The following is a 230,686-nucleotide window of genomic DNA, read 5'->3' as shown; positions in this document are numbered from 1 at the left end:
GCGCCGGGCTCGGTGTGGATCCACGCGGAGCCGCCGTCGTCGACCAGCGACAGGTGGAAGCGGATGTGGCCCTTGGTGTCGAGGATCAGCGCCTCGGTGGCCGTGCCGGGGGCGGCGTCGGTGAGGTGCTGGCTGGTGAGGCTGTGCAGCCAGCTCAGCCGGTCGGGGCCGCTCACGCGCACGACCCCGCGGTTGCTGCGGTCGATCCAGGCGGCGCTGCGGTCGATCGCGCGGCCCTCCTGCGCGGGCTCGCCGTAGTGAGCGGCGACATCGGAGTCCGGCGGAGCGGCGGCGACGGCACCGGGACGCGTCAACAGCGGCGAAGTCATACCTCCGATGGTATGCGCCCGAACGCTTGGTGCGGCGGCCCGCCCGGGGCCGGAAAGGGTGCGGGAGGACACGTTTTCCGCCCGCGCTCGCGCCGAGCCGGCCGCATCGGCCGGGCCCGTCGAACTGGGCTGTCGGGGAGCCGAAAGCGGACCGGACGAATCGGACTAAATGGTCAGAAAAAATCAGTTGCCCGGCGTTGAGCATGCGCCGTAGTGTCGTTCGTACGCAGGAAAGGAGGTGGTCCGAACAGTGAAGACGTTTGGGACATGCGAGGTGTCCGCCCGCTAGGGCGACACTAGGTCGGTTCGCCCTAGCGAATCCACCGTGGACACCCAGATCCCCGGGTCGCCGGAACTTGTCCATCCGGCGCGATCCCGCCGCACCGCGGCGGAGATCACCCCGGGGATCCGCCCTGTTCAAGGGCCGTTGCCTCCGCCCCGCTGCCGCCGCCGCGTTGTGCGGGCGGCGGTGCGCGCAGGCGCCGGGCGCGCACGTACACCGCTGCGCGGCGCACCGCCCGCCCGGCCGCTCGGCGACCCGCCCGCTCAGCCGGTCGGACCGGCCTGGCCCGCCTGGTCGGGCTGCTTGAGCTGAGCCGACATGAACGACCGCAGTTCGTGGCCGCGCGCCGCCATGTCCCACGCGTAGCCCAGGGTCTCGCGCTGCTCGCCGAAGAGGCCGTAGAGCCGCTTGCCCGCGGTCACCTGCTCGCCGGTCTCGGTATGCAGCACGGCATCGGTGGTCAACTCCACCCGGTTGGCGAAGACCGAGCCGAGGTAGACCTCGCTGTAGCCCTCGGGGTGGGTCATCAGCGCCTCGACGTGGATCGCGGGCGCGTCCTCGCTCGGTGCCTGCCCGGATTCGGGGCGGCAGCGCCAGTAACCGGCCTCGGAGGTCCACAGCTCGCTGGGCGAACCATCAGGTGCCAGCCGCCAGACCCGGCTGCGGTAGCCGAGATAGGGTCCGCCGTCGTTGGTGAACTCGAGTTCCTGGCCGAACTGGAACTCGGCCATGTCGGCATAGCCGGCGACACCCACCCCCTCCCAGCGGCCGATCAAAAACGCCAGCTTTTCCAGGTCGGGGTGTACCTCTGACTGCTCTGACTGCATGGTTTCCGAGCGTAGCCGGTTTCCGGGCACTGCGGAGCATCCTGATCAGCGGGCCGGTGACACCGTGTGTTCACTCCTGTTGGCTGCACGGGGGCTGTAATCCAGATGTTATTAACGGTCCGGACTCTCCCATCAGGTACTACGGTGTTCACTCATGTGTGCACGGGGGCGCGGCCGGTCGCGGTGCGGCGATCGCCGATGTCCCGGGCCCCCGCCGAACCTGGTAGAGAAGATGCCGATGCCCGGCGCCGCAGGTGGCGGCAGCCCATGGGGCCGGTATCACCGACGTAGCAAAGAGAGGCGGCCTGGAATGCTGGTGATCGGGGTGGCCCTCCTGCTGGGCGCGGCGATCCTCGCACCGCTGGCCGTCCGGGCGGTGCGCCGTTGGTCGCAGCGGCGCGACGCCGGCCGGCTGCACGCGGGCGCCATCGCGGCCCAGGCCGGCACCGAGGTCAGCCTGTCGGGTGTCGCGGTTCCGGGCCCACAGGGGGCCATCGAGTCGCGGCTGGCCCGCAAGGACTGCGTCTGGCACGGCCACGAGGTGCTGCGGCACTACTGGTCGCTGACCGAGGACACCGCTACCGGCGAGCGGGTCCGCGTGCGCGCCTGCGACTCCATCGCCGACTACGGCGCCGACGAGACCTTCGGCATCGCCGGAGGCACCGAGAGCACCGGGGCCCGGCGCGAGCGGCTACCGGTCCTGGTCGACCCCGAGGACGCGGCGCTGTCAGGCGCCGACCTGTGCCTCCAGCGGGTGGTGGGGCGGCCCCAGCGCGGTGTCCCGGCGCCTGCCGACGACCTGCTGCCCCGGGTGAAAGGCCGGATCTCCGGCCTGTTCCGCGGCGAGACCATCGAGTTCGAGTACCGCGAGTGGATCGTCCGGCCGGGCGATCCCATCACCGTGCACGGCTACCTGGAGCTGCGCGAAGGCCACCCGGTCATCACCGCCCCGCCGGACGGTCGGCTGCGCATCGAGCACCGCGGCGGCGAGCCCGCCGCAGAACCGCAGCAGCCCGGCGCCACCGATGCGCTGCTGCTCAGCGGCAGTACCGTGGTGTCGGCCTGTGCGGGGTTGCTGCTGGTACTGGCCGGGGCCTGACCAGTGCGCCCGCCGCACCCGCCGGGGCGGGCGGCGGCGGCCGCGAAACGGGCCGATGCGCCGTTGCCGAACCCGGGGCACGGCGCAGGTGTGCGGCAGTTAACCTGACCCGTATGAACCGCACGTTGGTGATCAAGGCCACCTCCGGCGAGGAGGCCCCCGAGCGTTGCAACCTGGCGTTCACCGTGGCCGCGGCCGCCGTGGCCAGCGGGGTCGATGTCTCGCTGTGGCTCACCGGAGAATCCGCTTGGTACGCCGTCCCGGGCCGCGCCGAGGCGTTCACCCTGCCGCACGCGGCACCACTGGCCGACCTGCTCGAAGGCGTCCTGGCCGGCGGACGGGTCACGGTCTGCACCCAGTGCGTCGCCCGGCGGGGACTCACCCAGGACGACCTGATCTCCGGCATCCGCATCGCCGGCGCCCCCGTCTTTGTCGAGGAGACCCTGCAAGAGGGCGCGCAGGCACTGGTGTACTGACCCGGCCCGGCCGGACGGTGCCGCGGGCCGCCCCGCTGCCGGGGCGGCCCGCCGCCGCTACTTCTTGCCCTGGTTCTTTACGGCCTCGATCGCGTCCTTGGCGGCCTCGGGGTCGAGGTACTCGCCGCCGTGCTTGCGCGGGCTGAAGTCGTCGTTCAGCTCGTAGACCAGCGGGATCCCGGTGGGGATGTTCAGCCCGGCGATGGTCTCGCCGTCGACCGAGTCGAGGTGCTTGACCAGCGCGCGCAGCGAATTGCCGTGCGCGGCCACCAGCACGGTGCGGCCGTCCGCCAGGTCGGGCACGATCGTGTCGTACCAGTAGGGCAGCATCCGGTCCACGACATCGGCCAGGCACTCGGTGCGGGGCATCAGCTCGGGCGGCAGCCGGTCGTAGCGGCGCTCGCCCGTCTGCGAGTAGGGGTCGCCGTCGTCGATCGGCGGCGGCGGGGTGTCGTAGGAGCGCCGCCAGACCATGAACTGCTCTTCGCCGTAGGTCTCGCGGGTCTGGGCCTTGTTCTTGCCCTGCAGCGCCCCGTAGTGGCGCTCGTTGAGCCGCCAGGAGCGCCGGGTCGGCAGCCAGACCAGATCGGCCTCGTCGAGCGCGATATTGGCCGTGCGGATCGCGCGCTTGAGGACCGAGGTGTGCACGATGTCGGGGCGCAGGTCGGCGTCGCGCAGCAGTTCGCCGCCCCTGCGCGCCTCCTCCTCGCCGGCGGTCGAAAGGTCGACGTCCACCCAGCCGGTGAACAGCCCTTCGGCATTCCAGACGCTTTCGCCGTGTCGCAGTAGAACCAGAGTCGCCATGGCAGCCAGCCTAGCGACTCGGCCAGGGCGGACGTGCCGCTGGGAGGCCGGTGGTATAGGCCAATCCGCCGCCAACGCCGCCGATCCGGCCGTCCCCGGCGAGCGGGGAGCCGGCCGGACAGGCGGCCGCTCAGGCGCCGGCCGCGCTGCCGTCCTCCTCGACCAAGCGGCGGAACGCCTGGAGGTTGCGCATACTGTAGCCCCGGCGGTAGCGCCACTCCCATTCCCTGCGGATGGACGAGGCAAAGCCCCGCTCCAGCGCCGCATTGAAGTTGTCGTCGGAGTAGGTCAGTACGCAGCCCAGCAGCCGGTCGACCTCCTCGGGCGAGACACCGGGCAGCGGCAGCTTGCCCGAAATGTAGACGTCGCCCGCTTCGTCGGCGGAGAACGCCATCCCGTACATGCCGGCGTTCTTCTGCAGCAGCCAGCGGTAGAAATCGGCGTGGTTTTCGTCGGGGCGCCGGCAGAAGAACGTTTTCACCAGCAGGCTGTGCTCGCCAATGCCCAGCCACACCACCGTCTTCAGCTTGCGCTGGCCGGGAAGCACGACGATGAACGACTCGGTGCCGGGCCGCTCGACCTCGAGCCCGGCCTCGGCGACCGCGGTCTCGACCGCGGCGACGGCGTCGGCTCTGGCTTGCGTGGACATGTGCCGGTGACCTCTCCTTCCGTGCCTTCCGTTCCCGTTTCCCGAGCCGCCCGCTACTGGCCCGCGGCCAGCGGCAGGCGCTCGCCGACCAGGGTTCCACGGTAGACGCCGAGCAGGCCGTCGACGGTGGCCTCCCAGCCCAGCCCGGCGGCATGGCGCACACCCGCGGCACCCAGCGCGGCGCGCCGGTCGGGCTCGCGGACCAGCCGGTGCAGTTCGCGGGCGTAGTCGCCGGGGTCGTGGCCGTCGATGAGCACCCCGGAGACACCGTCGCGCACGGCCGTGGGCAGCCCGCCCACGCGTGCGGCGACGACCGGGGTGCCGCAGGCCTCGGACTCCACGGCCACCAGCCCGAAGGATTCGGAGTAGGACGGCACGACCGTGGCGGTGGCCGCACGGTAGAAGTCGACCAGTTCGGCGCGCGAGCGCGGCGGTTCCCAGCGGACGATGTCGGCGATGCCCAGCGACCGCGCGAGTTCGGCCAGGCGGCGCGGCTGGGCGAGGTCGGTGCCTGAAAGCCCGCCGACAATGGCCACCACCAGCCGGCCGCGCAGCGAGGGATCGCGTTCCAGCAGCGCCGCCGCCGAACGCAGCAGCACATCGGGTGCCTTCAGGCGCTGCACCCGGCCGACGAACAGCAGCAGTTCGGTGTCGTCGGCCAGTCCGACCCGCCGCAGCGCCTCGCGCCGCGGCCCGGGACCGAACACGTCCAGGTCGACCCCAGGCGGCACGGTACTGACGCGGGAAGGGTCGGCGCCGTAGTGCTCGGCGAGCTGGCCGGCCTCGACCGCGGTGTTGGCGACGAGGTGGTCGGCGTTGCGCACCAGGTGGTCCTCGCCGCGCAACCGGTAATCGGGCTCGGCGGTGTCGCCGCGGGCCAGGGCGAGGTTCTTCACCTTGGCCAGGGTGTGCATCGACTGCACCAGCGGGACGCCCCAGCGCTGCGCAGCCGCCAGGCCGGCGCGGCCCGACAGCCAGTAGTGGCCGTGCACGAGGTCGTAGTGCCCGGGCTCCCTGCGGGCCTCGGCCTGCAGCACACCGAAGATGAACGGGCACAGGTAGTGGGCCAGGGCAGACTTGTCCAGCGCGCCGTAGGGGCCCGCGGGGATGTGGTGCACCGTGACGCCGGGCAGCATCTCGACCACCGGCGGCTGGTCGTGGCCGGTGGCGCGGGTGAACACGTCGGTGGAGATGCCGCGGGCGGCCAGCCGCTTGGCGACCTCGACCGTGTAGACGTTCAGCCCGCCTGCGTCGCCGCTGCCGGGCTGCTCCAAGGGGGAGGTGTGCAGGCTGATCGAGGCGATCCTGCGGGGAAGGGGGGCGCCGGAGCCAGGGGGGCCGGAGTCGGGGGAGCCGGAGGCGGATGCGTCGAAGTCAGGTATGTCGAGATCCGGTGCGCCGATGGGGCCAGGCCCCGGGGGCGGGGCCCCATCGGCGGTTCTCAGAGGTTTTGCGGGTCCTGTCCCAAGCGCGTCAGGGCTGTCCGCCACCACTGCTGTGCCCCTTCCGGTGCTGTCCGTCGTTGTGCCCGCAGGCCCGGTGGAACCGGGCACTCCGGCGGTCTTCGGCACCGGTGCGGGGGGTCGGCGGCCCGGTCCCCGCACCCGGCGCGCAGCCCGCACACGGCTCGGTGTCCGTTCCGCTCAACAGGGGGCGGGCGCACAGTGTTCCATGATGGCCGCGCAGGGTCGGCGCCCCGGTGCCGGGGGGCGGCTACGGGTGCGGGAACCGGGGCGCGGGACAGGCGGCACAGGGCGGCACAGGGTGGTGCGGCAGGTGCGAGCCGAGCGCGGCAGGGTGCACCCGCCCGACGCGCACCGGTGGGCCGGTGGGCCGCCGCCCCGTCATCGGCCGGACGCCCCATGCGGCCGCCGGCCGGCCGATAACGTGCCGGCGGGGCGGTGGGGCGCTAGTTGCCGCTGGGCGAGGTCCAGCCCTTGACGAGGAAGTCGACCGCCTGCGGGAAGGTCGGCACCCAGGTGTCCCAGGTGTGGCTGCCCTCAGGGCGCAGGGTCTCGACCGTCATGTCGCGTTCCTTCAGCAGCTCGGCGAAGCGTTCGGCCTCGCCGTGGATGCTGCCGGTCTGCAGCGGCGTGTGGTCTTCCTCGCCCTCGACCAGCATGAAACGGATGTCGCTGATACCCGGTTCGTCGAGGAGTTGGTCGGGCGCATGGGCGTCCGGATTGTCGCCGAAGGTGTCGCTGGGGTCGTCGACCTTGAAATAGCCCGCCCAGCTGACCGCCTGGCTGTAGGTCTCGGGATGGCGCAGCGAGAGTGCGGCGGCGCCGTAGCCGCCCATGGAGAACCCGCCGATGGAACGCAGTTGGCGCGGGCGCTCGTGCTCGCCCTCGACCGCGTCGATGGCCTTTTCGGTGACGAACGTCTCGATCGCGAAGTCGCCGTCGGCGGCATCGCCCCACTCGGTGTCGCTGCCCCCGGTCTCCTGGCCGAAGGGCGCGGCGATGACGAACTCGACGCCGGTGCGGCACATCTGCTCGTCGAGGGCCTCGGCCACGCCGGCCTCGCGCACGTCGTTGTGGGTGGTGGTGGACCCGTGCAGCAGGTAGAGCACCGGCAGATCGTCGCTGTCGGGGCCGGGCGGCCGGTGGACCCAGATCGGGCGCCCGCCCTCGGGGGCACCCTTGTCGGGGACCTTGATGACCTCGTCGGAACCCGACTTGTCGCACGCGGCGACCTCGCCGGGGCGCGGATGCACCGGCGAGGTGCCTTTGGCGCCGGGCAGCATGGCACCGGCGGCCTGCGTGGCGGCTCCGCTGGGCTCGGGGACCTCGTCCCGCAGAGCCGCGAGGGTGCCCGCTGTCGCTACGACGAGTGAGGAAGCCACGAGAACCGCGGTTCTGCGTGAAAGTGTTGTGAACACACCGAGATCCTAAAGGCCAAGGTCAAGGAACTGTCCGGGCGTATCAGCCGAGGGCTCGGGCGAACGCTTCGTAGGCCTCCCTGTTGAAAAGCACGAACCGGACCTCACCCAATGTAGTCGACGATTCGCGGGTGACCCGAACGGCGATTTCGGCCGCCCCGTTCATCGGCCACCCGTAGACACCTGCGGAAACGGCTGGAAACGCGACACTGGAGGCGTTCAGCTCCTCGGCGACCTCCAGGCTGCGCCGGTAGCACGAGGCGAGAACGGAGGAGCGGTCCTCATTGGTGCTGTAGACCGGCCCGACCGTGTGGATCACCCACGCCGCAGGCATTCGGCCGGCCGTGGTCGCGACCGCGTCACCCGCCGCGAGCCCGTCGGGATGACTCGTATCACGTAGCCGCCGGCACTCCTGCAGGATCTCGGGCCCGCCTGCGCGGTGAATCGCCCCGTCGACCCCGCCCCCGCCCATCAGCGACGAGTTCGCCGCATTGACCACGGCGTCGACCCGCTGCTCGGTGATGTCGCCCTGCACCAACGTGATGTCCATGCTCCCCTTGCCCTTTCCCACCCGCCGGCGGCTACCTGCGGTGCTGCCCAGGGTCCCGGATGTGACGCATATTTCGGGGAGAATCCCCGGTTTTCCCGGCCCCGGCTGGGCACGGGGGCACGGCGGGCCGGCCGCGGCCGGGGCGATCCGGTGTGCGCCGGCGGGGCATCCGGCAGAAACGGCGGAAGAGTCGGGGGCGCGGGGTATCCGTGGGCCGCAAGCGGGGTAAAACAGGGCGCAGCGGGCCGATCAGTGGGCCGCGACATCGTGTAGTACTACCGGGAGTAGACTCGGAGTCATGAATCGGCTCGGCGATCTCGAACGCGCGGTGATGGATGTACTGTGGCAGCGGAACCAGCCTTTGACGGTCCGCGAGGTCGGCCGTGCTCTGGCAGACCGCGACCTCGCCCACACCACTGTCATGACCGTGCTGGACCGGTTGGCCAAGAAGGGCGTTGTGGCACGCGACCGCGAAGGCCGTGCGTGGCGCTACCGTCCGGCCGCCAGCCGCGAGAACTACGTCTCGGAGCTCATGATCGACGCCCTCGGCGAAACCGGCGACCGCGACGCCGCGCTCGCGGCTTTCGTCCGGTCCATGAACGGCAACGAGGCAGAGGCTCTCCGGCGCGCGCTTGAAGGTATCGACGAGCCGGGGACGTAGCCGAATGGTCAGTGCCGCACTGCTCAGCGCCATCGCAGTTGGCTGCTTCGTCGCAGCGGCGCGGCTCCGCCGGGCCTCCTGGCCCCGCCGGGGGCCCTACGTGGCCGTCATCGTCTGGCAGGTACTCGGCCTGGCCTGGGGATTCTCCACCATCGGCGCGCTGCTGGCCTTCGGGCTGGCGCCCTACGGCAAGGGTGTTGTGGGCGGCCTCATCGCACTCGTCGGCGACGCCGCCGCGCACAACCTCTACCTCTCCGAGATCGCCGACACCTCCCTGGGCGCCACACAGGTCGGCGCCGTGATCCTGGCCTTCAGCCTTACCCTCCTGCTGTTCAGCGGGCTGGTGGCCGCCTTCGTGCAGGTGGTGCGCGTCCGCCGCCGCCACCACGACCTGCTCGGGCTGGTGGCCCACGACGACCCCGAGGTCCCCGGGGCGCGCATCCTCGACCACCCCGCCGCCGCCGCCTACTGCCTGCCCGGCGTGCTGCGCTCGGAAGTGGTCATCAGCGCGGGCGCGCTGGACGTGCTCGACCGCAGCGAACTCGCGGCCGTGATCGCCCACGAGCACGCCCACCTGCGCCAGCGCCACGACCTCGTGCTGCTGCCGTTCTCCTCGCTCAAGCGGGCCTTCCCGCACGTGCAGATGGTCGAGACCCACTACCGCGCGGTCGCGCTGCTGATCGAGATGTGCGCCGACGACCAGGCGCGCCGCGAACGCTCCCCCAAGGAGCTCGCCATGGCGCTGCTGCGCTTCGGCGCTTCGGGCACTTCGCCGGTGCCCGCGGGCGCGCTGGCCGTCACCAACGACCAGCCCGAGGTCCTCACCCGGGTCACCCGGCTGCTCAACCCCGTCCCGGAGCTCACCCGCCCCCAGACCACCGCGGTACTCGGCGCCGCCGCGGTGCTGCTGGGCGCCATCATGGTCCTCTGGCACATGCCGATGTAGCCGGCTGGCCGCGGGGTTCTGCCGCCGGCACCGCCCGTGCCGCGAAAGCGATCGCGGGCGCTCTGCGAGGCCGGGGCACGATTGCGGCCGCTCGCGCGTTTAGTGTGGAGACGGGCCGGGGGCAGCGCCGCCGGCAGACCATCCGCCACGAGGTTCGGAGCGTGCTGTGCTCGGCATCCTGGATATGCTTTGGTGGCTCATCTACATCGCTATCTTCGTCACCAGCCTGTTCGCCCTGGTCGATGCCATCCGCACACCCGGGCAGGCCTTCCCCGCCATGGACAAGCAGAGCAAGAAGCTCTGGGTCATCCTGCTTTCGGTGGCGACCTTCGTCTCGTTCAGCGCGGTGTTCAGCTCAGTCCGCTTTTTTGTCTTCATCGCGCTGGTCGCATCCCTCATCTACCTGCTCGATGTCCGCCCCGCCGTCCGCGGTATCGGGCGCAACGAGGGGCCCTACGGCCGCTGGTAGCTCCGCGCTGTGCTCGGCCGCGGCCCCGTCGCCGGGGCGCGCGGCGGGAACGCTCGGCGCCGACCGCCCCGCGGGCTCCGGGCCCGCAGGCTCCGGGGTAACGGCAGGGGCGGCCGGATCGGCCCGTTCCGCACCCGGCACGGCGCCACCGCCTCCGCCACCGCTGCCGTGCCCGCCGGCTATGAGCGCCGCCGCGTAGCGCACCGACTCCGCGTACATCGGGTCGCGGGTGTAGTGGGAGTGGCCCAGGATCGGCGGGTACAGCGCCTCGCCGGCCCGCACCCCGTAGTGGCGCGGGTCGGGCATCGGCTCGGCGTAGCCCACCCGCCCCGTTTCCGGTTCCGGGGTGTCCCGGTGCGCCGGGGCACCGGCGGTCGCCGCCGGGCGCGCGGCAGGTGCCGCGGTGCGGCTTGCGTCCGGGCCCGTGCCCGGTTCCGCTGACGCCAGGACCGGCCCGCCGATCGGGTCGGTGGCGCGCCACAGGTTGCGCCAGTGGGCCGCGCGCCGCCGCAGGTCGCCCAGTGCTTCCGGGCCGAAGTATGCCGGGAAATAGCAGGCGTAGAGCCGCGACAGCGGCGAACCGTGCGTGAGCAGCGCCACGCCGTTGCGGCAGCGCGCCGGCGCCTGCCACAGGGTCGCCGCCGCCAGCACCGACCCCTGCGAGTGTCCCGACAGCACCACGCCGGTCCCGCTATCGGCCATGTCGGTGACGCGCGCCACCAGTTGCGGGACGGCGCGTTCGCCGTAGCAGGGCGGGGCCAGCGGATGGGCCGCCCGCGGCCAGAACGTGCCGATGTCCCACAGCACGCCCACCGCCTGGCGGGTCGGTTCGTCGCGGTAGGCGCTCCCGCCCAACAGCATCAGCGCCAGCAGGAACGCGCCGCCCAGGAACGAACCGACCGCCACCAGCATGGTCAGCGCCGTCTGCGCCCACCCGGCGGTGACCCCCGCAGGGTCCACCCCGGTTCCCCCGCCGGGCACCGGCGTGAGCTGGCCGGTCGCGACCGAGTACAGCACCAGCCCCACCAGGGCCGGCACCGGCACCAGCAGCGCCGCCAGGCACGCCGGGAAGTACTCGGCGACCCGGCCGAAGGCGCGGGCGCGCGCGATGTCGCGGGTGCGGCGGGCATCGGGCGATCGCCCGTACATCCGCGCCGCAACGGCGGCCTCGCTGCGCGCCCGCCGCCGCAGCGCCACCAGCACGACCGCCGCGCACGCCAGCGCGATCGCGGCCTCCAGCGTGAACGCCAGCTGCAGCCAGGAGTAGGCGGCCGGCGGCTGCAGCACGATGCAGCCGTCGGCCTCGGCACCCGGGTAGTAGCAGCCGCCCAGCCACCCGGCCGCCTGATAGGCCACGGCAGCCGACAGCGCGCCGCCCAGCACCGTGCCCAGGATGGCGGCCACCGGGCCCGCCATCCCCGCGAGCGGCACCCGCTTGTGCACTCCGGTGCCGCGGTACAGCGCGACCGCCGCGGCCAGCAGCAGCGCACCCAGTACGCACTGGACGGCGAACAGCGAGTTCAGCACCGCCGAATACCACGGCAGCGGACCCTGGGCGTCCCAACCCGGCCGCGGCCACAGCGTGTAGACCAGGGCCGCGCCGAGCAGCACCAGCGATGCGTCGCGCAGGATCCACCCGGCCGTGTCGGCCGACCGGTGCCACTTGGCGGTGGTGCCCGGTACCGCCGCGCAGGCGGCGCTGAAGACGGCCGCGGCCGCCGTCAGCACGGCGATGGCCGTCCCGGCCGCCGACCCGCCCGCCGACAGCGAGTCGTACCGCAGCGCCGGAGCGGCCAGCAGGAAGGCCACCACCGACACCGCCACGGCGATGTGCGCCGAGCGCAGCCGCGCGGTCGTGGCGGAGTCGCGCCAGAAGCCGGGGTCGCTCAGCGGCGCCTCGGGCCGCGGGACGGGCTCGGGCAGCGCCGCGGTGACGGTCCGGTCGGCGCCGCGCCGCGACAGCGACCACAGCAGCGCGATGACCAGCAGCGGCAGCGCCGCGCCCGCGGCCAGCGCGCGCCCCGGCTCGGCCAGCGGCGCCCCGCGGGCGGAAAGCACACCCAGCAGCGGCCGCAGCTCGGCGCACCGCTGGCCGAAGCCGGCGCACTGCCAACCGATGAGGTCCATGCCCACCCCCGCCGCCGCCAGCACCAGCAGCGCGGTCAGGCTCAGCGCCAGCAGCCGGGTCGCCGCGCGGTAGGCGTGTTCGGCCAGGGCCATGGCGGGCGAGGGGGCCTCGGCGCTGCGGGCCGGCAGCATCCAGTAGGCGATGTTGGCCAGCATGAAAGGCAGGAGCAGCAGCCACAGCGCCCGCGAGGAGCGCCCCGAGGTCAGTTTTCCCCAGGCGAAGATCTCGCGGGGAACGTCCGGCACGGTTTCGGTGTCGGGCCTGCGCCGCCACCTGAAGAAACCGGCCAGGGGATCGCCGGAAACCCGCACGGCGGGCTCGACATCCAGCAGGTCCTCGGCCTGGCCGCCGCTGACTCCGTGTACCCGCAGCTCGACCGCGCGCATCTCCGGCATGGCGCGATTCTCCCACGCTGGGCGCGGTTTCGGCGGTGAACGGCCGAAGGACGAACGGGACCGCCGGACGAGCCAACGGGGCGGCACCGTCCCCGGGGACGGAACGCGCAGGCCACGGGCGGCCCGTGCCACTGTGCCCCCCGATCCGCGGCGGGGCACCCGTTGCAGCGGCCGCGGCACGGGCACCGCGCGCATCGGGCGCACCTGCACCACCGGCGTTATCCGGCGTGCCTGCCGCACCTGCTGAATCTGGCGCACCGCCGATCCGGGCCGTGCTGCTCCAACCCGGTCACTGCAGAACTGATTCGTCCTCGACCGACCAGGTGTTGCAGGCGCCCGGCGACTGCTTCTTCAGGCCGTGTTCCAGCCACAGCACGCTGTTCTCGGCGGTGCCGTGGGTGCGTTCGTCCTCGGGGGCGTCGGCGCGGTCGGCGGTGGCCGCGGCGTCGTCGAGGACCGCGTCGATGTCGCCGTCCTTGAGCGGGTAGCTCACCTCGACCGACCCCAGGAACGCCCCGGCGAAGCAGTTGGCCTGCAGTTCGCTCTTGCGGGTCCACTCGTTCTGCGCGGCACGCGAGGGTTCGGCGGCGCGCTGGTCGTGGTAATACTCCAGCAGCCCGGCCTCGCCCTGCACGTGGTGGCCGTACTCGTGGGCCAGCAGCGAGGCGTAGACGGCGCTCTCCTCGTTGCCGCCCCACTTCTCGACCACGTCGCCGGTGCCGATGTAGATGCTCTCGACCGCGCGGCAGTAGAATGCGCCCGCAGTGGAGGGGTAAGAGCGGCACGGGCTCCTGCCGCCCTCGCTCCAGAAGACCCGCCGCGGCGGGTCAAAGGGGATACCCGCCTGTTCGAACTGCCTGGCCCAGGCGTCGTCCAGGCAGTCGGCGACCGTGTTCAGGAAGTTCTCCATGGACGCGGGGTCGTGCACGTCCAGGTCGGACGCCGGGCACGGCAGCGGCATCAGCCGCCCCGTCGAGTAGAGCGGGTTGTCGACCAGTGCGGCGTGCCCGCTGGGGCGGCCGGTGCCGCCGGTACCGGCCGTTGGACCCGGCGTGCCGGAAAGGTCGGCGGCGGACCCGGTGGAATCGGCGGCGGGATCGGCGCGCCGCCGGCCGGAGTCGTCGGCGGTGATGCCCGTGACCAGCGCCAGGCTCAGTACGAGTGCCGCGAGCCCGGCATACAGCGCCGTCCGGCGGCGGGCAGAGCCGCGGCCGGACGCGGTTCCGGAATGCGGACCGGAGAAAGTCCCCATAGGAGCCGCCGTGTCAGCTTGAGTCTCGGGACATTGCGGGCGGTCGGGGCGGCTGTGCCGGCGCATCCGCCCGCACGCCCGCGCACATCGCCGTTGGCAACCTCAATCGACCAGGTCCTTCCGTGCCTGCCAGGTGTTGCATGCCGCAGGATCGCCGCGGTCCATGCCGTGGGCGGTCCACATCCGGCCGTTTTCCGGTGAGCCGTGCGTGCGTTCGCCGGGACCGAAGTCGCCGCGCCGCTCGGCGTCGGCCAGAACAGCGGAGTGCCCCGGCCCGCCGATCGGATAGCTGTGGGCGACCGAACCGATGAACAGCCCGCCCAGGCAGTTGGCCTGCAGCTCGCTGCGCCGGGTGAGCCGGTCCTTGGCGGCGGGCTCTTCAGCGGTGGTCCGCACGCCGTGGAAGTGGCCGAGAATGCCGGTCTCGCTCTGTACGTGGTGTGCGTATTCGTGGCTGAGGAGGAACGTGTAGGCCTCGGGGTGCTTGCTATCGGCGGAGTTCTGCACGATGTCCTCTATACCCAGGTACAGGCCTTTGTTTGCCTGGCAGTAGAACGCCGCGGTACCCGTTGAGGGGAAACTGCCGCATGGGCTCTGCCCGGCGGTGTACCAGTAGATCCGGCTGGGCGGGTCGAACTCGACACCGGTACCCGCGAACTGCTTGCTCCAAGCGGTGTCGAGGCAGCCCGTGATCTCGTGCAGGAAGTTCTCCATCGACGCCGGGTCGTCGGGGTCGAGTTCGGGAGCCGGGCAGGTGACCTCGGCCATGGCGCCGCTGTTGTAGAGCGCGTTCTCGGTGAGGGAACCGGTGCCGGTGTGCTGCTCGGCGGGCCGCTTGGCCGAAACCGGCGCGGCGCCCGCCGACCCTCCGGCGACCGGGCCGGCGTGGGCGGGCTGGAACATCGCGGAGACGCTGATGAACGCGGCCAACCCGATCGCGGACAACCCGGTGACCAGCACCAGCGTGACACCGAGGCTCAACCGCTGCCGGGGTTTGCGGGCGTAGTGGGGAAGCTCGTAGACGCCTTCGGTAGTCGGCCGCCGCCGGACGGCGGTCGCGGTCATCCCTGTGCGTTCGGCCACGCGCCGTTCCACCTCCCCCTCGCTGCTGTTGCGCCGGGCGGAAACCGTTCCGCCCCCCACCCACCACGATTATGACGGTCCGCGGTGACATGCGCAGGTTGCGGTCTGCTGTGCCCGGACGCCCGTGCCCCGCGGGCGGTGCCGGGCGATAGGCTCTCACCCCATGTGGCAGGTAGGAACGGCACGGGGCGCAGCCGCGCTCAAGGCCTTTATGCTGCTGGCCGCTGCCGGAACCCTGCTTGTACTGGCGGCTCCGCCGGCCGCGCCGGCGTGGGCGCAGGCACCGCAGCAGGCGCCGGCCGCGGCCCCGGACGACTCCGCCACCCCTTCCGCCGCCGCATCGCTGCCAGCGTCCGTGCCCGACGACGGCAACGGCAAGGCGATCACCAATGCCATCCGGTTGAATCTGGATGAACAGGGCGTATTGCACGCCGAGGAGTCCATCTCGTTCGGCCGCAAGGCGCCCGAGGAGTTCGTCCGCACGTTCTCCGTCCGCGAGCCCTACGGCGCCGACCACAGCCGGCTCTACAAGGTCAGCGGGGTCTCCGCCGTCGACGGCAGCGGCCGCGAGGTTCCCGTCTCCACCGACGGCAACGGCTCCACCCTGGACGTCGCGATGGAGACCGCCGGGCGCTCCGCGGTCGTGCTGCGCTACACCGTGCGCGGCGCCGTCGACCCGGTGGGCGACGGCACCGAACTGGAGTGGGCCGCAGTCGGCGGCTACAGCGGCACCGTCGCCGAGACCACCGTGGTCGTCGACGCCGCCGCGCCGCCGGTGGCGCTGTCCTGCACCGCGGGCCAGGCGCGCAGCTCCATCTACTGCACCTCCTCCGACATGGGCGGCCACCGGGCGGTGCTGGCCCGCTTCCTGCAGACCGACATGAACCCGGGCGAATCGCTCTACATCGTCGTGGGCTACCCCGCGGGCGCCGTCGGCGGCGAGGCGATCGTCGAGCGCGACTGGTCGCTGCAGGGCGCGTTCTCCATCACCCCGGGCACCGCCACCGTCTTCGGCGTGCTGCTGCTGTTGCCGGTGGGCGGGCTGATCGCGCTGATCCGGGTCCGGGGGCGCGACGAGCGCGCGCTCCGCACCGAGGCCGCCGCCGGCGACAGCGCCCCCGTGGATGCCGCAGGCGGCGGTACCGACCCCAACACCGTCCGCTTCAAGCCCCCCGACAACGTGCACCCGGGCCAGATCGGCACCCTCATCGACGAGCAGGCCGACGTGGTCGATATCACCGCCACGGTGGTCGACCTGGCGGTGCGCGGCCACCTGACCATCCGCGAACTGCCGCACGCCCACTTCTCGGCCACCGACTGGCGCCTGGACAAGTGCCCGGGCCCCGTCGACGACGACCTGCTGGCCTATGAGCGGCTGCTGCTGGACGCCCTGTTCCGCGACTGGCACCAGGTCAAGCTCTCCGAACTGGGTCGCAGCGAGTTCCCCGCGCGGCTCTCCCAGGTCCGCGATGAGCTCTACAGTGACATGGTGCGGTTGAAGTGGTTCGCCTACCGCCCCAACCTGGAACGCAACAGCTGGACCACCGCCGGCATCGGCATCACCGTGCTGGGTGTGGTTCTCACTGTGCTGCTGGCCGTCTTCACCCAGGCCGCCTTCACCGGACTGGCGGTCGTTATCGCCGGTGCGGCCGTGACCGTGGGCGCCCAGTTCATGCCCGCCAAGACGCGCCAGGGCAGCGTGGTCTTCGCCCACACCCTGGGTTTCCGCGCCTACCTGCTGGGCGCCGGCGCCGAGGACGTGGCGCCGCAGCACCGGGTCAGCCTGTTCTCGCGGTACCTGCCTTACGCGATCATCTTCGACAACGTCGACCGGTGGGCGGCCATCCTGGCGTCGGCCGGCAGCGAAAGCGCGGCCGACGGCCTGCCCTGGTACATCGGACCCGACGACTGGCACCTGGAGGACTTCGCCGACTCCATCAAGTCGTTCACGCTGACACTGACCGGGGTGATCTCCAACACCCGGCAGTTCCGTACGCTGCGCTGACGAAAGCGCCTGCGGGCCTGCCGCGGGCCTGCCGCGGGTCCGCCGCCGGTCGGCCGCAGGCCGGGGGAGCCCGGGCACTGCGTGGGCCGCGGCCGCGGCCCACGCGGCCCAGCACGGCACACGAACCATCGGGAGGGAAACACATGCGCGCGGTCCTGCAGCGGGTGGCACACGCTTCGGTCACCGTCGACGGCGAGACCACCGGCGAGATCACCGGACCGGGGCTGCTCGCCCTGGTCGGTGTCACCCACACCGACACGGCCGCCGAGGCCAAACGGATGGCGGCCAAGATGTGGGGCCTGCGCATCCTCGACGGCGAGGCATCGTGCTCGGACATCGGAGCGCCGCTGCTGGTGGTCAGCCAGTTCACGCTCTACGGCGACGCGCGCAAAGGCCGCCGGCCGACCTGGCAGGCGGCGGCCCCGGGGCCGGTGGCCGAGCCGCTCGTCAACGCCGTGGTCGACGAATTGCGCAGCCTCGGCGCCAGTGTCGAGACGGGGGTGTTCGGGGCGAAGATGTCGGTGGCACTGACCAACGAAGGACCGTTCACCGTCGTCGTGGAAGTGTGAACGGTCCCCGCTGCGAGAACGCCGCTACTCCTCGGTCACGGTCACCGGTTCGAACTTGTAGCCGAGCCCGCGCACGGTCACGATGAACTCCGGGTTGCCGGGGTCGGCTTCGATCTTGGCCCGCAGCCGCTTGACGTGCACGTCCAGGGTCTTGGTGTCGCCGACGTAATCGGCACCCCAGACACGGTCGATCAACTGCATCCGGGTGAGCACCCGTCCGGCGTTGCGCAGCAGCACCTCCAGCAGTTCGAACTCCTTGAGGGGAAGCTGGATGCTCTCGCTGCGCACGGTCACCACGTGCCGCTCCACGTCCATGCGGACGGGACCGGCCTCAAGGGCGGTGGGCAGCAGGGCCTCGTCCTCGCCGCGCCGCCGCAGAACGGCGCGGATGCGGGCGACCAGCTCGCGGGAGGAGAACGGCTTGGTCACGTAGTCGTCGGCGCCGAGCTCCAGCCCGACCACCTTGTCGATCTCGCTGTCCTTGGCCGTCAGCATGATGACCGGAACGTTGGACTTCTGCCGCAGCGTTCGGCACACCTCGGTGCCCGGCAGGCCCGGCAGCATCAGATCGAGCAGTACCAGGTCGGCCCCTGTGCGGTCGAAGGCTTCCAAGGCAACCGTTCCGGTCGGGGCGACGGCGACCTCGAATCCTTCCTTGCGCAGCATGTACGAGAGGGCATCGCTGTAGGATTCCTCGTCCTCAACGACGAGTACACGCGTCACTGTGCTGCCTCCTGATTTGTTCTTTCGCCGGGGCTCGGACGGTCCCGGGTCTGGGCGTTGGGCAGACGCAACGTGAACGTCGAACCCGAGCCCTCCTTGCTCCACACGGTCACTTCGCCGCGGTGGTGGGTCATGATGTGCTTGACGATCGCCAACCCCAGTCCGGTCCCCCCGGTGGCCCTGCTGCGGGCCGCGTCGACGCGGTAGAAACGTTCGAAGATGCGTTCCAGGTCTTGGGCGGGAATGCCGATGCCCTGGTCGGCCACGCTGATCTCAACCATCTCGTCGACGGCCTCCACTGAGATCGATACCCTGGTGCGTTCGGGACTATAGGCGACCGCGTTGGCGACCAGGTTGCGCAGGGCGGTGACCAGCAGGCCCTCGTCGCCCATCACGACGGCGCTTTCGGTGCCGCTGGCGACGAGTTCGATCTCCTTGGTTTCGGCGGCGGTCCGCACGAAGTCCATGGCTTCGTCGACGACGACCTCGACGGGGACGCGGTCGGGTTCGGCCATCGGCTCGGCGCCCTGGATGCGCGAGAGGGTGATGAGGTCCTGGATAACGCTTGTCAGCCTGGCCGATTCCTGCTGCATGCGCCCGGTGAACCGGCGCACCGCATCGGGATCGTCGCTGGCGTCGGCAATGGTCTCGGCGAGCAGGGACAGGGCGCCGACGGGGGTTTTGAGTTCATGGCTGATGTTGGCGACGAAGTCGCGGCGTACCGCCTCGACCCGGCGCCGCTCGGTCTGGTCCTCGGCGAGCACCAGCACCAGGCCGGTGCCGCCTAATGGTGCCACGCGCACCGCAAAGGAGGTGGAGTCGGGGCCGAACTTGCGTACGGCCACCTCGATCTCGGTCTCGCGGATGACGCCGTCGCGGCGCACCTGCCTGGCCAGGGCCAACAGGTCGCCGATGACGAGTTCGTCGCCGCGCACGATCCCGTAGGCGCGTGCGGCGGAGCTGGCGCGCAGTACCCGGTCGGCCGAGTCGAGGACCACGGCCGAGGACGGCAGCGCGGCCAGCACCTCGGCTATACCCGCGGGGAGTTCGGTCTGCCGTACAGGTTCGCGGGACCGTGTTCCGCCCGACTCGCTGATGCGGAACGCGAGACCCGCCGCAACACCTGTCACGAGGCCGACCAGTCCCGCGATAGCGGCGAGCAGTTCTCCTTGCACGTCTCGATCGTAAGCCGCGGATGCGCTGCTTTACCCTGCTGACCACGGCTAACAACCGAGGTTTTGCGATTATTCACTCATGATTACGCAATGATTCAGCTACGAACTGGGACGATGTAGACCATGCGCGATACGTATCATGAGGAGCTTGACGCCCTCAGCGAGCGCCTCGTCGAAATGACGCGGCTTGCCCGGCACGCCGTCGCACGCGCGACAACCGCGCTGCTCGACGCCGACCTCAACGCGGCACAGGAGGTCATTTCCGGCGACGAGGAGCTCAACCGGCTCGACGAGGAGATCGAGGCCGCTGCGTTCGACCTGATGGCCCGGCAGCAGCCGGTAGCACGTGATTTGCGCATCATCATCACGTCTCTGCACATGGCCGGCGACCTGGAGCGGATGGGCGACCACGCGGTGCACATCGCCAAGATCGCCCGCCGCCGCCACCCCGACTCCGCCATCCCGGCCGAACTGCGCTCCACGGTGCTGGAGATGGGCCACCAGGCCGAACTGCTGGTCATCAAGGCCGGCGAGGTCGTCAACGCCCGCGACGCTGAAACCGCGCTCGAACTCGACGCCGACGACGACCGGATGGACCGCCTCCGCCGCCGGCTGCTCACCCGCATCCTCGACCCCGCCTGGGAGCACGGTGTCGAGGCGACCATGGACGTCACCCTGGCCGGACGGTTCTACGAGCGTTTCGGCGACCACGCGGTGCACGTGGCCGACAACCTCATCTACATGGTGACCGGCGAACGCTCCAAGGACTACGAACCCGAGGCGTAGCAGGCGGCCGCCTGCCGGGCGGCCTCCCCGGCCGCTCGGGCGGCTGCGGCGGAAAAGCGGGGCCGCCGCCCGTCCGGCTCGGCCGCACAGGCGCACCACTGCCGCACCGCCCACCTCTGCGGCTCCCATCGCCGCAACGCCGCGCCCGCAGCGGCGGGGCGGTGGTCGGGTCGTTGCGCTTGCCCCCGGCCCGGTGCCGGGTTCCGTCCCCGTACGACCGCCCCGCCCGCGCCCGGCGCGGCACCCCGGGTATGCCCCGGCCGCTGCGCCGAGTTGTGACCGGGGTGAGACCATAGTGAGAGACGGGCTCCATCGGGGCCCCGGTCACCCGCGGGCCGCCGCGGGCGTGCACGGGCAGCGGACAGCCGCCGCTCAAGCTCTTGCCAGGTACCTATTCCGGACGGGCCGGAAGCATCTGGCCGGAGCTTTGTCAAGACCCCGAATGCGGCACTGACCTGCGCGTACGTAAACCCAATAGGTACGTTAAGTCACAGATTCGTGGTATCCTGGTGGTAGCGGAAGGGGTACTTGTCACATGACTTTCAAGGTCGGCGACACCGTTGTCTACCCCCATCATGGGGCTGCTCGTATTGAGGCGATCGAGACTCGCGCCATTAAGGGCGAGGATAGGACCTACCTCGTTCTCCGGGTTGACAAGGGTGATCTCACAGTACGCGTACCGGCGGAGAACGCCCAGGACGTCGGTGTTCGTGACGTGGTCGGGCAGGATGGCCTCGACCGGGTCTTCGAGGTCCTGCGCGCACCGCACACCGAGGAACCCACGAACTGGTCGCGGCGCTACAAGGCGAACCTGGAGAAGCTCGCCTCCGGCGACGTGAACAAGGTCGCAGAGGTCGTGCGCGACCTGTGGCGGCGCGACAAGGAGCGCGGGCTCTCGGCGGGCGAGAAGCGGATGCTCGCCAAGGCGCGCCAGATTCTCGTAAGCGAACTCGCACTCGCGGAGAAAACGAACGAGGACAAGGCCGAGGCACTTCTCGACGAAGTTCTCACCAACTAAACAAAAGCCACGAAGAACACTGCATTTTATGCCAAGAATGCCGAGGGTGGGCGTCGGTACCGACGTCCACCCTTTTATGTCCGGACGAGTTCTGTTTCTTGCCGGTTTGGAATGGCCCGGCGAAACGGGTGTCAGCGGCCATTCCGACGGCGACGTCGCTGCGCATGCCGCGTGCGACGCCCTGTTTTCCGCCAGCGGGCTGGGTGATCTGGGCAGCCAGTTCGGCACCGCCGACCCGCGCTGGCACGGCGCCTCGGGGGTCGCACTGCTCACCGAGGCGGCGGCACGGGCGCGCGCGGCAGGCTTTGAGATCGGCAACATCGCGGTGCAGATCATCGGAAACCGACCCAAGTTCGCCCCGCGCCGGGCCGAAGCCGAGCAGGTGCTGTCGGCGGCCGCGGGCGCCGCCATCACGGTGTCGGCGACCACCACCGACGGTCTGGGGCTCACCGGCCGCGGCGAGGGCATAGCGGCCATCGCCACCGCCCTGTGCGCGCCCGCGGACGACTGAGCCGCCGGCACCGGCGGGGCGCGCAGGTCGCGCGGCGCTGTCGCGGCGTGCGCCCGCTCACGGCCGTTCGCAGCCGCTTGCGGCGCCGCTGGAAACGCCGCCGCCGATTCGGCCGGCCGGGACCACTTTTCCGCGCACCGGGTTCTCCGGCACGCCGGCGACCGCGGCATGGCGCAGCGGTGCCCATCGCACCGGAGGACCCGCGGCGCGGCGCCAAGGGATCCCGGATTCCTTTTCACGTGTCCGATGGGTCTGCGGCGCCCCTTGCCCGCGGCGGGTTACTCGTCGGGTGGCCTGGGTTCGCTACGCACGCGGTTGGACGGCGGATCAGCGGGAAACGGCGACGACGGGGTGCTGCGCTGGGGGTTGCGCGGGGTGCGGCGGGGCTTGAGCACCATCGGGCGCTTCGTGATCGGCGGAGCCGCGGGATAGGCCGGACCGCGCGGCGCCTCGTGCGGTCCGGGCCGGTTCCGGGGCTCCTGGCGATCGGAGTCGGCGGCGCCTTGCTCCGGCGCTGGGCCATCACTCGGTGCGGCCGCTGTGGCGGGTGCGCCCGCCGCTGCGGCAGGTTCGCCCTCGTCGCTGGTCGGGTCGCCCGGCGGCAGATCGTGCACGAACCCGTCGGGGTCCTCGCCAGGCCCGGCGAACAGGGCGGGCGGTTCCCCGGGCTCGCCCGCAGCGGCGGTCTCGGGCGGTCCTGCGCCGGGCGGGGGCTCGGCCGGCGGGGAGCCGGCGGCACGCTTGATGGGGTTCTCGGCGGCTCCGGGCATGCGCCTGGGGAGTTCGGGCGCGCCCCGGTCGGCGGGGGCCTCGGCTGCGGGTGCCGGTGCGGGATCACCGGCGGATCCGGCCTCGCCGGAGGCGTCCGCGGGCTCTGCCGGTGCCGGCGGCTCCGGCGGCTGCCATGCCGCCGCGGCGGTACCGACCGGTGCGGCAGCGCCGGCACGGGCCTGCCCGGAGCCGGTACCCGCCTCGTGGGGTTCCGCGTGTTCGCCGGATTGCCCGGGTTGCACAGGTGCCGCCGTTTCCGCCGGCTCCGCCCGGCCGCGGGTGGCACCTGCGGTATCGGCGGGCCCGCCGGCCGCGAGACCGGCAGCTGCGGTGGCGGAGGCAGCGGTCCGGGCCTCGCCACCCGGTGCCGTTTCGGCCGCTACCGGCTCGGCCTGCCCTGCCGAGGCCCTATCCGTCCGGTCGGTGCCGTCGGCCGCGGTCGGCGATACCGCTGGCGGCTCGGTGGCCTCGGTGGCGGGGGCCGGGCCCTCGGCGGCGGGGGCCGCAGGCGCCGAGCGGACTTCGGCGGAATCCCAGTTGCCGGGACCGGTGCCGGTCCGGGCGCCGGGCTCGCCGCCCGCGCCCTGATCGGCGGTTGCGGCCGGCCGCGGTTCGGCGGCCGCCACTGCGGGGCGGTCGGCAGCGCTGCCCGGAATCTCGTCGGCACGCGGCAGGTCGGCGGCCGTCGGCATACCGAGCGCGGGGAAACCGGTCGGATCCGCTGCAGCCGGTTCGCCCGCCGCCCGGGAGTCGGCGCCGGCCGGCGTATCGGCCGCCGCAGTGTCACCGACCGCGGTGTCGTCGACCGCGGTGGCCGATTCGGCCGCGCTCGGCTCGCCGCCGTCGTTGGCGGGCCGCGCAACGGGCGGGCCGCTACCGGCGTGCTGCGGCTGCTGCTGTCCCTCCGGCCCCGGCTGTTCCCGCTCCTGCTCCTGCTGCGCCGGCTCCCGCTCGTGTTGCGGCTCGGAGTCGGCCGGCGCTGCCGCGGCGTTCGGCCACAGCGGTGCGGCGGCGCCGGTGCTTTCGGCGCTGTCTGCGGTTTCGGTCGCTCCGGCGGCCTCGGCGGCGGCACCCGGTTCGGCGTCCGCCGTTGGCTCGGCGGGCTGGTCGGCGGCTGCCGCAGGGGCGTCCGCGCCGGTGGTCCCCGGGGCCCGCTCAGGTTCGTCGTCGCCACCACCGTCGCCGTCGCGCTGCGCCCCGGCTCGGGTGCTGTTGCGCTGCGCGGCGGCGGTCTCGCGGCGGCGGGCCAGGAACCCGGGGCGCCTGCGGTCCTCCGCGGACTGCGGCGGCTCGGGCGGATCGGGCCGGGTGGGGCGCTCCGGCCGAGCCGGGCGCTCGTGCGGTTCGGGCCGGGGCGTGTACAGGCCGGACCCGCGCAGGTCCGGGGCCTCGGTTTCGCCGGGCCGCTGCGCTCCTTCGCCGCCGGATTCCAACGGGCCGTGTGCGCCGTTGGCCGCGAAGGTGAGCGGTTCGGTGGCCGGTGCTTCGCCGTGCGGCACGGTCTCGGGCTCCGCTGCCCGGGGCTCGGTGCCGTGCCGGCCGGGGGCGGCCGCTGCGGGCGGCGGCTCGGTGGCGGGACCGGTGTCGGGCTCGGGGCGCCGCTGCTCGCGCGGGCGGCGGGGGCCGGTCCCCGGGATCTCCCCGCGCAGATGCATCACCACCCACAGGAAGAGCCGGAACGCCACCAGCAGCGCCAGCCACGGTGCCACCGCCGCCACCACGACGGCGAAGCCGGGCACCAGCACGATGTCGCCGGCATGCAGCGCGCTCGTGCCCGCAGCCAGTGCCAGCAGTGCGAGGATGAGGGCGTCGACCCACAACCGGCGCGAGCGCGGCGCCGTACGCAGCACATAACTCGTCCAGAACGCCATCAGGACCAGCAGCGTGAACGCCGCCGGATAGAGATGGGCGTATCGGGCATTGATGTTCCCCTGCACGGCGATCTGGTAAATGCCGTTGTAGGAGAGCAGCACAGCGCAGCCCGCGATCACCAGGACACCCAGGCCGGTGAACAGGACGGCGGCGACCGGGGGTCCGGAGCGCGGCGGTTCGGCGGTAGCGCGCGCACCTGGGGTTTTGGAGGAGCTTTTAACGGCCATGGTGCGCAGCAGCGTAGCCCAGCGAACGCGGCGAACACGAGGTACCGCCCGAAACCGGCCGCGGGCCGCTGCGGCGATGCGGGTGGCGCAATGCGAATTCGACCGGTTCGACGGTGGTGAGCGGCCGGGCGATCACGGATCGGCAGCCGCAGCGCAGCTTGGGATGCGATTTTCCGGGACGGCGTCGCCGAATTGCGGATGCCCAATTCTTGCCGGTATCGGGTTCCGCTATTTCGCGCAACACGGGCGCGCGCCGCCGCCCGGGGCGGTCCGGATGTGGATAGGGCACCCGTGGAAACCGGGTGAACCGCTAGGCTGGGCGGTGTGAGTCTGCGCTTCTATGACACCAGTGCCCGCCAGGTCCGCGACTTCACACCCCTGCGCGAGGGGCGTGCGTCGCTGTACCTGTGTGGCGCCACGGTGCAGGCGCCGCCGCACATCGGCCACATCCGCTCCGGCGTGAACTTCGACATCCTGCGCCGGTGGCTGGAGTACCGCGGCTACCAGGTCACGCTGTGCCGCAACGTCACCGACATCGACGACAAGATCATCAACGTCGCCGCCGCCGAGAACACCGAGTGGTGGGAGATCGCCGAACGCAACCAGCGCGCGTTCACCTCCGCCTACGACATCCTCGGCTGCCTGCCGCCCTCCGTCGAACCCCGCGCCACCGGCCACATCCCCGAGATGATCGAGCTCATCGGCCGCCTCATCGAGCGCGGCCACGCCTATCCGGCCGGCGACGGCTCCGGCGACGTCTACTTCGACGTCTGCTCGTTCCCGGATTACGGCGCGCTGTCCAACCAGCGGACCGACCAGATGCGCGGCGCCGGCGATACCGACGACGACTCCGGCAAACGCGATCCGCGCGACTTCGCGCTTTGGAAAGGCGCCCGCCCCGGCGAACCCGACTGGCCAACCCCGTGGGGGCGCGGCCGGCCGGGATGGCACCTGGAGTGCTCGGCCATGGCCACCCGGTACCTCGGCCGCTCCTTCGACATCCACGGCGGCGGGCTCGACCTCGTCTTCCCGCACCACGAAAACGAGATCGCCCAGTCCAAGGCCGCCGGCGACGGCTTTGCCCAGTACTGGCTGCACAACGGGCTGCTCACCATGAGCGGCGAGAAAATGAGCAAGTCGCTCGGCAACTCGCTGCTCATCCCGCACATGGTGCGCAAGGTGCGCCCGGTCGAACTCCGCTACTACCTGGCGCAGGCGCACTACCGCTCCGTCATCGACTACTCCGACGAAGCGCTGCACGAGGCCGCGGCCGCCTACCAGCGCATCGAGGGCTTCCTGACCCGCGCAGCCGAGGTCGTGGGCGCCACCGACCCCGCGCCGCAGGTGCCCGATCAGTTTGCCGCGGCGATCGACGACGACCTCGGTGTCTCCCAGGCGCTCGCCGTCGTGCACGGCCAGGTTCGCGATGGCAACACCGCCATCACCGAGGGCGCCAAGGAGCGGATCGCCGAACTCGCCGCCCGGGTGCGCGCAATGATGGGCGTCCTGGGGCTCGACCCCCAGTCCGAAACCTGGGCGGGCACCGGCGACTCCGGGCTGAGCGACGTCGTCGACTCGCTGGTCGCGGTCGCCCTCGACCAGCGCCAGGCGGCACGCCAGCGCAAGGACTATGCGGCGGCCGATGCGATCCGCGATCAACTGCTCGCCGCCGGCATCGTGGTCGAGGACACCCCGCGCGGGCCGCGCTGGGAACTGCGGCGCGGCTGACTCCCCCGGGCGGTGGCGGCGCAGCCACCGCCGATGGCGCAGACACTCGTCACCATGGGCGACCATGGGGGTAGGCCGCGGACAATAACCGATCGCGCACCGCGCCGCGGCCCCGCACCGGCGACACGGGTTCGGCGCCGGCGGGACCGGCCGGTACCGCAGCAGGTCCATCAAGGCCCGTAGCACGCCGCCGCGTCCGCACGGGCGCCCCTGGTGGCCGGGTCGCCCGGGTGCGGGCAACGGGCCAACGGCGGGGCGGCACCACGGCGGGGTAGCGGCTCGGGCAGGGCCTGCGGGCGGCGCGCGCCACCAGAAGCGGCAACCGAAGGATGAGGACGGCAGCCATGCCGGCGAAGAAGAGCAAGAAGGGCCCCACGAAGGGCAGCGGCGGCAAGGGGAAACGCTCCCTTGAGGGCAAGAAGGGCACCCCTCCCGCCGAGGAACGGCACTGGTACGCCAGGAAGAAGCGTCCGGCCGCGGACTCGGCGAAGCCGGGCGCTGCCGCGTCTACCCGCCGGAGTGACGGCGGCAAGAGCGGGGGTGGCGACAAGGGCGGTGCCCAGCCCCAGGCCACCCGCCCGGGCACGGGCAGTGTGGCGGGCGCCAACGGGCCCGGCCTGCTCGTCGGCCGCAACCCGGTGATCGAGGCGCTGCGCGCGGGCCTGCCCGCCACGCGGCTGTTCGTTGCCAACAGCCTGGACGCCGACGAACGGGTCACCGAGGCCGCGCGCCTGGCGGGCGAGGCCGGCCTCGACATCCGCGAGGTCCCGAAGTCGGAACTGGACCGGCGCTGCGACAGCCAAGGCCAGCCGGGCGCCGCACACCAGGGGATGGCGCTGCAGACGCGCCCGTACCGCTACTGGGATCCGGCCGACATGCTCGACGCCGCCCGGGCCACCGCCCGCGAGTCCGGCGCCGCGCCGCTCATCGTGGCGCTCGACGGGGTCACCGACCCGCACAACCTGGGCGCCGTTGCCCGTTCCGCGGCGGCTTTCGGCGCACACGGCCTGCTGATCCCCGAACGCCGCGCCGCCAGTGTGGGCATCGCCGCCTGGAAGACCTCCGCGGGCACCCTGGCCCGGCTCCCCGTCGCCCAGGCCACCAACCTCACGCGCACCCTGCAGGCCTACAAGAGCACGGGCGTGTTCGTGGCAGGCCTCGACGGCGACGGCGAAACCTCCCTGGATGCCATGGATGTGGCGACCGACCCGCTCGTCATCGTCACCGGCTCCGAGGGCAAGGGCCTGTCGCGCCTGGTCCGCGAAACCTGCGACCAGGTGGCGCGCATCCCCATCAGCGGAGCCGAGTCCCTCAACGCCTCGGTCGCCACCGGCGTCGCCCTCTACGAGGTCACCCGCCGCCGATCCGCGCCCGGGCATTGATCCAAACCCGGTAGCATGCCATTGTGCGCCCCAGCCAACACTGGGGACCGCACCAGCCGACGTAGCTCAATAGGCAGAGCAATCGCCTTGTAAGCGATAGGTTAGGGGTTCGATTCCCCTCGTCGGCTCCAATAGCGCCCGAACCCGCAGGTCAGGGCAGCAACCACAACGGCCGCCCGGCACCCGCCGGACGGCCGTTGCACATTCATTACACATTGGTCAGGCAGCGCGCTTCCGCTCAGCCTCCGTCAGCTTGGCCAGGTGTTCAGTTCGCTTGACTGTGAGAGCGTCCGCCACCTCGTCCAACCGGTCCGGCCAGAGATGCCCGTAGGTGTCGAGGGTGATGCTGGGCTTGCGGTGCCCGAGCATGGTTTGTACTACGTAGACGTCCGCCCCCGCCGCGATGGCGAGAGAGGCAGCGGTGTGCCGAAGCTTGTGCGGCGTCAGTCCGCGCCCGCCGAGGCCGGCGGTTTGGACGGCTTTGTTGAAGTTGCGGGGACGCCAGTTGCGGAGCCATATCGGCCCGCCGCGTGGAGCGGTGAACAGCAGGTCGTCCGCCGAACGGTCGCCGACGAGTGCGCCCAGCTCGGCGACGAGGAAGGCCGGAATGGGCACCGACCGGACTTCTCCTTTCTTGGGCAGACCGAGCGTCAGCTTGCCCTTGTTGTCCTTGTATGCACGGTCGATGTGCGCTCGGCGGTTGTCCAGGTTCAGCCGCCCTACGGTCAGCGCCGACGCTTCGGACCAGCGAAGACCCGTGTAGGCGAGGAAGCGGACGAGCGTCGCGTGTTTGCCGGAAGCCAGGGCGAGCCGTTCCACGTCCACATGCGACAGGTAGACGTGACCGCGCGGCGGCAGCTTGGGCAGCGGTACGCCGCGCGCCGGGTTGCGGGTGACGAACTCGCTCTTGACCGCCCATTCCAGGACCGAGAGCAAGACCAGGTGGACACCCCGGATGGTCGCAGCGCCGATCGGCTTGTCGCCGCCCTTGCGGGGTTCGGTTTGGAGCGTGAGCACCCAGTCCGCCACGTCCTGATAGCGCACTGCCGAAACACGGACGCCACCCCAGCGCGGGAGGACATAGTTGTCCAAGTGGTCGCGGTAGAGATTGCGCGAGCCCTCTTCGAGGTCGGTCTTGGACTTCCACCAGGATTCGGCGACAGTGCCAACGCGGATCTTTGCGAGTGCGGGATCCCGGTAGGCGCCTTCCGAGAGCTGGCTTTCCATCTCGGTTTGCCGAGCCTCCGCTGAGGTCTTCTTCTTGAACGTCCCTGCACTCTTCTGCTGTCCTTCCGGATCGTAGTACCGGACGTGCCAGCGTGCGGGCGGGGTACGCTTCTCTGCCTTTGCTTTGGCGACCGCTTCGCGGTACGCCTTGTTTCTCTGACGGTCGTAGACCCAAGCCCTAGCCACCGTGCACCTTCCCTTCTACGCGACGACTCAGGGCTGCTTGAGGACCCACGTGCGGACTTCGGCAGGGACGTACCGGATGTGCCGTCCGATGCGGTGTGAGGGCGGACCGACCTCCGTGTACCGCCACTGGTACAGCGTCTTTACAGGAACGCCGAGAAACCCGGCAGCATCCTTCACCGACCACAGCCGCTCTCCCCGGTAGGCTTCTGTCTTTTCGCGAACGGTCGCGTCGGTCATGCGGCCCTTTCTGCGGTTGCCGGAAGATCGTCGGGTCGGTGTTGCCGAACGGCGTCGAGCTGGGTGCGGCGTTTGAGGGCTTCGCCGACCGCGCGGAGTAGGCGGTGTTCGCGTGGCGGGACGTCGGGGTCGGTCGGGCGGGCGAGTTCCCAGGCGTGGTTGTCGGAGGACACCGAGGCGAGTGCGGGAGCGGCGTTGGCGGCCTGGCCCTCGTCGGGGTCGGCGTCGGGATCCACGCCCAGCGTGTCCAGGACCCAGCGCAGCCGGTCCGCTTTGTGATCGGCGACGGTCTTTCCCGACCACTTGCGCGAGACCAGCACCCGGCGTCCGGCGTAGCCGAGGTGTTCGCGGCGGTGGGCTTTGGAGCGGCAGAACCCCGGCACCATCCCGGCTTTGGCGTTGTCGGGTTGGATGCCGTAGCGCAGCCAGTTCGCGCAGCGCGGGGAGCAGGGTTCGAACCGCAGCGCTTCCACGAGGCGGTCAACGTGGCGGTGTTGGGTGTCGGTGGTGACCTCGTGGCATTCAGCGATGTCCTTGGTCAGGTACTTCGCGAGGTAGCGCACGCACCGGTCGGCATCCGGACTACCGGCCACAACGCCTTTCGCGTCCACCTGCGACCCGAAGCGCACGACGTGCATGGGTTCGGCCGCAGGGTCGGCGTCCAGGGCGTCCAGCGCCTCGTCCCACGACGGCAGTACCTCACCGGTCGCCGTGTCGACGTAGTTCCCGGTGCCCTCGTCCCAGACGGGCAGGTTTCCGCTCTCATAGACCGCCTCGTCGGCGTTGGGCCACCACACCTGGTGGTAGGTGGCCGCGGCGATCTGGCGCAGCTCGGCGCGCGGGATGGTGCCGCGGGTGGCCATGTGCAGGTGCGGCGCCAACCTGCGTTGCGGTTCCACGGTGGCGAAGTACTGCACATCGAAGCCGGCGACACGGCGGAGGTTCTGCACGAACCGGTCGATGAGCTTGGAGAAGTGCAGCGCGTCCCGAGCCGCCCGCCGGTAGTCATAGGTCGACGGGTCCACCGGGGTCCCGTCCGACTTCACGCGCCCGTAGGTGTCGCAGGTCAGCGTGACGAACAGCGACGGCCGGAAGGTCTTGCCGGTCGCCGGATCCTCGTAGGCACGGCCCACAGTCGTTTTCGCCATCTGCCGCTTGGGCAGGTCCGGCGCGTCCTGGCGCCGCCGTGTGGAGCGCACCCGCCGGGACGTGGCCGACGAGGAGGACGCGCCACGGGAGACCGACCCCCGCATACCCGAGGCGGAGATCTCCGCATCCAGGTCCGCGATGGCCGCATCGAGTTCGGCGACCTGATCGGGGTCGGCACCGCCGGCCCTCACCAGAGCGTCCCGTTGCGCGGTGACCATGGCCCGCTGTTCCACCCACGCCCGCTGCACATCGGAGGGATCATCGGGTTCCACGGTCGGGTCTTCGGCGAGGTGCCAGCCTTCCTCGCACTGGCTGCGCCGGATGGAGCGCTTGCGCTTGGCACACGCCGGGCACCGCGATTCCAGCGTGGACCCGCACGGAACATCCACGATCTCGGTTGATCCCGTGGTGATGTCGGTGCGGCGCAGCGATACGGGCCGGATGCAGACCCCTTTGTCGGCCGCGATCTGCTCGGCGACCTCACGCGCCAAGGGTTGGGCTTGGCGTTCGGCCCGGGTGGTCTTGCCGGTCGGGGTCGGCATCAGCCCACCCCCGCAGCGTCGGCGGCCATGGCGTCGATGTCGGTATCGGAGACGAAGGCCGCCCGCACCCGCGCCGGGACCGGGGAGCCTTCCAGCTTCACGAACGCTACCCCCGGCAGTTCCGGCGCGATCAGGTGGGCGTTGGCGCCGCGGTCCCGGGCACCTTCACCGAGGACCATGTCGACCTGGGAGGCCTCGTCGAGCCGGAGCGCGATCTTGTCCGGGAAGAGGTTGCGCAGGTTCATGACCTCTTTGCGCGGATCCTGCAGCGCGGCCAGCACGCAGAACCCCACCGAGCGGCCCTGACTCGTCAGCGTCGCGATCGCGTTCTCCGCGCGGCGGCGCACGTCGCGGTCGGGGTGGTAGGCGGTCAGGAACGCGACCTCGTCCAGGACCACCACCGTGAACGGATCCTGCACCGAGGGGACATGCACCCGTTGGGTGCCCGCGTAACGCTGCGCGCGTTCCTGCATCGCCCCGACCGCGGCTTCGAGCAGCTCCACCGCCGATTCCCCGTCATCGGCATACCGGGCGAACAGGGCCCGCCCGTAGGACAGCTCCATCCGCTTGGGATCGATCGCCCACACCTGCGCGATCCCCTCGTGAATGGCCGGGACCATGGCGCGGATGGCCGACCACAGCACCGAGCCTTTGCCCGAGCCCGTGACGCCCACGGTCAGCACGTGGGTGGCGTGCAGCCGCAGGTGCCACGGTCGGCCGTCCTCGCACCGGCCCACGGGCAGCGCGGCCAAGTCCACGTCCCGGGGGTCATCAGGCACCGGGAGCGCGTCGATCGGGTCGGCCAGCATGTCCCGCCGGGGGAACTCCAAGACGAGATCCCGCGGCCCGCGCACCTCCACCCGGCACGACGGGGCACCGAACCCGTGCGCCAGCTCGGTTACGCGGTTCTCGAACTCGGATGGGGCGGTGCCGGCCACCAGCTTCACCCGCACCCGATCCGCCCACGCCGAGCAGATCACGCCCCGGATCTGGGGCAGGTACTGCCGCTCAAGGTAAGACTCGGCCAGCCCGGAGACCACCAGCACGGGTTGCCAGTGCCGCCGGTAGACCCAGAACCGGCGCCAGGTCGCCAGCACCCGCAGCGCCACATGCACCGTGAACGTCTCCGGCCAGCGGCGCCACCACACCAGCAACCCGACATCGACCACCGTCCACAGCACGCCGAGACCGACCCACCCGAAGAGGACGTAGGCAGTCGCCGAGGCAACGACAGCACCCATGGTGATGGGGAACTGGAGGGGCAGCAGCACCAGCATCCGCAGGAACCGCCACAGCCACCCGGTGAGGATGAAGAACCCCGGCGTCTCCACAACCGGGGTCGTGAAGCGGATGGTCTGGGCCGGAACCGGCGCGGTCGGCTGGACCTGGGTGGCGCCCGCCTTGGAGTTGCGCAGCATCACCGCTCACCTCCGATCCCGGCATCAGCGCGGGCGGCGGCCAGGTCGGCCCGTGCCTGATCGGCCACCGCACGGGTTTCGGTATCGGTGGTCTGGGCGGCGATGCGGTCGAGGATGGATGACTTCCACGCCAGCAGGCCCGCATCCGGGGACGGCCGACCGGAGTCGAAGACGGCGGTGCGGTGGGCGCGCAGGGCGTCCATGAACGCGGTGATCTCGCGGATGCTGACCCGCGCAGGCTGATCGGACATACTGGGAACACACCTCTTCCAGGGATTTCACAGGTCTCGCAGGGGGTTGAAGGGGCGGCCGAAGGTGTTGGCGCACCAGGCCGCCCCGTTTACGTCTCCGGCGTTGTCAGGCCGCATCCTTGGCGCCCGCACCGGAGGCGGCACCGGCGGGTGCCTTGCGCGAGGCCGAGCCGCCGGGGGTTTTCACATCCCGAGCGCGCAGCGAGTAGGCCACGCGGGGACGGCGCCCGGAGTCGTCCACGTAGGGCACGACCGTCATCGCCTCGAACTCGATCGGCCGAAACGGCAGCCCCGGCACCTCGTCGGGCAGGGTCGGGCAGTGCTCGGCGGCCACCTTCACCTTCACGCTCTTGGCCTTGCCGCGGGCTTCGGGATCGGCGTCGATCACATCCACCGCCCACAGCGGAAGCCCGGTGTTCTTGTCGAGCTGGGGCCGCTTGGTCTCGAAATCGGTGATCGGCTCCACTCCCAGCGCGTAAGCACCGTGCGGGAACACCGTCCCGAACTCCGCCGGCAGACCACCCTGAATCGCCATGCTTGCACCTCTCTACGGCCCGGTGACCGGGGCCGGACATACGAAAGCGTGTGGGCCATCGCCCCTTCCAGAACAGGAAGGCCATCGCGATAACCCACACGCTAACCCGTACTTTTAGTTTTGTCTAGTACTTCAAGTGTTAGTTGGTACTTAGAGTGCGCCCGCCCGTCTGGCCAGCCCTTGCAGGGCAGGTCCCGGGGGATCTTGGATGGTGAGAAGGTCACCGAGCGTCTGCCGTACCAGCGGATGGCTGCGCACCTGCTCAGGCGTGATCTGCTCGGCCCGCTCCAGAGCCGAGACGGCCGAATCCGCACTGCGCCGCTGAAGGTGGGCACGCGCCACATCGATGAGGAACCGCCCCTGCCGCTCCGACGACAGCCCCGAGGTATCGACCCCGTCAGCGGCCCGCAAGGCCACCCCGGCATCTCCGAGTTCTACGGCGACCGCGACTTCGTGCAGGGACACGTTGGTCGGCCCGAACTCGGTGTTGTAGTCGTTGCGGTCACCGCCCAGGCGTTCAGCCACCGAGCGAGCCTGCGCAATGTGCCGGTAGGCGGTGGTCGCCTCGTTGCGCCGAGCGGCACCGACAGCGCGTTGCAGGGTCAGTGCCCCGAAGAGCGACATGGCTTCGCGGTCGCCCTGGTCGGCCAAAGGCGAGAGAGCTTCGCAGGAAGTGCCGGCGGTCGCTTCCACCTGTTCGTAGTAACTCGCACCTTGGAAGGTCAGGCACAGCCGAAACTCACCCGCGGCCATCAGCAAGGGCTCATCCGCCCGTTCGGCCGCCGTGATCGCCCGATCAGCCGCGATCCAGGCTGCCTCGTACTCGCCCAGTTTGGTCAGCGCCGAGGAGCATGACTGATAGGTGGCGTTGAGCAGCCGGAACAAGGGGATGCGTTCACCGTTGGGGACCGAACGCGCCGCGGCCTCCAACTCGGGCACGAGAGCCTCTAGGAGTTCCGTCAACTCCACGTACCGGCTCGAATGGGTCAGGTCCCATGCGTCGTCCACCTGTTGGCGCAACCCATCCACATCGGGACTGACACCTCCGCCGGTGCCGAGGATGGCGCTTAGCGCGTGAGCACGGCTCAGAACCAGGCGGAGGCGACTACTACCGGGCGCCTCTTCGGCGGACGCGGCGACGATCGGCGACTCAGCGGCCAGCTCCGAGAGCGGCACTTCCAGGACGTCGGCGACGGCTTCCAGCACCGACATGCGATCGATACGGCGCACGCCCCGCTCGACCTGGGAGACCCAGGCTTCCGAGCGGTCGACGAGGCCGGCGAACTCCCGTTGCGAGAGCCCGCGCCGCTTGCGGTGCTGGGCGATCTTGCGCCCGAGCGCCTTCTGATACTCGTTGCTCACCCGGTAACTCCCTTGGCGTCCTGCACCGTCAGGAAGTCCACCTCGACGGATGCGAGGTACTGGCCGCGTGCATCGAGGAACCGCTTCACGTGCGGTTGCTCCTCGTGACTGTCGAAGGCGTCCCGGTCGCGGTACAGCTCGTAGAAGTACCGCTCCAGCGGCTTGTCCTCCACTCGGTGCACCGCGTAGACGAGCGTGCCCGGTTCACTCTCGCGGATCTGCGGCAGCGTCTCCGCCACCAGGGCATCGAAGCCTGACCCGCTCTCCTCGTCCTTCAGCGTGAACCGCACCGCCAGTCCGAACATGGCGTCTCCTCACCTCACGTCGACATCACTAGTCGCACTAATTGTCTTCCAAACGTAGTGCAAGTACCAGGCACCTAATGTACGGTAGCCGTACTTATAGTACTAGTCATGCAGCTCATTGTCTTGTGATCTGCCGAACTCACCGAGGTGAGGCGTATGACCCTCCACCCCAACGACGCCGACCGCCCCCGAGTCGCCGCCTGCCGCTGGTTCCCCGGTTCAAGGTCATCCGTACGCGAGGTCCGCCGGTTCATCGCCAACCGCCTCCAGGACTGCCCCGCCACCGACGACGCCGTCCTTGTGGCTAGCGAACTCGCCACCAACGCCATCCAGCACACCGAGTCGGGCACCTGGACGACCGGCTTCCTCGTCATGCTTGAGCACACCGACGACGAGGGAGTCCTGATCACCGTCCACGACGCTGGCGCCACTACCTGCACGCCCTACATAGCCGAGTTCAACCCCGACACCGGGAACGGCCGCGGCCTGAGCCTGGTCAACGCCGTCGCCAAGAGCTGGGGAAGCCAAGGAGGACCGGCCGAGCGCATGACCTGGTGCAGCGTGCAGTGCCACTAGCGGATCCGTTGACGGCATCAGCACGGCGGCTCTAAAAAGGAAATGAGGACGTGCCTTCCACTGAAGAGCAGGCATATGTCAATAGATTAACCCGGCCGGTATCAATATAGGTGTCGAATTAAATCAACGGTTTTCTTGTGATTTGGATTCCTCAGTTCAATCTTGCCGGTCGAATTGGCATATAGTGTGGTGACATCCCATTCCATGCCTGGCCCCCGAGTCCAAGGCGTCAATCTGACGTCGAATCGCTGCTCTATCTGTCTATATGACCACTGAATTGACTCAAGCTGCTCAATAGGCTGCCGTATTCCGTGGTTAGAAACCAGATAGACTAATGTCCATGCATCTGGATGTTTGCGAACCTCCCACATGGTCGCCGATAGTGCACCGAAGGTGCGACTGTAACCTTTATAATCCTGCCAGCCAATAGGTCCATGGCCATAGGAAGAAAGAAATTCGTGCGCCCATTGCTTGGCCTGCTGCTTACTCAAGTTGGGGCTTGCTACCTTGCAAAGCAGACCTAGGCATACTCTACTCTTGCTGCTTGTAAGAATGAAAGCAAGATCGTTGTTGGTATCGTCATAAGTGGAATCGCGCTTCTTCCCGTATGTCGCCTGCAAATCCATAAGGTAGTACGGGCCGACATCCGACATTAGCGTCATTTTGTTAGTTGTTTCCATCAAACGCTCAATGAGTCCAGCTCTTCGAGCTAATGAGTGAATATCACGAAGTACAGGTATGAAACCGACTCCCGCGGACCCGCCTTCACTCAAAATCTTCATTGCGCACCGGTATCCAGCATCGGTATTCAATACGCTATCCGCGTCGTCGATACAGAATAGTATTCCAGGGCCTCGCCTTCCTAGTATTTCGTACCCTCCCACTGAATTTCTGGCATCAACTATGTCGGCTACCCTGAATAAGTTGGTCAGCGCCTCCTCATTGTTTGTGGCTATCCAGTCCGGCGGGCTTAGGGAATTGAATATTTCGCCGTACTCGCGAGAATCGCCGCAAGTTGACGGAATAATGAAAAACTTTCCCGACCTAAGCGCCTCATACATGATAACTGAGAGAGTATTGGTTTTGCCCTCGCCTTCGTTTCCGAGTACTAATCCGGATTTAACCCCAGTTTCGTCATGTAGTTTCCACGAGCAGTCTTCCCCGGTGATGAGGTCGCGGGCAATACTTATCGTTCCGTGTGCGGAGTCATAGGTCGGCGATTCAGGGATTCCTGGGTTTACCTCCTCTTCAGCTATGCTTCGCCGAGACTCCTCAATCTCACGCCGTACCGAAGAGGTCTCATCAACGACGTTAAAAAAATGACTTTTCGAAGGACGGTCGCGAAGAACGAATTCTGGTGGGCGCCGCACCTCCGGAGCTTCATCGCCAAATATTCTTAATTGGATATCGGCGCTCTCTGCGAGTGTTGAGAACATGTCGTGCCCTGATTGGTAAGCCCATCCCTCCAATCCCGATGTCTTAACTTCATGCTTTTCTTTATCAAAGTTCACCGTGCTGCGAGAAATGAAGTGGCTTCTTAGAAATTCCGGTTGCACGCGGGAGTAGAATCTAGCCAGGCCATACCAACCGTCAAGATGTACATTGGCTAGGCGGAAGCCAGTTTCTCGCATTTTCTGCATAGCCCCAGTTGGAGACTTTGCATTCCACTCAATAAGCATTTTATTGTAATGCGGTTGGAAGTGGGATATCAAAGCATGTTCGATTAAGTCCACGGATGTTTTTAGTACTCCGCCTTCCATTTGGGCAAAGTTCTTATAGTAGCCAGTAAAGCTGGGGCCGTCTTCGGTGTCATCTATATGATCGTCGCTACTCCAATTTCTCTTGTTCAAAATCAACGGAGAAACAAATATGTCCCAATCTTCTCCTGCATGATCCTCGTACACCATCTGTAGCTTCTCGTGATTGGTGGTTCTTTCCCAGGCATTGCTGGATCCGTCGCCAAATGCTTGGCCGATGTACATAACCTCATGTCCTGCAATGCCCTTATCGGCACCCGACATCAATGAGGCAAGTGCCCAGGCATCTCCATGGATCAAATCACCGTCTACTCGCAACGAGAAGTACGCGCCGTCGGGATGAACATCTACTGACTCGGCCCTCCCGAGTCCATTCAGGTCCACTCCCAGAGGAAGGCGCTCGGATTCTCCATCTCCCGAACGCAAAGAAATTACCAAAGTAAGTATGTTATCGCTTATGTCTACTGTTTCTTTGAAAATTCTTATAGAAGGCCGACGGGAGATTATGTACCAATGGCACCCCTGGAGGGCTTGGGCCAATTCAGGAGAAGAAAACTTCCGTTGAAATACATGGTGGACGCGCAAGCTATATCCGAGTGTTCCTGCCATGGATCCATTCTAGTGAATGTGTCGCAGTTTTCCAATCCTTTGTCTGGTTGGCTTGGATCTCTTGGTAATTAGTTCACGTCCTTTAGGAGGCTTTCCGGGTTGCCGAATTGGGCTGTATGAGATCAAGGCGACGGCGCTGCGCGCCGCCGTTCCCGGCTTGCCGTCCGCCGCTCGGGCTGCGGGCTGGCGCCCGGTCCCGAGCGCGCGGACGGCCGCCGGGCGCCGGAGCACCGCGCGCCGACTGAATCCCATCCGTCCCTTGCGGTCGCGCCGTCGCCGGACCACGACAGCCGGAGCGCCGACAGGTTCGCACCGGAAACCGCCCTATGATCGCTGGCGTTCTGGGTCCCGAGGCACTCGGTCGCGCGACCCTGTCTGTCTCGGGTTGCCGGCACCGGCGCGACCGAGCGCCTCGGACCGGAACCGTGGTTGCCCGCCCCGGGGGTTGTTGGAGGCGAGGGCAGGGTTGCCGAAAGAATGGTGGTGCGCGGTTCCTGCCCCCGGCCGGTTCGCGGCAGGTCAGGGGCTCAGGTCGCGTTGCACATTCATTGCACACGGGAGCGAGAAGGCCCCGGAAACGGTGGGAACCGGTGAGACGGGATCGCCAGGTCAGCACGGGTCCGTGCGGTATCCGTCGTGGTCAGGGCGAGGCCCGGAGATAACGATAGGTTAGGGGTTCGATTCCCCTCGTCGGCTTCAATAACTCCTGACCTCGCAGGTCAGGGCGGCAACCACAACGGTCGTCCAGCACCCGCCGGACGGCCGTTGCGCGTTTATTGCACATTGGTCGGGCAGCGCGCTTCCGTTCAGCCGACGTCACCTTGGCCAGCCGGTCCGGCCGGAGATGACCGCAGGTGTCCCGCGTGATGTTGGGCTTGCGGTGCCCGAGCATTGTTCGGGCGACTTGGTGGACGTCCGCACCGGCGAGATCCGCCGCCTTAACGGCTTTGTCGAAGTTGCGTGGACGCCGGTTGCGCAGCCGCAACGGCCCGCCGCGCGGAGCGGTGGCCGGCAGGTCGTCCGCTGAACGTTCGCCGACGAGTGCGCCCGGCTCGGCGACGTGTCTCACACCGGGAGATTGCGGTACTCGGTCTCTTGCGCCGCGACTCCCGCGATGCTTTCGTAACTCCGGTCAGCGAGTGCCGCACACATCCATGCCGGTTTTTCGGCGTGGATTCGGTACCCCCGCGCGGCCGTTCGCCCTCCGGCGCCCCCCGCGTCCGCACCGCCTGCGGCCGGCGGTTTGAGGAGGGCAAGGACGCGTCCTTCGCCGGAGCGTCGCGCCGGTCGGTCGGCCTGACCTGTCGATACCCCCCATCGGTCCAGAAGCGAGAAACCGACGATGATGAAGTCGAAGTCCCTGCTCCTCGGTGCCGCGGGCGTCGCCGTGCTGCTCGCACCGGCCGTGCTGTACCCGCGGTTCGCCGCGGAGCCCGCCCAGGAGCAGGCGCACGCCGTGGCGAACGCGGAGCAGGCGGAGGCGGAGGCGTACCAGGAGAACACGTTCGAGAGACCCGCCGCGGGCAACCCGTACACACTCGGCCAGTGGGGCGAGGACGGCTGGAGCGCGCCCTGGTCCCTCGGCATGGACGAGCGGACCCGGATCGACGGCTCCGCCCCGGCGCACAGCGGCGGTCAGTCGCTGCGGGTGCGCTACCCGGAGGGCGGGGTCGGGCCCGAGGAATCCGGGGCGCAGGCACCCTTCGCGCTGGAGGCGGCGCGCGAGTACTACGTGTCCATGTGGATCAGGTTCGCCGAGGACTTCAGCTGGGGCACCACCGAGTACGCCGGCAAGGTCGGTATCGGCCTCGCGGGCGGCGACTGGTGTTCCGGCGGCCAGACCTGCGACGGCACGAACGGCTTCAGTTCCCGGTTCATCTGGCGGCGTGCGGACGGCGAGGCGGCGCTGTACTACTACCACATGGACAAGGAGGGCACCTACGGCGACTACGTGTCGCTGGAGCGGAACGGCTCCGTCGTCCACTGGCCCAAGGGCGAGTGGGTGAACATCGTGCAGCGGGTCAAGGTCAATACCGTCACCGACGGGCGGGCCAACCCCGATGGCGAGATCGAGGTCTTCTACAACGGCCGGTCCGCCGCCGAGGTGACCGGTCTGCGCTTCGTCACCAACGGCGACCAGGTGGACACGGCCTACTTCGACAGCTTCGCCGGCGGCGCCACCGCGGAGTTCGCCCCCCGGAACGACAGCTACATCTGGTACGACGACATCAAGGTCTCCACCGACCCGGCGGACATCTGCGAGCTTGCCCAGAGCTGTTCGTGACCCGTCCGCCGGCGAGCCGGGCGATCCCGCGCACAGCGACGAGCGCCAAGTCCACATCCGGCCGAACCACCGCAAGCCGCGGTCGCCGTGCGAACCGGCGTCGACCCATCGCAGGTTCCCCGGGTTCCGGCTGTCGGCGCAGGCGACCGCCGCGGCAACCGGTTGGCGTGTCTCGCCGGCGGGTGCGTCCGGCTCGGCAGGCCGCCCATCGGATGGCGGGGCCGCGGCTCGCCCCGGGATTGCGTCTGGAGCCCGGCTCGTGTGGACTGGCCCGCTGGGGCGGCGGCAGGCGGCTCCCTCCGATCGGGCAAGGAGTTGCAGTGGCGAAAGGAACGGGCAACGCGAGCAACCGGCCAGGCGGATTCGTATTCGTCTGGCTGCTGCTCGGTACGGCTTTGCTGATCACCGGCTTTAGGCAACTGGCCGATCCCTCGTCGGACAGTTGGAGTATCTGGATGGCGTTCATCTCCTCCGGAGTCTTCCTGGTCATGGGCTCCGGAGAATGGATTAGAGGCCGTCGGAGCGCAGGCTCCTTCGGTGAGGACGGGTCCGCCTCGTAGCCGGACGGCACGCGGCCGCTATTGACCCATCCGGTGTGCGGGGCGGGATCAGCGGTGCTGTGGGAGCCGGGCGACCGCGGCGAGGACCCATGCTTGTTCTGGGGGGATGTAGGAGTCGGCGGCCGCGACGGTTGCCGGGCTGGTGCTCCAGTCGCTGACGTGGACGAGGCCGGGCGGGTCGACCACCTCCAGGCCGGTGAGAAAACGGGCGATTTCCGTCCGGGAGCGCATGCGCACGGGCGTATTGGTGGACGCGTAGAACCGTTCAAGAGCCGCTGCGCGGTCGGGAGCGGTGTCTCCTTCGCCGTGGCTGATTGCGACACACGAACCGGCGGGCAGCCGGTCCAGGTAGCGGCGCACCAGGCCACGCGGGTCCTTGTCATCGGGCACGAAGTGCAGGACCGCGACCAGGAGCAGCCCGACCGGACGGTTGAGGTCGATGCGGGCGGTCAGTTCCGGATGGTCGAAAATGGCGTCGGGCTCGCGCATGTCCGCTTCGATGACGCCTGTGATCTCGGCGCGCTCGGCTAGCAGCGCTTGTGCATGCACCCGCACCACCGGGTCGTGGTCGACATAGACGACCCGGGCGCCGGGCCGTTGGCTGCGCGCGACCTCGTGGACGGGATTCTCGGCGGGCAGCCCCGAGCCGATGTCCAGGAATTGGTCGATGCCCTGCCGGGCCATGTGGCCGACGGCGTTGCCGAGGAACCGCCGGTTGGCGCGCGCCATTTGCCTTACCTCGGGGACCTGCTGAGCGATCTTCTCGGCGAGTTCGCGGTCCACCGCATGGTTGTTCTTTCCGCCGAGATAATGGTCGTAGAGCCGGGCTGCGCTGGCCACGGTCGGGACACCGATGGCCCCTTCCGGACCGGAGTTGGCGCTCATCGGAGATGCGGCTCCCGTCGGTCGATTAGTCGGGGGGCCCAACATTCTGCCCGACGAATGCCGACCGCCGTACCCCTGCTACCGAAACGATCCGCGGCCGCTTCCGGCCCTTGCGTGGGCGGTACCGGACCGGGCCCGCGCGCACGTCCCGGGCGCTGACGGCCGTGCCGCGTTGGCCTGCATCGGCCCGCGTTGGATCGGCGGCCCGGCGCTACTTCGCGCCCGTCCGCGAACCCAGGTGGATCCGGCCGCGGGTGGCCTTGTAGAGCATCCTGGGCACCAGCGAAACCGGAATGCCCGGGAGTTCACGCAATTGGCGCTCGTAGGAGCCGGGCCGACCGGCCGGGCGCTGCGCCGGCTCGGCGGTCGTGTGACCGGTGCCTTCGAGGAAGGCCCGTGCCTCAGCCGATCCCGCAACCGCCGAAACCGTGTGTCCGGTGGCGCGGTCGGCCGGCGGCCCGGCGGTGTGCTCCGCGGTCGGCGCAGGCGGGCCATCCGGCCGATCCTGGTCCGTGCCGGCAGGTGCCGTGGCCGGGCCGGCGTTCGCAGCGCCAATGGCGGAGCCGCGGTCGGGGTCGGAGGCGTCTTGTCCGGTCGGTTGCCCGGTCGGCGGCGCAGGCGGTGGCGTCCATTGCCGCGCCGGCGCCGGGGGTTCCGCCGCGGGCTCTTGGCGGAAGGGCTCCTGCGGTCCTGACGGGGCGGTCGGCCGCGCCGGCGCGGCCGACCGGGGCGCTTCGGGCGCAGACGAGTCGGATCCGGCCGGCCGGGACGTGTCGCTGTGCTGCTGCTGGGCCGGTGCGGTCTGACCGGTGGGAGCCGCCGCCTGTGCACCGGTGGGCGGGTGGGCATCGGTAGGCCGGTACCCGGCGGCGGGCGGCGCGGAGCGGCGTGTCGGCGGTTGCCGACCGGAAGGGTTCGCGCCGCTCGGTGTGCGTGCCGGGTCCCGTTCAGCCGCGCTGCCGGGCTGCTGCGGTCCGCTTGCGGGCCGCGGGTCGGGCCGGTGTCCGGTACCAGCGGGCCCGGACCGCCGGGGGTCGGCCGCAGGCTGTGCGGCGGCGGAGCCCGCTGCCGCGCCGGGCTGTTGGGGGCCGGTTGCGGGTCGGGCGGTTGCCGGGCCGGGAGACTGGTGCGGGCCGGTCGGTTGTCGGCGGCTCGGCTCGGGGGGTGCTTCGCTGGGCTGCTGGTACCGCTGGGTCGGCCGGTGTGTGGAGCCGGGCCGGTCGGTGCCGGTGGGTTGGCCGGCGTCGCTTGGCTGCCGGTTGTCTGCCGGTGGTTCCGCGGTGCGGGGGTATCCGGGAGCGCCGGAGGGCGGCAGGGGGAAGGTCTGCTCGTCCGGCTTGGGCGCGCCGGCGGCTCCGGGTTGCTGGGGGCCGGTGGAGGGGCGTGCGGGGTGGGTGGTGTCCGCGGCTCCGGGCCGTTGCGGGCCGCTGGCGGAGTGGGGCGGCTGGGGCGGCGCCGTCGATTCGCGGCCCTGTTGTGGCGAGTCCGGGGTTCGGGGAGCTTCGCCCGGCCGTGGGCCGGTCGCCGGGGCTGTCTCGGCGGGTTGGCGGGGCCCGGCCCCGGCCCCGGTTGCGGGGTGTTGCGGGTGGGGTTGTGCTGTTGCGCGGGAGCGGTTCAGCGGGGTGGTCTGGTCTTCGGGGCGGGGATCGCCGGAGTCCGCGGGTGGGCGGTAGCCCTGGGAACCCGGACCGGATCCGGGCTGCGCAGACCGGGGCTGCGCGGGGCCGCCGGTCTGTTGCGGCGCGCTCGGCCGGTCGGCCGGTTGGCCCGGTCCGGACTGCGGCGGGTTGGTGTGCCGCTGCTGCGGACCGGTCCCCGGCGCCGCACCGGGTTGTCCGGGACCGGGTTGTCCGGCACCCGGCTCCGGCCCGGTTGCCGGGCGCTGGGAACGGGGTTGTGCTGTTGCGGAGGAGCGGTTCAGCGGAGTGGTCTGATCCTCGGGGCGGGGTTCGCCGGTCCCCGCGGGTCGGCGGTACCCCCGGTCCGCGGCCCCGGAACCAGCACCGGCCCCGGCCCCGGCCTCGACATCAGCGCCGGCTGCGGCCCGGCCCGGTCCGGGCTGGGCGGCGCCGCCGGGCCGGTGCCCCGGCTGCTGGGGGCCGGTGGCGGGTCGGCCTGCGCCGGGGTGCGCCGGTCCGCCGGACCCCCACCCGCCGGGCTGTGCCGCCGCTCCGGACCGCGGCGCGCCCGGCGGCGGCTGCACCGGCTGCACCGGCCGCACCGGCTGTTGCGGTTCCGCCGGCCGTTGCGGCCGGCGCTGTCCGGGCTGAGCCGGGTCTTCAGGACGGCGCGGACCGGCTCCCTGCTGCGGTCCGGTCGCCGGTCGCCCGGACGCCGCCGCATCGCCCGGTCCCGGCCGCGCCGCGCCGCCTGTTCCCGCCGCGCCACTCTCCGGCAGCCGGTACGGGTTGCCGTCCGCGGCCTCGTGCGCGGTGGTGCCGCGCACAGGGGCGGGATGTCCGGTGCGTTCCGGGTACAGCGGGGCCTGCCCGCCCGCCTGCCGTTGGCCAGGACGCCGATCGTCCTGCTCGTAGCGGGCATAGGGCGGCGGCGGTGCGTCGAAGTCCGCGTAGGGAGAGGCGCCGTCCTCGGTGCCCTCCGGCGTGTTCGGTGCCGGAGGCTGCTCTCGCGGTTCTTGCGGACCCTGCGGACCTTGCTGCGGCGGGCGGTCGGCCATGGTCGGGCACTCCCGGGCGTCGGGTCGAGCGCGGCGCTGTCACCGCATCTCGGCAATCATCGTCACACGGATCGGGCCGTCGGGCCCGTCCCGCGGCGCCGGCCTCACAGCGACCGGCGCAGGCATTCCGCGGCGATCCGGGTCGCCGTCGCGTGCGTGGCGGCGGAGATGCGCGCCGGATCGACGCGCGTCCCCTCGGCCAAATGCCGGTCGAAGCCGAGGCGGACCACCTCCGCCCCGCTCTGGCGCAGGATCGCCGCCGAAGCCCGGTAGTCGAATGCGGGGTCCTGCCCGCGCGACTGCTCGGTGAAAACGACGACGATGCGGCGCGGCATCGACTCGGCTCCGTTGGTGGTCATCCAGTCGAACGCGCGCCCGATGCTCGCCGCCCCCTCGCGAGTGGAGGGCACCACGAGCACGTGGGCGTGCGCGCTCGCCTGCGCGGCGCGGTTGAGCCCGTCGGACACCTCGGCTGCGCGGTCGACGACCGTCAGCCCGAAGAACCGTGTCAGCGGCAGCACCGCGCTTTGGTAGGCGCCCGCGTCGAGCCGCCCTTGCGACATGTCCTCCTGCAGCCCCGGCAGCACCCACAGCCCTTCGCCTGCCGGCGCCAGGCACTGCGCGACCTCGTCGAAGGAGTCGGACTCGATGGCGGCGCCGGACAGCCCCGGGGCGTCGGAGTGCGCCACGCCCAGGCGCGGTCCCAGCCCGCTGTTGCCGGGGCCCAGGTCCAGCGCCAGGACCCGGTCGTAGCGGAAGTGCGCGAAGACGAGTGCAAGCAGCGCCGACACCGTGCTCTCGGCCGCCCAGCCCTGCGGCCGGCTCACCACGATCCGCCGACCGGTGGTGACGGACCGCTGCAGTTCCCGCCCCAGCGAGATCGGTGCCAGCACGTCCTCCGGCGGCCGGAACGGCCGCGCGGCGCCCCGGCCCACCCGGCGCAGCAGCGAATCGCCGTGCCGTGCCGGGCGGCCGCCGGCCGAGCCCGCCGGTCCCGCCGAGCGGTGCGGCGCGCTGTCGTGCATCGTCTGGCCTCCGGGAAGCATGTGCCGACGGGTCCCCGTCGGGTTGATGGTCAGAAGGTGTTGACGAGGCGCTCGAACGTGCCGAACGATCCGATCGCGACCGGGATCAGCGCCACCACCGCCACCGCCTCGAACCGGTTGGCGATGCGCCGCAGCCGCGCCCGGGTGTGTTCGGGCGGGTCGACGGCCAGCACCACCGCCGGGATGCACAGCACCGCGAGCAGCACCCCAGTCGCGGGCCACAGCGCCCAGGCCGACTGCTCGACCCAGGCCATCGCCAGCGCCATCACGATCACCAGCGCCGCCGCCATAAGTGGAGCCTTCTGCAGAATCAGCGGGAACAGCCGCGACCGGCTGCCCACGACGATGGCGAGCAGCCCGGCCAGCGCCGCCGTCCAGCCGTCCAGCTCCGTGGTCAGCCCTGCGCCGGCCACCGCCGCCGCGAGCGCAGCCGCGATCGTGGCGATGGTCATTGTGCGGTGGGCGCTGGCCAGTGCGGTCATGACGTCGGTGCGCGCCACCGCCGAGCCCGAGCCGCGCTGGTCGTCCAGCGTGGTCAGCCCGGACATACCCATGGCGAACCGCAGGATCAGGCTCAGCACGACCACGCAGACCATCGCGACCGCGGCGCCCCCTTGGGCGAGGTCCATACCGAATGCCGAGGTGCCGGCCCACACCGCTGTCAGCGCCAGCGTGACGGTGCCGCCGATGGTCCCGCCGCGCCCCAGCGGGGTTGTCAGTCCCAGACCGATCAGTACGGCTCCGGCGAGGGCCGCCAACCCGCACCACAGCGCCCAGCCCGGCAGGCCGTAGAGGCCCGTGCCGAACCACAGCGCCTCGCTGCCCAGCGCACCGCCCGCGATCGCCAGCGCGGTGCCCGCCGGTTCGCGCCAGGTCGCCGCCAGGGTCCAACCCAGCGCCACCAGTCCCATCGCCGCGCCGCCCAGCGCCGGCACCGCCGCGGCGCCTTCGGTCCCGGTCCATGCCAGGAAGCCGATGGCCAGGGCGAGTGCGGTGACCGCCCCGGTGGCGCTCCAGCGGGCGGCGGCGGGGGTCCACCGGCCGAGGTCGCCGTCGAGGACGTCACCCACCGCGTCCGGTACCTCGTGGACCACGGGAGCCGGGACGGGTTCGTCGACGCGCACCAGCCGCAGCACGTCGCCGTCGGCGACGCTGCGGTCGGACAGGGTGGAGTCGCCGTCGAGGTGGGCTCCGGCGGCGGTGGCCAGGTGCACGGGCAGTGCGGGGTTGTGCACCCGGTCGCCGAGGAGCTTGAGTACCTCGGGCATCAGTGCGCCGATCGGCTCCTGAGCAGGCAGGACAGCGTCGACGCGGCGGTTCTCACCGACGAGTGTCACGCGGCTCCAGGACGTCATCGAGCCTTTCCCATCACTTTTGCTGCGGTGGTCCCTGCCCGGTCGGCGCAGGGGGTGGGGTCCGGCGCCGCGGTGGCGGCGGGAGGGTCAGGCGGGCACCTGGGTCACCTCGACCCGTTCGAGGTAGCCGTTGCCCAGCAGCCAGCGGATGCTCGCGAGCGGGGGAGGCTGCACGAACCCGCCGGCTTCGACAGTGAACCTGACACCGCCGCCCGGGGCGGCGCCCTCGCTGGGGGACAGCGACGCGTCGACCTCGAAGGGGTGGGTTACACGGTATCGGTGGTAGCCGGCCCCGTCCGTGCCGGATCCCGGCTGTTCGGGCTGTCCTGCCTGGCCGGGCCGGCCGCCTTCGTCTTGGTCTTCCTGCCCCGCGCCGTCCTCGGCGGTGTCCCCGGTCGGCGGGGATTGCGGAGAGGTGGTCGGCTGCGGCGCGGGGTTGTTGTCGGGCACCGCTGTGGTGCCGGTGGAGGGAACGCCCGCCCCTTCAGGGGTTCCGGCCGCCCCATCGGCCGCTTCATCGGTGGATCCGGGTGCGGCGCGGGCGATCTCGGGCAGGCCGCGTTCGGCAAAGGGCATGCCGTCGGGGAAGAGCAGGGCACCGCTCTCCTGCCCGAAGGCGTCGACGACCATGCCGGGTTTCAGGGTCTGCTTGACGCTGTCGCCGCCGCCCTTGCGGATCTGCTGTTCGGCCTGCTGCACGAGCTTGGTGGTCTGTTCGTTGGCCTGCTGTTCAGCGGAGGCGCTGAGTGTCCGGGGCCGGTCGTCGGTCAGCACCAGCTCGTTGTAGAGCCAGCGGGCGGCCTCGTCCTCGGTGCCGAACTCGGTGCCGGTGCGGCCCTGTTCGTACTCGACGATGCCCGCGGAGTAGCCCCGCTCGCCTTCGGTGATCAGGAAGTAGCTGGTGGCGGTGCCGGCCTGCGGGCGGGGTTCGCTGGGCAGCACGTAAAGCCCGGGGGAGACCCCCGCCGCATCGAGTTCGGCGGCGGCCATGTCCATGGTGACGTCGTTGCCCACCCAGTCGGCGGGCACGGGCGGCGAGGGAGCCGCCGGTGGCGGCGACTGGGCCTGCTGTTCGGCCTGGGCGGCGTCCTCCTGGCTGCTGAGCTGGCTCTGCAGGAACGACCAGCCCACGCTGCCGGCGCAGACGACGGCGGAGATCACCAGACCGGCGACCATCTTGCCGATGTTTTCATCGAGCCGCCTGCGGATGCGCTGCGGGCCGAACAGGACCGCTTCGCGGAGCCGCTTGCGGCGCACGGCGACCGATTCCAGCAGTTGGCTGTCGTAGTCGCGGGCCATCAAGCCTCCTTCCGGAGCGGGCGGTGGACACGGTCCGTGGTCGCGGCACGGGCGCGTGTGGCGGCCGCAGGGCGCGCGAAGGGGTGGTCGGGCCAGAGTAAGGGGCGCAGAGTACGCGGCGGTGCGCGCCCCCTGCGGCCGAGCCGCGGAGCATGCACCTGCGCGTACGCGCACCACCCCACCCGGCTCGGCCGCGGACGGCACCCGCCCGCGGGCGGGTGCCGCAGCCGGGAGCCGGACGTTGGCAGCGGCGTTGCGGGCGGCAGGGGGAAATAGGTGCTCTAGATTCCCTGGACGGCCGTGCTGGCCTTGGTCAGGCTCTCCTGGGCGGTGCCGTCGTTGGTCTCAAGGGTGTCGCGCACCAGCCGGATGATCTCGCGGACCTCGTTGGCGGCGTCGTGCCACTTCTGTTCCTTGGCGTTGTACTCCTCGTCGACACCGTCGGCGATGAAGTCCGCCATCGCGTTGGTCACGTCGCCCTGGTGCTCGCCGATCAGACCTTCCAGCCGACTCATGATCGCGTGGATGTTGGTCTGCGTCTCCTGAGACGCACCGAGGTCGTAACTGTTGCGTCCGTTGGTCATCGGGGGTCCTCCTCCACCGCGGTTCGGGTCAGGCCGTGCGGAACTTGGCGGCGTCGAAGTTCGCCGCACCCATGTTCTTGTTGGCGTCGTCGGACATGGTCTGGTTGCCCTGCAGGAAGGCCTGCTGCATGCCGCCCTGGCCCTGGTTGATGTTGGTCAGGCCGGCGTTGAGCTCGGACGTGATCTGGTCCGCGCGGGCCTTGAACGAGTCGAAAGCGGCCTTGCCGGACCCGTTGAACTTGCCGGCCAGCGGTTCGGCCGCGTCGATCAACTGGGTGATCAGGCCGCTCAGTTCGTCGCCCGTCCCCGACGTGTTGCTTTTCAGGGTGGTCAGGGTCTGGTCGCCGAAGTCCCAACGTGACATGTGTTCACCTGTCTCCTCGGTACCTGCTGTCTTGCGCGGTTGGACGCCTGAGCCGGTTCGCCGGTTCCGGCGGTCCGGAGCAGACGGTAAAAGCGGGAGGATTTCTCTCGGCGGCCAATTATATGGTCCATAATGGCGGACGGCAGTCGGATGCCATCGGTTGGGGAACCGCACACCTGGGGGCTGACCGCATGAAGTTCGAACGCGTGGATTCCGCTGATCGGGCCGCTGAGCGCGGGCCCGGTGCCTCCGAGCAGCCGGCCGAATCCGAGAAACGCGAGGTGTCCGGGCCGCTCGGCGTTCCCGCCGTTTCCGCCCGCGCCGCCGGGCCCTACGGCGCCGGCCGCGACGCGGCGGACGCGGCCCCCGAGCCCGCCGAGCCCGATGCCGCCGGTTCCGCCACCGACGGAACGGACGAGCCGGAGGAGCCGGACGAGCGGCAGGACCCGCAGGCGCGGCTGAACGCATCCACGCGGCGGTTGAGCGAGCAGGTCAAACAGGACGCCGCCGCAATCCAGGACAGCCTGTCGCGATTGGCGCAGCAGGTTGCTGACCTGGAATCTCCCCTGGCCGGTACCGGCCACCGTCCGGCAGTGGCCCCGCCCGGTTTCCGGGCGGAGCGGTTCAGCGCCGGGCCCGCCAGCGCACCCGGTGCCCCCGCGGGCCACCCGCGCCCCGGCGGGGCGGCGGACGGCCGGGCGCCGGGTGGCCCGGCCGGGCGCACAATGGAACCCGGCAAGCCCCGCGAACGCCCAACCCAACGATGACCGGCGCTGAGGAAGGGAACCCGAACGCATGAGCGCATGGGACATCCAGGCCCCCGAGGTCAATGTGGTCGTGCAGAACGTTGGCGCGCATGTCAGCGGTGAAGACGGCTCGGGCGGCCTGGTCGCCAAGATCGAGAGCTTCGGCACGCACATCGGCGACGCCGGTACGGCCGCCGCCAGCGGGCCGATCGGCACGGCGTTGGAGGAGTTCGTCGGCGAGTACGGCGACAAGCTGCAGGGCATGGTGCTCAAGAGCGGCAGTTGCATCCGCGGTTGTGTCGACGCCACCAGCGCCTACCTGAACGGCAACCTGCAGATGGCCTCCGACGCGCAGGGCAACGCCGGCAACATCGAGAACCTCGACCTTTAGAACCGGTTGTTCGCACCGGCCGGTGCGAACCGGCCCATTCCATTTTTGCCGGTTTTTCCTGTGTTGCCGGCTCATCCCGCGCGGAATCCGCCCCCGGCGCCGCCGAGCGGACGGGCATCGTCCGCTCGGCGGCGAGCCGGCTCAGCCGCGCACCGTGCCTGCCGCAGCCGCCGGGGACCCGCTGATCCTGGCCGCCGCGGTTCCGATACCGCTCGGCCCCCACGAGAACCCCTGCCTGAATCCCTGCCTGGGGTCGGGGGCGTGTTTGCGCCGCAGGTAGTCCTCCTTGTAGCGCAGGCATGCGCGGTGCCATTCGAGGATCCCCGACATCCAGTCCTTGAGCCCGTTGGCGTGGCCGGTGATCACCGCGCGGGCGCGGTCGTCGAGATCCCATTCGTCGAGGAGGTCGTCGAGCCCGGTGGCGAGGATGTGCTGGAACTGCTCCATGCGGGCGCGCGCAAGGTCGACGACGATGTCGCGCGCGGTTTCGCGGTCGGTGTCGAGGAAGTTTTCGGCGACCAGGACCATGTTGTGGACCTCGCCCTCGAACTCGATCTCCTTCTGGTAGGAGTACAGGTCGTTCAGGAGGCACGCGTAGTCCTGAGCGGCGGTTTCGAGTTCGCGCAGGGTCCGTGTCAGGTAGATCCCCTCGGGGATCTCGTCGTTGTGCGCCAGCCGCGCCAACGCGATCGTGAAGTCCGAGCCGAAGGTGCGGCGGCGCATCTCGAGGTAGTCGACGGGGTCGGGTACCCGGTTCTGTACCTGGTTGTGGAGTTCCCACAGCCAACTGGCGGTCATGGTCTCGACCGCGGTGCGGAACCGGCGGCGGGAGTCGGCGGTCATCGGCGCGGTGGTGCGCTGCCACAGGTCGGCGAGGCCGCGCTCGAGCGGGTTGGCGGGTTCGGGGACTGCCTGGCCGGTGTCGAGCGGCATGAACAGCGGGAGCCGGTCGTCCTGCAGCTTGGCGGCCGCGAGGCCGCGGGTGGAGCCGAACCACTTGGGGTAGGCGTCGTCGCCGTAGGTGCCCCACGCCAGCCAGTCGCTGGACAGGTACAGCTGGTCCGGGCCGGAATCGGCGTGGATCATCGACGCGCAGTAGGCGAGGTCGAGGTCGATGAACTCCTGCTCGGTCCACACGGCGGCGGCCCCGAGCCCGGGAACGGAGCCGAGCATGCCCATGCTGCGCGCCCAGCCCACCGCGTAGCTGCGCGCGGCGTCCAAATGGGGGCTGCGGCGGATGGGGAACGGCATGGGCAGCGGTTCGCACTCCAGGTGGCCCGCCTGCGGGTACAGCGGTTGGGCGTGCTGGCGGGACCTGCGGCGCGCGCCCGGCTCCAGCGAGGAGAACGCCGGGCGGCCGGCCGAGGTGCCCAGGCCCGTGGGGCCGCTCAGGCCGCCCGAGCGGGCGGTGGCACCCTCGTTCATGTACCGGCTGGAGCGGGCGTGCCACTCGTGGCCGCCGGCCTGCCAGTCCTGCAGGCCCTTGGCAAAGGCGGCCACCCCTGCCTGCTGGTCGGGGCCGAGCCCGTGTTCGGCCAGCAGCGCGGGGGTCTCAACGAGGGCGGTGTCCTCGAACTGCAGCAGCCGCGAGGTCAGCAGGTCGTTGACGAGTTCGGCGGCCTCCTGGGTGGTGCGGTCGAAGAACCGCTCGAAGACGAGCACGGCGTTGGAGTTTTCGCCCTCTTCGCGGACCTCGCGCTGGTACGAGAAGAGGTCGTTGCGCAGGTGCACGGCGTCGGCAAAGGTGTCGATGAGCACCGTGATGGGCCGGGTGCCGGCGATTTGCGCGGGGATTTCGGCGCCCACGGCGATCTCGACGAGGTTGGCCGACCACGGCGCCCCGCCGACCCGGCGGCGCATCTGGATGTACTCGATGGGGTTGGCCACGCGGTCGCGGTTGATGTTGTCGAGCTCCCACATGGACTCGACCATGAGATTGTGCGTGCTGAGGGTGAAGCGCCGCCGCCAGTCGTCGGACATGTGCGGGGTCGTGCGCTGCCAGAGGTCGTGCAGACCGGCCTCAGCGGGGTTGGCGGGCCCGGGCGGTTGCTCGCCGTCGGCGGTCATGAAGCGTTCGAGGGCGTCGACGTAGGCCTGGCCGCCGGTGAGGTCGCCGGAGTACTTGAACAGCTCCAGGAAGTGGTCGTCGAAGAAGAACACCCAGACGTACCAGTCGGTGATCAGGTCGAGGGTGGGGCCGTCGCAGTCCGGATGGGTGTAGGCGCACATCAGCGCGTAGTCCATCGCGGTCAAGGCCTGTTCGTCCCACACCAGACCGCCTCGGGGCGCGGGGGTGTCGAGCATCCCCATGCGCCGTGCCCAGTCCAGCGTGTGGCGCCGGGACCGCTCCAGGTGCGGATTTAGCCGCGCCGGGTGCGACAGGTAGAAGTCGGGCAGGGTGAACGCTTCCATCCGCGTACCTACTCTCGTCGGCCGACTGACGTACTTGTACCCTCCGGATGCTATTGGTCGCTTTGCGTGGTGTCCCGGTGTTCGGCATCACGGATGCGGATGGTGAGACGGAAGTGGCCGCGGGGGAAGCCTGAAATGCGACGAGCAGGCGTTTCGCGGCGTTCGTCCGCTGGGCCGTATCCCAAGGGCTTCCTGCGGCGGTGGAACCGGATCCAGCGAGCGAGCGTCTCAGCGGTGGCGCTGCCAAAGCTCGGGGCAGTGCTTGGCAAACGGATCGTCCGTTCCGCTGTTGGGCCGTGCCCAACACGGTGCGGCATGCGAATTGGATGACCGTGAACAGTGAAATCTGCTGGCCGGAAACGGACACTGCGCTGCGGCAAGTCCAGAGCGAGTGGTTTCCTGCTAACGGCCCCCTGCCCTGCGGTCGTACCGGCACGAACGAAGTAAGCCCGCGAATCCCGGTGGTGGCGCTGTGAGCGAGAAGGTGATCAGTCCCGAAGACGTGCCCGTCCCCAAGGTGGACTGCGATGCGGTCGAGACCGCGGGGCGCAACATCAAGTCCGACGGCGGCGACGTCGCGCAGGCGGGCCAGGACATCAAGACCTCGTGGCAAGGGTTGGACGGTATCTACTCGGCTCCCGAGCAGGAGACCCTGTTCGCCGCGATCAACCCGGTGGCGACCAAGGGCGACGACTTCCACTCCGCGGCGAAGACGGCGGGCAACGCCCTCATCACCTTCGCCGAGGAGGTGCGGCCGATCAAGCGGCGGCTGGAGAACCTCAAGGCCGACGCCGCGACGTTCCAGTCCGACATCGAGGGCGACGACGACTGGCGCGAGGACGAGGACAAGGTCAACGAGCTCGACACGCTCAACAACGACATCCTGGCAGCGCTGCACGAGTACCAGCGGGCCGAACGCGACTGCGCCAACACCATCACCGCCCTGTTCGGCGGCACCACGTTCGTCGCCACCGAACCCGGCGAAGAGCCCTCGCTGGGCCCCAACGAGGAGGCATACGGCACCACCGAGGCGCTGCAGGGCATCGAGACCCCCTGGATCACGCCGCAGGAGTACGACGCTCCCTGGTACGAGGACGTCTGGAACGGCGTGAAGGACACCGTGGTCGGCACGGTCGAGGACCTGGGCGCGATGGTCGGCCTTTACGGCGAGGACGGGTGGGGTGTCAGCTCCTGGGGCGAGTGGGGCAACAACCTCAAGAACAACTGGGGCGACACGCTCAACGGACTGGGCAGCCTGGTCGGCCTCTACGGCGAAAACGGCTGGGGGGTCGGCTCCTTCGGCGAGTGGTGGGGCAACTTCTCCTCCGGATGGACGGAGTTCGCGCACGCCGTGGTCCCCTGGCGGGAATGGGGCGACCGGCCCGGCTACGTGATCACCCAGGGCGTCATCAACATCGGCAGCATGGCGCTGGGCGGCGCGGGCGTGTTCAAGGCGCTGGCAAAGGGCTCGCGCAAGGTCGGCGGCGACGGCTCCGACGGCTCCGACGGCTCCGATGGGTCCAACGGCGATTCCGACGGCAGCGGCCAGCCGTCCGATGCCGAGTTGCAGCAGATCGGCAACCACCCCGGTCAGCAGTCGACGCAGGATCTGCAGGGCCAACTGGACGACATGGACCTCGACCAGCAGCAGTTGGACGGCCTGCAGGACTCCCTGGACGACGCCGAAGGATTCGGCAACGACCAGCCGGCCCCGGTCGGCGGCCCCAACGACCCCGTTGACGTCGACCACGCCGTGAACAACGGCCAGCAGCCGCCGTACAGCGGCGGAGGCGGCGACGGCGGTAACGGCGGCCATGGGGGGAACGGCGGCGACGGCGGTAACGGCGACTACGGCGACCAGCAGGGCAACGGCTGGAACACTCCGGATGGGGACAGTACGCCCGACGGCGACAGCACCCCGGACGGGGACAGCACGCCCGACGGTGACACCACGCCTGACGGTGACAGCACCCCCGACGGCGACACCACGCCGGATGGGGACAGCGCCCCCGACGGCGACACGACACCTCCCAGCGGTGACCCCACCGACCCGGCCACTCCCGTTGACGACCTCAACGACCTCACGCCGCAGCAGCGCATCGAGCGTGCCGAGGCGCAGGTCTCCGACGGCGCTCGGACGTTCGGCGACGATATCGAGGCCACGGAGTATGGGCAGAACCACTGGAACGACTACGCGGAAAACCTGCCCGCCGACCAGCGCGATTCGCTGTACAACTACACTCAGGAACCTCCGCACTACCCCACTTACGAGGAGATCAACGGACAGCTCCGGCGGGGCGACCCGCTCGATCCGGCGGTCGACAACGACATCCAGAACATCGACGACGCGCTGGCCGGACGTCCGATCCCCGAGGACGTCGTGGTGTCACGCGGCACGGGACTCGGGCACATCAACGTGGATCCCGCGGATATGCGCCACGATCCCGACGGATTCTCCGACCCGGGCTACACGTCCTCCTCGCTGGGCGGCCCCGCCGCCGGGTTCGCCTCGAAGGAGGCGGTCCTGCACCTGCGGGTTCCCGCGGGCACCCCGGCGCTCTGGGTGGAGAAGGTCTCCGCGTTCGGTGGTTCGGAACGGGAATTGCTGCTGGGCCGCGGGATGACATACAAGGTCTTCGATTCGGTCTTCTCCGGTGGCCAGTGGCAGATCTATGGTGAGGTTGTCCCCCGTTAGCAACGAAAGGCATGTTCATGGGTGTTGACGAGCGGGACTTCCGCCGGGCCACCGAAGACGTGCATTTCACGTCGTCCGGCAACAAGGCCGGCTACGCGTCGAGCACATCGGGGCCGGTGCGCTACCGGCAGGTGGCCGCGTCCGGCGGCGGCATCCTGGGCTATCTCTGGTACGACGACACCGGGAACGCGGCCGGGTATGTGCCCCGGAAGGCGGCGGGCGACGACGCCTTCAACGCGGGCACTTACTGGTACGGGCACTTTGCCGCCGCGCAGAAGCGCGGCCTGGCACCGTCGGCGGCTGCGGCGGAGTTCGAGGCACAGCACGTCGGCGGCCCGTCCGCAGGGTGGATCGTTCCCGGCTCCGAAGCGGAGTCGCCCGGCGTCCAGCAGCTCAAGGAGTACGCCGGGCTGTCTCCCTCCGGCGCGCAGTCGCCGCGGCAGCAGGGCGAATCGCGCGGTCGGGGGTCCGAACGGTGACGGCGCGCCCCGGGCCGGGCGGCGACATGAGCGGTACGCCCCTTGGCGAGCCGCCCGACACACCGCCCGACACACCGCCCGACAGCGCACCGGCCGACCGCAGGGCCGCGGGCGACTGGGGGCCGATAGGTCCGGTGCGCACCGAGTACCCCGAGGGTTACCGGCTCGTGAGCGGTGGCCCGGTCCGGTACCTGCCGGTCTACCAGGGCGACACGCTGCTGGGTTACGTGTGGGCCGCCGAGTCCGACGACGCCGCCGGGTTCGCCGAGCGCACCCTGCCCGGCGGCAAGGGTGCCCGGGCACTGACGGCCTGGATCCGGCGGTTCGAGGAGTGCAAGAGCGAGGGCGTCACCCCGTTGCAGGGCCTGCGCCGCTGGAAGGGCGCAGCCGAGCATCCGGTGGCGGGCCGCGTGCCGGCCGGCGCCCAGGAGGGCACGGCGGCCGACTCCAAGGAAGTGGCGGCCTACACCTGGCAGAGTCGGCCCGAGTAGCCGTCCAGCCATGGCAAACGGTGCGGGAACCACCATCGCGCGGCGGTAGCGGGCGGCTCCGGCGCATCGCCGCGCCGCGCGGCGATGCACCGGAGCCGCCGCCCGCCACGGTCGGTGAGCCGGTGGGGCGCGGAGCGGTGCTGGCGCGACCGCATCCCGCAGGGGCGGCTACGCGGATGGGGCAATCCCTGCGGCGGGCTCTCCCGCGAGTTCGCGCAGCACGGGGATCACCTCGGCGAGGGCATCGCAGTAATGGCCGTGGGTGTTGATGTAGCTGAATCCGTAGCGTTCCCGGCCGGCCAGGAGTTCGGCCGCGATCTCGGCGGCGGTGCCCACGAGCATGTACGGGCTGTCCAGGACGTCGCGGGACGTGCCGAGACCGGGCGGGGCGGAGGGGGCGATCTCGGCGGCGGTCTTTTCGGCGTCGTCGGTGATGATCACGGCATGCACCGTCAGATTGAACTCCAGTGCGTCGGCGCGCGATCCGGCCTGTTCGCGGATGTAGTCGACCCTGCGCTCGGTCTCGTCGGCGCCGGCGACGCGGAGGGTGCCCGCGGGGGCGCCTTTGACCTGGGCGAGCCCGGGGATCCCGATGATGTCGGCGTGGCGGGCCGCGAGTTGCAGCACACGGTCACCGTGCCCGCCGACCAGTACCGGTGGGCGCGGCACCTGGGTCGGCAGCGGCTGCTGGCCGTCCTCGGCAAAGAGCCGGTCCAGTTCACCGATGGTGCGCTCCAGGTGGTCCAGGCGCTCGTTGTGCGGGTGCCACGGGATGCCCGCCGCGTCGAACTCCGACTTCTCGTATCCGCCGCCCAGCCCCAGTTCCAGCCGGCCCTCGGAGATCCGGTCGACGGTGGCGGCCTCGCGCGCCAGTAGCGCGGTGTTCCAGAACGAACTGTTGACCACCAATGTGCCGAGCCGGACCCGGGAGGTCACCGCGGCCGCGGCGGCCAGCATCGCGAACGGGGAGGGGACGCCCACGTGGTCGGGCGCCAGGATGACGTCGTAGCCCAGTTCCTCGGTTCGCCGGCACGTCTGCGCCCAGTTGTCGATCGAACCTTGGGGAAAATTGATCCCGAACCTGAAATTGTTCATGGAGCCACCCAACCACCGCCGCCGATGCGGCACGGCCCTCCCGCTTACGCCCGGCAGCCGGATTCCGCAGCAGGTGGAGCCGCGCCGCCGGTGCAACCGGTTCCCGCTCAAAGGCGGCGCAGGGATCGCCTGCGGGTGCGGTGCGGAGACGGACGATGGCGGGTACGGCCGGCCCGGGCCGTTCACCCGGGAACGGCGGCGGAATGTGCCCGATATCATCTGACCGGCACTGCACCCGGCTTCCGGCGCGGATGACTAACCGCCGAAATCCGCCCCCGCCACGCGGCGGCCCAGGGCTTCGAGGTCGGCGGCTGCCAGGCCGGGCCAGCCGTGGACGGACTCGCGCCACTGCGCGGGGGCAGCGGCGGCGCCCCAGCGGGCGCCCAGCAGCGCCCCGGCGATCGCCGCGACGGTGTCGGTGTCGTCGCCCGCGCGGACCGCGTTCTCCAGTGCCGCGACGAAGTGGGCGGACCCCTCGCCCGGGGTGGTCGTGCTCGCCGACCAGGCCGCCTGGAGAGCCGGCACCACGAAACCGTTGGGGTTGAACGCGTGCGGCGGCGCCTGCTCCGCCTCGTCCAGCCACGCCTTCCACTGGCCGCGCCGCTCGGCAGGCAGCAGCTCCAGGCCGGCCCGCACGCCGCTGAAGCCGCCGCCGAGTACCGCCCGGCGGATGCCCTCGCACCACAGCACGCACGCCTCCTCGGCGAGCGGGTCGGCGTGGGTGAGGCGGCTGACCAGGCGGGCCGCCGCAGCGGTGCGCTGCGCGTCGCCGAGGAAGCACAGCCCGACCGGCCCGGTGCGCATCAAGGAGCCGTTGCCTGCACTGGGGACGCCCGATTCGTAGCGGTCGCGGGCCGCCGCGAGCATGGTTTCGGCCACGCCCGGTGTGCCCCGCGCCGGAGCGGCGGCGCCCAGGATCGCGCGGGTCTGGTTGCCGATGTCGCTGGCGCCCTCGGACTTCCAGGTGAGGAAGTTGTCGGCGATGGCGTCGAGTACCGCGCGGCCGAGGACCCGGGCGTCCGCGTCAGCGCCCGCACCGGCAGCGCCGCCCTGGTCCGCCCCCGCCGCGCCGTCTGCGCCCGCTTCCGCGAGTGCGCGGGCGATGCAGGCGGCCATCTGCGTGTCGTCGCTGTACTCGCCCGGGCGGTAGGGCCCCAGCCCGCCGCCGATCATCTCCGGGCGGCGGTCGCTGCCCAGCCGCGGCGCGAACTCGTAGGGCACGCCCAGCGCGTCGCCGCAGGCGGCACCGAGCAGCACGCCCGCTGCCCGGTCCGACTGCTCCGGGGAGCCTTCGGCGTGCGGTTCCTGCGGCGCCGGTTGGGGGGAGTGCTTCATGGCGGCTCTTCCTTCGCGTATCGGGGGTCGTCGCGTAGTTCCGGCGGCTGTGTCGGCTGTGTCGGTTGATGCCCGCTGCGACCGCCGCGTCTGTTGTGCTCGCCGCGTCCGCCACTCGGCCGTTTCCGCGCAATGCACGGTGGCGGCTGGTCGCGTGCCCGCAAGTCGCATGCTCGCATGCAGGCGGCGCCCGCAGTACTCGTCCTGGGCGTCCGGGGAGTTCGGGCGGCTTGGGGAGCACCCGCGGGCACCCTCAGCCCGGCGCGCGGCCGCCTTCGGGGTGCAGGTGGCTCATGAGTCCGCTGAATTCACTCCAGGCACCAGGGTCGGTTCCCGGGCCCAGCGGGTACCACATCCCCGGAGCACGTGCGGGTCCCACGCGCTCCCCCGGTGCGGGGGCGTCTTCGGCGCGGGCGGTGCCGATCTCGGCCACCGCCTCGGCTCCGATCGCGACCCCCACCGGGACCGGCATCCCCGACCACAGCGGCGAATAGGTCAGGTCCGCGCGCCCGGCCAGCCGCTGCACGGTCATGCTCTTGAGCACACCCCGTTTGGCGAACTCGGCGGCCGTATCGCGCAGCCGGTCCAGCGCGGGTTCGGTTCCGGCCGGGTAGCCGACGGCGAAGGTGATGGTCTCCTTGACCCCCTCGACCAGGCTCGCCGCGCGGTGCGTGCCGGCGAAGGTGCGCGGCGCGTTGCCCGGACCGGTGAACACCGTCCACGTCGCCTGCGGCGCCCGCCGGCGGCACAGCGCCGTCAGCTCCGACGGGTTCCACTGCGCCAGCGCAGGTTCGCTGGTGCCCCATCCGGCGGGGTCGGCCTCGCCGAAGATCTCGGCCAGCACCTCGGCTCCGGCGCCCAGCACCAGCTCCGCCGTCGGGTCGTGGCGCAGCCGCAGGTCGATCCAGAGTTGGCTGCCGGGCTCGTCATCCGGCTGCAGGAAGGTCGCCGACGGCCCGCTCTTGAGGCGGTCCTCGTCGGCCGCGACGAAGCCCGCGCGCCGGTCCCAGACCAGCGGCATCCCGGAGAAGCCGTCGAAGTGCCCGCTGCCGTCGGGTTCCTCGATGACCCACCGCGCCTTGGGGTTCTGCAGCACGGTCCGCAGCGGCAGCGTGATGCGCGCGCCGACCGGCGAGAGCACCTGCAGCGACCGGTCGGTACTGCCGCAAACCGCCATGGCGTCGGTCAGCCACGACGACAGCGGGACCACCGGGCGGTTCTGCACGACGATCGCGGCCTGCTCGGTTGCGGCGTCGACAGCGGGATGGGTGGCAATGTTCACCGGTCACTCCGATCCGCCGAATGCCTGCCCGCCGCCGGCCCGTCCCCAGCAGACCGGTCCGCCGACCCGTCCGGGGCTGCCTGCGCCGCTGGGCCCCGCTGCGGCCACACGATGCCGCCCAGCCGATCGGCGAGGGCGTCGCCGAAGCGGTGCGCCAGCCCTTCCGGATCGGGCCCCGACCCCGCTGCGCGGGCCTCGACCCACCAGCACGGGTCGGGCATGTCCGCGGCGGCCGCGGTGCCCAGCACACGCGCGACCTCGCTGGGGACCTCGACCTGCTGCGCCGCCTCGATGGCCAGCAGCGGGCGGCCCGAACCGTCGCGGAGCTGGATGACGGCGCCCTCGCCCGCCCCCACGACCTTGAGTTCGGGACCCGCGGCGACCATCGAGTCGACCAGGGTCCGCACATCGGGCGCTTGGCGCACCAGCGCGACCACGTCGTATGTCACCTGACCGTCACCTGTTCCCCTCGTGAGTTCCGGGCCCGGATTCCAGGACCGCCGTCTGCATCAGCTGCGGGGACCGGCCCCTGCGGATCCACCGGCCCCGTCCGGGCGGCTGGGCGCTGGCATAGACCTTGGGGAAGAGCTGCCCCTCGGCGCGGTCGCCCGACATCAGCAGCGAGCTGGTGCCGACCTCGCGCATGGCCTGCACCAGCGGGTCGTACAGCCCGCGCCCGGCGCCGGCGACGCGCCGGGCGACGACGAAGTGCAGCCCGATGTCGCGCCCGTTGGACACGAAAGGCACGAACGGGGTCAGCGGCTTCTGGCCCGCTGTGGTGAGCAGGTCGTAGTCGTCGACGAGGACGACGATGCGCGGTCCGCTCGCCGGACCGGACTCGGCGGGGTCGGATTCGGCGTCGTCGGGCATGCGCCCCTCAAGCTCCTTGGCCACCCCGCCTGCCAGCCCCGCGCACACCCGCGCGTTGGAGGCGTAGCCGCCCAGGTACTCCTCGGGGATGACGTTGCGCAGCGTGCGGCGGGGGTCCATCACCGCGAACACCACCTGCCCGGAGGTGTAGCGGGCCATCAGCCCTTCGGCGACCAGCCGCAGCAGGTTGGTTTTGCCGCATTCGCTGTCGCCCAGCACCAGCAGGTTCTGGTCGCGGTCGAACAGGTCCAGCAGCACCGGGTCCAGCCCCTGCTCGTCGACCCCGATCGGTACCCGGGTGGGCTCGGCGGCGGGGCCCGGCAGGGTGGTGGCGGGCAACTGGTGCGGCAGCACCCGGACGGGGGGAGCCACCGGGCCCTTCCAGGCGGTGCCGATGGCGCGGCTGGTCTTCTCGACGACCTCGCCGAGGTTGTCGTCCTCGGTGGCCGAGTCGATGCGCGGCAGCGCCACCTGGGCGAACAGTTTCTGGTCGGTGAGCACCCGCCCCGGGTTCTCGGCGCTGATGGTTTCGGCGAGCTTGCGGTCGACCGAGGAGTCCGACGGGTCGTTCAGCCGCAGCTCCATCTTCTGCCCGAAGTTGGACTGCATCGCGATGCGCACGTCGTTCCACCGCAGCATGGCCGCCACGATGTGGATCCCGTAGCCGCCGCCGCGCTGCAGCAGGTCGTTGACGATGTCGTTGATCTCTTCGAAGTCGCTGCGGATGGCGCCGAAACCGTCGATGCACAGCACGATGTCGGCGCTGGGGAGTTCGGGGACCTCGCCGCGGGCGTGCATCCTGCGGAGCTGGTGGATGGAGTCGATGCCGCGGTCGCGGAACACCTGCTGGCGCGCCTCCAGCATGCCGCGGACCTCCTCGACGGTGCGGCGCACCCGCTCGGCGTCGGTGCGGGCCGCCACCCCGCCCACGTGCGGCAGATCGGCGACGGCCTGCAGCCCGCCTCCGACCAGGTCCAGCGCGTAGCAGGAAACCTGGTCGGGCGTGTGGGTCAGGGCCAGGGAGAGCAGCAGCGTGCGCAGCAGCGTGGTCTTGCCGGTCTGCGGGCCGCCGATGACGGCGAGGTGGCCGCCCGAAGCCGACAGGTCGAGGCTCCACAGCCCCTGCCACTGGCGGGCCGCATCGTCGAGCAGCCCGATGGGGACCTGCAGCGGCCCGGGGGGCTCGGGCAGCCGCATGCCCGTGTCGGTGACCCGCACCGGACCCGTCACCAGGTCCAGCGTGGTGGAGTGGGGCAGCGGCGGCAGCCAGACGCTGCGGGTCGGTTTGCCGGCCCGGGTCAGCTGGCCCACCATCACGTCCAGCAGGGTCGGACCGACCGTGCGGTCGGGCAGCCCCGGCTCGTCGTCGGGCTGCTGCGCCTGCGCGCTCTGCTGCGGGGCCCCGGAGCCGTTGAAAGCGGGGTAGGGGTAAACGGGCGGCGGCCCCTCCTGCTCCTCGGACTCCTCGGCGGCGACCTGGCCGCGGTAGGCCCCCGACACGTAGCCCGCCTTGAACCGCTGGTAGACGCTGGTGTCGACCTTGAGGTAGCCGAACCCGGGCAGCGCCGGCAGGTGGAAGGCGTCGGGGGTGTCCAGCACGGTGCGGCTCTCCTCCTCGGAGAACGTGCGCAACCCCAGCCGGTAGGACAGGTAGGTCTCCAGACCGCGCAGCTTGCCGCTCTCGATGCGCTGGCTGGACAGCAGCAGGTGCACGCCGATGCTGCGGCCGATGCGGCCGATCGACAGGAACAGCTGGATGAAGTCGGGGCGCGCGGTCAGCAGCTCCCCGAACTCGTCGATGATCACCAGCAGGTGCGGCAGCGGCGGCAGGCTCGGATCGTGGGTGCGTTTGTAGTGGTAGTCGCCGATGTTGGCGACGTTGCCGGCGTCGCGCAGCACCTGCTGGCGGCGCTGGACCTCACCGGAGAGGCTCGCGTAGGCGCGCTCGATCAGCGCGGCGTCGTCCTCCAGGTTGGTGATGACGCCGGCGACGTGCGGCATCTCCTCGAACGGGGCGAACGTGGCGCCGCCCTTGTAGTCGACCAGCACCATGCTGACCCGCTCGGGCGGGTGGGCCGCGGCCAGCGCGATGACCAGGGTGCGCAGCATCTCGCTCTTGCCCGAACCGGTGGCGCCCACGCACAGCCCGTGCGGGCCCATGCCCAGCTGCGCGGACTCCTTGAGGTCGAGGATGACGGGCTGGCCGAGGTCGTCGGCGCCGATGGGCACCCGCAGGAACGCGCGCTCGCTGCGCGGCGCCCACAGCCGGGCGATGTCCATGTCGCCGGGGTCGTCCACCCCCATCATGCTGGTGAAGTCGGCGCTGCCGCCCTCGGCCGCGGTTTCCTCCACGGACTCGCGTGACAGCCGCAGCGGCGCCAGCATCCGCGCCAGACCCGAGATGGCGCCCGCGCCCACATCGTCGACGGTGCCGGTGGCGGCCGCACCCACCGGGTCGTCGGTGCGCAGGTCCTCGACCCGCACCCGGTCGCCGTCGACCGTGATGCGGACGCTGACGTCGCCGGGTTCGTGGACCTGCGCGGCGACCAGGTGGATGACCGTGACACCCAGCGCAGCGGGGGAGATGGCGTCGTCGGGGCGCGCCAGCTCCTCGGCGACCGAGCCGTGCGTGTCGTGCACCACAAGCAGCCGGCGCATCATCTGGTACGCCTCGCGTTTGCCCATGCCGCGCCGCAGTTCGGCGGCGAAGTCGGTGCGGGCGCGCAGGTCGTCGGAGAGCAGCGCGCCGAGCTTGGCGGGGGAGGGGGCGATCAGCCGCGCGTTGGCGCCGTGCTCGCGGCGCTGCTGGTCCAGCGCCTGCGGCAGCCACTTCACCCACTCCCAGTCCTGGGCGGCCGCGCGCGGGTGGGCCAGGGCCAGCGCGGTGTCCTCGGGCGCGTGGAACACGGCGAACTGCGCCAGGAGCGAGCGCATCACCCGCAGCACGTCGGCGCGCTCGCCGATGACACTGACGTTGCCCACCATGTCCAGCGGAACCGTCAGCGGCATCTCCGGCACGTACTCGAACCGGCGGATGGCCGCCTGGGCCTCGGAAAGCATGAACGGGTCGGTGGGGGTCAGCGCCGAGCCGCGTTCGGCGAGCTGCAGCGGCTGGCCCGGCATCGAACCGGTCCCCATCCGCACCCGCAGGAAGTCGCGGTCCCTGCGGCGGCGCTCCCACAGCCGGGTGGGGTCGCGCGCAACGTCGTACAGCGCGGCCGGAGGCGGGTTGAGCAGCTGGGCGTGTTCGCGGACGCCGCGCTCGCGTCCGCTCAGGTCCTCGCGCAGCTCCTCCAGGTACTCCAGGTACAGCTCGCGCTGGTTGCGGCGCTGGCGGGCGGCCTGGCCGCGGCGGGACAGCAGCATGCCCAGCGCGGCGCACAGCGCCACCACCAGCACCAGCGCGCCCAGCGCCATGAAGGCGGGGTTGCGCAGCACCATCATGATGGTCAGCGAACCCATCATGGCGACCATCGGCAGGATGGACATGAGCTGGTTGCCCTGCGCGTTGCCGTCGGGCAGCGTCGGCGGGGCCTCAACGTCGTAGGGCGCCCGTTGCGGCGGCGGATGGACGGTGCGAGCCGGCCGATGGACTACGCGGGTGGTCACCAGCTCTCCTTTCCCCTGGAACGGGGACGATCCTATTCGGGCCTGTCCGGTGCGGTCGGGTCCTCCCATACGGTAATCGCGTGTGCGCTGCCGCGGGCAGGCGGCGGTGGTGCCGCCAAGGGGGCGCGGATCCGCGGGGCCGCTGCGCGCGTCGGAATCCGCAAGGAAGGGCTGGGTGTGCACGAGCTTGAGATCGCCGGAGACGTCCACGCGCTGCTGGAAGGGCTGCTGCCGGTCGCGATGCCCGACGCCTCCTTCGACCGCGCCACCTCCACCGTTGTGTTCGGGTTCGGCTGGACCGAGCTGAGCGCGTCGACGTGGCAGCTGCTGGAGCGGTGCGCGGCTGCGCAGCGCGCGGAATGGCCGGGAGTGGTCGACTCCTGGCTGCGCGAGACCGCCGACCGGGCCGCCATGGCGATCGCCGAGATCGAGTTACTGGGCGACGTGCGCGAACTGCTGCGGATCCGCCTGGTGCCGGCGATGTCCGACGACCGCCGCCGCGAACTGGTGTGGACCCCGGTCGGCGACCACTTCGACGCGTTGGTGGTGGTGGAGCACCCCAGTTTCGGGGCGCCGCTGACACGGCACCGCGCCGGGCTGCTGCAGCTCAGGCGGCTCGGGTACGCACTGAGCCAGACCCGCGAGCGCGAGCTGTCCGACGTGGTCGACTACACGCGGCCGCTGGCGGCGGGCGGCGAGGTGCGGGTGATCACCAAACCCGGCAGCGCCTATGTGACCGTGCTGATCAGCGAGCTGGAAACGCTGGTGAACGCGTCCGGAACCGCTGGTGCGCTGGTGGGCGTGCCGCGTTACGACACCCTGCTGCTGTACCCGTTGGACTCGCGTGCCGCGCTGAAGGCCCTGCCCGCGTTTGCGGCCGAGGTCGCCGCGCTGCACGGCGCGGCGGCCGACCCCTGTTCCGAGCAGGTCTTCCTGTGGCGCGACGGCGATCTGGAAACCGTCGGCCCCCTGCCGCGGCGCGCCCGCGCCCGCGTGAAGGCGGCCCTGCGCGCGGCCGGGCTGCTGCGCCGCCGGTGGCGGTGAGCCCGGTGGTGCCCGGCGGTGTGTTCCGGTAGGCAGGGCACGCACACCGGCCGGGGAACTGAGCGGGCCGCGACTCGGCCCCGCCCCGCCCCGGACCGGCCGGGAATTGGCCGCATCCGGCCGCGCGGTCAGGGGGTGGAGGCCGCGGTGTGCAGCACGGCGGCGCGCCGGAGCGGTACCGGTATCGGCGCCGGCACCGCGACACGCGCCCCGCAGCCGCAATCCGGGCCGGACCGGCGGTGCCCGGCACGGGATCGGCGGCCCGGGCGCCATCCGCTTCCGGTCGGCTTCCGTGCAGGTCGCCGGGGTCGGGTTTCGGTCGGTGCGGTGGCCGCCATTCGGATGGGGATACTGGACCTCCGGCGTGACGATGGGATCTCCTGGGGGTATCCGCCGAGTGGTAAGTGCTCCAGGGGAGGTCACGTGCTGGACGGCGACTGGCTCGCGCACACCGGAACCGAGATCCGCGGTGTTCTCAAAGTCATGGTCGATGCAGGGTGGCTTCCGGGGGGAACCGCCGTCATCGGCACCGACAGCATGTGGGAGTTCGTCGCGGTCGGCGGGATCGGCGAGGCCGGCGGCGACCACATGGCCGCGCCCGATGTGCGCTACGACGCCGCCAGCCTGACCAAGGTCATGGCCACCTGGCCGCTGGTGGGCCGTGCGGTGGCCGAGGGCCGGCTCGGGCTCGACACCCCGCTGGGCGACCACTTTTCCGGCGGCCCCTATCCCGGCGGGCAGATCACGGCGCGCCAGGTTCTCACGCACACCTCGCGGCTGAACCCGGTCACGTGGCTGGAGCGTTACGCAGGCACCGACCAGGACCTCGGCGAAGCGATCCTGTCGGAGCCGCTGGACGAAGCCGGCCACCGCTACATCGACCGCGGGTTCATCCTGCTGGGGCTGCTGCTCGAACGCCTGCTGGGCGCTCCCCTGGACCGCCTCGCCGGCGAGCTGTGGTCGGTGGCGGGCATGACCTCGACCACCTACGGCCCGCTGGCGCGCTCGCCGTTGGTGGCGCCCACCGAACGCCGCATCCCCGGTGCCGCACCCACGTGGGGCGTGGTGCACGACGAAGCCGCCGCGCTGATGGGCGGCGTGGCCGGGCACGCCGGCATGTTCACCACGGCCATCGACCTCGGCGCTTTCGCCCGCGACCTGCTGCGGGTGCATACCGCGGGCTCCGGCGGCGACCCGCTCACCGACTACGTGCGGCAGAGCTGGCACCACCAGGTGCCGGTCGACGACCACCTCTCGCGCGGCCTGGCCTGGCTGATCACCGACAGCGGGCTGGTCTACCACCACGGCTACACCGGCGTCAGCCTGTTCCTGCACCCGGCCACCGGCCGCTACGTCGGTGTTCTCACCAACGCGGTCCACTACGGGCGCAACCGCACCGGCCTGTTCGACCTGCGCGCGGCTGTGCGGGCGTCCTTCGCGCAGTGACCTTGCCGCCGCCGCGCTCGCACCGGCGAACGCCCGACCGGGTGGGCGGGGCCTCCGCCGGCTAAGCGCGAGGCGGAGCGGCGGCGCCGCGGCAGCGGCGCGCCCGGCTCGGCCGCGCTCTGCCACCACCCCGTTCGGTGCCGTTCCGTACACGCACACCCCACCCGCATGGGCGATGCGGCGCCGGCAGCAGCCTGCCTAGGTTGCCCGCATGACAGCAGAAGAGGCGCCGCCGGCCACCCCGCCGGCCATCGCGGCAACGGGCCTGACCAAGGTTTTCGGCGCGGGGGCCGCCGCTGTCCAGGCGCTCCGCGGCGTCGACAGCTCCTTTGCCGCGCAGACCTTCACGGCGATCATGGGGCCGTCCGGCTCGGGCAAGTCCACGCTCATGCACTGCCTGGCAGGTCTGGACACCCCGACCCGGGGATCGGTACGCCTGGCCGGAACCGAGATCACCGCCATGAGCGAGCGGGAACTGACACGGCTGCGCCGCGAGCGGATCGGCTTCGTTTTCCAGTCGTTCAATCTGCTGCCCACGCTGACAGCCGAGCAGAACATCCTGCTGCCGCTGGACATCGGGGGGCGGCGGGTGAACCGCCGGCTGTTCGACGAGGTCGTGGACATCGTCGGCCTGCGCAGCCGGCTGGGACACCGCCCCGCAGAACTCTCCGGCGGCCAGCAGCAGCGGGTCGCCATCGCCCGCGCATGTGTGAGCGAACCCCGGGTCGTCTTCGCCGACGAACCCACCGGGAACCTCGACTCCGCGTCGGGCACCGACATCCTCGAATTCCTCCGCATGTCGGTGCGCCGGCTCGGCCGCACCATCGTGATGGTCACCCACGACGCCCGCGCCGCCGCCTACGCCGACAAGGTCGTCTTCCTGCGCGACGGTCTGCTCGTGCACGAGCTTGCGGACCCCACCGCCGAAGCCGTGCTGGACACGATGAAGCGGCTGGAGGCCTGAGCGCCATGTGGAAAGCAACCCTCGCGGGCCTGCGGGCCCACCGGCTGCGCGTGTTCCTGGCGGGCCTGGCCACGGTGATCGGCGTCGCCTTCATCTCCGGCAGCATGGTGCTGGGCGACACCCTCCAAGCCGACATGCAGCGGACCGTGACCGCGAACGCCGCAGAGGTCGACGTCGCCGTCCTCGGATCCAGCGCCCTGCGCAAACTGCCCGAGTCCGCGGCCGGAAAGATCTCCCGCATCGAAGGCGTCGACCGGGTTGAAGGCGTACTGGAAGGGCCGGCGACCCTGCTGGGCCGCGACGGGCGGCCCGCCGACCGGCAGCCCGTCGCCGCCTCGGCCGGTATCCGCACCGAGATCGCCCGCGGCAGCGCCCCCGCCGGCGACGGCCAGGTCGCCCTGGCCCAGGACACCGCCCGCAGCAACGGCTACCGCATCGGTGACAAGGTCGGGGTGCTGGACCACCGCGGGCACCGGCACGAACTGCGCCTGACCGGGCTGGTGGACACCCGCGGCCGGGGCGACTTCGCGCTGCGCGGCGCCATGCTGTTCACCGCGGCCCGGACCGCGGAGATCACAGGGGAGGAGCGGTTCCGGTCGATCTATGTGACAGCGGCCGATGTCCCGGCTCCGCAGCTGCGCCGGCAGGTCGCCCGGGTCGTCGACACCGACGCCTTCGAGGTGCTCACCGGCCGGCAGTGGGCTGATCGGCAGGCGTCGTCCAGCGGGCTCGACCCGGCGCTGGTCAGCACCGCCCTGCTGATGTTCGCGCTGGTCACGCTGCTGGTCGCGGGGTTCGTCATCTACAACACCTTCAGTATCCTGGTTGCGCAGCGGATGCGGGAGCTGGCGCTGCTCCGCTGCGTCGGCGCGTCCCGCCGCCAGGTCTTCACCGGCGTGCTGGCGGAATCCGCGGTCATCGGGGCGCTCGCCGCCGCCCTCGGCCTGGCGCTGGGGATCGCCGCCGGCTACGGGGCCGTCCCCGTCCTCAACGCCTTCGGCAACGACCTGCCGTACGAGGTGGTCACGGTCTCCTGGACCACCCTGGCGGTCGGCCCCGCCGCGGGTGTGCTCGTGACCGCTGCCGCGGCTGCGCTGCCCGCCCGCGCGGCCACGCGCGTCGCCCCCGTCGCAGCCCTGAGCGCCGCACCCGTGCAGGGAGCCGCCAGGGCGGGCCGGCGCCGCAGGGCCGCGGTCGCCGCCGTGCTGTGCGGACTCGCGGCGGCCGCGGCGCTGTGGGCGGTGTCGGTCGAACCCGGGCAGCGTTACCCGCTCGCGGTGGTGGCCGTCAGCGGCATGGTGTTCTTCGCCGGTGCCGTCGCCATCGGCCCCGTCGCCATCGGCCCGCTGGCCCGCACCGTCGGGTTCCTGCCGGCGCGGCTCTTCGGCGCGCCCGGGCGCCTCGCGGTCGCCAACGCCGCGCGCAACCCCAAGCGGGCGGCCACCACCACGCTCGCGCTGACCATCGGGGTGACCCTGATGACCGGGGTCGCCGTGGTGACCGAGAGCTTTGCCGCCTCGGTCAGTGCCGGTGCCGAGCGGGCGATCCCGGTGGACTACCTGATCACCGCCCCCGGGGCGGGCAGCGGCCCGGCGATCCCGCCCGCGGTGGTGGCGCAACTGCGCGCAAGCAGCGGAGTGACCGGGGTCGCCGCCCAGCGCGAGGAGGCGGTGCACATCGGCGGTCGCCGCGCCGCGGTCGGCACCATCGGCATCGGAGGCCCCGTCGAAGAACCCGAGCTGGTCGAGGGCACCCCCATCGACCGGCTGGGCCCCGACCAGCTCGCCCTTTCGCCGAAGCGCGCCCAAGAGTTCGGCTTGGAGGTCGGCGACACGGTGACCGTACGGCGCGACGGGCGCCCGTCCACCACCCTGGAAGTGGCCGCCATCGTGCGGGCCCGCATCTTCCCGCCGTTCTTCGTCACCGCCGCCGGGTTCGCCCGCCACTTCGAGGCATCGGGTTACCAGGCCGTCCTCGCCAACGTCGCACCCGGCCTCTCCACCGAGGAGGCCGACCGGATCATCGACGACGCCACCGCCGCGATGCCCACCGCCGAGGTCGTCGGGGCGCAGGACGCCCGCAAACAACTGGAGTCGACCCTGTCCAACCTGGTCATGATCGTGGCCGGGCTCCTGGGGTTCGCCGTGGTGGTCTCGGTGATCGGCATCGCCAACACCATGACGCTGTCGGTGGTCGAACGCACCCGCGAATCCGCCGTGCTCCGCGCATTGGGGCTCAGCCGCCGCAACCTCGGGCTGATGCTCACCATCGAAGCCCTGGTCCTGGCCGTCATCGGCGCCCTCGCCGGCGTGGCGCTGGGCGCGGCGTTCGGCCTGGCGGCGGCCGCGACGATCCGAGCCGACATCGTCCTCGCGGTCCCCTGCGGCCAAATCGCCCTGATCGTGTCCGGCGCGGCCGCCGCGGGCATAGCCGCCGCCGTCCTCCCGGCCCGCCGAGCGGCACGGACCTCCATAGTGTCCGGCCTGGCCGGCGAGTGAAGCCGGGGCGAGCCGGGCAGAATGCGCCGAGCCGTAGTTGGAACGGACCTCGTTGTGGTACCGGTTCGGTGACGGCGGTTGTCCGGGCGGCCGGCAGCGGTGCGGCGGTCTGTTGGATCGATTGCCGGATGGCGCGAATGGGTGTGCCGGCGGTCCCGGTGGGCGGTCGGTGGGAGGAGGCGGGTGTGGCGGTGTTCGATGAGTTGCTTGAGTTGGAGCACAGGGGTTGGCGGTCGCTGTGTGACGGGAGTGGGGCCGACTTTTACGGGGAGATCATGGCCGAGGACGGCGTGATGGTCCTCGCTCACGGGCGAGTGCTCGACCGCGCCGCCGTTGCGGCCTCGCTGCAGGACGCGCCGCCGTGGAGCGGTTACCAGATCAGCGATGAACGCATCATCGGCCTCGGGCCCGGCGACGCCGTGCTGGTCTACCGGGCGCGTGCTCACCGCGGCAGTGCGGATACGGCGTTTACCGCGCTGATGTCGAGCGTCTACACCCGCCGCGGTGGTACCTGGCGGCTCGCGCTGTACCAGCAGACGCCGGTGCCGCCGCCGCAGGGCTGAACCCGTTGGCGCGGTCGGGCCAGGCCGGTGCCGCCCGGGTAGGTCGGGGACGGGCGGGGCCGGCGCGGCCGGGTCGCCCGCTACTTCGGTTCGGTGATCGCCTCGCGCAGCGCGGTGAGCAGTTCGGCGACCCCGGGTGGGCCGTCGACGACGAGGTCGGCGCGTTCGGCGAGCCGAGTGACCTCGTCGGAGCCGCTGCATACGGTGAGGCCTGGGATGCCGCGGCTGCGCAGGCGCTCCACCGCGTCGAAGGCGGCGAGGTCGCCGAGGTCGTCGCCCGCATAAAGTACAGCGGGTCCGTTCCCGGTGTCCGCGCCGGTGCCCGCCGCTGTGCCTGCGCCCGTGCCGGCGCCGGCCGCGGCCTGTTCCCCGGATCCCGCTTGCGCCGCGCCCGCGCCCCCGCCGGCGCGGTCGGCGATGACGGCGGCCAGCGCCGAGCCCTTGTCCATGCCGGCGGGCCGGAGTTCGATGACGCGGCGGCCGGGCTCGACCGTGAGGCCGGCGCGCTGGGCCAGCGCGGCCAGCGGGATGCGGACGGCCTCCAGCGCCGTGTCGGGGTCGGCGGCGCGGCGGGTGTGCACCGCCAGCGCGTGGCCCTTGTCCTCGATCCAGGTGCCCTCGTGGGCCTTGGAGCGCCGGAGCAGTTCCGGCAGTTCCTCGCGCACCAGGTCGACCCCTGCCGGCGGGTCGGGCGCGGTGGTGCGGCCGTCTTCCCAGCGTTCCAAGCCGTAGTGGCCCAGGACCAGGATGTTCGCGATGTCGTCCAGTCCGCCGTACTCCACCGCCACCGCGGCCGGGCGCCCGGTGATGATCACCAGGCGCCCGACCAGCGGGGCCAGTCGGCGGAGTTCGGCGGTGGCGCCGGGATGGGCGCGTGCGTCGCGCGGGTCGGAGACGATCGGTGCCAGGGTGCCGTCGAAGTCGAAGGACAGGACGGCCTCGGCGGGGCGCTGCACGATGCGGTCCAGCGCGGCCGCGCCCGCTTCGGAGCCGGGCTTGGGCAGTGGCATGAGCGGTCGTCTCGTTCCCGTTCGAGTGGTTGCGGGCGTGGTGGATATGCCCTCAGTCGGTGTGCCCTGGTGCTGTGCGGCGCATAGTCGGCGCCGGTTGGGTGGCGCTAAAGCTCGATACCCAGTTGGCGGGCGGTGCGCTGGCGGCGGCGGTCGGCACGCACCCGCCGGAGCCGCTTGACGGTCATCGGGTCGAATGCGAGGGCCTCGGGGCGGTCGACCAGCCCGTTGAGGAGCTGGTAGTAGCGCGTGGGCGAGAACCCGAACTCCTCGCGGATGGCTTGCTCCTTGGAGCCTTCCAACTTCCACCATTGGCGTTCGAAGGCCAGGATGCGCTGCTCTCGGTCGGCAAGCTCGGATTCCTCAGCAGAGGAAGCCGCCGCCTTGCCGGGCTGGGCGGACGGTTGTCGATCAAATAGCCCTGGATCTGACATTGGGCGCCTCCTCGTCCGGATTGGCGCGACTCATGGTAGCGACTCCGCGCGCAAGCTGAGGAGCCGAACAGGCAGGTTGGGTCCCAAGGGTTAGTGTTCTCTGTCCTCACCCGCTCGGGAGGCGGGGCCGCGGCAGCACCGCCGCCCTGAACCGCCGTGAGCCGCCGGCCCGGCATTGCCGCGCACCCGGCCCCGCACCGACCGCCGCCGCCCTCGCCGCAGTACCGCCCAAAGGGCGCAGACGTGGAACAATGACGCTTGACCGCACCCACTGAGACAGGCCACGGGAGTTTCCACGATGAGGGGTAACCGGGCCGCCCCGCGCGCCGCCTGGGCGGCCGCCTGCGCGGTTGCGCTGCTGGTTCCGCTGACACTCCCGGCCGCGGCGCCCGCGGCCGCCGAGACCGCGGACGGGCGGGAACTGCGGCCCGAGCAGTGGGGCATGGACGCCATTGGCGCGGCCAAGACCGCCGAACGCAGCAGCGGCGACGGTGGCGGCGGCGTGCTCGTGGCCGTCCTCGGCGGCGGTGTCGACACCTCCCACCCCGACCTGGGCGAGGGAACCACCGCAGGCGACGACTTCACCGAAGGCGCAGGTTCCGGCGGGTCGGCCACCCCGCTGGCCGGGATCATCGCCGGGCGCGGGCACGGCCGCGAGTACACCGGCGGCATCGTCGGGGTCGCCCCCGGCGCCGACCTGCTGTCGGTGCGCGTGCTCCCCGGAGACACGGGCGGCGGCGCGTCGGGCGCAGCAGCCGGAGCGGGCCAGAGCGGTGCGCCGGCCGCGGCGGACGCGGTGAGCGACGGCATCCGCTACGCCGTCGCAGAGGGCGCCCAGATCATCACCCTGCCGCAGGGCGCGGCGAGCGCCGAACCCGACGACGGCGTGCAGGCCGCGATCGGCCATGCCGGGCGCAACGGCGTCCTGGTGGTCGCGCCCGCAGGAGCAGGCGGGTCCGCTTACCCGGGCGCCTACACCGGGGTGACGGCCGTCGGCGCGGTCGGCGAGGACCGCGCGCTCACGCCCGGCTCCCCGGCTACGGAGGTCGCGCTGACCGCCCCGGGGGCCGGCATCCGCGCTCCCGCTGCGGGCGGCGGCTACACCACCGTCGACGGAACCGCCGCCGCGGCCGCGTTCGTGGCGGGTGCCGCCGCGCTGGTGCGCGCCGAGCACCCGCAACTGCGCCCCGGCGAAGTCGCCGACACGCTCACCTCGGGTGCCCGGCCCGGCGCGGCCGGCGAGGGGGCCGCGGGATACGGCGCCGGGGTGCTCGACGTGCAGAGGGCCTTGGAACAGGGTGCTGCGGCCACCGAGGGCGCCCCGCTGATCGACGAGGACCTGGCCGCCGCCGCCGATGAGGACCCGGCACTGCCGGGCTGGGCGGTCTGGACCGGTTGCGCCGTGCTGGGGGCGGCGGTGGTGGCCGCCCTTGTGCTGCTGTGGCGCCGCGCCACCGCCAACCCCTATGGCCTGGACTCCCGGGCATCGGGCAAACCGAAACGTGCGCGCGGCACCGCGGCGCAGGGAAGTCCCGGGCGGTCCCAAGAGGCGGCAAGGCAGGGCCGGACCCGGCCGGGCAAGCCGGAAGGGCGCGGCCGCCCCGGGGGATCCGGCGAGTCCGCGCAGGACCGCGGCGCGGAACCGGCGGGCGCCGGCGGCTCGCGCGGCGGGCCGGACGGCCGCCGCCGCGGCGGACGCCGGCGACGCTGAACCGTCATTGAACCGGCGCTGGATCGGCATGGAATTCGGCGCCGTATCGGCGTTGCACCGACTGGGCGGTACGGCTCAAGCCGTGCACCGCAGCCCGGGTACCGCGCCGTTCGGTGACCGCACGCAGGCTGAACGTGACCGCTGAACTGGGTGTTTGCGCCGGTCGCGGCCTTGACGGACGGTACCGGGCGTAGAAGTCTGGCGGCATGTCCCCCTTCGACGTCTCTGATCGATCACCCGCTGCCCCCGGACCGCTGCCTTCGCGCCGGGGAGGTGGCGAGCCCGACCCGGCCGCGGCCGCATCGGCGGCCCCGCCGCACTTCGTCGGCGGCCGGGTGGTGGTGGTCGACTCCGACCCCAAGTGGCCCTACCTGTTCCAGAGCCAAGCGGACCGCATCCGCGAGGCGCTCGGTGAGAACGCGCTGGAGGTGCAGCACGTCGGGTCCACAGCGGTGCCGGGACTGGCGGCCAAACCGTGTGTCGACGTGCTGCTGATCGTGCCTGACCCGGCCGACGAGGACGCCTACCTGCCGCCGCTGGAACGGGCGGGCTACGCGCTGGTGCACCGCGAACCCGAGCTGGACGGCCACCGCGTGCTGCGCGGCCCCAATATCAGCACCAACGTGCACGTCTACGGGCCCGGCGCCGCCGATGCGGAGCGGCTGCTGCTCTTCCGCGACCGGCTGCGCGCAGATGCGGCCGACCGCGAGCTTTACGCGCGCACCAAACGCGAGCTGGCGCAGCGCACTTGGGAGAACGTCCAGGACTACGCCGACGCGAAATCCGCGGTGGTCGAGGAGATCATCGCCCGCGCCCGCGCCGGCTGAGGCCGCCCGGTGCGGCAGTGCCTACCGCGCCTTCCGCGCCCTCCGTGCTCACTGCGGCCGCGCGGCGCCCCGCAACGCGTTCCGCGGCGGTTGGTGCCCCGGAGGCGGAGGCCCCGGCACGGGCGGGCCCGAGCCGGCGCGATCGGCCTCCGCCGAGGCACACCTACGCCAGCGCCCGCAACTGCTGCTGGAACCAGCGCTGCGGCGGCAGCGCCGCGGCGTTCTCCACCAGCCGTTCGCAGCGGGCGCGGCGCTGGTCGTCGGGCATTTCCAGCGCTGTGCGCAGCGCACGCGCGGTCTCGCTGACGTCGTAGGGGTTGACCAGCACCGAGTCGGCCCCCAGGTCGTCGGCGGCACCGGCCTCGCGCGAGAGCACCAGCACGCACCCGTCGTCGGAGAGCACCGGCGCCTCCTTGGCCACCAGGTTCATGCCGTCGCGGATCGGGTTGATCAGCAGCACGTCGGCCATGCGGTAGGCGGCCAGTGAGCGCGGGAAGTCGTCGTTGACCTCCAGGATCAGCGGGGTCCACGTGGCCGTGCCGAACTCTTGGTTGATCTCCTTGGCCACCCGCTGCACGTGCTCGGTGTAGTCGCGGTATTCCGGGACGTCGCCGCGGCTGGGGTAGGCGAAGGCGAGGTGGGTGACCCGCTCGTGCCACTGCGGGTGCTCGCGCAGCAGTTCGCGGAACGCCTCAAGGCCGCGCACGATGTTCTTCGACAGTTCGGTGCGGTCGACCCGTACGATGAGCTTGCGGTCGCCCACCCGCTCGCGCAGGGCGGTGCGCCACTGCTCGACGTCGCCGGCAGCGGCGCGGGAGCGCAGGGACTCGGTGTCGGCGCCCAGCGCGTGCACGCCCACGTCGATCACCCGGCCGCCGAACTCCACGGTGCGGGAGTCCCAGTCGACGTCGACCCGCAGCAGTTCCTCGCAGCAGCGCAGGAACGCGTCGGCCCAGCGGCGGCTCAGGAAGCCGAGGTGGTCGGCGCCGAGCATGCCCTCCAGCAGTTCGCGCCCGATGTCGTCGGGCAGCATCCGGAAGTACTCCGGCGGCGCCCAGGGCGTGTGCGAGAAGTGCGCGACACGCAGGTCGGGGCGGCGCCCGCGCAGCATCCGCGGCACCAGCGCCAGGTGGTAGTCCTGCACGACCACGCGCGCATTGTCGGCGGAGCCGGTCAGCAGCGCATCGGCGAAGGAGGCGTTGTAGGCGCGGAAGTCCTCCCATTCGGCGCGGAACGCGGCGTCGAAGCGCGGCTTGTTCGGGGTGTCGTAGAGCATGTGGTGCACGAACCACAGGGTCGAGTTGGCCACGCGCGTGTAGGCGTTGGCGAAGGTGTCGGGCGGGATGTCGAGCATCCGCACGCGCATGCCGCCAAGGTCGAACCCGGCCTGGTCGAGCCGTGCCTCGGGGGCGCTCGCCGCGGCCGTGCGGTCGGCGTCGGAGAGGGCGGCGCACACCCACAGCGTGTCGGAGGTGGCCGCCACGGAGCTGAGTCCCGAAACCAGGCCTCCGCCGCCGCGGCGGTAGTCGAGGGAGCCGTCTTCGCTGATCGAGAAGGACACCGGTCCCCTGTTGGAAGCGACGAGGATCTGTGCCTTATCCACCTGATCGCCCACCTCTCACCTTGAATTGCGCCGAAGTTTCATTGCACTACACCGCTGCCGCCCATAACAGGCCCCGCTGCGCGAAGGTGTCATAGGTCTCGCCCGCCGCAGGAGCCCGCAAACACGCGGTGATCGCGCGGATGCGGGCCGGTGGCGGCCGTGCGGGCGCCGGTGTGTGCGGCGCCGCAGGTGGGTGGCTGCTACCCCTGCAGAGCCGTCCGCAGACGTGTTACCCGGATCACCCTCCATGGAAAAACGGGCGAAACGTGGGCTAGAGTAGCCCTCGGATTCGGTTGCGCCCCAGTTCACGGGTTCGCCCGCATCCACCACAACTGCATATTGCTCATCCAGAGGGGTGGAGGGACCGGCCCTGCGAAGCCCCGGCAACCATCTCGGTATGCGTTTCTCGCGATCCTGCGGGGCGGCCGAGGCAGGTGCCAACTCCGGCCTGTGACCAGATCGGTCAGACAGGGAAGATGAGGGGAGACGCCTCGCCATGGCGATAACCGCCACCGAAACGGACACCTTCGCCGCCCGCGCATTCGGCCCCGCCGCCGCGCTCTCCTGCCGCGAATGCGGCCAGCGCTACGACCTCGCCCCGCGCTTCGCCTGCGAGTTCTGTTTCGGCCCCCTTGAGGTGGCATACGAGTTCGGCGACCTCACCCGCGAATCCATCCAGAGCGGGCCGAACAACATCTGGCGCTATGCCGGCCTGCTGCCGGTCCCCGGCAACGTCGCCGACCTGCCCAACATGAACCCGGGCCTGACCCCGCTCGTGCGCGCCGACCGGCTCGCCGCCGAGCTGGGTATGGAGTCCCTGCACGTCAAGGACGACTCCGCCAACCCCACCCACTCCTTCAAGGACCGCGTGGTGGCCATGGCCGTCGAGGCCGCCCGCACCTTCGGATTCCGCACCCTGTCCTGCTCCTCCACCGGCAACCTCGCCGGCGCGGTGGGTGCGGCCTCGGCGCGTGCCGGGTTCCGCTCGTGCGTGTTCATCCCGGCCGGCCTCGAAGAGGGCAAGATCGTCATGGCGGCCGTCTACGGCGGCCGGGTGGTGGCCATCGACGGCAACTACGACGACGTCAACCGGTTCTGCTCGGAGCTGATCGGCGATCCCGCCGGCGAGGACTGGGGCTTCGTCAACGTCAACCTGCGCCCCTTCTACGCCGAGGGCTCCAAGACCCTGGCCTACGAGATCGCCGAGCAGCTGGGCTGGCGGCTGCCCGAGCAGATCATCGTCCCCATCGCCTCGGGCTCCCAGCTCACCAAGATCGACAAGGGCTTCCGCGAGCTCATCGACCTCGGCCTGGTCGAGGACCGCCCCTACAAGATCTTCGGCGCCCAGGCCACGGGCTGCTCGCCGGTCGCCCAAGCCTATGAGCAGGGCCACGACGTCATCCAGCCCGTCAAGCCCGACACCATCGCCAAGTCGCTGGCGATCGGCAACCCCGCCGACGGCCCCTACGTGCTCGACGTCTGCCGGCGCACCGGCGGCGCGGTCGTCCACGTCGACGACGCGGCGGTGGTCGACTCCATCTCGCTGCTGGCCCGCACCGAGGGCGTCTTCGCCGAGACCGCCGGCGGGGTCACCACCGGCGTGCTGCGCAAGCTGCTCGACGACGGCGTGCTCGACCCCGCGGCCGAGACCGTCGTCCTCAACACCGGTGACGGCCTGAAGACCCTCAACGCGGTCGAGGCCGGAGTCACCGCCACCATCAAGCCTTCCCTGGACGCCTTCAAGGACGCCGGGCTGCTGTAGCCCCGCTGCGGCCCTGGTCGGGCCCTGCCCCGTCCGAGCCCTCGGGCCACCGCGAAGAGCCGGCCGGCAAGCTAGCAAGTCAAGGAGTAATCCGCAGTCATGAGTGTCAGTGTCCGAGTTCCGACCATCCTGCGCACCTACACCGCGGACGCGGCCGAGGTCAGCGCCGAAGGCGCGACCGTCCAGGCGGTACTGGCCGACCTGGAGGCCAGGTTCCCCGGCATCCGCGCGCGGATCGTCGACGATGCCGGCAAGATCCGCCGCTTCGTCAACGTCTACGTGGGCGACGAGGACGTCCGCTTCGCCCAGGGCATGGACACCCCGACCGAGTCGGGCACCCAGGTCTCCATCATCCCGGCCGTGGCCGGGGGCTGCTGAACCGCCGCGCCCTCGGGGCGCGCGCCCGCGCGGTCCGCGCCCGGTTCGGCCCCGCCGGTGTACGGCCCGGCCGAGCCCGGTTTGCGCGCGGCCGCGCCGCCTGCCGCAGCCCGCGCCGCGCCTCCCCGGAGGCACGGCGCGGGCTTTGTGCTGCGTAGGGGACCGGCCGCCGGCCGGCGGCGGACACGGGCGGGCGCGCGGGCAGGCGGCGTTGACCTGCGGGTAACCCTGCGGAGAACTCTGGCGAAGGCGTTTGCACTCGCATGGGGAGAGTGCTAAAAATAGGTTCGTTAGCACTCTGCGAACCGGAGTGCTAATCACTGGTTCGAGGCGATGAGGCCGCGGTCTCCGGCAGAGGGGTTGCCCGGGTCCACCGCGGTCGTCCGTCGCGGGCGTCGGCTCGTACCTTCGCGTATCAGCCCGGTCTCGGGAGGACAGGAAGTCTATGGCAGCCAAACTGATCGCGTTCGACGAGGAGGCCCGCCGCGGCCTCGAGCGCGGCATGAACCAGCTTGCTGACGCAGTAAAGGTCACGCTTGGCCCGAAGGGCCGCAACGTGGTGCTGGAGAAGAAGTGGGGCGCCCCCACCATCACCAACGACGGTGTCTCCATCGCCAAGGAAATCGAGCTCGAGGACCCCTGGGAGAAGATCGGGGCCGAGCTCGTCAAGGAGGTCGCCAAGAAGACCGACGACGTCGCCGGTGACGGCACCACCACCGCCACCGTGCTCGCCCAGGCCATGGTGCGCGAGGGCCTGCGCAACGTCGCGGCCGGCGCCAACCCGGTCGGCCTGAAGCGCGGCATCGAGTCGGCCGTCACCCGCATCAGCGAGGAACTGGCCAACCTCTCCAAGGACGTCGAGACCAAGGAGCAGATCGCCTCCACCGCCTCGATCTCGGCCGGCGACTCCCAGATCGGCGACGCCATCGCCGAGGCCATGGACAAGGTCGGCAAGGAAGGCGTCATCACGGTCGAGGAGGGCCAGACCTTCGGGCTGGAGCTTGAGCTCGCCGAGGGTATGCGCTTCGACAAGGGCTACATCTCGCCCTACTTCGCCACCGACCTGGAGCGCATGGAGACGGTGCTTGAGGACCCCTACATCCTCATCGCCAACCAGAAGATCTCCAACAACAACGACTTCCTCCCCATCGTCGAGAAGGTCCTGCAGGCGGGCCGTCCGCTGATGGTCATCGCCGAGGACGTCGAGAGCGCCGCTCTGCAGACCCTGGTGGTCAACAAGGTGCGCGGCACCTTCAAGTCCGTCGCCGTGAAGGCCCCGGGCTTCGGCGACCGCCGCAAGGCCCAGCTTGAGGACATCGCCGTGCTGACCGGCGGCCAGGTCATCACCGAAGAGGTGGGGCTGAAGCTGGAGAACACCGAGCTGGACATGCTCGGCCGCGCCCGCAAGGTCGTCGTCACCAAGGACGAGACCACCATCGTCGACGGTTCCGGCGACGCCTCCACCATCTCCGGCCGTGTCAGCGAGATCCGCAACGAGATCGAGCGCACCGACTCCGACTACGACCGCGAGAAGCTGCAGGAGCGCCTGGCGCGCCTGGCCGGCGGCGTCGCGGTCATCAAGGCCGGTGCCGCCACCGAGGTCGAGCTCAAGGAGCGCAAGCACCGCATCGAAGACGCGGTCCGCAACGCCAAGGCCGCCGTTGAAGAGGGCATGCTGCCCGGCGGTGGCGTGGCGCTGCTCCAGGCCGGCGTTCCCGCCTTCGAGAAGCTGGACCTGCAGGGCGACGAGTCGATCGGCGCCGACATCGTGCGCCGCGCGATCGAGGAGCCGCTGAAGCAGATCGCCATCAACTCCGGCCTTGAGGGCGGCGTTGTTGCGGAGAAGGTGAAGAACCTCGAAGCCGGCATCGGGCTGAACGCGGCCACGGGCGAGTACACCGACCTGTTCAAGGACGGCGTCATCGACCCGACCAAGGTCACCCGTTCCGCGCTGCAGAACGCGGGCTCCATCGCGGGCCTGTTCCTCACCACCGAGGCCGTCATCGCCGAGAAGCCGGAGAAGGCCGCTGCGGCCGCTCCGGACGCCGGCGGCATGGGCGGTATGGACTTCTAGGACCCTCCACCCGGAGGTCCGCGAGTCCGATACGCGAACCCGCTTCGCCTGCGACGATCGGGCGGTCCCCACCCATGGGGGCCGCCCGATTCGGCGTTTGCGGGGGTGCGAACCGCCCGCCTGCCGAACGGTCCACCCGCCGACTGGCCGAACCGGCGCCTGCGCCGCGATCGCCGGGGGTGCCGGTGGTAGCGTCAGGTCCGCCTCCGCGGTGCGCTGAGCGAGCAGGGCACGGTCCGCACGGCCGCGGCGCGCGCCGCGGCGGAGGCGCGGCGACCAGCACAGGAGTAAGTCCACCATGACCGCATCCCGGATCCGCCCCGACGACCCCACGGCAGTGCTCGGCGCCGTGGAAGCAGCCACCGGCCGCCTGCTGCAGACGGCGGTCGACATCCGCCCCGACCAGATCGGGGACCCTTCGCTACTGCCCGGATGGACGCGCGGCCACGTGCTGGCGCACGTCTCGCGCAGCGCCGAAGCGATGCTCCGGATGATGGAGGGCGCGCGCGAGAACCGCCAGGCCGGCATGTACCCCAGCGCCGAGGCCCGCGAACGCGACATCGAGGACGGCGCCGCGCGGGGCCCCGAGGACCAGGCCGCCGACCTCAAGGACACGGCCGATCGGATAGCCGAGGTCATCCGGGATTTCCCCGCACAGGCGTGGTCCTTCGAACTCAAGCACCGCTCCGGGCTGGTCTTCCCTGCCGGGCGGGTCCCGTGGCTGCGGCTGGCCGAGGTGGAGTACCACCACGTCGACCTGGACCTGGGCTACGGCCCCGGCGACTGGCCCACCGAATTCGTCGAAGTTGAGACCCGGAAACTGACCGAGCGCTTCGCCGCCGACGAAGAACTGCCGCCCGTCCTGCTCCGCGACACCGCGACCGACCGGCACCGAGTACCGCATCGGCGCCGCCGCGGGCCCCGCGGTGACCGCCCAGGGCCCGGCGGGCGAACTCCTCGCGTGGCTCTCGGGCCGCGCCGACGGCGCCCGCCTCACCGTGCACCGCGGCGGCACCCCGGTCGGCGACCCCGCCGCCGTGCTGCCGGCGCTGCCCGCGATGCTCTAAGCCCTGCACGGCGATGATCATGCAGAAATGACTGTCTCAGCTTTGAAATCCCGGCATTTCTGCAGGGCCGGCGCGTCGCCCGCCGCACCGGCCCCGCCGAACGGATGTGCAGGCGTGTTGTTGGTCACAATTTTGTGTGCCGCAGATGGGCATCTGCCATGTCACCGGCTTTGTTCGCGAAGTGCGATCGGGTTGCGTGTCCGAAGCAGCAGGAAGGGGCTCGATTCCTGCGGGTCGGGGCCCGCCATGCGCTGCGGTTATCCGGCCAATCGGTATTTCCGCATCGAGTACCATCCGCCGTAAATGGCGTAATACCCCGTGCAATGGAGTCCCCGATGAAATACCTGGTGCGCTCGAATCCTGTTCTGAACGACGCGGTGTTCCTGCTGCTGCGGATCTGTATCGGCGTGGTCTTCATCGGCCACGGCTGGGACAGGCTGGCCAACATGGATGTGGCCCGCGCCGCCCACATCGCCCCGGGGCTGCGCGAGATGGGGATTCCGCTGCCGGACCTCGTCGCCCCCTACCTGGCCTACGGCGAGCCGATCTGCGGTGCGCTGGTCCTGCTGGGCGTGCTGACACGGCTCGGTGCGGCCGTGCTCACCTTCAACATGCTCGGCGCCTGGTTCTTCGTGCACAGCTCCGCGGGGCTGATGGTGGCCAACAACGGCTACGAGTACGTCATGGTGCTGTCCGCGGTCGGCCTGCTGCTGGTGGTGTGCGGCCCGGGCCGGTTCAGTATCGACGCGTTGCTGGCCCGCGCCGGCGGCTCCGACGGCTCCGGTGCGGACCGGCCCGCCCACCGCGCGGGCGCGGCTTGAGCGCAGCGGCGGGCAACCCGTCGGCCGGCCGGTAGCGCCGGGGGCTCCGGGGGCCGGCCGGTAGCGCCGGGGGCTCCGGGGGCCGGGGTCCCCGGCGCTACCGGCCCCCGGCAATCCGCGGATCCGGGGAAGACGCCGGCCATACGGCAAGCCGGGAAGCTGGAAGCCGGGAAATCCGGCAATCAGCCGGAACCGCCCAGCCGTCGCCGGCGTCCAACCGCACCGTGCAGGATTTTTTCAACACGGCACCGATCGTGGTCAAGCAGCCCAAGCGCTTCTTCATCGACGAGTCGGAGTACCACTGCTACGACCGGTTCGGCCACCACATCGCCCACGTGCACGAGGTCGGCCTGAGCGGCGGCATGCAGGCGCTGCGGTTCGCGGTCGGCAACACCGCGGGGTTCCAGCGCAAGCTGATGGTGAACGACGCGTGGCGGCGGCCGCGGCTCTACATCGAGAAGTCGTGGGCGATGTTCACCGCGACCACCTTGATCGCCCAGCCCGACGGTCGGCCGATCGGCTACATCGACCAGGACTTCAAGTTCTTCAAAGCCGGCTTCAGGCTGCTGGACCCGTGGAAGCGGCACATCGGCACGATCAGCGGGAACGTCTTCGGCTTCGACTTCCAGGTGGCCGACCACCAGGAGCACGAGGTCGCCCGGGTCAACCGGCAGTTCCCCGACGTCGGCGAGTTCTTCACCGCCGCCGACACCTACGTGTTGTGGCCGCGCTACCCGAACCTGCCGGAACCGCTGAAAACCCTGGTGGTCGCCTCGGGCATCACCATCGATCTGGTGCTGCTGGAAGGCAAGCGCTAGCCGACCGGGTTGCTACCGGGTTTTCCGGGCTCCGCGCGTTCACGCCTGGGCCGGCCGGCCGCTCGCCCGCGCCATGTGGGCGCGGTCCTCCTCGCCGAACCGTTCCTCCAGTTCCTCGGGCGAGGCGTCGACGTCGATGCGCGACAGGGGTGTGCCGCGCGCGGTCTCGATGGCCCCGAGGCGGCGCAGCGCCCGGTCGGTCGCGTAGTCCGTCAGCTCCTGGTCGGAGAGCATGTACTGCTTCTCCTCCTCGCTGGGCTCGGGTTCGTCGCCGCCCTGGACCACCGCGGTGACGTAGGGCAGCAGCTCGTTCAGCCGCTCGGAGACCACGTCCCAGTTCGCGGGGTCGGCTGCCACGTGGCGCCGGCAGGTGAAGGTTCCCCAGGCCATGTGCCTGCGCTCGTCGTCGCCGATGCGCTTGATGATCTCCCGCATGCCCGGGAAGATGCCGCGGGCGGTGCAGGTGTGGTTCCAGGCGTGGTAGCCGGTCAGCGCCAGGGAGCCTTCGATGATGTGGTTGTAGGTAACCGACGCGCGCACCTGGTTGCGGGGGCTGGGATCCTCGGCCAGCGCGTTCAGCGAGGCGGGCAGCTCGGAGTAGAACAGGGCGCGGTAGCCGGGGTCGCCGTCGACGTGGGAGTGCAGGTCCTCGGTGATGCCCACCGCGTCCAGCCACATCCGGAACACCTGGACGTGCTTGGCCTCCTCGAACGCGAACTGGGTCAGGTACATCTCGTCGCCGAGGCGGCCTTCGGCGGCCATGGCGCGGATGAACGGCTGGATGTCCTCGGTGACCGCCTCTTCACCGGCGACGAAAAGGGCGCAGAGCCGTTTGATCCGGAACCGCGCCTCCTCGGGCAGGTTCCGCCAGTCCGCCGCGTCGCGGCTCATGTCGATGTCCCGCGGGTTCCAGAACTTCGCGTTTCCTTTTGCGAACAGCCGCAGGGGGAAGGAGTCCCAGTTGAGGCCGCGGGCGCGCAGCGAGTGGAAGCCGCTGCGGTGTTCGGGGGGCGAGTCGGTCGCGGCGCAGTCGACTGGTTCGGGCATGGGCACCTCCGTGTTGTCCCGCACCATCATTGGACCCGAGCCGCTGCTGTGTAAAGGTGTGTGCCGCGGGAATGGGGCGCTCCCGCGGCGCGAGGCCGCTGCCAACCGCGATACGGTCGGACGTGCGCCCCGCGGCCGCGCCTCGTTCGCCGGAAACGGCGGCGGGATCCGCTTTGGACCCCCAGCGGGCGCTCGGGCTGTTCATCTGTGCGTCGCGCCAACCGGGAGGCCACGTGTTCTGCGGCGATCCGGGCACATCCGGCTACGCGTCCTGCGCCGAACAAGAGGGCCTGTTCGTGATCGCCTCGCTCCTGCCGGCGACACTCGCGCTGGTGCTCATGGCGGCCGCGTTCGCCACACCCGCAGTGCGCCGCAACCCGGCGCTGCGCACGCAGACCCTCGGCTACTCGCTGATCGCCTGGTGCCTGGCCGGATTCACCATGGTGCTGGGCGCGCTGCCGCCGCTGTAGCCGTGTAGCCCCGTAGCCCTGAAACCCGCCCGCCCCAAGGCCGTCCGCCCGCCCGCAGGTGGACGTGTGGTGACAGGCCGGTGAGCACCTCGGAAAACCCGCGCGCCGGGGTCCCGCGGCCCGTACACATCCGGCCACACTGTGCGAGGCGCCCGCGGGGCGCCGCATCCCCCACCGTGAACACCTCCGCATATCAGCCTCCTGGAGGTTGCTGTGGTCGCGAACCGGATGCGCGGCTTTGCCCGGCGCCACCCGCTGGTGCGCCAGGCGGCACGGCGGCTCCGCCGCCGGCTCCCGCGGCGCTTGGGCGGGATCGGGCGGAAGCCGCTGCCGCCGCCGAGCCGCGGCTTCGAACTGGCGCTGCCCCGTCCCGCCGACGCCCCCGGCACCGAACCGGCGGCGCTGTCGGTCCGGGCCCACCGCGGCCTCTGGGTGCCGCGCAAGCTCGAAAAGGCCGGGCTCGCCGGCTTCGAACCCGAGACCCTCGCCTGCTTCCTGGCCGTGTTGGAGCATGCGCGCCCGGGTGCGGTGCTCGACGTGGGCGCGAACGTGGGGCTGTACGGCCTGCTCGCCGCAGCGCGCTGCCGCCGCGCCGTGTACGCCTTCGAACCCACGCCGCACGTCGCGGCGGCAGCGCGGGACCTGGCGGCGCACAACGGTCTGCCCGTCGACGTGGTGGAATTGGCGATGAACGACCGCGGCGGGAGCGCCGTGCTCGCGGTCTCGTCGGTGTCGGACGCGTCGAACTCGCTTGCGTCCGGTTTCCGCCCGGAAGCCGCCCGGCTCCAGGTGCGGACCGACACGCTCTCCCGCTGGTGCGAGCACACCGGCACGTCGCCGGCCGTCATCAAGATCGACACCGAGTCCACCGAGCCCGACGTGGTGGCCGGGGGACGCGAGGTGCTGCGCGAGTCCCGCCCATGGGTGTTCTGCGAAGTCCTGCCGGGCAGCGGCGCCGAGGAGCGCCTGATGGAGCTGCTGGGGCCGCTCGGCTACACCTGGCACCAGATGAACGGGGACATGCCCGCCCCGGCGCGCACCGCCATCGACGCCCGGGGAGCGGCTCCGCACCAGCGCATGTGGCTCTTCGCGCCGAACCCGCCGACCGATGCGCTGTGGGAACGCGCCCGCGTGTGGCACCGCGCACTGGAGGACTGCACACCGGCCGGATCGCTTGCGGAGTCGGGCACGCGCTGAGGGGCGCTTGCACGCGGCGGCACACGGCGTGGCGGGCGAGCGCCCGGCGCGCAACACCCCCGCTGCCGGGGTGCGCGGCGCCGGCCGGGCTCAGAGTTCGTCGCCGGCCAGCACGTCGCCTGCGTCGGCGATGCGGTAGGCGTAGCCCTGTTCGGCCAGGAAACGTTGCCGGTGGGCCGCGAAGTCCTGGTCGATGGTGTCGCGGGCGGTAACCGCGTAGAAGCGGGCGCTGCGCGAGTCGGACTTGGGCCGCAGCAGCCGCCCCAGCCGCTGGGCCTCCTCCTGGCGGGACCCGAACGACCCCGACACCTGGATGGCCACGCCCGCCTCGGGCAGGTCGATGGAGAAGTTGGCGACCTTGGAAACGACCAGCGTGTGCAGTTCGCCGGAACGGAACGCCTCGAACAGGCGCTCGCGCTCCTTGACCCGGGTCTCGCCCTTGATGACCGGTGCTTCCAGCGCCTCGCCCAGCTCGTCGAGCTGGTCGATGTAGGAGCCGATGATCAGGGTGGGCTCGTCGGTGTGCCGGCGCACCAGCTCGCGCACCACCTCGGTCTTGGCGCCGGAGGACGCGCAGAAGCGGTAGCGGTCCTCGGGTTCGGCTGTTGCGTAGGCGAACCGTTCGGAGTCGGTGAGGTTGACCCGCACCTCGACGCAGTCGGCGGGGGCGATCCAGCCCTGGTTCTCCATCTCCTTCCAGGGCGCGTCGTAGCGCTTGGGGCCGATGAGGGAGAACACGTCGCCTTCGCGGCCGTCCTCGCGCACCAGGGTGGCGGTCAGCCCCAGGCGGCGCCGGGCCTGCAGATCAGCGGTCATCCGGAAGATGGGGGCGGGCAGCAGGTGCACCTCGTCGTAGATGACCAGGCCCCAGTCGCGCGCCTCGAACAGCTCCAGGTGGCTGTGCACGCCCTTCTTGCGGGCGGCCATGACCTGGTACGTGGCGATGGTGACGGGGCGGATGTCCTTGCGGGTGCCCGAGTACTCGCCGATCTCGTCCTCGGTGAGCGTGGTGCGGCGCAGGAGCTCGCTGCGCCACTGGTGCACCGAGACGGTGTTGGTGACCAGGATCAGCGTGGTCGACTTGGCCAGCGACATCGCGGCCGCTCCAACGATGGTCTTGCCCGCGCCGCAGGGCAGCACCACCACGCCCGAGCCGCCGGCGTAGAAGCTGTCGGCGGCGGCACGCTGGTAGCCGCGCAGCTCCCAGTCGCCCTCGGCGAGGTCGATGGCGTGCGCCTCGCCGTCGACATAGCCCGCGTGGTCCTCGGCCGGCCAGCCGAGCTTGAGCAGCGCCTGCTTGAGGTTGCCGCGTTCGCTGGGGTGGACGGCGACCGTGCTTTCGTCGACCCGGTCGGCGAGCATCCCCTTGACCTTCTTGGCGCGGACCACTTCCTCCAGCACGGCGGTGTCCAACGCGTGCAGCACGAGCCCGTGGTCGGGGTCGGTCTGCAGGCGCAACCGGCCGTAGCGGTCCATGGTCTCGGCGATGTCGACCAGCAGCGAGTGCGGCACGGGGAAGCGGGAGTAGTTGATGAAGGCGTCGACGACCTGCTCGGCGTCATGGCCGGCGGCGCGCGCGTTCCACAGCGCCAAGGGGGTCACGCGGTAGGTGTGCACGTGCTCGGGGGCACGCTCCAGCTCCGCGAACGGTGCGATCGCGCGGCGGCACTCGTCGGCCAGTTCGTGGTCGACTTCGAGCAGCAGGGTCTTGTCGGACTGGACGATCAGGCAGGACACACGTACCTCGCAGCAGGGGTCTCGGCGGGCGGTCGCTCGCCCCCGGGGGGCGCGCCACGGCGTGCAACGCCGCAACGGTCGGCGATATGCCCGCGGCCGCGGCAACGCTCCAACCCTACGCGCAGCGTGCGGCGGCCGGGGCGGGACCGCTCACCTGCACGCCAGCACCGGCCGCAGCCCGGCAGGGGCCGCGGCAACGGCCGCTCGGGGCCGGCGGGCGGGGCGGGTCCGGGACGGTCGGGCGGTGGCTAGAGCGACATGATGACCAAGATCGCCGCGGCGAGGATCACACCCATCAGCGCCAGATACACGAACGTGCACGCCCAGGTGTAGCGGATGAAGCGCTCGACCTCCATGGGGTCGCCGGTGCGGGTGAGCGCCACGATGCCGAACGCGATGGCCGGCACGTTCACCAGCAGTGTCAGCACGGGAAAGCCCAGTGCGAGGAACAGCAGCGGGAACAGCAGGGTGAGCACGGCGCACAGCAGGGCGGCGACGGCGCTGCCCACGCGGGCCGGCGGCTGCGAAGGCGGCGGGAACCGCGGCATCGGGGCGGGCAGCCCGCCGGGAGCGGCGCCCGCACCGGGCTGCGGCGCGGGGTGGGCGGCACCGGGGCGGCCGAAGGACCCGGTCTGCGCAGCGGCGCCGTAACCGGCCGGCTGCGGTCGGCCCGGCTGTCCCTGTTGCCCGTGTTGTCCCGGCGGTACCGGGGCGAACGGGTCCTGCGGCGCTGCGCCGCCCGCGGTGTAGCGGCCCGGCGGCGGTCCGAGCCCGGTCGAACCCGCCGGCTCGGACTCCCAGTAGGAGCCGGGCCGACTCCAGAAGTCGCTCATCGGTCTCGCCCGCCTTTCGCGTTCGCCCTGGCGAAGCAGGACCGCCGCACCTGCCGGGCCCAGCGGCCCGCCGCGGCCCGGCCGCGGATAAGCCCGGTCCTGGTGCCAGCGTAGTCGGCGCACCGGCCCGGGGGCCAAGCGCCCGCTGAAGGGCCGGTGCGACACCGCGGGCGACCCACCGAACATGCGCTAGTAGTTCGAGACCACACCTTCGAACAGCGAGCCCGCCTGGGTGAACAGCCACAGGCTCAGCACCAGCATCACGAAGAGCATCACCGCGGCCGCGCCCAGGCTGTACCAGGAGTAGCGGGTGAGGGTCTCGGCCTCGGTGTAGCGGCCTTGGTCGCGCTTGTGGCCGGCGCGTATGGCGAAGACGATCCCGATGATGCCGAAGATCCAGTTGAAGCAGAACAAGCACGTCAGCGCGTGCAGGATCAGCGCCATGGTCGGGCTGCTGGCGCCGGAGGGCGGCGGCGCAGGCTCGTCGCGGTCGTCGTAGCGGCCGCGGTCGCGGTCGCGGCGGTCCGGCTCCCGTGCCGAACCGCCGCCGGTGTCCTCGCGGCTCCGCTCGCGGGGGCGGCGGTCGCGGTCGCCGCTCGGCGGGTCCTCGCGCGGCGAGGATGCACCGGGCGGCAGCGACTGGTTGCTCATGGGGGGTGCCTATCCCTCTCTCGCTCGGTTCGCGGGCCGGTTGCGCCTCCGGCGACCATCCCGCCGGCCCACCGGAAGAGGTGCCCGTCCCAGCAGCAATCTAGGCCATCGGCCCCCGCCGGTGCGGCCGCTCCCGCCCGAGCGGGTCAGCGCAGGCCGGCGAACCGGTCGCTGCCCACCCCGAGCGTGTAGCCGTTGCTGAGGTGCACGGTGACCCGCTCGGGGCCCCAGTCGGCACCGGTGATGCGCAACCGGCCGCCGTCATAGCCCGTGCCGGTGGGCACCTCGACGCCGTGGTAGAGCATGCTGGGATGGTGGCCCAGGCGCAGCTCGTATTTCCCGCCGCCCAGGCGGGAGTGGCGCAGCAGCACCGCTTCGACCGGTAGCCGATCCTCCTTCGTCGCACCGGCGGTGCCGGTGTCGTAGCGCATACCGTCCTCGGTCGAGGAGATCCGCTGCACCTCCTCGCTCAGCAGGTCGCCGACAGGCAGGCCGCTGGAGCCGACCGCGTGCCCGGCGGCCAGGCACAGCGCACCGGTCACCAGCACGGCCGCCAGGTGGCGGAGCGGCCGGTGAGCCGGCGGGGCCTGCACCGGCGAGGTGGGCGCGGATTGCGACGCGGCCATCGGCGCTCCAATTTTCTGGGGAGGGGGCAGCGGGTGGCGGATGCAGCGCACGCTACCGCCCGGCAAGCGCCCCTAGAACCGGCAGCCGCGCCCCGGCACGGCCCTGCCGGTCAGGCGTCCCGGTCCGCGGCGGAGTCCAGATCGGCCACGCCGGTGATGCGGTGCACGGCAAAGCGGTGGACGGCGGCGCGGGTGGCGTCGTAAGCGGTGAGGAAGCCGCCCTCGACCCGGGCGGGTTCGACGATGCGGCTGCTGGCGCGGCCCTCGGCATCCAGATAGCCGATCCACACGCGCCGGCCCTGGGTAGCGGCCTCCGACAGCGCGGTCAGCGCCGCGGTGGTGGGCGACCGCGGGGGCGCACCGTCGGGTGCGGCGACGGGGCGGCGGGCGGTGGTGGCCGCCTCGTCGCCTGCGCGCACCGCCCGCACCGCCGCCATGCGCAGTTCCGCGCCGGGCGCCGCGGGCTCGTCCAGTTCGCGGCCGGCCGGGGTACCGGAGGCGGGCTCGGCGCGCCGCGCCGTGGCTCCGGTGAGCTGCACGGTGCCGTCGGCGGCCTCGGCCACCGGGTGGTAGCCCAGCTCCTCCAACCGGCCCATCAGCACCGGCCGGGGGGTGCGGCTGGCGACCACCGTGGGGGCCAGCCGGAACAGTTCCAGGTCGCCTGCCCGCCGGTCGCCTGCCAGCTGGTCCAGGACCGAGGGTTCGTCGCAGCGCAGGTAGCTGGAGGCGGTGCCGATACGCAGCCTCCCGTGCCGCCGGGCGACGTCGCCGATCAGGTACCGCAGCGGCTGCGGCAGCTCGGTCGAGGAGTGCCGCTCCAGCAGCGCGGTGAGGTCGTCGGCGCCGCGCCCGGCGTCGAGGGCGCGGCGGATGGATCCCTCGGTGAACCGGTACACGGTCGCGCCGCCGGTCGACTCGATGTCGGCGGCCAGCGCCAGTTCGCGGGCGAGGCGGGGTACCAGCGGCCCGGGCGCCACGGCGGTGAGGTCGCCCTGCACCAGGATGGTCTCCAGCGGTTCGGGGAGTTCGGCCGCCAGCAGTTCGCCGGCCGCGGTCTTGCGGCGTTCGGCGAGCGGGGTGTCCTCGGCGTCCAACTCCTCGACCAGCGCGCGGGCGTGCGGCGCCAGCGCGCCGCGCCCGGTCAGGCCCAGCAGCGCCGCCTCGTGCAGCGCCGCGGAGACGAGCGCGGCATAGGCCGGGCCCTGGCGGCGCGGCCGCTGCCAGGCCAGCCGGGCCGCGACCGGGTCCTCGCCGGGCGCCAAACCCTCGGGTGCGGCCGCCAACGCACCGAGCACGTCCAGCCGCACGTCGGGCGCCGAGCGCCGGTCGAGCCCTTCGCCCAGCGCCGTGCGGGCGCGGCCGCGGGAGTCCTTGGTGCCGTTGAGCGAGGCGACCCGGGTGGAACGCAGCCAGGCGTCGGCCAGCCGCAGCCACCGGCGTTCGGCGGGGGCCTCGCGCCACAGGTCGAACTCGGGGGTGGGCAGCCATTCGCCGTCGACGTCGCCGCCTGCCGCGAGCAGCCCGGCGGCGCGGGCGGTCTCGGCGAACAGCGCGACCGCGTCCTCGTCGGTGTCGAGTTCGCGTGCGCTGCGGCGCAGGTCGCGCGCGCCCAACCCGCCGCTGCGCAGTACACCGGGCGGGTCCTCGGCCCAGCGCTCCAGCATCTCTGCGACCGTGCGGATCGCGGTGAAAGCCTGTCCGGCGGCCGAGCGCACCACCGTGGTCGCGCCGGGCCGGTCGCCGGTCAGCGCCGGGGGCTCGGGCTCGACCTCGCGGAACAGGACGCCGCCGCGCAGGTGCAGGGCGACTTCGCGGGGCAGGGCGACGGTGTCGGCGGCGGCGGGCACGAGCAGGCCCAGGGCCAGCAGCCGGTCGATGGGCGAGGCCGCGGCGGCGAGGCTGCTGCCCCGGTCGGCGGCGCCCGAGACGGTGCCCTGCGGCGGCCCCCACAGCAACCGGTCGAGCACCGGCCGCGCATCGCCGCCGGCGGTGGCCAGCGCGCGGTCGAGCCGCCGCGGCTCCTCCAGGGCGGCGGCGATGCGTTCGGCGGGGCCGTCGGCGGTGTTGCGGGCGCTCAGGCCCAGGGCCGCGGCGACGGGCTCCAGTGACTCCGCCGGGCGTTCGCGCAGCAGCGCACGCAGCGGGGGGCCCAGACCCGCGGGGGTGGGCAGGATGTCGGCGAGGATGCTGACCGGCCGCAGGCGCTCGCCGTCCTCCCACACCAGGGCGGCGTCCAGCATTCCCGCAAGTGTTTCGTCGAGCCGTTCGGCGGGGGCGGCCAGCGCTGCGAAGAGGCTGCCGCGCTGCACACCGGGCGGGCCGCCGAGGCGGTCGTCGCCCAGCGCCACCAGGCCCTCCAGCACCTGCAGCCCGAACCGGTCCGACCGGTCGAGCACGCGCAGCACGGCGGGGCGCGCCGTGGCGCGTGCTGCGAGCGCGCCGATGTCGGCGGGGACGGGGGTGACCAGGTCCGGGCGCAGCGCGAAGAGCGCGGCCAGTTGCGCGTCGGACCGGTTCCGCAGCCATGCGGTGAACGTGCGAGGGCGCCCGCCGGCGCCGCTTCCCGCATCCGCGTCGTCGATCATCGCCTTCAACGCTATGCGATGGCGGCGCCGGCCCCGGCGGCGGTCACTCGAAGTCGATGTGCACCGAGTTGACACCGTTGAGCGGCGGGATCCACTGGGTGTCGTCGCGCCCGGTGCCGAGCGCGGCGCCGGTGCAGTCGCGGCCGGCGTAGAAGTAGTAGGTGGCGATGGGGTCGGCGTCGGCGAAACCCACCGTCCGGGGGCGCTCGTAGTTGTGGCAGCCGTCGGCCACCTGCAGTTGCCGATAGCCGATGCCGGGGCCGGCGTAGGTCTCCAGCGTGCCGGAGCCGCCGCCGGCAGCGGCGGCGGGCGGGGCGCCTGCTGTCAGTACTGCCAGTACCGCCAGGGCGGTGCCCGCGAGGGCGCTTGTGCGGGTGGGCATGTGCTCCGTGCCTTTCATGTGCGAGTTCTCCTTGCCGACCGGCCGGCGCCCGGAGCGGGTGCGCCGGCGCCGTGCATCGGGGCGGAGCAGGGCGCCTCCATTCATACACTCCGTTCCGTCACTGTGTGGACACTTTGGGTCGCCAATTCGGGAATTCTTGTAGGCCCGCAATGGTGCCGCGCCGCGGTTGGGGCCGATTCCACCGGACTTCCGGCCCATGGGGCGCCGGATGATCTTGCGGCACCATTGGTGCCATGACCGAGCAGGCCCAGCAGTTGGTGCTGCAGTACCTATCGCGGGTCGCCGACGCCGCTTACGGGGCCGTGCCCGCCCGGCGCCGCGCCGCCTACCTCGCCGACCTCCGCACCCGCGTCAACCGAGCCTGCACCTCGGTCGGCGCGGAATCCCCGGACGAAGTGCGCCGGATCCTGCGGGGATTCGGACGTCCGGCCGACCTGGTCGCCCGGGAACTCGCCGCCGAAACCGAGGGGCGCGTCACCCCGGAGAGCACCGTCGCGCCCGTTGTGTCGGCCGTCGGCGAGCCCGGCGGCGACGGCCCCGGGGACGGCATCCCCGAAAGCGGCGAGGCGGCCGAAGAGCGGCCCGGCGGCGCCGCCGCCCCCGCGAACCGCCCGGTGCGCGAGCCGCCGCCCTGGCGGGGCGGCCCCGAAGGCGGGCGGTCCCGCGCCCGCTCCCAGGACTCCGCGAGCGGGGGCTCCCGGCGCGCCGACGCCCTGGTGGGGCTGGGGGCGGCACTGCGGCGCAACCCGCCGGAGGTGCTGGCCGCGGGGCTCTACCTGGTGGCGGGCACCATCGGAGCCCTGGCCGGAGTCTGGGTCATCGGTGCCGCCATCGTGGTGCTGAGCCGGGTGTGGTCCGGCCTGGACAAGGCGGTCGGGGTGGGCGTGCCGATCATTGCGACACTCGTCGGCATGGCGCTGTGGGAGAGCGGTGCCGCCCACATCTACATCGACGAGATCATCTGGGAGTCGCTGGCCGCCACCGGAGTGGTCGGCCTGCGGATCGCGGCCGTGTGCTCGAGCCTGTTCCTCATCGTGCGGCTGGCCCGCTCCTGAGCCTGCCGCCGGCCGTGCTCCCAACCCTGCTGCCGGGCGTCGGCGCAGGTCGGCGCCCTTTTGCGAGGCGTGTCCGGGGCATGCCCGAGCGTATTTCCGGGGGCGCCGGCCAACTCCCGGCAAGCCCCGACCCGGGTTCGGTCACTACCGGGCCAAGTCTGCGGAATATCGCGGTTGTCCCGCGTTGCCCGGCGGGTTGCCGCCTGAGCTGCGGGTCATCATCGTATTGCGTCCGAGTTCGGCTGCATGCCGCTGTCGAGGACGCCGAACGGCGCCGGCCCGACGCGGCCGCCGCGCCGTCGGAAATCGGTGGTGCGTTCCGGTGGCGCCGGGTCCCGTCCCACTACTCCGCAACCAGCGGCACCGAAAGCAGCGCCTCCGATCGAGGGGCCCGGAGATCCGCATCCGGGCCCCTCTCTCCGTTCCTGCGCCATTGGCGGGCGGGGCCGGGGCCCCGGCCCCCGGGAACGGCCGCCCCGGCACCTCCCGGGGTAATTCACTCGCCCGCCGGGAACGCAGAGCACTAGCCTGAAAACGCCCCTATGGGAAGATGAGACGCCAGGTGGCGGCTCCCGGCCGCTGGCGAACTTCGACGGCGAGAACGTGAGGTCACACGTGCCCACCGGCAAGGTCAAGTGGTACGACAGCGAAAAGGGTTTCGGCTTTCTCACCCGCGACGACGGCGGTGAGGTCTTCGTGCACTCTTCGGCGCTGCCCGAGGGAACCGAGGCGCTGCGGTCCGGGCAGCGGGTGGAGTTCGGCGTCGTAGAGGGCCGCAAAGGCGCCCAGGCGCTCCAGGTCAAGCTGCTGGACGCGCCCCGGTCAGTGGGCAAGGGCCAGCGCAAGAAGCCTGACGAGATGGTGGTCATTGTCGAGGACCTGATCAAACTGCTCGACGGCGTGTCCGGAATGTATCGCCGCGGCAAGCATCCCGACCACCGCGAGGCAGCCAAGATCGCCCAGGTGCTCCGGAAGGTCGCCGACGACCTCGAAGCGTGAAACCGGATCCCCCCGTTCCGGCGGAAGGCGGGAGCCCGTCCTGCGGGGCGTGACTCCCGCCACACCCGCGCGCCGCGCATGCTCGAAACCGGGCCAGTCAGGCGCGTAACGGTCGACTATCGATCGGTGTCGTGGTCATGTCGGTGCCCGTTATCAGCGAAAATGGAGAGGTGAGCCCTAGCCGCCGTTCTCCCGCACCAGACAAGGCATGTATCGAAGCCGTGGATCTCGCCCGCGACGCGGCAGTCGAGATCGGATACCCGGAGTGGGTTGGCGAACACCTCTCCGCCTACGTTGAGGGTGACCGCGTCGTCACCCACCTTTTCGCGTGCCTCGACCCCGCGTACTCGGGGTGGCGCTACGCGATCACCGTCGCCCGCGCCTCCCGCGCCAAGAAGGTCACGGTGAACGAGGCCGTCCTCCTACCCGGAGCCGAGGCGCTGCTGGCGCCGGAATGGGTGCCGTGGAAGGAGCGCCTGCGCCCCGGCGACCTCGGTGTCGGCGACCTGCTGCCCAGCGCCGACGACGACGACCGCCTCAAGCCCGGCTACGCCCAGGTTCCCGGCGACGAACTCGAAGAGGGCGCCGACCAGCAGATGGTCTGGGAACTCGGGCTGGGCCGTCCGCGGGTGCTCTCCGAATTCGGGCGCGAGTCCGCCGCCGAACGCTGGTACAACGGCGAAGGCGGCCCGCACAGCGCCATCGCCGCCGCAGCGCCCGCCAAGTGCGCCACCTGCGGGTTCATGACACCGCTGGCCGGCGAGTTCCGCCAGATGTTCGGGGCCTGCGCCAACGAGCTGGCCCCCGACGACGGCCGCGTCGTCTCGCTCGACCACGGTTGCGGAGCCCACTCCGAGGCATCCACGGGCGCGGTCCCCACCGAGGCACCCCTGCGCCCGGTCATCGACGAACTGGGTTACGACCACATCGTTTTTGACGACACCAGTGAACTGGAACTCGTCTCCTCCGACGGCTGAACCGCCGAAGGGCACAACGAAGGCCCCGGCAGGTTCGCCCGCCGGGGTCTTTGTTGTCTGGTCAGTCGGGGCTTACAGGCGGTCGGCCTTCACGTCGGCCAGAAACGCGTCCCATTCGGATGCGGGAAACATGATGTGGCCGATCTCGGGATGCTGGCTGTCGCGGACGGCAGAGGCACCGGTGGCGTCGGCGACCTCTACGCAGTCCTCACGGCCACCCATGCTGTAGCTGCTTTTGCGGAAACGCAGGTCGGATGCTGTGGAATCGGGCATGGATTTCCTCCATGGTGCTTGACCTCGGCCGGGTCGGCTGAACCGCCGAAAGGCGGAACCCGCGGTGGTCCCGGGACGTGGCCGTCGGCCCGGACTGCAGGTACACTCAGTCTGGGATGCTTTGTGGTAAAAGCACAATGAAGGCCCCGGCAGGTTCGCCCGCCGGGGCCTTTGTTGTCTGTTCAGTCGGGGCTTACAGGCCGCCGGCCTTCACCTCGGTGAGGAACGCGGACCACGCGTCGATGGAGAACTCCAGGTGCCCTTGGTCGGGGTGCTGGCTGTCACGGACCGCGGCGAACCGGGGTGTGTCCGCGATCTCCACACAATCCTGCCCCCGCGGGGACGAGTACGAGGACTTCCGGAACTGCATGCGGGATGCTGTGGTATCGGGCATGGGTTTCCTCTACTTCACTACTGTCTCCAGGCGGCGCTCCATCCACGCGCGGGAGTCGGCGGGCGAGAGCGCCATTGCGTGTACATGGTCGTACACCATCTCGTAATGCTCGACCTCGGCCGGGTCTTCCACGAACAGGGACGACGCCGAGTGCTCCACGTAGACGGTGGACGGGTCGCTGGCGAAGTCCAGCACCACGAACGCGCCGTCCATACCAGCGTGCGGGCCCACATTATGCGGCAGAACCTGCACGCGGAGGGTCGGACGCTGCACATCGATCAGATGCCGGAGTTGGGTCTCGGCCACCCCTGACGGGATCTTGTCGAAGGCGGCCTCATCGATGACCGTCCAGAGCCGCGGCGCCTCAGCCCGGTGCAGGATCCCCTGCCGCATCATCCGAGCCTCAACGGTGTGCTCGACGTCGCGGTCGTCGGTGATGCTGCCGCCATGGATCAACGCCTGCGCATACGCCTCGGTCTGCAGTAGCCCGGGAATGTAGAGCGTTTGGTACGTGCGGATGCGCGAAGCCTCGGTTTCGAGGTCGACGTAGGTGCCGGAGCCGAGCACATCCCGGTAGCCGACCCACCAGCCGGTGCGCGAGGCGTCGCGGGCGAGCCGCCGATACGCCTCTCGCTGCTCGGGGTCGGTCACCTCGTAGACGTCCAGCAGCGTCTGCACGTCGACATCACGGACCCGCTGCAGTTTCCGCGTTTCGATCCGGGTGACCTTCGCCTCGAACCATGGCCGGTCCGGGCTGATCGATTTCGCCTTGGCTGCGGCCTGCTTAGCGGTCATGCCGGAGTCTTCGCGCAGCCGGAAGAGCTGCCGGGCGAGACGACGGCGTCGGAGTGTGGGGCTGGCAGCCACGGGATCGCTCCTCTGGGTGCGGGCTCGCTGATCGGATCCTACGCTCCGTGACGATTTTTTGGACATTTCACGCACCCTTCGATCAACTTCGCTGCCGACGCATGAAATTGTTCCATGCTTTCAAAAACGCATCTTGCGTTTTCTGTGTTCCTTCGCGACGATGGGGGCGCCACAACATCCCGCCAGGCTTCCCACCTGGCCAAACCCCCTTGGGGGGCTCTTATGTCCACACTGTCCAGAATCGTGCGAGCCTGCCTGGCCCTGTTCGCGCCCGCACCCGGCCGCCCGCACGCCGTACCCCGTCGCCCTCGCGTCGCGCGCCCGCACGCCACGCGCCACCGCTCCGCACCCCACCGCTCCGCGCGCGTCCGGCCCTATGTGCGCTACGTGCGGTCGGTGCCCGCCCCGCCCACGGCGTGGGTCCACATCTGCCCGGTGTGCGAGCAGCCCTACGAGGCGGATCTGCTCTGCGGGCACTGCCGCCCGCCCGGCAGCCGGGCCGCTGGCGACCGGCTGTACGTCCGCACTCGTACCGCGCCCGCGCCCGCGCCCGCGCCCGCAACCGCCGCCACCGTGGAGCCTCCGCCCTCGCCCTCCGCCGACCTCGCCGACCTCGCCGGGACGGTCCGCGCGTGGATCGCACTGCGCGACGCATCCGGGCAGCACCAGGGCGGCGGGCGCGACCTGGCGGGGGTGCGCTGATGACCACCACCGGCGAGACCACCGGCGACACCACCCGCCTGTCCGTGCGCGACGAGGCGCGCCTGGCCACGGTCGCCGGGAAGCTGCACGCCGCCGCGTTCGCGGCGACCGACGACCAGCGGTTCCTGCGGGCGCTGCTCGCCGACGCGCTGGAAGAGGTCGACCAGGTCCGCGGCCGGTGCACCCGCGTGGCCACCGCCCGGCCCTGGCCGATCAGCCGCCCGCCCGAGGTGCCCTGCGCCCGCCCGGCCCCGGCCGGCGACCCGCCCGAGGTTGACCAGGACCAGGACCGCGACCAGCCCGATTTCGAGCCGCCGCGCCGGATCTCGGGCACCCGGTGGGATCCCGACTACGACGAGGCGGTGCTGCCGCCCGACCGGATGGACTACGGCCCGCAGACCTGAAGACCGGCCGCGGCCACGGCTGAGGGGGCGTGGCCGCGGCCATACACACCTCCTCGCCTCCACGCTGAGGTGATCGAAGGCATCCGGCAGCGCCGGGCGGAGGACGCTCAGCGGCGCCTGGACCGAGGCGACTGACCAGCTCACCTGGATGGTGGTTGCGGGGATCGGTCGGGGCCGGGTGACCGGACCCTCCCACCCGAGTAGTGGGGTTGGAGAGGCCCCCGAGCCACCACCCAGAACAGGCCCGACACCCCGTGTGGTGCCGGGCCTTCAGAGTGCGCGGACCCGCTCCTCCAGCCCCCGCACCCCAGGCGTCTCCTGCCCGCTCAGGTCAGACACCAGCATCCGCAAACGGGCGCGCGTGGTCTCCCGCAACCGCTCCGGCGGCACCGAATCGAGCACATCTTCCGCCAGCGCGCAGGCATCGTCCACACCGTGCCGGGCCGCGTGCGCCCGCGCGAGAACCGATGTCGCCGCCGCCCACCCCGGCGAACCCGTGCGCTTCAGTCCGGCTGACGCTTCAGCGTGCCGGGCCGCCCCCGCCGGGTTTCCCGCCACCAGCGCCTCAGCCACATGCAACTCGAACTCCGCACGGTCGAACCCGAACCGGCCCGGCTGCTCCTCCGACTGGTCCATGTGCCGCAGCGCCGACACGACAGCCCTCCCCACACTGTCCGCATCCCCCACGGCCGCCAAGGGGCGTAGCCGGCACCACGCCGCCACCTGGGCACGCCGCAACGCCGTGTCCGCGTAGGGTGCCGCTTGGTCGGCCAGCTCCAAAGCCTCCGCATACCGGTGCTGGCTCATGGCCACCATGGATTGAGCGCCGAGCGCCCACCCGGCCAGATGCGGTTCGCCCACCTGGGCGCCGATGCGTGCGGCCGTGCCGAGGTGGATGAGGGCGCCCGGCGCATCCGCCGAGTGGTGGGCGAGGTTCCCGAGCATGGCGGAGAGCCACCCCAGCACTCGGCGGGTGTCCGGGTCTTGGTAGGTGATGAGCAGGCCCCGGCACCGGGCAACTTCGGACGCGAGCACCGCGGGCGGGTAGTCGCTGTAATGGTGGTCGTAGTAGCCCAGCGCGCGTTCGGCCAGGTCGCCGGTCCCCGAACCGGGTCCGTGCAGCGCGATGCTGTCGGCGACGGCGGAGAGTTCGGGGTGCTCGGCGGGCATCGGGGGCTCCTGTCGCGGCTGCGGTATCCGGTGACCGTACCAACCCGCGGGCTGGGCGGGCAGGGGGACACCCAGACGGGTCGGATCAACCCGGTAGACACGCGCCAGGGCGGCCACGTACTCCCACCCGGGTCGGGCCTGGCCGTGCTCCCATCGGCACAACATCGCCGTCGTCAACCCCGGCGGCGCCAACCCGTCCGACCGGTACACGTCCCCCACCGCGTCCACCACACTCGGCCGCGACCACCCATAGGCCAACCTCCACGCCTCCAACCGGGTGATGGGCAGGTCCCGGGTGATCTGCGCGGCGATCGCGTGCACAGGGGCGCCGTGCCGCTGCTGGTCGGCGCGGATACGGGCGGCGTCGCGGGCGAGTGACCCCCGACCCCCGGCCTCCGGCCTCCGAGCGCCGGTGCGCCCCCTGCTGCCCGGCGCGCTCCAGCCGCCCCCGCCGTCCCCCCCCCGGCGGGGGCGGCGCCCATCCACACGTGGGAGCCTCATGACCGAGATCGCGAAAACCCGTCATGAACTGCGAATACGCGCAGAGGGGCGGTCGCTGGCGGAGTACTTTGGGCGCATGCTCTCCGACCGCCCGCCCCTGCGCATCGGGTCCCGCACCTCGCCCATGGCGGTGTCGATGGCCCGCACCGCCGCCGACCGGATCGCCGAAACCGCCCCCGACACCGCCACCGAGCACGTCGGGATCCGCACCACCGGTGACCAGTGGATGGGCGACCTGGCCAAGCTGGGCGGCAAGGGCGCGTTCCTGAAGCAGATCGAACGCGCCTTGCTCATGGACGAGATCGATGTGGCGATCCACGCCATGAAGGACGTGCCCGGCGACGTTCCGATGCCGGAGGGAACCGCGTTCGCCGCGTACCTGCCGCGCACCGACGTCCGCGACGTGCTCGTCACCCGCCAGGGCTCGCCCCATGCGTCGCTGGAGCAGCTGCCTGCCGGAACCCGTATCGGCACCAGCGCGGTCCGGCGGAAAGCCCAACTCCTCAAGCACCGGCCCGATCTGCACGTCGACCGGATCCGCGGCAACGCCGACGCGCGGGTCGCCCGGCTCGATCAGCGCGGCGAGTTCGAGGCCCTGATCCTCAACGCCTCCGGCCTCGGCCACGTCGGCCTGGCCCACCGCGCCACCGAGGTGCTGCCCACCAGCATCATGTGCCCGCCGGTCGGATCCGGGGTCGTCGGGGTCCAGTGCCGCACCGCGGACACGGCGATCTGCGAGCTGCTGCGGTTGATCGATGACCCGGTCACCCGGACCCACGTGACCGCGGAGCGGACGATGCTGCACGGGCTGAAGGGGCACTGCAACTCGCCGATCGCGGGCCACGCCCACACCACCGCCGACGGCCGACTCAGCCTGCTCGGAATGGTGTTCACCCGCGAGGGCGGGAAATTCGCGTATTCCCAGGAGTGGGACAGCCTCGACCGGCCCGGCGAGTTGGGTGCCTACGTCGCGGTGGACCTGCTGCGCAAGGGGGCGCGGGGGATCATCGACGGCATCCCGCACTGACGCCGGGGAGCACGACGGCGCAATGCCGATCCGGTCGGTGTCGGGCGACGCCTGGGCGTGGCGTGACGGCTATACAGCCGGCACGCGTTACGCAGGTTGTTTGCCTGACCCGTTGCACAGCGGACACGGCACCTTGACGCGTTGCCCGTCCCGCCACTCGTCAATGGTCTTGTGCCCGTTGCAGCCGGGACAGTTCACTTCCTTCTCGTGTTTTCCCATCACACCTCCACCTTGATCGGGTTGCCCGGTTCGTCCAGCCACACGCGCTGACCGTGCGGCGTGACGGTCAGCCCGAAGCGTGTGCACTCCGGTGCCTCGCCGCCCTCCCACTTCTCGTGCAGTCGGTTGACCGACGCAGGGTCGACGCGCTGGCCGTCCAGCGGCATGAAGTGCGCCGGGCCGACAAACCGGCCCTGCGCGGTACCGTCGGCGCCCACGGTGAGGACCGCCAGCGGCCCATCCGGGTGGAAGGTGGGCGCCCAAGGCACCACCAGCACGCCGCCCGGCCGGGTCTGACCCACCCAGGCATACGGCATGGTGTGCACTGCCGCCGTGGCCACTACGCGGTCATATGGAGCACTCGGCGGGTGGCCGCGGGTGCCGTCGCCGGTCACCACCTCAACCTCGCACCCCACCGTTGCCAACGCAGTACGGGCGTGCGCCGCCAGATCGGGGGCGACCTCCACCGTGGTGACGGTGCCGGGGCCTGTGATGTGGGAGATCAGGGAGGCGTTGTAGCCGGTACCGGTGCCGATCTCCAACACCCGCATGCCCGGTTCAAGGTTGAGCGCATCGAGCATCCGGGCCATGACCGCCCGACCGCTGCTGGAACATGTCGGCACCAGACCGCGGCCCGTCTCGGAGTCGCGCAAGTGTTCGGGTAGCCGCGGGTCGAATTCGACGGCGGTGACCACGGGGGAATCCGACTCGACCAGAGCCCGCCACTCCTCGGGGTTCTCGTCGCGGCGCAGTGGGATAAGCCAACCGGTGGTTTCGCTGGAGACGTAGACGGTGGCGGGGATGAAAGGTTCTCGATCGACGGATCTCACCGCTTGTTCACCGGGAGCGGTGTCTTCCCCATGCCGCTGCATCCCCGCTGCGTCGGCATCCTGGCGGCCTTGGCCCATAGTGGTCTCCGGGATCTGGAGTGTCGTCTTCGACGGTAAGTCGGGGGCCACGTTGTGTCACTAGGGCTGGCCGGTGGCGGTCACCGGACGGTCGCTTGGGACCGTTTCCACGCGCGCGCGTGCGCCCCCGTAGCGGTACACGCCGGAGCACGACGGCGCAATGCCGATTCCGGCAACTTCGGCGGTGGGAACCCGCGCGCAGCGGTTTCGCGTCAGACTGGGCACACGGGCGGGAACCCGCCCGCCGCGCCGGTTCCGGGACGCGGCAAACCGGGCGTCCCCCCGGCCGCGGCGCGTACGTGACGGCAGAAGGGACGGGGTATGCGCAGCGAGCTGTTCGACGAGGTCCGGGAGTCCCAGCAGCCCGGGATGACCCTGCAGAATCCGAAGATGCTCAAGGTCGGCCTGGACGGCGAGGTCTACGCCCGCCAGGGCTCGATGGTGGCCTACCAGGGCGACATCGACTTCGGCTACAAGGGCGCCGGCGGTCTCGGCAAGTTCTTCAAGAAGTCCGTCACCGGCGAGGGCCTGCCGCTGATGACCGTGTCGGGGCGCGGCGACGTGTTCTTCGCCCGCGACGCCTGGGACATCCACGTCATCGACCTCGAAGGCGACTCGCTCACCGTCAACGGCGAGAACGTGCTGGCGTTCGAACCGGGCCTGGAATGGGACATCAAGCGGGTCGAGGGCGCGGGCCTGGGCGCCGGAGGTCTGTTCAACACGGTTTTCACCGGCACCGGCCGCATCGCGATCGCCTGCCACGGCGCCCCGGTGCTGCTCCAGGTCGACCAGCCCACCTTCGTCGACACCCAGTCCGCCGTCGCCTGGGCGACCTCGCTGAAGACCGGTGTCCGCAGGACCGCAAAGGCCGGCGCCCTGATCGGCCGCGGCAGCGGCGAGGCGTTCCAGCTCTCCTTCGAGGGGCAGGGTTTCGTCCTCGTCCAGGCATCCGAAGGCGCCCCGCCCGCACAGGCCCAGTCCTAAGCCGGGGGCCACCCGGCGCACCGATGATCATGCAGAAATGCCTGGATTCCACGGCTGAGACGGGCATTTCTGCATCGCCGGCCCCGCAACACGCGGACGGTGCAGGCCGGTTCGGGCGGCCCGTTCCGGCCCGCCGGTGGGTGCGGGGCGCGTGCACGCATAATCCGGCAGAGAATGGAGACCCGGTTCGCGTACGGTAATCCAGCACCCCCGCAAGAGGAGTCCCCAATGGCCCAGTCCCACACCGACCCGTTTGGCACCGCCGAACTACGTCGGCGTGTCCTCGACGGCTGGGCCGACGCCCCCGCCAGGTTCCGCGAAGACGCCAACGCCGAGGAGGACTACGCCCTCGGTGCCTACCGCGACCGCGCCGTGGTCGAACTCGCGCAGAACGCCGCCGATGCCGCGCGCCGCGCCGGCGCGCCCGGCCGCCTGCGCCTGGAGCTGAGCGGCGACCGGTTCACCGCCGCCAACACCGGCGCCCCGCTTACCTCCGCCGGTGTGCAGTCGCTGTCCACCCTGCGGGCGTCGGCCAAGCGCGACGAAGGCGCCCCCGGGTCCACCGGCCGCTTCGGGGTCGGCTTCTCCGCGGTCGCCGCGTTCAGCGACGACATCACCATCGCCTCCGAGCCGGGCGCGGTGCGCTGGAGCCGCGACCTCGCCGACACCGCGCTCGCCGAGACCGGCGCCGGAGACCGCGCGCCCGGGCTCGCCGCAGAACTGGGCCGCCGCGGCGGCCACCTGCCGCTGCTGCGGCTGCCGTTCCCCGCCGCGGCCGAGCCCCCGGCGGGCTACGACACCGAGGTCTCCCTGGTGCTGCGCGACACCGCGGCCGCCGACCGGCTGCGCGCGCTGCTGGACGACACCACACCGGCGCTGCTGCTGGCCCTGGGCGACCTCGCCGAGATCCGCATCGCCACCAGCGGCGGCGAACGCATCCTCACCCGCGAACCCGGCCCCGGCGACGACATCGTCACCCGCGTCGAACACCGCGGCCCGGCCGCAGCACCCACCGCAGACAGCGGCGCACAAGCCGACCCCGACCCCGAGCCCGCCGCGGCGGCGCACACGGTGCGCTGGCGCACCGCCACCCGCACCGGCAGGTTCAGCCCCGCCCTGCTGGCCGACCGGCCCAGCGAGGAACGGGCCCGGCCCGACTGGACCGTGACCTGGGCCGTTCCGGTCACGGCCGAGGACGGAATCGCTCCGCTGCCCGAGGGCGTCGCCGGGGTCGTGCACGCACCCACACCCACCGACGACCTCCTCGACCTGCCGGCGCTGCTCATCGGCACCTTCCCGCTGGGCCCCGACCGCCGCCGCGTCGCCGCCGGACCGGCAGCCGAAGCCCTGGTCGCCGAAGCCGCCGAAACCTACTGCGACCTGTTGCGCAAGGTCGGCCCCCGCGCCGCGCTGGACCTGGTCCCGCAGTCGCCGATGGGCCGCGGCGAGTTCGACGGGCTCTTCCGTTCCGCCGCTGCCAAACCGCTGGTGGACGCCCCGTTCCTGCGGACCGCCGGCGGCGACCCGGTGCGCCCGCGCGACGCCGTCGCCATCGAGGGCGGCCCGGAGGTCGTCGCGGTCCTGTCCGAGGTCGTGCCCACCGCCCTGCCCGGCGACTGGAACCCGTACCACCCGGCGCTGGCCCAGATGCGGGTGCGCCGGGTCGGCCTGTCCGAACTGGCCGACCTGCTCGGCGACCTCGACCGCGCCCCCGCCTGGTGGGCCGGACTGTACGCCGCCCTGCGCGCGGCCGGGCAGCGCGGCACCGACCTGGGCGAACTCGGTGCGCTGCCGGTGCCGCTGGCCGACGGCCGGCTGGTGCGCGGGCCCCGCGGGCTGCTGCTGCCCTCGGCCGACACCTTCGGCGGCTCCGAAACCGCGCAGGCGCTCGCCCCGCTGGGGCTGCGCATCGTGCACCCCGAGTCCGCCGACCCGCTGCTGGAGCGGCTGGGCGCCGTCGAGGCGGGCGCCGCGTCGATCCTCGGCGATGCGCAGACCCGCGCCGCCGTCGAGAACTCGCTGGACGCCGACGAACCCGATACCGTCGCCGCGCCGGTGCTGGACCTGGTCGCGCTCGCCGACACCACCGCGGCCGACGCGCCGTGGCTGGCCGAGCTGGCACTGCGCGACGACGAGGGCGGCTATTCCGTCGCCGGCGAGCTGCTGCTGCCCGAAAGCCCGCTGCGCGGCATATTCGTTGCCGACGCCCCCTTCGGCGTGGTCGCCACCGACCTTGTCGAGCGCTACGGCGCCGCTACGCTGGCGGCGGTCGGCGTGCTCGACTCGTTCTCGCTGGTGCGTACCACCGACCTGACCCTCGGTTCCGCGCTGGAGGACGCCCGCAGCGGTACCCGGCTGGAAGGGCTCGACGGCCTGGACGAATGGGCCGAGGAGGTCGCCGAACGCCTCGGCGACCCCGACCTTCCGCCCGTCGTCACCGAGTTCGCCGGGATCGCCGACCTGGAGTTCGTCCGCGAGGACCGCTGGCCCCAGGCCCTGGAGCTGCTGTCGGGCCACCCCCAGCTGCGCGCCGCGGTCACCGCGCCCACCCGGGTGGTGGGCGAGCGCGGGCACGTCCGCGACGTGCCCTCCTACACCGCCTGGTGGCTGCGCACCGGCGCGGTGCTGGAGGGGCGGCGCCCCACCGACCTGCGGGCGGCCGACTCCGCCCCGGTGCTCGCCGGGCTGTACGACCCCGCGCCGAGCGGCCTCGACGGCGAGGTCGCCGCCGCACTGGGCGTGCGGTCGGGCCTGGCTGATCTGCTGGCCGAACCCGACGGCCCCGACGACCTGATGGAGCGCATCGCCGACCCCGCGCGCCACGTCGAACGCGCTGCGCTGCGCGAGCTGTGGACCGCCCTGGCCGGAATCGACGCCGATCGGGCGAGCCCGCCCGAGCGGGTGCGCGCTGTGCAGGGCGGCGCGATCGTGCTGGCCGACGCCGAGGACGCCGTGGTGGTCGACCGGCCCGACCTGCTGCCGCTGCTGGCGGGGCGCCCGGTGGTGCTGGCCCCGGCGCCTTCGGCCGCCGCGCTGGCCGACGTGCTGGACGTGGACCTGGCCAGCGAGGCGGTCGACGGCGAGGTCGATTCCACGGGCGAGGTGCGCCCCGTGCCCGATGAGGCCGCGGCGGTGCTGCCGGGCAGCGCGCTGACCTACATCCACCACGAGGAGCTGTCCGTCGACGGAACGGTCGTCGAGTGGCGCTGTGACGGCCAGACCGCGCACGCCTCCACCACCGATGGGCTGGCCCGCGCCCTGTGCTGGCTCGCCGGCAACTGGCAGGCCCGCCACCTCGTGGCCGCGGTGCTGCGCGACCCGCGGAACCTGCCGGTGCTGCTGGCTGAGGCCGATCTGGACCGGAGCTAGCCTGAACTGATGCCCCAGCCTGCTGAGCCCGGCGGGCCGCCGGGACCCAACACGGCCGCCGGCCCCGTGCACGGCATGCTCGTGCAGGCTCGCGACGTACACGGCGACCTGCACGTCCACACCGCGCCCGAGCCGCCGCCGACCGCCGACGTCTGCCTGGACGCGCCGCAGCCGGCGACCCGCCTGCGCGGCCGCGCAGGCCTGTTGGCCGAGCTGGAAGAGGCCATGGCGGCGGGCGAGCGGCAGCCCGCCGTCCTTGCCGGACCCGGCGGCATCGGCAAGTCCGCCGTGGCCGCCGAGCTTGCCGCGCGCGCCGCTGCCCGCGGGCGCGACGTGTTCTGGATCCGGCCCGGAAGCGTGGGGCCGGGCCTCTTGGAAGCCGCCGTGGAGGCGGGCGGTCCCCGCTCCGAGGCGGCCGAGCTGCGCGCCTCCCCGCGCCGCGCGGCCCGCTGGGCCTGGCGCTGCCTCGACGCCGCCGAGCGGCCCTGGCTCCTGGTGATCGACAACGCCGACCGCCCAGAGGAACTGGATCCCGACAACCGGCCCGGCGCGGGTTTGGGCTGGCTGCGCCCCAGCAGCCGGGGCCTGGCCGTGGTCACCACGCGCATCGCCGACCCCGCGGTGTGGGCGCCCGCCCCGCTGCTGCGCGTCGGCGAACTCGCCACCGCCGACGCCGCCGCCGTGCTCTGCGACCACGCCCTGACACCCGACTCCGCGGACGCGGCGGCCTTGGCCGAGCGCCTGGGCGGCATCCCGCTCCCCCTCACCCTCGCCGGCAGGGCCGTCGCCACCCGCCGCGCGATGCTCGCCGACTTCAGCGCGCTTGAGGACCAGATCACCGAGTCCGTACTGCGCATCGACGCCCTGGCCGCCCCCGCTAGCACACCCGAAGACGGCGGCCCCGAACGCGGATCACTCGGCGGCACCTGGGAGGTCTCCGTGGCGCTGCTGGCCGACATTCCGCAGGCCGCACCACTGCTGCGGCTGCTGTCCGTCCTCGGCGCCGACGGCGCGGAGGTGCCGCTGCGCCGCCTCCCGCTGCACCTGCTGCGCGGCGGCACCTGCGACACGGGCCCCGGCACCCTGGACGAGGCCGTCCTGGCCGAGGCCGCCAATGCCCTCGCCACCCACGGGCTCGCCGACATCACCGTCCTGCGCGGCGAGCCGGCTCTGCGCGTCCACCCGCTCATCGCCGAGACAACGCGCGACGGTCTCGGGGCGGACGGCGCCGCCGCAGTGGGCGACGACGTGGAGCGGTTGCTGGACCACCGGCGCGACCAGGACCTCGCGATGGAGCGGACGGCCGGCCGCGCCCTGCTGCGCCTGCGCAGCCGCGCCCTGGGCGACGACCACCCCGACACCCTCCGTACCGCGGCCAACCGGGCCCGGATCCGGTCGCAGGAGGGCGACGCCGCCGGCGCCGCGACCGAACTGGCCCGGCTGAGCGACCGCGCGCGCCGCGCCCTGGGACCGGACCACCCGGTGACCCTGCACACCCAGCACTGCCAGGGCGACGCGCTGATCTCCAGCGGCCGCCTGAACGAGGCGCGGCGCCTCTACCGCCACGTCCTCGCCCGCCGCAGCGACGTCCTCGGTCCCGATCACGCGGACACCTTCGACACGCGCCACCAGGCGGCGGTCGTCGCCTTCAGGCAGGGGGACTTGGACACCGCGGAGACCGAGTTCACCGAGATCCTCACCGCCCTCCGCGACGATCAGGACGACGCGACCACGTTGTACGCACGGTTGAACGGCGGCTTCGTCGCCATGCGCAAGCACCGGTGGGACGACGCCGACCGGCGGTTCGGGGAGGTGGTCGACCGCGCCGGTGCGCCGGAAGGCCCCGAGCACCTCGCCGCCACGCTCGCCCGCGTGTACCTCGCCGTCAGCCGCATGGGCCGGGGCGAGGAGCGGGAGGCCGAGACCGCGTTCGCCGCGGCACTAAGCCGGCTTGAGGACGCGCTGGGTGCGGAACATCCCGCAATCGGCGAGGTCGCCGAGCTGATGGACCGGGAGCGACCGCGCGGCCCGTCGGCCTGACCGCGCCGGGGCCGCCACGTTGCTCAGCCCGGCACGCGGCCCGCGTTGTCCGCGGCCGCCCAGCGCACCAGCGCCAGCCACTCCCGGCGGCCGAACCGCAGCCGGGTGCCCTCGGGCCGGGTCGAGTCGCGCACGCCGACCGCGGCGCCGGTGAACACCGCCTCCACACACGTCGCGACCGCCGACGAGGAGTGGCGGCTCCGGTGCCAGCCGTCCCCGGGTACCAGCATGGCTTCCTCCCGCCCTCGGCAACGGCACCATCCTCACAGACCATCCGGCAGCCCTCCAGCCGCGGGCCGTGCGGTCGCACCCGCTCGCATACCCGCGTTGTTCGCCGCCCAGGGCCCGCCGTGTCATCGCCCTGCACCTGGCGGCGACCTGTCGCTGGACCTCTGGGGGACGCAGGCGCGCGGCCGCTGTCGGTATGCCGCCCGCCGGCCGCAACGTGCCGGGATCAGCGGGCGACGCGGAAGAAGCCCTCGGCTATCAGGGAGCGCAGCACATCGGGGGCCTCGGCGCGCACCTCGGCGGAGTCGCGGTCGGTGAGCTCGGCGATCGCATCCAGCAGCGGGCCCACCGGCATGGTCCCGTCGCACACACTCGCCAGCGCCGCCTCGACCGTGCCGACCTGGGCGACCCGCCGCAGGCCGTTGCGCTGGCGCAGCAGGATGCGTTCGGGATCGGGCGCGCCGGGCACCGCGATGCGTTCCTCGACCACTTCGGGCGCCAGCGCCACGTGCGCCGACAGCAGGGCCGCGTCGGTGAGCCGGTTGGCGGTCATGGCCCCGTTGACGACCTCGGGCAGGTAGCGGCCCACGGGCTGTTCGATCTCGTGGCGGAACTCCTCCAGGCGCACCGCCGCATCCTGGGCGACGTCGTTGCGCAGGCTGATCCAGCCGAACCCGATGCCCTGCACGGCCTCGCGCTCGAAGTAGTCCAGCCAGGCGTCGTAGCGCCGGGTGTACTCGGGGCCGCCCTCCTCGCAGGAGTCGCGCAGCCACAGCTCGACGTACTCGGCGGGATCCTGCACCTCGCGCTGGACCACCCACCCCGAGCACCCGGTGTTGGCCATCCACTCGCCGACGCGGTCGCGCCAGTCCTCGCCCTCGACGTGCAGCCAGTTGGCCAGGATCTGGCACCAGCCGCCGTCGGTGAGGTACTGCGGTGCGCGGCGGACCAGTTCGGCGCAGACGGCGTCGGCGGCGTAGCCGGACTCGCGGTAGGTGTAGCGGGTCTCGGGGGTGACCACGAACGGGGGGTTGCAGGCGATCAGGTCGAAGCGTTCCCCCTCGACCGGGTCGTACAGCGAGCCGGTGCGCGGGCGCACGTGCGGCACGTCCGACAGCGCCCAGGTGATCCCGGCCAGGTGCAGCGCCCGCGGGTTGACGTCGGTGGCCACCACATCGGCGGCCCGCGATGCGAGGTGCAGCCCCTGCACGCCGCAGCCCGTACCGAGGTCCAGCGCACGCTCGAACGGGCCGTCGACCAGCAGCCGGGACAGGCTCGCCGAGGCGCCGCCCGCGCCGACGACGTGGTCGGGGCGGGGGCTGCCCTGGCCGGGGCGCACGGTGGGGTCGGAGACGACGAAACCCGGGCGGCCTTCGTCCATCTCCCAGGGGGCGAGGTGCACCCGGGCGCGCACGCGGCCCTCGTCAACGGTGACCAGCCCGGCGTCGCCGAGGTCGTCGACCGGCAGTACGGCGCGCACGGCGTCCGCGGCGACCGGCTCCTGCAGCCACCACAGGCGCAGCAGCACCCCCAGGCGTTCTTCGCCGCCGGTGGCGCGCAGCGCGGGCGTGAGCCGCTCGCGGGCCAGCGCCCGCGAAGCCATGTCGCCGAGCCGGTCGCGCACGCCGGAGACCGTGTAGTCGGCGTCGATCAGGGTCTTGCGCAGTCGGTCGGCGAGTGCGTGCGGAAACGGGCGAAACGATTCAGACACGCGCCCATTATCAGGGACGTGCGGCCCCACACGTGTGCGTTCGCCGCCTACCGGGTTTCGCGCCCGTCGGTGCGGCCGGGTGCGGGCGCAGCCGCGCCGGATGCGCCGGCGGGCGGGGGCCCGGTGCGCTGGTCCGGGGCGGCAGAGTCGGGCTTGTGTGCGGGGCCGGGGGAGTCGGCGGGTTTCGGGCGGTGCTCCGCAGCGGATTCGGCCTCCTGCTCGCCGGGATCGGAGCCGGGGGCGGAGTTCGGGGAGTCCGTGTCGGGGAGCCGCCCGGCGGGCGGGGCGGTGTCGGCGGTGCCGGTAGCCGGGGCGGGCTCGGCGGGCGCGGCACCCGGGTCGGCGCCCTGCCCCTCGCCGGTACGGCGCAGGTGGCGGGGGATGTAGCAGAACGCGAACACGCCGAACGCGATTCCGGTCACACAGACCCAGCGCCACCAGCGGTCCTCTTCGGGCAGGCGGTCGCCCAGAGCCAGCAGCGCGATCAGCGCTGCGATCCAGGCCGCCGTGCCCAGGGCCGTGGGAACGCGGTAGTCGCTCTCCAGGACCTCGGGATCGGGTTTGCGGGGCTGGCGCACGCTTTCAGGTTAGTCGATGGCCGCGCCGCGCTCCGGGGCTTGGACGCGAGGATGGCCGGACGGCGGGCAGCGAGCCGGCGGATGCCCGGCGCAGGGCCGCCGGAAAGGGCCCTGGGACGCTCCGGCACTGCCCCGCCGGCCGCGGCGTTCGGACGATCCGCCTAATGGCGCGGATGCGGTGCTGTGCGGTTTTGTGCATAGCTGCAACTAGTCTGACCTCGTACCTTAATCCGCACGTGCCAAGGTCGAGTGAGTGAAACAGACGCCGCAGCCCGATGAGACTCCCGCGCCGCGTTCCAGCGGCCTCGCAAGTCGACTCGACCGCTACTTCCACGTCCGCGAACGCGGGTCGACGTTCTCCCGCGAGATCCGCGGCGGTCTGGCGACGTTCTTCGCCATGGCCTACATCGTCGTCCTCAACGCGCAGATCATCGGCAGCGCCGAGGACATGAACGGCGACACGCTGGGGCTTGCGCGGGTGGCCGCAACCACGGCGCTGGTCGCCGGCGTGATCACCATCCTGATGGGCATCGTCAGCCGCTACCCGTTCGCGGTGGCGGCGGGCATGGGCATGAACGTCATCGTGGCCTACTCGATCGCACCTCAGATGACCTGGGCCGATGCAATGGGGTTGATCATCCTCGAAGGCATCGTGCTGCTGCTGCTGGTGCTGACCGGATTCCGCACCGCGGTGTTCCGGGCCATCCCGCCGGAGCTCAAGACCGCGATCGCGGTGGGCGTGGGCATGTTCCTCACGCTGGTCGGGTTCGTCAACGCCGGGTTCATCCGCCGGGTGCCCGACGCCGCCGGTTCCACGGTCCCGGTGCAGTTGGGCAGCGGGTCGCTGTCGGGCTGGCCCATCCTGGTGTTCGTGCTCGGCCTGGTGCTGACCATCGCGCTGATCGTGAACAAGGTGCGCGGCGCCATGCTGATCGGGATCGCGGTGGCCACGGTCACGGGCATCGCCATCGAGGCGATCGCGCAGGTCGGGCCGATGGCCACCGGCGACGGGACCAACCCCGACGGCTGGTCGCTGACCGTCCCGGCGCTGCCCGCGTCGATCGGCGATGTGGTCTCCCCGCCCGACTTCAGCCTGGTCGGGCAGTTCAACCTCTTCGGCAGTTTCGCCAACGCCGGGACGGTCACCGTCATCCTGCTGGTGTTCACCCTGCTGCTCGCCGACTTCTTCGACACGATGGGCACCATGGTGGGCGTGGCCGGGCAGGCGGGACTGCTCGACGCCGACGGCAACGTGCCGCGCGCCCGCGAGGTCCTCATCGTGGATTCGCTGGGCACCATCGCCGGCGGCGCGGCGCCGTCCTCGGTCAACACCGTCTTCGCCGAGTCGGCGGCGGGGCTGGGCGAAGGCGCGCGCACCGGCATCGCCGCCATTGTCACCGGTGTGCTGTTCCTGGTGGCCACGCTGTTCTCGCCGCTGGTCGAGCTGGTGCCGTTCGAGGCGGCCACGCCGGTACTGATCATCGTCGGATTCATGATGGTCTCCCAGATCACCAAGATCCCGTTCGGCGACTACTCGATCGGTATCCCCGCGTTCCTGACGATTGTGGTCATGCCGTTCAGCTACTCGATCGCCAACGGCATCGGCGTCGGGTTCATCAGCTACGCCGTCATCCGGGTCGCCCAGGGCCGGATCCGCGAGATCCACCCGCTGCTGTGGGTGGTGGCGGTGGTGTTCACCGTGCACTTCGCGCTGGGGCCCATCGAGCGGCTGCTGGGGCTGTGACGGGGGTGCGGTCTCCGGTGCGCGGCTAGGGTGCGGGGCAGTGCCGCCGCGCGCCGGCGCGGCACGTTTCACCGGCTCCGCAGTCAGGGTGCTGTGGCTTCCCGGTAAGCCCGGGAATCATGGCATCGCGCTGTATTGTTAGCAAAAGTAATGAGTTCTGCTAATGAAGAAGTCTCCGCTGTCCCAACAGACCAGGACCGACGCCGGGCTGGCGGCGGTGCTGCGGGTGACCGTGGGCAGGTTGGCCCGGAGGCTGCGGGCGCAGGCGCCGGACGCGTCACTGTCGCTGGGGCAGAGCTCGGCACTGTTCACGCTGGCCCGGCACGGCGAGATGACCCCGGGCGAACTCGCCGACCACGAGAAAGTGCAGCCGCCCTCGATGACCCGCATCGTGGCGGGGCTGGAGGAGCGGCGGCTGCTCAAGCGCACCAAGCACCCCGAGGACCAGCGCAGGCAACTGGTCGACCTCACCGAGGAGGGCCGGGAACTGGTGCGGGCCGACCAGCGGCGCCGCGAGGCGTGGCTGACCCGGCGCCTCAAGGAGATGACCCCCGAGGAGAAGGACACGCTGCGGCGCGCGGCCGAGATCCTGGACCGGCTGGCCCGCTCTTAGGCGGCCTCGCCCCGGACGGACCCGCCGAAGACGACCCCGAACCGCCCGGCCCGCCCGGTTCCCCGCCGCCGGGCCCGGCCGCCGGCGCGCCGGAACCGCGCCACGGCATGTTCCGGTCCCTGGCCATCCGCAACTACCGCCTCTTCGCCGCCGGCCAGGTCGTCTCCAACACCGGCACCTGGATGCAGCGCGTCGCCCAGGACTGGCTGGTCCTCCAGCTCAGCGGCGGCAGCGGCATCGCCCTCGGCCTCACCACCGCACTGCAGTTCCTGCCCATGCTGCTGTTCGGGCTGTGGGGCGGCACCCTCGTCGACCGGCTGGGCAAGCGACGCCTGCTGATCGTCACCCAGGCGGCCATGGGCGTCCTCGCCGCCGGACTGGGCGTACTGGCGCTCTCCGGCGCCGCCCAGGTGTGGCACGTCTACATCTTCGCCTTTGCGCTGGGCCTGGTCACCGTGGTCGACAACCCGGCGCGGCAGACCTTCGTCGTCGAGATGGTCGGCGACCGCGACCTGCCCAACGCGGTCGCGCTGAACAGTGCGAGCTTCCAGTTCGGCCGGGTCGCCGGGCCCGCGGTCGCCGGACTGCTGATCGCGGCGATCGGCAGCGGCCCGGTCTTCCTGATCAACGCCGCCTCCTTCCTGGCGGTGCTCAGCGGCCTGTGGCTGATGCGGCCCGCCGAACTCCAGGTCACCGAGCCCGCGCCGCGCGCCAAGGGCCAGACCCTGGAGGGCGTGCGCTACGTGCTGGCCCGCCCCGACCTGGTACTGCTGCTGGTGATGACCGTGTTCGTGCAGCTGTTCGGCGCGAACGTGCAGAACCAGATCGCGCTGATGGCCAACAACGTCTTCCAAACCGGCGCGGCCGCATTCGGCACCGCTGCCGCCGCGCTGGCGGCGGGCGCGCTCGCCGGCGCACTGGTCGCCGCACGCCGCGAGCGGCCGCGGCTGCGCATCGTCCTCAGCGGGGCCCTGGCGTTCGGCGTGCTGCAGGCGGTGTCGGCGGTGGCGCCGAGCTACCTCGCCTTCATGCTGGTGCTGGTGCCCATGGGCGTCGCGTTCATGACCTTCACCACCTCGCTGAACTCCACGTTCCAACTCAGTGTTGATCCGCAGATGCGCGGGCGGGTGATGAGCATCTACATGCTCGTCTTCCTCGGCGTCGCCCCGATCGGCGCCCCGATCGTCGGGTTCCTCGCCGACACCTTCGGCCCCCGCGCCAGCCTCGGTGCGGGCGGCGCGGTCAGCGTGGTCGTGGTCGCCGCCGTGACCCTGCTGCTGGCCCGCAGCCAGCGGGTGCGGATACGGCTGTCCGCCCGGCGCCCGTTCGTGCGGGTCTCGGCCCGGCAGCCTTGCGAGAACGGTGCCGCGCCCGCCGACTGAACCGGTCGGCACGGAGACCGGGGTGAGGGCCGGCATGCAGGCCGGTGTGGAATCGGTCGCACAGAACACCGCATTTCCCTACCGTCCGGGTACGGCGGATGGCATGCTGCAGGGCACACAGATCAACAACTGCGGAGGACGACGATGCGGGGTCGCGTATGAGGCTGTTCGTCGCGGTCCACCCGCCCGAAGAGGTCTTGGACGAGGTCGCCCGCACGGCCGACGCGCTCAGCGCCGCGGACCGGCTCAGCGTCGCAGGCGGGGTGCTGGACACGGCCGGACGGACCGTCGAACCGCGCGAGCACGTGCGCCTGGGGCGCGGTCTGAACTGGGGCGACCGCGAGGACTGGCACATCACGCTGCTGTTCCTCGGCGATGTTGCCGACTCCGGGCGGCCGGCGCTGGAGAAACGGCTCGCCGCCGAGGCCGCCCGGCACGAGCGGCCCGCGGTGGCGGTCCGCGGCGGCGGGACCTTCCCCGGCGACACGGCGCAGGCGTCCGTACTGTGGGCCGGGCTGGAAGGCGACGTCGACACGGTGGCGGCGCTGGCCGCCGGACTGCGCAAGGGCGCGCGCAAGTGCGGCATCCGCCTGGACCGGCGCGCGTTCGTGCCGCACCTGACCCTGGCCCGCAGCAGGCCGCCCACCGACATGACGGCGCTGCGTTCGGCGCTGGGCAAGCTGGCCACACCGTTCTGGACCGTCGACGAGATCCACCTGGTCCGCAGCCGCCACCCGGCGCGGCCCCGGTACGAGACCGTCGCAACCTGGCCATTAAGCTGAAAGCGCCCTGCGCGCACCAGCCCCTGCCCGGGCCCGCAAGCCCGCGGCACGCCGCGCGCCGGCACCCCGAGCCGGACGCGGCACCAGCGCGCCCGCAGCACGCGAGTAAGGCCCGACGCCCATGAGCATGCTCACCAACAACCGGAAGCAGCGCTGGCTGCTGCCCACGGTGCTCGCCGCCATCGTGCTGCTCGTCGTCATCGGCGCGGTGGTCAGCTGAGGCCGCCGCGGCGCGGCGCGGTAGGAGGTAGGTGCCTACGCGGCCTACGCCGCCGCCGACATGCGCGCGGTGGCCAGCGCCACCAGAGCGGCGTTGCCCTCGGCCTCGCCGCCGTCGGGGTCGCGCAGGGTGTCGGCCAGGCCGATGCGTACCTCGCGGCCCGCGGCCAGCGCGGTGTCGAGGATCGGCCAGGCGGTGCCGTCGCGGCCGTGCAGCAGCCGCGGCAGGTCCAGCTGCGCCCGGTCGAGGACGCCGTCGATGGCCGAGGCGGTGGCAAGCGCGTCAGCGGTCGCGGTCTGCATCGGCTCCACCAGCACGCGGGTGAAGGCGCCCGCAAGGCCGGAGGCGACCAGGATGCGGGCGGCATCGGCGGTCCACACCCCCGCCTCGACCTCGACCCGGCGGTCGATGAGCAGCCGTGCGACCTCGACCGACCCGGGCTCGTGCAGGTTCACCGATGCGGAGAAGGGCAGCGCGCTCCAACGCTGCACCAGGTCATAGCGGCGGACGGGATCGGGCTCGGCAGAAAGCGCGGTGGTGACGCTGACGGAGACGTCGGGGATCTCGGCCCGCAGCAGTTCCAGCAGCGGGGTGACCACCTGCGGCTCCAGCGACTCCGCGCCCGTGTGGTCGCGCGGATGCACGTGTACGCCGTCGGCGCCCGCGTTGACGGCCGCCCGGGCGTCGCGGGCGATCTGCTCGGGCCATACGGGCAGGGCGGGATGCGCCCCGGGGCGACGGTCCCCGTTGAGGCAGGCGACGATCCGCATCTGGCCATCCTTCCGCTGAAGCGCGTGTAAGCGGAGCATGCCCACAAGGTGCGGGTCGCAAGCCACGCCGCCACGCCGATGATGGCAGGATTGCGGATATGAGGAGATGCGCCGCGCTCGCGGTTTCGCTCGCGCTCGCGGTGCTCCCCGCGGCACCGGCGGCGGCAGCCCCGCCCTCCTCCGACCCCACCGCCTCCGACCCCACCGCACCGGCCGGGCCCGACCCCGAATTCCGGATCACCGACGACCGCATCGAAGAGTCGAGCGGGCTGGCCGCCTCCCGCCGCCACGACGGCGTCTACTGGACGCACAACGACAGCGGCTCCTACGGCCCCGAAATCTACGCCGTGGACGAACAGGGCGACACCCTGGCCACCGTCACCCTCGCCGGCGAGGGGGTCGAGGCGCGCGACTGGGAGGCGATCGCCGTCGGCGCCGGACCCGATGGCGACCCGGCCGTCTACGTCGGCGACATCGGCGACAACTTCCAGGGCGGCTGGCCCAGCATCCGCGTCTACCGCCTGCCCGAACCCGGCGACCTCACCGACCAGACCATCGGGGCCACCGCCTTCACCCTCGTCTACGAGGACGGCGGCCGCGACGCCGAAGCGATGATGGTCGACCCGCGCGACAACCGCCTCTACGTCCTGAGCAAGGAGGTCGCGGGCGGGGTCTACGCGGCACCCGAGCAGCTCGACCCCGGCGGCACCAACACCCTCAAGCGGGTCGACTCCGCTCCGCTGTACGCCACCGACGCCGCGTTCTCCCGCGATGGCGCCTACTACGCGGTGCGGACCTACTGGGCAGCGACCGTCTACGACGCCGAGCAGGGCGTGCGCGGCCGCATCGTCGAACGTGTGCCGCTGCCGGAGTCCGACCAGGGTGAGTCGCTGGCTTTCGCCCACGACGGCCGCTCCCTGCTCGCGGGGACCGAAGGGCCGGGCAGCCCGGTGTGGCGCGTGCCGCTGGAGACCGCCGCCGGCGGCGGGTCCGGCGCGGGCGGCAAGGACGGCGGCGACGGCGGCCCGTCCGCGGGGGCCGGCGGCGAGGCTGCCGGCGGCTCGGCCGGCGAGGATGCCGGCACCGGCGCCGCGGCCCTGATCTGGACCGGCGCGGGCCTGGCCGTGGTCGTGATCGCCGCCATCGTCCTGCTCGCCCGCCGCGGCTGAACCCAAGGTTTTCCACAGGCCGGCACCCGTTGTCCACAGGGTGCGGCGAATCCTGTGGACAACTCGGTATAGGTCACTGTTTGTGCACCGTAGGGGCTATGCCGGAGTTGTGCAGAGTCGCTCCGGCGAGCCGCAGCGGGGCCGCTGCGCGGCGCTCCGCCCACAAGCGGCCGCGGCCCGACCGGCCCCGCTCGCGGAGCATCCGGGAACGGGCTGCGGAGCGTCCGCGGCGGCCGTGCAGCGGGCGGCGCGCGGCCGGTTGCGGGCCTGCCACCCGAACGGACCGGGACCGCGGATCCGGGACCGGCCCGCCCCGCGGAGCGGACCGCACAACGGCCCAAGTCCTGTTGAATCGGCCCTGATCGATCGGGACTGCCCGCATGCCGGTGCCTGCGCAGCAGCAGGGCCTCCGGTGGACCGATCAACCCTGGAGAAGCCGTCCCGCACCGGGGCACTGGTCGTGGCGTGCCATGGCGGCCGGTGTGTTCGGGACCGGGGCGGACACGGGTCCGCTCGGCGGCCTTGTTCGCGGCCGGGTGACGGGTGATCTGGGGCTGAAAAGCAGCACCAACGGCCGCAGGCGGCCGGGGCGGGCGGTCACCGCCCCGGCCGCAGGCGGCGGGGGCGGGCGACGCACCGACCCTGCAGATGTGCCCAAATATCAAAGCTGAGACCGGCATTTCTGCATGATCATCGCCAGGAGGAGCCGCCCACCCACCCGGGCCGACCGCCGCCCTCGGTGCCGCTAACACACACTTCCTAAACAGGGCTTAACCGCCGGCCTACAGACCCGCGATGTCGGCCAGCACCGCCGCCTGGGCCAGTTCGGCGTCGCCCTCCGGGAAAGCGCCGATATTGAAGCGGTCGAAGGCCGACTCCACCGCCCGCGCCATCGACCAGGCCATCAACCGGTCGGCGGGCTCGCCGAGCAGCTCGGCGGACAGGTCGAAGCGCCGGCGCAGTGTCGGACGCGGGTCGATCAGCCGCAGCGGCGGGTCGGTCTGCATGATCAGCGGCCACAGGTCGTAGCCGGGGTCGCCCACCATCGGCTTGGGGTCGATGGCGAGCCAGGGCGCGCGGGCGGCGGCCAGGATGTTGCCCGGGTTGATATCGCCGTGCAGGACGACGCTGCGCTCGGCCGTGCGCGGCAGCGAATGCAGCAGGTCCACCGCGGTGCGCACCAGGTGCGGGTCGGCATCGGGGCGCAACCGGGGCCAGCGCTCGGCGACCAGGCCCGCCCAGTCGGCCGCGACCGTCTCCAGGCGCTCCAGCCGCACCTCCGCCGCCGGTTCCGTGTTCCACAGGCGGGCCAGCACCGACAACCCGGCGGTCAGCAGGTCCTCGGGTTCCCCGGCGGCGTCGCGCAGCTTCTCGCCCGGATCGCAGGGCTCCAGCAGCAGCCCGAAGCCGTCGCCGGTCGAGCGCAGCAGCCTGACCGCGCCGAGGCCGTCCCAGGCGCGCAGCGCCTCGGCCTCGCCGCTGGCCTCGCGGTGCGGGAAGGACACTTTCAGCACCGCGGGGGCGCCGTCGGCGGTCCGCACCGGACCCGCCCACGAGCAGCTACCGCCCTCGAACGGGCTGCCCAGCTCCAGCTCCCAACCGTCGCGGAAGTCTTCGAGGATCCCCGGCAGCGCGTCCAGCCACTCCGAGCCGCCCGCAAGCGCCTTGACGCTGCGCGCGACGCCCTTGGGCAGCTGCGGAGGCGGCGCGCCGGTGCGGCCGCTGCCGCCGGCCTCGCTCATCCTTCCTCCAGGTAGATCTCGCGCGCGAGGAAGGCATGCCGGGAATGGTCGGTGAACACCCCGTCGACACCGGTGGCGAAGAACGCCTCGTACTCGGCCGCGAAGCCGCCGTAGTCGCTCTGCCCGCCTCCGCTGCGCAGGTCGGCCGGCAGGAAGCGGTTCTCGCTGCGGAACGTCCACGGGTGCACCAGCAGCCCGGCCGCATGGGCATCGGCGACCAGCGAGGTGGGCTCGCCCAGTGCACCTTCGCCGTCGCGCGGGATCACCAGGTCCTTTGCCGGGCCGACCGCCTCGGCGAAGTCCGCCACCCCGGCCAGGCCCTCGGGGGTGAGGAACGGGCGCCAGTGCTCCTCGGTACCCAGCAGGAACACGCGCGGCAGGCCCGCGTCGGCGAGCTTGGCCAGGCTCGCGCTCTCGAACGACTGCAGGAACACCGGAAGCTCCGGCTCCGGGCCCGACAGCCCGCTGTCGAGCAGCGCGGCCAGCAGCGGAGGTTCCAGGTCCAGGCCCTGTTCGGCGTGGTAGGCCGGGTGCTTGGTCTCGGGGTAGACGCCGATGCGCCGGCCCAGCTCGGCGGTCATCCGCTTGGCCAGGTCGACGATCTCCTGGAAGGTGGGGATCTCGTAGGTGCCGTCGTGGGCGGCATTGCCGGGGCGGACGTCGGGGATCCGCTCGGTGGCCCGCAGCGTCTTGAGCTCGTCCAGGGTGAAGTCGTGGGCGAACCAGCCGGTGTACTCGCGCCCGTCGATGGTCCGCGTGGTGCGGCGGTCGGCGAACTCCGGATGGTCGGCGACATCGGTCGTGCCGCCGATCTCGGGTTCGTGCCGGGCCACCAGCACGCCGTCGGCGGTGGCGACCAGATCGATCTCCATGAAGTCGCCGCCGACCCGGGCCCCGAGCTCGTAGGAGCCCAGCGTGTGCTCGGGGCGCTGACCGGACGCGCCCCGGTGCGAGATGATCTTGAGCTCCGGCTCCTGCTTGTTTCTGCGCACAGTCGCATCCGTCCTCGGTGCCCGCGCCGGGCGGGCACCCGCTCGCAAGTGATGGCCTGACCGGACGCGGTGTCCGGGCAGGCCATCAGGTGTATCGCTGCGAGCCCGATCAAGCGAATCGAACCCTGCCCGCGGCATGGCCGACCGGGGCCGGCGGACCGGGGCCGGGGGCGGTTCAGCCGAGTTTGCCCACCACGTGCTCGATGCACTCGGTGAGGGCACGCACGTCGTCGGGCTCGATCGCCGGGAACATGCCGACGCGCAGCTGATTGCGGCCCAGCTTGCGGTAAGGCTCGGTGTCGACGATCCCGTTGGCCCGCAGGGTGGCGGCCACGGCGGCGGCGTCGATGCTGTCGGCGAAGTCGATCGTGCCCACGACCTGGGAGCGCTGGGCGGGGTCGGTCACGAACGGACCGGCGTAGTCGGTCTTCTCGGCCCACGAGTACAGCACCGACGAGGACTCCGCGGTGCGCCCCACGGTCCAGTCCAGGCCGCCCCGCTCGTTCATCCACTCGATCTGCTCGGCGAACAGCATGAGGGTGGCAACGGCGGGCGTGTTGTAGGTCTGGTCCTTGCGGGAGTTGTCGACGGCGGTCGTCAGCGAGAAGAACTCGGGGATGTAGCGCCCGCTCTCGGCGATCTCGGTGACGCGCGCCAGCGCCTTGGGCGACATGATGGCCACCCACAGGCCGCCGTCGGCCGCAAAGCACTTCTGCGGCGCGAAGTAGTAGACGTCGGTCTCGGAGATGTCCACGGGCAGACCGCCGGCACCGCTGGTGGCGTCGACCATCACCAGCGCGTCCTCGGCTGCGCCGGCGACCCGGCGGATGGGCATGGCCACGCCGGTGGAGGTCTCGTTGTGGGTGAGCGCGTAGGCGTCGACGCCGTCCTCGGCCACCGGGACGCCGTGCGTGCCGGGGTCGGTGCTGATGACGGAGGGGTCGGCGAGCCACGGCGCGCCCTTGGCCACCTTGGCGAACTTCGACGAGAACTCGCCGAAGGACAGGTGCTGGGACTTCTCGCGCAGCAGCCCGTGCGCGGCGGTGTCCCAGAACGCGGTCGTGCCGCCGTTGCCGAGCACCACCTCGTAGCCCTCGGGCAGGGAGAAGAGCTGCGACAGACCGGTTCGCACCCGCCCGACCAAGGACTTGACGGGCTTCTGCCGGTGCGAAGTCCCCATATAGCCGGAGCCGGACGACGCGAGGGAGGAAAGTTGCTCGGGTCGGACCTTCGACGGGCCGCAGCCGAAGCGGCCGTCGCTGGGCAGCAGGTTCGCGGGAATCTGAATGTCGGTCACCTGCGCAAGGGTAGTGGCTGACGCCGCCGCGCCGCAGGTGAGGGGGCGGGTTAGCGGCGTTTGCCCAGCGCGGAGCGGCATGCGGGGGGATCCGCCGCCCGGCCGGACCGGCGGTCGCCGAAGGGCAAGGGCTCAGACTGCAGCGGACTGCTCGGCCACCCAGGTGTCCAGTTCTCTGGTGAAGGCGCGGTGGGCGGCGGCCAAGTGACACGTGTGGTCCATCAGCGCCTCCAGCCGGTCGAGGTCGGTGCAGGCGCGGATGGTGTCGCGCTGCTCCTCGGTGAGGTCGACGCCGCAGCGGTCGAGGTGCTCGAAGATGGACTTGGTTACGCCTTTTCGTAGTCCGATCTCGTACCCCTGCTCGAAGAATGGCCGGGCGATCTCGCTTGGTGGCTCGTCTGCCATGGGTTCCAGTCGCATGTTCGTGTGGGGCGGTGGTCAGGGTGTGAAGATGTCGCGGGCGTTGGTGGCTTTGGCTGCGCGTTTCAGCCATGTGTTGAGTTGGTCGATGTCGGTGCAGTTTCGGATGGTGTTGCGCTGATCCTCGGTGAGTTCGACACCGTGGAAGTCGAGGAGCATCAAGATGGACTTGGCTTCACCTCGGGCTTCACCTCGGGCTTCACCTCGGGCTTCACCTCGGGCTTCACCTCGGGCTTCACCTCGGGCCTCACCCCTCGCCTCGCCTTCGGCGATGAACCCGCGTGCGATCTCGCTCTGCCACTCGTACTGCTCGGTCTGCATCTGTTTCCTCCAGTACTGCGACGCCGCTTGGTCGAGGTGTGCCTCGATGAATTTATGGTAGTGCCTCATCCGTTCTTCCGGAACGGTGTCCAGGGCTGCTTGTGCGGCGTCCAGAACGCGGTGGTTCCCGTGGTGCATGGCAGCCGACAGCACCGACAGGCTGGGCATCCGGCGCGCCTCTTCGATGTTGTCGATGACGGGAGCGTTGTCGGGGCCGAGCGCGGATACGTGCAGTTGCAGGCTTTCCAGCTTTGCGCCGATCGGAGTGCGCGCCCACTCGGAGGTCGTGCTGTCGGGGCAGATGACCAGCATGTGGACCGGGCAGCGCATCCGCTCGCGGAGGGTGGCGGCGTAGAGCGGCCAGGTGTAGTGCTTGTCGTCGTCTTTGCGTAGTTGGATCTCGGTGATGATCGCCATCACCTCGTTGTCGTCCTCGTCGCGGAGCACGGTGACTTGGTCCGCTTTGTGCTCCGGCGGGGCGAATGTCGTTAGATCGCTGCCGCCGGTGTGGGCGTTTTTGTAGGCGGGGAGTTCCAGGCCGAAGGTGTCGCGCAGAATGACGGCCGAGGTATCCGGCCGGTCCTGCATCAGGAGGACCTGGGTCTCGTGATTTGTTCCGGGCATGGCGCAGACATTAACCAAACCCGGCGCGGCTTGCGCAACTCAGTACGAGTGCACTGGTCCCCATTTATGGTTTGCGGATGACTTTAATGTGGCTGTCGTCGGACTATTTTTGTTATTCGCCATTAGTTGACCATCGGAACCTATGGGGCGAACCGGAAAAAAACACAGGCCCCGCGGCTCCACCTCCACCATGGTTTCGGTGGCCGCCGCAGGGCCTTTGGCTGTCCGCCGGCTTCAGACTCCCTGGGCCAGGGCATCCTGCGCCCCCGGGACGTCGTTGATGTCGCGGGCGGCCGGGCCGGTGTAGTGGGCGCTGGGGCGGACCAGGCGGCCGGTGCGTTTCTGTTCGAGGATGTGTGCCGACCAGCCTGCCGTGCGGGCGCAGGTGAACATGGCCGTGAACATCTCGGTCGGGATCTCCGCGAAGTCCAGCACCACCGCGGCCCAGTACTCGACGTTGGTGGCCAGCACCCGGTCGGGCTTGCGGGCGTGCAGCTCCTCCAGGGCGGCGTTCTCCAGGGCCTGGGCGACCTCGAAGCGCGGCGCGTCCAGTTCCTTGGCCGCGCGGCGCAGTACGCGCGCACGCGGGTCCTCGGCGCGGTAGACGCGGTGGCCGAAGCCCATCAGGCGCTCGCCCTGATCGAGCGCGCGGGACACGTAGGTGCGCGCGTCGCCGATGCGTTCGGTCTCGCCGAGCATGTGCAGCACGCGCGCAGGCGCGCCGCCGTGCAGCGGGCCCGACATGGCCCCCACCGCGCCCGAGAGTGCGGCGGAGACGTCGGCCCCGGTGGAGGCGATGACGCGCGCGGTGAAGGTGGAGGCGTTCATGCCGTGTTCGGCGGCGGAGCTCCAGTAGGCGTCGACTGCCTTGACGTGGCGCGGGTCGGGTTCGCCGCGCAGCTGGATCATGAACCGCTCGACGACCGACTCACCCTCCTCGATGAGGTCGCGGGGCACCTCGGGCAGGTCGCCGCGCGCCGCCTGGGCGGTTACCGACAGGGCCGCCGAGGCCGCTCGGGCGACGTTCTCGCGGGCGGTGTCGTCGTCGATGTCCAGCAGCGGCTGGAATCCCCACAGCGGGGCGAGCGCGGCAAGGGCGCTCTGCACGTCGACGCGGATGTCGCCGCTGCGCACCGCTTGGGCGACCGGTTCCGCGAAGGGAAGGCCGGGATAGAAGCTGTCGTCGACCAGCAGCCCCCAGACGCGACCGAAGGCGGTGTGGCCCACGAGGTTTTCGATGTCCACGCCGCGGTAGCGGAGGGCGCCGCCCTCTTTGTCCGGTTCAGCGATCTCGGTCTCGAACGCCACGACTCCTTCGAGCCCGGGTTTGAAGTCCGACATACCGGCTTCCTCCGTAGTGTCTCGGTCCAGTGGAAAGGGGTGCATCCAATGGACACGTGCGGTCTTGATTCTCGGTGGCACGCGGGCCTGTATCAGCGGTGCGGGCCGGCCCCGGTGCCGTGCGGGCTGGTCCCGGCGGCAGCGGGGCGACACGGTCGGCCGCGGTCGTTGCGTCCGCGGTGTTGAGGTTGTGCGCTGGCGCTTACCCCACAGGTCATGTGAGGATTCCCCACTGTGAACGACTGCGATCCGGCGGAACTGCGGCAGCCCTACGGCGGTCCGCCGCTGCGGCGTTCCGAGCTGGCAGCCCATCCACTGGAGCAGTTTCACACGTGGTTCACACAGGCACACACGTCGGGGTTGGCCGAACCCAACGCCATGGTCGTGGCCACGGTCGAGCCCAGTGGCGCGCCTCGGGTGCGAACCGTCCTACTTAAAGGGTACGACCGCTCTGGCCTGCGGTTTTTCACCAACTACGGGTCGCGGAAAGGCCGGGCGCTGGCAGATGAGCCGCGCGTCTCGGCGGTGTTCCCCTGGCACGAGGTCCGTCGCCAGGTGCTCGTTTCGGGCCGTGTCCAACGTCTCAGCGACACCGAGAACGACGCGTACTTCCATTCCCGCCCGCGGGGTTCACAAATCGGCGCATGGGCCAGTGAGCGGCAGTCGAGCCGGATCGCCGACCGCGCCGAGCTGGATGCCCTTTACGCGGAGTTCGCCGATGTGTGGGCGCCCGATGCGGAGATCCCCCGCCCCGCTTACTGGGGCGGCTACCGGATCGTGCCCGTGGAGGTGGAGTTCTGGCAGGGCCGCGCCGACCGGATGCACGACAGGTTCTGCTACACCCTGGCGGCGGGCGGCGCGGCCGACGGCACCTGGGAACTGGACCGGTTGGCGCCGTAGCGGCCCCGGTGCCGGATCCGGGCGGACCGGTCCGGAGCACGACCGATCCCAGCCGCCCCAAGCAAGAACGAACCAGTCCCGAACCCGCCTGAACCCGCCCGAACCACCGGACGCGGCCGCACACCGCCGAAGCCACTCGAACCGGGCGGCGGCCGGGCGCCGTGCGTCCCCCGGAGGTCCGGGTGGGGCACATTGTTGCGGTGCTGTTGCCGGATTGTGGTGCTCGGCACATTGCGGCGAAGTGGGTTGTCCGTTGCCGCGGTATGATGAGGAGGATCGGTGGCCGCTCCCGCGGCCAGGGCGCAGCGGTCGGTTCCCGCCCGGACACTCATCCGGCGGCGCAACCGGAAATTGCCGTGCGGCCGGCCTGCGTTGAGAGTCTGCCGTCGTCGACTCTCGACGGCCCATGAGGGGAGGGGGAGCCTTGACCGCACACGGGCTTATCGACACCACGGAGATGTACCTCCGCACGATCTTCGAGCTGGAGGAAGAAGGCATCGTGCCCCTGCGGGCGCGCATCGCCGAACGCCTGGCGCAGAGCGGCCCGACGGTGAGCCAGACCGTCGCCCGCATGGAACGCGACGGCCTCCTGCGGGTCGAGAACGACCGCCACCTCGCCATGACCGAGGAGGGCAACCGGCTGGCCACCCATGTCATGCGCAAGCACCGCCTGGCCGAGCGCCTGCTGGTCGATGTCATCGGCCTGCCGTGGGAGGACGTCCACGTCGAGGCCTGCCGCTGGGAGCACGTCATTTCCGAGGCCGTCGAGGAACGCCTCGTGCGGCTGCTGAACGCGCCGTCGGTGTGTCCCCACGGCAACCCCATTCCGGGATTGGAGGAGCTGGGGCTGGCCGACTACGCGGCCGAACCGTTCTCCGGCGAGTCCATCGTGCCGATGCTCGATGTCGCCAACGGGGCCGAGACCACGGTAAAGGTGCGGCGCATCAGCGAGCAGCTGCAGAGCGATCCCGAAGTGATGCTGGATCTCAAGCGTGCCGGGGTACAACCCGAGCAGGAAGTGGCGCTCGTGGCGAGCGACAGAGGCGTAAAGGTGATTGGTGGTAGCGGCAAGGATGGCGAGCCCAGCGAACTGTCCCGGCAGATCGCCAGCCACATTTTCGTCACCAAGCCCTGAAACCGGCGCGTGCCGCCCCCGCGCGCGGGTCGCCCGGGGGCGAAATGTCGCGATGCTCTGCAGATACCTGCGCACTGGGGCTATGCTCTGGCCATGGCGCGCGGTCTCCGGTGCCACCGGAGCCGGCGCGCGAGGGCAGTGCGGACCGTGCGGCTCGGCATCATGACCGCGGCCGGTGAGGTCAAGGTGGCGGCTGAATGAACCGACGGGGGGAAGCCTTCTACGACGACGATGCCCTCACCGGGGACGCGGTCTTCGAGCAGGCGCAGATCGCCGTCCTGGTTGCCGACCGCGCCAGCCGCCTGCGCTACATCAACCCCTTTGCGCGCGAACTGTTCCAGCTCCCCGAAGACAGCGACCCGCGGGGCATCTCGCTGGTCGACCTCGGCATCCAGGAATCCGACCTCGAACGCGTAAACCAGTTGGCCCGGCGCGCGCTCCAGGGCGGCACCTGGGACGGCACCTTCGCCGTCATGAGCCCCGACTCCTCCTGGCTGCACGTGCGCGTCAACGCCGTGCCGATGAAGGACCCCGCCGGAGTGATCGAGGGGTTCACGATCTTCGCGAGCGAGGCGCTGCGCAGCGGCCGCGTCGAGGATCTCTACGGCCTGCTCGAACGGGTCGGCAGCCGCCTGGCGGCCTCCCTGGAGTTCGACTCCACGATCAAGGCCGTCGCCGAGATCCTGGTGCCGCAGTTCGCCGACCACTGCTTCATCGACCTCTTCGACCACGACCGCCTCGTCCGGCGCATCGCCGTGCACGCCGAGGGTTGGACCCCGCCGCCCGGAACCTGGTTCGACGTCGGCGAAGAGGTCCGCTACCCCGAGCACCACTTCGTCCGCACCGCCATGCGCCGCATGGAGACCGTGCTGGTCGGCGACTACGCCCACGTGGCCGAGACCGAGGACAAACGCGCGGCCCGCGTGGCCGAGCAGGTGGGTGTCACCTCCGAGATCGCGGCCCCGCTGCGCGCGCGCGGCGAACTCCTGGGCGTGCTCACCCTCGCGCTGTCCCGGCTCTCCCCCCGCGAAAAGACCCGCTACGGCGGCTTCGACCGCGACCTTGTCGGCGCCCTGGCCTCGCGGGTGGCCCTGGCCATCGACAACGCGCGGCTGTTCGAGGAGGAACGCAGCACCGCCCTGGCGTTCCAGCACAGCCTGCTGCCCCGCACCTTCCCCGACTTCGACGGCCTGTCCATCGGGCACCGCTACGTGCCGGCCAAACCGCTCGAAGCCCACGGCCACGGCGTCCAGACCCAGGTCGGCGGCGACTTCTACGACGTCATCCCGCTATCGGCCGGCCGCGTGGGCATCGTCATCGGCGACGTCGAGGGCCGCGGTCCGCACGCCGCCGCCGTCATGGGCCAGCTCCGCGCGGCGCTGCGCGCCTTTGCCCAGGCCGACCGCGAACCAGCCGACATCCTGCGCGAACTCGACGAATGGGTGCGCCAACTGGGCCGCCCCGACGGCGCCGGCGGCACCTGGGTGCCCAGCGTGAGCTGCCTGTACATGGTCTACGACGCCTGGTCGCGCCAGTTGTTCTACGCCAATGCCGGCCACCAGGCGCCGCTGCTCATCGACGGCGACGGCACCGTCGAGGAACTGGCGCTGGAGGTCTCCGACACCCTGCTCGGGGTCAAACTCCGCGGCGCCCCGTTCGACGACGCCGTCTACCACCAGGCCGACCTGGAGCTTCCCCCCGGCGCCACCCTGCTCCTCTACACCGACGGCCTGGTCGACCGCCGCCCGATCGGCGGGACCGTCGACATCGCGCGCTCGCTTTCGCACCTGCACCAGCGCGTGCAGGAAGTGGCCGGCTCGGACGTCGAGAAGATCGCCCAGGCCGCCATCACCGCCGTGCCCGGCGAGATCGACGACGACACCGCGCTGCTGGTGGTGCGCACCCACTCCGGCGAACTGGCCATGGAGGAGGGCTGGTTCATCGCCGAGGCGCCCACCGTCGGCGACGCCCGCCATCTGGCCTCCAGCACGTTCAAGAACTGGGGTATGGACCGCGACCAGGCCGAGCTGGCCTGCCTGCTGGTTTCCGAGATCGTCACCAACGTCGTCATACACGCCACACCCCACCCGGTCCGCCGCGAGTTCACCTCCGACGGCGTGCGCGACTCCGGGACTGCGCTGGACCCCGACATACTCGGCGGCGATGGCGCCGACGACTTCGACGAGGACTGGTCCGACCTGCTCGACGAGATCTCCGAGGACACCGACACCCCGCAGACCAGCGAGTTCCTGCTCCGGCTGCGCCGCGGCGCGGGCTCGGTGTGGGTCGAGGTCTTCGACCGCGACCTGCGGCTGCCGCGCATCCGCAGCGCGGGCGCCGACGACGAGGGCGGCCGCGGCCTCTACCTCGTCGACCAACTGGCCACGCGCTGGGGTTCGCGGCCGACCCCCGACGGCAAGGCGGTCTGGTTCGAGGTCCCGCTGAAGGCGGAGTAGGCCGCTGTACCCGGCCGGGCGGCCGTGGTGTTCGGCGATGACCCTGCAGAAATGCCCGTCTGAGCATTGAACTCTCGGCATTTCTGCATGATCACCGGTGCGGCGCTAGCGGTTCGACCACGCCCACAGCAGCAGTACAACGAAGATGAAGGCGACCACGATGCCGCCGGTGGTCCAGGGGATGTGCACACGCGGCCGCAGCTTGCGGACGCCGATTACCAGCAGGATGATCAGCAGACCGAGAACGATCAGCCCGTCCCATGCACCGCTCATTGGCTGGTGACCTTTCGCCGTGACCCGTCGGGGGTGTGGCTACAGGCCCAGCGAGCGTCCCACGATCTCTTTCATGATCTCGGTCGTGCCACCGTAGATCGATTGGATCCTGGCGTTCTGCCATGCCTTCGCCACGGGGTATTCCATCATGTACCCATACCCGCCGTGCAGCTGCAGGCACCGGTCGATGAGCCGGTTGGCCAACTCGGTGGTCCACCACTTGGCCTTGGCGGCGTCCTCGGCGGTCAGTTCGCTGCGGTTGAGCAGGGTGATCGCCCGGTCGACGTAGGTGCGGGCGAGGTCGGTCTCGGTGGCGAGTTCGGCCAGCACGAATCGGGTGTTCTGGAACTTGCCGATCGGACGTCCGAAAGCAGTGCGGTCCTTGCAGTACCGGATGGTCTCGGCGAGGACCGTCTCGGCGCCTGCGGTGGCCGCTACCGCGATCGACAGCCGCTCCTGGGGCAGGTTCTCCATCAGGTGCACGAATCCGCGGTTCTCCTGCCCGATCAGGTTCGCCGCCGGCACCCGCGCGTCGGTGAACGACAGTTCGGCGGTGTCCTGCGCCTTCAACCCGATCTTGTCCAGGTTGCGGCCGCGCTCGAAACCGGGCGTGCCGCGCTCGACGGCCAGCAGCGAGAGCCCGTGCGCGCCGGCGTCGGGATCGGTGCGGGCTACCACGATGACCAGATCGGCGTTGATCCCGTTGGTGATGAAGGTCTTCTGCCCGTTGAGGACGTAGTCGCCGCCGTCGCGCACGGCGGTGGTGCTGATGGCCTGCAGGTCGCTGCCGGCGTCCGGTTCGGTCATGGCGATGGCGGTGATCAGTTCGCCGGAGCAGAAGCCGGGCAGCCAGCGGCGCCGCTGCTCCTCGGTGGCCAGCTGTACCAGATAGGGCGCGATGACGTCGTTCTGCAGGCTGAACCCCAGCCCGCTGGCGCCCGCGCGGCAGATCTCCTCGGAGACCACGGCGTTGAAGCGGAAGTCGGTCGTCCCGGAGCCGCCGTAGGCTTCGGACACGCCCAGCCCGAGCAGGCCGACCGCGCCGGCCTTGGTCCACACATCGCGGGGGACGATGCCGTCCTGCTCCCACTGGTCGTGGTGGGGGGACACCTCCCGCTTGAGGAATTCGGCGACCGACTCGCGGAAGAGATCGTGCTCGGTGTCGAAGAGCTCCCTGCGCATTTCCGGCTCCCTTGTGCTGTGGCGTGACCGTCCGCGCGCCCGCGCCGCCGCGCGCAGCACCACCGTAACCGAACGGTATTCGGATTCGGATGCGTGCCATTGGGGCCGGGTCCGGCCCCGCGCGGATCCGGAGCGGATGAAAGTTCCGCAAAGTCGGGGGAATCCGGCGCGCGCCCGCTCAGTTGCCGTGCGCCCGCCTGCTTAGGCTCTGGCCACACCGCCCGCACGCTCGTACCGCATTCACCTTGCGCACATACAGCCCGCACATACAGCCCGCACGCACTGCCCGCGTCCGTACCGCTGCGGCACCGATCAGGGGGCCTGGCCGATGGCGAAGCACGCATCCCACCACCGCCCGCGCAGGGAACAGCAGGGCCAGGCCGGTGTCGTCGTGGTGATGGCCGCCCTGCTGCTGACCGTGCTGCTGGCCGCGCTGGACCAGACCATCGTCGCCACGACGCTGCCCACCATCGTCAGCGACCTCGGCGGCCTGAACCACCTCTCCTGGGTGGTCACCGCCTACCTGCTCGCCGTCACCGCGAGCACCCCGCTGTGGGGCAAGATCGGCGACCAGTACGGGCGCAAGAGGATCTTCCTGGCCTGCATCCTGCTGTTCCTCGCCGGCTCGGCGCTGTGCGGCACCGCGCAGTCGATGCCGCAGCTGATCGGTTTCCGCGCGGTGCAGGGCATCGGCGGCGGCGGGCTGATGACCCTGGCGATGGCGATCGTGGGCGACGTGGTCCCGCCGCGCGAGCGGGGCCGCTACCAGGGGCTCTTCGGCGCCTCCTTCGGCGTGGCCAGTGTCGCCGGGCCGCTGCTGGGCGGGCTGTTCGTGGACCATCTGACCTGGCGCTGGGTGTTCTACATCAACCTCCCGCTGGGCGTGGTCGCCTTTGCCGCCGTGCTGCTGGCGCTGCCGCCCACCGGGCTGCGCACGCGCCACCGCATCGACTACGCCGGGATCGCGCTGGTGGCGGCCGCCGCCGTGTGCCTGACCCTGGTCGCCGCCTGGGGCGGCAGCCTGTACGCGTGGACCTCGCCGGTGGTGCTCTCGCTGATCGGCGCCACCGCGGTGCTGGGCGTGCTGTGGTGGCTGAGCGCGCGCCGGGCCGCGGAGCCGGTGCTCCCGCTGGAGCTGTTCACCCACCGCAACGTGGTCGCGGGCGTGGCCGTGCTGGCCTGCGTCGGGTTCGCAATGATGGGCGCGATGGCCTACCTGCCGCTGTTCATGCAGGTCGTGCACAGCTACTCCCCGACGGCATCGGGGCTGCACCTGCTGCCCATGGTCGCGGGGATGCTGGTGACCTCGATCGGCAGCGGGCAGCTGGTCTCGCGCACCGGCCGCTACAAGCTCTTCCCCGTGGTTGGCATGGCGGTGGTGGCGGCCGCGCTGGCCCTGCTGTCCACCCTGGGGCCGCAGACCCCGATGGCGCTGATGAGTCTGTACTTCCTGCTGCTGGGCTGCGGGCTGGGCATGGTCATGCAGGTGGTGCTCACCACCGTGCAGAACTCGGTGGACTACCGCGACCTGGGCGCGGCGACCGCGGCCGGCACCTTCTTCCGCTCCATCGGCGGGTCGCTGGGCACCGCGGTCTTCGGGGCGGTGTTCGCGGGGCAGCTCGCCGCCAACCTGCGCGAGCGCGCCGGAGGGGTCGAGATGCCCCCGGGCGCCTCGATCGGCGAACTGGAGACGAACCCGCAGGCGCTGGACGCGCTGCCGCCGCAGGCCCAGGCCGGGTTCCTGCAGGCCTACGCCGACTCGATCGACACCGTGTTCCTGTGGGCGGTGCCCGTCGCGGTCGCGGGGTTCGCGGTCGCCACCCTGCTGAAAGAGGTCCCGCTGCGCACCGCCATCGGGCGGCCCGAACCCGACGAGGCGTTCCCGCCGGTGGTGGCGGCGCGCGAACCGCTGACCCGGGTCGAGGACGCCGCCTACCGCGCGGTCGGCGGCCGGGGGCCGCGGCGGATGTACCAGCGGCTCGCAGCCGCGGCCGGGGTCGATCTTTCGCCCGCGGCCTGCTGGACCATCACGCACATGGCGGCGACCGGATCCATCACCGGCGCGGAGCTGGCGCGGATGTGCCACCGGCCGCCGGCGGGGCTGGTGCCGGTACACGAGGAGCTGCACCGCGCGGGGCTGCTCGCCGACACCGCGGACGACACCTGGCGGCTGAGCGAGGAGGGGCGGGAGGTCGCCCGGCGGCTGTTCGGGGCCCAGGAGCGCGCCGTCAGCGAGGCGCTGGCCGACCTGCCGCCGCAAGAGTACCCGGAATTGGTCGCCGTGCTGCGCGGCGTCGCAGGCGGCAGCCTGGGCGACGAGGACGACGCGGTGCTGGCCGCCGAAGGCCCGCGTCCCAGGGGGCGGTGAGTCCTGCGGGCGGCGGGGACCGGAGCCCGCACGGCCGGGCGCCGCGGGCTCCGGCTCCCGCTGCCCGGTGCCGCCGCCCGGTGCGGTTGACCGCGGCTCTTGCCTCCGCGCTGAGACCGAATATGGTTCGGTCAAGGGCAGGCAAGCACAGGCGCAGCGGACATCGCAGACTCCCCAGGATCCAGGAGGAAAACCGTGGCTGAGGCATACATCGTCGGGGCCGTCCGGACCCCCGTAGGCACCAGGAAGGGCGCCCTCGCGGCCGTGCACCCGGCCGATATGGGTGCGCACGTCCTCAAGGAGCTGATGGACCGCACCGGGGCCGACCCCGCTGCGGTCGAGGACGTCGTGATGGGCTGCGTGAGCCAGGTGGGTCCCCAAGCCCTCGACCTCGCCCGCACCGCCTGGCTGTCGGCCGGGCTGCCCGAGACCACGCCGGGCGTCACCATCGACCGCCAGTGCGGTTCCTCCCAGCAGGCCGTGCACTTCGCCGCCCAGGGGGTCATGTCGGGCACCCAGGACCTGGTGGTGGCCTCCGGCGTGGAGAACATGGGCATGGTCCCCATGGGCGCCAACGCCCAGTACGCCCTCGACACCGGCCTGCCCCTGTTCGGCGAGGGCTGGGGCAACCGCTACGGCGACCAGGAGATCTCCCAGTTCCGCGGCGCCCAGCTCATGGCCGAGAAGTGGGGCTACACCCGTGAGGACCTGGAGCGCTACGCGCTGGAAAGCCACCGCCGCGCGGCGGCCGCCCGCGACGCCGGCCTCTTCGAGAAGCAGATCGCCCCGCTGGCCGGAGTCACCCGCGACGAAGGCGTGCGCCCCGACACCACACTGGAGAAGATGGCCGACTTGGCCCCGCTGCGCGAGGGCTGGGCGCTGACCGCGGCGGTGGCCAGCCAGGTCTCCATCGGCGCCGGCGCCCTGCTCATCGCCTCGGAGCGCGCCGTCAACCGCCACGGCCTCACCCCGCTGGCCCGGATCGTCCAACTCGGCCTGATGGGCGACGACCCCGTGTTCATGCTCACCGCGCCCATCCCGGCCACCCGTGCCGCGCTGGACAAGGCCGGGCTGGACATCGACGACATCGACGCCACCGAGATCAACGAGGCGTTCGCCCCGGTCCCGCTCGCCTGGATGCACGAGCTCGGCGCCGACCCGGCCCGGACCAACCCCAACGGCGGCGCCATCGCCCTGGGCCACCCGCTGGGCGCCACCGGTGCCGTGCTGATGACCAAGCTCGTCCACGAACTGCAGCGCACGGGCGGCCGCTACGGCCTGCAGACCATGTGCGAGGGCGGCGGCCAGGCCAACGTCACCATCGTCGAGCGGGTGTAACCTCGCAGCCGACTGCAGCAGCCCGCGGCTGCGGGCGGGCCCCGGCGGGTCCGCCCGCAGCCGCGGGGCACCTGTTCCCAGGAACCGATTGGAAGGGGAGCGCAGCGTGCCCGCCGAAAACCCGGTGCGTGCCGGCCGCCCGTCGGATGGCGGCGAACCGGCCTTGCGCGACGCCGTTACCGCCGACATCCCCCAGCTTGTCGAACTGGTGAACTCCGCCTACCGCGGCGACAGCTCCCGGCAGGGCTGGACCACCGAAGCCGACCTGCTGGGCGGCCAGCGCGTCGACGCCGACGGCATCGCGGAGCTGCTGGACCGCCCCGGCACCCGGGTTGTCGTCGCCGAACGGGACGGCCGCCTGCTGGCCTGCTGCGAACTCGCCGCCGGCGGGCCCGGCACCGCCTACTTCGGCATGTTCTCGGTACGGCCGGATGCCCAGGGCAGCGGGCTGGGGCGGCACATGCTGGCCGAGGCGGAGCGCACGGCGGCCGGCGCGCTGGGCTGCACCAGCATCCGCATGACAGTGCTGCGGCAGCGCACCGACCTCATCGCCTGGTACGAGCGGCGCGGCTACCGGCGCACCGGCAACACGGCCCCGTTCCCCTACGGCGACGAGCGGTTCGGCCTGCCCAAGCGCGACGACCTGGTCTTCGACGAGCTGGCCAAGCCCATCGGCGAGTGAAATCCCCGGGCGGGCCCGCCGCAGGGCCGGCCGCGGGCCCGCCGGTGCGTCAACCGGCGTAGCGCACGCCCTCGGCCAGCCCCAGCCATTGGGCCATGCTCTGCAGCCGGGCGTGCAGCTCGTCGGTGGTCTCCGGCGGCGCGGAGTCCTCCAGGGTGGTGCGCCGCACGAGCAGCAGGCCGGCGCGGCGGTCGGCTTTCAGGTCGACACGGGCCACCAGGCGGTCGCCCAGCAGGAACGGCAGCACGTAGTAGCCGTGGACGCGCTTTGCGGCGGGGACGTAGATCTCCAGCCGGTAGCGGAAACCGAACAGTGCCTCGGTGCGCGACCGCTCCCACACCAGCGAGTCGAACGGGCTCAGCAGCGCACTGGCGTGCAGCGAGCGGGGGACGCGGGCGTCGCGGTGCAGGTAGGCGGGCCGCTGCCAGCCGGCGACGCTGACCGGGACCAGGTCTCCCGACTCGACCAGAGCGTTCAGCGCGGTCCGGGCTTCGGCGGCGCCGAGCCGGAAGTAGTCGCGCAGGCAGACCTCGGTGCCGACACCGTGGGCGCGCGCCGCGATCGCCATCAGCTCGCGCCGGGCGTCGGCGGGATCGGGGTCGGGGGCGTTGTGCACCTCGGGCGGCAGCACCCGTTCGGGCAGGTCGTAGCGGCGTTCGAACTGCTGTGTGCGGCCGTGGGCGGTGACCTCGCCGGACCAGAACAGGAACTCCAGCGCGCGTTTGACCAGCGACCAGTTCCACCCCCAGTGGTCGCGCGGGCGGTCGGCGGCGTGTTCCAGCGCGGTCTCGATCTGCCGGGAGGTGGCGGGCCCGATGCGCTCGACCTCGGCCCGGACCGCTTTGACCAGGCCGGGGTGGTCGGTGGCCATATCCCGCATCGCCCCCCACGCCTCGCTGCGGGCACGTTCCATGCGCCAGCGCAGCATCCGGTGGGTGCCGGGCGGGATCAGGCTGGCCTCGTGCGCCCAGTACTCCACCAGCCGGCCGCCGCGGCGGGTGGCGGCCCGGTCCAGTAGACCGGGGTCGTAGGCGCCCAAGCGGGCGAACACCGGCAGGTACTGGCTGCGCGAGAGGACGTTGACGCTGTCGATCTGGATGGCGCCGACCCGGTTGATCACCCGCTGCAGGTGCCGCGCGGTGGGCGTGCCGGAGGGCGCGGGGTCTGCGAAGCCCTGCGCCGCCAGCGCGATCCGGCGAGCCTGGGCGGCGGAGAGGGCGGAGTCGCGGCGGGGATGCGGGGGCGCTGACTCGTACATGTGTACTGAGGCTAGCCCAGCGCCCGGCACTTGGCCATCCGGGCGCCGGGACGGCCGGCAGCACCGCCCGCCGCCCCGCTACCGCAGTGGCTCACCCCATCTTCCGGTGGACGTCCTCCTTGGCCGAAGGGCCTGGCTCGGGCCGGGCGATCAGCGGGCCGGGTGTCGAGGGGTCGACGATGCCCTCCTCCAACCAGGTGTAGCGGTCGTCCAGCACGCGGCGGCTGAGCTTGCCGTCGGTGTCGTCGGTGTTGGCCCACAGCGCGGTGAACAGCGCGTCGACGCGCAGCCGGGCCTGGCGGCAGAACGCGTCGGCGAGTTCGTAGGCGCTCTGGCCGTGTTCGGGGGAGTCCTCGCGGTCGCTGTGCGCCCGCACGACAACGGCGCTCATCGCGAACAGTTCGGCGCCGATGTCGACGACCCGGCTGAGGAACCCCTGCTTGGTCTCCAGCCGGCCCTGCCAGCGCGACATCGCGTAGAAGGTGGACCGCGCCAGCTTGCGGGCCGAGCGTTCGACATAGCGCAGGTGCCCGGCCAACGGGCCGAACCCGCCGAAGGAACCGGGCCGCTGCCCCTCGCCGACCACCAGGGTGGGCAGCCAGGTGGCGTAGAACCCGCTCGCTTTGGCCACGGCCCGCGCCTTTGCCGCGTTGCCGGCATCGGGGTCGATGATGTCGCCGGCGACCGACAGGTGTGCGTCGACGGCTTCGCGGGCGATCAGCAGATGCATGATCTCCGTGGACCCCTCGAATATTCGATTTATTCGCAGGTCGCGCAGCATCTGCTCGGCCGGCACCCCGCGCTCGCCGCGGGCCGCCAGCGACTCGGCGGTCTCGTAGCCGCGGCCGCCGCGCAGCTGCACGAGTTCGTCGGCGACTTGGGAGGCCATCTCCGAGCACCACAGTTTGGCGATGGCCGCCTCGATGCGGATGTCGTTGCGCTCGTCGTCGGCGAACTGGCTGGACAGGTCCAGCATGGCGGCCATGGCGTAGGTGGTGGCGGCGATGAAGGAGACCTTCTTGGCGACCTCCTCGTGCTTGCCGATCGGCCGCCCCCACTGCACGCGTTCGCGCGACCACTCGCGGGCGGCCTTCGTGCACCACTTGCCGGCACCCACGCACATCGCCGGCAGCGACAGCCGCCCGGTGTTCAGCGTGGACAGCGCGATCTTGAGGCCCTTACCTTCGCCGCCGATGCGGTTCGCGGCCGGTACGCGGACCCGGTGGAAGCGGGTGACGCCGTTCTCCAGGCCGCGCAGGCCCATGAAGCTGTTGCGGTTCTCCACGGTGATGCCTGCGGAGTCGCCCTCGACGACGAAGGCCGTGATGCCGCCGCGGTGGCCTTCGCTCTCGGGCACCCGCGCCATGACGACGAGCAGGTCGGCGACGACTCCGTTGGTGGTCCACAGCTTCACGCCGTCGAGCAGGTAGGCCGAGCCGTCCTCGGTCGGGGTCGCGGTGCTGTGCAGGCGCGCCGGGTCGCTGCCGACGTCGGGCTCGGTCAGCAGGAACGCGCTGATGTCGCTGGTGGCGCAGCGCGGCAGGAACGCGCGCTTCTGCTCCTCGGTGCCGAACATCTTCAGCGGCTGCGGGACCCCGATGGACTGGTGCGCCGACAGCAGCGCCCCGATCGCGGGGCAGACGGAGCCGGCAAGGGTGAGCGCCCGGTTGTAGTAGAGCTGGCTCAGCCCCAATCCCCCGTAGGCGCGCGGGATCTTCATGCCGAGCGCGCCCAGCTCCTTGAGGCCGCGGATGACCTCGTCGGGGATGCGGGCCTCGCGCTCGATCCGCTGGGCGTCGATCGTGGCGCAGAAGCCGCGCAGCCGCGTAAGGAACTCCTCGCCCTCCGCGACGGTCTCGGCGGCGGGCCGGGGGTAGGGGTGGACCAGGTCCAACCGCAGCCGGCCGAGGTAGAGCTCCTTGCCGAAGCTGGGCTTTTGCCACTCGGTCTCGCGGGCGGCCTCGGCCACGGCTCGGGCCTGGCGCTCGTCGACGTGTTCAGGGGCGGGCCCGCGGTTCACCGCTGTCATAACTCGGTCACCTCAACAGACACGACGGCAGCCAACGGTATATATGGCCTATGTCACGTTCCTACCCGCGAGTAGCGGCGGTGAAGCATGGCCGGATACCCGGTGCGGCCGTAGTGCTCAGTCCTCCTGCTGGTGCAGCGGGATCCGCACGGTGGCGGTGGTGCCCTCGCCCGGAGCCGAGTCCAGCTCGACGGTGCCGCCGTGGGCGTCGGCGATCGCCTGCACGATGGCCAGCCCCAGCCCGCTTCCGCTGCCCGGCGCGCGGTTGCTGCGGTAGAAGCGGTCGAAGGCGCGCCGCAGGTCCTCCTGCGTCATGCCCGGCCCCTGGTCGGTGACCTCCAGTACCGCGCTGCCCTCCTCAGCGCGCAGTACGACCGAGACCGGTGTGGCCGCCGAGGCGTGCTCGCGCACGTTGGCGAGCAGATTGGCCAGGATCTGGCGCAGCCGCGCCTCGTCGGCGTCGCACCACAGCTCTTCGGGGGCATCCAGCGAGACCTCCCGCGCCGGCTCCAGCACCCGGGCGTCGCTGACCGCCTCGCCGACGATCACGGCCAGGTTGGTCGGCCCCCGCTCCAGCGCTCCCGTGCGGTCCAGCCGCGCCAGCTCCAGCAGCTCGGCGACCAGGTGGCTCATCCGGTGCGCCTCGTTCTCGATGCGGTTCAGCGCCCCGGGCAGCTCCTCCTCGGGGATGGCGCCCTGCCGGTACAGCTCGGCGTAGCCGCGGATGGTGGTCAAGGGCGTGCGCAACTCGTGGGAGGCGTCGGCGGCAAAGGCCCGCACCCGCTCCTCAGAGGCGCGCTGGGCGGCGAAGGCGTCCTCGATGCGGCGCAGCATGGTGTTGATCGCCGACGCGAGCCTGCCGACCTCGCTGTGCGGCCCCGCGCCGGGCATCCGCACCGACATGTCCGTGCCGATGCTGATCCGGTTGGCGGTGGTGGCCATCTCGTCCAGCGGCTCCAGCAGGCGCCCGATCAGCCACCGCCCCGCCAGAGTCAGCCCGCCCAGCAGCAGCCCGGCGGTGACCAGCTGGGTCAGCACGAGCTGCCACGGGTACTGCTCGCGGTCGCCGGTGGGCACGCCGGCGACCATGATGGCGTCGGGCCGCAGCCGGACCGTCGCGCGGTAGGGGGAGACGGCCGGGTCGACGCCGTCGAGCTCGAAGATCCGCCCGGAGGCGCCGTACTCGGGCCAGCGCTCCATGTCGATGGCGCGGATGCGGTCGAGGACGACGTCCTCGCGGTAGCTGTCGCCGAAGACCTGGTCGATCTCGCCGGTGTCGTCGTCCAGCAGCACGACGAAGTACGGCGAAGGGCTGGGCGCGTCCACGCCCGCCGGCGGGGTGTCGTTGTCCAGCCGCATCATCGCCCGTTCGGCCGTGAGCTGGAGCTGGGCGTCGATCCGCTCCGTTATGAAGCTGCGCAGAGTGAGGAACCCGACCACGCAGGTGACCAGCAGGCCGGTTCCGGTGACCGCGAGCAACCCGAGGAGCAGGCGCCTGCGCAGTCCTCTGCGCTGCCTCATCTAAGAGTGGTCCCGCGTGCGCAGCGCATAACCCACGCCGCGCTGGGTGTGGATCAGCGCCGGCCCCAGCGGGTCGAGCTTGCGGCGCAGGTAGCTGACATAGGTCTCGACGATCTGGGACTGCCCGGCGTAGTCCCAGCCCCACACGTTCTCCAGCAACTGCGCCCGGGTCAGCACCTGCCCGGCGTTGCTCATCAGGTAGGCGAGCAGGCGGAACTCGGTGGGGGACAGCTCGATGGGCACGCCCGCCCGCCGCACGGTCCAGGTGCGCTCGTTGAGTTCGAGGTCGTCGACGCGCAGCATTCCCTGCTCGTTGCGCTCGGACTCGGTGCCGTTTTCGTCGCGGCGGGTGCGCCGCAGCAGCGCGTGCACGCGGGCGACCAGCGCCTCGACCGAGAACGGCTTGGTGACGTAGTCGTCGCCGCCCAGGGACAGCCCGGTGACGGTGTCGGAGGGGGTGTCGCGGGCGGTGAGGTAGATGACCGGGACCTGGTTGCCGGAGTCGCGCAGCTTGCGGCACACCTCGAAACCGCTGACATCGGGCAGCAGCACGTCGAGCACGATGAGGTCGGGGCGCTCCTCGTGCGCCCGGGCCAGGCCCTCGTCGCCGGTTTCCGCGGTGGTGACACTGAATCCGTGGAAACGCAGCGCGGCCTGTACCAGGTCGCGGATGTTCGGCTCGTCGTCGATTACCAGTACGTGCGAGCGTGTCGCGGTCTCGCGCATGCATTCCACCTCTGAGCGGTTCCGGAGCGGCCTCCGGGCCAGGTCTTCCATGATGCCGCAGCCCGGAGAGACTCGGGCACACACAACAGGGCCGATGAGGCCGGCGGGGCCGCGCACCGGCCGCTCGTGCCGAGGTGAAGCCGGGCGGCCGCGCCTTGGCCCGGGAGACGCCGCCGCGGCCGGGACGCCGGCGATGCGGCGCGGCGGGGACGCCGGTGCGCGCCATGACCGCCGTCCCCGCCGCTGCCCGCGTCCGTGCGGCCTGACCTGCGGACGCCGGACAACGGGCCGCAGCATCAGCTGCCGACACCGCAAGGCGGCCGGAGCCGCCTGGCAGGATGCGCTCAGCGGCCGGTTCCGAGGCCGACCGCCGCGCGGCCCGGCGCCAGCATGCCCGAGTGGGCTGGGACACGGCAGTGCAGCGGCTGGGAAAACGCTGATATTCAGGGTTTTTAGGTGATCGGCGCAGATCGGCGCGGACTGTCGAACCGCCGCGGACGGCCGCCGATGGCGGTGCGGACCGGGCGCGGCCCGCCACGCTCGGCGCCGCCGCCCTGTGCCCTGCGGGCCACGGACCGCACAGGCGGCGTTCGGTGATCCTTTACCGATACGGCGCGAACCGAACACGCGCCGGAGCCGTCCCACTTGTTAGCAGGACCGGGCGCCGACGGAAACCGCGGTGTTCCGCGCAGTGCTGCGCGGTAAGAGGTCTCGGTGCGGAGGACGGCCGCACCGAGACCTCTCCCGTTACCGAGTCCTACCCGCCACTCGGACACCCTCACTCCGCCGCGGGCCACCGCATTGTCGTACCCGCGCGCTAGCCTGGGCCCGTGCGTATCGCAACGTGGAACGTCAACAGTGTCCGGGCGCGCGGCGAGCGGATCGCGGGGTGGTTGGAGCGCAGCGGGGTCGATGTCGCCGCTGTGCAGGAGACCAAGTGCCGCGACGACCAGTTCCCGACCGAGCTCTTTACCGATCTCGGCTACGAGGTCGCCCACCACGGGCTGTCGCAGTGGAACGGCGTGGCGATCCTTTCCCGGGTCGGATTGGCCGACGTGCAGGTGGGTTTCCCGGACCAGCCCGGGTGGGGCGACCCCGCGGCTCCCGAGGCCCGTGCGCTGGGTGCCACCTGCGGCGGCGTGCGCGTGTGGAGCCTGTACGTGCCCAACGGCCGCGAGGTCGACGATCCGCACTACTCCTACAAACTGCGCTGGCTTGAGGCGCTGCGCGCCTACGGTGCCGATTGCCTGGCCGCCGAACCCGGCGCTCAGCTCGCGCTGTGCGGCGACTTCAACGTCGCCCCCCAGGACGACGACGTGTGGGACATGGCCGAGTTCGAGGGCAAGACCCACGTGACCAAACCCGAGCGCGACGCGTTCACCAGTGTCGTCGAGGCCGGTTTCGCCGAGGTCGTGCGGCCGTTCGCGCCGGGCCCCGGCGTCTACACCTACTGGGACTACAAGCAGCTGTCCTTCCCCAAGCGCAAGGGCATGCGGATCGACTTCGTGCTGGCTTCGCCCGCGCTGGCCTCGCGCGTCTCCGGTGCGGTCATCGACCGCGAGGAGCGCAAGGGCAAGGGGGCCTCCGACCACGCGCCGGTCCTGGTCGACCTGGACGGCGATGCGGCCGGGGAATCGGCGGCGGCCGATGCGGCGGGAGCCACCGGGGCCTGACGCGGCCGGGCGACTCGGCGGGCGGCGGGCCGGCCGATAGGCTCGGGGGGTGAGTTCGCCAAGCACATCGGCAGCGCCCCCGCGCATCGCGGTCTTCGGCAGCGTCAACATGGACCTCGTCGCCTATGTCGGCTCCGCGCCCGGCAGCGGGCAGACCGTGACGGGCACGGGTTTCCGCCAGGTGCCCGGCGGCAAGGGCGCCAACCAGGCGGTCGCCGCCGTCCGTGCGGGCGCCGACGTGGCGTTCCTCGGCGCGGTCGGCGACGACGCGTTCGGTACCCAGCTGCGCAGCAACCTGGTCGAATGCGGTGTCGAGGTCTCCGGTCTGCGCACCGTCGGCGGCGCATCCGGTGTCGCCCACATCGTCGTCGAGTCCAACGGGGCCAACTCCATCATCGTCATTCCCGGCGCAAACGGCGAGGTCCGCGGGCTGCGCGAGGGCGACACGGAACTGATCGCGGGCAGCGCCGCCCTGCTGCTGCAGTTGGAGCTGCCGATGGAGGGCGTCATCGCCGCCGCGCGCGCCGGCCGGGCGGCGGGCGTGCCCACGGTCCTGACTCCCGCACCGGCCCGCGAGCTGCCGGCTGAACTCCTGGAGCAGGTCGACCTGCTGGTTCCGAACCAGCACGAGGCCGCGGCCATCACCGGTGAAACCGATCCGCGCGCGGCCCTGTCGGCGCTGCTGCGCACGGTGCCCGAGGCGATCGTGACCCTTGGTGAAGAAGGCGCACTGCACGGCGCGCGCGGAACCGAGCCCGTCCAGGTGCCCGCCCGGCCGGTGGCCGCCGTCGATACCACTGCCGCCGGCGACACCTTCTGCGGCGCGTTCGCCGCCGCCCGGGCCCAGGGCCGGGTACCTGCCGAGCGCGCGCTCGCCTTTGCCGCGGCAGCGGCGTCCCTGTCGGTGCAGCGCCATGGAGCGGCACCCTCCATGCCGGAGCGCGCCGAGATCGAGTCGCTGCTGGCTCAAGGGTGAGCCGCGCGCACCGCTGAACCGGGCGTTACCGGCGCAGGGCGGCGGCAGCGGTCCGGCGGATGGCGCGGGAGTCGTTGGCGCCGGGCCGGCTCGGCTGCGGCCCGGCCGCGGACAAACGCCCGCGGTGGCGGTCTCCGGGAGCCTGCGCGCCGGGCGGCAACGGCCGGGTCCCGGTCGGGGCGCCGGTGCCCGCGGGGCGGCCGTTCGTGTTGCGGCAGGCCATTGCCATCAGGAGACGTGGCCGATCTGGCGGAGGAAGTGGATCGGGTCGGTGTCCTGCACGCGGAGCTCCAGGACGATGTCGACTGCGTCTCCGACCATGCGGCCTCCCCAGGGGACCGGGCCGCCGTCGCCGACTCCGAAATCGGAGAGGCGGATCTGGGTGTTGCCGGCGAAGAAGTGCCCGTAGGTGCCATCGGGATCGGCATAGTCGGGCGCCTCGCCCGCCCACTGGCACTCCAGCGTGATCAGCCGCGTGGTGCCGTGGATGGTCAGGTCGCCGTGCAGATAGAAGCTGCGCTTCTGCGCGGAGCGCTCCTCAATCCGGGTGCTGGCGAACCGGATTTCCGGGTGGTTCTCGACATCCAGGAAGTCCGACGAGCGCAGGTGGTCGTCGCGTGCTTGCACACCGGTGTTGACCGAGGCGGACCTGATGCTGACGTCGACCTTGGACTCCTTGGGATCCTCGGCCACCATCACCGCGCCCTTGGCGTCGCTGAAGGTGCCCTGCACGCGTCCGAAGCGCAGGTACCGGGCGACGAAGATCAGGCAGGAGTGGATGGGGTCCAGATGCCAGTGGCCCGGCCCCGGACCGAAGTCGTAGCCTTGCGGCGGGAGTGGGTTCATGTCTGCTATCCCCTCGTTTGAATCTCTCTCAGGCTAATATCCCGATTCAATGCTGCTCCGCACCGCTCCGTACCGCGCGCTGTTCCCGGCTCCCTTGTCCTCTTGCCTACGGACGGTTGCACAGCGCTTGGTTCGGGACGATCAAGGGGTATCGGCTCTTGGTGAACGACCGCTTTCGGTCGACTTTCACCCCCGCCGCTGTCGCGCACCTCACATACCGTGCGGCTGTACTGCGCGGATACGGCGCACCCCCAACACCCGGCGCTTGTCCGAATTTGACAGGCGTTATCACGCTTAGCTGTGAAATGTCTGCGTTGTACCCTTGGGGTGCCTGTGCGCCGAGGGGCCCTTGCAACGAGCCGAGCCGGCGCCGGCGGGCCAATCCCCGAGTAGTCAGCGATGCGCATGAGCAGCGACACCCCAGATACCGAGCCCGTCCTCTCCCGGACGGCTCGGCGCAGACAGGAGCGGCGCCGCCGGCGCCGCCTGCTCGTGTTCGGCACTGCAACCGCGGGCCTGGCCCTCGGCGGCATGGTGATCGCCGGCCTGACACTGGGCCAAGAGGGCACCGAGATGGGCGTGGACGACCCGCCCCCGCCGCCCGGCAGCGTCAACGCGAGCCCGTCGTCGGCCTCCGCGACCGGCGGTGACGGCGGGGAGTCCGACGGCACCAAAGAGACCCCCGAGCCCGCAACCCAGCACGAAGCCGAGCCGCCCCCCGCCGGCAACGGCGCGGCCGGCGCCACGGGATCGGGTGGTTCCGACCAGGCGGAGGGTTCCGCGGACTCGGGGTCCTCCGGCGGCAACGGCGGCAACGGCGGGAACAACGGCCAGGACCAGGGCGGCGGGAACGGCGGCCACGGCGGTTGGAACGGGGGCTGGAACGGCGGCGGAGGCCAGAACGGCGAGAACGGCTCGGACGGCGACTCCCCCTCCGGCGACGATCCGCCCGAACCCCCTGAGGCGACAACCCCGCCACCGACGGAAGGCGGCAGTGGTCCGGGCGGCGAGCCCGGCGACGACTGCGAGGACGACTGGAACGAGTATCCGCACCACCCCGGATACCCCGATTATCCCGACTGCCCTGATTACAGCGGTCGCTGACACCCTGCCCGAGCGCGGTGCGCGGGCGCGCACCGCGCCGCCGGCATGCGCGCGGAAGGTGCGTGCCGGCTCCGGTCCGCCACCGCTGCCAGCGGCGGCGGATCCGGCGGCCCGGTGCGGGCCGCCGGAACGGCGCTACATCTGGTCGGGGGCGCGCACACCCAGCAGATCGAGGCCCGTGACCAGCGTGCGCAGGGTGGCCGCGATCAGCGCGAAGCGGGACTGGCGCACAGCGGGGTCTTCGGCCTGCAGCACCGGGCAGTGCTCGAAGAACCCGGTGAACGCCTGGGCGAGCTCGAAGAGGTAGGCGCACAGCCGGTGCGGCTGCAGGGTGTCGCCCACCTGGGCCACCGCCGGGCCGAAGCCCAGCAGGGTCAGCGCCAAGTGGCGTTCGGCGGGTTCGGTAATGGCAACGGGGCCCGCGGCGGAATCGGGATCGACGCCGCCCTTGCGGAAGATGGACCGGATCCGCGCCGCCGCGTACTGCAGGTAGGGGCCGGTGTTGCCGTTCAGCGCCAGCATCCGGTCGAAGTCGAAGACGTACTCGGTGTCGTGGGAGACCGAGAGGTCGGCGTACTTCACGGCACCGATGCCGACCTCGCGGGCGATGCCGGCGCGGGTGGTTTCGTCGAGGTCGGGGCGGTTGTCGGCGACCACCTTGGCCGCGCGCTCAACAGCCTCGTCCAGCAGTTCCATCAGCCGGATGGGCTGCCCGCTGCGGGTGCGCAGCAGTTTGCCGTCGGTGCCCAGCACGTTGCCGATCTGCACGTGGACGGTTTCGACGCGGTCGGGCAGCCAGCCCGCCACCCGGCAGGTCTGCCACACCATCTGGAAGTGCATGGCCTGCGGCGCGCCCACGACGTAGATGATGCGGTCGGCGCCGAGTTCGTCGACCCGGTACTTGACCGTGGCGAGGTCGGTGGTGGCGTAGCCGTAGCCGCCGTCGCTCTTGCGGACGATCAGCGGGATCGGCTTGTCCTCGCGCCCGGTGAAGCCGTCGAGGAACACGCACAGCGCGCCCTCGCTGAGTTCGGCGATGCCGCGGCGCTCAAGCTCGTCGCAGACCGCCGGAAGCATGGCGTTGTAGGTGCTTTCGCCGGCGAGGTCGGAATCGGTGAGCGTGACGTCGAGGCGGTTGTAGACCTTGTTGAAGTAGACCTTGGAGAGGTCGACCAGGTACTGCCACAGGCGCAGGGTTTCGGGGTCGCCGCTCTGCAGGTCGACGACGCGCTTGCGGGCGCGGGCGGCGAACTCGGCGGAGTTGTCGAACTGGACGCGCGCGGCCTGGTAGAAGGCGTTGGGGTCGGTCTTGAGCAGGTCGGCCTCAGCGGAGTGTTCGCCGGAGTCGACCAGGTGCTCGATGAGCATGCCGAACGGCGTGCCCCAGTCGCCGACGTGGTTCTGCCGGACCACGTTGTGGCCCAGGGCGCCGAGGGTCCGCGCCAGGGCGTCGCCCACCACGGTGGTGCGCAGGTGGCCGACGTGCATTTCCTTGGCCACGTTGGGCGCGGAGTAGTCGAGCGGGATGGTCTGCGGCTGCTGGTGCGGAATGCCCAGGCGGTCATCGCCCAGGAGGTCGCCGATCCGGGCGGCGATCCAGTCGTCGCGCAAGCGCAGGTTCACGAAGCCGGGACCGCTGATCTCGACCTCGCGGCAGAGATCGTCGACCTCCAGGTGCGCGACGATGTCGGTGGCAACGTCGCGCGGGGATCGGCCGAGCCGCTTGGCCAGCGCCAGCGCGGCGTTGGCCTGGTAATCGGCGAACTGGGAGGGACGGATGACAGGGTCGGTCGCGGCGAATTCGGCGCCGAGCGCGGCGCCGAGTGCGGACTGGACCCGAGCTGCGAGGATTTCCTGCGGGTCGGCCATGGTGCAAGCCTACCGACACCGCTTGGCCCCCGGTGCGCGTATGCACAGCCCCCGCGCGCGTGCAAAGACCGCCCGCCCGCAAGCCCGGCGCCGGAGCCGGGCCGGCCCGTGCCGCGGGTATGCCGTGCAGCGCCGGCGGGAACCGCTACTGCGGCTCCTCGCCCTGGCCCAGCCGCGGGAACCAGGGTGCCGAACGCGCGGCGGGCTGCACCCGGCTGCGCACCTCTTCGCCGATCCCGCCGACCGCCAGGTCGTGGGCCAGCTGGCAGGCGCGCTCCAACGCCGGCGCGCGGCTGGCACCGTGGGCGATGACCACGCTGCCGTTGAGGCCGAGCAGCACGGCCCCGCCGTAGGTGTCGCTGTCGAGGCGGCTGCGCAGGTCGCGCAGCGACCGGCGCTGCAGCAGCGCACCGGCCTTGGCCAGGGTGCTTGCGGTCATCGCCTCGGTGACCGCCTCCAGCGTGAAGCGCACCGCCCCCTCGACCGACTTCAGCGCCACGTTGCCGGTGAAACCGTCGGTGACCACGACATCGACCTCGCCCGCCAGCAGGTCGTGGCCCTCGACATTGCCGCGGAAGTCCAGCCGCGGGCCCTGCGGCGCGGTCTGGGCGGCGGCGGCCGCGAGCAGTTCGGCGGTCTTGCGGGCCAGCCGGTTGCCCTTGCCCGGTTCGGAGCCGATGGTGAGCATCCCCACGCGCGGGTGCTCCACTCCGAAGGCGCTGCGGGCATAGGCGGCGCCCAGATGCGCGAACTGCACCAGCATTTCGGGCTTGGCGTCGGCGTTGGCGCCGGCGTCGAGCAGGATGGTGGGCCGCGGGCGGGTGGGCAGCGCCACGGCCAGCGCCGAGCGCAGCACACCCGGCTGGGTGCGCAGCCGCACGGTAGAGGTGGCCACCACACCGCCGGTCGAACCGGCCGACACCAGCGCGCTCGCCTCGCCCTGGCGGATCAGCTTGCAGGCCACCGCGACACTGGAGCGGGGCCGGCGCCAGCTCGCCAGCGCCCCCTCGTGCATCGCCAGAGAGTCCTCGGCGTGCATGACCGGCATGGCGCCCACGGCGTCCTCTTCGGCGAGCAGCCGGGCGATCTCGCTGCGCCTGCCCACCAGGACCACGCGCAGTCCGCGTTCGCGCACCGCCTGCACGGCGCCCCGGACTGCCTCTTGCGGGCCGTGGTCGCCGCCCATGGCGTCCAGCGCGATGACCGGGCCGCCCCGCGCCGCGCGCGCACTCACCTGAGGTGTGCTCACCCGCCCCCCTCACTCATCGCCGGCAACAACGCGGGCCGGGGTCCGCACCGCCCGTCACCAGCCGGCGCCGCAGGGGGCGCCGCGATCAGCGGCGGCGCTGCTGTCCGCGGGCACTTCCGACCGTACGCGCTCAGGCTATGCCGCGCTGCGGCGCCCGGCCCCCGCCGCCGCGCTCGGCGCCGCGCCCGCCGTTGGGCATCCGCGGCGGACCGTTCGGCGCCGGTGAGCGCCGGTCCGGCAGTCGGCGCCCGGATTTTGGGTAGGACAGTACTGGGTTGTATGCCCTCTATTCGGACGGTTCGGGCTGATTATCCCTGCCGGCCGCACAACCGCATCCGTCCATGCTGCGGGAAGCGCGCCACGGCGGGCTTTCCGGGGCACCGCCTGCCTGGGCCGAGTAGTCGTGGAGCGCCAGGCGGCCAATCCCCTTCAGCCTCACCTGCGGCAGACACATTGCAGCCATACCTGGCGCTTTCGGGGTCTTTCGACCCTACGGACGGTCAGGACCGACCTCCCACATGAAAGGTAAGGACACGTGAGCTTGACGCACGACGCGGCACTGTCGTCCCCGCCCTCGCCCTCACCCCCGTCCGCGCCGGCTGGACGCCGGTTCCGGGCCTACACGACCAAGCACCTGGACGAACTCACGGCTCGGGCCGGGCTGGGAGATGCCGAGCGCCTCGCGGTCCGGGCGGTCGCCACGGTGCTGCCGTTCCGGGTCAACAGCTACGTCGTCGACGAGCTGATCGACTGGGCGGCCGCGCCCGATGACCCGATCTACCGCCTGGTGTTCCCCCAAGCCGACATGCTCCCCGCCGCCGATGTCGCCCGCATCGCCGACCTGCTGCGCGCCGACGCGCCCAAAAAGGAGCTAAACCGGGCGGCCAACGAGGTCCGCGCGCAGCTCAACCCGCATCCGGCCGGGCAGATGGACCTCAACGTCCCCTCGTCGGGCTCCGGCGGCGAGGACCCGTTGGAAGGCGTGCAGCACAAGTACCACGAGACGGTGCTGTTCTTCCCCAAGCAGGGCCAGACCTGCCACGCCTACTGCACCTACTGCTTTCGCTGGGCGCAGTTCGTCGGCGAGCCCGACCTGAAGTTCGCCTCCGGTGAGATCGACCATCTGGTGGCGTACCTGCACCGCCACCCCGAGGTCACCAGTGTGCTGTTCACCGGCGGCGACCCGATGATCATGGGTGAGGGCGTGCTTGCGCGCTACATCGAGCCGCTGCTGGGTGTGGAGACGCTGGAGTCCATCCGCATCGGCACCAAGTCGCTGGCCTACTGGCCGCAGCGCTTCACCACCGACCCCGACGCCGACGACACGCTGCGCCTGTTCGAGCGCGTGGTCGCCTCCGGGAAGAACCTGGCGTTCATGGCGCACTTCTCCCATCCCAACGAGATGGGGCCCGATCTGGTCCGCCGGGCGGTGGAGCGCCTCCGCGGCACCGGTGCGGTCATCCGCACCCAGGCGCCGCTGATCCGCACGATCAACGACGACTCGGCCACCTGGGAGACCATGTGGCGCACCCACGTGCGGTACGGCATGGTGCCCTACTACATGTTCGTCGAGCGCGACACCGGTCCCCAGGACTACTTCGCCGTCCCGTTGGCCGCGGCCTACGAGATCTTCCGGGGCGCCTACACGCGCGTCTCCGGGCTCGCGCGCACCGTGCGCGGGCCGTCCATGTCGGCGACACCGGGCAAGGTGTGCATCGACGGCGTCGCCGAGATCGCCGGCGAGAAGGTGTTCGTCTGCCACTTCATCCAGGCCCGCGACCCCGAACTGGTGGGCCGGCCGTTCTTCGCCCGCTACGACGAGAAAGCGGCCTGGCTGTCCGACCTCCAACCCGCGCTGGGAGCCGACCACTTCCCTCATGAAAGGGGGCCGGGGCGGGCGGCCGACCCTGCGGAGATGCTCGAATATCAAAGCTGAGATGGGCATTCCAGCATGATCATCGCCGGAAACCCGACGACGTACTGTGGGGGACGGCCCATCTCCCGCACCCCGCGGGCCGGTATCGCACCCCCTCCTAGGAGTCCGATGGCCGAGTTGTTCGGCAGCACCGTCGTGGCGACAGGCCGGCTGCCGCTCTTCTGCTTCTTCGTCGCCTTCGTGGCCGGCTTCCTGCTGATCCGGATGAGCGTGCGGATGATCCGCGCGGGTGTCCGCTGGTGGCCGGGCAACCTGCGGCCCGGCGGGCTGCACATCCACCACGTCGTGTTCGGGGTCGGGCTGATGATGGTCGGCGGCGTTTCGGCACTGCTGATCACCGACCGCGCGGGCGTGCCCATTGCGGTGGCCGCGGCGCTGTTCGGGCTGGGTTCGGCGCTGGTGCTCGACGAGTTCGCGCTGATTCTGCACTTGCGCGACGTCTACTGGACCGAGCAGGGGCGCGCCTCGGTCGATGCGGTGTTCGTGGCCGTGGCGCTGACCGGTCTGCTGCTGACCGGCATCCGCCCGTTCGGCTGGGACCAGTTCCAGGCCGTGGGGCCGGGCGGCTGGCAGACCACGATCCAGTCGGGGCTGCTGGTGCTGACCCTGGTCAACTTGGCGGGCTCGGTGATCAGCCTGCTCAAGGGCAAGATCTGGACCGGGCTGGTCGGGGTGTTCGTGCCCGCGATCTCGGTGGTGGCGGCCGTCCGGCTGGCCGTACCGGGGTCGCCGTGGGCGCGCTGGCGCTACCCGGCCGGCTCGGTAAAGCTGGCCCAGGCCGTCCGCCGCGACACGCGGATCCGGCGACCGCTGATCAAGGCCAAGATCCGCGTTCAGGAGCTCATCGCCGGCCGCCACGACCTGGATGCCCCGCCCGATCCGGCACCGGCCGAGCCGGGCGTGCTGACCCCGGGCGGTGTAGCCGGGCGCGCCGCTGGCTAGAGTCCTCAAGATGGCTTCTACGCGCGGCAGTGCCCGGATCAACCACCGCGGGCTGGTGATCGGGGTCGACATCGGCGGCAGCAAGGTCGCCGCCGGTGTGGTGACCCCCGGCGGCCGCATCCTGGCGCGCGAGCGTGCCGAAACCCCCGACCGCAGCAAGAGCCCCAAGGTGGTCGAGGACACCATCACCGAGGTGGTCACCGCATTGCGGCGCGATTTCCCGGTGCGCGCGGTCGGCGTGGGCGCGGCCGGGTTCGTCGACGAGCAGCGCGCGGCCGTGCTGTTCGCGCCGCACCTGTCCTGGCGCAGCGAGCCGCTGCGCGAGGCGCTGCGTTCGCGGCTGCACCTGCCGGTGGTTGTGGAGAACGACGCCAACGCCTCGGCGTGGGCCGAGACCAGGGTGGGCGCCGGACGCGGGGCCGCCGACACCGTGGTGGTCAACCTGGGAACCGGGATCGGCGGTGCCGTCATCATCGGCGGCGGGCTGTACCGCGGCCGCCACGGCATCGCCGGCGAGTTCGGGCACATGACCGTGGTGCCGGGGGGACACCGCTGCGAGTGCGGCAACCGCGGCTGCTGGGAGCAGTACGCCAGCGGCAACGCGGTCACCCGCGAGGCGCGCGAGCTGGCGGCGGCCGACTCGCCGGTGGCCCGCGGGCTGATCAACGCCGTTGCGGGCACGCCCTCGCTGATCACCGGGCCGCTGGTGAGCGAGCTGGCCCGGGCCGGCGACATGGCGTGCGTGGAGCTGCTGGAGGAGGCGGGCGGCTGGCTGGGGCTGGGGCTGGCCAACCTTGCCGCGGCGTTCGATCCCGAGCTGTTCATCATCGGCGGCGGGGTTTCCGAATGCGGCGAACTGCTGCTCGGCCCGGCGCGGCGCGCGTTCCGGCGCACGCTGACCGGCCGCGGGTACCGGCCCGAACCGTCCATCGTCGCGGCCGAACTGGGCAACGAGGCCGGGTTGATCGGTGCGGCCGATCTCGCCCGCGATGCGCTGCCGCGCTGGCGGCAGGGCCGCCGCCAGCGCCGCATCGGCACCTTCGGCCGCGGCGGCGGTCCGGGCCGCCTGCGGTGACCGCCGGCACCGGATGGGAGCGGCGCCGGCGGGCGGTGCGGTACGGCTTTCCGCGCAACCGAACCTCGTTCTAGTCTGGGCGCCCGCGTGTCTGTAGAGTGCCGCTCATGGAGCTGAACGGAGTTGCCGCCCTCGTCACCGGCGGCGCAAGCGGGCTGGGTGAAGCCACCGTCAAAGAACTCGCAGCTGCGGGGGCGCGGGTCGTCGTCGCCGACCTGAACGCCGAGCGGGGCGAGGCGCTGGCCAAGGAGGTCGGCGGCGTGTTCGCCGCCACCGATGTCGCCGACGAGGACCAGGTGCAGGCCGCCGTGCAGGCCGCCGTGGACACCGGGCTGCCGCTGCGGGCGGCGGTCTCGTGCGCGGGCATCGGCTGGGCCACCCGGACGGTCAACAAGGAGGGTGTACCCCACGACTTGGCCGGCTACAAGAAGGTCATCGAGGTCAACCTCATCGGCACGTTCAACACGGTGCGGCTCGCCGCGGCGGCGATGTCGGCCGCCGAGCCGGCCAACGACGACGGAGAGCGCGGCGCCATCGTCAACACCGCGTCACTGGCCGGGATCGAGGGCCAGATCGGGCAGATCGCCTACTCGTCGTCCAAGGGCGGCATCATCGGCATGACCGTGCCGGCGGCCCGCGACCTGGCAGCGGCCGGGATCCGGGTGAACACCGTGGCACCGGGCATCCTCGACACCCCCATCTACGGCCAGGGCCCCGAGGCCGCCGAGTTCAAGGAGCGCCTCGCCGCCCCCGTCCCGTTCCCCAAGCGGCTGGGCACCGGAGCGGAGTTCGCACGGCTGGTGCGCTCGCTGCTGGAGATCAGCTACATCAACGCCGAGGTCGTCCGGCTCGACGGCGGCCTGCGTATGCCCCCGAAGTAGCACCTTCCCCGCAGCACGCCCCGGTCGGCCCGGCCGGGGCGCCCGGCCCGCCGATCCGATCGCCCGCAGCGGGCGGAACCAGTAAGGAGTGCGATGAGCGACGAGGTGAGCTGGACCGCCGAAGACGGCGTCGCCGTCATCACGATCAACCGCCCGCAGGCCAGGAACGCCGTCAACGCCGCCGCGGCCCAGGGCATCGCCGAGGCGCTGGACGCCCTGGACTCCCGCAAGGACCTGGTGGCGGGCATCCTCACCGGTGCCGGGCAGACCTTCTGCTCGGGCATGGACCTCAAGGCGTTCATGCAGGGCGAGGCGCCCATGGTGGAGAGCCGCGGCTTTGCCGGGATCGTGCAGCGGCCGCCGCGCAAGCCGCTGATCGCGGCCGTTGAGGGCTACGCGCTGGCCGGCGGGTTCGAGGTGGTGCTGGCCTGCGACCTCGTGGTGGCAGCCGAGGACGCCAAGTTCGGCATTCCCGAGGTCAAACGCGGTCTGGTGGCCGGCGGCGGCGGGCTGCTGCGCCTGCAGCAGCGCATCCCGCGCAACATCGCCATGGAGTTCGCCCTGACCGGCGACTCCGTCGACGCGCCGCGCATGGCCGAGCTGGGTCTGGTGAACAGCCTCACCTCTCCCGGTGGTGCGCTGGAGGGCGCCCGCGCGCTCGCGGCGCGCATCGCGGCCAACGCCCCGTTGGCGGTCGCGGTCTCCAAAGAGGTCATCGCCGAGTCCGCGGACTGGGGGAGCGATGAGCAGTGGCGGCGCCAGGAGGCAGTCACCGGACAGGTCTTCACCAGCCACGACGCGATGGAGGGTGCGGCGGCCTTCGCCGAGAAGCGCGCGCCGCAGTGGAAAGGCGAGTAACGGCCGGCGCCCGCGGCCGGACCCGGACCCGGCCGCGGCTGCGGCCGGGTCCGCTGCGGTGGCCGCGGACCGCATCGGGCAGCGGCCCCGGCGGCCCCGCACATGTCGGGGCCGCCGCGCGCGGGGGAGTGCGGCGGCGGCCGCACCCGCCCGGGCTGCTCCGGTGCTCCACCTGCCGACCGGTGTTCAGATCCGCTGCCAGGCGGCGGTGAGCACCTCGCGCAGGATGGCCTCGATCTCATCGAAGTGCTCCGGCCCGCAGATCAGCGGCGGGGCGAGCTGGACGACCGGGTCGCCGCGGTCGTCGGCGCGGCAGATCAGCCCGGCCTCGTACAGGGCGGGCGATAGGTAGCCCTTGAGCAGGCGGTCGGTCTCTTCGGTGGAGAAGGTTTCCCGGGTGTACTTGTCCTTGACCAGTTCGATCCCGTAGAAGTAGCCGTCGCCGCGGACGTCGCCGACGATGGGCAGATCGTGCAGGCGCTCCAGGGTCGAGCGGAATACCGGTGCGTTGCGGCGCACGTTCTCCAGCAGCTTGTCGTCCTCGAAGATGTCGAGGTTGGCCAGCGCCGCCGCGGCGGCGACCGGGTGGCCGCCGAACGTGATGCCGTGGGCGAACATGCCGCCCGGCTCCTGGAACGGCTCGGCCAGGTGGTCGCGTGCGATCACACCGCCCATGGGCACATACCCCGAGGTCACCCCCTTGGCGAAGGTGATCATGTCGGGCAGGTAGCCGAACCGCGTGGCGCCGAAGTACTCGCCGATCCGGCCGAAGGCGCAGATGACCTCGTCGGAGACCATCAGCACGCCGTGGCGGTCGCAGATCTCGCGCACCCGCTGCAGGTACCCCGGTGGCGGCGGGAAGCAGCCGCCGGAGTTCTGCACCGGCTCGATGTAGACGGCGGCGACGGTATCGGGGCCGTTCTGCACGATGGCCCGCTCGATCTGGTCGGCGGCCCAGGTGCCGAACGCCTCGGGGTCGTCGCCGTGCGCCGGCGCCCGGTAGATGTTGGTGTTGGGCACCTGCACGGTGCTGGGCACCAGCGGCTCGAACGGGGTCTTGAGGTCCTGCACGCCGGTGATCGACAGCGCGCCGAGGCTGGTGCCGTGGTAGGCGGTCTCGCGGCTGATGACCTTGTGCCGGGTGGGCTGCCCGATGGCCTTGAAGTACTGCCGCGCGAGCTTCCAGGCGCTCTCGACGGCCTCGGAGCCGCTGGTGGTGAAGAAGACCCGGTTCAGGTCGCCGGGCGCGAGGTGGGCCAGCCGGTCGGCCAGGCGCACCGCGGTGGGGTGGGCGTAGGTCCAGATCGGGAAGTAGGCCAGTTCGCGCGCCTGGGCGGCGATGGCTTCGGCGATCTCTTCGCGGCCGTGGCCCACCTGGGACACGAAAAGTCCCGAGAGCCCGTCCAGCCGGCGCCGGCCCCGGTCGTCGTAGACGTAGGCGCCCTCGCCGCGGGCCATGACGGGGATCTCGGAGTCGGTATAGGACGCCATCTCGGTGAAGTGCATCCAGAGGTGGTTCTTGGCCGCCTGCTGGAGGGCACCGGACGTGTCGTAGTGCCGGGCTGTCACTTGGCTCCCCCTGAACGGGTCTCGTGAATCGCGGGGATCGCGGGGACCATCCTGGTCAACCCAGTGAAATAGTCGCAGCAATCCCAACTCTGTCAAGTATCCACTGCGAAATTCGATCTTTACAACGGAATCACTTGTCCGCCGAAATGGCGTCTGACATGGTACGGGAGAGGCCGAGACGCGTCCCCAGCCATTCGGAGGAACCCCCCGTGACTGAGCAGTCGAGCCGACCCCGGCGGTTGCGCAACTTCATCAACGGCGAGTACGCCGACGCAGCGGACGGGCGCACCAGCGACCTCCGCGACCCGGTCACCGGCGAGGTTTTCGCGCAGGCGGCGCTCTCCGGCCCGGCCGATCTCGACGCCGCCTTCAGCGCCGCATCGGCCGCCTTCGACAACGGGTGGCGCGACAGCACCCCGGCCGAGCGCCAGATCGCCCTCAACCGCTTTGCCGACGCGGTCGAGGCACGCGGTGACGAACTGGTCGCCGCCGAGGTCGAGAACTGCGGCAAACCCGTCCAACTCACCAGGGACGAAGAGCTCTGGCAGGTCACCGACGCGCTGCGCTTCTTCGCCGGTGCGGCCCGCAACCTCGAAGGCAAGGCCGCCGGCGAATACCTCGCCGACCACACCTCCTGGGTGCGCCGCGAACCCCTCGGACCGGTCGGCCAGATCACGCCGTGGAACTACCCCATGGCCATGGCCTCCTGGAAGATCGGCCCGGCGCTGGCGGCGGGCAACACGGTGGTGCTCAAGCCCTCCGACACCACGCCGGTGTCCACCCTGCTGCTCGCCGAGATCGCCGCCGAGTTCCTGCCGCCCGGCGTGTTCAACGTCGTCACCGGCGACCGCGACACCGGCCGCGCGCTGGTCGAGCACCCCGTCCCGCGGCTGATCTCGCTGACCGGGTCCACCCGCGCCGGCCTGGAGGTCGCCCGGCAGGGCTCGGCCGACCTGAAACGGCTGCACCTGGAGCTGGGCGGCAAGGCGCCGGTCATCGTCTTCGATGACGCCGATATCGACAAGGCCGCCGCCGGTATCGCTGAAGCCGGCTACTTCAACGCCGGCCAGGACTGCACGGCGGCCACCCGCGTCATCGCGGCGCCCGGTGTGCACGACGACCTTGCCGCGGCATTGGCCGAGCAGGCCGGCCGGACCAAGACGGCAGGCCCCGACCAGGCCGACGCCGCCTACGGCCCGCTGAACAACGCGGCCCAATTGGAGCGCGTCGCCGGATTCGTCGACCGCGTACCCGATCACGCCGCGGTGCTGTCGGGCGGGCGGCGTGTCGGCGGCACCGGCTATTTCTACGCGCCCACCGTTGTTACCGGATTGCGTCAGGGCGACGAGATGGTCACCGACGAGGTCTTTGGACCGGTCATCACGGTGCAGCGATTCAGTGATGAGGACACAGCGGTCGAATGGGCCAATTCCGTCCGCTATGGTCTTGCCTCAAGCGTGTGGACCCGAGACCACGCCCGCGCACTTCGCGTGTCGCGGCGGCTGGATTTCGGCTGCGTGTGGATCAATACCCACATTCCGCTCATCGCCGAGATGCCGCACGGCGGGTTCAAGCACTCCGGTTACGGTAAGGACCTCTCGCTTTACAGCATGGAGGACTACACCCGGATCAAGCACGTCATGAGCTATATCGGCCGTGATTAGAGCACCCGTGAGGAGCCGACCGATGGCCACCGCCACCGAGGAGCCGCGTTCTCGCCGCAGCGGCGCCACGACCCCGGCGGGTGCACCCGCCATCAGCCTGCAGCAGATCACCAAGACCTACCGTTCCGGCGGCGAGAATGTGCAGGCCGTGCGCGGCGTCGACCTGCGCATCGAGCAGGGCGAGTTCTTCTCGCTGCTGGGACCCTCGGGCTGCGGCAAGACCACAACCATGCGCGTGGTCGCCGGCTTCGAGGACCCGACCACGGGGACCGTCCTGCTGCACGGCGACGATGTCACCGGCGTGCCGCCCAACCGGCGCGACGTCAACATGGTCTTCCAGAGCTACGCGCTCTTTCCGCACATGACGGTCTTCGACAACGTCGCCTTCGGACTCCGGCGCAAGGGCATGGCCGGCGGCGAGACCAGACGCCGGGTCGGCGAGGCGCTGGAGCTGGTCGAGCTGGGCGGGCGCGAACGCACCAAGCCGGGCAAGCTCTCCGGCGGCCAGCAGCAGCGGGTCGCGCTGGCGCGGGCGCTGGTCAACCGGCCCAGTGCGCTGCTGCTCGACGAACCTCTGGGCGCCCTCGACCTCAAGCTGCGCCAGGCGATGCAGATCGAGCTCAAGCGCATCCAGCGCGAGGTCGGCATCACGTTCGTCTACGTCACCCACGACCAGAGCGAAGCGCTGACCATGTCGGACCGCATCGCGGTGATGAACGGCGGCCGGGTCGAGCAACTGGGCACCCCCGCCGAGATCTACGAGCGGCCCGCCACCCGGTTCACCGCCGGATTCATCGGCACGTCCAACCTGCTCAGCGGCACGGTCACCGGGCGCAGCGGCGGCTACGCGACCGTCGACCTCGGCGCGGCCGGGAGCATCGCGGCGGTCTGCGACGCCCCGGACGGCGCAGCGATCGACGTGACCGTGCGCCCCGAGAAGGTGGCCCTGCACACCGGCGCCGCCTCCGGTGGGCCGGGCTCCGGCGGACCCGGCGACCCGGCCGGAAACACCGCCGGGGCCCCGTCCGCAGCCACCGCGGTCCACCTGCCCGGCGTGGTGACCGAGCTGGTGTACCTGGGCTCGGCCACCCACTACACCGTCCGGCTGGGCAACGGAACCGAGATCGTCGTCTTCCAGCAGAACTCCTCGGACGCCGCGGGCGCCGCCGAGCGCGGCGACACCGTCGGCGTTTCGTGGCGGCCGGAACACGCCCACGCCCTTCCGGGCTAGGGCCCCGGCCGAGCAGGCCCGGGCCGCGGCGCCTATCCCCTGCCGCCCGCGGCACCGGTACCGGCACCGGCCCGGAGAGCCGGGCCGGCACAGCAGTACACGCAACACGGCAGTACACACGCAATAACCCGGTAACGCAGCACACAGCACCTGCAGTATCCGCTCTGCCACGCAACACCTTTACCCTCCCCACCCCCCGAACGCAGGAAAGAGCAGACCGCTGTGACCCGACGACTCAACCCCGTGCAAGCTGCTCTGGCACGCGGGCTCACCCAGCGCAGATTCACCCGCCGCTCCATGCTCGGCCTCACCGGAACGGCCGCCACCGGGCTCGCACTCTCCGCATGCGGAGTGCAGGGCCAGGGCAACGAGCAGGCGGCCACCGGCGAATTCTGGGACGGTAAAAAGAGCAACGGGAAACTGGACTTCGCCAACTGGCCGCTGTACATGGACCCCGACAAGCCCGAACTCAAGGCGTTCACCGAAGAGACGGGCATCAAGGTCAACTACGACGAGGCGGTCCAGGACACCCCGTCCTTCTTCGGCAAGATCCAACCGGCGCTCGCCCAGGGCGAGTCCATCGGCTACGACATGATGGTGCTCACCAACGGCATCGAGCTGAACAAGCTGATGGAACTGAACTACCTCGCGCCGCTGGACCACTCCAAACTGCCCAACTTCGCCGAGAACGCGGCGCAGATCTACAAGGACAACAGCTACGACCCCGGCAACCGCTACACGGTCCCCTACGCCTCGGGCATCACCGGCATCGCCTACAACCCCGAGTACGTGGACCGCGAGATCACCAGCATGAAAGACCTGTGGGACTCCGCGTTCGAGGGCAAGGTCGGCATGTTCTCCGACCCGCAGGAACTGGCCAACTTCGGGCTCCTCTACAACGGGGTCAAGCCGGCCGACTCCAACGAGCGCGACTGGATCGAGGCGGCCGACGCCCTGGAGGAACAGCGCAAGAAGGGCCTGGTGCGCCGCTACTACGCCCAGGACTACATCCAGCCGCTGAGCAAGGGCGACATCTGGCTTTCCATGGCCTGGTCCGGTGACATCTTCCAGCAGAACGTCGAAGAGGGCACCAACCTGAAGTTCGTCGTCCCCGACGAAGGCGCCACGCTGTGGAGCGACAACATGATGATCCCGATCACCGCGGAAAACCCGGTGGACGCGCTGATGCTGATGGACTTCTTCTACGACCCGGAGATCGCCGCCGGCCTAACGGAGTACATCAACTACATCACCCCCGTGCCAGCCGCGCGCGACATCCTGCGGGACAAAGCCGAGAACGCCTCCGGTGACGCAAAGGAAGCGCTGGAAAGCGTCGCCGACAGCCCCCTGGTCTTCCCCAGCGAGTCCGACAACGCCAAGCTGCACAACTACGTCCCGGTCACCACCAGCAACGAGGACGAATTCTCCCCGTTGTTCCTGGCCATTACCCAGTCCTGACCATGGCGGCAACACAAGCACGCACGCGCGGCCGCGCAGCCAGGCTCGCGCCCTACGCATTGGTCCTGCCCGGGTGGCTGTGGCTGGCGCTGTTCTTCGTGGCACCCATCGCCAGTGTGGCGTCGATGTCGCTGATGACCGGCAGCCTCAGCACGGGCTTCGCGTTCACCTTCGCCGTGGACAACTACGTGAACGCGATCGCCCTTTACTGGGAACAGATCCTGCGGTCGCTGGCTTACGGAGCCTCGGCCACGATGCTGTCCATCGCTCTCGGCTACCCGGTGGCCTACTGGATCGCGTTCAAGGGCGGCGCCTACAAGTCGACCTACCTGCTGCTGGTGCTGCTGCCGTTCTTCGTATCGTTCGTGCTGCGGACGATCTCGTGGGGGTTCCTGCTCTCCGACAACGGGATCGTCCTCGGCACGCTCAAGGATCTCGGAGCGCTGCCGGTCGAGGCGTCGGTCCTCAACTCCGCACCGGCGGTGGTGTTCGGCCTGGCGTACAACTTCCTGCCGTTCATGGTGCTGCCGATCTACGCGGTGCTGGAGCGCATGGACCACGGCGTGGTCGAGGCCGCCCACGACCTCTACGCCGGCCGTATCCAGGCCTTCGTCCGCGTGGTGCTGCCCATGTCGCTGCCGGGGGTGTTCGCCGGCGTGATCATGGTGTTCATCCCGACCAGCGCCGACTACGTCACCGCAACCGTCCTCGGCGGCACCGGCAACACCATGATCGGCAAGGTGATCCAGACGCAGTACCTGGTGAACAACGCCTACCCCCTGGCCGCGGCGATCACCTTCATCCTCATGGCGGTGCTGCTCGCCGGCATCTTCAGCTACGCCAGGGCACTCGGTACCGAACAGGTGATGGAGGTGCAGGCGGGATGACCACCGCGACCCGGACCGGCCCCGCCGGCCCCGCCGACGGCGCTCCGGACACCCGGCGGTCCCGGCGGCGCGCGCGCGTGCGCCGGCGCCCCGACTGGGGAAAGTACTTCACCTGGGGTGTGCTGGCGTGGCTGTTCGCGCCGATCGTGTTCATGGTCCTGTTCAGCTTCAACGATGTACAGGGGCGGCACAACGTCACCTGGCAGGGGTTCACCTTCCGGTGGTACGCCGACGCCTTCGACTACCCCGACCTCAACACCGCGCTGCTGAACACGGTCACGATCGCGCTGCTGACCATGCTGATCGCCGGGTTCCTCGGCACGCTGCTGGGTCTGGCCCTGGGGCGCTACCGCTTCGCCGGGCGCTCGGCCACCAACCTGGTGATGTTCTCGGCGATCTCGGCGCCGGAGGTGGTGCTGGGCGCGTCGCTGCTGTCGATGTTTCTGACCATGAACATCGCCGCCGGCTACGTGACGATCCTGATCGCCCACGTGATGTTCTCGGTGTCGTTCGTGGCCATCACGGTGCGGGCGCGGGTACTGACCATGGACCCCGGCATCGAGGAGGCCGCACGCGACCTCGGCGCCACCCCGCTGACCACGCTGCGCCTGGTGACGCTGCCGCTGCTGGTGCCGGCGATCGCCTCCGGCGGGCTGATCGCCTTCGCGCTGTCGGTCGACGACTACATCATCACCTCGTTCGTCTCCGGCAGCACCCAGACGTTCCCGGTGTGGATCTGGGGTGCCACGCGCGTCGGTATCCCGCCGCAGGTCAACGTGATGGGCACGCTGATCTTCGCGATCGGGGTGGCACTTGCCATCGGCAACCTGGTGCTGGCGCGCCGCCGCAGCCGCTAGCCCGCCGGCGGGCCGGCGGCAGCAGCGGCCGCCGGCCCGCCGCGGCGCACCCGCGCCGGTGCCCCACCTGCCGCACCGGCGCCACAACGCACAAGCGCCGCAACCGAGAACGGAGCTGATCCCCATGTCCGCGCCCGCACCGGCACCGTCCCAGGCGGCCCTGGCGTCCAGAGCCCTGGCCGCCGCCCGGCCCGGCGCCGTCTGGCTGGACCCCGGCGTGCCGGGCCAAGCCCCGCCCGAGGCCGCCCCGCCGCTTTCGGGTGTCGAGCGGGCCGACCTCGCCGTCGTCGGCGGCGGTTTCAGCGGGCTGTGGAGCGCCCTCATCGCCAAGGAGCGCGACCCCGGACGCGACGTCGTCCTGGTGGAGGCCCGCACATCGGGCTGGGCCGCGTCCGGCCGCAACGGCGGGTTCTGCTCGGCCAGCCTGACCCACGGCCACGCCAACGGCGCCGAGCGCTGGCCCGCGGAGATCGCCGAACTGGAACGGCTCGGCCACGCCAACCTGGACGCCATCCAGGACTCCGTTGCCCGCCACGGCATCGACTGCGAGTTCGAACGCACCGGCGAGATGGTGGTGGCCACCGAACCCTGGCAGGTCGACGAACTGACCGACGAGGCGGCCGCGCTGCGCGCACTGGGCCAGAACGTGCGCACACTCACCGGCGCCGCGGCCCGCGCCGAGGTCGACTCGCCCACCTACCTGGGCGGCCTGTTCGACTCCGACGGGACGGCCATGGTGCATCCCGCCAAGCTGGTGTGGGGGCTGCGCGAGGCGTGCCTGCGGCTGGGCGTGCGCATCTACGAGAACACCCCCATCCGCCGCATCCGCGCCGAGCGCGGCGGCCTGCTCCTGCAGAGCCGGGACGGATCGGTGCTGGCCGAGCGGGTCGCCTGGGGCAGTGGCGCGTTCCCCGGCCCCCTGCGCCGCATCCGCAACTTCGTCGCGCCCGTCTACGACTACGCCCTGGCCACCGAACCGCTCAGCACCGAGCAGCTCGCCTCGATCGGCTGGCAGGGCCGCCAGGGCCTCAGCGACTCCGGAAACCGGTTCCACTACTACCGGCTCACCGCGGACAACCGCATCCTGTGGGGCGGCTACGACGTCATCTACCACTACGGCGGCCGCGTGCGTCCCGGCTACGACCAGCGCCCCGACACCTTCGACCGGCTCGCCCGCAATTTCTTCACGACCTTCCCGCAACTGGAGGACGTCTCCTTCAGCCACCGGTGGGGCGGAGTGATCGACACCTGCAGCCGGTTCTGCGCGTTCTTCGGCACCGCATTCGGCGGCCGGCTGGCCTACGCAGCGGGCTACACCGGCCTGGGCGTGGGCGCGACCCGGTTCGGCGCCGAGGTGATGCTGGACCGCCTCGACGGCGCCGACACCGAACGCACCCGGCTGGAAATGGTCCGCGGCAAACCTGTCCCGTTCCCGCCCGAGCCGCTGCGCTATGCAGGCATCGAGCTCACCAAACTCTCCCTGGCCCACGCCGACCGCAACCGCGGCCACCGCAACCTGTGGCTGCGCACCCTCGACGCCCTGGGGATGGGTTTCGACAGCTAAGCCCTGTCTGATAAGCCCTGATCGATCCAGACTGCCCGGCACACCGACCCTGCAGAAGTGTCCAAAAATCAAAGCTGAGACGGGCATGCCAGCATGATCATCTCCGGGAACCCGGCATAACGGACACACGTGCCCGCCCGGGTCGGCCGCCACCCATGACAGGTGTCAGGTGCGCACTGCGCGATCCGCACGCCCAGCCGGTGACATCGGGATCTGGGGCGGGAGGGGCCGGGCCGGAAGAATCGGTGCCATGAGCACAGCAGTCCGGCCCGGATCCGGCGACAGCCCCGCCGGCGGCACCCCCGCCGACACCGCGATCAGTGTCCGCGGCCTGCGGCAGAGCTACGGCACGTTCGAAGCCGTCAAGGGGATCTCGTTCGAGGTCCGGCGCGGCGAGCTGTTCGCGCTGCTGGGGACCAACGGCGCGGGTAAAACCACCACCATCGAGACCCTGGAGGGTTTCCGCCGGCCCTCCTCCGGAACCGTCCGAGTCTTCGGCACCGACCCCTACGGCCAACCGCCCGAGCTGCGCGAACGTGTCGACGCCGTGCTCCAGCACAGCGGCCTGCTCCCGGAGCTCACCGCGGCCGAGACCGTCGACCTCTCCCGCGACCTTGCGGCCGACCCGATGGACCGCGCCGAGGTGCTGGAGCTGGTCGACCTCGCCGACAAGGCGAAGGTGCCCGTCAACCGGCTCTCCGGCGGGCAGAAGCGCCGGCTCGACCTCGGGTTGGCGGTCCTGTCGCGCCCCGAAGCACTGTTCCTGGATGAGCCGACCACCGGCATGGACCCCGAGGCCCGCCGCGCCACCTGGGCGACCATCGCCGAACTGGTACGCGCCGGCACGGCGATCCTGCTCACCACGCACTACCTGGAAGAGGCCGAGCGCCTCGCCGACCGGCTGGCCATCATGCACCGCGGCGAGATCCGGGTCGAGGGCACGGTGCGCGACGTGGTCGCCGAATGGGGCGACCGCATCGGTTTCCGCCTACCCGCCGACGTGCGGTCCGCGGACCTGCCCGAGCTGCCCGGGGCGAGTGCCGCCGTCGAGATGCGCGGCAGTACCCCGTGGGTCGGCTACACCGTACGCGGCGACGACACCGCAGGCCGCGCCCACCGGGCGCTGGAAGCGCTGCTGGAGTGGGCCCGGCTGCGGGGCACCACCCTGGAGCGGTTGGAACTGCGGAGCGCGTCGCTGGAGGACGTCTTCCTCAGCGTCGCCGAGGGCACCGCCGGCGCCGTCGCAGCCGGCCCGGGCCCGGCAACGGCCGCTTAGCGGCTGCAGCCGGCCGACCACCGCACGACCCGGAGGGCACACCGCCATGAGCACCACCGCCGAGCAGGCACCGGGGCCGGCCCGCGACGGGTCGGCGCCGCCGCGCCGCCCCGTCAACGCGATCCACCAGGCCCTGCGGCTGACCCGCACCGAGTTCACGCTGCTCCACCGGTACCGCACCGCACTGTTCTTCGTCCTGTTCCCGCTGGTCTTCGTCGCCCTCGCGCTGATCACCGGCGGCGAGTCGCCGGTCCCCGGCGCCGACGGCACCGTGCTGGCGGTCGCGGGTACTCCGGCGGTCATCGCGATGATGATCGGCATCATGCACGTCTCCAACATCTACGCCGCCCGCCGCGAGCAACTCGTCCTCAAGCGCTTCCGTGCCGGCGGGGTGGCGCCGTTCGCGCTGTTCGCGGCGACGACGCTGTCGGTGCTGGCCGCGGTGGCGGTGCTCACGCTGGTCGTCGTCGCCGTGCTGGGCGTGCGCCATGGCGCGCTGCCGGCCGATCCGGTGCTGGTCGCGGTGACCGTGCTGCTGACAACGGTGACCATGTCGCTGCTGGGCGCGGCTTCCACCCGTTTCGCGCGCAACGCCGAAAGCGCACAGATGATGAGCATGTTCCCGTTCCTGCTGTTCTACGCGGCCAGCGGGGCGGCGATCCCGCTGGAGATGTTCCCGGACACGGTTGCCGCGGCCGCCCGGTTGCTGCCGATGGCGCCGGCAGTGGACCTGCTGCGCGCCGGCTACCTCGGTTACGACCTCTTCGGCGGCTACGCCGGGGCGGCCCCCGCAACGGGCCTGGACCTGTGGAGCGCCGCGCTGCCTTCGCTGGCGCTGGTCCTGGTCTGGACGGCCATCGCCGTGTTCTCGCTGCGCTTCTTCCGCTGGGACCCCCGCCGGCCCGATTGAGCGCTACAGGCCCACCGGAGGGAAAGGACGGGCGCGCTCCCTCCGGTGGCACACCGCGGCGGCCGACCGGGACACCGGCTGGCCGCCGCACACGTGCCTGCGCACGCGAGCGCGGTCCGGTAGGCGGCATCTAAGCTGGTCGCCGCGGTAGGCGGCCGGCGCCGGCAAGGAGGAGGTGGGCACGTGGCGATCGGAAACGTCGCCTCCACCGCAGCCGACACCGACCGGTTGGGGCGCAGGCTGGACCGCGCCCGCCGGATCGTGCTGCTGCTGTCGACCACGACGCCGCTGTTCTGCACGGTAGCCGCACTGGCCGCCCTACCCAATGTGCTGGTCACCCCCGAGTTGGTGACCTTCGCCGGCCGCGTGCCGGGCACATTGGGCGCGGTCCTGCCGGCGGCCGGTGCGCTCAGCTCGTTCGTGCTCGCCTACTTCGCCATGCGGGTGATCCGCACCCGCATCGACCGGCCCGCAACCACGCTGCGCCGGGACGTGGCACTGTCCTATCTGGCGCTGCTGGTGACGCTCGGACTGCTCGGCCCCCACCCCATCGCGCTGACCGCGAGCCAGTTCTGGTGCGCGAGTGTCGCCGTCACGGGCCGCAAGCGGCACAAGGCCGGCTATCTGGTGCTGATGTTCGCCGCCGGCAGCGCACCGCTCCTGGTCGCGATGCGCGGCGACGCGCTGCCGGCGCAGCTGACCGTGGTCGGCGTCGCCGCGGCCATCAACCTCGTGGTCTGGCTCGTCATGGTGGCCAGCAACGCCGCCATCATCCTGCTCTGGGACGCCGTGGCCGAGGCGCATGCAGCGCGCGAGGCCCAAGCCCGGCTCGCCGTGTCCGAGGAGCGGCTGCGGTTCTCCCGCGACATCCACGACCTGCTCGGCCACAGCATCTCCGCGGTCGCGGTCAAGAGCGAACTCGCCACCCGGTTGGCCGAGATCGACCCGCACAGCGCCGCCCGCGAGATGGCCGCCGTGCAAGCCCTGGCCCGCGACGCGCTGCGCGACGTCCGCTCGGCCGTCACCGGCTACCGCGACGTCGACCTTGCCGCGGAGGCCGCCGGTGTACAGGCGGTGCTCACCGCGGCGGGGTTGCGCTGCACGGTATCCGGAGCCGACACCGACCTGCCCGCCGACCAGCGGGCCATCGCCTCGTGGGTGGTGCGCGAGGGCACCACCAACGTGCTACGGCACAGCGCGGCCAAACGCTGCACGATCACGCTGCGCCGCGACGGCGCCACGCTGGTCACCGAGGTGTTCAACGACGGGGTGCCCGCCCCCGACCCCGGCGCCGATTCCGCCGTGCCGTTCGGCAACGGGCTTTCCGGGCTGGCGGAACGCGTCGCCGCCGCCGGCGGCGCGCTCACGGCCAGCCGCACGTCCGGCAAGGACGGGTTCCTGCTGCGGGCCGTGCTGCCGCTGCCCGAGGGCCGGCCGGGCCGCCCCGGCCCGGAACAGGCCGGACACCCCGGTGGCAGAGCGGGCGCGGAATCCGGTGGAGAGCCAGGCTAGAGAGGATGTGACCGCGTGATCCGCGTGGTACTCGCCGACGACGAGCACCTGGTGCGCGGCGCGATCGCCGCGCTGCTGGGGCTGGAACCCGACCTGGAGGTCTGCGCCCAGGTCGGGCGGGGCGACGAGGTCGCCGCTGCGGTGGCCGAGCAGCGCGCCGACATCGCGGTCCTGGACATCGAGATGCCCGGCCGCGGCGGACTGGAGGTCGCCGCCGAGCTGCGTGCGGCCGCACCCGGGTGCGGGGTGCTGATCCTGACCAGCTTCGGCCGCCCGGGCTACCTGCGCCGGGCACTGGCCGCCGGTGCGCGGGGGTTTTTGGCCAAGGACGCGCCCGTTGAGCAGCTCGCCGGGGCGATCCGCAAGGTGCACGGCGGCGGGCGCTACGTCGACACCGAGCTGGCCGCCACCGCGATGGCCGCGGGCGAGAACCCGCTGACCGCCCGCGAAACCGAGGTGCTGCGCGCCGCCGCCGAGGGCAGCGCGGTGGGCGCCATCGCCGCCCGGCTGCACCTGAGCGAGGGCACGGTGCGCAACTACCTCTCCAGCGCCATCACCAAGACCGGCGCCGGCAACCGCATGTCGGCCATCCGCACGGCTCAGGAGATGGGCTGGCTATAGGAACCGCAGCACCAGCATCGCGGTGTCGTCGGTGTGCCCGCCTGGGGCGAACTCCTCCAGGTCGCGGTCGATACGGACGATGACCGCTTGGGCGGTCAGCCCGGAGCAGTTGGTGAAGATCCGGGTCAGCCCTTCGTCGCCGAGCATTTCCGCGCCGTTGCGGCGCTCGGTGACACCGTCGGTGACCGCCAGCAGCACGTCGCCGGAGCCGATCTCCATGGTCTCGGTGTAGAAGTCGACGTCCTCGAAGGCGCCCAGCAGCGGCTGCGAGGAGCCGACGGAGTCGACCTCGCCCTTCTGGTTCAGCCGCAGCGGCAGCGGATGGCCCGCCGAGACCAGGCGCAGGCGCATGCCTCCGCCCGGCCCGCCCAACGGGGTCATCTCGCCGTAGAGCATGGTCAAAAACCGGGTGCTGGTGTTCTCGTCCAGGATGGCCTTGTTCAGCCGGTCCATGATGTGGGCGGGCGAGAACCCTTCGCGGGCCAGTGCCCGCAGGGTGTGGCGGGCGAGTCCGGTGACCGCGGCGGCCGCGGGACCTGTGCCGCACACGTCGCCGATCGCGAAACACCACCGGCCGTCGGTGGCGAACACGTCGTAGAAGTCGCCGCCCACCACCGTGCGTTCGTCGGCCGAGCGGTAGAACACCGCGTGGTCGACGCCGGGGATGTTCGGTTCCTTTTCCTTGGCGGGCAGCAGGCTGTGCTGCAGCGCCTCGCTCATCGAGGTCTGCCCGGCGTAGAGCCGGGCGTTCTCCATGGCCGAGGACACCCGGCGGGCGAGGTCGTCGACCACGTCCACGTCGTCGCGGGTGAAGTCGGCGTCGGCGTCCTTGCCCAGTGTGATCCGGCCCAGGGTCTGGCCGTGGGCCACCAGCGGAACGCTTATGGCGGGGCCTTCGGCGAGCTCCAGCAGCAGTTCGTCGGCCAGCCCGGCCGCCGAGAGCATCTCGCTGCTCCACAGCGGCCGCGGTTCGCGCTGGATGGGCGGCGGCAGCTCGGTCAGCAGCGTGCGCAGCACGTCGTTGTAGTTCTCGTTGCTGTGCATCGTGTGCATCAGCCGCGTGGTGCCCAGTTCGCTGATGGAGTGCACCGCGCACCAGCTGCCCAGGCGCGAAGCGACCAGTTGGGCGGCCAGCGCCGCGGTCATCTGCTCGTTGAGCGTGCCGGTGAGCAGGTCGCTGGCCTCGGCCAGGAAGCTCAGGCTGGCGCGCCGGGCGAGTTCGACCTCTGCCAGCCGGGCGCGTTCGATGGGCAGCGCGATGCGGTCGGCGCCGTCCTGCAGCCGTTTGGCCGCGGTGTCGCCGAAGTGCCGGATGCGCCGCGAAGCCACCCCGATCAGCCCGGTGATGCGGCCGTCGACGATCAGCGGCGCGGTCACCAGGGAACGCATGCCGGCCTGGGCCAGCTTGCCGCGGTGGGCGCGGGCGATCATCAGGTCGTCGTTGATGATAGCGCCGGGCGCCGGAGCCACCGAGGGGAACGTCTCCTCGGTGCGGCTGCGGAAGGGGCGCCAGGGGTCCTCGGTCAGGCCGGTGGCGGCGCGCATGTCCCACTCGGTCTCGTCGGTGGTGGCGAGCGCGATGTAGGCGGCGTCGCCGCCCAGGGCCGAACGCGAGTACTCCACGGTGCGGTCGAGCAGTTCCGGCATCGGCAGCCGCGCGTTCAGTGCGGCGTCGAGCGCGGCCCACGGGTTGGGGCGGGCGGGGCGGCGCCGGGCGGGCCGCACCGGGGCCGGCGGGGTGAGCGAGTCGCCGGAGGTTTCGCCGTCGGAGGAGTCGGGGTCGGGGGAGTCCTCGGTGGTCTCGTCCTGGATGCGGAACCAGACGGCCTTGTCGTCCTTGCTGTAGCTGACGCCCCAGCTGGTGGCGATCGCCGCGGCCAAGGCCAGGCCGAGTCCGCCGCTGCGGCCGGGGTCGGCCGCCGGCGAGGTGTCGACCGAGAGCGGTCCGGCCTGGGGCACGGCCCGTTCCGGGACCCGGTCGGCCACGACCACCTCGACCGAATCGGCCAGGCGGCGCACGACCAGTTCGAGGACGCTTTCGGCGTGCACGACCGCGTTGGTGACGAGTTCGCTGACGAGCAGGACGACGTCGTCGACCGCTTGGCCGGCGTCCCACTCGTTGAGGGTGTCGCGCACGAACTCGCGGGCTTCGCCTGCGGTCGAAGGGGTGGGTGAGAAGTCGCGCCGGGCGACCTTCATCGTGTCATATGGCATCGTGAAGCCGTACGGTCTCCGTGTTGCGCGAGGCGGGCGAGGGCCGGTGAATGCGTTGCCACAGCGGCTCCGACCTCCAATCCCTTCGAATTCCCTTCGGGTTGCGGCGGCCCGCGGGTGTCCGCGTGGGGCCCCGCAAGCGGGCACAGTGGGAACAGCAACCCGGCCATGATGTCAGAACGCTCGTCCAGCGAGCAGCTCGGCCGCATAACCTGGAGCACTGCGGCCCATCTCGGGTGATGTCTGGTATGGCCATCGTCCATCACGGTACGGTGCATCGATGACCACGGGCGACACCATCGTCGCCCGACCCGGGCGAAGCGTTTCCCGGATCCCCCACCGTCCCGAGATGTGCGCGATGAGCAGTAGAGGAGGGGACCAATGCCCGAGGCCACGAGGGCGCCGGAGGAGCAGGACGCACAGCTCGACGAATTGCTCCGAGCGCTCTACAGCATGCGCGACGGCGATTTCAGTGTACGGCTGGCCTCTCGCGGCGAGGGCCGGTCGGGTGAGATCGCCTCCGTGTTCAACCAGGTGCTGGACCACTGCGAGCAGGTAAGCAGCGAGCTGCAGCGTGTCGGCGGTGTGGTCAGCACCGAAGGCCGACTCAACGAGCGTATCGCGGTAAGCCCGGCGCGGGGCGCCTGGGGCAAGAGCGTCCGCTCGCTGAACCAGTTGCTGGACGAGGTCAGCGAACCGGTGACCTCTGTCGCACAGGTGCTGGACTCGGTGGCCGGCGGCGACCTGTCGCAGCGGGTCGACCTCACCAGCCGGCACGGGTCGCTGCACGGCGACCTGCTGCGCCTGGCCACCTCGGTCAACCGCATGACCGACCAGATGAACGGTTTCACCAGCGAGGTCACCCGGGTGGCGCGCGAGGTCGGCACCGAGGGCAAGCTGGGCGGCAGCGGCAAGGTCGACGGCGTCTCCGGCGCCTGGCGCGAATGCACCGAGTCGGTCAACCAGATGGCTGCGCGGCTGACCGCGCAGGTGCGCAACATCTCCGAGGTCACCACAGCGGTCGCCGAGGGCGACTTGAGCCGCAAGGTGACCGTCGACGTCCAGGGCGAGATGCTCCAGCTGAAGGACACCGTGAACGGCATGGTGGACCAGCTGTCGACCTTTGCCGACGAGGTCACCGGCGTTGCGCGCGAGGTCGGCACCGAGGGCAAGCTGGGCGGCCGCGCCAATGTCAAGGGCGTCTCCGGCATCTGGAAGAACCTGACCGACAACGTCAATTCGATGGCCGACAACCTGACCAACCAGGTGCGCGACATCTCCCAGGTGACCACCGGGGTTGCGCGCGGCGATCTGAGCCGCAAGGTCACCGTTGACGTCCAGGGCGAGATGCTGCAGCTCAAGGACACGGTCAACACGATGGTCGACCAGCTCGACTCCTTCGCCGACGAGGTCACCCGGGTGGCGCGCGAAGTGGGCACCGAGGGCAAGCTGGGCGGCCGCGCCAACGTCAAGGGCGTGTCGGGGATCTGGAAGGACCTCACCGACAACGTCAACTCGATGGCCAACAGCCTGACCTACCAGGTACGCAACATCTCCCAGGTCACCACCGCGGTCGCCAGGGGCGACCTGTCCAAGAAGATCACGGTCGACGCCCAAGGCGAGATGCTCGACCTGAAGGACACGGTCAACACCATGGTCGACCAGCTGGAGTCCTTCGCCGACGAGGTCACCCGCATGGCCCGCGAGGTCGGTACCGAAGGCACCCTGGGCGGCCAGGCGCACGTGCGCGGGGTATCCGGCGTGTGGAAGGACCTCACCGACAACGTCAACTCCATGGCCAACAACCTGACCCACCAGGTGCGCCAGATCTCCGTCGTCACTCAGGCGGTCGCGCGCGGCGACCTCACCAAGAAGGTCACGGTCAACGCCAAGGGCGAGATCCTGGAGTTGAAGGACACCATAAACGTCATGGTGGACCAGCTGGAGTCCTTTGCCGACGAGGTCACGCGCATGGCGCGCGAGGTCGGTACCGAGGGCCAGCTGGGCGGGCGCGCCGACGTCAAGGGCGTCTCGGGCATCTGGAAGGACCTCACCGAGAACGTCAACTCGATGTCGCAGAACCTCACCACCCAGGTGCGCAATATCTCCCAGGTCACCTCGGCGGTCGCCAACGGCGATCTGAGCAAGAAGATCACGGTCGACGCCCAGGGGGAGATCCTGGAGTTGAAGGACACCGTGAACGTCATGGTCGACCAGCTCTCGGCGTTCGCCACCGAGGTCACCCGGGTCGCCCGCGAGGTCGGCAGTGAGGGCCAGCTCGGCGGGCAGGCCAAGGTCGACGGCGTGTCGGGCACCTGGAAGCAGCTGACCGACAGCGTCAACGAGCTGGCCGGCAACCTGACCACCCAGGTGCGCGCGATCGGCGAGGTCGCCAGCGCGGTCACCCGCGGCGACCTCACCCAGAACATCCAGGTCGACGCCCGCGGCGAGATGCAGAAGCTCAAGGACAACATCAACCTGATGGTGAGCAATCTGCGCGAGACCACCTCGGCCCAGCGCGACGAGGACTGGCTGAAGAGCAACCTGGCGCGGATCTCCGGGCGTATCCAGGGCCACCGCGACCTCAACGAGCTGGCCCGGCTGATCATGACCGAGGTCACGCCGCTGGTCGAGGCCCAGCACGGCGCCTGCTACCTGCCCGAAGAGAAGGACGACGAAGAGGTGTTCCTGCTCTTCGGCGGCTTCGGCTACCAGCCCGACGAGGACCGCCGCCGCGTGCGTTCGGGCACCGGTCTGGTCGGCGAGGTCATCGCGCAGAAGCGCGAAATGATCATCTACAACGTGCCGCCGGGCTACGTGCAGGTCGGCTCGGGCCTCGGCGCGGCCGAGCCGCTGACCATCGCGATCTTCCCGATCATCTCCGAAGGCCGGGTTTTGGGCGTGGTCGAGCTCGGTTCCTACGGGCGCTTCCGCGAGGTGCACCTGAGCTTCGTGCGCCAGCTGATGGCCCAGCTGGGCACCACGGTCAACACCATCCTGGCCAACTCCAAGACCGAGTACCTGCTGCTGCAGTCGCGCCAGCTCACCAACGCGCTGCAGGAACGCTCCAACGAGCTGCAGCGCCAGCAGGAGGAACTGCGCCGCAAGAACGCCGAGCTGCACAGCAAGGCCGGGCAGCTCGCGAGCCAGAACCGGGCGATCGAGCTGCAGAACCGGCAGATCGAGCGGGCGCGGCGCTCGCTGGAGGACCGCGCCCACCAGCTGCAGGTCTCGTCCAAGTACAAGTCCGAGTTCCTCGCGAACATGTCGCACGAGGTGCGCACACCGCTGAACAGCCTGCTCATCCTGGCGCGGCTGCTGGCCGACAACACCGAGCAGAACCTCACCGCCAAGCAGGTCGAGTTCGCCCAGACCATCCACAAGGCGGGCAACGAACTGCTCCAGCTCATCGACGAGATCCTGGACCTGGCCAAGGTCGAGGCCGGGCGGGCCGAGGTCCAGGCCGCCGACGTCTCCATCATCCAGTTGGTCGACTACGTCGAGGCGTCCTTCAGGCCGATGACCGCCGAGCGCGGCCTGGCGTTCGGTGTCGAGGTCTCCCCGGACATCCCGAGCTACCTGTGGACCGACGAGCAGCGGCTGCAGCAGATCCTGCGCAACCTGCTGTCCAACGCGGTGAAGTTCACCAACGCCGGCGAGGTCCGGCTGCTCATCGAGCCGGCCTGGGCGCTGGAGGACGCCGACCTCGACATGTTCGGCGAGAACGACGAGATCATCGCGTTCTCGGTCGCCGACACCGGCATCGGCATCCCCGACGACAAGCTGCAGGTCGTCTTCGAGGCGTTCCACCAGGGCGACGGCGGTACCAGCCGCCGCTTCGGCGGTACCGGACTGGGCCTGTCCATCAGCCAGAACTACGCGCGGCTGCTGGGCGGCGAAATCCGGGTGCAGAGCGTCTACGGCGAGGGCAGCACGTTCACCCTGCTGCTGCCGGTGCGGGTGCCCGAAGGCACGGCACAGCGTCAGCAGCAGTCGCTGGACTCCTCGCCCGAGCCGGTCACCGGCTCCCGCGCCGACATCGAACCGCTCACAGAGGTCGATGTGCAGATTCCCGACAGCCCTGCCGACCTGGGCAGGCTGGAGGAGATCGAGGCCGCCGCGGCCGAGTCCGAGACCGCACCCGAAACCGGCTCCGAGCCGGCGCCGGTACCCGTCCTGGCCGAGCAGCCGCCAACGGACGGCCAGGCCGAGAACGAGTCCGCCGGCGGGTCCGAGACCGGCGCGGAGCCCGATCCCGACCGCGATGCCGTACTGACCGGGCGCGAGGTGCTCATCGTCGACGACGACATCCGCAACGTGTTCGCGCTGACCAGCGCGCTGGAGGCGCACGGGCTGCGGGTGCACTACGCCGACAACGGCCACTCCGGCATCGAGAAACTGGAGGCCAACGAGAACGTCGAGCTGGTGCTGATGGACATCATGATGCCCGAGCTCGACGGCGACGCCACCACTCGCGCCATCCGCGAGATGCCGCAGTTCGCGGAGCTGCCGATCATCTCGCTCACCGCCAAGGCGATGCAGGGCGACCGCGAACGCAGCCTTGAGGCGGGCGCCACGGACTACGTGACCAAGCCGGTCAACCTCGACCACCTGCTGAACGTGATCCGCAGGTGGTTGGATGGCGGCGCCCCCCAGGACAGCCCGGACCAGGAGCAGGAGCAGTAAACGTGCCGCATAAGGCCAACATCCTCCTCGTGGACGACCGCGATGAGAACCTCACGGCCCTGGAGGCCATCCTCACCTCCTTGGACCAGAACCTGGTGCGCGCCACTTCGGGTGAGGAGGCACTGAAGGCGCTCCTCGAGGACGAGTTCGCGGTGATCCTGCTCGATGTCGTGATGCCGGGCATGGACGGTTTCGAAACCGCTTCCCACATCAAGCAGCGCGAGAAGACCAAGGACGTCCCGATCATCTTCCTCACCGGTGCCGGCATCGACCGGCACCGGGTGTTCCGCGGGTACGCGTCGCGGGCCATCGACTACCTGACCAAGCCGTTCGACCCGTGGGTGCTGCGGTCCAAGGTCGAGGTCTTTGTCGAGCTGCACCAGGTCAAGCAGCGGCTGCGCACCCAGTCGCAGATGCTGCAGCGCAACCTGGCCGCCGAGACCGGCGAGTCCGCGGTGCCGGTCTCGGCGCAGCTCTCGCGCCGGGTCTCCGAGATCAACACCAACCTGGAGTCGCTGCGGGAGCGGATCGTCACCGACGACTCCGACCCGCGCACGGTCGAGGCCGTGCGCGACCTCGACCGGTCGGTCGCCCAGCTCACCACCCTGGTCGACGCCATCCGCGGTCCCGAGCAGCGCGACCAGCAGCGCGACACCTCCGCGAAGTAGACCGCACCCGGCTGACCGGTGGCGGCCACCGGCCGGGTGCCCCGCGCCCGCGCCGCCGCGCACGGCGCGGGTCCGCCGCCGGGGCTGCGCAGCGCGGGTGAGTGCGGGGCCCGCGGAGTGTGCGGGATTGCGCGCCTGCGGGGCTTGCGGGCGGCCGGAGCCCCACCGCGCCGCAGCACAGCAGAACACGGGAACCGGGGCCGGGGCGGCGGCGTCCAAGTCAGCGAAGATCGGCCGCCGCAGGCGGCTGCCCGGGAAACCCCGGTACCCGGGGTCTCGTGTGTGCGACGACGGGTGATTCATCCCCGTTCGGGGCGGATGGCGCCCCGGCAGGAACACTCGTGCACGGCGCTGACCAGCGGGTCCCGGTGTTAATCGTGGTAGCTTGACCCGGTCTTTACGTCATTCCCGCCAGTTCAGCATGATTCGCCGCCACATAGCAGGGCCACTCGGTCACCCCGCGTCGGTTGATTCGCCCAGTTCGCCCGGTTCGCCAATGTGGTGCGGCGCGATCCAATTGCCCCCTCGGACCCATTGGAGCGACAACCGTGTCCCGTACGATGCCCCGCACGGCCTTCGGCTTCGCAGCCATCTGCCTCGGCCTGGGATTCAGCGCGGTGCCCGCTGCCGCCGGCACCCTCGAAGAGTCAACGGCCACCTACAGCTACACCTGCGATGACCAGGACGGCTCGTCCTCGGAGACGATGGACATCGAGGTGCGTGTCGCGGCGCCGGCCGAGGCCGAGGTCGGCCAGGAGATTACGTTCGAGATGCAGCCGAACGACTACAACTACTACTCCTACACCGACGGCGGCGAGATCACCGCGGGCACCCTCACCGCCGACGTCGCGCTGGGCGGCGCCGCAGCCCCGGCGCTGACCGCTTCGGCCTCCACCGAGGCCGCCGCGTCGTTCGGCTCCGAGAACGAGGAGACCTTCGACGAGAGCAAGCTGAGCGGCACCTTCACCCCCACCGCACCCGGCGAGGTGACCCTCGCGGCCGACGCCATCACCATCGACGTCGAGCAGAGCGCCGGCGACTCGACCACCATCTGCTCACCGGACACCGCCCCCGAGCCCCTGGCCACGGTCAACGTCACCGGCGAGGCAATGCCCTCCGAGGACCCGGCGGCCCAGGACGACCCCGGCACCGGTGCGACCGACGACCCCGCGGCTGCCGAGCCCGGCGACGACGGAATGCAGCCCCTGCTGATCGGCGGGGCGATCATCGGCGGCGTCCTGGTGATCGCAGGCATCGCGGCCATCGGCGGCATGATCTACCTGATGCGGCGCTAGTGTCCTGATCGATCGGTTTTTGTGATCCGCGCACCGCAGTGATCATGCGGAAATGCCCAGGTCCGGCGCCGGACCTGGACATTTCCGCAGGGTCGATGGGATCACCCCCGCAGAACTATGCGCCCCGGAGGGTACGCAACCGTCTGGTTGGTTAGCCTGTCCGCGAGCGGCCGATCGTCACTGTTCGCAATGGGGAGGAACACCCGTGACCACACCGGATACCGCACGCGCCGTCCACTTGGCCGCACGCCCGCAGGGCGAGCCCGGCCCGGAGAACTTCCGCGTCGTCGACGAACCCGTGGCCGATCCGGGGCCGGGCGAGATCCTCGTGCGCAACCGCTACATGTCCGTCGACCCCTACATGCGCAGCCGTATGCGGGACGCGAAGTCCTACGTGCCGCCCTTCGAGCTGAACCGGCCGATGGACGGTGCCGCTCTGGGCGAGGTGGTGGCCTCCCGGGCCGACGCGGTCGCCGGGGGCAGCCTGGTGATGCACAACCTGGGCTGGCGGGAGTACGCCACCCTGCCCGCCGACCAGGCCCAAGTGGTCGACCCCGGCCTGGTGCGGTCCGAGACCGACTACCTGGGCATCGCCGGCGGGACCGGGCTCTCCGCCTGGGTGGGCCTGTTCGACATCGCGCAGATGGCGCCCGGCGAGACGGTCTTCATCTCCGGCGCCGCAGGGGCCGTGGGCAGCACTGCCGGCCAGCTGGCCAAGCTGAAGGGCGCCGGCCGGGTGATCGGCAGCGCCGGCAGCAAGGCCAAGGTCGAGCACGTCCGCGACGTGCTCGGCTTCGATGCGGCGTTCGACTACCACGACGGTCCGGTGGCCGACCGGCTGGCCGAACTCGCGCCCGACGGCATCGACGTCTACTTCGACAACGTCGGCGGCGAGCACCTGGAGGCGGCCCTGCACAACATGCGCAACCACGGGCGGATCGCGCTGTGCGGGATGATCTCCCAGTACAACGCGACCGAACCGGCCCCGGGCCCGCGCGACATGTTCCAGGCGATCGCCCGCCGGGTCCGGATGCAGGGCTTCATCGTCTCCGACCACCTGGACCGCAGGCGCGCGTTCCTGGAGGACATCGGACCGTGGCTGGCCGAAGGGGCGATCAGAACGGACGAGACCTTCGCCGACGGCATCGAGAACGCGCCCGACGCGTTCCTGGGCATGATGCGCGGCCGCAACACGGGCAAGATGATCGTCCGCCTTTGACGTGCTTCATCCCCGGCCGCCCGTGCGCGCGGCTCAGGTCGGTTGCCGCGGCGGCAGGGCCAGGCCGATGTGTTCGCCGATCTCCTCGATGAGGCCCAGGTCGGCCAGGCGGAAGGTGCCGCGGTTGCTCCGGCGGATCAGGGTCAGGGCGCCGCGGACACCGCGGCTGCCTTTCAGCGGAACGCTCATCAGCGACCCCGCTCCCAGGGCGCTGAGGACCGGGGCACCATCGGCGCTCTGGCCGAGGGCGGTCTCGTCCTCGATGAGCTGGCTGAGGACCGACTTGCCGTTCTTGAGTACCTCGCGGGGGATGTCCGAGCGCAGCGGGTCGAGCGACTCGACCAGGGCCCGTTGGGCGTCCTCGCCGGCCGGGCCGGCCACGACCGCGCGGCGGGCCTGCTCGGCGCTGTCGGGCAGGTCGCAGACGTCGACGACCACCCAGTCGGCGTAGGAGTCGGCCAGTAGCGCGGCGGCGTCGTCCAGCGCCAGCGGGCGGCCCGCGCCGCCCGGCCCGGCGCTGCCCAGCAGCAGCCGCGTCATCCGCGTCAGCACATCCAGCCGCCGTGCCGCCAGCACCACGACCTGGTCCTCGACCTCGGGTTCCAGCGGCGCCGGGCCTTCGTCCTCGCCGCCCGCCAGCGGCGGCGACAACACGACCAGCACCAGGTGGGCGGCCTCGGTGGGCACCTCCAGGCGGGTCAGCGTCATGTGCACGTCCTCGGCCCACCCGCGCTGGGCCAGTCGCGACTCGAACGAGGCGGTCTCGCCGTTGCGCAGCACCGCCGCCAGCCGCGACCGCATCGCGGCACGGCGGCGCAGGTCGACGAAGTTGGCGAACGGCTTACCGGAAAGGTAGCCGCTGGAGCTGCCCAGGCGGTCGGCGCCGATGGCGTTGATGCGCCGGATGTAGCCCTCGTGGTCGAGCAGCACCACGGGCACGCTCAACTGGGTGAAGACCGCGCGCAGCACCGCCCGCTCGTCGTCGCCGTTGGACCGCCGCGGCGACGCGGACTCTGCGGCTGCGAGGCGCTGCCCGCAGTCCTGGAGCAGCTGTTCGGCGAAACCGAGCTCGGCCAGCGCCGCATCGGCGGTATCGGCGGAGTCGCGCGGGTAGGTCGTGTGCGTGCTGCGCAGAGCCGCCGCGCGAGCGCTCAGTTCGGCGATCTCGCGTTGCAGATCGGCGAGGTTCTCCGGCACGCTTCGGCTCCTGACACGGGACGGGCGCGGGCCGCCGGGCCACGTGCGCGAAGTCCGGCTCCTGCAATGACGCTAGCGCATGAATCAGGCGCGGTGAGATCGCGGTTACCGTGGAGTCACCCGGTCCGCCCGCCGCGCCCGCCCCGGCCGTCCGGGCATCGCAGGGCACCGGATGAGCAAAGGGGGGGACGAGCCTATGTGGGTCGATCGCCTCGCGCGCGAGATCGGAGCGCTCGGCCAGGCCGAGACCGCCACCCCGGAGCGCGCGCTGGACCGGATGAGCGCAGCCGCGGCCCGCGAGGTGCCGGGCTGTTCCGCGGCGCTCGTGGTGATCTGGCACGACGTGGCCCCCGGCGATGACCGCTCCGAGGAATCCGAGCAGGTCGCGGGCCGCCACGTCGTGGTCGACTACGGCGCCTCCCACTCCGACCTGGCCACGGCCTTCGAGCACCAGTACACGACCGACGAAGGCCCCACTGTCGAGGCCGTGCGGGAAATGCGCCCGGTGACGGTGGGCGATGTGCTGCGCGAGGAGCGCTGGCCCGCCTACACCAGCATGGCCGTGCAGTGCGGCGACCGGTCGTCGGTGACCTTCCCCTGCGAGCTGGAGGGCGAAGTGGTGACCTTCGGCGTGCACGCCGGCCGGGCCGACGCCTTCGACGCCGAGATGGTGACCCCGCTGATGGCGCTGCTGGCCGAGCACGCGGCCGTCGCACTGCACAGCGCCGACCGCTACACCGACGTCGCCCGCGAGGCCGCCCACATGCGCCGTGCGATGTCGGTGCGGGGGGTAATCGACCAGGCCAAGGGCATTGTGATGCACGCCCGCGGGTGCGACGCCGGCGAGGCGTTCGAGGAGCTGCGCCGGGTTGCCCAGCGCAACCGGATGAAGGTCGCCGAGGTCGCCCGCAGCCTGGTCGCCGAGCACGCCCACAGCAGCGGCCGCTAGCCCGGCGGCCCTTGCCGGCGGCACAAGGGTGGCGGCAAGCGGGCGGCGGCGGGGAACTGTGAAATGAAATCCGCACCGACCGCTGCGGCACTGTTCAGCGGTGCGGTTAATGTTGGCGGAACGCGGGCGGGCCTTCGCCTGCACCGGTGGCGCGAAGGGAACCGAAGCCCCTCCTCCGGCGTTGCCCACGAACGGGGCAGGACAGGATATGACCGCGGCGCGCAGCGCCTCCAGCAGGGACCAGGGATCGAGGAGCGTGACTGTGGCGACGGATATCCCGGTCCGGTCGGAGGGCGACGTCGTGGTGGTCGCCCCCGAGGGCGAACTGGACGCGGTCACCTCGCCCGGCCTCGCCGAGGTGCTGGAGGGCCTGCTGGCCGCCGACCCCCCGTGCCGGGGGATCGTGATCGATCTCTCCCGCGTGGGCTTCTGCGACTCCCGCTGCATCGGCGTGCTCGTCTCCGCCTACCGCCAGGCCCGCGACCAGGGCGTCGGCCTCGCAGTGGCGGCGCCGCAGCGCAGCGTGCTGCGGCTTTTCGTGATCGCAGGCATCGACCAGGTGCTGCGGATCGAGGAGGACACCGGCCACGCCGTCGAGACCGTGCTCGCCTGAGGTGTGCCGGAGCGCGCCCGCAGTACCTGCGCGCGCCGCCCGTCCGGATGGGTGCCGCCGCGCCCGGTCAGGCCCGGAAGTGCACGCGGACCAGTGAACCGCCCGCCCCGCCGTTGATCTCCATGAAGTCGCAGACCTGCCGGGTGATCCACAGGCCGTAACCGCGCGGGCTGACGGGGTCGGTCGGGTGGTAGCCGCTCAGCGGGTCGCGCAGGCGGCCGGCGCGGTCGAGCACATCGCAGACCACCCAGCCGGGGCTGCGCCACAGCGACAACGTGCCGGAACCGCCGCCGTGCTCGACCACGTTCGCGGCCAGCTCGTTGACCGCCAGCACCACATCGCCCAGCAGCCTTTCGGGTACCTCGGCCTTTGCCGCGAGTTCGGTGAGTGCGGTGCGCAGCGCCGCCAGGTCGGGGCCGATCTCCAGCCCGAACCGCTCACCCGCCGGCGGGGGCGGCACGGGCGCGGCATCGGGCGCGCCGAAGACCGACGGCTCGACATAGTCGGGGCTGGGGTGCTCGCCGCAGCGGGTCAGCAGCACCGGGTGGGTGCGCCGGACGTCGCGCCGCACTTGCTCGGACAGCACGCGGTCGTCGTGCAGGCACAGCAGGTGCAGCCGGGTGCCTGCCAGCGCGGTGGCCAGTACCGAGTCCAGCCGGTGCCATTCGCGCAGCCCGACCGGGTCGTCGGCGGGCAGCGGCGGCTCGCCCACCACGAGCACGGGCCGGGGATACCCGGTGCGGGCGCACCGGTGCAGCGCGGCCAGGGTGCGCCCGGGGGCGTCGTAGAACTCCTGGTGCTCCACGGCTTCCACGGCCGAGGTTTCGGCAGGCCCCAGGCCCGCCAGGAGGGCGGCGCGGGTGTGCGGGGCCGCCGCCAGCACGGTGCGCTCGCCGCGCTCCAGCGCCGAACGCACCACCGGAAGCACGCGGGCGCGCAGGTCGGCTGGAGCGGAGAAGAACGTCCCGCGGTGCTCGAAATCCGCGGTCTGCTCCGTACCGGTACCGGCCGACTCGGCGCGCGATGTCATGGCCTCCTCCCGGCAGCCCTCCCAGCCGCAGCCGGTATCACTGGCCAACCGGACCGGCCGTCGGCGCCCCCGCACAATTCCGGTGGCGGTGGACAACGGTCAGTGTGCATCATCACCCGCGGCGCAGGGGAGGTCGGCCTGCCGGCTGGGGCAGGCGCGCTGGTAGACGCGCTCGGTTTCGGCCGCCACCCGCTGCCAGGTGAACCGCGAGGCCGCGCGGTCGCTCCCGGCGATCCCGTAGGCGGTGGCCATGGTGGGTTCGGACGTGAGGCCGCGCACCGCCCGGGCCAGCGAGTCGGGGCGCGCGGTGCGCAGCAGCGTGCCGGTCGTGCCGTGCAGCACGGCCTCGTTGACGCTGCCCGCCCCGCGGGCCGCCACCGGCAGCCCGCAGGCCATGGCCTCCAGCACGGCCCCGCCGAAGGGCTCGTAGGCCGACCCGGAGACGTAGACGTCGGCGGAGCGCAGCAGGCGCGGCAGCTCCTTGCGGTCGACCGGGCCGGTGAGGCTGAGCCGGTCGTCGACGCCGAGTTCCTTGGCCAGCAGCTCCAGGCGCCGCGCGTCGTCGTTGAGCGGCAGTTCGACCTGCGCGGGGCCCGCCACGACGGTCAGTTCGGCATCCGGCAGCCGGCGCAGGGTGTGGATCAGCACCTCGGCGCCGCCGGCGGCCAGGTCGGTCACCGAGATGAGGCGGGTGCCGCCGTTCTTGCGCGGGCTCCAGATGTCGGTGGAGGTGCTGCCCTCGGTGCTGAAGTGGTCGGTGTCGACACCGAAGGGCACCACGCTGACACGGTCGCGGGGCAATCCCATGCGGGCGAGTTCGAAGCGCTGGTCGGCGGAGTTGACCGCGATGTGGTCGGCGCGGCCGGCGATCGCGGCCTCGATCCGGGCGCGGTCGGTGCGTTCGGGCAGGCCGGCGCGCTGTTCGGCGGCGTTGAGCGAGTGGAATGTCTGCACAATGGGCGGGGCCTCGCCGCCGGTTGCGGCGTGCTGCGCGGCCGACGCGGCGGCGAGCCCGCTCGTCCAGCCGAAGGCGTGCAGCACGTCGGGCGGGTCCTCGCCGAGCCGCTCGCCCAGCGCGGCGGCGAAGGCACCGGTGTGGTCGGCGGCGGAGCCTTCGTCGAGGTGGCGCTGGGGTCCGGCGGCCAGGTGCTCGACGGTGACGCCGCGGCCCATGCGGGAGCGTTCGGGGACATCGGGCGAGTGCCGGCGGGCGTAGACCGTCACGCGGTGGCCGAGTTTGGCCAGCTGGCGGGAGAGCGCGGCGATGTGCACGCTGTCGCCGCAGGTGGGTTCCCCGCGGTGGGCGGGGAGCGGGTTGGCGTGCTCGGCGACCATGGCGATTTTCACGTGTGACTCCTCATGGCGAGACGACGACCCGGTGCGAAGGCGGGTGCTGGGCCGCAGGGGTGCGGTGCCGCGGACAGCGCGGCGCCGCCGGGCGCGCAGCACCGCGGTGCGGACCTGCGCAGGGGGCGCAGGCGGCACGGCAGGCCGGGCACGCGGCGGGAATGGGTTGAGGGAAGGGGTTCCGAAGCAACACGGAAACGGGTAAAGCGGGCCAGACGCATGGAGATCACACCTTGGGCGTTCGCGGAAACGAAAAAAGCGCCCGCTGAACACAGGCGCAGTGCAACTGCGCCGCGGCGAGCGCGCGAACGTCGGTGTGTCTGCGTCTTAGACACCCAACGGGCCTGATTATGCCAGAGCGGGCGCTGCGCCAACAAGGCGGCGCTGACCTGCGCACCCGCGCGGGGGCGGCGTGCGGGCGGCGGATGCCCGCGACCGGGGCGCGTTTGGCCGGTGACCCCGCGGGCACAGTGGGCGACGGAAGTGTCCCTGTGATCGGCGAAGAGCGAGGAGCCCATGACTGCGCGCCCATCCCGGCACCTTGCCGCGGAGGCGCCCCCCGCGGGCACCGCGGCCCTCTGGGATCCCCTGCCGGGCTACACGCCGCGCGGCGCGCTGTGCGGGCGGCGCGCGCTGGTGGTCGGCGGCCTGGCCGGCGGCGGGCCCGGGCGCGCTGTGGCGGCGGTGCTGGCCAAGGAGGGCGCCGCCGTGGCGCTCGCCGATACCGCGGAACCGGCGGGCCGCGTCGCGGGCGCGCGGCCGGTGGCCCGGCAGCGCCTGGGCGACGATCCCGTGCTGCTGGCGGCGGGCCTGGTCTCGGCGCTGGGGGCGTGGTCGCTGCCGATCCACTGCGACCCGGCCAGCGAGAGCGGTGTCCGGGCGGCGACCGCCCACAGCGCGTTGGAGTTCGGCGCCGTCGACCTGATGGTGGTCTACGGTCCGGCCGCCCGGGCCGATGCCGCACCGGAGGGCTCGCTCCGACCGGCCGGAGCGCCCGGAGGTGTCGGAGGAACCGGCGTGGCCGGGGCGACCGGCGGCGGCCCCTCCGGCGGAGACCGGCTGGGCGCCGCCTTCGCCGCTCCCGGCACGCACCCGGGCCCTGTGCTTCGGGAGCGCGGTCTGAGCGGTGCGCTGCGCGCGGTGCGCGAGGCGCGGCCGTTCCTGAGCGAGGGCGCCGCTGCGGTGCTGCTGGGCGGCCGCAGCGCGCCGGGCGGCGCAGGTCTGGGCACCAGGGCGCAGGCGCGGTCGGTGCTGCGGGCACTCGCCGGATCGCTGCGCGGCCGGCAGGTGCGGTTGAACTGCCTGCTGCCCCTGCCGGCCGATACCGACGCGGCGGTCGCGGCCGCGGTCGCCGACCTCGCCGCCGGGAGCGGGCGCGCCGGCGACGCGGTCGGTGTGTCGCAGGTTCCGAAGCCGCCGCCGTGAGAAAACCCGAACGAATCAGAGGTGTTCATCGCGTCTTGCCGACGGATACTCGCCGAAGTGGCCGGGCTGCCCCTACGTTGGATGCGATGAACCGAGCGGGAACTGCGTATGAGTGCGTTTTCCGCCATGATGTACGCGGATTTTGACCACGATCAGCGGTCCCCCGGTACGGTTGCATGATCAACGCGCCGCGGCCTCCCCTAGGGCCGGGTGTCGGTTGCGACTGTTCGGCAGGTACTGCCGTTGAAACAGGAGGTAGGGCGTATGGGTGTCGCTGGTGGGGAAGTCACGGTCACAGCCCTCACACACCGGGGCGCTGTACGCTCGGCCAACGAGGACGCCGTGGTCATGGGCGCGCTCACCGTCGCCAGCGCCGACATGACTCTGCCGGTGCGGTGTGTGCTGCCGGTCAGCGAGCCGGTCATCCTGGCCGTCGCCGACGGTCTCGGCGGCCACGCGGCCGGCGAGATCGCCTCGGAGCACGCTGTGCACCGCATGGCCGAAATGAGCCCGCGGCTGGAGGGACCGGACGACGTCGATGTGCTGTTGAAGAACATCGACGAAGAGATCAAGGACCACGCGACCCAGCACACGGAGTTCTCCGGAATGGGCACGACGGTCGCCGGGCTGCTCCTCAACAGCGACGGCAACTACTGGTTCAACGTGGGCGACTCCCGCACATACCGGCTGGAGGGCACCCGGCTGCGCCAGCTCTCGCAGGACGACTCACCGCCGCTGCCCCCCTCGGATGACGGCAAGCCCGTCACTACGAACTTCATCACCCAGTCGCTGGGCGGCAGCGGTAGCACTGCGATGGTGCCGCACGTGGGGCGCGACCACGAGCCCGATCCCGGAACCTGGCTGATGTGCAGCGACGGCCTCTCCGACCTGGTGCCGCTGGAGGAGATGGAGCGCATCATGGCCGAGGCCGGCAGCGACGAAGGCGCGGTGCACGGGCTGTGGCAGGCGGCCATGGAGGCCGGGGGCCGCGACAACATCAGCATCCTGCTGGCCCGCCGCATGTGAGTCGGGCGGGCGGCCCCCCGCCCGCCCGAGCCTGCTCCGGTCGGCTCCCTCAGTCGGTGCGGTTCGGGCCGCCATCGCCGCTTCCGGGGCGGTTGCGCATCCGGATGACCAGGATGGCGATCAGCGCGATGACGGCGATGGCGCCGACCACGCCGGCGATCGGGCCCAACGGGCCCATGGACGACATCGGGTCGGCCGGGACCTCGGAAGCGGGGGACTCCCCGGTGTCCGCGGCGTCCGCACCGCCGTTGCCGTCGCTGCCGGCGGTTTCGCCGGCGGCGCCGGGCGAGGGGCTCGGTCCGGCGGCGGCATCCTCGGTGATGGAGAAGGCGAGCTCGTCCTCCAGCGTGTGGCCGTCCGACGAGACGATGCGGTAGGCGACGGTGTACTCGCCGGCTGCGGGCAGCTCCTGCAGCGCAACGGTGGCGTCGGGGCCGTCGATGGCGACCTCGCCGTCCTCGTGGTTCTCGCCGTCGGGGCCGGTCACCACGATGGCGTTGCCGCCGTCGCCGATGTCGTTGCTGAAGGTGAGTTCGACCTCTTCTGGAGCGGTGTCCAGCTCGGCTCCGTCCTCGGGTGAGGAGCCGATGAGGGTGTCGTGTGCGAGGGCGGCCGGTGCCGCGGCGGTCGAGACCAGCAGCGAACCCAGCAGCACGGCTGCGACGGCTGCCGCTCGCCGCACCGGTGACGGGCGCGCCTGCTGCACGCCGGGAGCGGACGCGGCGGGGGTGGCCAGGGTCGTCATCAACGGGGTCCCTTCGAAGGGCGGGGGATGGCCGTGTGCGGGCGCGGACGGGCGCAGCGGCGCGTGTCCGCGGAGTTGCGGAGCCCGCCGGCCGGGCTGGGCACACGCGGGCCCGCGGCGCAGCGCTCGCACCGCCGCGCGGGAGCGCCTGCGCAACCGGACGGGTCCGCAACGGGCCGCACGATTTCACAATCTAGCCGACAGCCCTCCACCTGTGAACGGGCGTCCGCCGCTACTCCGCCGGTCCGCCGGTCGGGGCCGGGACCGCGCCGGTCGGCTCGCGGGGACGAGCGGGCCGCCGCGGACCTGCCGGTACGGGAGGCTGCGGACACCGGGCGGGCGGAACGCGCCGGAACCGGGGGCTGGCGGCGCCGGTCCGCTAAGAAGCCAGGCGCAGCGGCCGGCTGCGCATGTAACGGCGGTCTTCGGGCGTGGTGCCGCCCCAGACGCCGTGCGGTTCGCCGGCGCGCAGTGCCCAGTTCAGGCACTCGGCGCGCACGGTGCAGGTGCGGCAGATGGCCTTGGCCAGTTCCGCATCGTGCTGCCCCGGGCCGGTTGTGCTGACGGGAAAGAAGAGTTCCGGGTCATACTGGCGGCATGCCCCCTGCTCGACCCAGTCCTCGCTGTCGTGGTAAAGGCGGTTCACCAGGAGCCTCCGTTCCCTGGCCGGTCCCCGCGCGGGACGGCGGCTGGCCGGGCGCCGCGCGGCGGACGTGTTTGGTCGCGAGGCGGAGGACGGCGGCCGACGCTCCATCGCGATGCGACCCATCGTAGTACTACCGGTGGTCGTACTACGAAAAGTCTGCCAAAGTTTTGTGCGGCGCTTCAAGACCCGCCTGCAGCACGGGGCCGGTTGCCGTGCCGCTGCCGGGTCGCGCCGGGCCGGTGGTGCGCTCGTTGCGCACCCGCTACCCCGAATCCGCACCGTCTCCCGCAGCGGTTGCCGTGCCCGCGCCGATGCCCTGACCGGCTGCGCAAAGCAGGTGCGCCGCGCGGGCCGCGGCCGTGTCCGGGGCGCGGGGCCGGTGCTCGTGCTGATGTGTCGCGAGGATTCATCCGAATTCGTGTGACTTAATGCACCCTTAAAATTGGGTGCGAGACCCCCTATGTTTGCCTGATAACAGGCACACTCTCCCCAGGCGGCCCACGCCGGTCCCCCCGCCGGAACGCTCCCGGACGGTGCCCCGAACCTCCTGGTGAGCATGGCGTGCGCGGCGGCGTCCGGAGCGCTCCGCAACCCCCCTCGCGGCGACGCAAAGTAACGACCGCGACAAAATAGACAGACCCTACCCGCTGAAACAACGCTGAAACACAGGGCGCTGGAAACCGGGAAACGCTGCTCAGGAACGTTCGCTATGTTCCATCGACGTGCCTGACCAACAGACCGACGACGAGACCAGCGCCGCGCTCGGCTCCGGGGATAAGCCCGCAGTAGTCGACGGAGCCGCGGCATCCGACGGCATCCGACTCTCGGAGCCGACCCTTGCCGACGGTCCGGACCTGTGGCGGCTGACCCGCGACTCCGGGCTCGACCTCAACTCGCCCTACGCCTACACGCTGTGGACCCGGGACTTCGCGGCCACCAGCGTCATCGCCCGCGACAGCGCCGGGCGGCCGCGCGGATTCGTCACCGGTTTCGTCCGGCCCGCCGCTCCGGACACCTACTTCCTTTGGCAGGTGGGTGTCGACCCGGAGTTCCGCGGACGGCGGCTGGCACGCCGCATGCTCGACCACGTCGGCGACCGGATCGCCGCGCAAGGGCTGCAGTACCTGGAGGCGACGGTGACACCCGGAAACACCGCCTCCCGCGCACTGTTCGCGTCCTTCGCGCGCTCCAGGCAATGCGGTGCCGTGTGGAGCCCGCTGTTCGCGCGTGAGCACTTCCCAGCTGATGAAAGCGAGGGGCACGAACCCGAAGACCTGGTCCGGATCGGCCCGCTGGGCCCTCCGGACACCGACCGGGACGCAACCGCCGGCCCGGCCGCTGATACCCGAGCCTGACCGACCCGACCCCCACGCGCCGTCCGGGCGCCCACCGAACTGGGGAAAGGACTCAAGGAACTCACGATGGAGATCTTCGAACGCCTCGAATCGGAAGTCCGCAGCTACTCCCGTAGTTGGCCGGCCGTCTTCAACGAGGCGCGGGGCAGCCACATCTACGATGAGTCGGGGCGCCCCTACCTCGACTTCTTCGCGGGTGCCGGCTCCCTCAACTACGGGCACAACAACCCCGAGTTGAAATCCAAACTCATCGACTACCTGATGAGCGACGCGATCGTGCACAGCCTCGACGCGTACTCGACCGCCAAGCGCGACTTCCTGTCGACCTTCGGCGAGACCATCCTCGAACCCCGCGGACTGGACTACAAGGTCCAGTTCCCCGGCCCTGCCGGCAACAACGCCGTCGAGGCGGCGCTGAAACTGGCCCGCAAGTACACCGGGCGCGAGACCGTCATCAGCTTCACCAACGGTTTCCACGGCATGACGCTGGGGGCGCTGGCCGTCACCGGCAACTCGATGAAGCGCGGCGGAGCGGGCGTTCCGCTCAGCCACTCGGCCACCATGCCCTTCGACAAGTACATGGACGGCCAGACGCCCGACTTCCTCTGGCTGCGCAGCCTGCTGGAGGACAGCGGCAGCGGTCTGGACGCGCCCGCAGCGGTGATCGTCGAGACCGTGCAGGGCGAGGGCGGCATCAACGTGGCCAGTGCCGAATGGCTGCGCGGCCTCCAGGAGGTCTGCCGCGAGAACGACATGCTGCTCATCGTCGACGACATCCAGATGGGCTGCGGCCGCACCGGCCCGTTCTTCAGCTTCGAGCACGCCGGCATCGAGCCCGACATCGTCACCCTGTCCAAGTCCATCAGCGGCTACGGGCTGCCGATGGCCCTCACGCTGTTCAAGCGCGAGCTGGACGTGTGGGAGCCCGGCGAGCACAACGGGACCTTCCGCGGGCCCAACCCCGCGTTCGTCACCGGCACCGCGGCGCTGCGCAACTTCTGGAGCGACGACGCCCTGCAGAAGGCCACCGAGGCCAAGGGCGGGCTCATCGAACGGCGGCTGCAGGCCGTCGCCGACGAGCTGGGTTCCGACGTGGCCCACGTGCGCGGCCGCGGCATGGCCCGCGGCCTGGTGCTGGAGCCCGAGGGCGCGGCCAAGGCGCTCAGCCGCGAGGCCTTTGAACGGGGCCTGCTGCTGGAGACCTCCGGTCCCGAGGACGAGGTGGCCAAGCTGCTGCCTGCCCTCACCACCACCGAGGAGGAGCTGGAGCAGGGGCTGGAGATCATCGCCGAGGCGGCCCGCGCCGCGGTGAAGACACCGCTGCCGGCCTGACGCGGTTGACCAGCACTGCTCAGCACCATTCGGCACTGGGCACGGGGGCCGAACCGCCCCACAATTGGCTGTGGAGGAACAACGGGGTCCCGGGCAGCCCGTCCGGGGCCCCGCCTTCGGCCGAAGCGAATCAGCAAGAGGAGTATGCACCTTGATCGTGCGCAGCATGAATGACGTCGACGGCACCGACGCCGACATCAGGACCGAGACCTGGCGCAGCCGCCGCGTCGTCCTGGCCAAGGACGGTGTGGGTTTCTCGTTCCACGAGACCGTTCTCTACGCCGGCACCGAGACCAGCATGTGGTACGCCAACCACATCGAACTCGTGCACTGCATCGAGGGCGAGGCCGAGGTCACCAACGACGAGACCGGCGAGACCCACCTGATCACGCCGGGGTCGTTGTACCTCCTCAACGGCCACGAGCACCACACCGTGCGGCCCAAGACGGACTTCCGCGTGCTGTGCGTGTTCAACCCGCCCGTCACCGGCCGCGAGGTCCACGACGAGAACGGTGTCTACCCCCTGCTGACCGAAAACGGTGAGCCCGCAGCCGAGTAGCGCCCGGCGGGGCGCGGCCGGCGCCGCGCCCCGCTGCACACCCCCGCACACCCCCTGGCGGCACCGAAGGCAAAGGACAACGACCGGAACCGAAGACGGCACCCAGACGCGGGCCCTGCAACCCGCGCGATAGGTAGAAAAGGAGCGAACCCTCTGTAGGGGTATGGCCATGACTGCGTTGACGACACAATTCGAGCAGCCGACCATGGACGACTACCCGACCCGCAAGGAGCAGGAGCCGGCCCTGCTCTACCGCAGGGACCCCGCGGTCTGGGGCGATGCGGCGAGCGGACCGATGGACGGCCCGGCGCTCTCGTCCTACGACGACAAGGGTTACCTGCAGATCGAGGCGCTGATCACCCCCGAGGAGCTGGAGACCTACCGGGGCGAGCTGGAGCGGCTCGGCAACGACGACCGGCTCAAGCAGGACGAGCGCGTCATCGTCGAACGGTCCAGCGACGAGGTGCGGTCCGTCTTCGAGGTCCACCGGATCAGCCCGGTGTTCGCCGAGTTGGTGCGCGATCCGCGCATCGTCGACCGCGCACGCCAAATCCTGGGATCCGACGTCTACGTCCACCAGAGCCGCGTGAACTCCAAGCCCGGTTTCTCCGGCACCGACTTCTTCTGGCACTCCGACTTCGAGACCTGGCACGCCGAGGACGGTATGCCGCGGATGCGCGCGGTGAGCATCTCCATCGCACTCACCGACAACTACGAGCACAACGGCTCGTTGATGATCATGCCCGGTTCGCACCGCACATTCGTCTCCTGCGTCGGCGAGACCCCCGACGACCACTACCGGCGGTCGCTGAAGAAGCAGGAGATCGGCACGCCCGACCAGGGCAGCCTGTCGATCCTGGCGGAGCGGCGCGGCATCGACGTGCTCACCGGGCCGGCCGGCGGGGCCATCATGTTCGACTCGAACTGCATGCACGGCTCCAACGGCAACATCACGCCATTCCCCCGCGCCAACGTGTTCGTGGTCTACAACAGCGTCGAGAACGCCTGTGAGGCCCCGTTCTCGGCGTCCAAGCCGCGGCCGCCGTTCCTGGCCGCCCGCGACTTCACCCCGGTGCAATAACCGGGCAATACGGAATCAATCAGGCGAAACTAAGACGTTCGTGGCCCGATTGTTACGGGGCCGGTCTCGGCCATGTATCGGGGTAACCAGTGCATAACGTGCTATTCCGCCGCCGTTAGCCCTGGCCGATCATGGGCACGGAAGCCGCAAAGGCGCCGGTTGGTGCCGGGCGACCCGCGTGACCGGGGGTACTGGAACGACCCGCTCCCTGACCACCGACCGGGACCGTTTCTGGGCCACGCATGTCCGTACCACCGCACGGCGCTCCTTGGCCGCGCGCGAGCGCGGGAGGGAGCGCCGCGCTGTCCCCCTCCCCTTAGTTTCGCGATGAGGAGAAATTGCAATGAGCAACAGCAGTCCCCTTGGTCGCCTAGGCCGCCGCGACATGCTCCGCGCCGGTGGCGTCACCGCTGCTGCACTGGCCGCCGGACCCGGGCTGGCCGCGTGCTCCCGCACCGAGCCCGCCGAAGGCCAATCCCTGCTGGAGAGCCTGCGCGAGCAGGGCTTCATCCGCGCGGCGATCAACAACGAGCCGCCGTTCGGCTTCATCGACGACGACGGGGAGGTCACCGGCGAGGCACCCGAGCTGCTGCGGGCCATCGCCAAGGAGATGGGCATCGACTCCATCCAGGCCGAGTCGGTCAGCTGGGACGGGCTGATCCCCGGCCTGAAAGCCGGCCGCTTCGACGTCGTCGCCGCCGGCATGTACATCACCCCGGAGCGCTGCCAGGAGGTCGCCTTCGCCGAGCCCGACTACAAGGTGCTGCAGGCGTTCATGGTGCCCAAGGGCAACCCGCACAACCTGGAAACCTTCGACACCATCGCGGAGAACTCCGACGTCAAGGTCGCCGTGCTCAACGCCTCGGTCGAGCAGAACTACGCCGAGGGAGCCGGGGTTACCAAGAAGCAGATGACCCTGGGCGACAACGCCGTGAGCATGATCGAGCTGCTGGAGAACGGCCGCGTCGACGCCGTGGCGCTGAGCACCTTCTCGCTCAACTACCAGCTTGAGCAGCGCGGCATGGGCGACGAGTACGAGGTCACCGAAGGCTTCACCCCCGTGATCGACGGCGAGGAGGTCAAGCCCGCCGGCGGATTCGCCTTCCGCAAGGAGAACAAGGAACTGCTCACGGAGTTCAACAAGGTCCTGGCCGACTTCAAGGAGAGCGGCCGGCTGCTGGAGATCGGCGAAGAGTTCGGTTTCGACGAGACAGCGCAGCCGGGCGACCTCACCACCGAGGAACTCTGCTCCGAGTGAAGGGCTAGGTCGAGGTTAATCCGTGGAATTCTTCCTCAACAGGTTCCCGCTCTATTTGGACGGGGCCCTGGTCACGCTGATGCTCACCGTGCTGGGCTCGCTGCTGGCGTTCGTCCTGGCGATGGCGGCCGGCATTCTGGGCACCCTGCGCAATCCGGTGGCCCGCGGTATCGCGACGTTCTACACCGAGACGTTCCGGGGCGTGGCAGCCCTAGTGCTCATGTTCTGGTTCGTCTACGCAATCCCGCAGATCACCGTCTACGAGCTCGACCCGCATTTCGCCGCGGTGCTGGCCCTGGGGCTGAACGTCGGCGCCTACGGTGCCGAAGTGGTGCGGGCCGCGATCAACGCGGTGCCCCGGACGCAGACCGAGGCCACCATCGCACTGAACATGCCCTGGGCGCGGCGGATGTGGCTGGTGCTGCTGCCGCAGGCCTGGGCGCAGATGCTGCCGACCTTCGGCAACCTGATCATCGAGCTGATGAAGGCCTCTGCGATCGTCTCGCTGGTCGGGGTCAGCGACATCACCCGCATCGCCGAGGAGCAGCGCGCCTCCACCGGTGACACGATCCTCGCCTTCGGCGGCGCCCTGGTGATGTACTTCGTCATCGCCCAGGTGCTGATCTTCGGCATGCGGCTACTGGAGCGCCAGGCCAACCGGCGCCTGGGCCGGGCACCGGCCTCAGGCGGCGGGGTGCTCGCGCTCCTGCGGCCGCCGGCGCCCCGAACGAGTGTGGGGGTGGCCAAATGACCTGGGACTGGGACTTTGCGGTCCAGATCATTCCCCGCATCCTCGAAGGCCTGCTCGTCACCGTGCAGGCGACGGTCATCGGCTATGCCGTAGCCCTGGTACTGGGGCTGTTCGTGGCGGTCCTGCGGCGCCTCAAGGGCATCGGGCCGGTGGTCTTCGCGGTCTTCGAGTTCATCCGGACCACGCCGCTGCTGGTGCAGCTGCTGTTCGTGTTCTTCCTGGCGCCGCCGAGCGTCACGCCGCTGATGGTCGGCATCACGGTGATGGGCGTGCACTACGCGTCCTACACCGCCGAGGTCTACCGCTCCGGGATCGAGGGCGTCGCCAAGGGGCAGTGGGAGGCGTGCCGCGCGCTGAGCCTGCCGCCTGCGCGGGTGTGGGGCGCGGTGGTACTGCCCCAGGCCATCCGCAAGGTCATCCCCGCCCTGGGCAACTACCTCATCTCGATGTTCAAGGACACGCCGTTCCTGTTCGCCATTACCGTGCCGGAGATGATGTTCCAGGCGCAGTCCATCGGCACCGAGTCCTTCCGCAGCATGGAGGCCTACACCCTGGTGGGCGTGTTCTTCCTGGCCGTGAGCGTGCCTTCCGCGGTCATCATCCGACGTCTGGAGCGCCGTTTTGCAGCAGTCTGAGAGCAGTAAGCACAGCACGGAGCCCGCCGGCGCGGTGTCCGCGAAGGGGCCGTCCGGCGGCGAGATCATCCGCTTCGACAACGTGGTCAAGCGCTACGGCAGCAACATCGTGCTGAACGAGCTGGACTTCTCGGTCCAGGCGGGGGAGCGCGTCACGCTCATCGGGCCCAGCGGTTCGGGCAAGACGACGATCCTGCGGTTGCTGATGACCTTGGAGACCATCAACGGCGGGGTCATCTGGGTCAACGGCGAGCCGCTCTCGCACATGCGGCGGGGCGAGCGCCTGGTCAAGGCCAAGGAGAGCTACCTGCGCAGCGCGCGCAGGAGCATCGGGATGGTCTTCCAGCAGTTCAACCTGTTCCCGAACATGAGCGTGCGCAGGAACATCACCGAAGGGCCCGTGCACAGCCTGGGGGTGCCCAAGGCCGAGGCCAACCAGCGGGCCGAGGAGCTGCTGGACCTGGTGGGGCTGAGCGACAAGATCGACGCCCACCCCACCCGGCTCTCCGGCGGCCAGCAGCAGCGCGTGGCGATCGCCCGGGCGCTGGCGATGCGCCCGCAGATCCTGCTGCTGGACGAGGTCACCTCGGCGCTGGACCCCGAACTGGTCGCCGGCGTGCTGGACGTCCTGCGGGACATCGCGCAGACCACCGACATCACGATGCTGTGCGTGACCCACGAGATGTCCTTTGCGCGCGACGTCTCGGACCGGGTGCTGATGTTCGACGAGGGCCGGATCGCCGAGGAGGGCCCGCCCGAGCGGATCTTCGGCGACCCGAAGGAGGAGCGCACCAAGACGTTCCTCAAAGCGGTCCTGGAGCACAGCTGAACCGGCGCTGAATCCGCTGCGCCGGTTCACGCCGGCTCCCCGCAGGGGCCGCCGGCCGTTGCGGCGCGGAAGGCTCGGCGCGGATCCGCGCCATGGGGGCGGGCGCCTGCGGCGGCAGGTGCCCTCCCGCTGCTGTGCGCACACCGCGGCTTTGCACCGGACAGAGGCGGGCCGCACCGGACACCGCCCGGCCGCGCAGCCGCCCCAGCGGCGGCACCGGCTGCGGCGCCGGGTGTCCCCGGCCCGGACGCCGCGCGGCCACTCCTACTTTCCTAGGTGGAAAGTAAAAAAACGGAGAGTAACGACATACCGTTGCCATTGCGTCACCTTTCCGTCCTCGCGGGAGAGACTGGGTTCCTGACCAGGGGGGAGGCCGGTGGCGAAGTCATACACATGGTTGCTGCGATGGGTAGCGGCCGCGGCGGTGGTGGCGCTGGCGGCCGTGCAGATCCTGCACCCTGCGGTACCGGTGAACCTCTTCGGCGAGCGTGCGCCCCACCAAGGCACCCTGCTGGTGCCGATGGTCGCCGGGCTGGTGCTGATCGCGCTGCTGAACGACCGCCCCCGGTGCAGCCGGATGGACGAGCGGGTGCGCCGGGCGCTGATCGGGCACTCGATGCCCTACGAACTGGCCTGGCTGCTGACTCTGCTGGCGCTGTTCATCGTGGTGACCTTTGCCGTCTCCGGCTTTGTCGAGGTCTTCCTGCCGGGGGTCTCCTGGGAGGTCCTGATGCCTCCGGTGCGGATCCTGTTCCTGTTCGTGCTACCGCTGCTCGTGGTGGACCTGGGCGGTTTCACCATCGCCGGCTACAGCACGGTGATGCCGCTGCTGGCCATGCGGGTGGTCGAGGGGTGGCGCTGGTTGGGGCTCGCGCCGGCCGCGGCGGTGGTGGGGCTGATGGGGCTGGCGGCTCTGGACACGCATCCCGTCGATCCCGCCGTCGTGGTCGCGGCCGTGATCGCCATCGTCGCGGCAGTGGCCATCCCCGAGGAGATCTTCTTCCGCGCGCTGCTGCAGACCCGGCTGGAGCGCGTCGCCGGGCGCTGGCCCGGCATCCTGCTGACAACGGCGGTGTCCACCGCGGTGAGCGTGGCCCTCTCCGAGTTCGGCGAGTCGACCCCGGAGTCGGAGATCCTGCGGATCGGGGTCTGGCACGCGATCGTGTTCTACGGCCTGGTCGGACTGCTGCACGGCTACCTGTGGGCCGCCTACCGCAACATCTGGCTCAACGTGCTGCTGCGCAGCGGCGTCCTGCTGATGCGGGTGCTGCCGCTGCTGGACCTCATGTAGCGGCCGATCGTACGCGGCGACGCGCAGCGCTGCGCGCCGGTCCGCGCAGCGGCACGGCGGCGGGCGCACCCCGGCTCCGATCTCTGTGATCTGTCCCCATCCGTAATCGATCGCGAACCTTGTCCGGAATCCGCAGGGCTGTATGGGGGAAGACCGTCAGGGAGTGAAGGGCAGCGGGAACCGGCCCCGCGGCGCTCCCCGTTGGCGGTACTCCTACCGCCGTTACCTCGGGGACACTGCGGCGCCGACCCCCATTAAGCGGGATGGGAGACTCTGCGACCGTGACTGCGGAATCGGTGATTATGGGACAAAATAGCGAGGAACTGCCCGCTGATCGTTTCCTCGATCGCGAGGAGGGTTGGCTGCGGTTCAACCAGCGGGTGCTGGAACTCGCCGAAGACACCGACATACCGCTCCTCGAACGCGCCCGGTTCCTGGCCATCTTCGCCAGCAACCTGGACGAGTTCTTCATGGTCCGCGTGGCCGGCCTGAAACGGCGGCTCGCCACCGGCGTGGCCGTCACCTCCGCCACCCGGCACCACCCCGGCGACCTGCTGCAGCGGGTGTCGGAGGTGTCCCGCGAACTGATGCTGCGCCAGGCGCGCTGCTTCCACGAGTCCGTGGCGCCCGCCCTGGCCGAAGCCGGCATCCGCATCGTCCGCTGGGCCGACCTCGACGAATCCGACCGGGAGCGCATGCACCGCTTCTTCCACGGCTCGGTCTACCCGCTGCTCACCCCCTTCGCCGTCGACCCCGCCCACCCCTTCCCCTACATTTCCGGCCGCTCCCTCAACCTGGCGGTCACCGTCCGCGACCCGCAGACCGGCCGCACCATGTTCGCGCGCGTCAAGATGCCCTCGGCCCTGCCGCGGTTCATTGACCTGGGCGGCGAACGGTTCGTGCCCACCGAGGACGTCGTCGCAGGCCACCTGCCCGTACTGTTCGAAGGCATGGAGGTGCTGGAGCACCACGCCTTCCGCGTCACCCGCAACGCCGACCTGGAGGTCGACGAGGACGAGACCGACGACCTCGTGCAGTCGCTGGAGAACGAGCTGCGCCGGCGCAGGTTCGGCCCGCTCGTCCGGCTGGAGGTGGAGCAGACCATCTCCGCGGACGTGCTGGCCATCCTCCGACGCGAACTCGGCGCCGACGACCGCGAGGTCTACCCGGTGCCCGGACCGCTCAGCCTCGCCGGCCTCGACCAGATCGCCGACCTGCCGCGCCCGGAGCTGCGGTTCTCCCCGATGGTGCCCGCCGAACCGCAGGCCCTCACCCAGGACGACTTCTTCAACGCGGTGCGCAGGCGGGAACTGCTGGTCCACCACCCCTACGAGTCGTTCACCACCACAACGGAGCGGTTCCTCGCCCTGGCGGCGGCCGACCCCAAGGTGGTCGCGGTCAAACAGACGCTCTACCGCACCAGCGGAGACTCCCCGATCGTCGAAGCCCTCATCGACGCCGCCCGCTCCGGCAAGGAGGTCGTCGTCCTCGTCGAGATCAAGGCGCGCTTCGACGAGCAGAACAACATCCTGTGGGCGCGCAAGCTCGAAGAGGCCGGCTGCCACGTCGTCTACGGCGTCGTCGGGCTGAAGACCCACTGCAAGCTCGCCCTGGTCGTGCGCCAGGACGACGACGGCGTCCTGCGCCGCTACTGCCACGTCGGCACCGGCAACTACAACCCCGGCACCGCCCGCGTCTACGAGGACTTCGGCCTGCTCAGCGCCGATCCCGAGGTCGGCGAGGACCTCAGCGACCTCTTCAACCACCTCACCGGGTTCTCCCGCAAGTCCGAGTACCGCAGGCTGCTGGTGGCACCCCCTGCGCTGCGCGACGGACTGATGCGGTGCATCCAGCAGGAGGTCGACAACCACCTGCGCGGGGCGCCCGCCCGCATCCGCATCAAGGTCAACTCGCTGGTCGACGAGGACCTCATCGACGCCCTCTACGAGGCTTCGCGCGCAGGCGTGCCGGTTGACCTGTGGGTGCGCGGCAGTTGCGTACTGCGGCCCGGAATGGCGGGGGTGTCGGAGACCATCCGGGTACGCAGTATCCTCGGACGGTTCCTGGAGCACTCCAGGATCTTCGTTTTCGAGAATGGAGGGGAACCGCAGGTGTGGCTCGGTAGCGCCGACCTCATGCCGCGCAACCTGGACCGGCGGGTCGAAGCCCTCATCCGGGTCGCGGACTCCGCGCAGCGCTCCCGCCTGGTGGGTCTCATGGACCTGGCCATGGCCGACAGCACCGCCTCGTGGCGAATGGACCCCGACGGCGGCTGGACCCGCGTGACCCGCGACAGCGCGGGCGAGCGGCTGCTGGAGCTCCAGAGCGCACTGCGCAGCGACCGCCACCTGCGGGCCGTCGATGGCTGAACATCCGGACGATCCGATCACGATCACCAGCCCCTTCCCACCGCGCGAGACCGCACCCAGCGGCTACCTGGAACCCATCCGCGCCGCCGGCGCGGTGCTGTGGCGCGGCGACCCGGGAGCGTGCGAGGTCGCGCTGGTGCACCGGCCCGACCGCGGCGACTGGAGCCTGCCCAAAGGCAAGGTGAAAAGCAGCGAGCACCTGCTCACCGCCGCCGTGCGCGAGGTCACCGAAGAGACCGGGCTGCGGCCGGTACTGGGCCGCCGGGTCCCGCCGCAGCACTACCTCAAGGACGGTTGGCCCAAGCAGGTCGAATGGTGGGCGGCCACGGCCTCGGGCGAATCCGCCTTCGCACCCAACGAGGAGATCGACGCGCTGGAGTGGCTGCCCATCGACCAGGCGCGCCACCGGCTCACCTACGGCCACGACATCCAAGTGCTCGACAACTTCGCCAGCGGCCCCGCCGAGACCTTCCCGCTGATCGTGCTGCGCCACGCCTCGGCCGGCGACAAGGGCAGCTGGGACGAGGACGACCTGCTGCGCCCGCTCGACTCGGGAGGCCGCGGCGACGCCCGCGAACTCGCCCGCGTCCTGCCCGCCCTGGGCACCCCGCGCGTGGTCAGCTCCGCCGCGGCGCGCTGCACCGAGACGATGCTGCCCTACACGGTCGCCAACGGCGCCGACATGCGCACCGAGCGGGCCTTCACCGCCCAGAACGGCGGCTCGGCCCCGGTCTTCGACGCCGCGGCCGCGCACGACGCCTTTGCCGCGCTGATCGACGAGGGCCTGCCCACCGTGGTGTGCACCCACGGCGAGCTGGTCCCCGGACTCATGCGCGAGACCCTGGACAAGTTGGACGCGCCGGTATCCCAGCAGCTGTCGCTGCGCAAGGGCACCTTCTGGGTCCTGCACCTGGCACGCTCCGACCGGCGGCTGGCCGCGGTGGAACGCCACACCCTGCGCGGCGGGTGACAGGCGGGTGCACACCGCCGGGCCGAGCGGTCCGGCAGCAGGCGTCCGCTACCGCAGAAACCGCCCCGACCGAACTGAGAGGATTTCCGCTATGGCCAAGCACCGAGTTAGCCGCAGCGTGGAGGTCGACGCCCCCGCCGATCGGATCTTCGACATCATCGCCGACCCCAGCCGCCACCACGAGTTCGACGGCTCCGGCACGGTCCGGCAGACCGGCGGCGGCACCGAGCGCCTGGGCCCCGGCTCCCGGTTCGGCATGGACATGCGCATGGGCATGAACTACCGCACCGCCAACCGGGTCGTGGAGTACGAGGAGAACCGGCTGCTCGCCTGGAGCCACAGCGGCGGGCCGCACATCTGGCGCTGGCAGCTGGAGCCGCTGGACGACGGCACCACGCTGGTCACCGAGACCTTCGACTACACGCGGCTGGCGGCCGTCTACATCCTGATCGGCGCCCCGGCGCGCAACGCCCGCTCCATCGAGGACACCCTGCCCCGGCTCAAGCGGCTCGCCGAAGAGGGCGCCGGCGGGAAGGGTACCGGCTCCACGGGCGCCGACCAGAGCGCGGAGTAGCATAACGCGGCATCCGCGGGGGATCCACCGCTTCGGAGCCGCGGCTATTGGCCGACCCCGGCCGCATCTTCCGCCGGTGCGGCCGGGCGGCGTCTGACAACATTTTCCGCATGCGCGCCCCCCAACCGCATTCCGCCCTGCAGCCCGCCTCGCTCCCATCCGCCGGCTCCGCCGAGGGCCTGCTGGGTGCCGAAAGCAACCCGATGCTGATGGTGGCCCTCGGTATCGGCGGAGTGGTGCTGCTGGTGGTACTCCTCGTCGCGGTCAGCGGCGGCGGGCAGCGATGGGCGCTCGCCAGAAGCGCAGGGGATAGCGCGCCCGCCTTTGTAGAGCCGTCATTGCTGCCCTCTAGCGTCCGGGACGCAAGGCTTACCATGTTCATCACCGGGGGACTTTTACTGATCACCGGCGTCGGTATTCCCATGGGATTCGCCTTCCTGGCCGCGGCCCGGGGACTGCGGAGACCGACTCGCGGGGCATATGCATTCGCGGTAGGACTTCAAGTCCTGCTGCTGCTGATCGTGTTCCTTGCCGCGGTCCTATGGATGGCCTTCGCCAATTGGAACCCGATTGGGTTGGTGGCCGCGTTTGCCACCTGGTCCGTACCGCTGGCCCTCTCCAGCATCGCGCTCTTTCTGCTGTACCAGAGCCGCGACTACTACCGGGTACGTGCCTGAGTACCCCTCCCATCGGCAACCGCCGCATGCACCGGGCGCCGAGCGGATCCCGCGCCGCGCAAAACCCGCCCGTTCCCGCGGCACGCTGCACCGATGCGCGCGGTGCGGTCCGGTCGCCGTGCCAGACTTGGGAGCATGCCATCCTCGTTCGCCGAAGCCCGCGTCGACCTGGGCGCGATCAGTGAGAACATCGCTGGCCTCGCCCGGCGCGCGCCCGGTGCCGCGGTCATGGGGGTGGTCAAGGCCGACGGCTACGGCCACGGGATGCTGCCCGCCGCCCGCGCCATGCTGGCCGGCGGCGCCACCTGGCTGGGCACCGCCTTCATCGAAGAGGCACTGGAACTGCGCGGCGCCGGGATCTCGGCTCCCCTCGTCTCCTGGATCGTGCCGCCGCACGCGCCGCTGGCCGCGGCCGTCGCGGCAGGCATCGACCTGGGTGTCAGCACGCCGGCGCTGATCGATGACATCGCCGCCGCGGCCCGCGAGGCAGGGCGGCCCGCCCGCGTGCACCTGAAGGCCGATACCGGGCTCAACCGCGGCGGGCTCACCGCCGGCCAGTGGCCCGAAACCACCGCGGCCGCGGCCCGCGCCGAAGCCGACGGGTTCATCCGGGTGACCGGCGTGTTCTCCCACTTCGCCTGCGCCGACGAACCCGGCCACCCCTCCATCGCCGCCCAGACCACGGCCTTCCACGAGGCGCTGGAGGTCGCCGGCAAGGCCGGGCTGCACCCCGAGGTGCGGCATCTGGCCAACTCCGCGGCCACCCTCACCCTGCCCGAAACCCATTTCGACCTGGTTCGTCCCGGTATCGCCGGCTACGGGCTGAGCCCCATCCCCGGTCTGGCCGACACTGGGCTGCGCCCGGCCATGACCCTGCGCACCGCGGTCGCCATGGTCAAGCGGGTCCCCGCCGGCAGCGGGGTCTCCTACGGGTACCGCTACATCACCGACCGCCCGGCGAACCTGGCGCTCATCCCGCTCGGCTACGGCGACGGCATCCCGCGGGCGGCCACCAACACCGGCCCGGTCTTTGTGGCGGGCAAGCGCCGCACCGTCGCCGGAACGGTGTGCATGGACCAGTTCATGGTCGACCTCGGCGACGACACCGGCGGTACCGAGCCCGATGCGGTGCTGTTCGGCCCGGGCGATGGGGGCGAACCCACGGCCCAGGACTGGGCGGACGTGCTCGGGACCATCCCCTACGAGATCGTCACCCGGATCTCCACGCGCGTGCCGCGCGTCTACGTCAACGGCGGGTGATCCCGCGCCGCGCCCGCCGGACTGCGCCGGCACTGCACCGGCCGTGCGCCCGGCGTCCGCCCCGGTCCGCGGCGCGCCTACCCTGGAGACGTGGACGGATCCACCGCCGCACCCGATCGAGACAGCGTTGCGAGCCCATGACCGAAACCACCCGCGCTGCAGCCCCGGCCGCCGACGGCCCCGGCGCCACCAGCAACACAGCCTTCGCCACCGCCGCGACCGATGCCGCGATGCGCGCACTCGGCCGCCGCATCGCCGCCCGGTTGCGCCCCGGGGACCTGGTGATCCTCAGCGGCCCGCTGGGCGCGGGCAAGACCACCCTGACCCAGGGCATCGGCGAAGGGCTGGGTGTGCGCGGCCCCATCACCTCGCCCACCTTCGTCATCGCGCGCGTGCACCCCACCGAATCGGACGGGCCGGCTCTCGTGCACGCCGACGCCTACCGCCTCGGCGGCGCCGACGAACTCGACGACCTTGACCTCGACAGCGGACTCGGCGAATCCGTCACCGTCATCGAATGGGGCGAAGGCGTTGCCGAAGACCTCGCCGACGACCGGCTGGAGGTCACCATCGCACGCCGCCCCGACGACACCCGAGGCATCGCGCTGACCGGGATCGGCGCGCGCTGGTCCGGCGCCGACCTCGGCGCGGAATAGGCTGGACCACCGTGCTCATCCTGGCTTTCGATACCGCAACCCCGGCCATCACCAGCGCCGTCTGCGAAGGCGGTGACGGCGGCGCCGGTTTCCGCGTGCGCGCAAGCGCCACCGCCGTGGACGCCCGCAACCACGGCGAACTCCTGAGTCCGCAGATCAGCGACGTGCTCGCGAGCGCGGGCGCGGCCTTCGGCGACCTCACCCACATCGCCGTGGGAATCGGCCCCGGCCCCTACACCGGATTGCGGGTGGGGCTGGCCACCGCGCACGCCCTGGCCGAGGCGCTGGACATCCCCTGCCACGGGGTCGCCACCCTCGACGCGATCGCGCTCGCCTCCGGCCGCGAGACCCCCTTCATCGCCGCAACCGACGCGCGCCGCAAAGAGGTCTTCTGGGCGCACTACGCCGACGCGCACACCCGCACCGGCGAGATCGCCGTCGACCGCCCGTTGGCGGTCGACACCGGCGGGCTGCCGATGATCGGCCACGGCGCCCACCTCTACGCCGACGTGTTCGGCCCCGCGGCCGCCGACCCCGAACCGAGCTACCCCGCGGCCGAGGCGCTGGGCGAGGTGGCGCTGCGCCGCTTGGCCGCCGGACTCCCGCTGCCCGAGCCCCGGCCCCTGTACCTGCGCCGCCCGGACGCCGCCGAGCCGACGGCACCGAAGAAGGTGCGCCAGTGGCAGGCGTGAACACCGGATACCGCGTGCGGCGGCTGAGCGAGTGGGACGTGCCGGCCGTGATGGAGCTGGAGCGCGCCATGTTCCCCGCCGACGCGTGGAGCGAGGAAATGCTGCGCTCGGAGCTTGCCGAGCCCACCCGGCACTACTTTGTCGCCTGCAGCCGCGGCGGCACCGCCGCGCCCGCCGGCACCGCGGGCGACGGCCGCGACGGCCCGATCGTGGGCTACGCGGGCCTGCGGGCGGTACCGCCGCGCGGCGACGTGCAGACCATCGCGGTCGACCGGCCCTGGTGGGGCCGCGGCATCGGGCGCGCGCTGCTGACCGAACTGCTCGGCCAGGCGTACTCGCGCGGCGTGCGCGAGGTGTACCTGGAGGTCCGTTCCGACAATCCGCGCGCCCGCGACCTCTATCGCGCGTTCGGGTTCGCGCAGATCGGGGTCCGCGCCGGCTACTACCACGACGGCGCCGACGCCATCGTGATGTGCTGCGCCGCGCCGGCGGCCGCGATCGCCGGCACGGGGGGCGGCGATCCGGGCGAGGTGCTGGAGTTCGGCGAGGCGGCCGAGACGGCCGGAGACGACGAGGAGAAGGCGTGATGAGTGCGGGGGACCTGCCGCTGATCCTGGGCATCGAGACCTCATGCGACGAGACCGGGGTCGGGCTGGTGCGCGGCTGCGAACTGCTCAGTGACGAGGTCGCCTCCAGCGTTGACCAGCACGCCCGCTTCGGCGGTGTGGTGCCCGAGGTCGCCAGCCGGGCGCACCTGGAAGCCATGGTGCCGACGGTGCGCCGCGCGCTCGACAAGGCCGGGGCCACCCTCGCCGACGTCGACGCGGTGGCGGTCACCGCGGGGCCGGGGCTGGCGGGCGCGCTGCTGGTGGGCGTCTCGGCGGCCAAGGCCTACGCCATGGCGCTGGGCAAGCCGCTCTACGGCGTCAACCACCTGGTCGGCCACGTCGCCGTGGACCAGCTGGAACACGGTCCGCTGTCCAGGCCGGCCATCGCGCTGCTGGTCTCCGGTGGGCACACCTCGCTGCTGCTGGTGCGCGACCTGGCCACCGACGTGCAGTCGCTTGGCGACACCGTCGACGACGCCGCAGGCGAGGCCTACGACAAGGTGGCGCGGCTGCTCGACCTGCCTTACCCGGGCGGCCCGCCCATCGACCGGGCCGCGCACGAGGGCAACCCGAAGGCGATCCGCTTCCCGCGCGGCAAGTGGGGCGACGGCACCTACGACTTCTCGTTCTCCGGACTGAAGACCGCGGTCGCCCGCTGGGTCGAGGACGGTGTCCGCGAAGGCCGCCGGTTGCCGGTGCCCGACATCGCGGCCGGGTTCCAGGAGTCGGTGGTCGATGTGCTCACCCGCAAGGCCGTCGACGCCTGCCTGGAACACGGCGTGGAACACCTGGTGATCAGCGGCGGCGTAGCGGCCAACTCGCGGCTGCGCGCCCTGGCCGAGGAGCGCTGCGCTGACGCGGGCATTATCCTGCGCGTGCCCCGCCCGCGCCTGTGCACCGACAACGGCGCCATGATCGCCGCCCTGGGCGCCGAGGTGGTGGCAGCCGAGCTGCCCCCGTCCACGCTGCGCCTGGCCACCGACACCGCCCTACCGGTGGACCGCCCCCTGGCGGCGTAACCGGCGAAACCGCGGCGCCCGCCCGGCCCGTTTCGCAGCTGCGAAAACGGCAGGTGCGAATCAATAGGTGCGAAAGCCCGAAGTATCGATCCGAGCGCCCGCCAGTGGGGCGGGCAGCTCGATCGTCTCTCCGAACCGGGCCGTATGGGTGGTGCGGTAGCTCCCGTCGGCTGGGTCGGAGTAGACGAACACGTCGCCCTTGCGCGGGTCGATCAGCAGGTAGACCGGGATGTGCCACTCGGCGTAGGACTCCAGCTTCTCGGTGAAGTCGATCACCGCGTTGCTCGGAGAGGCGACCTCGGCGACCAGGTCGACCGTGTCGGAACCGAGCAACCAGCCGGACTCGTCCTCGACCTCAACCGGGACGACCACCAGGTCGGGCGAAGAGAAGTCGTCCGGGTCGTCGGGGGCGGCGATGGAGTACATCTGCTGCGCCATCCGGGTGTCCTCGAGCTGCGGCGCGAGTTGGCGTTCAACGCGCCGGACAATGCCGCCGTGCTTGAACGACGGCGTCGGGGACATCACGATTTTTCCCTTGATGATCTCGACCCGGAAGCCCTTGGGCTGACGGGATGCCTCAACGCGGCGCCGTAGTTCTCCGCCCCGGGTCCCGCGGTCGGGGAGGCTCATTGGCATGCCAACTCCTCAGCGTCGGACTCACTAATAGGTATACCCGTTTCCGACGTGGAGGGCCGCTTGTGAGCGGGCGGTACACGCGGCGGCGGGGCGGGCGAGTGGTGTGCTCGCCCGCCCCGCCGGATCCGGGTGTTACTCGTCGTCTTCGTCGTCCTCGTCGCGGCGGCGTTTCTTCTTGCCGTCGCGGCCGGGGCGCAGGAGCGCTTCGGCGAGGGCGAGCATGGTCTCCTCGAGGGCGGCCAGCCGCTTGGTCATGTCGTCGTGCGAGGTCTCGACGGCTTCGGTGATGGCCTCGTCGAACTCGTGGCGGTCCGGGCGGGCCTGGACCTCGCGCAGCAGCGGGTCGAGGTTCTCCTTGAGGTGGCCGTCGAGGCGCTCGATCCGGTCGGTGGGGTCGATCACCGGGCGCTCCAGCAGCTCGGTGAGGCGGCGGTGCACCTCGCTGAACTCCAGGGTGGCCGGCAGTTGGGCGAGGCGCTGGTTGAGCGCTTCGAGGCGGTCGTCGACCGCCTCCAGGCGGCCGTCGACACCGCCGATCTGCCCGTTGACCCCCTCGAACTGGCCCTCGACGCCGTTGACGCGCCCCTCGATGCCTTCGAGGCGCCCGGTGACACCGTCGATCTTGCCTTCGACGCCTTCGAAGTTGCCTTCGAAGTGCCCCTCGAAGGTGTCGAAACGGTCCGTTAGGCGGCCCAGCCCGCGGTCGAACCGGCCGTTGATGGCCTCCAGGTGGCGGTCGACCCGCTCGGCCAGCTCCTGGCGGCCCTGCTCCAGACGGGCCTCGACGGCCGCGCGCTGTTCCTCGACCGCTGCGGCCAGCGTGCCGTGGCGGTCGTCGCCCTGCTCCTGCAGTGCCGTGATGCGATCGTCGACGGCGCTGTGCAGTTCGCCGATACGGGTGTCGACGGATTCGCGCAGCTCGCCGGAGCGCTCTTCGACCGTGCCGCGCAGCTCCGCCAGCGCGGCGGTGGTGGCGGCCAGGTCCTTTTCGGTCTTGGCGCGCAGCCCTGCGGCGGTCTCGTCGAGCTTGCCGCCGAGTTCGGTGCGCTGCTGGTCGTCGCGCTCACGCAGTTCGGCCCGGTGCAGCTCCAACTGCTCGTGCAGTTCGGTGAGCCGGTCGCGCACGTGGGCCCGGATGTCGCCGAGGCGCTCCTCGGTGGCTTCGGCGAGCTTGACGACGGCGCTGTTGGCGTCGGCGACCGCGGCGGTGGCCTCGGCCTGGTTCTCCTCGGCCTGGCTGCTCAGCTTGGCGACGCTCTCGCTGAGCTGGGCGGTGACCGCGGTGTGCTGCTCGGTGGTCTTGCCGTCGAGCTGCTCGATGCCTTCGGTCAGCGCGGTGTGGCGTTCCCCGGCCGCGGTGTCGAGCCGGTCGATGCCCTCGGTCAGTTTCCCGTGGCGCTCCTTGGCCGCGGTGCCCAGTTGCTCGATGCCTGCGGTGAGGGCGGTGTGCTGCTCGGTGGTCTTGCCGTCGAGCCGGTCGATGCCTTCGGTCAGCGCGGTGTGGCGTTCCCCGGCCGCGGTGTCGAGCCGGTCGATGCCTTCGGTCAGTGCGGTGTGGCGTTCCCCGGCTGCGGTGTCGAGCCGGTCGATGCCCTCGGTGAGCGCGGTGTTCAGCGCGGTGTGCTGCTCCTCGGCGCGCGTGCTGAGGCGGTCCACGCCTTCGGTGACGGCACCGGTGACGGAGTCGCGGCTCTGCTCGGTGGTGCTGCGCAGCGAGTCGGCAGCGGTGTCGAGTTTGCCGCTGAGCGCCGTCTGCTGCTCGCGCAGGGCGGATTCGAGCGATTCGCGGCTCTCGCCGATGGAGGCCGCCAGGTTCTCGCGGCCTTCGGTGACAGCGGTCTCGACCGAGGTGCGGCTCGCCTCGACCGCCGCGTTAAGGACCTCGCGGCCCTCGCTGATGGCGGCGGTGACGGCCTCGTGCCGCTCGGTCGCAGCGTTCATGGCCGTGTCGTGCTGGGCCTCCAGGCGCTCGGTGACGGCCGCGAGGGACGCGTGGATCTCCTGCGAGCGGGTGTTCAGGCCCTCGACGGCCTCGTCGATGCGGCCGAACCGGGCTTCGGCCCCGGCGGCCAGTCCTTCGAGGCGCTCGGCGAGCCGGTCGATCCGGCCGGCGTTCTGTTCGCCGGACTCCGACAGCTCCTGCATCCGTGTCAGCGCGGTGTCGAGGTGGCCGGTGATGGTGCGGATGTCGGCACGCAGCGCCGACATCTCGGCCAGCGGCTTGACGCGTTCTCCGACCAGCGAGATGTGTTCGGCGAGGGTCTCGGCCCACTCCGGCGGGCGCGAGGAGAGTTCTTCGACCCTGGCCTGGACGTTGGAGACCGACTCGGCGAGCGTGGCGAACTCGCGTTCGCGGAACTCGCGCAGCAGCCACTCCATGCCTTCCAGGCGCTGGCGCATCTCCTCGTTGACCGCGCCCTGCGACTTCTGCTCGGACACCTGGTCCTGCGCGGCGCGCGAGAGAAGGTCCCGCATGCGGTCGGAGATCCCGGTCTGACCTCCCCCGTTGAGGAAGTTGTGGTTGGTCTGTTCCACCGAGGTGCTCCTTTTGGTCTAGCGCCCCCACCCGTTGCGGCCGTGGATGGGCGGTGTGCTCCTGGTCGGCCGGCGACGCGGTATCGGGCACAGGCGCCACCTGGTCCGCTTCCACGGTCAGGGGTGCCCCGATCACGCGCGGTGATGGGCGGGCCCGCAGAGGGAGACGTGCGAACGAGGCGGCCGCCGACCACCCGGATGCGTCGCCGGAAGAATCCAGGATGGGGAGAAAGGGGTCAGCGGGGATCAGTTTAACGACATGAGCCCCGCACACCGGGTTCAAGTGTTAAAGATACGGATTTGCGACTGAAGCGCTCTGCTGAGTCACGCTAGTACCGATCGTGCACTCAGTCACCCCTTGAGGTGCGGGAGTGCGATGTCGGTTATGCGTGGTTTGTCGGTGGCAAAGCTGTGACCTCGGAACACAGTAGGCACAAAGGGCGGTTTCCCACCCGGGTGAGGATCACTGTGACAGATTCCGGACCACTCGGTTTAAGGTCGCGCCGCAGTTTTTCGACATCCACGGCCGATCCGCGTTTCTTAATCGTTACCGTTCCCGCGCCCCGTTGCCGCAGTGCCGCCCGCAGCCGCTTGAGCGAGAAGCCCATGACTTCGTGTACCTCGTAGGCGCGGCAGAAGGGCGTGGGCACCAGGTGCTCGGCGGTGATGTAGGCGATGTCGGGGTCGATCAGCGTGCCGTCCACCAGCGCCGCCGCCTCGGCCACCAGGTGCGAGCGCACCACTGCGTTGTCGGGCTCGTAGAGGTAGCGCGCGGGCGGGCCCACGGGGGCGGGGCCGCCGCCGGGGTCGTCGGCAAGCGTCGCCGGCGCCGCACCGTCGCTGCGCAGCAGGGTGGCGCGCCGCCGGACGGGCCGGCCGGGCAGGCGCCACAGCGCGGTCTCCTTGAGGTCGCCGTCGACCGAGATCCACTCGGCTTCGGCGTCTTCGGGGATGCGCTCGTGCGGGATGCCCGGCGCGGCCTTGACACAGGACGCCGGTGCGCGCCCGGCCAGCTCCATGACGGTGCCCCAGGGCGGAGAGTAGGCGTCGGGGTCGAAGACCCGTCCGCGCGAGCCGCGCCGGGCGGGGTCGCAGAAGACGGCGTCGAAGCCGCCGGGCTCGGCAGCGGCGGCGTCGCCCGCGCGCACGCGGGCGCGGGCGCCCAGCTCCAACGCGGCGATGTTGGCGGCGGCGACGGCGGCGGTCAGCGGGTCGGCCTCGATCCCCTCGACCGCCAGCCCGGCCTCGGCCATGCCGATGGTGTCGGCACCGATGCCGCAGCCCAGGTCGGCCGTTCGCGCTCCCGGGCCCAGCGCCGCGGCGAGCCGGCCGGCGCGGTAGCCGGTGACCGGCAGCCGGGTGGCCTGCTCCAGGCCGGGAGCGGTGAAGAACATGCGCGCGGCGCGCTCACCGAACTTTGCGCGCGCGCGGGCGCGCAGCCGCGCCTGGGTCAGTGCAGCGCCGGCGAGGTCGGCGGGGGAGACGCCCGGCGGGGGGTCGTCGGCGGCGATCGCCTCTTCGGCGTCGCGGCGCAACCGGGTGGCCGCCTTCAGCGGGTCGGCGGCGGCGGATTCGGCGTCGGCGATGGCAAGGACCCTGCGCCCGGCTGGGGTGTGCAGTGCCGTGAACGCCGCGGTCGCGTCGGGTGCGGTTTGCCCGATGGACACCACGATGTTCTCCCGTGACCTGTTGTTTGACGTGCCCTATGGGCCGGGCTAATGTTCCATACTGGCACTCTCCAAGGTAGAGTGCTAATCGCGACGAGGCCGGTCTGGCACCCGCGACGGCAGGCCGCCGTGGTCGCCCCTTTACAAGCATGCCGTTTCGGATTTCGACCCTGAAGGGGGAGGTCACCACCGTGTCGACCGCCACCAAGACTGTGCTCAAGCCGCTTGAGGACCGCGTCGTCGTCAAGACCCTTGAGGCCGAGCAGACCACCGCCTCCGGCCTGGTCATCCCGGACACCGCCAAGGAGAAGCCCCAGGAGGGCGAGGTCCTTTCCGTGGGCCCCGGCCGCTACGACGACCAGAGCGGCAAGCGGATCCCGCTCGACGTCAACGTCGGCGACATCGTTCTGTACAGCAAGTACGGCGGCACCGAGGTCAAGTACGACAACGAGGAGTACCTCGTGCTCTCCGCCCGCGACCTGCTCGCGGTCGTCGAGAAGTAGGGCTTCGGCTCCTGCCGATGCCATGCCTCCCGCCCCGGCCGGCACGCTGCCGGGCGGGGCGGTTTTCATATTCGCCGTACCTGTACGGATAGAGGAAGCTCGCAATGCCCAAGATCCTGGAATTCAGGGACGAAGCCCGGCGCGCCCTTGAGCGCGGCGTCGACCACCTCGCGGACTCGGTGAAGGTCACGCTGGGCCCGCGCGGCCGCAACGTCGTGATCGACAAGAAGTTCGGCGCGCCCACCATCACCAACGACGGTGTCACCGTCGCGCGTGAGATCGAGCTCGACGACCCCTACGAGAACCTCGGGGCCCAGCTCGTCAAGGAGGTCGCGACCAAGACCAACGACGCCGCGGGCGACGGCACCACCACCGCCACCGTGCTGGCCCAGGCGCTCGTGCACCAGGGCCTGCGCAGCGTGGCCGCCGGTGCGTCGCCGATGTCGCTGAAAAAGGGCATCGACACCGCCGCGCAGAAGGTCGCCGACGTCCTGATCGAGCGCGCCCGCGCCGTCGGTGAGCGCGAGGACATCGCCTACGTCGCCACCAACTCCGCCCAGGACGCCCAGATCGGCGACATGATCGCCGAGGCGTTCGACAAGGTCGGCAAGGACGGTGTCATCACCGTCGAGGAAGCCCCGACCATGGGGCTGGACCTCGACTTCACCGAGGGCATGCAGTTCGACAAGGGCTACGTCTCGCCCTACTTCGTGACCGACAACGAGCGCCAGGAAGCCGTCCTGGAGGACGCGCTCATCCTGATCAACCAGGGCAAGATCTCCAGCCTCAACGAGCTGCTGCCGCTGCTCGAAAAGGCCGCCCAGACCAAGAAGCCGCTGCTGGTCATCGCCGAGGACATCGAGGGCGACGCCCTCAGCGCGCTGGTCGTCAACAAGATCCGCGGCGCCCTCAACGTGGCCGCGGTCAAGGCTCCCGGCTTCGGCGAGCGCCGCAAGGCCATGCTGCAGGACATCGCGACCCTGACCGGCGGCCAGGTCATCGCCGAAGAGGTCGGCCTGACCCTGGAGAACGCCGAGCTCGACGCGCTGGGCAGCGCCCGCCGCGTCACCATCACCAAGGACGACACCACGATCGTCGACGGCAACGGTGACCAGAGCGAGGTCGACGACCGGGTCAACCAGATCCGCAAGGAGATCGAGAACAGCGACTCCGACTGGGACCGCGAGAAGCTGCAGGAGCGCCTGGCCAAGCTGGCCGGCGGTGTCTCCGTGCTGCGCGTCGGTGCGGCCACCGAGGTGGAGCTGAAGGAGAAGAAGCACCGCCTTGAGGACGCGATCTCGGCCACCCGCGCCGCGATCGAGGAGGGCATCGTCCCCGGCGGCGGCGCCTCGCTGGTGCACGCCGCTGCGGAGCTCGACGACCTCGGCCTGTCCGGCGACGAGGCCACCGGCGTCAAGATCGTGCGCGACTCCCTGGTGGAGCCGGCCCGCTGGATCGCCGAGAACGGCGGCGCCGAGGGCTACGTCATCACCTACCGGATCGCCGAGCTGCCGGTCGGGCAGGGCTACAACGCCGCCACCGGCGCCTACGGCGACCTGATGGCCTCCGGCATCCTCGACCCGGTCAAGGTCACCCGCTCGGCGGTGCAGAACGCCGCCTCCATCGCGGGCATGCTGCTGACGACCGAGGCCCTGGTCGTCGACAAGCCCGAGGAAGAGGACTCCGAGGGCGGTCAGGGGCACGGCCACGGCCACTGAGCCGCGCCGCCGGTAATCCCACCGCCCGCAACCGGTGCCGGCCACTTGGCCGGTACCGGCCGGGTCCGGGTTTTCGCCCCGCGTCCGCAAGCCCTGCGGGCGCGGGGTTTCGCTTATCATCGCACCCCCTGTTTCGGTACGCGGCGCGCGTCACTTATCGGGCTTTTCCGCCAAATGTGATCATTCTGTTGCTGCACTTGGTGACGTGTAAGTCCGCGCAGCGGGGCATGATGCGTTACGTGACGGATCTACGCGCAGCGGGGGGCCTGCTCGCGGGCCGAGCGGATGCCCTGCGCAGAGCGAACGAGACGGAACTGAACGATCTGACCTCGCTGGCGGTACAGGGCGACGATGGCGCGGTGGACTCGCTGATCCGCGAGGTCCGCCCGATGGTGCTGCGCTACTGCCGCGCAAAGCTCTCCCGGGTCGCCGGGTACGTGCACTACTCCGACGACGTCGCCCAAGAGGTCTGCATCGCTCTGCTCGCGGCGCTGCCCCGCTACGAGGACATGGGGCGCCCGTTCGCCGCATTCGTCTTCGGTATCGCCGCCCACAAGGTGGCCGACGCACTGCGCCGCTCCACCCGCGCCGATGTGCCCACCGATTCCGTGCCCGACTGCGCCGACGACGACCCCGGACCCGAAGAGTCGGTCGTGCGCACCGTCGAAGCCGAGCGGGCGCGGGCCCTGCTCGACGAACTGCCCGAGCAGCAGCGCCGCCTGCTGGTCATGCGGGTCATCGCCGGCCTGACGGCCGACGAGACCGGCCACGCGCTGGGCATGTCGCCCGGCGCCGTGCGCGTGGCCCAGCACCGCGCCCTGGCCCGCCTGCGCAAGGTCGCGGTGGCCAACCGGCTGGTCTGACCGGACCGGTGCCCGCGCCCGTTGCCTCATCCTTCCCGGCTTCCCGAGCCCGACCGCGCGCCCGGGGCCGGCCACCCCGCTCGCGCTGTGAGCCTCGCCACCGGGCGCCGCGGATCGCGGTAGTTCGGCTCCAGGCCGCTTTGCAGCAGATCTAGGATGAAAGAACACGCGCGAGGGGTTGGGAAGAGATATGACGGAGCTGTTCACAGGGCAACCCGGCAAGGTGCTGCCACCAGGACTCACCTACGACGACGTCCTGCTGGTGCCGTCCTACTCGGACCTCCAGCCCGGCGACGCCGACACCACCAGCAGGCTCACGCGCAACATCACGCTGCGCATACCGCTGCTGTCGGCCGCCATGGACACAGTGACCGAAGCGCGCACCGCGGTGGCAATGGCCCGCCAGGGCGGCGCCGGCGTGCTGCACCGCAACCTCTCCGTCGACGAGCAGGCGGGCCAGGTCGACCTGGTCAAGCGCTCCGAGGCCGGCATGGTCACCGACCCGGTCACCTGCAAACCCGACGACACCCTCGCCGACGTCGAGGAACTCAGCGCCCACTACCGCATCTCCGGCGCCCCGGTCACCGACGCCGACGGCAGCCTGCTGGGCATCGTCACCAACCGCGACATGCGTTTCGAGACCAACCGCCTGCGGCCCGTCCGCGAGGTGATGACCCCGATGCCGCTGATCACCGCTCCGGTGGGGGTCAGCCGCGACGACGCGTTCCGGCTGCTGCGCGAGAACAAGGTCGAGAAACTGCCGCTGGTCGACCCCCAGGGCCGGCTGCGCGGGTTGATCACCGTCAAGGACTTCATCAAGAGCGAGCAGTTCCCCGACGCCACCAAGGACGGCGACGGCCGCCTGGTGGTCGGCGCCGCGGTCGGGGTCGGCGCCGAATCCGAGGTGCGCGCGCGTGCGCTGGTCGAGGCCGGGGCCGACTTCATCGTCGTCGACACCGCGCACGGCCACTCCGCCGGCGTCGCCGAGATGATCGCCAAGCTCAAGGCCAACAGCGCGGCCGACATCGTCGCCGGCAACATCGCCACCCGGGCCGGCGCCCAGACCCTGATCGACGCCGGCGCCGACGCCGTGAAAGTGGGCGTGGGGCCCGGCTCGATCTGCACCACCCGTGTTGTCGCCGGTGTTGGTGCGCCGCAGGTCACCGCCGTGATGGAGGCCGCAAAGGCGGCTGGTCCGGCGCAGGTCCCGGTCATCGCCGACGGCGGGCTGCAGTTCTCGGGCGACATCGCCAAGGCCATCGTCTCCGGCGCGAGCACGGTGATGCTGGGCAGCCTGCTCGCCGGTGTCGAGGAGAGCCCGGGCGACCTCGTGTTCATCAACGGCAAGCAGTTCAAGACCTACCGCGGCATGGGCTCGCTGGGCGCCATGCGCGGCTCCTACTCCAAGGACCGCTACTCCCAGGCCGACGTCGCCACCGAGGAGAAACTGATCCCCGAGGGCATCGAGGGCCAGGTCCCCTACCGCGGCCGACTGGCGGCGGTCGCGCACCAGCTCATCGGCGGGCTGCGGCAGTCGATGTGGTACGCGGGCACCCGCACGATCGACGGCCTCCGCGAGCACGGCCAGCTCATGCAGATCACCTCGGCGGGCCTCAAGGAGAGCCACCCGCACGACATCCAGATGACCGTCGAAGCCCCCAACTACCAGGGGCGGCGCTGACCCGCAGCTGACCCGCGCCGGCACTCCGGCACCGCGGCGGTAAACTCGCCCCGCAGTATCCGCCGGTGGCCGCACCGGTGAAGCACGCGAGAGGGGACCCAAGCGTTGGCTCAGCTTGAGATCGGGCTCGGCAAGAACGGGCGCCGCGCCTACGAACTCGAGGAGATCGGGATCGTTCCGGCCCGGCGCACGCGTGACCCCGAGGAGGTGTCGATCACCTGGCAGATCGACGCCTACCGCTTCGACACGCCGCTCATGGGCAGCCCGATGGACAGCATCGCCTCGCCCGAGACCATCATCACCATGGGTCAGCAGGGCGCACTGGGCGTGCTCGACCTCGAAGGGCTCTGGACCCGTTACGAGTCCCCCGAACCGCTGCTGGCCGAGATCAGCGAACTCGACGACGAAGCCGCCACCCACCGGCTGCAGGAGATCTACGCCGAGCCGATCAAGGAAGAACTGATCGGGCGGCGCATCGAGGAGATCCGCCAGGCCGGCGTGGTCACGGCCGCCCGGCTCTCGCCCCAGCACACCGCGCAGTACCACAAGGCGGTCATCGACGCCGGGGTCGACCTCTTCGTCATCCGCGGCACCACCGTCTCCGCCGAACACGTGTCGGGCCGCACCGAGCCGCTCAACCTCAAGCAGTTCATCTACGAGCTGGACGTGCCCGTGGTCGTCGGCGGCTGCGCCACCTACACCGCGGCGCTGCACCTGATGCGCACCGGCGCCGCCGGCGTGCTGGTGGGCTTCGGCGGCGGCTCGGGCCACACCACCCGCTCGGTGCTGGGTGTGGCGGTGCCCATGGCCAGCGCGATCGGCGACGTCGCCGCGGCCCGCCGCGACTACCTCGACGAGTCGGGCGGCCGCTACGTGCACGTCATCGCCGACGGCGGCATGACCCGCAGCGGCGACATCGCTAAGGCGCTGGCCTGCGGATCCGACGCTGTGATGATCGGCTCACCGTTGGCGCGCGCGCAGGAATCGCCTGGCGGCGGCTACCACTGGGGCAGTGAGGCCCACCACGGCGAGCTGCCGCGCGGTGAACGGCTCCAGGTCGGCACGATCGGTTCGCTGGCTTCCATCCTGCACGGCCCCTCGTCCATCAGCGACGGCTCCATGAACCTGATGGGGGCGCTGCGCCGCACCATGGCGACCTCCGGTTACAGCGACCTCAAGGAGTTCCAGCGGGTCGAGGTCGTGGTCAACCCGCACCGCTGACCGCTCTCCGCCCGCCGCCCCACCGCCGGTACGCACCGGCGGCGGTGCGGTGCGCCCGCGGACCGATGGCAGATCGGCCTGCGGTACCGCGGCCGGCAGGGCGGGCGCGCCAGACGTGCAGGCTTATGGGGTGTGCCATCCGATTCGGTCCGGCATGCCGGGTTAGCCTGGCCAAAGACGTCCGGGTCCGGCCCGGCAATGCATAACGCGGGAAGAAGGGCTTGAGATGACTGCTGCGCGGATGGGGCCCGAACAGCGAACCGAGGCGCTATCGGCCATGGCTGGGGGCGAACTGGACGTTCTCGTCGTCGGTGGCGGCATCGTCGGAGCGGGTGTCGCGCTGGACGCCGTCTCACGCGGACTTTCGGTCGGGCTGATCGAGGCGCGCGACTTCGCATCGGGCACGTCCAGCCGGTCCAGCAAGCTGGTCCACGGCGGCCTGCGCTACCTGGAGCAGTTCGATTTCGAACTGGTCCGCGAAGCGCTGGTCGAACGCGGACTGATGCTGCACCGCATCGCACCCCACCTGGTGCGCCCGGTCCCGTTCGTGTACCCGCTCACCAAGCACTGGGAGCGCCCTTACGTCGGCGCCGGCGTCACTCTCTACGACACGCTGGCGATGTCCATGGGCAACGAGCGCGGCCTGCCGCACCACCGCCACCTCTCCCGCGGCAGCGCACTGCGGATCTTCCCGGCGCTGCGCCGCGACTCGCTCGTGGGCGCGGTGCAGTACTGGGACGCCCAGGTCGACGACGCCCGCTACGTCCTCACCGTGCTGCGCACCGCGGCCACCTACGGGGCGCAGATCGCCTCGCGGGTGCAGGCCGTGGGCTTCCTGCGCGAAGGCGAGCATGTCACCGGTGCGCAGGCCCAGGACCTGGAGTCCGGTGAGCGGTTCGAGATCCGCGCCAAGCAGGTCGTCAACGCCGGCGGGGTGTGGACCGACGACATCCAGGAGCTGGTCGGCGGGCGCGGCCAGATCCACGTGCGCCCGTCCAAGGGCATCCACCTGGTCGTCCCGCGCGACCGTATCCAGGGCTCCTCTGGGCTCATCCTGCGCACCGAGAAGAGCGTGCTGTTCGTCATCCCGTGGGGCAGGCACTGGATCATCGGCACCACCGACACCGACTGGAACCTGGACAAGGCCCACCCGGCGGCCAGCCGCAGCGACATCGACTACGTGCTCGACCACGTCAACTCGGTGCTGCGGGTTCCGCTGACCAGGGACGACGTCGAGGGCGTCTACGCGGGGCTGCGGCCGTTGCTGACCGGTGAATCCGACGAAAGCTCCAAGCTGTCCCGCGAGCACACCGTCGCCCACCCTGTTCCGGGGCTGGTGGTGATCGCCGGCGGGAAGTACACGACCTACCGGGTGATGGCCAAGGACGCCGTCGACGCGGTGGCACACGGGCTCGACGGGCGCATTCCCGAGTCGGTCACCGACCGGCTGCCGCTGACCGGTGCCGAGGGGTACGCGGCGATGTGGAACCAGCGCCGCAAGCTCGCCAACGAGTCGGGGCTGCACCGGTCGCGCATCACCCACCTGCTGCACCGCTACGGCACCATGGTCGACGAAATCCTCGCGCTGATGGAGGACCGGCCCGACCTCAAGGAGCCGCTGACCGGCGCCGACGACTACCTGCGCGCCGAGGTCGTCTACGCCGCGGCCTACGAGGGGGCGCACCACCTCAACGACGTCCTTGCGCGGCGCACCCGCATCTCCATCGAAACCTGGGACCGCGGCATCGCCGTGGCCGAGGAGGCCGCGCGGCTGATGGGCGGGGAACTGGGCTGGAGCGAGGACCACATCCAGCGCGAGGTCGCCTACTACCGCAAGCGCATCGAGGTGGAGCGCGCGGCCCAGGAGCAGGACAACGACAACGAGGCCGACGCCGTCCAGCACGGCGCCCCCGAGATCGTGCCCCAGGCAGGTACGACCGCGGGCGTGTAGGCGCAGCCGGCAGTACACACCGGCGGCCCGGTGCCCGCGGCTGCGCGGCAGCGCGGACGCAGGCACCGGGCCGCCGCATCGGCGTGCGGGCCGAGCGGCCGTTCCCGGCCGTCCGCCCGCGCCCCGCACCACCCGCGGCCGCCGGGTCATCGGGCCGTCCACAGCCGCAGAAAACATCTCGAAACCGGGTGCCCGGCTGGAGCACACTGGGCGAGTGCTGCTGACGATCTCCACCACCCGCCCCCCGGCCACCGACCTCGGTTATTTGCTGCACAAGCACCCCGACCGCGTCCAGCGCTTCGACCAGTCCTACGGCACGGCCCACGTGTTCTATCCCGAGGCCGCCGCCGACCGCTGCACGGCTGCGCTGCTGCTAGAGGTCGACCCCCAGGCGCTGCTGCGCACCCGCAAAGCCGGCTCCGGCGCGCCCGACTTCTCGCTGGCGCAGTACGTCAACGACCGCCCGTACACGGCATCGTCGCTGTTCGCGGTGGCACTGGGCGACGTCTTCCGCAGCGCGCTGCGGGCGAGCAGCACGGCGCGCCCCGAACTCGCCGCCGAACCATTGCCGCTCACCCTGCAGCTGCCCGCCGTGCCCTGCCGAGGCGGCCCCGACCACGCGCGGCGGCTGTTCGAACCGCTGGGTTGGCACACCGATGCCCAGCCGGTCGAACTCGACCCCGGCCTGCCGGGCTGGGGCGACTCCCGCTATATCGGCCTCACGCTCACCGGCGAACTCCGGCTTGCCGATGCGCTCAGCCACCTCTACGTGCTGCTTCCGGCGCTCGACGGCACCAAGCACTACTGGGTCGGCCCCGACGAAATCGACAAGCTGCTGCGTGCCGGCGAACGCTGGCTGCCCGCGCACCCGGAACGCGCCTGGATCACCCGGCGCTACCTGTCGCGGCGCAACGGGCTGGTGCGCACCGCACTCACGCGGCTGAGCGAACTCGACGACCACCCGGCCGCGGTGGCGGACCCCGCGGACCCCGTGGATCCCGCCGATCCGGCTGCGGCCGCCGGTTCAGCGCCGGCCACCGACCCCGGCGAGGAGGAACCGCCGCCGCCCCCCGATCCCGACCGCCCGGCGGCCGGGACACCGGCACCGGCCGAAGGGGTACCGGCAACCGCCGGTCCTGCCGGCGGCCCGGCGGCCGGCACCGGAGCCCAGTACGGCGGCGCCGATTCCGGCGACCGCGAACCCTCGCTGGCCGATCGGCGGGCGGGTGCGGTGCTGGCCGTGCTCAAGGCCGAGGACACGCGGTCGGTGATCGACATCGGCTGCGGGTCGGGCCGGTTGCTGGCGCGGTTGCTGGCCGAACCCGGATTCGGCGCCGTCGCCGGTGCCGACGTCGCGGCCACTACCCTGGAACACGCCCGGCGGCGGCTGCGGCCCGACCGCCTGCCGGCCGCACAACAGCAGCGCCTGCACCTGTTCGCGGCGTCGCTGCTCTACGGCGACCCCCGCCTCCGCGGCTACGACGCCGCCGTGCTGATGGAGGTCATCGAACACATCGACCCGCCGCGGCTGCCCGCCGCCGCCCAGGTCCTGTTCGGCGATACCGCGCCGCGAACGGTGGTGGTCACCACGCCCAACGCCGAGTACAACGCCCGCTACGACTGGCTGGCCGAAGGCTCCTTCCGGCACAGCGACCACCGCTTCGAGTGGACCCGCGCCGAGTTCCGCGCCTGGGCCGACAACGTCGCCGACTCCTACGGCTACCGGGTGCGCTACCTGCCGGTCGGCCCCGAAGATGCTGAAACCGGGGCATCCACCCAGATGGGGGTGTTCACCAAATGACCGCCTTCGATCCGTCCGGCCCCGCGCCCGGCTCCGGCGGCCCCACCGGCGCGGGCGGCCCGCCCGGCTCCGGCCCCGCCGACCGCCCTGAACACCCCGGCGGCGCGCACCCCCGTACCGGCACCGGCGCACCCGTGCTGTCCGTTCCCGAACTCAGCCTGGTCGTACTCATCGGCGCCTCCGGCGCGGGCAAGTCCACCTTCGCCGCCCGCAACTTCCGGCCCACCCAGGTGATCTCCTCCGATTTCTGCCGCGGGCTGGTCAGCGACGACGAAAACGACCAGAGCGCCAGCACCGACGCGTTCACGCTGCTGCACCACATCGTCGGCACCCGGCTGCGCCGCGGCCTGCTCACCGTCGTCGACGCCACCAACGTGCAGCAGCGCGCCCGCGCCGAACTGGTGCGCATCGCCAAGAACCACGACGTCCTGCCCACCGCGATCGTGCTGGACGTGCCCGAGTCCCTGGCACGCGAGCGCAATGCGGCCCGGGCCGACCGCGACTTCGGCCCGCAGGTGATCTCCCGGCAGCGCCGCGAACTCCGCCGGGGCCTCAACCGGCTGGACAAAGAGGGCTTCCGGCGGGTGCACGTGCTGCGCGGCGCCGCCGAAACCGACGCCGCAACCGTCGTGCCCGAGCGCGGCTGGAGCGACAAGCGCGACCTCACCGGCCCGTTCGACATCGTGGGCGACGTGCACGGCTGCCGCGCCGAGCTCGAGGAACTGCTGGCGGCGCTCGGCTATACCGTCGAACGCGACGACCGCGGCCGGGCCGTGGGCGCCCACCACCCCGAGGGGCGCACCGCCGTGTTCGTCGGCGACCTCGTCGACCGCGGCCCCGACACCCCGGGTGTGCTGCGCCTGGCGATGGGCATGGTCGCCGCCGGCGACGCACTGTGCGTGGCCGGCAACCACGAGGACAAGCTGGTCCGTGCGCTGAAAGGGCGCAAGGTCCAGGTGCGGCACGGCCTTGCTGAGTCCCTGCAGCAGCTCGACACCGAACCCGCCGACTTCCGCGACCGCGTCCTGGAGTTCTGCGGCGGACTGCTCAGCCACTACGTGCTCGACGACGGCAGGCTCGTGGTCGCCCACGCCGGGCTCAAGGAGGAGTACCACGGGCGCGCATCGGGCCGGGTGCGCTCGTTCGCGCTCTACGGCGAGACCACCGGCGAAACCGACGAGTTCGGGCTGCCGGTGCGCCACCCGTGGGCGCGCGAGTACCGGGGGCGGGCCGCGGTGGTCTACGGCCACGTGCCCACGCCCGAACCGGAGTGGATCAACAACACCATCTGCCTCGACACCGGCTGCGTGTTCGGCGGGCGGCTCACCGCGCTGCGCTATCCCGAACGCGAACTCGCCGCGGTCGCGGCGCACAGCACCCACTTCGAGTCCGCCCGCCCGTTCCCCGCGGCCGCCCAAGGCCCGGCCGAGGCAGGAAAGGCGGGCGGTGGTACCTCCGGTATCAGCATCGGCGACATCCTGCCCGAGGGCCCGGCGGGGCACGTCGACACCGGGTTCGGCAAGGTCGCCGTGCCGCGCGACAACGCGCTCGCGGCGCTTGAGGCGATGAGCCGGTTCGCGGTCGACCCGCGGTGGCTGCTGTACCTGCCGCCGACCATGGCGCCCGCCCCGACCTCTGCCGAACCCGGCCTGCTGGAACACCCCGGCGAAGCGTTCGGCGGCTTTCTGGACAACGGGGTCGCCCGCGTCATCTGCCAGGAGAAACACATGGGTTCGCGTGCCGTCGCGGTGGTGTGCCGCGATTCCGGCGCCGCCGCGCGGCGCTTTGTTCCGGGCGCGCTGGGGGCGGTGTTCACTCGCACCGGGCGGGCGTTCTTCCCCGACCCGCAGGTCGAATCGGACGTCCTGGCCGAACTGCGCGAGGGCATCACCGCTGCCGGGCTGTGGGAACGGCTCGGTACCGATTGGGTCGCCCTCGACGGCGAGATGCTGCCCTGGTCGGCAAAGGCCGAGGGCCTCATCCGCGAGCAGTACGCGGCGGTCGGTGCCGCGGCGCGCGCCGCACTGCCGGCGGCGCAGCGGGCGCTGGCGGCGGCGGCCGAGCGGGGGCTCGACGTCGGCGATCTCGCCGAACGCACCGATCGGCGCGGACGCGACATCGAGGCGTTCAGCGCGGTCTACCGCCACTACGCCTGGCCCACCGACGGTTCCGCCGGGCTGCGCTACGCGCCGTTCGCGGTCCTGGCGGTCGAAGGGCGCGAGTTCACCGGCGAGGACCACCGCTGGCACCTGGGCATCACCGAGAACTTGGCCGAGCACTGCCCGATGGTGCTGACCACGCGCTACCGGGTCGTCGACACCACCGACCCCGATGCCACCGCCGCCGCTGCCTCCTGGTGGCGCGACCTGGTCGCGGCCGGCGGCGAGGGCATGGTCGTCAAGCCGGTCGACGGCGCCCGGGCCACCGGAACCCGCGGCCTCGCCCAGCCCGGCCTCAAGGTGCGCGGCCCCGAGTACCTGCGCATCATCTACGGCCCCGACTACCTTGCCCCCGACCGCCTGGCCGGCCTGCGCGACCGCCGCCTCAACCGGAAGAACCGCATGGCCCTCAACGAACACAAACTCGGCCTGGAATCCCTGTCCCGCCACGCCTCGGGCGAACCGCTCTGGCGTGTCCACCAGCCCGTGTTCGGCGTCCTCGCCTTGGAATCCGAACCCGTGGACCCCCGGTTGTAGCGCACCCCTTGGCCGGGGGCGGGTGGCGCGCCTGGCGGGTGTTCGGCGATGCTCATGCAGAAATGCCCGTCGGGACCGGTGGCCGCGGGCCTGGGCCTCCTGCGGCTGTCGCTGCCGCTGTTGAGTTCAGGGCACCTGCTTGGCCGACTGGTGGCAAGGCCGCGCAGCGTACCTGGGTCGGCCGCCGGGGAACTGCGTTGCGCGGCCGCCGCAGGGGCGGCCAGCGACTTTCCCGGTCTTGCGGCTCGCCCGAATCTTGGTGGGGCGCCGGGGAACGGTCTCGCGGACGGGACGAGGCCGGTCCCCGGCGCGTTCGGGGGTGGGTGGTGGGAAACCGCCAGGTGCGGGGTTGCCTGACGCTTTCGGTGCCCTCTTGGTCCTGTTGTGTGCTTGAAGCCGTTAGTGCCCCTGGAACCGGGGATTCCGGGGTTGCTGGGCGGAGCTTAGCTGTAGGGGATCGGTCGGATCCTCGGCGCAATGACGGGGATCGGGCGGAACCTGCGGTGGCGGTTCGGCCGTGCTGTTGGTCCGGCGGCCCGGATCCCCCGGACGGGTGTACGTCCCGGTTTCCGTGCTTGCGAACGACCTACCCAGATATCCGGCGGTATAGCAGACTCGGCGCGCCCTCGTGCGGTGGTCGGGTCCGGCAGGAGCGGCGGTGCCGGTGCGGGGGTTTCGGGCGGCGCAGATGCCTCCGGTGCGCCACGGAGCGGACCCGTCGGCCTGCCGGCCGGTCGGGATGCGGGGCGCCGCCATGCCGCTTCCTCTCGTCCCGGGCCACTACCGCAGATGGGAAGCGCCGTTGACGTCCAGGACGGCGCCCGAGGACCACTCCGCCTCCGGCGAGGCGAGGTAGGCCACCGCTGCCGCGATCTCCTCGGGGGCGGCGACCCGCCCGAACGGGCTCTGGTCGCGGATCCGGTCGCCTTCGGCCCCGGACAGGCGGTCGGAGACGCGGTCCGTCGCGGTGAAGCCCGGCGCGACCGCAGCGACGGCGATGCCGTAGGGGCCCAGCGAGACGGCCAGTGACTGGGCCAGCGAGTGCAGGGCCGCCTTGCTCGCGCCGTAGGCCGGCATGTCGGGTTCGCCGCGGTAGGCGCCGCGCGAGCCCACGTTGACGATCCGTCCGGCCGCGCCCCGGTCGATCATGTGCCGGGCGGCGCAGTGGCTCACGTTGGCGGCGCCGAACAGGTTCACTCCGATGATGCGCTGCCATGCGGCCTGCCAGTCCGCGTAGGAGGTTTCGGGTAGCGGATGCGGCGCGGCGGCGGCGGCGTTGTTGACCACGACGTCGAGCCCGTCCAGACCTGCCGCGGCCGCCGCGACGATGGCCTCGGCGGTTCCGGGTTCGGCGATGTCGCCGTTCACGAGCACATGCCCGGTGCCGTCCAGCGACTCGAGGGTTGCCGCGCCTTCGTCCTTGCGTGCGGCGTAGTGGACGGCCACCCGGTCGCCGGCGGCGGCGAACCGCTGGGCGATCGCCCGCCCGATGCCGCCCGACGCCCCGGTGACGAGGATTCCGCGGCCCTGCCCGGCGCTCACGAGCCGCGGATCCGCGAATCGCCGCCCGGCTGCGCGGGGCGTGTGGTCGTGGCCATGTGCCGTCCTTCCTGCTCCTCGGCCCGGGCCGGCGTGCCGTTTCCTCCGGGGCCGGTGGCTCGGGGCGGCCGACGTGTAGGCAGCGCGCAGCGACCATCGTTGACCCGCCGATGTGCCAATGTCAACATTCGGACATGACCACATCCGGGCAGTCGCGCACACTGGGCAAAGCGAAACGGCGCGGCCTCGGCCAGGAAGCGGCCGACCGGGTGCGCGATGCGATCTTCGCGGGTGTCTTCCCGCCCGGATCCGCGCTGCGCGAGGTGGAGTTGGCCGCGAACCTGGAGGTCAGCCGCGGATCGGTGCGTGAGGCCCTTGCACAGTTGGAGCAGGAAGGCCTGGTCCGCAGTGTCTGGCACCGGGGCAGCAGGGTGATCGACCTCTCGGTGACCGACGTCGACGAGGTCTATGCGGTGCGCGCCGCACTGGAGCGGCTGGCCGCGACCACGGCGGCCCGGCGGATCGACGCCGCGGGGCTGGCCGACCTGGACGGGCTGGTCGCCGAGATGGCCCGCGGCCTCGACGACGGCGCCGACGGTCCTGCGCTGCTCGCCTTGGACATCGCGTTCCACGATCGGATCTACGCGGCGGCCGGCAACCAGCGCCTCACGGACGCCTGGCAGGCGGTCCGCTCGCAGGTGTACCTCTTTCAGACCACGCGTATCGCACACGGCGACGACTACCGCGGGATCCTGGTCGAGGAACACCGGGAACTGGCCGACCTGCTGCGCAGCGGCGATACCGCGCGACTGGCCGAGGTCGCCGAGGAGCACGTCGACTCCGCGCGCCGCCGCCTGGTCCGGATGCTCGCCGCCGCACCTGCCCAGGCGCAGCCGCGGCCCGGAGCCGGGACCGCGGCAGGGGGACCTCAGTAGCGGGCGGGCTTCAGCCCGCCGCCGGCGCAGCCGGTGCGGCGACGGCGGGGCTGCGTACGTGTTCGGGGCGCAGACCGACCATCATCACCCGGGCGACCAGGTGGGACCACGGTCCGGTGCCGGCGACCAGCCGCAGCGCCATCGGGAGCCGGTTGTCGTCCTCGGCCAGCACCCGGCTGATGACCTGGCGCTGCAGTGCCTGTTGGAAGGCCTGGGTGCCGACCGTGGGCATCCGGCGGCGGCGCTGCACGCGGGCCAGGAGTTCGGGGTTGAGCGTCTTGGCGAACCGGTCGGGGTCGTTCTGGGCCTCCAGCAGTTGCCGGGACAGCAGGTTGGCGGTCGCCACGGCGTCCTGGATGGCGAGGTTGATACCCACGCCGCCGATCGGGGTCATGGTGTGCGCCGCGTCGCCGATGGCGAGCAGACCCGGCCGGTACCAGCGCTCAAGCCGGTCGGAGGTCACCTTGAGGAACGCAACCTTTGACCAGTCGTCGATCTCGCGCACGCTCTCGCCGAGGAACGGCAGCACCGCCAGCAGTTTCTCCTGGAGGCCCTCAATGGACCCGGCGCGCACCGAGTCGTAGCCGCCCTTGGGGATGAGGTAGGCCACTTGCCAGTAGTCGCCGCGGTCGAACGCAACGGCCATGGCGCCGTCGCCGAGATTCCCGGCGACCCCGCTGTGCTCCGCGGAGCGGCGGGGTACGCGCAGCCACAGCACGTCCATCGGAGCGCCCAGTTCGGTGGGCACCATCCCGGCGGCATCGCGCAGATCGGAGCCGCGCCCGTCGGCGGCGACGCTGAGCACGGCCCGGAGTTCGTGCTCGTCCGGTTCCTGCCCGCCGCGCTGCTCTTCGCTTTCCGTTTGCGGGCCGCCGCGGCCGCCCGCGGACCCGCGCCGCCGGTACCGGACCCCGCGCACCGCGCCGTCCTCCTCAAGGGGGCCGGTGACCTCGCAGTTTGTGATCAGCCGGAACCCGGGGAATCCGCCGGCGTGGTCGCTGAGCATGTCCAGAAAATCCCACTGCGGCATCATGGTGAGGTGCGCGTGTTTGGTCGGCAGCCGTGTCAGGTCGGCTTGCACGATGGCGTTGCCGTCGCGCGAGATGGCCAGCGTGGTGAGTTTTTGGTGCGGCCGTTTCTGCAGGTCGTCGATGAGCCCCAGTTCGTCGATGACCTCCAGTGTCGACGGGTGCACCGTGTCGCCGCGGAAATCGCGCAGGAAGTCGGCGTGTTTCTCCAGGACCGTGACGTCCACACCCGCCCGCGCAAGCAGCAGGCCGAGCATGATCCCTGCGGGGCCGCCGCCCGAGATGGCGACGGTGGTGCGGTCGGTGTGCGTCATCGCAACCTCCGAGATCGGGCGGAGTGAGTCCGCATGCGCCCTGGGAGCGGAATACGGTCGGCCGCGATCGGTTCCGCGCCGGCCCGCCCGTCCAGGGACCGCCAGTGGGATTCGTCCCCTGGTGCGGAACCCGTAATCGGGAAAATCCGGGTTACCGACGGGTAGCCAAACCGGTCCCGGCGCAACTACTCTCCCGCCATGGAAACCGCTGCGAGCACCGCCGGTGACTCCGCGTCGCCGACAGCGCCGGAAGCCGCCGTTGCGCGCCTCACCCGCCGCCTGACCGCGGAGTCGGGGCGCACCGCCACCACCACCGCACCCTTCACCGGCAAGCCGCTGGCCGAGCTTCCGGAGTCCGGGGCCGCCGACGTCGCCGCCGCTTTCGAACGCGCCCGCGCCGCTCAGCGCTCCTGGGCCGCGCTTTCGCCGCGCGAGCGCGCCGAGCCGTTCGCGCGGTTCCACGACCTGGTACTGGACCGCCAGCGCGAGATCCTCGACATCATCCAGTGGGAGACCGGCAAGGCCCGCCGGCACGCCTTCGAGGAGGTCTTCGACGCGGCAGGCGGCACGCTGCACTACGCCCGGTGCGCGCCGCGCCTGCTGCGCCGGCAGCGCACCGCGGGCGCGGTGCCCGGCGCCACCCGCACCTACACGCACAACAGGCCCCAAGGCGTGGTCAGCGTCATCACCCCGTGGAACTACCCGCTGGCGCTGCCCGTCGCCGACGCGGTGCCCGCGCTGCTGGCCGGCAACGCCGTGGTCGCCAAACCCGACACCCAGACGGCGCTGAGCGCGCTGTGGGCGATCGAGACTGCCATCGAGGCGGGCCTGCCCGCAGACCTGTGGATCCCCGTGGTGGGCACCCCCGAGGAGATCGGCGACGCGCTCATCGACAACGCCGACCATGTCTCCTTCACCGGCTCCTCAGCGGTCGGCGCCGATATCGCCCGGCGCGCGGCCGGCAGGCTCGTCGGGTACTCGGCCGAGCTGGGCGGCAAGAACCCCGCCATCATCTGCGAGGACGCCGACCTCGCCTGGACCGTCGAGGGCGTGCAGCGGGCCTGCTTCAGCAACGCCGGCCAACTGTGCATCTCCATGGAACGCCTCTACGTGCACGATGCCGTCTACGACCGGTTCGCCGAGCGCTTCGCCGAGTCGGTGCGCGGCATGGAGCTCAACGCAGGCTTCGACTACTCCGCCGACATGGGTTCGCTCACCTACAAGCGCCAACTGGACCGTGTCGCCGCCCACGTCGACGACGCGCGCGCCAAGGGCGCCGAAGTCCTCGCCGGCGGGCGCGCCCGCGAAGATATCGGCCCGCTGTTCTACGAGCCCACCGTCCTGGCCGGTGTCGCACCGACCATGGACGCCTGCGCCGCCGAGACCTTCGGCCCGGTCGTCTCGCTCTACCGCTACTCCGACGAAAGCGAAGCCGTGCGGGCCGCCAACGCCACCGACTACGGCCTCAACGCCAGTGTGTGGACCCGCGACACCGCGCGCGGCCGGCAGTTGGCCGAGCGCATCGATGCCGGCACGGTCAACATAAACGAGGGCTACGGCGCGGCCTGGGCGAGCTACGGCGCGCCGATGGGCGGGATGAAGCGGTCCGGGGCGGGCCGCAGGCACGGCCCCGAAGGGCTGCTGCGCTACACCGAGTCCCAAACGATCGCCAGCCAGCACTACATCGGTCTCGGCGGCACCCCGGGCATGGACGGCAGGACCCTCGCTGCGGCGATGACCGCGAGTGCGCGGCTGATGAAGCGGTTGCGCATCCGCTGACCGGGGGCGGGTAGTGCGGGCAGTGCGGGCGCGGCCCGTCCCCGGCCCGCACTGCCCGCACCGCCCGCGGCCGCACCGGCCCCGCTTGCGCCCGCTCCGCGGCTGCGGTTTCCGTATCCGCGGACACGGATCCCTCCGATGCCGATGACTCCTGGTGAGAGCACCGGAGCGCGGCGAAACTCCAGGCTCTGTTGGCTGTGCGGTAAAAAAGTGGAAAACTCCTGCGCCGGATTCCAGCCCCCGCGTAACGTTCCTTCACGCGGACGCCGGACTCCTCCCCGCTCCCTCGAACCGGCGCCGGCCCTACCCCCGGAATCCACGGAGGGACCATGCGAGTAGCGGACTCCAATGTCCGGCTCGGCAACGACGACCCCTTGTCCCGCCCGGTATCCCCGCCGGCGGAACCTTCGGCAGGAACGAGCGGACCCGGCCGGCCGGCCACCCGCCGACAGGACACGACCGGCTCCGCGGTGGCCCGTGCGAGCCGGTGAACTGTTCGGCTCGATCACCAGTTCCGTGAGCGAGCCGATGCTGCTGGTCGGGCTTTCCGGCGAGATCCTCGGCCGCAACTCCGCCATGCGGCGGCTGATCCCGGCCGCCGGCACCGGAGCCGACCTCTACGGCCTGTGCTCCGACAGCCGCGAACACGTCGGCGAGACGCTGCGGCACTGGGCCCGTTCGGGCGAACCGCGGGCCGGTGCGCTGGTCCTGGTCGGCGCCGACGGCCGGCCCCGCCGCTGCCCGGGCTTCGGCAGCCGCGCAGCCTGGGCCGACACCGCAGAGCCCGCCGTGCAGGTCCGGCTGGTGCCGCCGGTCGACAGCGAGCGCCTGCGCCGCGCGGCGGTCTCCGACGACCGCGAACGCCATCTGCGCGCCGGTCTGGAACGCGAGCACGAAATCGCCCGCGGGCTACAGCGCACCCTGCTGCCCGCCCGTGTCGACGGCGCCCCGCTGGAGGTCGCCGCCGAGTACATCCCCACGGCCCGCGGCGCCGAGGTCGGCGGCGACTGGTACGACGTCTTCGCCGTGCCCGCCACCGACCGGGTCGGCCTGGTCATCGGCGACGTCGCCGGGCACGGCCTGCCCGAGGCCACCGTGATGTCCCAATTGCGCAGTGTGCTGCGCGCCGCCGCGCTGGAGGAGGGCTGCCGGCCCGACCGCGTCACCGCGCGGCTGGACGCCTACGTCGACACCTACCTGCCGACCAGCATGGCCACCATGTGCTATGCGGTCTACGACCCCGGCGCCAACGAGCTGGCCTACTCCAACGCGGGCCACGTCCCGCCGATGCTGCTGCGCGCCGACGGCTCCTGCGAGCGCCTCGACGCGGTCGTCGACCCGCCGCTGGGCTGCTCGCTGGGCAACGAGCACCGCAGCGCGCGCATCACCGTGCACCCCGGCGACCTGCTGGTCTGCTACACCGACGGCGTGGTCGAGCGGCGCCGCGAGGCTCTCGACACCGGGCTCGGCCGCCTGTCTGCGCTGCTCACCGGGTTCGACGCGCCCACACCCCGGGACGTGTGCACCACCGTGATGGCCTGCTCCGCGCCCACCGACCACGCCGACGACCGGGCGGTGCTGGTGGCCGGGTTCTGACCCCGCGGCGAGGTTCTAGACTTGGGGTTTTCCGATACTCCCGTGCCCTGCACGCCCCTACCTGCGGGAAGGCTCATCCGTGTCCCCTGCCGACACTGGCGACAGCTCGTTCGACACCGTCCTCGTCGTCGACTACGGCGCGCAGTACGCCCAGCTCATCGCCCGGCGGGTGCGTGAGTGCCACGTCTTCAGCGAGATCGTCCCCTCGACCATGCCCGTCGAGGAAATGGTCGCCAAGAATCCGAAGGCCATCATCCTCTCCGGCGGCCCGTCCTCGGTCTACGCCGACGGCGCCCCGCAGGCCCCCGCGAGCCTGTTCGAGACCGGTGTGCCGACCTTGGGCATCTGCTACGGCTACCAGGCGATGGTCCAGTCGCTGGGCGGCACCGTGGCCAGGACCGGGCGCAGCGAGTTCGGCCGCACCAGCATCGAGGTGGGCACCGGCACCGTGCTTTTCGACGGCCTGCCCGCCGTGCAGACCGTATGGATGTCCCACGGCGACTCCGTCTCCGCGGCCCCCGCCGGGTTCCGCACCGTCGGCAGCACCGAGAGCACGCCGGTCGCCGCGATGGAGGACCCTGAACGCGGCCTCTACGGGGTGCAGTTCCACCCCGAGGTCCTGCACAGCGAGCACGGGCAGGCCGTACTGCGGCACTTCCTCTACAACGGCGCCGGGTGCCGGCCCACCTGGACCATGGTCAACATCGTCGACGAACAGGTCGAACGCATCCGCGCCGAGGTCGGCACCAAGCGCGCCATCTGCGCGCTCAGCGGCGGCGTCGACTCCGCCGTGGCCGGCGCCCTGGTGCAGCGCGCCATCGGCGACCAGCTCACCTGCGTGTTCGTCGACCACGGGCTGCTGCGCAAGGGCGAGGTCGAGCAGGTCGAGAAGGACTTCGTCGCCGCCACCGGCGCGGTGCTGAAGGTCGTCGACGCCCAGGACCGCTTCCTCGACGCGCTGTCGGGGGTCAGCGACCCCGAGGAGAAACGCCGCATCATCGGCCGCGAGTTCATCCGCGTCTTCGAGCAGGCGGCCCGCGAGGTCGTCGCCGAAGGCGAACGCGGCGGCGGCGAAAGCGGCGACGCCGAGTTCCTGGTGCAGGGCACGCTCTACCCCGACGTGGTCGAATCGGGCGGCGGTACCGGCGCCGCCAACATCAAGTCGCACCACAACGTCGGCGGGTTGCCCGACGACCTGCAATTCTCCCTGGTCGAGCCGCTGCGCGAGCTGTTCAAGGACGAGGTCCGCCGTGTCGGCGAGGAACTGGGCCTGCCGCCGGACCTGGTGTGGCGCCAGCCGTTCCCCGGGCCGGGGCTGGGCATCCGCATCATCGGCGAGGTCACCCGCGAACGGCTGGACGTGCTGCGCGAGGCCGACTCCATCGCCCGCGAGGAACTGTCGCGCGCTGGGCTGGACCGCGACATCTGGCAGTGCCCGGTGGTGCTGCTGGCCGACGTGCGCTCGGTCGGGGTGCAGGGCGACAGCCGCACCTACGGCCACCCGGTCGTGCTGCGGCCTGTCAGCAGCGAGGACGCGATGACGGCCGACTGGTCGCGGCTGCCCTACGACGTGCTGGCGGCCATCTCCAACCGGATCACCAATGAGGTCCGCGAGGTCAACCGGGTCGCCCTCGATGTCACCAGCAAGCCGCCCGGCACCATCGAGTGGGAGTAGCGGGCGGGTAGCCGGCACCTGCGGAGCGGGGTGGCGGTGTACGCGTACAACGGTCCGCACGGAGCGCGGCCGTTGCCCCCGGGAAACGCCAGCGCTCGCCGGGAAAGCCGGGGCGCGATGCCCGCGCAGGACAGGGAAGGCA

Annotated in this window: 192 protein-coding genes, 1 tRNA gene and 1 riboswitch (1 of these 194 cut by a window edge); of the genes, 112 read left to right on the top strand and 81 right to left on the bottom strand. The window is 71.4% G+C overall.

The window, feature by feature from the left end; all coding sequences use genetic code 11:
- Together ygfZ and ACYVD5_RS01790 are read right to left on the bottom strand one after the other, a co-directional pair.
- A protein-coding gene (gene ygfZ, locus ACYVD5_RS01795; RefSeq protein ID WP_460999070.1) for a CAF17-like 4Fe-4S cluster assembly/insertion protein YgfZ crosses the window boundary here: on the bottom strand, window positions 1-329 show its start. The gene continues 700 nt to the left of window position 1, outside the view; 329 of the gene's 1,029 nt are visible here — the first part of the coding sequence; it begins with the start codon at window positions 327-329; its stop codon lies off the left edge, out of view.
- A 546-nt stretch (window positions 330-875) separates the two neighbouring features.
- Window positions 876-1,439 carry a nitrobindin family protein gene (locus tag ACYVD5_RS01790; protein WP_460999069.1) on the bottom strand — a complete coding sequence of 188 codons (564 nt, stop codon included), beginning with the start codon at window positions 1,437-1,439 and terminating at the stop codon, window positions 876-878.
- A 310-nt stretch (window positions 1,440-1,749) separates the two neighbouring features.
- Between ACYVD5_RS01790 and ACYVD5_RS01785 the strand changes: the two genes are divergently transcribed.
- Both ACYVD5_RS01785 and ACYVD5_RS01780 read left to right on the top strand, forming a co-directional pair.
- Window positions 1,750-2,538: a GIDE domain-containing protein gene (locus ACYVD5_RS01785; protein ID WP_460999068.1), complete on the top strand. Its 789-nt coding sequence runs from the start codon at window positions 1,750-1,752 to the stop codon at window positions 2,536-2,538.
- 113 nt (window positions 2,539-2,651) lie between these two features.
- Window positions 2,652-3,014: a DsrE family protein gene (locus tag ACYVD5_RS01780; RefSeq protein ID WP_460999067.1), complete on the top strand. Its 363-nt coding sequence runs from the start codon at window positions 2,652-2,654 to the stop codon at window positions 3,012-3,014.
- Between the two features lie 57 nt (window positions 3,015-3,071).
- On the opposite strand, the gene ACYVD5_RS01775 is transcribed toward ACYVD5_RS01780, so the two are convergent.
- The 5 genes from ACYVD5_RS01775 to ACYVD5_RS01755 form a co-directional block, all read right to left on the bottom strand.
- Window positions 3,072-3,818, bottom strand: coding sequence for a phosphoglyceromutase (locus ACYVD5_RS01775; RefSeq protein ID WP_460999066.1), 747 nt, complete (start codon window positions 3,816-3,818; stop codon window positions 3,072-3,074).
- A gap of 130 nt (window positions 3,819-3,948) precedes the next feature.
- The gene (locus ACYVD5_RS01770) at window positions 3,949-4,467 is read right to left on the bottom strand and encodes a type III secretion system chaperone family protein (RefSeq protein WP_460999065.1); all 519 of its coding nucleotides are present in this window, start codon (window positions 4,465-4,467) and stop codon (window positions 3,949-3,951) included.
- Window positions 4,468-4,520: 53 nt separating this feature from the next.
- Window positions 4,521-5,771 carry a D-inositol-3-phosphate glycosyltransferase gene (gene mshA / locus ACYVD5_RS01765; RefSeq protein ID WP_460999248.1) on the bottom strand — a complete coding sequence of 417 codons (1,251 nt, stop codon included), beginning with the start codon at window positions 5,769-5,771 and terminating at the stop codon, window positions 4,521-4,523.
- A gap of 605 nt (window positions 5,772-6,376) precedes the next feature.
- Window positions 6,377-7,348: an alpha/beta hydrolase gene (locus ACYVD5_RS01760; RefSeq protein ID WP_460999064.1), complete on the bottom strand. Its 972-nt coding sequence runs from the start codon at window positions 7,346-7,348 to the stop codon at window positions 6,377-6,379.
- A gap of 43 nt (window positions 7,349-7,391) precedes the next feature.
- The gene (locus tag ACYVD5_RS01755; protein WP_460999063.1) at window positions 7,392-7,898 is read right to left on the bottom strand and encodes an O-acetyl-ADP-ribose deacetylase; all 507 of its coding nucleotides are present in this window, start codon (window positions 7,896-7,898) and stop codon (window positions 7,392-7,394) included.
- Between the two features lie 298 nt (window positions 7,899-8,196).
- Here ACYVD5_RS01755 and ACYVD5_RS01750 point away from each other — a divergent pair, with 298 nt between their 5' ends.
- From ACYVD5_RS01750 to ACYVD5_RS01740, 3 genes are all read left to right on the top strand, one after another.
- On the top strand, window positions 8,197-8,559 hold the full coding sequence (locus ACYVD5_RS01750) for a BlaI/MecI/CopY family transcriptional regulator (RefSeq protein WP_460999062.1): 363 nt from the start codon (window positions 8,197-8,199) through the stop codon (window positions 8,557-8,559).
- A gap of 4 nt (window positions 8,560-8,563) precedes the next feature.
- Window positions 8,564-9,505, top strand: a complete 942-nt coding sequence (locus tag ACYVD5_RS01745) for a M56 family metallopeptidase (protein WP_460999061.1) — start codon at window positions 8,564-8,566, stop codon at window positions 9,503-9,505.
- Between the two features lie 175 nt (window positions 9,506-9,680).
- Window positions 9,681-9,974 (top strand): DUF2516 family protein, encoded by a 294-nt coding sequence (locus tag ACYVD5_RS01740; RefSeq protein ID WP_460999247.1) that lies wholly within the window; start codon window positions 9,681-9,683, stop codon window positions 9,972-9,974.
- On the opposite strand, the gene ACYVD5_RS01735 is transcribed toward ACYVD5_RS01740, so the two are convergent.
- From ACYVD5_RS01735 to ACYVD5_RS01725, 3 genes are all read right to left on the bottom strand, one after another.
- On the bottom strand, window positions 9,861-12,497 hold the full coding sequence (locus ACYVD5_RS01735) for a hypothetical protein (RefSeq protein WP_460999060.1): 2,637 nt from the start codon (window positions 12,495-12,497) through the stop codon (window positions 9,861-9,863). The genes ACYVD5_RS01740 and ACYVD5_RS01735 overlap by 114 nt on opposite strands.
- Before the next feature lie 289 nt (window positions 12,498-12,786).
- Complete coding sequence (locus ACYVD5_RS01730; protein WP_460999059.1) at window positions 12,787-13,749, bottom strand: neutral zinc metallopeptidase; 963 nt, start codon at window positions 13,747-13,749, stop codon at window positions 12,787-12,789.
- A 102-nt stretch (window positions 13,750-13,851) separates the two neighbouring features.
- Complete coding sequence (locus tag ACYVD5_RS01725; protein ID WP_460999058.1) at window positions 13,852-14,832, bottom strand: neutral zinc metallopeptidase; 981 nt, start codon at window positions 14,830-14,832, stop codon at window positions 13,852-13,854.
- Between the two features lie 163 nt (window positions 14,833-14,995).
- On the opposite strand from ACYVD5_RS01725, the gene ACYVD5_RS01720 reads away from it, so the two are divergent.
- Window positions 14,996-16,837, top strand: coding sequence for a DUF2207 domain-containing protein (locus tag ACYVD5_RS01720; protein WP_460999057.1), 1,842 nt, complete (start codon window positions 14,996-14,998; stop codon window positions 16,835-16,837).
- 143 nt (window positions 16,838-16,980) lie between these two features.
- Window positions 16,981-17,406: a D-aminoacyl-tRNA deacylase gene (dtd, locus tag ACYVD5_RS01715; RefSeq protein ID WP_460999056.1), complete on the top strand. Its 426-nt coding sequence runs from the start codon at window positions 16,981-16,983 to the stop codon at window positions 17,404-17,406.
- 24 nt (window positions 17,407-17,430) lie between these two features.
- Here dtd and ACYVD5_RS01710 read toward each other — a convergent pair whose 3' ends face one another.
- Together ACYVD5_RS01710 and ACYVD5_RS01705 are read right to left on the bottom strand one after the other, a co-directional pair.
- Window positions 17,431-18,129 (bottom strand): winged helix-turn-helix domain-containing protein, encoded by a 699-nt coding sequence (locus ACYVD5_RS01710; protein WP_460999055.1) that lies wholly within the window; start codon window positions 18,127-18,129, stop codon window positions 17,431-17,433.
- Window positions 18,126-19,304 carry a sensor histidine kinase gene (locus ACYVD5_RS01705; protein ID WP_460999054.1) on the bottom strand — a complete coding sequence of 393 codons (1,179 nt, stop codon included), beginning with the start codon at window positions 19,302-19,304 and terminating at the stop codon, window positions 18,126-18,128. The genes ACYVD5_RS01710 and ACYVD5_RS01705 overlap by 4 nt, the downstream gene beginning before the upstream one ends.
- Before the next feature lie 123 nt (window positions 19,305-19,427).
- Between ACYVD5_RS01705 and phoU the strand changes: the two genes are divergently transcribed.
- From phoU to ispF, 3 genes are all read left to right on the top strand, one after another.
- Window positions 19,428-20,090, top strand: coding sequence for a phosphate signaling complex protein PhoU (gene phoU, locus ACYVD5_RS01700; RefSeq protein ID WP_460999053.1), 663 nt, complete (start codon window positions 19,428-19,430; stop codon window positions 20,088-20,090).
- Window positions 20,091-20,625: 535 nt separating this feature from the next.
- Window positions 20,626-21,108: a CarD family transcriptional regulator gene (locus ACYVD5_RS01695; protein WP_460999052.1), complete on the top strand. Its 483-nt coding sequence runs from the start codon at window positions 20,626-20,628 to the stop codon at window positions 21,106-21,108.
- Between the two features lie 37 nt (window positions 21,109-21,145).
- Window positions 21,146-21,619, top strand: a complete 474-nt coding sequence (ispF, locus tag ACYVD5_RS01690) for a 2-C-methyl-D-erythritol 2,4-cyclodiphosphate synthase (protein ID WP_460999051.1) — start codon at window positions 21,146-21,148, stop codon at window positions 21,617-21,619.
- A 278-nt stretch (window positions 21,620-21,897) separates the two neighbouring features.
- On the opposite strand, the gene ACYVD5_RS01685 is transcribed toward ispF, so the two are convergent.
- A complete protein-coding gene (locus ACYVD5_RS01685) occupies window positions 21,898-24,489 on the bottom strand; it encodes a DNA polymerase III subunit gamma/tau domain-containing protein (RefSeq protein WP_460999050.1) in 2,592 nt (863 codons plus the stop codon).
- Window positions 24,490-24,813: 324 nt separating this feature from the next.
- Between ACYVD5_RS01685 and cysS the strand changes: the two genes are divergently transcribed.
- The 3 genes from cysS (at window position 24,814) to ACYVD5_RS01670 (ending at window position 27,730) form a co-directional block, all read left to right on the top strand.
- The gene (gene cysS / locus ACYVD5_RS01680) at window positions 24,814-26,217 is read left to right on the top strand and encodes a cysteine--tRNA ligase (protein WP_460999049.1); all 1,404 of its coding nucleotides are present in this window, start codon (window positions 24,814-24,816) and stop codon (window positions 26,215-26,217) included.
- Window positions 26,218-26,561: 344 nt separating this feature from the next.
- Window positions 26,562-27,599, top strand: coding sequence for a 23S rRNA (guanosine(2251)-2'-O)-methyltransferase RlmB (gene rlmB / locus ACYVD5_RS01675; RefSeq protein WP_460999048.1), 1,038 nt, complete (start codon window positions 26,562-26,564; stop codon window positions 27,597-27,599).
- A 55-nt stretch (window positions 27,600-27,654) separates the two neighbouring features.
- Window positions 27,655-27,730: transfer RNA gene (locus ACYVD5_RS01670), tRNA-Thr, on the top strand.
- Between the two features lie 88 nt (window positions 27,731-27,818).
- Here ACYVD5_RS01670 and ACYVD5_RS01665 read toward each other — a convergent pair.
- From ACYVD5_RS01665 to ACYVD5_RS01630, 8 genes are all read right to left on the bottom strand, one after another.
- The gene (locus ACYVD5_RS01665) at window positions 27,819-29,012 is read right to left on the bottom strand and encodes a tyrosine-type recombinase/integrase (protein WP_460999047.1); all 1,194 of its coding nucleotides are present in this window, start codon (window positions 29,010-29,012) and stop codon (window positions 27,819-27,821) included.
- A gap of 27 nt (window positions 29,013-29,039) precedes the next feature.
- Complete coding sequence (locus tag ACYVD5_RS01660) at window positions 29,040-29,249, bottom strand: helix-turn-helix transcriptional regulator (protein WP_460999046.1); 210 nt, start codon at window positions 29,247-29,249, stop codon at window positions 29,040-29,042.
- Complete coding sequence (locus tag ACYVD5_RS01655; protein WP_460999045.1) at window positions 29,246-30,940, bottom strand: replication initiator; 1,695 nt, start codon at window positions 30,938-30,940, stop codon at window positions 29,246-29,248. The genes ACYVD5_RS01660 and ACYVD5_RS01655 overlap by 4 nt, the downstream gene beginning before the upstream one ends.
- Window positions 30,940-32,358 (bottom strand): FtsK/SpoIIIE domain-containing protein, encoded by a 1,419-nt coding sequence (locus ACYVD5_RS01650; protein ID WP_460999044.1) that lies wholly within the window; start codon window positions 32,356-32,358, stop codon window positions 30,940-30,942. Before ACYVD5_RS01650 ends, ACYVD5_RS01655 begins: the two co-directional genes overlap by 1 nt.
- Entirely contained in the window at window positions 32,358-32,609 is a 252-nt protein-coding gene (locus ACYVD5_RS01645) for a hypothetical protein (RefSeq protein ID WP_460999043.1), read from the bottom strand. The genes ACYVD5_RS01650 and ACYVD5_RS01645 overlap by 1 nt, the downstream gene beginning before the upstream one ends.
- Before the next feature lie 106 nt (window positions 32,610-32,715).
- Window positions 32,716-33,144, bottom strand: coding sequence for a plasmid replication, integration and excision activator (locus tag ACYVD5_RS01640; protein WP_460999042.1), 429 nt, complete (start codon window positions 33,142-33,144; stop codon window positions 32,716-32,718).
- A 150-nt stretch (window positions 33,145-33,294) separates the two neighbouring features.
- Window positions 33,295-34,506 (bottom strand): helix-turn-helix domain-containing protein, encoded by a 1,212-nt coding sequence (locus ACYVD5_RS01635; RefSeq protein ID WP_460999041.1) that lies wholly within the window; start codon window positions 34,504-34,506, stop codon window positions 33,295-33,297.
- A complete protein-coding gene (locus ACYVD5_RS01630) occupies window positions 34,503-34,811 on the bottom strand; it encodes a putative quinol monooxygenase (protein ID WP_460999040.1) in 309 nt (102 codons plus the stop codon). Before ACYVD5_RS01630 ends, ACYVD5_RS01635 begins: the two co-directional genes overlap by 4 nt.
- Window positions 34,812-34,967: 156 nt before the next feature.
- Here ACYVD5_RS01630 and ACYVD5_RS01625 point away from each other — a divergent pair, with 156 nt between their 5' ends.
- A complete protein-coding gene (locus ACYVD5_RS01625) occupies window positions 34,968-35,387 on the top strand; it encodes an ATP-binding protein (protein WP_460999039.1) in 420 nt (139 codons plus the stop codon).
- A 101-nt stretch (window positions 35,388-35,488) separates the two neighbouring features.
- Here ACYVD5_RS01625 and ACYVD5_RS01620 read toward each other — a convergent pair whose 3' ends face one another.
- Window positions 35,489-37,753: a hypothetical protein gene (locus ACYVD5_RS01620; RefSeq protein WP_460999038.1), complete on the bottom strand. Its 2,265-nt coding sequence runs from the start codon at window positions 37,751-37,753 to the stop codon at window positions 35,489-35,491.
- 640 nt (window positions 37,754-38,393) lie between these two features.
- Window positions 38,394-38,822, bottom strand: coding sequence for a hypothetical protein (locus ACYVD5_RS01615; RefSeq protein WP_460999037.1), 429 nt, complete (start codon window positions 38,820-38,822; stop codon window positions 38,394-38,396).
- A gap of 273 nt (window positions 38,823-39,095) precedes the next feature.
- Between ACYVD5_RS01615 and ACYVD5_RS01610 the strand changes: the two genes are divergently transcribed.
- Together ACYVD5_RS01610 and ACYVD5_RS01605 are read left to right on the top strand one after the other, a co-directional pair.
- Window positions 39,096-40,037 (top strand): polysaccharide lyase, encoded by a 942-nt coding sequence (locus ACYVD5_RS01610; RefSeq protein ID WP_460999036.1) that lies wholly within the window; start codon window positions 39,096-39,098, stop codon window positions 40,035-40,037.
- 320 nt (window positions 40,038-40,357) lie between these two features.
- A complete protein-coding gene (locus ACYVD5_RS01605) occupies window positions 40,358-40,597 on the top strand; it encodes a hypothetical protein (protein ID WP_460999035.1) in 240 nt (79 codons plus the stop codon).
- Window positions 40,598-40,645: 48 nt separating this feature from the next.
- Here ACYVD5_RS01605 and ACYVD5_RS01600 read toward each other — a convergent pair whose 3' ends face one another.
- From ACYVD5_RS01600 to ACYVD5_RS01575, 6 genes are all read right to left on the bottom strand, one after another.
- Window positions 40,646-41,482, bottom strand: a complete 837-nt coding sequence (locus ACYVD5_RS01600; RefSeq protein WP_460999034.1) for an SAM-dependent methyltransferase — start codon at window positions 41,480-41,482, stop codon at window positions 40,646-40,648.
- 2,781 nt (window positions 41,483-44,263) lie between these two features.
- A complete protein-coding gene (locus ACYVD5_RS01595; protein WP_460999033.1) occupies window positions 44,264-45,184 on the bottom strand; it encodes a MinD/ParA family ATP-binding protein in 921 nt (306 codons plus the stop codon).
- 50 nt (window positions 45,185-45,234) lie between these two features.
- Window positions 45,235-46,560 carry a type VII secretion integral membrane protein EccD gene (gene eccD / locus ACYVD5_RS01590; protein ID WP_460999032.1) on the bottom strand — a complete coding sequence of 442 codons (1,326 nt, stop codon included), beginning with the start codon at window positions 46,558-46,560 and terminating at the stop codon, window positions 45,235-45,237.
- A gap of 87 nt (window positions 46,561-46,647) precedes the next feature.
- Window positions 46,648-47,859: a TNT domain-containing protein gene (locus tag ACYVD5_RS01585; protein WP_460999031.1), complete on the bottom strand. Its 1,212-nt coding sequence runs from the start codon at window positions 47,857-47,859 to the stop codon at window positions 46,648-46,650.
- A gap of 281 nt (window positions 47,860-48,140) precedes the next feature.
- Window positions 48,141-48,443: a pore-forming ESAT-6 family protein gene (locus ACYVD5_RS01580; RefSeq protein WP_460999030.1), complete on the bottom strand. Its 303-nt coding sequence runs from the start codon at window positions 48,441-48,443 to the stop codon at window positions 48,141-48,143.
- Window positions 48,444-48,471: 28 nt separating this feature from the next.
- On the bottom strand, window positions 48,472-48,807 hold the full coding sequence (locus ACYVD5_RS01575; RefSeq protein WP_460999029.1) for a hypothetical protein: 336 nt from the start codon (window positions 48,805-48,807) through the stop codon (window positions 48,472-48,474).
- 191 nt (window positions 48,808-48,998) lie between these two features.
- On the opposite strand from ACYVD5_RS01575, the gene ACYVD5_RS01570 reads away from it, so the two are divergent.
- Together ACYVD5_RS01570 and ACYVD5_RS01565 are read left to right on the top strand one after the other, a co-directional pair.
- Window positions 48,999-49,574, top strand: a complete 576-nt coding sequence (locus ACYVD5_RS01570; protein WP_460999028.1) for a hypothetical protein — start codon at window positions 48,999-49,001, stop codon at window positions 49,572-49,574.
- A 28-nt stretch (window positions 49,575-49,602) separates the two neighbouring features.
- Window positions 49,603-49,944, top strand: a complete 342-nt coding sequence (locus ACYVD5_RS01565) for a DUF6507 family protein (RefSeq protein ID WP_460999027.1) — start codon at window positions 49,603-49,605, stop codon at window positions 49,942-49,944.
- A 141-nt stretch (window positions 49,945-50,085) separates the two neighbouring features.
- Here the strand turns inward: ACYVD5_RS01565 and ACYVD5_RS01560 are convergent, their stop codons facing one another.
- Window positions 50,086-52,356: a terpene synthase family protein gene (locus ACYVD5_RS01560; RefSeq protein ID WP_460999026.1), complete on the bottom strand. Its 2,271-nt coding sequence runs from the start codon at window positions 52,354-52,356 to the stop codon at window positions 50,086-50,088.
- A gap of 472 nt (window positions 52,357-52,828) precedes the next feature.
- Between ACYVD5_RS01560 and ACYVD5_RS01555 the strand changes: the two genes are divergently transcribed.
- The 3 genes from ACYVD5_RS01555 to ACYVD5_RS01545 are packed head-to-tail and all read left to right on the top strand — an operon-like array spanning window position 52,829 to window position 56,021.
- Window positions 52,829-55,051, top strand: a complete 2,223-nt coding sequence (locus ACYVD5_RS01555; protein ID WP_460999025.1) for an ADP-ribosyltransferase — start codon at window positions 52,829-52,831, stop codon at window positions 55,049-55,051.
- Between the two features lie 17 nt (window positions 55,052-55,068).
- Window positions 55,069-55,530, top strand: a complete 462-nt coding sequence (locus ACYVD5_RS01550) for a hypothetical protein (RefSeq protein ID WP_460999024.1) — start codon at window positions 55,069-55,071, stop codon at window positions 55,528-55,530.
- Between the two features lie 26 nt (window positions 55,531-55,556).
- Window positions 55,557-56,021, top strand: a complete 465-nt coding sequence (locus tag ACYVD5_RS01545) for a hypothetical protein (RefSeq protein WP_460999023.1) — start codon at window positions 55,557-55,559, stop codon at window positions 56,019-56,021.
- 168 nt (window positions 56,022-56,189) lie between these two features.
- Here the strand turns inward: ACYVD5_RS01545 and ACYVD5_RS01540 are convergent, their stop codons facing one another.
- The 5 genes from ACYVD5_RS01540 to eccCa form a co-directional block, all read right to left on the bottom strand.
- On the bottom strand, window positions 56,190-57,116 hold the full coding sequence (locus ACYVD5_RS01540; RefSeq protein ID WP_460999022.1) for a TIGR03621 family F420-dependent LLM class oxidoreductase: 927 nt from the start codon (window positions 57,114-57,116) through the stop codon (window positions 56,190-56,192).
- A gap of 255 nt (window positions 57,117-57,371) precedes the next feature.
- Window positions 57,372-58,451 (bottom strand): ADP-ribosylglycohydrolase family protein, encoded by a 1,080-nt coding sequence (locus ACYVD5_RS01535; RefSeq protein ID WP_460999021.1) that lies wholly within the window; start codon window positions 58,449-58,451, stop codon window positions 57,372-57,374.
- 253 nt (window positions 58,452-58,704) lie between these two features.
- Window positions 58,705-59,733 carry a DUF6177 family protein gene (locus ACYVD5_RS01530; RefSeq protein ID WP_460999020.1) on the bottom strand — a complete coding sequence of 343 codons (1,029 nt, stop codon included), beginning with the start codon at window positions 59,731-59,733 and terminating at the stop codon, window positions 58,705-58,707.
- On the bottom strand, window positions 59,730-60,182 hold the full coding sequence (locus ACYVD5_RS01525; RefSeq protein ID WP_460999019.1) for a hypothetical protein: 453 nt from the start codon (window positions 60,180-60,182) through the stop codon (window positions 59,730-59,732). The genes ACYVD5_RS01530 and ACYVD5_RS01525 overlap by 4 nt, the downstream gene beginning before the upstream one ends.
- A 7-nt stretch (window positions 60,183-60,189) precedes the next feature.
- On the bottom strand, window positions 60,190-64,212 hold the full coding sequence (gene eccCa / locus ACYVD5_RS01520; RefSeq protein WP_460999018.1) for a type VII secretion protein EccCa: 4,023 nt from the start codon (window positions 64,210-64,212) through the stop codon (window positions 60,190-60,192).
- A gap of 177 nt (window positions 64,213-64,389) precedes the next feature.
- Here eccCa and ACYVD5_RS01515 point away from each other — a divergent pair, with 177 nt between their 5' ends.
- The 5 genes from ACYVD5_RS01515 (at window position 64,390) to ACYVD5_RS01495 (ending at window position 70,727) form a co-directional block, all read left to right on the top strand.
- Window positions 64,390-65,256 (top strand): hypothetical protein, encoded by an 867-nt coding sequence (locus ACYVD5_RS01515; RefSeq protein WP_460999017.1) that lies wholly within the window; start codon window positions 64,390-64,392, stop codon window positions 65,254-65,256.
- Window positions 65,257-65,679: 423 nt separating this feature from the next.
- Window positions 65,680-66,702, top strand: coding sequence for a serine hydrolase domain-containing protein (locus ACYVD5_RS01510; protein WP_460999016.1), 1,023 nt, complete (start codon window positions 65,680-65,682; stop codon window positions 66,700-66,702).
- Window positions 66,703-66,913: 211 nt separating this feature from the next.
- Window positions 66,914-67,666, top strand: coding sequence for an ABC transporter ATP-binding protein (locus ACYVD5_RS01505; RefSeq protein WP_460999015.1), 753 nt, complete (start codon window positions 66,914-66,916; stop codon window positions 67,664-67,666).
- Window positions 67,667-67,671: 5 nt separating this feature from the next.
- The gene (locus tag ACYVD5_RS01500; protein WP_460999014.1) at window positions 67,672-70,164 is read left to right on the top strand and encodes an ABC transporter permease; all 2,493 of its coding nucleotides are present in this window, start codon (window positions 67,672-67,674) and stop codon (window positions 70,162-70,164) included.
- 185 nt (window positions 70,165-70,349) lie between these two features.
- Window positions 70,350-70,727, top strand: a complete 378-nt coding sequence (locus ACYVD5_RS01495) for a nuclear transport factor 2 family protein (protein ID WP_460999013.1) — start codon at window positions 70,350-70,352, stop codon at window positions 70,725-70,727.
- 80 nt (window positions 70,728-70,807) lie between these two features.
- Here the strand turns inward: ACYVD5_RS01495 and otsB are convergent, their stop codons facing one another.
- Both otsB and ACYVD5_RS01485 read right to left on the bottom strand, forming a co-directional pair.
- A complete protein-coding gene (gene otsB / locus ACYVD5_RS01490; RefSeq protein WP_460999012.1) occupies window positions 70,808-71,737 on the bottom strand; it encodes a trehalose-phosphatase in 930 nt (309 codons plus the stop codon).
- A 107-nt stretch (window positions 71,738-71,844) separates the two neighbouring features.
- On the bottom strand, window positions 71,845-72,171 hold the full coding sequence (locus ACYVD5_RS01485; protein WP_460999011.1) for a DUF3263 domain-containing protein: 327 nt from the start codon (window positions 72,169-72,171) through the stop codon (window positions 71,845-71,847).
- 298 nt (window positions 72,172-72,469) lie between these two features.
- Between ACYVD5_RS01485 and ACYVD5_RS01480 the strand changes: the two genes are divergently transcribed.
- Entirely contained in the window at window positions 72,470-73,882 is a 1,413-nt protein-coding gene (locus ACYVD5_RS01480) for a S8 family serine peptidase (RefSeq protein WP_460999010.1), read from the top strand.
- 206 nt (window positions 73,883-74,088) lie between these two features.
- Complete coding sequence (locus ACYVD5_RS01475; RefSeq protein ID WP_460999009.1) at window positions 74,089-74,709, top strand: GrpB family protein; 621 nt, start codon at window positions 74,089-74,091, stop codon at window positions 74,707-74,709.
- A 163-nt stretch (window positions 74,710-74,872) separates the two neighbouring features.
- Here the strand turns inward: ACYVD5_RS01475 and ACYVD5_RS01470 are convergent, their stop codons facing one another.
- Window positions 74,873-76,312: an alpha,alpha-trehalose-phosphate synthase (UDP-forming) gene (locus tag ACYVD5_RS01470; RefSeq protein WP_460999008.1), complete on the bottom strand. Its 1,440-nt coding sequence runs from the start codon at window positions 76,310-76,312 to the stop codon at window positions 74,873-74,875.
- Window positions 76,313-76,652: 340 nt separating this feature from the next.
- A riboswitch (SAM riboswitch) is annotated at window positions 76,653-76,795 on the top strand.
- A 13-nt stretch (window positions 76,796-76,808) separates the two neighbouring features.
- On the opposite strand from ACYVD5_RS01470, the gene thrC reads away from it, so the two are divergent.
- The 6 genes from thrC (at window position 76,809) to ACYVD5_RS01440 (ending at window position 83,232) form a co-directional block, all read left to right on the top strand.
- Entirely contained in the window at window positions 76,809-78,074 is a 1,266-nt protein-coding gene (gene thrC, locus ACYVD5_RS01465) for a threonine synthase (RefSeq protein ID WP_460999007.1), read from the top strand.
- Window positions 78,075-78,173: 99 nt separating this feature from the next.
- Window positions 78,174-78,452: a MoaD/ThiS family protein gene (locus tag ACYVD5_RS01460; RefSeq protein WP_460999006.1), complete on the top strand. Its 279-nt coding sequence runs from the start codon at window positions 78,174-78,176 to the stop codon at window positions 78,450-78,452.
- 445 nt (window positions 78,453-78,897) lie between these two features.
- The gene (gene groL / locus ACYVD5_RS01455) at window positions 78,898-80,526 is read left to right on the top strand and encodes a chaperonin GroEL (RefSeq protein ID WP_460999005.1); all 1,629 of its coding nucleotides are present in this window, start codon (window positions 78,898-78,900) and stop codon (window positions 80,524-80,526) included.
- A 298-nt stretch (window positions 80,527-80,824) separates the two neighbouring features.
- Window positions 80,825-81,610 (top strand): maleylpyruvate isomerase family mycothiol-dependent enzyme, encoded by a 786-nt coding sequence (locus ACYVD5_RS01450; protein ID WP_460999004.1) that lies wholly within the window; start codon window positions 80,825-80,827, stop codon window positions 81,608-81,610.
- A gap of 318 nt (window positions 81,611-81,928) precedes the next feature.
- Window positions 81,929-82,414 carry a DoxX family protein gene (locus tag ACYVD5_RS01445; protein WP_460999003.1) on the top strand — a complete coding sequence of 162 codons (486 nt, stop codon included), beginning with the start codon at window positions 81,929-81,931 and terminating at the stop codon, window positions 82,412-82,414.
- Window positions 82,415-82,638: 224 nt separating this feature from the next.
- Window positions 82,639-83,232 (top strand): phospholipid scramblase-related protein, encoded by a 594-nt coding sequence (locus ACYVD5_RS01440; RefSeq protein WP_460999002.1) that lies wholly within the window; start codon window positions 82,639-82,641, stop codon window positions 83,230-83,232.
- 39 nt (window positions 83,233-83,271) lie between these two features.
- On the opposite strand, the gene ACYVD5_RS01435 is transcribed toward ACYVD5_RS01440, so the two are convergent.
- A complete protein-coding gene (locus tag ACYVD5_RS01435) occupies window positions 83,272-84,279 on the bottom strand; it encodes a R2-like ligand-binding oxidase (protein ID WP_460999001.1) in 1,008 nt (335 codons plus the stop codon).
- A gap of 173 nt (window positions 84,280-84,452) precedes the next feature.
- On the opposite strand from ACYVD5_RS01435, the gene ACYVD5_RS01430 reads away from it, so the two are divergent.
- A complete protein-coding gene (locus tag ACYVD5_RS01430; RefSeq protein ID WP_460999000.1) occupies window positions 84,453-84,749 on the top strand; it encodes a hypothetical protein in 297 nt (98 codons plus the stop codon).
- A gap of 213 nt (window positions 84,750-84,962) precedes the next feature.
- On the top strand, window positions 84,963-85,946 hold the full coding sequence (locus ACYVD5_RS01425) for an FkbM family methyltransferase (RefSeq protein ID WP_460998999.1): 984 nt from the start codon (window positions 84,963-84,965) through the stop codon (window positions 85,944-85,946).
- Between the two features lie 90 nt (window positions 85,947-86,036).
- Here the strand turns inward: ACYVD5_RS01425 and ACYVD5_RS01420 are convergent, their stop codons facing one another.
- The 6 genes from ACYVD5_RS01420 to ACYVD5_RS01395 all read right to left on the bottom strand — a co-directional run bounded on the left by ACYVD5_RS01420 (window position 86,037) and on the right by ACYVD5_RS01395 (window position 92,778).
- Complete coding sequence (locus ACYVD5_RS01420; protein WP_460998998.1) at window positions 86,037-87,683, bottom strand: DNA repair helicase XPB; 1,647 nt, start codon at window positions 87,681-87,683, stop codon at window positions 86,037-86,039.
- 248 nt (window positions 87,684-87,931) lie between these two features.
- Complete coding sequence (locus tag ACYVD5_RS01415) at window positions 87,932-88,516, bottom strand: hypothetical protein (RefSeq protein ID WP_460998997.1); 585 nt, start codon at window positions 88,514-88,516, stop codon at window positions 87,932-87,934.
- A 189-nt stretch (window positions 88,517-88,705) separates the two neighbouring features.
- Window positions 88,706-89,167, bottom strand: coding sequence for a CD225/dispanin family protein (locus ACYVD5_RS01410; RefSeq protein ID WP_460998996.1), 462 nt, complete (start codon window positions 89,165-89,167; stop codon window positions 88,706-88,708).
- 146 nt (window positions 89,168-89,313) lie between these two features.
- A complete protein-coding gene (locus tag ACYVD5_RS01405; protein ID WP_460998995.1) occupies window positions 89,314-89,793 on the bottom strand; it encodes a hypothetical protein in 480 nt (159 codons plus the stop codon).
- 110 nt (window positions 89,794-89,903) lie between these two features.
- On the bottom strand, window positions 89,904-92,378 hold the full coding sequence (locus ACYVD5_RS01400; protein ID WP_460998994.1) for a helicase-associated domain-containing protein: 2,475 nt from the start codon (window positions 92,376-92,378) through the stop codon (window positions 89,904-89,906).
- Window positions 92,379-92,421: 43 nt separating this feature from the next.
- The gene (locus ACYVD5_RS01395) at window positions 92,422-92,778 is read right to left on the bottom strand and encodes a hypothetical protein (RefSeq protein WP_460998993.1); all 357 of its coding nucleotides are present in this window, start codon (window positions 92,776-92,778) and stop codon (window positions 92,422-92,424) included.
- Between the two features lie 236 nt (window positions 92,779-93,014).
- On the opposite strand from ACYVD5_RS01395, the gene ACYVD5_RS01390 reads away from it, so the two are divergent.
- From ACYVD5_RS01390 to ACYVD5_RS01380, 3 genes are all read left to right on the top strand, one after another.
- A complete protein-coding gene (locus ACYVD5_RS01390) occupies window positions 93,015-93,836 on the top strand; it encodes a hypothetical protein (RefSeq protein ID WP_460998992.1) in 822 nt (273 codons plus the stop codon).
- 615 nt (window positions 93,837-94,451) lie between these two features.
- On the top strand, window positions 94,452-94,835 hold the full coding sequence (locus ACYVD5_RS01385) for a cold-shock protein (RefSeq protein ID WP_460999246.1): 384 nt from the start codon (window positions 94,452-94,454) through the stop codon (window positions 94,833-94,835).
- Between the two features lie 221 nt (window positions 94,836-95,056).
- Window positions 95,057-95,812 carry a DUF3027 domain-containing protein gene (locus ACYVD5_RS01380; protein WP_460999245.1) on the top strand — a complete coding sequence of 252 codons (756 nt, stop codon included), beginning with the start codon at window positions 95,057-95,059 and terminating at the stop codon, window positions 95,810-95,812.
- A gap of 72 nt (window positions 95,813-95,884) precedes the next feature.
- Here the strand turns inward: ACYVD5_RS01380 and ACYVD5_RS01375 are convergent, their stop codons facing one another.
- The 3 genes from ACYVD5_RS01375 to ACYVD5_RS01365 all read right to left on the bottom strand — a co-directional run bounded on the left by ACYVD5_RS01375 (window position 95,885) and on the right by ACYVD5_RS01365 (window position 97,346).
- Window positions 95,885-96,085 carry a DUF397 domain-containing protein gene (locus ACYVD5_RS01375; RefSeq protein ID WP_460998991.1) on the bottom strand — a complete coding sequence of 67 codons (201 nt, stop codon included), beginning with the start codon at window positions 96,083-96,085 and terminating at the stop codon, window positions 95,885-95,887.
- Window positions 96,086-96,278: 193 nt separating this feature from the next.
- Window positions 96,279-96,455 carry a DUF397 domain-containing protein gene (locus ACYVD5_RS01370; RefSeq protein WP_460999244.1) on the bottom strand — a complete coding sequence of 59 codons (177 nt, stop codon included), beginning with the start codon at window positions 96,453-96,455 and terminating at the stop codon, window positions 96,279-96,281.
- Between the two features lie 33 nt (window positions 96,456-96,488).
- Complete coding sequence (locus ACYVD5_RS01365; protein WP_460998990.1) at window positions 96,489-97,346, bottom strand: DUF5753 domain-containing protein; 858 nt, start codon at window positions 97,344-97,346, stop codon at window positions 96,489-96,491.
- Between the two features lie 222 nt (window positions 97,347-97,568).
- Between ACYVD5_RS01365 and ACYVD5_RS01360 the strand changes: the two genes are divergently transcribed.
- Both ACYVD5_RS01360 and ACYVD5_RS01355 read left to right on the top strand, forming a co-directional pair.
- Complete coding sequence (locus ACYVD5_RS01360; protein ID WP_460998989.1) at window positions 97,569-98,048, top strand: hypothetical protein; 480 nt, start codon at window positions 97,569-97,571, stop codon at window positions 98,046-98,048.
- Window positions 98,048-98,452, top strand: a complete 405-nt coding sequence (locus ACYVD5_RS01355) for a hypothetical protein (protein WP_460998988.1) — start codon at window positions 98,048-98,050, stop codon at window positions 98,450-98,452. Before ACYVD5_RS01360 ends, ACYVD5_RS01355 begins: the two co-directional genes overlap by 1 nt.
- 270 nt (window positions 98,453-98,722) lie before the next feature.
- Here the strand turns inward: ACYVD5_RS01355 and ACYVD5_RS01350 are convergent, their stop codons facing one another.
- Entirely contained in the window at window positions 98,723-99,622 is a 900-nt protein-coding gene (locus ACYVD5_RS01350; protein ID WP_460998987.1) for a hypothetical protein, read from the bottom strand.
- Between the two features lie 499 nt (window positions 99,623-100,121).
- Between ACYVD5_RS01350 and hemC the strand changes: the two genes are divergently transcribed.
- A complete protein-coding gene (hemC, locus tag ACYVD5_RS01345; protein WP_460998986.1) occupies window positions 100,122-101,150 on the top strand; it encodes a hydroxymethylbilane synthase in 1,029 nt (342 codons plus the stop codon).
- A gap of 218 nt (window positions 101,151-101,368) precedes the next feature.
- Here hemC and ACYVD5_RS01340 read toward each other — a convergent pair whose 3' ends face one another.
- Window positions 101,369-102,199, bottom strand: coding sequence for a methyltransferase domain-containing protein (locus ACYVD5_RS01340; protein WP_460998985.1), 831 nt, complete (start codon window positions 102,197-102,199; stop codon window positions 101,369-101,371).
- Window positions 102,200-102,598: 399 nt separating this feature from the next.
- On the opposite strand from ACYVD5_RS01340, the gene ACYVD5_RS01335 reads away from it, so the two are divergent.
- The 3 genes from ACYVD5_RS01335 to ACYVD5_RS01325 all read left to right on the top strand — a co-directional run bounded on the left by ACYVD5_RS01335 (window position 102,599) and on the right by ACYVD5_RS01325 (window position 108,670).
- Window positions 102,599-103,261, top strand: a complete 663-nt coding sequence (locus tag ACYVD5_RS01335) for an AIM24 family protein (RefSeq protein ID WP_460998984.1) — start codon at window positions 102,599-102,601, stop codon at window positions 103,259-103,261.
- Window positions 103,262-103,489: 228 nt separating this feature from the next.
- Window positions 103,490-106,630 carry a sacsin N-terminal ATP-binding-like domain-containing protein gene (locus tag ACYVD5_RS01330; protein ID WP_460998983.1) on the top strand — a complete coding sequence of 1,047 codons (3,141 nt, stop codon included), beginning with the start codon at window positions 103,490-103,492 and terminating at the stop codon, window positions 106,628-106,630.
- Between the two features lie 9 nt (window positions 106,631-106,639).
- Window positions 106,640-108,670, top strand: coding sequence for a tetratricopeptide repeat protein (locus ACYVD5_RS01325; protein WP_460998982.1), 2,031 nt, complete (start codon window positions 106,640-106,642; stop codon window positions 108,668-108,670).
- 23 nt (window positions 108,671-108,693) lie between these two features.
- On the opposite strand, the gene ACYVD5_RS01320 is transcribed toward ACYVD5_RS01325, so the two are convergent.
- The 3 genes from ACYVD5_RS01320 to ACYVD5_RS01310 all read right to left on the bottom strand — a co-directional run bounded on the left by ACYVD5_RS01320 (window position 108,694) and on the right by ACYVD5_RS01310 (window position 111,187).
- A complete protein-coding gene (locus ACYVD5_RS01320; protein ID WP_460998981.1) occupies window positions 108,694-108,900 on the bottom strand; it encodes a DUF397 domain-containing protein in 207 nt (68 codons plus the stop codon).
- Window positions 108,901-109,124: 224 nt separating this feature from the next.
- The gene (locus tag ACYVD5_RS01315) at window positions 109,125-110,609 is read right to left on the bottom strand and encodes a DUF7059 domain-containing protein (RefSeq protein WP_460998980.1); all 1,485 of its coding nucleotides are present in this window, start codon (window positions 110,607-110,609) and stop codon (window positions 109,125-109,127) included.
- Between the two features lie 47 nt (window positions 110,610-110,656).
- The gene (locus ACYVD5_RS01310; RefSeq protein ID WP_460998979.1) at window positions 110,657-111,187 is read right to left on the bottom strand and encodes a DUF2530 domain-containing protein; all 531 of its coding nucleotides are present in this window, start codon (window positions 111,185-111,187) and stop codon (window positions 110,657-110,659) included.
- A 253-nt stretch (window positions 111,188-111,440) separates the two neighbouring features.
- On the opposite strand from ACYVD5_RS01310, the gene ACYVD5_RS01305 reads away from it, so the two are divergent.
- The 4 genes from ACYVD5_RS01305 (at window position 111,441) to thpR (ending at window position 115,708) form a co-directional block, all read left to right on the top strand.
- A complete protein-coding gene (locus ACYVD5_RS01305) occupies window positions 111,441-112,931 on the top strand; it encodes an NCS2 family permease (protein WP_460998978.1) in 1,491 nt (496 codons plus the stop codon).
- A 163-nt stretch (window positions 112,932-113,094) separates the two neighbouring features.
- Entirely contained in the window at window positions 113,095-113,544 is a 450-nt protein-coding gene (locus ACYVD5_RS01300; RefSeq protein ID WP_460998977.1) for a MarR family winged helix-turn-helix transcriptional regulator, read from the top strand.
- Window positions 113,545-113,651: 107 nt separating this feature from the next.
- Window positions 113,652-114,926, top strand: a complete 1,275-nt coding sequence (locus ACYVD5_RS01295) for an MFS transporter (protein ID WP_460998976.1) — start codon at window positions 113,652-113,654, stop codon at window positions 114,924-114,926.
- Between the two features lie 158 nt (window positions 114,927-115,084).
- Window positions 115,085-115,708 (top strand): RNA 2',3'-cyclic phosphodiesterase, encoded by a 624-nt coding sequence (gene thpR / locus ACYVD5_RS01290; RefSeq protein WP_460998975.1) that lies wholly within the window; start codon window positions 115,085-115,087, stop codon window positions 115,706-115,708.
- Between the two features lie 264 nt (window positions 115,709-115,972).
- Here thpR and ACYVD5_RS01285 read toward each other — a convergent pair whose 3' ends face one another.
- Entirely contained in the window at window positions 115,973-116,698 is a 726-nt protein-coding gene (locus tag ACYVD5_RS01285) for a 3-keto-5-aminohexanoate cleavage protein (protein WP_460998974.1), read from the bottom strand.
- Window positions 116,699-116,796: 98 nt separating this feature from the next.
- On the opposite strand from ACYVD5_RS01285, the gene ACYVD5_RS01280 reads away from it, so the two are divergent.
- Complete coding sequence (locus tag ACYVD5_RS01280; protein WP_460998973.1) at window positions 116,797-117,867, top strand: hypothetical protein; 1,071 nt, start codon at window positions 116,797-116,799, stop codon at window positions 117,865-117,867.
- A gap of 782 nt (window positions 117,868-118,649) precedes the next feature.
- Here the strand turns inward: ACYVD5_RS01280 and ACYVD5_RS01275 are convergent.
- The 6 genes from ACYVD5_RS01275 to ACYVD5_RS01250 form a co-directional block, all read right to left on the bottom strand.
- Window positions 118,650-119,609: an aminoglycoside phosphotransferase family protein gene (locus ACYVD5_RS01275; RefSeq protein ID WP_460998972.1), complete on the bottom strand. Its 960-nt coding sequence runs from the start codon at window positions 119,607-119,609 to the stop codon at window positions 118,650-118,652.
- Window positions 119,606-120,601: a glycerophosphodiester phosphodiesterase family protein gene (locus ACYVD5_RS01270; protein ID WP_460998971.1), complete on the bottom strand. Its 996-nt coding sequence runs from the start codon at window positions 120,599-120,601 to the stop codon at window positions 119,606-119,608. Before ACYVD5_RS01270 ends, ACYVD5_RS01275 begins: the two co-directional genes overlap by 4 nt.
- 175 nt (window positions 120,602-120,776) lie before the next feature.
- Entirely contained in the window at window positions 120,777-121,898 is a 1,122-nt protein-coding gene (serC, locus tag ACYVD5_RS01265) for a phosphoserine transaminase (protein ID WP_460998970.1), read from the bottom strand.
- Window positions 121,899-122,030: 132 nt separating this feature from the next.
- Window positions 122,031-122,303, bottom strand: coding sequence for a hypothetical protein (locus ACYVD5_RS01260; RefSeq protein ID WP_460998969.1), 273 nt, complete (start codon window positions 122,301-122,303; stop codon window positions 122,031-122,033).
- A 33-nt stretch (window positions 122,304-122,336) separates the two neighbouring features.
- Window positions 122,337-123,263: a hypothetical protein gene (locus ACYVD5_RS01255; protein WP_460998968.1), complete on the bottom strand. Its 927-nt coding sequence runs from the start codon at window positions 123,261-123,263 to the stop codon at window positions 122,337-122,339.
- Window positions 123,264-123,497: 234 nt separating this feature from the next.
- Window positions 123,498-124,604 (bottom strand): citrate synthase 2, encoded by a 1,107-nt coding sequence (locus ACYVD5_RS01250; RefSeq protein WP_460998967.1) that lies wholly within the window; start codon window positions 124,602-124,604, stop codon window positions 123,498-123,500.
- Window positions 124,605-124,838: 234 nt separating this feature from the next.
- Between ACYVD5_RS01250 and pdxH the strand changes: the two genes are divergently transcribed.
- The 3 genes from pdxH (at window position 124,839) to ACYVD5_RS01235 (ending at window position 129,095) form a co-directional block, all read left to right on the top strand.
- Window positions 124,839-125,504 carry a pyridoxamine 5'-phosphate oxidase gene (gene pdxH, locus ACYVD5_RS01245; protein WP_460998966.1) on the top strand — a complete coding sequence of 222 codons (666 nt, stop codon included), beginning with the start codon at window positions 124,839-124,841 and terminating at the stop codon, window positions 125,502-125,504.
- A 424-nt stretch (window positions 125,505-125,928) separates the two neighbouring features.
- Window positions 125,929-126,639, top strand: coding sequence for a metal-dependent transcriptional regulator (locus tag ACYVD5_RS01240; RefSeq protein WP_460998965.1), 711 nt, complete (start codon window positions 125,929-125,931; stop codon window positions 126,637-126,639).
- Window positions 126,640-126,836: 197 nt separating this feature from the next.
- Window positions 126,837-129,095 carry a SpoIIE family protein phosphatase gene (locus ACYVD5_RS01235; protein ID WP_460998964.1) on the top strand — a complete coding sequence of 753 codons (2,259 nt, stop codon included), beginning with the start codon at window positions 126,837-126,839 and terminating at the stop codon, window positions 129,093-129,095.
- 105 nt (window positions 129,096-129,200) lie between these two features.
- Here the strand turns inward: ACYVD5_RS01235 and ACYVD5_RS01230 are convergent, their stop codons facing one another.
- Together ACYVD5_RS01230 and ACYVD5_RS01225 are read right to left on the bottom strand one after the other, a co-directional pair.
- Window positions 129,201-129,368: a hypothetical protein gene (locus ACYVD5_RS01230; RefSeq protein ID WP_460998963.1), complete on the bottom strand. Its 168-nt coding sequence runs from the start codon at window positions 129,366-129,368 to the stop codon at window positions 129,201-129,203.
- A gap of 39 nt (window positions 129,369-129,407) precedes the next feature.
- The gene (locus tag ACYVD5_RS01225; RefSeq protein ID WP_460998962.1) at window positions 129,408-130,550 is read right to left on the bottom strand and encodes an acyl-CoA dehydrogenase family protein; all 1,143 of its coding nucleotides are present in this window, start codon (window positions 130,548-130,550) and stop codon (window positions 129,408-129,410) included.
- 328 nt (window positions 130,551-130,878) lie between these two features.
- Here ACYVD5_RS01225 and ACYVD5_RS01220 point away from each other — a divergent pair, with 328 nt between their 5' ends.
- From ACYVD5_RS01220 to ACYVD5_RS01210, 3 genes are all read left to right on the top strand, one after another.
- Complete coding sequence (locus tag ACYVD5_RS01220) at window positions 130,879-132,918, top strand: MFS transporter (protein WP_460998961.1); 2,040 nt, start codon at window positions 130,879-130,881, stop codon at window positions 132,916-132,918.
- Window positions 132,919-133,113: 195 nt separating this feature from the next.
- Window positions 133,114-134,256: an acetyl-CoA C-acetyltransferase gene (locus tag ACYVD5_RS01215; RefSeq protein ID WP_460998960.1), complete on the top strand. Its 1,143-nt coding sequence runs from the start codon at window positions 133,114-133,116 to the stop codon at window positions 134,254-134,256.
- 106 nt (window positions 134,257-134,362) lie between these two features.
- Entirely contained in the window at window positions 134,363-134,938 is a 576-nt protein-coding gene (locus ACYVD5_RS01210; RefSeq protein ID WP_460998959.1) for a GNAT family N-acetyltransferase, read from the top strand.
- A gap of 49 nt (window positions 134,939-134,987) precedes the next feature.
- Here ACYVD5_RS01210 and ACYVD5_RS01205 read toward each other — a convergent pair whose 3' ends face one another.
- The 4 genes from ACYVD5_RS01205 to ACYVD5_RS01190 form a co-directional block, all read right to left on the bottom strand.
- Window positions 134,988-136,196 (bottom strand): winged helix-turn-helix domain-containing protein, encoded by a 1,209-nt coding sequence (locus ACYVD5_RS01205; RefSeq protein ID WP_460998958.1) that lies wholly within the window; start codon window positions 136,194-136,196, stop codon window positions 134,988-134,990.
- Between the two features lie 91 nt (window positions 136,197-136,287).
- On the bottom strand, window positions 136,288-138,225 hold the full coding sequence (locus ACYVD5_RS01200) for an acyl-CoA dehydrogenase family protein (protein WP_460998957.1): 1,938 nt from the start codon (window positions 138,223-138,225) through the stop codon (window positions 136,288-136,290).
- Window positions 138,226-138,342: 117 nt separating this feature from the next.
- Window positions 138,343-139,746: a sensor histidine kinase gene (locus tag ACYVD5_RS01195; RefSeq protein WP_460998956.1), complete on the bottom strand. Its 1,404-nt coding sequence runs from the start codon at window positions 139,744-139,746 to the stop codon at window positions 138,343-138,345.
- Window positions 139,747-140,472 carry a response regulator transcription factor gene (locus ACYVD5_RS01190; protein ID WP_460998955.1) on the bottom strand — a complete coding sequence of 242 codons (726 nt, stop codon included), beginning with the start codon at window positions 140,470-140,472 and terminating at the stop codon, window positions 139,747-139,749.
- 830 nt (window positions 140,473-141,302) lie between these two features.
- Between ACYVD5_RS01190 and ACYVD5_RS01185 the strand changes: the two genes are divergently transcribed.
- The gene (locus ACYVD5_RS01185) at window positions 141,303-142,145 is read left to right on the top strand and encodes an exodeoxyribonuclease III (protein ID WP_460998954.1); all 843 of its coding nucleotides are present in this window, start codon (window positions 141,303-141,305) and stop codon (window positions 142,143-142,145) included.
- A gap of 49 nt (window positions 142,146-142,194) precedes the next feature.
- A complete protein-coding gene (locus ACYVD5_RS01180) occupies window positions 142,195-143,121 on the top strand; it encodes a ribokinase (RefSeq protein ID WP_460998953.1) in 927 nt (308 codons plus the stop codon).
- Between the two features lie 228 nt (window positions 143,122-143,349).
- Here the strand turns inward: ACYVD5_RS01180 and ACYVD5_RS01175 are convergent, their stop codons facing one another.
- Window positions 143,350-143,967: a YceI family protein gene (locus ACYVD5_RS01175; protein ID WP_460998952.1), complete on the bottom strand. Its 618-nt coding sequence runs from the start codon at window positions 143,965-143,967 to the stop codon at window positions 143,350-143,352.
- 405 nt (window positions 143,968-144,372) lie between these two features.
- Here ACYVD5_RS01175 and ACYVD5_RS01170 point away from each other — a divergent pair, with 405 nt between their 5' ends.
- On the top strand, window positions 144,373-145,071 hold the full coding sequence (locus ACYVD5_RS01170; protein WP_460998951.1) for a hypothetical protein: 699 nt from the start codon (window positions 144,373-144,375) through the stop codon (window positions 145,069-145,071).
- A 135-nt stretch (window positions 145,072-145,206) separates the two neighbouring features.
- Here the strand turns inward: ACYVD5_RS01170 and argS are convergent, their stop codons facing one another.
- Both argS and plsX read right to left on the bottom strand, forming a co-directional pair.
- Complete coding sequence (argS, locus tag ACYVD5_RS01165; protein WP_460998950.1) at window positions 145,207-146,940, bottom strand: arginine--tRNA ligase; 1,734 nt, start codon at window positions 146,938-146,940, stop codon at window positions 145,207-145,209.
- Window positions 146,941-147,085: 145 nt separating this feature from the next.
- On the bottom strand, window positions 147,086-148,189 hold the full coding sequence (plsX, locus tag ACYVD5_RS01160) for a phosphate acyltransferase PlsX (protein WP_460998949.1): 1,104 nt from the start codon (window positions 148,187-148,189) through the stop codon (window positions 147,086-147,088).
- A 535-nt stretch (window positions 148,190-148,724) separates the two neighbouring features.
- On the opposite strand from plsX, the gene ACYVD5_RS01155 reads away from it, so the two are divergent.
- The 5 genes from ACYVD5_RS01155 (at window position 148,725) to ACYVD5_RS01135 (ending at window position 153,881) form a co-directional block, all read left to right on the top strand.
- On the top strand, window positions 148,725-150,125 hold the full coding sequence (locus ACYVD5_RS01155) for a KamA family radical SAM protein (RefSeq protein WP_460998948.1): 1,401 nt from the start codon (window positions 148,725-148,727) through the stop codon (window positions 150,123-150,125).
- A gap of 108 nt (window positions 150,126-150,233) precedes the next feature.
- The gene (locus ACYVD5_RS01150) at window positions 150,234-151,067 is read left to right on the top strand and encodes a hypothetical protein (RefSeq protein WP_460998947.1); all 834 of its coding nucleotides are present in this window, start codon (window positions 150,234-150,236) and stop codon (window positions 151,065-151,067) included.
- A 10-nt stretch (window positions 151,068-151,077) separates the two neighbouring features.
- A complete protein-coding gene (locus ACYVD5_RS01145) occupies window positions 151,078-152,142 on the top strand; it encodes an ROK family glucokinase (RefSeq protein ID WP_460998946.1) in 1,065 nt (354 codons plus the stop codon).
- Between the two features lie 107 nt (window positions 152,143-152,249).
- Window positions 152,250-153,023: an SDR family NAD(P)-dependent oxidoreductase gene (locus ACYVD5_RS01140; RefSeq protein ID WP_460998945.1), complete on the top strand. Its 774-nt coding sequence runs from the start codon at window positions 152,250-152,252 to the stop codon at window positions 153,021-153,023.
- Between the two features lie 93 nt (window positions 153,024-153,116).
- Complete coding sequence (locus tag ACYVD5_RS01135) at window positions 153,117-153,881, top strand: crotonase/enoyl-CoA hydratase family protein (RefSeq protein ID WP_460998944.1); 765 nt, start codon at window positions 153,117-153,119, stop codon at window positions 153,879-153,881.
- Window positions 153,882-154,067: 186 nt separating this feature from the next.
- On the opposite strand, the gene ACYVD5_RS01130 is transcribed toward ACYVD5_RS01135, so the two are convergent.
- Window positions 154,068-155,450, bottom strand: a complete 1,383-nt coding sequence (locus ACYVD5_RS01130) for an aspartate aminotransferase family protein (RefSeq protein ID WP_460998943.1) — start codon at window positions 155,448-155,450, stop codon at window positions 154,068-154,070.
- A 209-nt stretch (window positions 155,451-155,659) separates the two neighbouring features.
- On the opposite strand from ACYVD5_RS01130, the gene ACYVD5_RS01125 reads away from it, so the two are divergent.
- The 10 genes from ACYVD5_RS01125 to ACYVD5_RS01080 all read left to right on the top strand — a co-directional run bounded on the left by ACYVD5_RS01125 (window position 155,660) and on the right by ACYVD5_RS01080 (window position 167,430).
- Window positions 155,660-157,114 (top strand): aminobutyraldehyde dehydrogenase, encoded by a 1,455-nt coding sequence (locus ACYVD5_RS01125; RefSeq protein WP_460998942.1) that lies wholly within the window; start codon window positions 155,660-155,662, stop codon window positions 157,112-157,114.
- Window positions 157,115-157,136: 22 nt separating this feature from the next.
- Window positions 157,137-158,345: an ABC transporter ATP-binding protein gene (locus ACYVD5_RS01120; protein WP_460998941.1), complete on the top strand. Its 1,209-nt coding sequence runs from the start codon at window positions 157,137-157,139 to the stop codon at window positions 158,343-158,345.
- Window positions 158,346-158,642: 297 nt separating this feature from the next.
- On the top strand, window positions 158,643-159,803 hold the full coding sequence (locus tag ACYVD5_RS01115) for a polyamine ABC transporter substrate-binding protein (RefSeq protein ID WP_460999243.1): 1,161 nt from the start codon (window positions 158,643-158,645) through the stop codon (window positions 159,801-159,803).
- Between the two features lie 2 nt (window positions 159,804-159,805).
- Window positions 159,806-160,690, top strand: coding sequence for an ABC transporter permease (locus ACYVD5_RS01110; protein WP_460998940.1), 885 nt, complete (start codon window positions 159,806-159,808; stop codon window positions 160,688-160,690).
- The gene (locus ACYVD5_RS01105) at window positions 160,687-161,547 is read left to right on the top strand and encodes an ABC transporter permease (protein ID WP_460998939.1); all 861 of its coding nucleotides are present in this window, start codon (window positions 160,687-160,689) and stop codon (window positions 161,545-161,547) included. Before ACYVD5_RS01110 ends, ACYVD5_RS01105 begins: the two co-directional genes overlap by 4 nt.
- Before the next feature lie 124 nt (window positions 161,548-161,671).
- Window positions 161,672-163,111, top strand: coding sequence for an NAD(P)/FAD-dependent oxidoreductase (locus ACYVD5_RS01100; protein ID WP_460998938.1), 1,440 nt, complete (start codon window positions 161,672-161,674; stop codon window positions 163,109-163,111).
- Window positions 163,112-163,361: 250 nt separating this feature from the next.
- Window positions 163,362-164,387: an ABC transporter ATP-binding protein gene (locus tag ACYVD5_RS01095; RefSeq protein ID WP_460998937.1), complete on the top strand. Its 1,026-nt coding sequence runs from the start codon at window positions 163,362-163,364 to the stop codon at window positions 164,385-164,387.
- A 46-nt stretch (window positions 164,388-164,433) separates the two neighbouring features.
- Window positions 164,434-165,297, top strand: coding sequence for an ABC transporter permease (locus ACYVD5_RS01090; protein ID WP_460998936.1), 864 nt, complete (start codon window positions 164,434-164,436; stop codon window positions 165,295-165,297).
- 183 nt (window positions 165,298-165,480) lie between these two features.
- Entirely contained in the window at window positions 165,481-166,809 is a 1,329-nt protein-coding gene (locus ACYVD5_RS01085; RefSeq protein ID WP_460998935.1) for a sensor histidine kinase, read from the top strand.
- A gap of 15 nt (window positions 166,810-166,824) precedes the next feature.
- Window positions 166,825-167,430, top strand: coding sequence for a response regulator (locus tag ACYVD5_RS01080; protein ID WP_460998934.1), 606 nt, complete (start codon window positions 166,825-166,827; stop codon window positions 167,428-167,430).
- Here the strand turns inward: ACYVD5_RS01080 and ACYVD5_RS01075 are convergent.
- Window positions 167,425-169,644 carry a SpoIIE family protein phosphatase gene (locus ACYVD5_RS01075; RefSeq protein ID WP_460998933.1) on the bottom strand — a complete coding sequence of 740 codons (2,220 nt, stop codon included), beginning with the start codon at window positions 169,642-169,644 and terminating at the stop codon, window positions 167,425-167,427. The two genes, ACYVD5_RS01080 and ACYVD5_RS01075, sit on opposite strands and share 6 nt — an antisense overlap.
- Before the next feature lie 381 nt (window positions 169,645-170,025).
- On the opposite strand from ACYVD5_RS01075, the gene ACYVD5_RS01070 reads away from it, so the two are divergent.
- From ACYVD5_RS01070 to ACYVD5_RS01055, 4 genes are all read left to right on the top strand, one after another.
- The gene (locus ACYVD5_RS01070) at window positions 170,026-174,330 is read left to right on the top strand and encodes a HAMP domain-containing protein (RefSeq protein WP_460998932.1); all 4,305 of its coding nucleotides are present in this window, start codon (window positions 170,026-170,028) and stop codon (window positions 174,328-174,330) included.
- 2 nt (window positions 174,331-174,332) lie between these two features.
- Window positions 174,333-174,998 (top strand): response regulator, encoded by a 666-nt coding sequence (locus ACYVD5_RS01065; protein WP_460998931.1) that lies wholly within the window; start codon window positions 174,333-174,335, stop codon window positions 174,996-174,998.
- A 548-nt stretch (window positions 174,999-175,546) separates the two neighbouring features.
- Window positions 175,547-176,293: a hypothetical protein gene (locus tag ACYVD5_RS01060; RefSeq protein ID WP_460998930.1), complete on the top strand. Its 747-nt coding sequence runs from the start codon at window positions 175,547-175,549 to the stop codon at window positions 176,291-176,293.
- Between the two features lie 205 nt (window positions 176,294-176,498).
- Window positions 176,499-177,512, top strand: coding sequence for an NADP-dependent oxidoreductase (locus ACYVD5_RS01055; RefSeq protein WP_460998929.1), 1,014 nt, complete (start codon window positions 176,499-176,501; stop codon window positions 177,510-177,512).
- 33 nt (window positions 177,513-177,545) lie between these two features.
- Here the strand turns inward: ACYVD5_RS01055 and ACYVD5_RS01050 are convergent, their stop codons facing one another.
- Window positions 177,546-178,709: a GAF domain-containing protein gene (locus ACYVD5_RS01050; protein ID WP_460998928.1), complete on the bottom strand. Its 1,164-nt coding sequence runs from the start codon at window positions 178,707-178,709 to the stop codon at window positions 177,546-177,548.
- 196 nt (window positions 178,710-178,905) lie between these two features.
- Here ACYVD5_RS01050 and ACYVD5_RS01045 point away from each other — a divergent pair, with 196 nt between their 5' ends.
- Together ACYVD5_RS01045 and ACYVD5_RS01040 are read left to right on the top strand one after the other, a co-directional pair.
- Window positions 178,906-179,658: an ANTAR domain-containing protein gene (locus tag ACYVD5_RS01045; protein ID WP_460998927.1), complete on the top strand. Its 753-nt coding sequence runs from the start codon at window positions 178,906-178,908 to the stop codon at window positions 179,656-179,658.
- Window positions 179,659-179,920: 262 nt separating this feature from the next.
- Complete coding sequence (locus ACYVD5_RS01040; RefSeq protein WP_460999242.1) at window positions 179,921-180,271, top strand: STAS domain-containing protein; 351 nt, start codon at window positions 179,921-179,923, stop codon at window positions 180,269-180,271.
- A 67-nt stretch (window positions 180,272-180,338) separates the two neighbouring features.
- On the opposite strand, the gene ACYVD5_RS01035 is transcribed toward ACYVD5_RS01040, so the two are convergent.
- The gene (locus ACYVD5_RS01035) at window positions 180,339-181,301 is read right to left on the bottom strand and encodes an anti-sigma factor RsbA family regulatory protein (RefSeq protein WP_460998926.1); all 963 of its coding nucleotides are present in this window, start codon (window positions 181,299-181,301) and stop codon (window positions 180,339-180,341) included.
- Between the two features lie 99 nt (window positions 181,302-181,400).
- Window positions 181,401-182,648, bottom strand: coding sequence for a glycosyltransferase (locus tag ACYVD5_RS01030; RefSeq protein ID WP_460998925.1), 1,248 nt, complete (start codon window positions 182,646-182,648; stop codon window positions 181,401-181,403).
- A gap of 516 nt (window positions 182,649-183,164) precedes the next feature.
- On the opposite strand from ACYVD5_RS01030, the gene ACYVD5_RS01025 reads away from it, so the two are divergent.
- Window positions 183,165-184,073 carry a hypothetical protein gene (locus ACYVD5_RS01025; RefSeq protein WP_460998924.1) on the top strand — a complete coding sequence of 303 codons (909 nt, stop codon included), beginning with the start codon at window positions 183,165-183,167 and terminating at the stop codon, window positions 184,071-184,073.
- Window positions 184,074-184,337: 264 nt separating this feature from the next.
- Entirely contained in the window at window positions 184,338-185,099 is a 762-nt protein-coding gene (locus ACYVD5_RS01020) for a PP2C family protein-serine/threonine phosphatase (protein WP_460998923.1), read from the top strand.
- A 49-nt stretch (window positions 185,100-185,148) separates the two neighbouring features.
- Here the strand turns inward: ACYVD5_RS01020 and ACYVD5_RS01015 are convergent, their stop codons facing one another.
- Both ACYVD5_RS01015 and ACYVD5_RS01010 read right to left on the bottom strand, forming a co-directional pair.
- Window positions 185,149-185,844 (bottom strand): copper resistance CopC family protein, encoded by a 696-nt coding sequence (locus tag ACYVD5_RS01015; RefSeq protein ID WP_460998922.1) that lies wholly within the window; start codon window positions 185,842-185,844, stop codon window positions 185,149-185,151.
- A gap of 379 nt (window positions 185,845-186,223) precedes the next feature.
- A complete protein-coding gene (locus ACYVD5_RS01010) occupies window positions 186,224-186,490 on the bottom strand; it encodes a WhiB family transcriptional regulator (RefSeq protein WP_460998921.1) in 267 nt (88 codons plus the stop codon).
- Between the two features lie 722 nt (window positions 186,491-187,212).
- On the opposite strand from ACYVD5_RS01010, the gene ectA reads away from it, so the two are divergent.
- The 18 genes from ectA (at window position 187,213) to tsaD (ending at window position 204,406) form a co-directional block, all read left to right on the top strand.
- On the top strand, window positions 187,213-187,845 hold the full coding sequence (ectA, locus tag ACYVD5_RS01005; RefSeq protein WP_460998920.1) for a diaminobutyrate acetyltransferase: 633 nt from the start codon (window positions 187,213-187,215) through the stop codon (window positions 187,843-187,845).
- 66 nt (window positions 187,846-187,911) lie between these two features.
- Window positions 187,912-189,177: a diaminobutyrate--2-oxoglutarate transaminase gene (ectB, locus tag ACYVD5_RS01000; RefSeq protein ID WP_460998919.1), complete on the top strand. Its 1,266-nt coding sequence runs from the start codon at window positions 187,912-187,914 to the stop codon at window positions 189,175-189,177.
- 151 nt (window positions 189,178-189,328) lie between these two features.
- Complete coding sequence (locus ACYVD5_RS00995; RefSeq protein WP_460998918.1) at window positions 189,329-189,736, top strand: ectoine synthase; 408 nt, start codon at window positions 189,329-189,331, stop codon at window positions 189,734-189,736.
- A gap of 205 nt (window positions 189,737-189,941) precedes the next feature.
- Window positions 189,942-190,817, top strand: a complete 876-nt coding sequence (thpD, locus tag ACYVD5_RS00990) for an ectoine hydroxylase (protein ID WP_460999241.1) — start codon at window positions 189,942-189,944, stop codon at window positions 190,815-190,817.
- Window positions 190,818-191,160: 343 nt separating this feature from the next.
- On the top strand, window positions 191,161-192,075 hold the full coding sequence (ehuB, locus tag ACYVD5_RS00985; protein WP_460998917.1) for an ectoine/hydroxyectoine ABC transporter substrate-binding protein EhuB: 915 nt from the start codon (window positions 191,161-191,163) through the stop codon (window positions 192,073-192,075).
- Between the two features lie 22 nt (window positions 192,076-192,097).
- Window positions 192,098-192,826 carry an ectoine/hydroxyectoine ABC transporter permease subunit EhuC gene (ehuC, locus tag ACYVD5_RS00980; protein WP_460998916.1) on the top strand — a complete coding sequence of 243 codons (729 nt, stop codon included), beginning with the start codon at window positions 192,098-192,100 and terminating at the stop codon, window positions 192,824-192,826.
- A complete protein-coding gene (gene ehuD, locus ACYVD5_RS00975) occupies window positions 192,823-193,461 on the top strand; it encodes an ectoine/hydroxyectoine ABC transporter permease subunit EhuD (protein ID WP_460998915.1) in 639 nt (212 codons plus the stop codon). The genes ehuC and ehuD overlap by 4 nt, the downstream gene beginning before the upstream one ends.
- A gap of 34 nt (window positions 193,462-193,495) precedes the next feature.
- Window positions 193,496-194,290 carry an ectoine/hydroxyectoine ABC transporter ATP-binding protein EhuA gene (gene ehuA / locus ACYVD5_RS00970; protein WP_460998914.1) on the top strand — a complete coding sequence of 265 codons (795 nt, stop codon included), beginning with the start codon at window positions 193,496-193,498 and terminating at the stop codon, window positions 194,288-194,290.
- Window positions 194,291-194,666: 376 nt separating this feature from the next.
- Window positions 194,667-195,581, top strand: a complete 915-nt coding sequence (locus ACYVD5_RS00965; protein WP_460998913.1) for a CPBP family glutamic-type intramembrane protease — start codon at window positions 194,667-194,669, stop codon at window positions 195,579-195,581.
- Window positions 195,582-195,883: 302 nt separating this feature from the next.
- Window positions 195,884-197,950 carry an RNA degradosome polyphosphate kinase gene (locus ACYVD5_RS00960; RefSeq protein WP_460998912.1) on the top strand — a complete coding sequence of 689 codons (2,067 nt, stop codon included), beginning with the start codon at window positions 195,884-195,886 and terminating at the stop codon, window positions 197,948-197,950.
- A complete protein-coding gene (locus ACYVD5_RS00955; RefSeq protein ID WP_460998911.1) occupies window positions 197,943-198,920 on the top strand; it encodes an NUDIX domain-containing protein in 978 nt (325 codons plus the stop codon). Before ACYVD5_RS00960 ends, ACYVD5_RS00955 begins: the two co-directional genes overlap by 8 nt.
- A 91-nt stretch (window positions 198,921-199,011) precedes the next feature.
- The gene (locus tag ACYVD5_RS00950; protein ID WP_460998910.1) at window positions 199,012-199,494 is read left to right on the top strand and encodes an SRPBCC family protein; all 483 of its coding nucleotides are present in this window, start codon (window positions 199,012-199,014) and stop codon (window positions 199,492-199,494) included.
- Between the two features lie 110 nt (window positions 199,495-199,604).
- Complete coding sequence (locus ACYVD5_RS00945; protein WP_460998909.1) at window positions 199,605-200,171, top strand: hypothetical protein; 567 nt, start codon at window positions 199,605-199,607, stop codon at window positions 200,169-200,171.
- 135 nt (window positions 200,172-200,306) lie between these two features.
- On the top strand, window positions 200,307-201,431 hold the full coding sequence (alr, locus tag ACYVD5_RS00940; protein WP_460998908.1) for an alanine racemase: 1,125 nt from the start codon (window positions 200,307-200,309) through the stop codon (window positions 201,429-201,431).
- A gap of 137 nt (window positions 201,432-201,568) precedes the next feature.
- Entirely contained in the window at window positions 201,569-202,087 is a 519-nt protein-coding gene (gene tsaE / locus ACYVD5_RS00935; RefSeq protein ID WP_460998907.1) for a tRNA (adenosine(37)-N6)-threonylcarbamoyltransferase complex ATPase subunit type 1 TsaE, read from the top strand.
- 11 nt (window positions 202,088-202,098) lie between these two features.
- Entirely contained in the window at window positions 202,099-202,779 is a 681-nt protein-coding gene (gene tsaB, locus ACYVD5_RS00930) for a tRNA (adenosine(37)-N6)-threonylcarbamoyltransferase complex dimerization subunit type 1 TsaB (protein WP_460998906.1), read from the top strand.
- Window positions 202,767-203,366, top strand: a complete 600-nt coding sequence (gene rimI, locus ACYVD5_RS00925) for a ribosomal protein S18-alanine N-acetyltransferase (RefSeq protein WP_460998905.1) — start codon at window positions 202,767-202,769, stop codon at window positions 203,364-203,366. The genes tsaB and rimI overlap by 13 nt, the downstream gene beginning before the upstream one ends.
- Entirely contained in the window at window positions 203,366-204,406 is a 1,041-nt protein-coding gene (gene tsaD / locus ACYVD5_RS00920; protein WP_460998904.1) for a tRNA (adenosine(37)-N6)-threonylcarbamoyltransferase complex transferase subunit TsaD, read from the top strand. The genes rimI and tsaD overlap by 1 nt, the downstream gene beginning before the upstream one ends.
- A gap of 60 nt (window positions 204,407-204,466) precedes the next feature.
- On the opposite strand, the gene ACYVD5_RS00915 is transcribed toward tsaD, so the two are convergent.
- The 3 genes from ACYVD5_RS00915 to ACYVD5_RS00905 all read right to left on the bottom strand — a co-directional run bounded on the left by ACYVD5_RS00915 (window position 204,467) and on the right by ACYVD5_RS00905 (window position 209,238).
- The gene (locus ACYVD5_RS00915) at window positions 204,467-205,042 is read right to left on the bottom strand and encodes a Uma2 family endonuclease (protein ID WP_460998903.1); all 576 of its coding nucleotides are present in this window, start codon (window positions 205,040-205,042) and stop codon (window positions 204,467-204,469) included.
- 132 nt (window positions 205,043-205,174) lie between these two features.
- A complete protein-coding gene (locus tag ACYVD5_RS00910) occupies window positions 205,175-207,577 on the bottom strand; it encodes an apolipoprotein A-IV repeat region-like domain-containing protein (protein ID WP_460998902.1) in 2,403 nt (800 codons plus the stop codon).
- A 383-nt stretch (window positions 207,578-207,960) separates the two neighbouring features.
- Window positions 207,961-209,238, bottom strand: coding sequence for a class I SAM-dependent methyltransferase (locus tag ACYVD5_RS00905; RefSeq protein ID WP_460999240.1), 1,278 nt, complete (start codon window positions 209,236-209,238; stop codon window positions 207,961-207,963).
- Between the two features lie 197 nt (window positions 209,239-209,435).
- Here ACYVD5_RS00905 and groES point away from each other — a divergent pair, with 197 nt between their 5' ends.
- From groES to ACYVD5_RS00865, 8 genes are all read left to right on the top strand, one after another.
- Window positions 209,436-209,747: a co-chaperone GroES gene (gene groES, locus ACYVD5_RS00900; RefSeq protein WP_460998901.1), complete on the top strand. Its 312-nt coding sequence runs from the start codon at window positions 209,436-209,438 to the stop codon at window positions 209,745-209,747.
- A 104-nt stretch (window positions 209,748-209,851) separates the two neighbouring features.
- Window positions 209,852-211,465, top strand: coding sequence for a chaperonin GroEL (gene groL, locus ACYVD5_RS00895; protein WP_460998900.1), 1,614 nt, complete (start codon window positions 209,852-209,854; stop codon window positions 211,463-211,465).
- Window positions 211,466-211,704: 239 nt separating this feature from the next.
- A complete protein-coding gene (locus tag ACYVD5_RS00890; RefSeq protein ID WP_460998899.1) occupies window positions 211,705-212,328 on the top strand; it encodes a sigma-70 family RNA polymerase sigma factor in 624 nt (207 codons plus the stop codon).
- A gap of 190 nt (window positions 212,329-212,518) precedes the next feature.
- On the top strand, window positions 212,519-214,009 hold the full coding sequence (gene guaB, locus ACYVD5_RS00885) for an IMP dehydrogenase (RefSeq protein WP_460998898.1): 1,491 nt from the start codon (window positions 212,519-212,521) through the stop codon (window positions 214,007-214,009).
- Window positions 214,010-214,114: 105 nt separating this feature from the next.
- The gene (locus tag ACYVD5_RS00880) at window positions 214,115-215,230 is read left to right on the top strand and encodes a GuaB3 family IMP dehydrogenase-related protein (RefSeq protein WP_460998897.1); all 1,116 of its coding nucleotides are present in this window, start codon (window positions 214,115-214,117) and stop codon (window positions 215,228-215,230) included.
- 226 nt (window positions 215,231-215,456) lie between these two features.
- Window positions 215,457-217,181, top strand: coding sequence for a glycerol-3-phosphate dehydrogenase/oxidase (locus ACYVD5_RS00875; RefSeq protein ID WP_460998896.1), 1,725 nt, complete (start codon window positions 215,457-215,459; stop codon window positions 217,179-217,181).
- Window positions 217,182-217,395: 214 nt separating this feature from the next.
- Window positions 217,396-218,982: a 3' terminal RNA ribose 2'-O-methyltransferase Hen1 gene (locus tag ACYVD5_RS00870; RefSeq protein ID WP_460998895.1), complete on the top strand. Its 1,587-nt coding sequence runs from the start codon at window positions 217,396-217,398 to the stop codon at window positions 218,980-218,982.
- Window positions 218,979-221,678, top strand: coding sequence for a polynucleotide kinase-phosphatase (locus tag ACYVD5_RS00865; RefSeq protein ID WP_460998894.1), 2,700 nt, complete (start codon window positions 218,979-218,981; stop codon window positions 221,676-221,678). The genes ACYVD5_RS00870 and ACYVD5_RS00865 overlap by 4 nt, the downstream gene beginning before the upstream one ends.
- A gap of 780 nt (window positions 221,679-222,458) precedes the next feature.
- Here ACYVD5_RS00865 and ACYVD5_RS00860 read toward each other — a convergent pair.
- A complete protein-coding gene (locus ACYVD5_RS00860; protein ID WP_460998893.1) occupies window positions 222,459-223,220 on the bottom strand; it encodes an SDR family NAD(P)-dependent oxidoreductase in 762 nt (253 codons plus the stop codon).
- 191 nt (window positions 223,221-223,411) lie between these two features.
- Here ACYVD5_RS00860 and ACYVD5_RS00855 point away from each other — a divergent pair, with 191 nt between their 5' ends.
- Complete coding sequence (locus ACYVD5_RS00855; RefSeq protein ID WP_460998892.1) at window positions 223,412-224,152, top strand: GntR family transcriptional regulator; 741 nt, start codon at window positions 223,412-223,414, stop codon at window positions 224,150-224,152.
- Window positions 224,153-224,162: 10 nt separating this feature from the next.
- Here the strand turns inward: ACYVD5_RS00855 and ACYVD5_RS00850 are convergent, their stop codons facing one another.
- Window positions 224,163-225,494, bottom strand: a complete 1,332-nt coding sequence (locus tag ACYVD5_RS00850; protein WP_460998891.1) for an FAD-dependent oxidoreductase — start codon at window positions 225,492-225,494, stop codon at window positions 224,163-224,165.
- Window positions 225,495-225,692: 198 nt separating this feature from the next.
- Here ACYVD5_RS00850 and ACYVD5_RS00845 point away from each other — a divergent pair, with 198 nt between their 5' ends.
- From ACYVD5_RS00845 to guaA, 3 genes are all read left to right on the top strand, one after another.
- Entirely contained in the window at window positions 225,693-227,273 is a 1,581-nt protein-coding gene (locus ACYVD5_RS00845) for a succinic semialdehyde dehydrogenase (protein WP_460998890.1), read from the top strand.
- A gap of 516 nt (window positions 227,274-227,789) precedes the next feature.
- Window positions 227,790-228,869, top strand: a complete 1,080-nt coding sequence (locus tag ACYVD5_RS00840) for a PP2C family protein-serine/threonine phosphatase (RefSeq protein WP_460998889.1) — start codon at window positions 227,790-227,792, stop codon at window positions 228,867-228,869.
- A gap of 79 nt (window positions 228,870-228,948) precedes the next feature.
- On the top strand, window positions 228,949-230,544 hold the full coding sequence (gene guaA / locus ACYVD5_RS00835) for a glutamine-hydrolyzing GMP synthase (RefSeq protein ID WP_460998888.1): 1,596 nt from the start codon (window positions 228,949-228,951) through the stop codon (window positions 230,542-230,544).
- Window positions 230,545-230,686: the final 142 nt, after the last annotated feature.

It is taken from the genome of Streptomonospora sediminis, from assembly GCF_054778995.1.
This window is presented reverse-complemented; position numbering and strand designations above follow the sequence as displayed.

What these genes read in the sequence shown, in the direction of transcription:
- ACYVD5_RS01790 (WP_460999069.1), bottom strand. Translation starts at nt 1,439, where the DNA reads ATGCAGTCAGAGCAGTCAGAGGTACACCCCGACCTGGAAAAGCTGGCG.
- ACYVD5_RS01785 (WP_460999068.1), top strand. Translation starts at nt 1,750, where the DNA reads ATGCTGGTGATCGGGGTGGCCCTCCTGCTGGGCGCGGCGATCCTCGCA.
- ACYVD5_RS01780 (WP_460999067.1), top strand. Translation starts at nt 2,652, where the DNA reads ATGAACCGCACGTTGGTGATCAAGGCCACCTCCGGCGAGGAGGCCCCC.
- ACYVD5_RS01775 (WP_460999066.1), bottom strand. Translation starts at nt 3,818, where the DNA reads ATGGCGACTCTGGTTCTACTGCGACACGGCGAAAGCGTCTGGAATGCC.
- ACYVD5_RS01770 (WP_460999065.1), bottom strand. Translation starts at nt 4,467, where the DNA reads ATGTCCACGCAAGCCAGAGCCGACGCCGTCGCCGCGGTCGAGACCGCG.
- ACYVD5_RS01755 (WP_460999063.1), bottom strand. Translation starts at nt 7,898, where the DNA reads ATGGACATCACGTTGGTGCAGGGCGACATCACCGAGCAGCGGGTCGAC.
- ACYVD5_RS01750 (WP_460999062.1), top strand. Translation starts at nt 8,197, where the DNA reads ATGAATCGGCTCGGCGATCTCGAACGCGCGGTGATGGATGTACTGTGG.
- ACYVD5_RS01745 (WP_460999061.1), top strand. Translation starts at nt 8,564, where the DNA reads ATGGTCAGTGCCGCACTGCTCAGCGCCATCGCAGTTGGCTGCTTCGTC.
- ACYVD5_RS01735 (WP_460999060.1), bottom strand. Translation starts at nt 12,497, where the DNA reads ATGCCGGAGATGCGCGCGGTCGAGCTGCGGGTACACGGAGTCAGCGGC.
- ACYVD5_RS01730 (WP_460999059.1), bottom strand. Translation starts at nt 13,749, where the DNA reads ATGGGGACTTTCTCCGGTCCGCATTCCGGAACCGCGTCCGGCCGCGGC.
- ACYVD5_RS01720 (WP_460999057.1), top strand. Translation starts at nt 14,996, where the DNA reads ATGTGGCAGGTAGGAACGGCACGGGGCGCAGCCGCGCTCAAGGCCTTT.
- dtd (WP_460999056.1), top strand. Translation starts at nt 16,981, where the DNA reads ATGCGCGCGGTCCTGCAGCGGGTGGCACACGCTTCGGTCACCGTCGAC.
- phoU (WP_460999053.1), top strand. Translation starts at nt 19,428, where the DNA reads ATGCGCGATACGTATCATGAGGAGCTTGACGCCCTCAGCGAGCGCCTC.
- ACYVD5_RS01695 (WP_460999052.1), top strand. Translation starts at nt 20,626, where the DNA reads ATGACTTTCAAGGTCGGCGACACCGTTGTCTACCCCCATCATGGGGCT.
- ispF (WP_460999051.1), top strand. Translation starts at nt 21,146, where the DNA reads ATGCCGAGGGTGGGCGTCGGTACCGACGTCCACCCTTTTATGTCCGGA.
- ACYVD5_RS01685 (WP_460999050.1), bottom strand. Translation starts at nt 24,489, where the DNA reads ATGGCCGTTAAAAGCTCCTCCAAAACCCCAGGTGCGCGCGCTACCGCC.
- rlmB (WP_460999048.1), top strand. Translation starts at nt 26,562, where the DNA reads ATGCCGGCGAAGAAGAGCAAGAAGGGCCCCACGAAGGGCAGCGGCGGC.
- ACYVD5_RS01660 (WP_460999046.1), bottom strand. Translation starts at nt 29,249, where the DNA reads ATGACCGACGCGACCGTTCGCGAAAAGACAGAAGCCTACCGGGGAGAG.
- ACYVD5_RS01655 (WP_460999045.1), bottom strand. Translation starts at nt 30,940, where the DNA reads ATGCCGACCCCGACCGGCAAGACCACCCGGGCCGAACGCCAAGCCCAA.
- ACYVD5_RS01650 (WP_460999044.1), bottom strand. Translation starts at nt 32,358, where the DNA reads ATGCTGCGCAACTCCAAGGCGGGCGCCACCCAGGTCCAGCCGACCGCG.
- ACYVD5_RS01645 (WP_460999043.1), bottom strand. Translation starts at nt 32,609, where the DNA reads ATGTCCGATCAGCCTGCGCGGGTCAGCATCCGCGAGATCACCGCGTTC.
- ACYVD5_RS01640 (WP_460999042.1), bottom strand. Translation starts at nt 33,144, where the DNA reads ATGGCGATTCAGGGTGGTCTGCCGGCGGAGTTCGGGACGGTGTTCCCG.
- ACYVD5_RS01630 (WP_460999040.1), bottom strand. Translation starts at nt 34,811, where the DNA reads ATGTTCGGACTGGCGGTGCGGTTCACGCTGAAGGACGAGGAGAGCGGG.
- ACYVD5_RS01625 (WP_460999039.1), top strand. Translation starts at nt 34,968, where the DNA reads ATGACCCTCCACCCCAACGACGCCGACCGCCCCCGAGTCGCCGCCTGC.
- ACYVD5_RS01620 (WP_460999038.1), bottom strand. Translation starts at nt 37,753, where the DNA reads ATGGCAGGAACACTCGGATATAGCTTGCGCGTCCACCATGTATTTCAA.
- ACYVD5_RS01610 (WP_460999036.1), top strand. Translation starts at nt 39,096, where the DNA reads ATGATGAAGTCGAAGTCCCTGCTCCTCGGTGCCGCGGGCGTCGCCGTG.
- ACYVD5_RS01600 (WP_460999034.1), bottom strand. Translation starts at nt 41,482, where the DNA reads ATGAGCGCCAACTCCGGTCCGGAAGGGGCCATCGGTGTCCCGACCGTG.
- ACYVD5_RS01595 (WP_460999033.1), bottom strand. Translation starts at nt 45,184, where the DNA reads ATGCACGACAGCGCGCCGCACCGCTCGGCGGGACCGGCGGGCTCGGCC.
- eccD (WP_460999032.1), bottom strand. Translation starts at nt 46,560, where the DNA reads ATGACGTCCTGGAGCCGCGTGACACTCGTCGGTGAGAACCGCCGCGTC.
- ACYVD5_RS01585 (WP_460999031.1), bottom strand. Translation starts at nt 47,859, where the DNA reads ATGGCCCGCGACTACGACAGCCAACTGCTGGAATCGGTCGCCGTGCGC.
- ACYVD5_RS01580 (WP_460999030.1), bottom strand. Translation starts at nt 48,443, where the DNA reads ATGACCAACGGACGCAACAGTTACGACCTCGGTGCGTCTCAGGAGACG.
- ACYVD5_RS01575 (WP_460999029.1), bottom strand. Translation starts at nt 48,807, where the DNA reads ATGTCACGTTGGGACTTCGGCGACCAGACCCTGACCACCCTGAAAAGC.
- ACYVD5_RS01570 (WP_460999028.1), top strand. Translation starts at nt 48,999, where the DNA reads ATGAAGTTCGAACGCGTGGATTCCGCTGATCGGGCCGCTGAGCGCGGG.
- ACYVD5_RS01565 (WP_460999027.1), top strand. Translation starts at nt 49,603, where the DNA reads ATGAGCGCATGGGACATCCAGGCCCCCGAGGTCAATGTGGTCGTGCAG.
- ACYVD5_RS01560 (WP_460999026.1), bottom strand. Translation starts at nt 52,356, where the DNA reads ATGGAAGCGTTCACCCTGCCCGACTTCTACCTGTCGCACCCGGCGCGG.
- ACYVD5_RS01550 (WP_460999024.1), top strand. Translation starts at nt 55,069, where the DNA reads ATGGGTGTTGACGAGCGGGACTTCCGCCGGGCCACCGAAGACGTGCAT.
- ACYVD5_RS01545 (WP_460999023.1), top strand. Translation starts at nt 55,557, where the DNA reads ATGAGCGGTACGCCCCTTGGCGAGCCGCCCGACACACCGCCCGACACA.
- ACYVD5_RS01540 (WP_460999022.1), bottom strand. Translation starts at nt 57,116, where the DNA reads ATGAACAATTTCAGGTTCGGGATCAATTTTCCCCAAGGTTCGATCGAC.
- ACYVD5_RS01535 (WP_460999021.1), bottom strand. Translation starts at nt 58,451, where the DNA reads ATGAAGCACTCCCCCCAACCGGCGCCGCAGGAACCGCACGCCGAAGGC.
- ACYVD5_RS01505 (WP_460999015.1), top strand. Translation starts at nt 66,914, where the DNA reads ATGACAGCAGAAGAGGCGCCGCCGGCCACCCCGCCGGCCATCGCGGCA.
- ACYVD5_RS01500 (WP_460999014.1), top strand. Translation starts at nt 67,672, where the DNA reads ATGTGGAAAGCAACCCTCGCGGGCCTGCGGGCCCACCGGCTGCGCGTG.
- otsB (WP_460999012.1), bottom strand. Translation starts at nt 71,737, where the DNA reads ATGCCACTGCCCAAGCCCGGCTCCGAAGCGGGCGCGGCCGCGCTGGAC.
- ACYVD5_RS01485 (WP_460999011.1), bottom strand. Translation starts at nt 72,171, where the DNA reads ATGTCAGATCCAGGGCTATTTGATCGACAACCGTCCGCCCAGCCCGGC.
- ACYVD5_RS01480 (WP_460999010.1), top strand. Translation starts at nt 72,470, where the DNA reads ATGAGGGGTAACCGGGCCGCCCCGCGCGCCGCCTGGGCGGCCGCCTGC.
- ACYVD5_RS01475 (WP_460999009.1), top strand. Translation starts at nt 74,089, where the DNA reads ATGTCCCCCTTCGACGTCTCTGATCGATCACCCGCTGCCCCCGGACCG.
- thrC (WP_460999007.1), top strand. Translation starts at nt 76,809, where the DNA reads ATGGCGATAACCGCCACCGAAACGGACACCTTCGCCGCCCGCGCATTC.
- ACYVD5_RS01460 (WP_460999006.1), top strand. Translation starts at nt 78,174, where the DNA reads ATGAGTGTCAGTGTCCGAGTTCCGACCATCCTGCGCACCTACACCGCG.
- groL (WP_460999005.1), top strand. Translation starts at nt 78,898, where the DNA reads ATGGCAGCCAAACTGATCGCGTTCGACGAGGAGGCCCGCCGCGGCCTC.
- ACYVD5_RS01450 (WP_460999004.1), top strand. Translation starts at nt 80,825, where the DNA reads ATGACCGCATCCCGGATCCGCCCCGACGACCCCACGGCAGTGCTCGGC.
- ACYVD5_RS01445 (WP_460999003.1), top strand. Translation starts at nt 81,929, where the DNA reads ATGAAATACCTGGTGCGCTCGAATCCTGTTCTGAACGACGCGGTGTTC.
- ACYVD5_RS01435 (WP_460999001.1), bottom strand. Translation starts at nt 84,279, where the DNA reads ATGCCCGAACCAGTCGACTGCGCCGCGACCGACTCGCCCCCCGAACAC.
- ACYVD5_RS01415 (WP_460998997.1), bottom strand. Translation starts at nt 88,516, where the DNA reads ATGAGCGACTTCTGGAGTCGGCCCGGCTCCTACTGGGAGTCCGAGCCG.
- ACYVD5_RS01410 (WP_460998996.1), bottom strand. Translation starts at nt 89,167, where the DNA reads ATGAGCAACCAGTCGCTGCCGCCCGGTGCATCCTCGCCGCGCGAGGAC.
- ACYVD5_RS01405 (WP_460998995.1), bottom strand. Translation starts at nt 89,793, where the DNA reads ATGGCCGCGTCGCAATCCGCGCCCACCTCGCCGGTGCAGGCCCCGCCG.
- ACYVD5_RS01400 (WP_460998994.1), bottom strand. Translation starts at nt 92,378, where the DNA reads ATGATCGACGACGCGGATGCGGGAAGCGGCGCCGGCGGGCGCCCTCGC.
- ACYVD5_RS01395 (WP_460998993.1), bottom strand. Translation starts at nt 92,778, where the DNA reads ATGAAAGGCACGGAGCACATGCCCACCCGCACAAGCGCCCTCGCGGGC.
- ACYVD5_RS01390 (WP_460998992.1), top strand. Translation starts at nt 93,015, where the DNA reads ATGACCGAGCAGGCCCAGCAGTTGGTGCTGCAGTACCTATCGCGGGTC.
- ACYVD5_RS01375 (WP_460998991.1), bottom strand. Translation starts at nt 96,085, where the DNA reads ATGCCCGATTCCACAGCATCCGACCTGCGTTTCCGCAAAAGCAGCTAC.
- ACYVD5_RS01370 (WP_460999244.1), bottom strand. Translation starts at nt 96,455, where the DNA reads ATGCAGTTCCGGAAGTCCTCGTACTCGTCCCCGCGGGGGCAGGATTGT.
- ACYVD5_RS01360 (WP_460998989.1), top strand. Translation starts at nt 97,569, where the DNA reads ATGTCCACACTGTCCAGAATCGTGCGAGCCTGCCTGGCCCTGTTCGCG.
- ACYVD5_RS01355 (WP_460998988.1), top strand. Translation starts at nt 98,048, where the DNA reads ATGACCACCACCGGCGAGACCACCGGCGACACCACCCGCCTGTCCGTG.
- ACYVD5_RS01350 (WP_460998987.1), bottom strand. Translation starts at nt 99,622, where the DNA reads ATGCCCGCCGAGCACCCCGAACTCTCCGCCGTCGCCGACAGCATCGCG.
- hemC (WP_460998986.1), top strand. Translation starts at nt 100,122, where the DNA reads ATGACCGAGATCGCGAAAACCCGTCATGAACTGCGAATACGCGCAGAG.
- ACYVD5_RS01335 (WP_460998984.1), top strand. Translation starts at nt 102,599, where the DNA reads ATGCGCAGCGAGCTGTTCGACGAGGTCCGGGAGTCCCAGCAGCCCGGG.
- ACYVD5_RS01330 (WP_460998983.1), top strand. Translation starts at nt 103,490, where the DNA reads ATGGCCCAGTCCCACACCGACCCGTTTGGCACCGCCGAACTACGTCGG.
- ACYVD5_RS01325 (WP_460998982.1), top strand. Translation starts at nt 106,640, where the DNA reads ATGCCCCAGCCTGCTGAGCCCGGCGGGCCGCCGGGACCCAACACGGCC.
- ACYVD5_RS01320 (WP_460998981.1), bottom strand. Translation starts at nt 108,900, where the DNA reads ATGCTGGTACCCGGGGACGGCTGGCACCGGAGCCGCCACTCCTCGTCG.
- ACYVD5_RS01300 (WP_460998977.1), top strand. Translation starts at nt 113,095, where the DNA reads ATGAAGAAGTCTCCGCTGTCCCAACAGACCAGGACCGACGCCGGGCTG.
- ACYVD5_RS01295 (WP_460998976.1), top strand. Translation starts at nt 113,652, where the DNA reads ATGTTCCGGTCCCTGGCCATCCGCAACTACCGCCTCTTCGCCGCCGGC.
- thpR (WP_460998975.1), top strand. Translation starts at nt 115,085, where the DNA reads ATGAGGCTGTTCGTCGCGGTCCACCCGCCCGAAGAGGTCTTGGACGAG.
- ACYVD5_RS01285 (WP_460998974.1), bottom strand. Translation starts at nt 116,698, where the DNA reads ATGCGGATCGTCGCCTGCCTCAACGGGGACCGTCGCCCCGGGGCGCAT.
- ACYVD5_RS01280 (WP_460998973.1), top strand. Translation starts at nt 116,797, where the DNA reads ATGAGGAGATGCGCCGCGCTCGCGGTTTCGCTCGCGCTCGCGGTGCTC.
- ACYVD5_RS01275 (WP_460998972.1), bottom strand. Translation starts at nt 119,609, where the DNA reads ATGAGCGAGGCCGGCGGCAGCGGCCGCACCGGCGCGCCGCCTCCGCAG.
- ACYVD5_RS01260 (WP_460998969.1), bottom strand. Translation starts at nt 122,303, where the DNA reads ATGGCAGACGAGCCACCAAGCGAGATCGCCCGGCCATTCTTCGAGCAG.
- ACYVD5_RS01255 (WP_460998968.1), bottom strand. Translation starts at nt 123,263, where the DNA reads ATGCCCGGAACAAATCACGAGACCCAGGTCCTCCTGATGCAGGACCGG.
- ACYVD5_RS01250 (WP_460998967.1), bottom strand. Translation starts at nt 124,604, where the DNA reads ATGTCGGACTTCAAACCCGGGCTCGAAGGAGTCGTGGCGTTCGAGACC.
- ACYVD5_RS01235 (WP_460998964.1), top strand. Translation starts at nt 126,837, where the DNA reads ATGAACCGACGGGGGGAAGCCTTCTACGACGACGATGCCCTCACCGGG.
- ACYVD5_RS01230 (WP_460998963.1), bottom strand. Translation starts at nt 129,368, where the DNA reads ATGAGCGGTGCATGGGACGGGCTGATCGTTCTCGGTCTGCTGATCATC.
- ACYVD5_RS01225 (WP_460998962.1), bottom strand. Translation starts at nt 130,550, where the DNA reads ATGCGCAGGGAGCTCTTCGACACCGAGCACGATCTCTTCCGCGAGTCG.
- ACYVD5_RS01220 (WP_460998961.1), top strand. Translation starts at nt 130,879, where the DNA reads ATGGCGAAGCACGCATCCCACCACCGCCCGCGCAGGGAACAGCAGGGC.
- ACYVD5_RS01205 (WP_460998958.1), bottom strand. Translation starts at nt 136,196, where the DNA reads ATGTACGAGTCAGCGCCCCCGCATCCCCGCCGCGACTCCGCCCTCTCC.
- ACYVD5_RS01200 (WP_460998957.1), bottom strand. Translation starts at nt 138,225, where the DNA reads ATGACAGCGGTGAACCGCGGGCCCGCCCCTGAACACGTCGACGAGCGC.
- ACYVD5_RS01195 (WP_460998956.1), bottom strand. Translation starts at nt 139,746, where the DNA reads ATGAGGCAGCGCAGAGGACTGCGCAGGCGCCTGCTCCTCGGGTTGCTC.
- ACYVD5_RS01190 (WP_460998955.1), bottom strand. Translation starts at nt 140,472, where the DNA reads ATGCGCGAGACCGCGACACGCTCGCACGTACTGGTAATCGACGACGAG.
- ACYVD5_RS01175 (WP_460998952.1), bottom strand. Translation starts at nt 143,967, where the DNA reads ATGAACCCACTCCCGCCGCAAGGCTACGACTTCGGTCCGGGGCCGGGC.
- ACYVD5_RS01170 (WP_460998951.1), top strand. Translation starts at nt 144,373, where the DNA reads ATGAGCAGCGACACCCCAGATACCGAGCCCGTCCTCTCCCGGACGGCT.
- argS (WP_460998950.1), bottom strand. Translation starts at nt 146,940, where the DNA reads ATGGCCGACCCGCAGGAAATCCTCGCAGCTCGGGTCCAGTCCGCACTC.
- ACYVD5_RS01150 (WP_460998947.1), top strand. Translation starts at nt 150,234, where the DNA reads ATGGCCGAGTTGTTCGGCAGCACCGTCGTGGCGACAGGCCGGCTGCCG.
- ACYVD5_RS01145 (WP_460998946.1), top strand. Translation starts at nt 151,078, where the DNA reads ATGGCTTCTACGCGCGGCAGTGCCCGGATCAACCACCGCGGGCTGGTG.
- ACYVD5_RS01140 (WP_460998945.1), top strand. Translation starts at nt 152,250, where the DNA reads ATGGAGCTGAACGGAGTTGCCGCCCTCGTCACCGGCGGCGCAAGCGGG.
- ACYVD5_RS01135 (WP_460998944.1), top strand. Translation starts at nt 153,117, where the DNA reads ATGAGCGACGAGGTGAGCTGGACCGCCGAAGACGGCGTCGCCGTCATC.
- ACYVD5_RS01120 (WP_460998941.1), top strand. Translation starts at nt 157,137, where the DNA reads ATGGCCACCGCCACCGAGGAGCCGCGTTCTCGCCGCAGCGGCGCCACG.
- ACYVD5_RS01115 (WP_460999243.1), top strand. Translation starts at nt 158,643, where the DNA reads ATGCTCGGCCTCACCGGAACGGCCGCCACCGGGCTCGCACTCTCCGCA.
- ACYVD5_RS01110 (WP_460998940.1), top strand. Translation starts at nt 159,806, where the DNA reads ATGGCGGCAACACAAGCACGCACGCGCGGCCGCGCAGCCAGGCTCGCG.
- ACYVD5_RS01105 (WP_460998939.1), top strand. Translation starts at nt 160,687, where the DNA reads ATGACCACCGCGACCCGGACCGGCCCCGCCGGCCCCGCCGACGGCGCT.
- ACYVD5_RS01100 (WP_460998938.1), top strand. Translation starts at nt 161,672, where the DNA reads ATGTCCGCGCCCGCACCGGCACCGTCCCAGGCGGCCCTGGCGTCCAGA.
- ACYVD5_RS01095 (WP_460998937.1), top strand. Translation starts at nt 163,362, where the DNA reads ATGAGCACAGCAGTCCGGCCCGGATCCGGCGACAGCCCCGCCGGCGGC.
- ACYVD5_RS01090 (WP_460998936.1), top strand. Translation starts at nt 164,434, where the DNA reads ATGAGCACCACCGCCGAGCAGGCACCGGGGCCGGCCCGCGACGGGTCG.
- ACYVD5_RS01075 (WP_460998933.1), bottom strand. Translation starts at nt 169,644, where the DNA reads ATGCCATATGACACGATGAAGGTCGCCCGGCGCGACTTCTCACCCACC.
- ACYVD5_RS01070 (WP_460998932.1), top strand. Translation starts at nt 170,026, where the DNA reads ATGCCCGAGGCCACGAGGGCGCCGGAGGAGCAGGACGCACAGCTCGAC.
- ACYVD5_RS01045 (WP_460998927.1), top strand. Translation starts at nt 178,906, where the DNA reads ATGTGGGTCGATCGCCTCGCGCGCGAGATCGGAGCGCTCGGCCAGGCC.
- ACYVD5_RS01035 (WP_460998926.1), bottom strand. Translation starts at nt 181,301, where the DNA reads ATGACATCGCGCGCCGAGTCGGCCGGTACCGGTACGGAGCAGACCGCG.
- ACYVD5_RS01025 (WP_460998924.1), top strand. Translation starts at nt 183,165, where the DNA reads ATGACTGCGCGCCCATCCCGGCACCTTGCCGCGGAGGCGCCCCCCGCG.
- ACYVD5_RS01020 (WP_460998923.1), top strand. Translation starts at nt 184,338, where the DNA reads ATGGGTGTCGCTGGTGGGGAAGTCACGGTCACAGCCCTCACACACCGG.
- ACYVD5_RS01015 (WP_460998922.1), bottom strand. Translation starts at nt 185,844, where the DNA reads ATGACGACCCTGGCCACCCCCGCCGCGTCCGCTCCCGGCGTGCAGCAG.
- ectB (WP_460998919.1), top strand. Translation starts at nt 187,912, where the DNA reads ATGGAGATCTTCGAACGCCTCGAATCGGAAGTCCGCAGCTACTCCCGT.
- thpD (WP_460999241.1), top strand. Translation starts at nt 189,942, where the DNA reads ATGGACGACTACCCGACCCGCAAGGAGCAGGAGCCGGCCCTGCTCTAC.
- ehuB (WP_460998917.1), top strand. Translation starts at nt 191,161, where the DNA reads ATGAGCAACAGCAGTCCCCTTGGTCGCCTAGGCCGCCGCGACATGCTC.
- ehuD (WP_460998915.1), top strand. Translation starts at nt 192,823, where the DNA reads ATGACCTGGGACTGGGACTTTGCGGTCCAGATCATTCCCCGCATCCTC.
- ACYVD5_RS00960 (WP_460998912.1), top strand. Translation starts at nt 195,884, where the DNA reads ATGGGACAAAATAGCGAGGAACTGCCCGCTGATCGTTTCCTCGATCGC.
- ACYVD5_RS00955 (WP_460998911.1), top strand. Translation starts at nt 197,943, where the DNA reads ATGGCTGAACATCCGGACGATCCGATCACGATCACCAGCCCCTTCCCA.
- ACYVD5_RS00950 (WP_460998910.1), top strand. Translation starts at nt 199,012, where the DNA reads ATGGCCAAGCACCGAGTTAGCCGCAGCGTGGAGGTCGACGCCCCCGCC.
- ACYVD5_RS00945 (WP_460998909.1), top strand. Translation starts at nt 199,605, where the DNA reads ATGCGCGCCCCCCAACCGCATTCCGCCCTGCAGCCCGCCTCGCTCCCA.
- alr (WP_460998908.1), top strand. Translation starts at nt 200,307, where the DNA reads ATGCCATCCTCGTTCGCCGAAGCCCGCGTCGACCTGGGCGCGATCAGT.
- tsaE (WP_460998907.1), top strand. Translation starts at nt 201,569, where the DNA reads ATGACCGAAACCACCCGCGCTGCAGCCCCGGCCGCCGACGGCCCCGGC.
- tsaD (WP_460998904.1), top strand. Translation starts at nt 203,366, where the DNA reads ATGAGTGCGGGGGACCTGCCGCTGATCCTGGGCATCGAGACCTCATGC.
- ACYVD5_RS00915 (WP_460998903.1), bottom strand. Translation starts at nt 205,042, where the DNA reads ATGCCAATGAGCCTCCCCGACCGCGGGACCCGGGGCGGAGAACTACGG.
- groL (WP_460998900.1), top strand. Translation starts at nt 209,852, where the DNA reads ATGCCCAAGATCCTGGAATTCAGGGACGAAGCCCGGCGCGCCCTTGAG.
- guaB (WP_460998898.1), top strand. Translation starts at nt 212,519, where the DNA reads ATGACGGAGCTGTTCACAGGGCAACCCGGCAAGGTGCTGCCACCAGGA.
- ACYVD5_RS00875 (WP_460998896.1), top strand. Translation starts at nt 215,457, where the DNA reads ATGACTGCTGCGCGGATGGGGCCCGAACAGCGAACCGAGGCGCTATCG.
- ACYVD5_RS00865 (WP_460998894.1), top strand. Translation starts at nt 218,979, where the DNA reads ATGACCGCCTTCGATCCGTCCGGCCCCGCGCCCGGCTCCGGCGGCCCC.
- ACYVD5_RS00855 (WP_460998892.1), top strand. Translation starts at nt 223,412, where the DNA reads ATGACCACATCCGGGCAGTCGCGCACACTGGGCAAAGCGAAACGGCGC.
- ACYVD5_RS00850 (WP_460998891.1), bottom strand. Translation starts at nt 225,494, where the DNA reads ATGACGCACACCGACCGCACCACCGTCGCCATCTCGGGCGGCGGCCCC.
- ACYVD5_RS00845 (WP_460998890.1), top strand. Translation starts at nt 225,693, where the DNA reads ATGGAAACCGCTGCGAGCACCGCCGGTGACTCCGCGTCGCCGACAGCG.